The sequence below is a fragment of the Cytophaga hutchinsonii ATCC 33406 genome, from assembly GCF_000014145.1.
Taxonomy (GTDB): domain Bacteria; phylum Bacteroidota; class Bacteroidia; order Cytophagales; family Cytophagaceae; genus Cytophaga; species Cytophaga hutchinsonii.
This window is the reverse complement of record NC_008255.1, coordinates 591,201-821,886: the sequence shown is the minus strand read 5'-3', so window position 1 is coordinate 821,886 and position 230,686 is coordinate 591,201. Positions and strand designations below refer to the sequence as shown.

Sequence of the window (230,686 nt, the reverse complement as noted above, 5' to 3'; positions counted from 1 at the left end):
TTCTGTGATTCGCCGAAATAATCATTTGTGCCTAAATTAATGACAATGATATCTGGAATCTGATTTGCATGATCCCAAAACAAACTGTTCTTGTCATGAAGATGTATACGGTCGTATATCTGGGGCAACGTCTCATTTGTATCGCCGTCAAAATTACGGTATACACCTTTTCCTGAATACGATACGAGCATCGGGTCTGCGTTCAGCTTGCGGGCTGTCTGCATGGCATAAGACATGTAGGCATTTTCATTTGCGGGGTGAAATCCGGTGAGTGGATTTCCATCCGGAGGTGCCGGAACAGATACCATATTTCCGTAGCCGCAGGTAATGGAATTACCTATAAACTGAATCTTTTTCAGATCCGCAAGAATCGTTTCGGTTTGCAGGTATGGCCGGTGAAGCTGTAAACCATATATCCGTACTTCGCCCACCACAGCTTCAGTCGCTTTAATTAATTGAATATAACTGTTCAGCGGCGCTGTGATCTTATACATGTGTTTGCCTGGTTTCAAACGAATATCTCCGATCTGCTTGTAGTCTGATAAAACAACAAACCAGTTGCATGAGGATATATTCGTTGATGTTTCTTCTATCCAGATATAAAATTCTTCTTCAGGAGCCATGAAACCCATTGCCGTGCCTGAATTCGAAAAACTTATGTATTCTTTTGTCTGCTCATAACGTCCTCTTTTTACTAAAATAAACTTTTCAATGGAAATAAAGCAGGGAGCCTTGGTTGTCTCCATGGACATGCAGCTCATTAAAAGTACCAGTAAACACGTTACGGATTTGATTTTTTTAATCATATATGCTGATTTATAACACAGGTGCAAAATTCAACAAATTACATTCAAAACAAAGGAATAGAGGCCAGTTATTCGTTCCGGAGCGGCAGACAGCAATCAGTAATCCCGTCAACTCCTTTTCCGACATTTATCTTAAATATATAGTACGCTTACCCCATAGTTATCCCACCCTTATGCCATAGCACTCAGCAGCCGCGCAAATAGCTGCTAACCGGCGCAAGGTTTTCCTTGTGCCTGATTGTAACTAATAGAAGGCACAAGGAAAACCTTGCGCCAGCATAGATGTTTTAAGCTTTAAGCTTAAAGCCTGCTGCCTTTCGCCTCTTCAATTCTTTCTCAATAAAAAATAACTCACGTGTTGTTTCGCCGGTGATGGATTTATTTTCTTCTGCTCTTCTGAACAGATAGGGCATCACTTCACGCAGCGGACCATACGGCAGATATTTTGAAACGTTGTATCCTGCATGTGCCAGGTTGTAACTCAGAAAATCTCCCATACCATACAGCTGCGCAAAACCTGATATCTGCTGGTCTTTGGGATCCATCTCACGCACAGCTCTTTCAATGCTCAGCTGGTTGTGTGTGGCAATGCAGGTTGCAATATCTTCGTGCAGACAAAACGAAACGGCTTGGTTGTACAACGCATCGGTCTGTTCTTTTGTATCATTTATCGGGGACGGATATTTTAGTTCGTTTGCCCGTGCCCGTTCCTTTTCCATATACGCGCCGCGCACCAGCTTAAAACCTATGTGATATCCTTCTTTTTGTGCCTGTGCATACATGTTTTTTAAACGCTCCAATCCATCTTTGCGATACAGCTGTATGGTAAGAAAAAGAATCGGGCGCTGTGCATTGAAACGCTTCATGTATCCAACGTACAACACATCTATAGCCGTTTGTATCCATGTTTCTTCGGCATCAACCATCAGGCGCACATTATGCGTTTCAGCTTCAAAACACAATCGTGTTACACGCTCTTTCACCCGATCAAATTCTTTGCTTTCATCTGCCGAAAGTTGCTCACCGCGCTGAATCTTTTCAAGCAAAGCAAAACGCGCAATTCCACTCATTTTAAACACTGAAAAAGATACCATCGGAAGACCCGCTGCGAGCTCAATTCCTTTCACTAACTCTTTGACTGTCTGATTGAAAGATGCTTCATCTTCCTTGCCTTCCACGCTGTAATCCGGGATAGAAAAAATGCCCGATGCATGCAGTTTCTCCATGGTTGTACCACATTCCCAGTAGGTTTCGCCGCCGCAAAATTGTTTAAAGAGGGTATTTCGGACAATATTTTTGATGGGAAAATGGTACTTTAATGCGAATTTTAAGAAAGAAACACTTATATTTGTGATCTTGCTCCATGCCATCGTGCGGAAAAGAAACTTCATGTGTTTCAATTCCTTCGTTGATTTTGAAGCAAATGCGATAGCAGTATCGCTGAAATTAATAGTGTGTAAGGTTTTCATCTTACAATATAGAACGGAAAGTACTCTGTTTTTGTTGACAGGATGATAAAAGCGTAGAATATGAAAGTAGAATTAAACGTAAATCCGATTGAATCTTGGGCAAAAACTAACCACAAGCCTTTGATCATCGCTGGCCCTTGTAGCGCCGAAACACCTGAGCAGTTGATGTCAACAGCCAAGCTTTTAAAAGACTTAGGTAAAGTTGATGTATTACGTGCCGGTATCTGGAAACCAAGAACTAGACCGAACGCTTTTGAAGGATCAGGAGAAGAAGGTTTGAAATGGTTGGCAGAAGTTAAAAAAGAACTAGGTATCCAGATCGGTACTGAAGTTGCGAATCCGGAACATATTGAACTGGCGTTAAAATATGGCGTTGACGTTCTATGGGTAGGTGCCCGTACTACTGTGAGCCCGTTTGCTATTCAGGAAATGGCAGATGCTATGGCTGGTGTTAAAGACAAAGCCGTATTGATCAAAAACCCTACGCACCCTGAGCTTGGCTTATGGATCGGTGCATTTGAGCGTTTCTATCGCGCAGGTGTTCGTGATTTAGCTGCTATCCACCGTGGTTTCTCTACGATCGATAAATCGAAATTCCGTAACGTTCCGACATGGTCTATTCCAATTGAATTAAAACGTATCGCTCCTCAAATTCCAATCATTTGTGACCCTAGTCACATTGGTGGTAAAAGAGATCTTATATTTGAAATTTCTCAGAAGGCAATGGATCTTGGCTTCGATGGTTTGATGATTGAAACACACATCGATCCGGACAAAGCATGGTCTGATGCAGACCAGCAGGTAACTCCTGAGCGTTTAGGTGAGATCTTAACAGATCTTAAAATCCGTACACAGTCTACAACAAACGTTGACTTCAATGATCACTTAGAAGAATTACGTGAGAAAATTGACAACATTGACCGTGAATTAGTGGAAACACTTGCTACACGTATGGCTGTTGTTGAGAAAATCGGCGAATACAAAAGAGATAACAACGTTACTACGCTTCAGGTAAAACGTTGGGATGATATCATGAAAAACCGTTCTGAGTTAGCGAAGAAATTAGGTATCAATGAAGAATTCGTTGTGGACGTATTCAAATTGGTGCACGAAGAATCTATCCGCAGACAAACAGAAATTATGAAAGCGGTTGAATCAAAAGCATAAGTTGATTCTTAATACATTCACAATCATACAATACCCAAACCCTCAACAATCCGTTGGGGGTTTGGATTTTAAAGCGACTGCTGAACATGGCTTCTGAAATACTTTTTACACAACAGACAAAACAAACGCTGCAGCCTTTCCTTGGAAAGTACTCAACCGTTTGTGTGCTGGTTGATGAGAATACAAAAAAACACTGCCTTCCGCTTATCGCTGATCTATTCTCAACAGAGAATATTATCGAGATCAAAAGCGGAGAAAAAGAAAAAACACTTGAAACCTGTTCTGTAATCTGGTCACAAATGACAGAGCTTGCGCTGGATCGTAAAGCGTTGCTGGTAAATCTTGGCGGCGGCGTAATCGGTGATATGGGCGGCTTCTGTGCTTCTACCTACAAACGAGGCATTGACTTTATTCAGATTCCTACTACCCTCCTGTCGCAGGTAGATGCAAGTGTTGGCGGCAAGCTGGGTATCGACTTTACCGATGCACACGAAAACGTTTTCAAAAATCACATCGGCGTATTTAATGTACCCGTTGCAGTAATTATTGATCCGACGTTTTTACAAACACTCGATGCAAAGGAATTGCGTTCGGGTTATGCAGAGGTCATCAAACATTGTCTGATCGCTGATAAAGCAAAATGGAATGAAATTAAAACCGTAACCGATCTGACAAAATTAGATTGGATGGCACTGGCAAAACATTCTGTTACAATTAAAGAAAAGATTACGATCGAAGATCCGTTGGAAAAAGGTCTTCGTAAAATATTAAACTTCGGCCATACCGTTGGGCATGCCATAGAAAGCCATTTTCTATTCATTCCGCACAAACGTCTGCTGCATGGCGAAGCCATTGCTGCCGGTATGGTCTGTGAGTCCTGGCTTTCTGTACAAAAAGGATTTATCACAGAAGCGGAACATAAAGAGATCGAAGCGTATATTCTTTCGATTTACGGACATACACATATTTTATTTACCGAGATCGATCTGATTGTTCCGCTTACCCTTCAGGACAAGAAAAACGAACACGGAGCCGTACAGTTTTCTTTATTAGAAAAAGTAGGCACCGCTAATTACAATATATCTTTAACTAAAGAAGAGATCACCGCATCTTTACACTACTATGCAAGCCTCTGATACAACGGCACAAGCCTTTCACATCACACATACTTCCGGTGTTGTAAATCATACCATCACGCCTCCTGCTTCTAAAAGCGAGAGTAATCGTGTATTGGTGATCGATGCACTTACGGGAAGAAAATCACAATTAGATAATTTATCCAACGCGCGCGATACACAAACGATGATCCGTTTGTTAGACTCCGACAGCAATCCTGTCTGGGATGTACTGGATGCCGGCACCACCATGCGTTTCTTAACAGCATTCAGTGCCTTCAACGGCAAGCCGCGTGAAATGACAGGCACGCCACGTATGAAAGAGCGTCCGATCAAATTACTGGTTGACGCCTTACGTGAGCTTGGTGCTGTGATTGAATACAAAGAAAAAGAAGGTTACCCGCCTATTCTCATTCATCCGTTCAAACCGGAATTAGCAAAAACAGATTACATCAAGATCAAAGGTGATGTGAGTTCGCAATACATCACCGCCTTGTTGATGATCGCACCTGTACTACCAAAAGGTTTAACGATCGAATTGTTAGGGCACGTAGGTTCGAAGCCATATATTGAAATGACGTTGCGTTTGATGGAACACTTTGGCGTAACATCGGAGTGGAAAGACAACATCATAAAAATTTCTCATCAGACATACAAACCGGCTCAGTATAAAGTTGAATCAGATTGGTCTGGTTCCAGCTACTGGTTCAGTGTGGCGGCGCTTGCAAAAGAAGCCAACATTGAATTGAAAGGCTATGTTAAAAATTCACTTCAAGGTGATCACGTGATTGTTGACATCATGGATCAGTTGGGTGTGAAGACAGAATTCACTGCAGACGGATTAAAACTAACCAAACAGCCTGTTAAAGGAAACTTAGTTTGGGATTTTACCGACTGTCCGGACCTGGCACAAACAGTTGCTGTGATCCTTGCAGCCAAAGGTGTAGAAGGAACATTAAGCGGATTGCAAAGTTTACGTATCAAAGAAACGGATCGTATTGCAGCGATCCAGAATGAACTGCGCAAGTTTGGTGCAGACATGATCGAGATTGAAAAAGATGTTACCTATAAAGTTGTGCCGGGTACCTTCAAGGTAGACGGACAATCGGTACATACCTACGAAGATCACCGCATGGCAATGGCGTTTGCGCCGCTTGCCTTGTTAGGTAAGGTAACAATCGAAGAACCATCGGTAGTAAACAAATCCTACCCGTTATACTGGGAAGATTTGAAGAAGGTGGGATTTATGTTCTGATGTTTTATTAAAGAGCGGAGTGAAATTCCAAATAATAAAAAAGACAATTCGCCGCGACGAACCAAACGGAAGGAAATTTAGATTACCACGACTTTGCATAGCCCACGATTTTAATCGTGGGGAACTAAGATTTAAAATAAAAATGCTCCTTACATAAATTGAGGAGCATTTTTATTTATGTAAAATTTGATTTAATATAGAATATGAAAACAGCTGTATTTTTACCTCTTATTATTTTAAGTTTATGTATTGTTTCCTGTAACACCAAAAACTCCTTAGATCCGAAGGTTAAGGATTCAACCTTAGCCGGCAGGGCACAAGATTCAGTAGAGCTGCAGACAATCTCCTTTTTAAAAAGTCTTAATAAAACCGATCTCCTTGAAACGTTTTTAAAACCGGTAAAAATTGTTAACGATACCGCTTTCTGGAAACAAGATCTGGAATCCATACAAATGAAAACCTCGGATGACGATTACATTCATACAGTTGTCGATACCATTTTTAATTTAGGAACAACGCATATTATCTTATTTACTTCATATGAAACATTAACAGATGGCAGCCCTCATTATTGTCATCCGTGTAACGCGGACTATAGCATAGCACATGTAATTCAGGAAGGAGACCATTATAAAATCAAATCTTTTAAAAAACATCTAACCACTAAAGGTACTATGGGCCAGGGTGCCCGCGTGAGTATCGTTGAATTTAAAGATTCAAATAAAAACATATTAACCTCCCTGAAGTTTGAAGATGGATGGATTGGTGGCGGCACAACGATGTCTGCTGCAGAATATTTCAATACAGAAGACTTCTCAAGCTTGATTTATATTGAAACACATAATTCCAACGAAGGCATGTGCGATGAAACAGACTTTAAATGTATTAACAAAACAGAAAGAGAACTTATTCCTTTTGATAGACACCCATCAACAAAACCTGCCATTATCATTAAATACAAACATACCTATTTTGATAAAAAGTTAATCATTATTGAAAAAACGGATACATTAATTTATGATGGATACCATTTCAATAAAGATGCTTACTACGAAGGCGTGTAATATAAAATATTTTCATTATGAACATAGAAAATGCTGCCGTTTTTCATTATCCGTTAACCATCCGTGAACACCACCTGGATACATTCGGTCATGTAAACAATGCTACCTACCTAAGCATCTTAGAAGAAGCCCGATGGGAATTGATCACACAAAACGGTTACGGGCTTTCTTACATCCGTGAAACTGGGCTTGGACCAACCATTCTTGAGATCAATATTAAATTTCTGAAAGAACTTCGCCTGCGGGAACAAATCAGTATTGAATCGCAAATGCTTTCCTACGAAGGTAAAATCGGTAAGATTGTACAGAAAATGCTTCGCAACGGAGAGCAATGCTGCATTGCTGAATTTACAGTAGGCCTATTCAGCGTGAAAGAACGTAAGCTTGTATTACCCACTCCGGAATGGCTTAAAGCAATTGGTTTATAACATTTCAACATAGTATTATGCCACAACAAGACGACCTATACGATATACTATTTGACGAAATCAAAAAAGACAGAGATGTTAAAGACAAAGCTCCTTTATTAGGCGACCTCTTTATGATCAATGAAGAAGCAGAAACGAAGGCGAAGAAGATTGCTGCGTACGATCGGTTAATTAAATATTTCTCTCACCGTGCAAAATGGGATGAAGAAATCATTCAGTACTTAAGCAATCGGTATGCGCAGATAAAATAGTTTTCTGTTATTAGGTACTAGTTGTAGATGATAAAAGTACTATATTCCGAATACTCAGAACAAAGAAGCCAAGTCAATAACCTGCATACCGTAATATAATTTACATTTAGTTTAACATACAATATTTATGTCCACGCTACACACGTATAAATCAAAAATAATCTGGACGGGGAATACCGGAATGGGCACTACGGATTATAAAAGCTACCATCGCAGCCATATTATTTCAATAGAAAATAAAGCAGACATACAAGCTACGTCCGATCCGGCTTTCAGAGGAGATAAAACAAAGCACAATCCGGAGGATCTGTTTTTATCATCACTCTCCTCCTGCCATATGTTATGGTATCTGCACCTATGTTCCAGCGCCGGTATTGTAGTAGTTGCATACGAAGATACCCCTATAGGTATTATGGAAGAATCCGATAACGGCAGCGGAAAATTTATAAACGTTACTCTGCATCCCATTGTCACCATTACCGATATCAGCCGCATAAAAGAAGCGAATGCCTTACACCAGGAAGCGAACAAGATGTGTTTTATTGCAAACTCCTGCAATTTCAACATCAGTCATGAACCTGTTTGTAAAAGCATTCAGTAACAGGTTTATACTATGCTTTACGTTTTAACATTATTTTTAATCTATCACTGATTTATATTCTCAACCAAATATTAACATACGTTAAAATCGAATTTATCCATACGTTTATTCATTCAAACACATCTCATTTTTATTTTATTCGTCTTATCTTACAACGAAGTTTTTTACGGTTCTTTCATAAGAACTATTTTTGAATACTTTTTAATTTTTAATACATATGCTTCAGAAATCTGCTATTCAGGAACCAATATACATCCGGCCTCTTCCGTTTGGGCATACGCAGACCATTGCTTTTGCATATGTCAAAGAATTAATCGATGACCAGGGAAAGCCTGCGTCAACTACATTTCACAGAACGGTTGAAATTGTTTCTTTTGGTGAAATTGAAGGTAAAAGCAAGTATTGTTTAACATGCCTTCATGCATATTTTACAGATATCCGTCAACCCGATCCTTCAAGAAGACTGCAATTACTATTGTCAGAAGTTTTTGACCTGCTGGTTGTAAGTACCGACAAAACAGGGAAGATTATTCAGATTCATAATTTCGGCTATTTGCAGCAAGTATGGAACGTGCACCGGATTGAAATTTTACAGGATCATGATGATGAAGCATATCGTATGTATATATCTGACATGGATACATTGATGCAGAATCAGGAAAGTATTATTTCATATCTTCTACTGCCATCGAACTACGGTTTATATTTTAATGGCTATAAGAATTTTAATTTAAAAGAACCGATCCATCATGTCAGAAGTGTCTATGAAGAAGATCTTTCATCCATCAGCATGGAAGAAAAGCTGCATATTCAGTTAATCACAACAGACACACAACAGCACGTAACTCTTCAGATAAAAGGTTCGGAAGTACCTCAACATCTCTCCTGCACAGGAAGCTGTATGTACTTAGATGGGCAACTTGATGTTTGTTTCAAAGAAATCAAAACAGAATGTTTCACTATTAATTATTCAGCAACATGGATTGGTTTGAAAAAATCATTTATTCAATAGCTTCATTTTTTATGCTTTCAAATATGGAATCAAAACCGTTTGATAACGCAAATGATCCTGCCGGCCCGGATGCATCACCCGAAGAAAAGGTAATTATTGCAGAGCAGCAAAAAAAAGCAGAAATAAAAAAAGAAGTTAGAAAATCAGATGAAAAACAAAAACTGGTTGTGGATGGAGCAAAATTGCAGTGTACCTTATGCAGCAATCCACAAGGTATATTAAAAGTAACGTACGACACGCCTGCAATACAGGGAAAGCAGGCTGCAACTGTAGTAGACAAAGGTAAACCTAATGTGCTGTTCCCGGGCACCTGTTCCAAAAGCTTCAACTCATCTTCCGCCTGTGCATCTGTTATACAGCTGGACAAATGGCAGCATACCGGTAGTTTTAAAATACAGAATGAATCTCCCTTACTGCTTAAAAGTACAATCAAATGTTTGTATGGCGGTGTAGATATTAAAATAACCGATAGCGGACAGCGAAATAATTTTGCGTACGATCTTCCTGCACAAATAGCAGAAGAAGATCCGGAAGAAAAAATAGCTATTGCCATCAGCGTTTTTTTTGATGGAACCGGAAATAACAAGAATAATACCGAAGCCCGTCTGGAATACGATAAAAAGATGCGCCGTAAGCCTTATAACGACAAGGTTTGGCCGTATGATGCCACAAAAGCCGGCTACTATGAAGCGAGCAGCAATAAAAAGGACGACAGCTATGAAAATGATTTATCCAACGTAGCACGCTTATTTAAATACTACGAAGAAGATACAACGCACGCAGCAAACAGGCGCGGCGCAGTATACGTAGAAGGCATCGGCACAATTGATTACAAATCAGATAACTTATTCCCCGGTGTGGCGCTGGGTGAAGGTTCTACAGGCATCTTAGCTAAGGTTGAGAAAGGGTGTCAGCAGACGGCAGAGAAAATCAATGCAATCAATTTAAAAGGAAAGAGAATTACAAAACTTACCATTGATGTATTTGGTTTCAGCCGTGGTGCGGCGGCAGCGCGTAATTTCATCTATGAAATAAACAAGCCCGGCAAACCAGCCTATACAGGCTATTACAATACCGGCTATGCAGTATCAGGATCTTATGAAGTAGCTGCTGAACCGGCTAACGGTGCTTTGGGAAAATACCTGAAGAAATACGGTGTTGAATTTGAAATGCTGGAAATACGTTTTGCCGGTTTATTTGATACCGTTTCTTCTCATGGCACAAATAAATCAAATGATGTAGCAGACCTTCGTCTCAATGCAGTCAGTCATGCAAAATCAAGCCTGCATCTGGTTGCTGCAGATGAACACCGGGAAAACTTCCCTTTGATCCAGATTCAGAGTGCCGGCAGCAAAGGCCTGACCAAATACCTGCCAGGCGCGCACAGCGATATCGGCGGCTGTTATGTGGATCATGCGGTAGAACGTGTGGATGAATTGATCGTTGGCAGCGAAGAAGTGCTCCAAGCAGGAAAAAAACAGCTGATAGAACAAGGCTGGTACCTCGACCGTGAACTGGAGATGCACGATATTATCGGCAAATTATCGGGTACACGTAACTTAAGCAACATGTATAGTTTTATTGCCTTACATGTGATGCGGAATCATGCTTCCCGGAAACCTGTTTATCTGCGTTTCAAAGAAGACTTAGCAAAAGAATTTGAAATCAGAGGAGATTTTTTAAACACCGTTTATAAAAGGTTAAATGCTGCTTTATTCAATAATGCCGCAGCGCTGGAATTTTATACAGGTAACGAATTGGACGAGCAGATTAAAATAGCAAGGCCCGGTTTCAAATCCAAAACGTTTGACACCACTCCTATACTGTCCGGTCCGCAAGGGTATTCAACATCCGTAGTTCCAAAGATGCAAGCACCGATTCCACTGCCGCTAAATCCGGATGCGTTTGCCGATTATCCGGTATTAAAACAGCGGATTGAAGATCATTACATGTTACTGGAATTACGGAATAAGTATTTGCATTGGTCGGCTAATTATGACGGCATTGGCATGGACCCAAACATACAATCAGGAAAAAGAAGAAGAATTAACTATACAGGATAATGAAAAAAACAATTGTATTAACACTGTTATTTGCTCTTTTGCAAATAACCATTACTTCATGTCAGACAACAGCAATGGAAACAGAAAAATTTGAATGGCTCCCGGGCGTAGGTGCACCCAAAGGGTATCCCGTACGCATACACAGCGGAGATTTTTATAATGGCACTACCTGGGTAAGCATACCCAATGGAGGAATTTTAGAAGAAGGCTGGGGCGCAGATGGCATGACCATGGCTGTAGGCGAAGATTTCAAACCCATACCGGAACGTTTTAAAATCACTTATTTATCTTTTATAGAAAACCAGTTTTATACCGGAGAGTTTATATTTCCGCATGACAGCGTAGTCAAATTATTTAGAGAAGAATTTAACAATAGTCCTTATGTTCCTAAAGAATCTTTTCGATCTATTATTTTAGGATTTGCACCTGGAGGAATGATTGTTATATGGCTTAGATCTTCCGAAAGGCAAATTGAAGTTGGCAGATATCAGGCAACAAAAACCGATATGGACTGGGAGTTTTTCAATCCGCAGGGCGAAGAAGACAGAAATAAATATGTGAATTATGTATTAGGAAGACGACCGGAAGCATTAAAACACAAAGAAGAAGGATTTAAATTTGACTTATGGGATAGTTATCGAATAAGATATAACTGGCGACCTAAAATTATATTAAGTGAAAATTCGCGCCTGCATGAAATATTCCTAATCCAATTCAATGCAGAATTTGAACACATAACAGGTGAAAAATTAACCAAAAATTCATCCCAAAAAAGAGCTATTCCACATGATATTCTTTTCAGATATTATGATGCCGCGGGGAATAAATTTGCCGGGGAATATTTTTTTGATGAAAAAGAAATTTTCAATGCATATAAGGAAGTTTATAAAAACAATCCGGATCAGGAAGTAGAATTTGTATTTGAATTAAGTTCGGATAAAACCAAATTTATCATTTATCTAAAAAATACTACTGAACAGATTGCACTTTTAAAGTGCAGAGGCAAAATTAATAGATCGAGCGATTGAGATTTCATTTTAGCATTGCAATAAAAAGAGAGGCTTTCAACTAGCCTCTTTTTTTTATTACAAATGCATTACAATACTACTATTCTTTAACTATCCTTTTCATACTGCTTCCCTGTTCTGAAACATTAAAAAACCACTGCGCTTCTTTGAAAGAAGCGCTCCAATAAAACGTATGACTACTTTATTTTAATAGAACACCTTTACACAAAATTCTATTCTCTTTGGTGTTATTCATTTGTTGAAACACTCTTGTTTACACAATAAAATGGGCCTCTTGTATAATTCGTATAATAATTTATTTTTTTCTCATACGTGTTTAAACCTACGTATTTAAAGGGATATACCATTGTTAAAAAATAATAAATACTACTGTGCTTTATTGCTAAAACAATTTCTTCTGCTTTATATTGACCATTCAGTTGTATATATACAGCCTTTTAGCAGCTATTCTATTTTCATGTAACTTAAACCCCTACCCTATGCCTATAAAAAAATTATTTAGATAAGTTCACTTGTTATTCCATTTAAAAAGGATTCATCTTTCAACATGCTGACTATTTTTACCGGAGCTGGGCAACAACCCTTTGAAACATTTTCATTCGATTTTGAATTTTATTATTTATTATTTTTAAACAACCGCCTTTATGAAGAAAAAACATACAGCATATAAAACGATATTGAATATCCTATGTGCTTTTTTAATAACCATGGCTGCACATGCAGCTCCATACTTTGGAACTGAATTTAAATTAAAACAACCCGATGCAAGTCTTGTGACTGTAAAAGTATGGGGCGATGAATTTTATCAGCGTGTAGAAAGCATCGATGGTTACACGCTTACACGAGATACAGCAGGATGGATTACTTATGCAGTACTTTCTGCCGACGGGAACTCATTACTTCCAACCGGAATTATATATACTGGCCGAACAGCAACGCTTCCAGACATTCCAAAGAAAATAGATATCAACCGAACCGCTGCGGACCAAATCCGTGCAGCAAACAGGGTTCGTCTGAATCCTCCAGTTACAGGTTCTGCAAACCAGCGCAGTTCAACATTTCGTGAGGCTGCACCTTTAAGCGGTACTGCAAAAGGATTGGCTATTCTGATTGATTTTTCTGATGAACCAAGGGCCATTAGCAGAGATTCGATTGAACGTTTTTTTAATGAGACAGGCTATACAGATTTTGGAAACAATGGATCTGTACATGACTACTATTGGGCTGTATCAAACAATCAATTAAACTATACCAATGCTGTTTTAGGTTATTACAGAGCGATCCATCCTAAGACCTATTATGAAGATACTATAAACCCGCATGTAGCTGAATTAATTCACGAGGCATTAACATGGGCAGATGCACAGGGCTTTAACTTTTCTACGCTTTCTGTTGAAGGATCTTCCATAAGGGCGATTAACTTAATGTATGCGGGCTATCCTACCATGGGCTGGGCGAAAGGACTGTGGCCGCATGCAGGCGGTTACAATGACTTCAGTGCAGACGGTGTAAACTCCGGGGCCTATCAGATGACCAATATAGGTGAAACGCTTACGATTGCAACTACCTGTCATGAAAACGGACACATGCTGATGCATTGGCCTGATCTGTATGATTATGATTACAATACCAGCGGGAGTTCGTTAGGCATCGGCAATTATTGTCTGATGGCGTATCAGGGTTCTTCTACTAATCCTGTGCCGCCTAATGCCTATTTAAGAATAGATGCCGGATGGGAAGATTATACCGATATCACAGCTACAACCGGAACGTTTGCTACGTATTCTAATTTTAATCAGTCATACATTATTAACAATCCATCCAACAGCAACGAATTGTTTGTAATTGAAAGCAGAACACGTACAGGACGCAGTGCCTCGCTGCCTGACGATGGCCTGCTGATCTGGCACATCGACAAAGCAGGGAACAACAGCGCAAACGAAATGACAGAGGACAGACACTTCTTTGTCTCCCTCGAGCAGGCAGACGGCTTGTTTGAATTAGAACACGACGTTAACGGCGGTTCATACGGTGACTTATACAAAGCAGGTTACAAAACCAGATTCAATGATGAAACCTTGCCGGATGCCCGCTGGTGGAATGGCTCTGAATCCGGTATCCGGCTTCACAGTGTAAGTGCTGTAGGTGATACCATGACATTTAAAATCGGAGGACCTGAACAATGTACCTACGGCGCACCGCTGGCAACTGCTTTACCATCGATCTCGTATAAACAATACACACATGCATACGTACTCGGCGACGGAGGCCCTGACCTTTCTGCTGTAAGTCTCTTTGCTATTCACTGGGACCTGCAAAATAATGGATTGTGGAATTTTTCTTTCAACCTGTTCAATACGGCGCCTTATTATATTGATCTGAAAGCAAACAGTACACACACATTCGGTTCTGCATCCCCTTCTGTTACCTTAAACAACACAGGTATTGCAGGACTTGATGGCGATTATTATGTTATCACAAACAATGGGAATTTTGTACTCGTAAATAAGAATGGTGATTTCACCATTTATTTCAGCAACGACATTATTCCGCCTGCATGCGGTGATACGCAAGCCAGAATGAGCAATGATGCTACCGATGTTTCGGCAGGAACAAATCTTTCACCCAACCCTGCTTCAGAGTCTGTTCAGATCACATCCGACCTGAATCTTGAATCGGCTACAATACGAGTTGTAAATGAACAGGGACAAAACATTGGTGTTCCATATACCACAAGCGTCAATAAAATTGATGTAAACATCAGTGCACTTGCAAAAGGTTTCTACCTGGTTACGGTTACGCAGGAAAGTACTATTGCGGTTAAAAAATTAGTTGTAACGAAATAATTACAGATGCATTTTTCTACTGAAAACGCCTTCCAATGGAAGGCGTTTTTTATTTAACATTACAACTATTCAGGATAATAGCTTTCACCTTTTATGGTTCTTAACCATCGAATAAAAATCTTTCATCCCTTCATCCATCCAGCATTTACACTTCCTCCGGAACTTTTTTTTCGATTTGTATAAAAACCCATTTATACTAAAATATATCCGTGCCTGAATTAAAAAGATATTCCGTTGTATCTCCGCCACATTCATGTAACGGATTACTGCAAGTATGTTATTTCTCATAATTTCAAAAAATAAACTTCCTGCTATACTTCTACCAGACTGGCAACCATACCCCCCAGTGTATTCATGGCTTTGCGCATGGCCGCTTCTTCTACATTTGAATAATTCAAACGCAGTGTCTGTGTATCCGGGTTACTTGCATAAAATGCATCTCCGGGTACAAAAATAATATCCTGCTCAATTGCTTTCGCTAACAATTCACGCGCGGTAATTTCTTCCGGCAATGTTACCCACGCAAACATACCTCCCTGCGGATGTGTATATTTTATAGATGACGGGAAATACTGTTTCAGGCAACTCATCATGGTATCACGTTGAAACCGGTAAACATCCTGTATGGTTTTAATATGTGCATCTACTGAATACGCTGTTAAAAACCGATACAAAATATGTTGTGTCAAATTGCCGGAATGTAAGTCTGACGCCTGTTTCATGATCGTTGCTTTGCGGATGATTTCTTCGCTCGCTACCATCCAGCCTAGGCGTAAACCTGGTGCAATGGTTTTAGAAAAAGAACCTAATAAAATTGTTTTCTCCGGCATAAAACTATACAACGGCGGAAGTTCTTCTCCATTAAAGAATATATCTCCATACGGATCATCTTCAATAACAATCGTATTGTATCTGCCAAGTACCTGCATCGCCTGCTCCCGAATTGCTTTACTGTAGCGGATACCTGTTGGGTTCTGAAAGTTTGGAATGCTGTAAAATAATTTTATCGGATTAGACCATAACTGATCTTCCAGGTCATCAATATCAATCCCGTCTGCATTCAATAGTACTTCCTGAAAGTTTGGCTGAAACATAGACAGGCACTGCAACGCACCCAAATAGGTAGGGCGTTCCATCAATACATGATCGCCGGGATTGATAAAGATTTTACCGATCAGATCAAGCGCCTGCTGAGAGCCGTTTGTGATCAGGATCTGTTCAGGCGGAATGTCTAAATTATACCGCTGTCGATACCGGTGAGAAATAAATTCCCGCAACGGATAATACCCCTCCGTTGATGTATACTGCAATGCCTGCATCCCCTCCTGTTGGAATACACGTGCCGCTGAAAGTTCTAATTCTTTTACCGGAAAGAATGCCGGATTGGGCAATCCGCCTGCAAACGAAGTAATGGCGGGATTTGAAGCAACTTTTAAGATTTCCCGAATGAAAGATTGCGGAACACTGTTTACACGATTTGCGAATAGGTTTGTTGTTGTACTTGTAGTTTTCATATAGCTATTTTAAAATGATGACAAAGAAAAAGGCCTTCCATTTTCACGGGAGGCCTTCAATAAATCAGTAACATAATACGATATATTTATTCCACCCAGACTCGGATATAGACTGCCACGACTGCCGCTTTCAGAGAGGCAACAGAGCATTTCCAGATATGTGTGTGCGATAAAATCATTTTACATTTTTGTTTAATAAAAAAAGCCCGACTAATCCAGACGGGCTTTTTGATATATGTATGGTTATAAATATACCTATATAGCCCGCCCAGTCACGTGTGATGCGACTGCCCAAAGGACTGTAAGTGTACATTTATATGTTGTGTTCATAATCCAAAGGTAGAAACTATTTTTTCATTTTTCCAAATTTGCAATTGAAATACTGAAAAATAAATTTAAAATCTGTGCTGATTCAATTTAAAACTATTTTATTTAGTTCAATCTGTTGTGCATGTTAGGCGGACTGCTTACTCATCATCCGGAATAACCTGATTCGGATAGGTCTTTTTGAGATCTCCTCTTTTCACGCCGTCAATAAAATTTTTCCAGGCAAAAGGATTGGTAAGCGAAAGTGTCGGAGAAAAATATTGATTTTCTGTTGAAAGCGTCTGCTGCTGCAGATAGTATCTGGAGTTTGCATGTCCGTCTGCACCCATATTATACATCATGCGTTTCAGCACCTGCTCATTCAGGTTGTTATGCATATTGGTATATTCTTTTTCAGGCAGCTGAAGTGCAATGAATGCTTCTTTGAATAAACGTTCTGTAGGCCAAGGTGTAATTTCTATGATGGGCATGTACAGTGTGTCTTCCAGAATTTCAATAATTACCGAAACCTTATCTTCCAGTGTATACGGAACAATAAAATTCTTTTCTTTATAACCTACCGATTTAATTACTACACTATCACCCGTCAATACTGCCATAGAGAAATATCCGATCGCATTTGACATCGTACCGCGCCCTTCTTTAGGCACAAAAATATATACTCCAGGGGTCCCATACGCACTATCACCAGATACGATCAAACCTGAAAATTGAATGATTTTTCTGGGAGATTGAGCCTGTGAAACTCCAAATACCAGCATCAATCCAACACATGCTATAAGTTTTATAAATATATTTTTTCTCAACGAACTATATCAATTAATACTACAAGGTAAAAAATTACGGGCATCAATACTATCTTGAACAGCATTTAAAGCGAATTATTGTGTAAAATAAGGGTTTTACTCTAAGTAATTCAGTATATTTGATTAGGCGAATATACATGATACGATTAAAAACAGTTGATATTCAAAAAGGTTCCGAGATCCTGAAAGCGTTTAGCGACGAATCCAGAATACGGATTTTAAATCTTATTTTGATCAATGATGAAATGTGTATTTCCGATCTGGAACTCATCCTTGATTATACACAAACAAAAACTTCACGCCATTTAAGCATTCTTAAGTCTATTGGTCTGTTAAAATACCGTAAAGTAGATCAATGGGTGTATTATTACATCAACGAAACCTATATTGATATTCTTAAGCAGTTGTTCAGGCTATTTGGAAAAGAGCCTCAGCTTTATAAAGACCTGATCGAATACAGAACACTATATGCCAACAATGAACTGGCTATCCGGAAACAACACATCCGGAAAAAGATTTATAAAGTTCCGGATCTGTAATTTGCCTTTAAAAAACGAAATACCTTCCCATACTTCCCGGTCTAACACATCCGATTTAACTGAAACACGTATACACCAACACATATGAAATTTAAAAAGCACGTTTTCATTTGCACCAACGAACGTCCGAATGGAAAAGAATGTTGTGGAGAAGAGCGCGGCATGGCGCTTGTAGAATTATTTAAAAAAGAAATCAGAGAGCGTAAGCTTGCTGTCGATATCCGCGCGCAACGTGCCGGCTGTATTGATGTCTGTGCAAACGGCCCTGCGCTCGTTGTGTATCCGGAAGGTGTTTTTTATGGAAAAGTTGAACCGGCAGATGTCGCAGAAATTGTTGAAAGCCATTTAGTAAATGACATCGCGGTTGAGAGGTTGAAATTAAAGGTATAATATGAAAACATATAAAACGGTATTCTTCGATTTAGATCATACGTTATGGGACTTCAATTTAAACTGTGCCGAAACGTTGCAGGAATTATATACGATATATGAATTAGCGCAATTTGGTTTTAGTGTTCCTGATTTTCAAAAAACATACCGGCATATCAACGACAGCATGTGGGCTGGCTTCCACAGAAATGAAGTAACAAAAGAAGAACTGCGTACAGAACGTTTTCCGCGTACGTTCCAGATGCTGGGTATTCATGCAGATAACGTACCGGCACGCATTGATACACATTTCATAGAATTATGTCCGACGAAACCACACGTACATGTTAATTCATTTGAGATTTTAGATTATCTGAAGGAGAAAGGTTATTCCTTGCATATTATCACAAATGGTTTTTCTGAAACGCAGCATGTTAAAATGAAACATTCCGGTTTGGAAAAATATTTTGACAGCCTCATTCATGCAGATCATACCGGATACAAAAAACCGGAACCCCAGATTTTCGAATATGCCCTGCAAACAACAGGCAGTGCTGCTGAAACGAGTATCATGATTGGTGATGATCTGTATGCAGATGTGCTCGGTGCAAAATTAATGGGTATCGGAAATGTATTCTACAATCCGGAGAAAAAAACACATACAGAAGACATTCAGTTTGAAATAACAAATTTAATTGAATTAAAGCATATTTTATAATACGTTTTTAAACCGCAGTGCAGATGACTATTAAACCGGAAAAAATAAACGAAACCCTGTTGCACTATGCACCCGGCTCTGCGGAGCGTTCTGCCGTTCAGCAAAAAATAACTGAACTTAAAGCTGCTGAAGTAATCATACCCATGATCATTAATGGGAAAGAAGTATTTACCGATCAGCATGTCCGTATAGCACCTCCGCATGAGCATGCCTATACACTGGGTTATTTCTGCGAAGGAAAAGGGGTACATGTTTCAAATGCGATCTCGGCAGCGCTGCATGCCAAACACAGCTGGGCAGTCAAATCACTGAAAGAACGGGCAGCAGTATTTCTAAAAGCTGCAGACCTGATTTCTACAACCTATCGGGCAGAGATCAATGCCGCTACCATGCTGGGCCAGTCTAAAAATGTGTACCAGGCTGAAATTGATTCGGCCTGCGAACTGATTGATTTTTTCCGTTTGAATGTGGCTTTTGCGTATGAAATTGAAACCATCCAGCCATGTTCGCACGAAGGTATCATTAACAGAATGATCTACCGTCCGCTCGAAGGATTTATCTTTGCTTTAACACCCTTCAACTTTACAGCCATTGCAGGCAACCTGCCTGCTGCACCCGCATTAATGGGCAATACGGTAGTATGGAAACCCGCATACACACAAATCTATTCCGCGCGTATCATTATGAAAGTTTTGATAGAAGCGGGCTTGCCAAATGGTGTCATTAATTTAATCTATACAGACGGACCAGTAACCGGGGATATTATTTTTCAGCACCGGCAATTTGCAGGACTTCACTTTACAGGAAGCACAGCTGTATTCAAGCAGATTTCAACAACCATTCACAACAACATTGACCTGTACCAGAATTTTCCGCGTATTGTTGGCGAAACAGGCGGAAAAGATTTTGTACTGGCACACGCCTCCTGCGATGTACAGGCTTTATCTGTAGCGCTTGTGCGGGGCGCTTTTGAATACCAGGGACAAAAATGTTCTGCTGCTTCAAGAGCGTATATTCCAGCTTCCATCTGGCCTTCGGTTAGGGAACATATCGTTCATATGCTTGATGAAATTAAAATGGGAACGGTAGAAGATTTTTCAAATTTCATAAATGCTGTAATAGACGAAAAAGCATTTGATAAAATTGTACGCTACATCGATGCTGCTAAAAAAGATCCGGAAGCAAGTATCATCGCCGGCGGAAAATATGATAAATCCATCGGTTATTTTATTGAGCCTACAATTATAGAAGCCAGCAATCCGCAATACGTTACCATGCGCGAAGAGATTTTCGGCCCGGTACTTACTGTGTATGTATATAAAGATTCCGAATGGAACCAGGTACTGGGTATAGTTGACACAACTACACCGTATGCGCTTACCGGAAGTATTTTTGCTGCAGATAGCGCAATCATTGAGGAGGCTAAAAAAGCCTTGTATTACAGTGCAGGAAATTTATACATCAATGATAAACCTACCGGCGCGGTTGTGAATCAGCAGCCTTTCGGCGGTGCACGCTTATCCGGCACAAACGACAAAGCTGGCTCTGTTTTAAATTTACTTCGGTGGGTGAGCCCGTTGGTCGTAAAAGAAAATCTTTCGCCGCCGCACGATTATACCTATGATTTCATGAAGCTGCAATGAAGCATAAACCCGAACATATTCCTGTTTATTCCATTGATAAGTTTTCAAAAAAAACGGCCGATGGTGCGCAATACAATGTTGAAATTTTTAATAAAGACCGAGATTTCAAAGTTGCCTATCCGCACCGCCACGATGATTTCTATGAAATTCTATTTATAACAAAAGGCACCGGCACGTATATTATTGACCTGCAGGAATACGAGATCAAACCAAACACCGTATTCTTTCTGTCTCCGGGGCAAATCCATGAAATTTCTTTCTCACCGGATATTTACGGATACATCTTTTTATTCAGCTCCGGTTTTTATTTATCCAATAAAAATGATCCGTATAAATTATTTGAGTTCCCTTTTTTCTATTCGCTGCAATACAATAATCCACCGTTGTATTTAACAAAAGCAAGCGCTATCGAAGAACTTGATTCGTTATTTAAAAAAGCAATCCTTGAAGTAAATACAGATGCCTTAGACAGTCAGGAAGCAACGCACGCCTTACTGGATCTGATCCTGATCCAATGCAAACGCCTGTATCCACAGGCAGACGGAACGCAATTAAAAAAAGGACACATTTTAATTAAACGTTTCAAACAACTGATCGAAGAAAAGTGCACGGAGAACATTGGCGTAAAAGAATACGCCGACATGCTGCATGTAACGGCCAATCATTTAAGTGAAACGGTAAAAGAATTTACCGGACGTACGCCAACGGATTTTATCAACGACCGGATGACACTTGAAATAAAGCGGCTCTTAACACATACGCAACTAACGGTGCAGGAAATTGCCTTTCAACTGCATTTTTCAGATCAATCGTATTTTTCAAAGTATTTTAAAAAGACCAGCGGTGTGTCGCCGACCGAATACAGGAAGATTGTCTGAATTAGGATTAGTAAGATTTAAGAATTAAAAGATTATAAATATTTAAGAATATATCAGAATTAAGAGATAATCACTCTTTGCTTATTTTTCGGAATGAACTATTGTCTATGTGATTTAAATTATATACACGTTTAAATTCCATACTTCTTGAACCAAAATTTATCAGCAATCCTGATGGCAAGTTATATGCTTGACAATAATTCATAGCTTGAGCTAAGTGACAATCATCAAGTTTAGTTATTGCTTTTAATTCAACCATTATTATATTTTCAACGAAAAAATCAACTCTTCTTTTACCAATATCAATTCCCTCATAAAAAATTATCATTTCCATTTCTCTTTGGTAACCTAAGCCTTGTCTTTCCATTTCAATAGCTAATGCTCTTTGATAAATAACTTCTTCGAATCCATTTCCTAATGTACGGTGTACTTTCATCGCACAACCTATAATTTTGTGTGTTATATCTTCCTGTTGCATTTTCATTGGCTATTCACGGCGGAATAGAATTAGTAGAATTAAAAAATTAAAAGACTATAAAAAAATGTTTAAATCATATATCAGAATTAAGATTCGTAAAATTACAGAAATCAATTAAAAATCCTATAATCCTTAAATCCTACAAATCTTAATTCAGACAATCTTATTTAACCGTCTGCAGCCAGTTCAGTAAAAGTGTCTTTTGTTCCGGTGAAAGTTTAGCATCATTATGTGCCAATGTATAAGAAGATAACGGCATTTCGCCTTCTTCCACTTCCCCATACATTTCATCTAATTTGTGATCCTGTCTTTCTTTTTTATACGTTGACCAGATCGAATAATTCAAGTGCTTTTTACCATCATTCACATGGTCTTTTGCCCACCAGGAAATCGGGGCCACATTAAAGTACCAGGGATATTTGGTTTCATTTGAATGGCAATCGTAACAAGCTGTTTTTAATATGGCAGCAACCTCTACCGGAGGTTTTGTGATCGTAATAAAATCCTGTTGGATATCTACAGGCGGATTTGTTTTATCAACCCGTACAAATTGAATCAATACTAAAATTACTACCAGACTTACAACAATTTTCTTTTTCATAGTCATTCTAATGCTTTCTACTATTTATTTATATAAAGACATTGATTACAGCAAGGGCATCAAACTCTCCAAACCCATTCCCCGTGAGCCTTTCAACAGAATTGTACTGTTTAAAATCTGATTGGATACCAGAAAATTCACTGCTGCTTCTTTTGTATCCATATATGCAGCAGCGGTACATTCCTTTGAAGCAGCGGCCATATTTTTACCGATCAATATGATCTTTGTATCTGTCAGCAAATTCAATAAAGCGCCGATATTAGCATGCTCTACTTCACTTTCTTCACCCAGTTCGTACATATCACCTAAGATCACTACTTTGTTTTCTTTTTGCAGGGAAGCAAAATTTTCAATCGCGGCGCGCATTGACGTTGGGTTTGCATTATATGAATCCAGGATCACTTCATTTTTTTCCGTCTTAACAATCTGAGAACGGTTGTTTGTAGGATCGTATTGTTCAATCGCCTGGTTGGCTGCGATAGAAGGCACGCCAAAATATTTACCGATGCATAAGGCGGCAAGAATATTATCGAAATTATAATCCCCTACCAGTTTTGTTTCTACGAGTTCTTCGTTGCCGGCAATGAATGCTACGAAGGGATCACTCTTTAAAAATTTTGCATTGTAGAAATCACTGTTGCGGCCATACAAAACCGGTGCTTCAAAGGGCGACATTTCCATCAGGTGTTCGTTTTTAGAATTGATAAAGGCAATGCCGTTTGTTTCAAATAAATACTGATACAATTCCCCTTTACCTTTTTTCACGCCTTCAAAACCGCCGAAGCCTTCCAGGTGTGCTTTACCCACATTATTAATCAAACCATAGTTTGGTTCAACAAAGCTGCAATACGAAGCAATTTCTTTCTGGTGGTTTGCCCCCATTTCAACAATCCCGAATTCAATGCTTTCATCCATGGCAAGCAATGTTAACGGAATACCTATGTGATTATTCAGATTGCCAACCGTGGCATAGGTTTTATATTTTTTGCTCATCACGGCATTCACCAATTCTTTGGTTGTGGTTTTGCCATTTGAGCCTGTAATAGCAAGAATGGGAATGCCGAGTGTGCGGCGGTGCAGGTTAGCGAGCTGCTGCAAGGTTGTAAGTACATCATCTACCAGTACATAGCGATCGTCCTGCACTACTTCTGCTTCATCAACAACAACATACGCTGCCCCCATTTCCAAAGCAGTTGCAGCGAAGGTATTTCCATTAAAATTAGGTCCTTTTAACGCGAAGAATAAATCTCCGTTTTTTACTTTTCTTGTATCTGTGGTAACGGAACGGCTTTCTAAAAAGCTTTCATACAAAAATGCTAACTCCATATTATATTGTATTTTACCAAAAATAATAGATATTACTTAAAGATTTCAAAACTGCTTATGTTATTTCTTCAATTAAGCATCAATCCTGCTGCCAGTTCCTTTAAACATTCTACCTGGATCGAATATATTCAGGCTGAATTTCCGAAGGCTGAGACAATAGAGGTTGATAATTATTCTGAACTGTATTTATATCAGCATATCCTGAATTGGGTGTTAAAATCGGATGCACCGCTGGCGTTGCACATTCAGTGTATTGATTCAGAAGCTCCTACCGGCGCAATGTTCCGGTTTTTACAGGAACTTTTTCAAAAGAAAATTCCGGTTTGTATAACCGTGCTTGGTAAACATGCGGGTATTGAAAAATATATCAAAGCATTTGCAGAATATAAGGTGGTTGAAACGGAGAAAGAAGCACTAGCGCTGCTAAGCTTAAAGCGGGGGGCTGAAGATGCAAAGCTGAAGGAGCAAACCGGAATTGATCTTTCGGGATTGGCTGGTATAATGCAGTCAAAGACTACGGAATAATACACACCAGTCTAAAGACTGGCGCGAGAGGAGAGACTGGTGCGAGAGAGATAATTATTTTATAAAGCATATATTTTACTTAGACCGTTATCGATAAATCAATACACCTGTAACATAGCCGAAAATAAATTATTTATCATTAGCCATATTTACAATAATGTTTGGAGTTTCAATATCTCCAGTAAGTAATTCATTACTCAGTCCTCTGCTCAAACCACAACGAAATATCCAGGAAAGACCTTTCCTGCTATAAACAGTTATTGGCTCTTGATATGCTTTATCTTCCAAGGCTTTAGACTGGGAAACAAAAGTATAACCATTGCGTTGATACATAGCGGCCAATTCATCCATATAATCTGAATTAATTAAGCTTGCATGAATCAATAGCGTTTGTGTAATCCTCCTGTGAAAAACCTCCTGCGATTTCTGTTCAAAATAAATAAGTTTTTTCTCCATGTATTCTAAATAAGACCGGCCAATATATTTCTTTAAACTATCATTTTTTTGTGCATATGCCTTGTGGTATGCTTTAGCAAAAAGGTAATCATCATTATCAATAGTTACCGGAGATACTACATACTGATTCATCACTAGAAATTCGGCCAAAATATCACTCTTTTGCGCTGTAATACCAGTGTGTAGATAAGGGTGCCTAAAATATTTTAAGGTGTCCTTATATCTTTTAAGCAGTTCACTCGTGATTAATCCGCCTTTTAAAATATCCTTAAAATATATTGAATCTGGTACATTATTATAGTCGAGATGAGAGTATGTATGATTACCCAATTCAAAAACATTATCAAGCCACATTCTGAGCAATTCAATTTTACTTGAATCCAGTTTATTGTTTTTATATAACTGGCCTTCTACTACATATCCGATTGCTGGTATTTGATATTTTTTAAATGCTTGTATCAATCCATTCGTAATGGTGTAATCCAATGGAATTGAATTATCTCCATATGTTACAGTAGGTAAATCATCTACTGTTATGCATAGGTATTTAAGTTGCGCCCATGACTGAGCGCTACAACATAAAAGAAAGGTGATTATAACTATGCGTACTTTAATCATTGAAAATTATAGTTTGTTAAGTATGAATATGCTAAATAATCACCACTTTTATTTTGTGCATATCCGTAAACAAAAATAACAAGTATCTTCTACCGGTTGATATAAACTCAGGGATTGAAAAATAAATATTGTTTATCTGTCCAGCCTTTTCCTGTTCCATAATCTGTTTAAAATATCTTGCAATAAAAATTTACAAAATAATATTATTGATTGGCTGTAATGATGGCGGCAAATCTGTCTCTCCAAGCATTTCCCTCAGGTCAATTTCAATCGTGCGGCTCATTTGTGAAATAGGAACATCGTTTGCACTTCCTTCAAACGGATTTTCGGTGCTCTCTCCCACCTGCTCCAGCGAAGTATATACCCAAGATATTAAAACGCTGAATGGAATAACAAACCAAACCATATTACCTTGGAGCATGCCTGTAATACCATCATTCAATTTGTCAAATTCTTTTAACATACTAAATGGTAAAAGAAAGCAAAACAGTTTGATAAATAATGAATTGATGGTTGCGAATTGTCTCGGATAAGGAAAGTTCTTTATGCGTTCACTGCGTCCTTGCTGATCAAAAAAATCTCTGATTGCCCGTTGCATTTCTACAAAACGATAATCATCTATTGCCCTACGATCATATAATTCTTTAATCGTTTTACTTTGTAAACTTAATAGTTGTGCCGCTTTATTTTTAGTTGTTAAAATATATTTCAATTCATCTGCTGAAAGATATTTTTCTAACTCTGTTTCTAAAGTTGTTTCTTTTTCAGGGATTGTATAAAATGCTTTATACTCCTGGTTATATTCTTTAGTAGTGGTTTCCCAGGACCTGCTATCCCGCATGGCATAACGTAAAGCTGTAAGCCACGCAAAATGGCGATAAACAAGTTCTTTTGATTTTTCCGGATTATCTAAAAAGTCTCTGCTTATTGTACCCCAGGAGCGGCTGCTATTAAGAATTGCTCCCCAGATCTGTCTTGCTTCCCAGGTGCGATTATATGTTTGTGTATTTTTAAAACCCACTATAAATGCTGTTGCTGTACCTAATAAGGCTACAACCGTCCAGGGGATTGCAATAAATTTCAAATTAAAAATTTGATACAACACAACCGGCATAATGCCGATTAGTAAAAGCCAGTAGATGTTTCTCCTTGTCCAAAAAAGAAATTCTGAGAGTTTATATGCTTTACCTGAATGCATAAAATTATTATTTTGAATTACAACGTAAACGCATCTCCATCCAGATACGCCGGAAACACTTCCCTGAAATTTTCCAGTTCTTTTTTAGACAGTACAACCGTTTCGGTTTTTTCTTCGCTGTTCAGTTCAGCTAACGGAACACCTTTAAAATCCTGCACAACAGAATCACCGGAATAGACAAGTCCTAGGCCATCGGTACCGATGCGGTTCAGACCAATCACATAGCTGATGTTTTCAATGGCACGTGCCGGCAACAAACTCTTCCAGGCATGGGCACGCGCTTCGGGCCAGTTCGCAACGTAAATAGCCAGATCATATTTGTTATTGGTATTTCTGGACCAAACAGGGAAACGCAGATCATAACAGATAAACGGTGCGATTTTCCAGCCGTTGTATTCTACCACTAATTGTTTTTTTCCTGCTGTATATACTTTATGCTCATCCGACATGCGGAAAGAATGGCGCTTGTCATATGTATAAAATTTTCCGTCGGGCTGCATCCACACCAGGCGGTTATAAAAATGCGTCCCTTCTTTGATGCAGTAACTGCCCACGATGCACGCGCCTGATTGTGCAGAAAGTTGTTTCATCCATTTGAACGTATTCAGGTTCATAGGTTCTGCAAACTGCTGTGCATTGTTTGTAAAACTTGTCGTGAACATTTCCGGCAATACAATAACATCTGTTTTGGAGACACCTGAAATTTTTTCTTCCAGCATGGCCCTATTGGCTACCGGATCTTCCCAATACAAGGGTGTCTGGATAAGTGTTACACTTAGATCTTGCATAAAATATGAGCAGCTTTAAGGAGTGTTTCTTCTTTCTTCGCAATACAAAAGCGAAGCAGTTTGTGATCTGTTTTATCGTTGTAAAAAACAGAAACGGGAATAGATGCCAAACCAAATTCACGTGTTAAACGGGCAGCAAAATCCAGGTCGTTTTCATCGCTGATATTTTTATAGGAAAGCATTTGAAAATATGTTCCGCTGGCAGGAATCACGTCAAATTTACTTTCCTTAATATGCCGTAAAAACAGGTCGCGTTTGTTTTGAAAAAATGCCGGCAACGATTCATATTCATCTGTTTTTTTCATAAAATCTGCTACAGCAAACTGCATGGGAGCAACCGGAGAAAAGGTGTTATACTGATGCACCTTTTTAAATTCTTTCATCATGTATGCAGGTGCAAGACAGAAGCCCAGTCGCCAGCCCGTTACGTGATAGGTTTTCCCGAAGGAACCGATTATAAAGGCCCGTTCTTTCAGAACAGGATTCCCGGAAATACTTATATGTTTATTTCCATCAAAAACAATATGCTCATATACTTCATCACTCAGCACATACAAGCCGGGGTATGCTTCCACCAGCAGTTGCAACTGCTCAACATCCTTTGCTGTAAGAATTGAGCCCGTTGGGTTGTGCGGCGAATTAATGATTATGAGCTTGGTACGCGGTGTAACTTTTGAACGGATCAGTTCCCAGTCATAACTGAAATCAGGCAGCGTCAAAGGTACAAACACTGCTTTTGCTTTACTCAATTGAATGGCTGGCAGATATACATCAAAGCAAGGTTCCGGAATAATTACTTCATCATCCTCGTGCAGAATGGAAGTAAGAGCCGTGTAGCACGCTTCTGTAGCACCGCAGGTAATGGTTATTTCTGTATCCGGATCGTAGGATAAACCATAAAGTTTTTCGGTTTTTTCAGCAAGGTTTACAACCAACGGACGCACACCTGCAAGCGGTGCATATTGATTAAAGCCTTTCAGCATATAATCATGTACCAGCCGGATCAATTCTTCTGAAGGGGCGAAATCGGGGAAACCTTGTGCTAAATTAACGGCTTTGTATTGCTGTGCCAACGCAGACATGGTTGAAAAAATATTAACACCTATATCGGGCAGCTTGGATGTGTAGGATTGTTGCATGGATTTTTTAAGAAAAGAACAAAGCAACTGTTCGGTCAAATCAGTTATTGGCAGCCTGCGCTTGTTACGTTCAATATTTAACGTAATACGTAAACGAACATCAACAACGGGTTTGAAGCAACTTATTATATAAAGACTGAAGCATGCAGTTAAGGTGCATGCTTCAATTGATTTTTATTTTTTAATCGGGAATTTCATACGATACGATGCGTCGCAATCGCCTTTACTGATGTTGGTTAGTTTCCCTTTTAATAACCGTTTTTTGATCGAAGATAAATGGTCGACAAACAATACGCCTTCAATGTGATCGTATTCATGTTGGATCACACGGGCTGTCATGCCGTCAAATTCTTCCACATGTTCTTTCCAATCGGTATCGAAATAACGGATCCGAAGATTCGCCGGACGATATACGTCTGCACGTACCCCGGGAATACTCAGGCAACCTTCTTCATACGGCCATTCATCGCCCCACTCTTCTTCAATAACCGGATTTATAAATGTTTTACGAACAGGAGTTATTTTTTCATCGTCGAAAACGGAAGTATCAATAACAAACATGCGTAGGTTTAATGCAACCTGAGGCGCAGCAAGGCCAACGCCATGCGCGTTTTCCATTGTTTCAAACATGTCTGCAGACATCTTGACAACATCCAGGCTTCCTTTTTCAATGTCTTGGGCAACTTTCTTCAACACAGGATCCCCGTATGCCACAATCGGATAAATCATATTTTCTATTCAGTATTTTCCCAAATATACGAATTTTTGCTAAAAGCAGAAGGCTTAAAACAAGTTGAACGTGCAGCGTGTAAAGTACATACGTTTTTTAAATTCAATAGTCAAATACTTAACTATTGAGCTAAATACTCATTATTGAAACGTATACACGTTACACGCTGCACGTTCAGCTATTAGCGTCATCCGGTTTAAAAATCATCGTCGCCGTTCCATTCTGCTTCTGTTCCATGAAAGACTGCAGAATAATGGTTGCGCTGATCTTGTCAATAGTTGCTTTGTCTCTTCTGCCTTTTTTACTCACGCCCCCAGCCAGCATGGTATCAAAAGCCATAGAGGATGTAAAGCGTTCGTCAACGCCGTAAATAGGAGTTTGCGGAAAGTTTTTTTTAATAAGATTAATGAACGCTTTTACATTGGCAGCGTTGGAAGATTCTTCGTTTTGCAGTGTACGTGGAAGGCCCACCACAAATGCTTCAACGGGTTCTGTATTCAGATATTTTTTAAGATACACAACCACATCTTTGGGATGTACTGTATCCAGGGCATTAGCAATGATTTGCATCGGGTCGGTACTTGCTATACCAATACGTTTAGTACCAAAATCGAATGCCAGGATACGCGCCATTAATATTCTTTAAGAGATTCAGCTACATATTTCGCAACTTTTGCCTCTAATTCCAATGCTTTCGGAAATAATACTTCGTTTTCAATACATGCGTGAATAAACAATTCTTTTTCAAAAGCCTGTAGCTCCTTATAAATAAGCTTCAAATGAATATCTGAAATGTCTTCGGTTGCATAATTATTGGTCAACTCGCGAATGCCTTTCATTTCATCATCGTCTTCCTGGTGGTGCGCGAACATTCTGTGAATAGAATATTTATTCATTACTTCCAGCATCACCGATTCATTAAACGGACTGATACTGGCGGCATGTAATTTCAGCACATAATAAAAAAGTGAGTCTTCTTCGTGGTAAATGTGTTTGATAAAATCTTCAATCACATACGGGAAGACCAGTTTCAGATCGTGTGTACGCTTATCTGTATCCGGCAGTTCCTGAATCAATTTAGATATGAATGGAATTTTTTCTTTGATGTATAAATAGTGTGCATGTTTCAGGTATTCAATGATTGCATCTACTTTGAATCGTTTGAAAAAAGCAGGCCCGGGGAAACTTTCTGCATTCGATTCAGAAACCATGCGGTTAAATTTTTCAATTGAAATGCCGTAATCTGCCAGCACTTCACCAAGCGCATCTCCCAGTCTTTTTTCAAAAGGAATTCCTAAATAAAATAATGAACGGGCAAATGTATAATCACGTTCAATAAGTTCCTGTAATGAAGAATGCAAAGGGGTTGTTTTCATATGCGTATATCAAAGAATGATGTATATAAATATATTAAAATCTGAAAACTTGAACAATGATATTAAGCATCATATTTATAAACAATTATTTGTTCTAACAGCATATAAATCAATACATTTAGCTATTTCATATCAGAATCCGGTTTTATTGCTTAAATATGGAAAATAACGTATGACCAAAATCGTTTTACAGATTGATTTTGATGTGTAAAACGATCCATTATTGATATACTACCACCGTCCTCTTTAAACTCCTGTGCCTTGCGCGTGCATAAAACTTCTGAAAATCCCCCCGAAATAACTATGTTTTATTCGCTTCAATCTTTAAATTGACCTGATTATTCCTCTCAGACCAGAATATCCCTGCGAAGAATGTCATTGCCGAATGGCACAAACACATAATTAAAACCGTAATTCAATAATTCATTACCATCCGATATGGAGAACGAAAAACCTAAGAATACCCTCTTCCAGATGCGCTTGCCGATCTTTTTAGCATTGGCAGTAATCTGTGGAATTTTTATTGGTGCTGCTTTATCTAAAAAGGGCACGGAACAAAATATCGCCGGCAATTATTTACGCTTTGCAGAAATATTAAATTATGTACAGCAGGATTATGTAGATACAGTAGATGTCGATAAGCTCGTTGATTATTCCATCAGCCAGATGCTGGAAAAATTAGATCCTCATACTTCCTACATCCCGGCAAGCGAACGTCAGATCGCGGATTCTCATTTAGAGAGCGATTTTGAAGGTATTGGTATTGAATTCAATATTATAAAAGATACCATCTATGTTGTTTCTCCTATCAGCGGCGGCCCATCTGAAAAGGCGGGTTTAATGGCTGGCGATAAAATTATTAAAGTAGATAGCATACAAATGGCAGGTAACGGTGTTACGTCTGCAGATGTATTCAAACGGCTTCGCGGTAAAAAAGGAACAAAGGTTTTGCTGACTGTAAAACGCAGCAACTCCAGCAAACTGCTTACGTACACCATCATCCGGGATAAAATACCAACGTATTCCATTGATGCTGCTTACATGATCGATAAAACAACTGGTTATATCAAGATCAGCCGTTTCGGTGATAAAACCTACAATGAATTTTTAACTGCCTTGACAGACCTGAAAACACAAGGTATGCAGCGATTAATGATTGATTTGAAAGACAATGGCGGCGGTTACCTGGATCGTGCAACAAACATTGCCGATCAATTAATTGATGGTAATAAAATGATTGTATATACAAATGGTAAAGGAACAAAATACGATCAGGAAATACGTGCACGTGTTACAGGTGCATTTGAAACAGGTCCGGTAGTTGTATTGATCAACGAAGGCAGCGCATCTGCCTCGGAAATTCTTTCAGGTGCCTTGCAGGATAACGACCGCGGATTAATCGTGGGCAGAAGATCCTTTGGAAAAGGTTTGGTACAGATGCCGATCAACTTAAATGACGGATCTGAATTGCGTCTGACGATCTCCCGGTACTATACTCCAAGCGGCAGAAGCATTCAGAAGCCATATGATAAAGAAGATGCATCGGCATATGAATCTGATCTGTTGTCGCGTTATGAACATGGCGAGTTCTTCCATGCAGACAGTATTCACTTTAATGACTCGTTAAAATTCAAAACATTAAAAGGAAGAACCGTATATGGCGGCGGCGGTATTATGCCGGATGTATTTGTAGGAAGAGACACATCTGAGTACACAAAATATTTAATGGAACTGTTTAATCAGAACGTGATCAGAGAGTATACATTAAATTACTATCAGACAAATAAAGCAGCGCTTACAAAAATGACATTTGAAGAATATTTCAAATCGTTTACCGTAACAGAGGCGATGCTGAAAGATATGCTTGACCTTGCTGCTAAAACCGGCGTTAAATATAATGAGGTTCAATACAAACGTTCAAAAGATTTCATTAAAAATAACATAAAAGCCTATATTGCCCGCAGTGCTTGGGGAAACAAAGGATTCTATCCGATCTATAACCAGAAAGATGAAATCTATAACAAAGGCTTGAATGCATTTAAAGAAGCGGAAAAAATATCTCAATAACGTTTTATGAAATAACGTATTAGGTTTTAAGAAATAACGTATTACGTTTTAAGAAAAAACCGGTTAAGTATATTAACCGGTTTTTTTTATGTACTAACATGTATTTAAACAGTAATAATCTTATTCTGTTTTCTCCAGTTCATTTTTCAGTCCATCCAGTGTTGAAGCCTGCTCTGTTATTTCCGTTAAAATAAAAACTGTTCCTGTATATGTTTCAATATTTGTAAGGTCCAGATACAATTTGTATTTTCTTCCATGATTTTCAAAATACAGCAAGTTCTTTTTACCGGGTAATAGTATTAATACAGCCGGATCGGTTTGTTTTAGCAGCCCATTAAAGCCGGGAATAATCGTATAAGCGGTATGATTGCAATACGTATATGATTTCATATTAATAATACTTTTTGAGCATTTCAACAATGTATCTCCCTGCTGATTCAGATAAACAGCATCATAGATTTGCTGCTGCTTTTCGAGTCTCATTTCACTGTCAAAATTATATTCTCCCAAACCTATATTAATAATATTATTTCCATTCGGATTAACGTCTTTATGCTCCCATTTACTTCTGCAGGGAGGTATATCTATATACCTGCATTGACATGCAACAATTTCATGAATGCTTAGCCCTGCTAATTCATGCTGAAGCAGATCCATATTTTTATTGTAAAACCGTAACCAGGAAACAAACCCGATAAAATCAAATATACATGCATCTTTTTTCAGGCAGCTGTATAGATTAAGACCAGCCGTATCTATTTTATTTTTAGAATACTCAAATGGATGACAGGCGGGCAGAGATGTATGAAAACAATGCGTTGAGATAATTTTATTGCTGGATAAGTTTCTCATAAAATCGTAAAAGCAATACAATTCCTGTAATTTATTATCTGCTATATACTTTTTAATACTGTCATTAAAAGCGATTACTCTATCTTCAAAAAGCTGTGTATATAGTTCATATCTTTTCTCAGCTTTCCTGGATCTCTTTGGCTCTGCAGAAAATACACACCAGCCCGAATCACTTTTTATTTCAAAACAATAACTACCCCAACTATTGTATGCATATTCATACGAAGGCAGTATGCTGAAATCTGACACTTCTGCCTGTTTAAACAATTGAACATCCTTATTGGTAATTGGTGCAGGAATGATCCATTTAATACTCTTTAAAGGTTTATATTCCGGGTTGTTTGCAAAAGATTTGATTTTAAAAACAGTATTATGAGCATTTTTTTTCTTATACGTTATATGAACGGAATAAAGATCTTCCGTTCTTTTTTCACATTTTAAATACATGCCATCGTAAGCAAAATTTCTATATCGTGCGTAATAAGAATTAAAATCGATCAAGGGCACATGTAATAATTTCTTACCCTTGTACCTGCGCCCCTGCCGGATCATATTACGAACAAAAACCGTATCACAAAGTCCATTTGCGCAGCCTGCATCAAACAAACAATACGTCTGATTTGAGCTGCGCCAGTCATACACATAATTGCCTTCCAGGTAAAACGCTCTGCCTGTATCAGGTATTATAACAAATTCCCTGCTTGTATCGGGTTCAATTTTAACGGCTCTGCCCGTGTCGGACTTCAATATAATTTTTCCGGATACATCAGGTTCTGTCGTTTTTACATTTTGCTGTATGTGTTTTTGTTGCGGCTGTTTTTTGCCGGATTGTTTTGAGTCAGATTTTTTTACCGGCTGACTGATGGGCTTGGACGGCTGCCTGGTAACTACCGTTTTTTTTACTTTCTGCTCCGTTTTTTTTTCTTCTGTTTTACTTTCAGTAATGGTTGGTACATCAACAGAATCCCTGGCTACAGTAAACGTTATTATTTCCACTTCTACTCTTCCGGATTCAAGCTTTTTACGTACATTGGCAGAAGGAGCAGCCGTACCGGAAAATTCATAAAAGTGCACCCCACCGCTTGTGTCTATATCCGGACATTGCAAGCCTAACAGTTTCATTAACGGAACCGGAACTGTGTCGACAAACGCTTCAACCTTCATCATCTGTTCCGATTCAAACATATAGGTGTGTCCGTTTTTTAAATAACTCATTGGCAAATCACCGGCAATAAAATCTGCAGGATCTTTATATTCTGTTATCTGAATAGAAACCGTATCCGTTGGCTTTACCTGGAACGTGCCTGGCAATACGTATACTTTGCAGCCGTTTTTAGTATACAAGACACTTTTATTTTCATTTGCAACATTAAAATTCTGCACTGGCAGCACCCAGTTTGCCGGTGCAACGTTAGAAACTGTAATGCTGATATCACATCTTCTGTTGTGCGCTCTGCCGGCATCTGTGGTATTGGCTTGTACAGGAGATAAAGATCCCTTTCCTGTTATACTGGAAAAATGAATATTTTTTCTTTTGGACAGATAGGTATAAACTGCGATAGCACGGGCTTTAGATAACTGTTTATTTTTTTCCGGATATCCGGTTGAATCGGTATGTCCAACCAATCTGATATCATATATAAGTTCTGTTTCAAACGTATATATCAATGAATCCAGCCGTTGCTTTTCTCTTTCAGACAATATTGATTTTCCAGAATCAAAAAATACGGATAGCTGCTGTGCCTGTGAAACCTGACTTACAAACAGACTTAGAATAAGTAAAAATCTTTTCATTTTTTATCTTTTTATAAAACTGAAAATTTTATCCGGACTGATACTGTAATCCAGCGGTACATCCCAATCATCTGCTTCAATCAGTTCTTCTGCAGGTTCAAATAAACTCAAACCCGCTTTTATAACATGCGGTTTACACTTCTGTAAAAAACGGTCGTAAAAACCTTTACCATACCCCACTCTGTTACCTGTTGCATCAAAGGCTACTAACGGAAGCAGGATCAGGTCAATTGTTTCTTCATTCACTGCATTCCGCTCTACCGGTTCTGGGATGTTCCATTTATTAGGCAGGTATGTTGTTTCCGGTGTAATATGCGTATGCAGCAGATCAATATTATTTTCTGCCAGAATAGACGTACATAATTTTATTTCCGGATGCTGCGTATAAAAAAAATCAATCAGATCAGATGTATCAACTTCAGCTTTACCCGGAATAGAAATAAAAATATGAATAACGCGGCATGTTTTCCAGATCTCTGAAGCAATAAAAGTTTCAGAGATTGCTTTGCTCTTCTGCTTTACCTGTGTCTCAGAAAGGCCGTTTCGTTTAGCTATATACTGTTTGCGTATTGCGTCTTTATTCATAACAACACATCTGAATATTGAATGTGCAGGGATCAAGCGATTGATATAATTTTTCGATCAGCTGTGCATCGTTCACCAAAAAGGTAAACACAGATTCCTGCCGTTCCTGCAATTTACCATTTGGCAATATTTTATCACGAATACCCAACACACTTTTGATCACATCATCGTGCTTACGTTCTTCTGCCTTGCGCAATTTTTTTTCAATATCTTCAAGCTGCTTCAACGCTTTTGCTTTTTCTGCCTGCGCCCACGATTGTAAGGAGCCGTCAACCGTAGCAGCAATGGATGCAATCGTATCAAAGGCTGCTGTAATTTTACCTGCTTCTGCTTCAATGGAAATTTCTTCCTGAATGGATCGGGAAACAACAACCTGTTTCAGATCAAATTCAGACAAAAATAATTCTGCCACTGTTACATGCGCTTTTTCTAATTTAACACATTGTTGTTTTGTAATAACGCCTGAAAACATCCGCGGAAAAATAGCGGGCAGAAATGTATTGTACACGGCAAATACTTCTTTCAGCTGCAGCCAGTATGCAATTTCTCCGGGTCCGCCTACATAGGCAATATCCGGCAGTATCGTACTTTCATATAGAGGGCGCAGCACAACATTCGGACTGAATCGCTCCGGATGGTCTGCTACTTCCTTTTTAATTTCTCCCGCAGAAAAAGAAACATCTGTGTGCAGTACAACAAACCGTTCTCCTTGTTTCTCTATCCGTTCGCGCAGGGAATCTTTTACATAAAATAAATTAATATCGCGCGGATTCACTTGTATGGAATAGCCATGACGTTCAATTGATCTGTTTGTCTGGTTCATTACGGCAACAGCCGGCTGTTCAAACAATTCTTTTTCGATAACGGCAGTGAATTCTTTTTTGAGAGCTGCATCGTCCCCATCAATTACAACTACGCCATATTCAGCAAATAACTGATGCATTACCTTTCGTGTTGCTTCCGCAAGTGTTACCGAAGATTGATAGGCATCTTTCAGCCAGGCTGGTATATCTTTAATGGTTTCTAAGACTTCTGAAATACCTGTAGTAGTAAACCTTCCTACTGCACCGGTCTGCGTGGTTTCCCAGGTATACTTTTTCCCGAATACATAAAAATGATTTATTTCTGCAGCATCATGATCTTCCGAAGCCATCCAGAAAACAGGAACAAATTCATTATCTGCATGTTTTGTTTTTAATGCTTCACATAACTTTACACAGCTTAAGGTCTTTAAAATCAGGTACAGCGGGCCGGTACCCAAACACAACTGATGACCGGTTGTAATGGTAAAAGTATGTTCACTTGCCAGGCGCTCTATATTTTGCTGAACCTTTTCAGATACCGGAAGATCTTTATATTGTGCTTTCAGGCGTTCAACCAATACGGTTCTATTGATTGGCTGTTTGCTTCGTTTTTCTATTGCTGTTTCCAGTCCAGCCATATCCGGGTAAAAAGTATATAAGGGCTGAATATGCTCTTGTTGAGCCAGATAATCTATAAATAATTTACTAAACTGCTGAGAATCCTGTAAACCAATCTTTTCTACTGAAAATGCACTCATAACTCTAATTTAATCCTAGCTTGCAACACCTAATTTACTATAAAAGTTTATAAGTGTCGATAACTATAATACTTCATGCGATATAGCTCCAAACAAACCTTCAAGGTATTCTCTTTATTTTGGAACTAAGATACCACGTATTTGTTAGCCTATAAATAAAACAATAAATTGCCATATAATTACAACAAATCGATTATGAATAAGCACTTTTTAGAAACGCTCTTACAAAAACACCAGCAGGCAGGTACCTTTCCATCTACTTCCGATATCTGCAGATTGGTTACGCGCATTCTATTGGTTTTATTTCCGGAACAAACGCAGGCAAAATATAAAGATGTTGCTGATGTTGAAATACAAATGGGCGTGTATCAAAAAGAACTGACACGATTGTTAGGATCCATGCAAAAAGATCTGCCTGCTCCTGCAAATGAATTGTCAGATGCTTTCATGAATGAACTTTCTGTGATCTATGATAAACTCTTACTCGACATACAGGCTATCTTAAACGGTGATCCTGCTGCACGTTCGGAGTTTGAAGTGATCCGTGCCTATCCGGGTTTTTATGCGATTGCTTTTTACCGCATGGCGCATGCGTTATACAAATTGAATATTCCCTTAATGCCGCGTATTATAATGGAATATGCGCATAGCAAAACAGGTATTGATATTCATCCGGGTGCTACAATCGGTAAAAACTTTTATATCGATCACGGTACAGGTATTGTAATCGGAGAAACGGCGCACATTGGAGACAATGTTAAAGTGTATCAGGGTGTAACACTTGGTGCCTTGAGTGTTTCAAAAGATAAGGCGGATACCAAACGCCATCCAACAATTGAAGACAATGTGATCATTTACTCAGGTGCTACCATATTAGGCGGCAAAACAGTTGTAGGCCATGACAGCATCATTGGCGGAAACGTCTGGCTTACAGAAAGCGTACAACCGTTTACGCGTGTGTATCACAAAGCACAGATCGAAGTAATAATAAAAAATGCTGATCCTTCTTTAAACGAAACCGAAAACAATGAAGAAGCTATTCGAAAAATGAAGAAGGCTGAATCAGAAAACACAAAAAAGAATTCCTGAAAATTATACCGCAACCGCGCTGCTGGCATCAGTCTTCCGTTTACCGCCGCGCAGGCGAGTATATCATTCCGAAATCTTTGACTGCATAAAAAATAAACCAGTCATGACTGGCAAATCATAGGCACCAGTCCGGCTTAGCTGAGATCGGCGCCAGAAAAAAAGTTTACAACATCATTATTTCTTTTTAGAATATGGCTACCCTACTTGATTTTATTGGCAATACGCCCCTTGTTGAGATTACCCGCATTTTCAATAAACCAAATGTTAAAATATTTGCAAAGCTTGAAGGCCATAATCCGGGCGGAAGTGTAAAAGACCGTGCTGCTTTAGGCATGATCAAAGGTGCACTGGAACGCGGCGAGATTAAACCCGGCATGAAGCTGATCGAAGCTACAAGCGGTAACACAGGTATTGCCCTGGCGATGATTGCCCGTTTATACAACCTGGATATTGAACTGGTAATGCCTGACAACTCTACGCGCGAGCGTGTATTAACGATGGAAGCATTTGGCGCAAAGGTTACCTTAACACCTGCTGCGGTAAGTATAGAAGGTTCGCGTGATTATGCCGAGGCACAGGTAGCGAAAGGCGGCTTCTTTATGCTCAACCAGTTTGCAAACCCGGATAATTACATGGCGCATTATCACTCTACCGGTCCGGAGATCTGGAGAGATACAAATGGCACGGTAACACACTTTGTTTCTTCTATGGGAACAACAGGAACGATCATGGGGACGTCTAAATTTTTAAAAGAAAAAAATTCAGCGGTACAGATCGTTGGTGTACAGCCAACGGAAGGCTCTAAAATACCGGGTATCCGCCGCTGGCCGGTTGAATACCTACCAAAGATTTACGACGATTCTCGTGTAGACGTAAAGATGGACGTAAGCGAAGAAGAATCTGTTGCCATGACACGCAGGCTTGCCCGTGAAGAAGGTATCTTCGGCGGTATGAGTAGTGGAGGCGCAATGGCAGCAGCTATAAAATTAGGAAACGAAATTGAATCCGGCATAATTGTCAGCATCGTATGCGACCGCGGCGACCGTTATTTATCCAGCGATTTATTTGGTGCGTAGGGTCCGACATTTCCGTAGGGGCCGATCGCATCGGCCCTTTTCAATATATGCGCCAATGCAATTATAGGGGCGATGCAATCATACACAGGGCCGGCACAATCATACATAGGGGCGATGCAATCATACATAGGGCCGATGCAATCATACATAGGGCCGATGCAATCATACATAGGGCCGATGCAATCGGCCCCTACGGCAACATTTCAATATAAATACCTGTTTCGTACAGGGTTTTAAATACCGATGACATATCATCGGTATTTTTTATATTTTTAATCCGAAGAATCTTATCGCAATCTTCCAGATCAAAATTAATTTCTAACGAAGGATTCTGTTTCAGCAATAATTTTTTAACGACCATCGCCTGCAGATCATTCTGAACAGATGTTTTAAATATTTCGATCATTTTTAATAATTATGAATTATAAATTATGAGTTATGAATACGTATGCATAATTTATAATTCGCTTAAACTAATTAGACAGTATTATTATTTAATTGGATTTTATATGAATGAGAAAAAATTCATAATTCATAATTCATAATTCATAATTCATTTTCGTCGGCACTCGGTCCGTAGCTGCCTGGTATCGGTACATTCAGCAATCGTAGATTCACCCCCAACTGTGCGCGATGATGAATAATCTGGCTGAATGCATGACGTATGGTTTCAGCTTTGGTTTGAACACTGTAGATGATGTCTCCATTGCGAAGCGTCCAGTTTTCTGAAAGTTTTGCTTCATTCTCCGGTATCAATTCCGTTCTTCCCTCAATAAGACTTTTTTCAAATAAACGCAGCAGTTCTTTTGTATTATTAACAATCGTTGGATTGTAGGGTGCCGCAGCAAAATCAAGTTCGTCTGTTGTTAAGGCAAGGCTTACCCAGGTTGACAATTCTGCAATATGCGTTGCAAGCGACCGGATTGTCATGCTCTTCGGATGCGGCTGCCAGTCGTATTTGTCATCCGGAATGCGGGACAACATGTTGCGGGTGGTTTGCGCCTCAGCGTCAAATTCTTTTAAAAAGACAGGAATCAGTTCCATAAACTAGTATGTTAAAATGTGTAATCCGTTTAATGATGACACAAAGAAAATACTGCCCGGTGACAACCCTATGTCACCGCATTTCAAAAAAGTTTATTCGTTAAAAAATGCATAAAATTTACTAAACAGAATATCATCATTCATGTGTATCAACCTTTTTTTCACAAACCTTATACGTTTAGGGATTACATACAGAGCCGATCTTCTAATAATTTACCGGAAGTTCTTTCATATATTCCGATAAGGGCATGTGTTTGTTCTTTTTGAAAGGCACTCCGGTATTTTTCATCTGAATGATTCTTGAAACTTTAAAATCCCGATACGCCTTGCGGTGATGGCACCAGCCTATCAGGTGCCAGCTGAATGCATAAAATATCAACCCAATCGGTTCGATCTCCCGCTTGCTTACTTCTTCTTTGTTATTTTTATAATCAATATAAATGATCTTTTTATCTGAAACCGCTACCTGCAGGATCGATAAATATTCAAAATCATTATTCATACGTTCGGGCAGCTGAAACTTAATAGCATCCTGCATGTGCTCAAGCTTGTCTTTATCAACCTGTTTTAATCCGGCTTTGATTTTATCCAGTGCATTGGAATAATGTTTACTGATAGATTTATCGGCAAAGCCTTTCACAAGTGATTCAGTTAACAGCAACGCATTTGCTTCATCGTTATTAAATAACACCGGCGGTAAAAAATATCCATCTACAATAAAGTATCCTTTGTTCGGTTCTGACCCCACCGGAATTCCCTGCTCACAGATCGCTTTGATATCCCGGAAAACCGTACGCTTGCTTATCTTAAATTTGTCCGCAATTTTTTCAGCGGAAACAAACTTTTTTGCCTGCAATAAGGTGATCATTCCTAACAGTCTGTCGATGCGGTTCATGGGCATGGGTGTATAAATACAATATCGTTCTATATGAAATTCCAAATAACAAAAAACAAAAACCAAACGGAAGAAAAATCGATATTAATACATGCAGATGCCTAGCCCCACGATAGCTTCTGCTAACGCTAGCAGAAGCTTGTACTATTCTACCTGCTTCACAAGCATTTACTTATACTACACACACCTTCATTCCATAAGCAAATCCTTTCAGCCTTAAGCCTTTCACATTGTGCATAATTCATTTGAACTTTTTACTTCTTCCATTTGTCGTATTCGAATACACGTACTTTCTTTTTAGATGCATACACAAGAAGCGCTCTTTGTGCGACTGGCATTAGACGCCTGGAACACACAATCAAGCAGAACAGACAAACTTATTCAATCGCTCAGCAACGAAGCCCTGGCCGTAGAGACAGCGCCCGGCAGAAACAGTGGCACGTATTTATTGGGCCATCTTACAGCTGTTCACGATGCCATGCTTCCGTTGCTCGAACTTGGAGATACGTTATATCCGCAGCTTGCGCCGGTATTCATTCAGAACCCGGATAAGTCGGGATTGGAAAAACCGGAGATCAATGACCTTCGTCTCTACTGGAGCCTGGTTCAGGAAAGATTAGCCAATCAGTTTAATCAGCTGCAGCCGGCAGACTGGTTTAACAAACATGCGGCCATTTCACGCGAGGATTTCTTAAAAGAACCGCACCGCAATAAATTAAGTGTGCTGATCAATAGAACGAATCACATGGCCTACCATTTAGGACAGCTGGCATACCTCAAAAAATAAAAAACGGAAGCATGTACACTAATAGTATCGCAATGTGTTTAGTTATTGCAGATATTGCACTCATCGGAGTTTAATAGCTGTAGAAAACTATTCAGCAGCATCTCAAGGTACAATACCGAAGGTATTGTGCGTGTTTTTGTGTCTAATCCTACTGCGCCTTATGGCTCTATATAAATCATCAGGCTTTTCGCATTAGGCTTTCGGCTTTAAAAATTCTTTAATATCTTTAGCAAATACGAATCATATTTTACCCAACTATGCACGACGCATTACGAGCTTATATTGAAAAGTATGCATCCGAAAAAATATCCGATGCGGATTTTGAAGAGGTCAAAAAAGCGTTCACATTTAAGCGTTATAAAAAAGGTCAGTTTTTATTGCAGGAAGGTGAAGTATCTAAATATACCGCATTTGTTTTAAAAGGCTCCATGCGACAGTATTCTGTAGATGCAAAAGGAACGGAACACATCATACATTTTGGCATTGAAAACTGGTGGGTTGGAGATCGTGAAAGTTCAACCATGCTTACGCCCTCTAACTATAACATTGATGCCATTGAAGATACAGAAGTACTTTTAACAACCTCCGAAGATCTGCAGCAATTAACCGCTGCATTACCTGTTATTGGCAAGATGGTTAACACTATGAACCAGCGTAATTTTATCGCATCACAAAAACGTATTCACGATGCGCTGAGTTTAACCGCGGAAGAACGATACCTGGAACTATTAAAAAATCACCCGGATTTTTTACAACGGTTTCCGCAAACCATGCTGGCATCTTATCTGGGCATTACGGCTGAGACATACAGCAGGATACGGAAGAAGGCGCTAAAATAGGCTTAATACCAAATGCTTAACGCTTTTAAGCATCTATTACATGAACCCGGTACTTTATTATTATTTGCTGTTTTTAGCTTTAGGCTTTTAGCTTTCGCGTTAAGCTTTCTCTTGACATTTGTCAAGCCGCTTTCTTGTCATTTATCAATCCGCATTCATTTTTTACGCTGTTACTTTGTATCAACAAAACGGGAAGCAACATTCTTTACTGGTTTGGAGAAATAACAGATACGAACATGGAAAGAGCAATCGTAACAACCTATGGCGGGATCAATTCAAAAGTGGGCGAACTTTTGGTGAATCGTCTGGTTCCAAACAGATATGTGGAAGCAATAGGTCCGTTTGTATTTCTGGATCACTTATACCCTACTGTTCAGCAACCAAAGAACCCGTCTGCACCAAACGGACAGGATGCGCATCCGCATCGCGGCATTGCAACGTTCAGTTATATATTCAGCGGTGCGCTGGAGCACTTCGACAGCAATGGCCATCACGGTATTGTTGAGGCCGGCGGTGCACAATGGATGAATGCCGGTAACGGTGTCATTCATGATGAACATTTCAGTCCGGACTTTCAGGCGAAAGGCGGTATCATGCATGGCCTGCAGTTCTGGATCAATCTGCCCGCGGTTAATAAAGCAGAGGCGCCGGATTATATGGCCGTACAGCCACACGACATTCCCGAGGTAACATTACCGAATGAAGCCGGTGTTATGCGCATTGTTATCGGTGCTTGTGGTGACAACAGATCGCCTGTTAAAACATTCAGCGAACAGTTTATGTACCACATCAAACTGAATCCGAAATCAAGCTTTACCTGTGAAACAAAAGCAGCCTTGGAATATGCGGCTTTTGTGCCTTCTGAAGAAGCAACGATCAACGGACAGAAAGTAAGTAAAAGCGAACTGATTGTATTTGACAAAGATGGTGGCAGCATAACCTTCATAAATAATAATATTACAGAAATTACGATTATCTTATTCGGCGGTGAACCTTATACAGAAGATATCTATGCAGAAGGCCCGTTTGTAATGAATAACCGCTTAGAGATCGCGCATGCCTACAGAGATTTCTTCAATGGCAAATACGGTACGATTAATTATGAGAACAAGCATTAAAAAAACATAATTCATAATTCATAATTCATAATTCATAATTCATAATTCATAATTCATAATTCATAATTCATAATTCATAATTCATAAAACACATATTCTTATGGCAACTACAAATTGGATCATCGACGCATCACACTCTGAAATTCAGTTCAAAGTAAAACACCTTGTAATAACTACGGTTACGGGTTCTTTCCAGGAGTTCAGCGGCACAGTAGAATCAGGAGAAACATTTGAAAATGCAAAAATATCTTTTGAGGCAAATACGGCGTCTGTTAACACCAACAGCGAACAACGCGACGGCCACTTGAAAAGCGGTGATTTCTTTGATTCAGAGAAATTTCCTAAGCTAACATTCAAAGCAACCAAATTCACTAAAAAAGGAGATGATTTTGAATTGGTTGGAGACCTTACTATTAAAGACGTTACAAAATCTGTAACACTGGCGGTTGAGTATGGCGGTACGGCAAAGGATCCATGGGGTAATACAAAAGCAGGTTTTGAAGTAACGGGTAAAATTAACCGTAAAGACTTTGGTTTAACCTGGAACGCGCCAACAGAAGCTGGCGGTGTATTGGTAAGCGACGAAGTTAAATTGATTGCGAACGTGCAGTTATTAAAGCAATAATTCAATTCAAAAAACTGTTCTACCAGTAATTGATCCGGCCGCGATAAAACGGTTGGATCAATTACTATTTATCCGTTTCAAATGGCAGTACAATCGTAAAGGCTGTACCGACATGTTCGGTACTCACAACAGAAATGGTTCCGTTCAAGCGTTCCACTGCAAGGTTTACAATGAATAAACCCAAACCTGTATCATCTTTGGATTTTTCATTTCCTCTGTAAAACATTTCAAATATTTTAGGCATGATTGCTTCCGAAATGCCCATTCCGTTATCTGAAATTTTAAGTTCAATCCTATCTCCTACTTCATTGATAGAGATCTTTATTTCTGAATTCTTTTTTACATCCCGATACTTCAAAGCGTTTTCAAAGATATTCTGATAAATACACCTGATTGAAAACAAGTCTGCATAGTATGGACGAACAAGATTATTCCGATATACAATAGAAATAACATCAAATCCCTCATAAAACTGAAACCGGTCTTCCATCTCTTCCCGGATGGAATCAAAATCAATCAACACTTTTGGCAGCGCTTCATTTTTAAGTTTCGTAACCACATTCAGATCTGAAATATTGGATTCCAGATTTTTCAATTTGCGTTTTATAAGATCAAATATTTCTTCGTGATTGGTTGTTGACGTATGCGAGCCAATGTTACACAACCCTTCAATTGTTTTCAGCGGTCCTTTTAAATCATGCGATACGCTGTATAAAAATAAATTCAATTCATTTGAACGTTCTTCCAATAATTTATTCTGAATGGCAATCATCTCCGTACGCTTTTCAACCATCGTTTCCAGCTCCTTATTCATTTGCACCTGCTTAAAACTTTCTATCCGCAAGCGCTTGAAACGCTCCGTTAAAGCAAGTGTCATGAAAATACATTCTGCCGCAACACCGTAATACAAGGCAAAAAAACCAAACGAACTGTAAGACCTGGTGATAATAATGGATTGGTAATAGATCATATACGACACGCCCAATAAAACCAAACCTACCACCATGTAACGTGTATCGGCATTGTCTCTGTATGAACGTACAGATAAATAGATACACAATAAAATAATACCAAACTCAATGTGATAGGTATATTCTGTTGTATCATTCAGCATGAACGCCGCATAGAGTACGCGTAAAACCATAATGACAACAATGGCTTTAAACAATTTTCTTTTGGGTGAAATTTTTAAAAAGTAGGTTGTATATAACAGCATCGTTACACTCAGGCATGCACGTGAAATATTTTTTATCAGGTCAGCATGTTCCGGATACGAAGGAAATAAAAACAATCCGTTGCCGTCTCTGAAAAGCATAAAGATCAATTGAGAAAAAATAAACAGACAATAAAACAACACGCCCTTTTCTCTCAGCAAAGCATAGTATATCAAACTATATACAAGTACAAAAAATAAAAACCCGTAAAAAATTCCGAATTCTATGTATTCAATAAAAAAATGAGAAGAAAAATTTTCATGTGAATACAAGGCAAATACATAGTTGTATGTTGACTCATTTTTTAAGCGCAAATAATACGTCTTGGTTTCATTGGCTTTTAATGAAACTTTAAAAACAGGCTGTTTGTGTTTAATGATTCGATTATAAATACTCGTTGTATCCCTGAACTGAAACTCTTCTGTTTGTCCTGCATCGGAAACCGTGGTAAGATCAATTTCATCGATGGAATAGTTATACGATACCAGATACCATTCAAGTGCTGTTCTGGAGGTATTTGTAATTTTGAACGTATACCAGGCAGCATGATCAATACTTCTGTTTCTGAAAAATTTACTTGTTGGTGGATAACTCATTCTATTTACAGGGTTCCATTCCTGAAAATTTGAACTGTCGATAATACAGACCTGCGATTTTTCATCCACATACACCGGTGTTGCTGCCTGCGCACTGGCTGCTGAGATCAATACCTGAAAAACGATTATCCAAAACTGTTTCATGCGAAACAAGCTTGTATTATTTAGATAATACTCACAGGGTTTAAGTAACATTTACAGCTGATTTTGGTATTATTACATTATTTTACTATAATAAATATAGCATTTCATTTTAGATAATAAAGAATTGCTCCCGCAAATAGATACGCGCAGATGTAAGATTTGTAAACAATTACAACTGAATCAATATCTATCGCATACGATCAAAGATATATAAATACATCTATAGAATATCTGCTCTTATTTTTCCTGCATAGAGGCATTATTTATTTGAACATTTATGCAGAAAGTTTATAACACGGTTACCACTTAAGAAAGAATTAGGTATCTTCGTTTCAGCGTTGATGTAAAACTTCAAGCCACAAATAATTAGCTGTGAATAAAGAAGAGTACGTATTATTGGTTGATGAGCAGGATAATGAAATCGGTTCCATGGAAAAGATGGAAGCACACCGGAAAGGACTGCTTCACCGGGCATTTTCTGTTTTTATTTTTAATACAAAAGGAGAATTACTACTTCAGCAACGTGCTGCTTCTAAATATCACTCCCCATTAAAGTGGACCAATACATGCTGCAGCCATCAGCGTAAAAACGAAACCACACTCCAGGCCGCAGCCCGTAGAATGCAGGAAGAAATGGGTATCACCTGCAACGTATCGCTTTCCTATACATTCATTTATAAGGCAGATGTCGGACAGGGTTTATTCGAACATGAATTAGATCATGTATTGATCGGTACAACAACACAAACAACTATTCCTTTTAATAAAAATGAGGTACATGCGGTACGGTTTGCTTCACTGGAAGATATAGAAAAAGAAATGAGCATTAATCCGGAAGACTTTACGAAATGGTTTTTAATAACTTTTTCAGATCTGAGAAAATATATCAGCGAGCATCCTGTTTAATTTTATCCGCACCATATTCATGTAATTTTCTATTGCCCATTGCTTCTGCTATAATACTGCTTGCAATCAGCTGCAGCGCATGATAGAGCATTAATGGCAATAACACGACCCCTAACATCATGGGATCCGGAAACAACGCTTTACCCATTACGGCACCCTGGACCAGAGATTTTTTAGAACCGCAGAACAATACGGCAATCCGGTCTTCCCTGTTTAGTTTTAAGAGATTTGATAAAAAATACATGAAGCCAAACATGAATAAGAAAAGCACAATCATAGCGCCGGCAATACCTAAAATTTCTGTGATTGGTACATCTGCAAACATATGCCCTTCAAAGGATTCAGCGAATGAAGTAAAAACGATGAGTAAAATAATTGCCTGATCAAAGAGCCGCAGCTGAGATTTATATCTATCGGTAATATGACCATACCACTTATTCAAAAATAATCCAACAATAACTGGTGCCAATACCTGAAAACTCAATTTGATAATGACAGTTGTTGTATCCATTTCTGCATACATCTCACCCATAAAATAAGTCATCCAGACGGGCGTAATAAAAACCCCTAAAATACTGGAGACGCTTGCATTAAATATAGCGGCAGGCATATTACCGCCTGCAATAGAAACCATTACAACAGAAGATGATACGGTGGACGGTAGTGCCGCAACATAGAATACACCCAGCCAGATAAGTTTAGCAGACTCTGTACCAAAGATGGTGTGCAGGATTAAAATCAAAACAGGAAAGGCTATAAACGTTGAGGATTGAATAAGCAGATGCAAACGCCAGTTATATAAACCCTCTTTCATTTTCTGAGGACTTAATTTCAAGCCATAAAAAAAGAAAATAATTGAAACACCATACTGCGCAATTGCTGAAAGCGGCAATATGCTTCCTTCTGCACCCCACGAAGGGAATAGGTATGCAAGCAGTACCACGCCTATCAAACAAAAAAAGAAACCGTTGAAACCGGCCGTTGAAAGTGTTTGCAAAAACTGTTTCATCCTGAAATTTATCTTTCCATTAATGTATTGAATGCCTTAATAAAAGCATGCATCTGTGATTGAGTTTCCTGATGCACAAGTATACCTTCTGCATTAAATTTCCCTTTAATGCCCTGGATCAGCCAGGTTGTATCTGCTGTAAACACGGTTTCTACGGTCTGCATAATCAGCTGCAATTCTTCATGAGCTTTCTCTCCCGATGCAGAAGCGGTGATTAAGCCTGCAGGTTTCTTCGAAAACACCGTTGTTGAAACGCACCATTCAATCGCATTCTTTAAACTTCCGGGCAAACTGAATACATACTCTGGTGTACAGATAAATATTCCGTCTGCTTCCATAATTTGTTTTCTGAATGCTGCTACTTCTTGCGGCGGTGATGTTGTATCCAGATCCGGATTAAAATGCGGCAGTTTGCTGATACTGTCATAAACGCTTATATCAAATATATCTGCACTTGCTTTGATCATTTCCGTTACCAGAAAAAGATTGGATGAACGGGCACGTGTGCTGCCTATGATCGCAAGTATTTTCTTCTTTGTTGCCATGCATTTGGATTTAGAATAAATGTAAGAAATTATTTTCAGGTAATATATTCCTGCACTCCTGAAACGGATACGATACCGCACAGTAAAGCAAAGTGCTGCAACCACATATATAAATACAAATACTTCTTTTATAACAGACAACCAACCGAATTCTTTATCTAATAGATTGTATAAAGCTACACTTCGATATAACATATAATTTCAGCACCTTTGTAAATATTCACACACGAACGATTACCTGCATACACGTGTGAAATCATTTTCCATAACACCGCATGATCAAACAACTACAGCTTTTTGATTTTTCTCAAAAAATACATTACCGGACAGAAATTCTTGCTGGCCTTACCGTAGCAATGACAATGATTCCCGAATCTTTATCATTTGCAATTCTTGCAGGCTTCCCTCCTTTGATGGGCTTATATGGCGCATTTATAATGGGTATTGTTACAGCTATCTTCGGCGGCAGGCCAGGTTTAATTTCAGGTGGCGCAGGAGCTACCGTTATTGTTTTGATTGCCTTAATGAAATCGCATGGTATTGAATATGTATACGGTGCTATAGCACTTGCCGGTATTATTCAGATCCTTATAGGTATTTTCCGGTTTGGGAAATTTATACGTCTGGTTCCGCAACCGGTTATGTTTGGTTTTGTAAATGGTTTGGCCATTATCATTTTCATGTCTCAATTAAATCAATTTCAAACGGTTGTAAATGGGCAAACAGAATGGCTTTCGGGTATACCTTTATTTATCATGGCAGCATTGGTTGCATTAACTATTATAATCGTTTTGTTACTGCCCAGAATAACTAAAGCTATACCCGGTTCCTTAGCTGCCATTCTTATTGTATTCGGAATCGTTACTTTTTTCGGAATAGACACCAGGCAGGTAATTGATATTGCGTCTATAAGCGGTTCATTACCTCCTTTTCATATTCCTGCTATTGATATATCCATCGAAAGTTTCAACATACTCTTTCCATATGCCCTGGTAATGGCCGCCGTTGGATTAACAGAAGGTTTGCTGACATTAAATCTGGTTGATGAAATTACAGGAACTAAAGGACGAAGCAACAAAGAATGTATTGCACAAGGTGGTGCAAATATGCTGAATGGGTTTTTCTCAGGCATGGGCGGCTGCCCGATGATTGCGCAGACGTTGGTAAATCTTTCTGCCGGATCCAGAGCACGCCTGTCCGGTATTGTGGCAGCGCTTACAATCTTGCTGATTATATTGATCGGCGCACCCGTTATTGAACGCGTTCCGTTAGCAGCCCTTACAGGCGTTATGATTATGGTTGCAGCAGGTACTTTTGAATGGGCCAGTTTTAAAGCAATCAGACGTATGCCCACTGCAGATATTTTTGTTATGGCAGTAGTAACAATCATAACTGTTTTCTTACATAATTTAGCCCTTGCTGTATTAATCGGTGTTATTATTTCTGCCTTGGTATTTGCCTGGGAAAGCGCAAAACGTATCCGTGCACGAAAATTTATTGATGCGCATGGAGTAAAACACTATGAAATATACGGACCATTATTTTTTGGTTCTACAGCTAATTTCTCTGAAAAATTTGATGTGCAGAACGACCCGGCAGAAGTTGTTATTGATTTTAAAGAAAGTAAAATTTCAGACATGAGCGCCATTGATGCCGTTAATAAAATAACAGAACGATATGCCTCCATCAATAAAAAAGTTCAGTTAAAACATTTAAGCGAAGATTGCCGGCTGTTATTAAAAAATGCGGACAGCTTAATTGAAGTAAATATTCTCGAAGACCCCACGTACAAAGTAATGACAGATTAAAGGTGTGTATCAGAAAGCGCTTTGAATTAATCTGGATTATTCAAAGCGCTTTTATTTTATTTCCATCGTGCGCTGACCCACTTCGCCTGTGCTTCTTTAGACTGAAACGTCCACGCAATCAACCTGCTTGATTTATTTCCTTGTCCCATAGGAATGGTACGCACATCAAACGGTGCCAGTACTTCCAGCTGATCGTAAGCCTTTTGCAGATTTGTCTGTTTAGAAATCAACGTAGAAAACCACAAACAAGAAGCTGCAAATTTTTTACTTTCAAGAATCATCTCCCGTACAAACGCTGATTCTCCGCCTTCGCACCATAGTTCATTATGTTGTCCGCCAAAGTTCAGATTTGCTTTCGTAACTTTTTTATGCTGAAGGTTACTCAGCTTACGAAGCGTTCCTGCTGCGGCATCTTCTGCCGATGCATGAAAAGGCGGATTACAGATCGTTACATCAAACCGTTCACCTTCTCCAATGATGCCGTAAAAGATGTCCAGCGGATGGTTTTGTAAACGGATCTCAACATTTCCCTGTAAGACCTTGTTTTTATCAACGATATTTTTTGCTGAAGCAACCGATACCGGATCTACGTCGGCACCTACAAACGACCAGCCATATTCATTGTTGCCAATGATCGGGTATACACAATTGGCCCCGACACCAATGTCCAGGCATTTAATAGCAGGGCCAACAGGAATTACATCGTTTGCACTTGTTCCCAGCAACGCTGCAATGTTATGAATGTAGTCTGCGCGGCCAGGTATCGGCGGACATAAATATCCTTCCGGAATATTCCATTCATCAATACCATAATAGTGTTTAAGCAATGCCTGGTTCAGGCATAGTACAGCAGCCGGATTAAAAAAATCGATGGATTGATCGTTGTAAATATTCAATGTTACGTACTGTGCCAATTCCGGCGTTGTAGCAATCAATGCATCAAAGTCATACCGCTCCCGGTGTTTGTTCCGCGGGTGTAAGCGATCTTTTGTAACGGGGTGTTCTTTTTTATTTTTCTCTGCCATGTGAGCACTAAGTCTGTCTGTATTCTATCAATCAGAATACCTCCCGGCAAAGATACTTAAAAATTACGTTGGATTGTTTATCGGAGACCGGAAGGCAGAATCCATGTTTTTTCTTTGAAAGATTCTGTTTCTTTCATCAGATCAACACGGGCATCAATAAACCGTTTGCTGGGCCGTCCATTTACAGCCACATAACTCACAACGCGTACTTCAGGGTACGGCACACCTTTTTCTTTATAAAGCTTACCAAGGTAATGTGCAAATTGCAGAATCATGTCTGGCTGCGTACTCATCATTTTTTCCTGTTGTGGTGTCAGGTATTCGCGCGTATCAACTTCTGTCTGCAAACCCGTAACCGGATTGCGTACATAAAAATAACACGTACCCATTTTTTCCATCAGCATTACACGCCATGAAAACCGATAGCCTTGTTCTGTCCAGAATAATTTATCTGAATATAGCAAAAACCGTAATGGAAAAAGCAGCTGAAACGTTACATATATAATAAGCAACATCATACATAGCTTATTTACACCTGTATTTGAAAACGTATAGCCATTTATAAAATCGACGGGTTTGCTTTTAACACAAAACAGTTGTTTCAAACAAACAAGTATTTTATTGTGAAACGATGCCGGAAAAAAGATCAGCGTTGCGCCAATCATAACAAATGGAAACATGCCGATCTGAAAGATGATCCGCGTTAGCACATGAAACACAATAACAGCAGCATACGCAATTGTTCTGTATTTTTTGGTAAGCAATAAAAACGGAATACCAAGATCATACAACATACCAAACCAGCTGAAAAAATAAGGTATCAAGGTATGATTAAACATCGCACCAATAATTGGAATATCATTACGTGAAATAAGCCAGATCTTTAACGGCATTGCATGAATCAGCCAATCGGTATTTATTTTTGCCAGTCCTGCATAAAAATAAACGATACCTACCTGCAATTGAATCACATGAATAAATACGACCGGAATATCGCTGCAATACAGTTCCGGCTTGCGCCACGTATCAACAGAGCATGCTCTGTGTGCGGGCACAAACAGCATAATAAGTGCAACCAGACTTATAAAATAATAATGGTTGAGGTAATTCGTCTGATCAATCAGCTCTGTATACGTAAACGTTAAAAAAGATAATACAGAAAAAAACCGATACCAGGCACCCACCATCACCATAAAAAAACTTAGTGCCATAAGCAGGTAAATGATCAGCATGCCATGCTCATTAAGGGGCTTCACCCATTCGAATCCATAATATGAAAAGAAGAATTTTGGTATGCCATAAAAAAGATGTACCCAATCGTTTGCAATAAAACGAATGGTGCTTACCGTCATGATCAGACCATAAACAATTCTAAAAACAACAAGCGGAGCAATTGATGTGCTTCGCCTGAAATAATCTGTAACTGAAAATGACTGTATTAAACACATGCTTAATCGCCGTCTGTATCGCCGTATGAAATCATAACGCCGATTGCTGATGCCATATCAACTTTTAACAATACCAACAGATGTAATGTTTCCGTGTAAGCTTCGTTTACTGCCTGTTTACCGGCAGGATTTTTTATAGCAATTGAAATAGGTGCAGGTATTGCATCCAATTTTGCCTGCAAAAGTGCAATCTGATTTTTAATCTGCACATTTAATCCGGAACGGTCGATGGCTTCCAGGTAATTATCAAACCCTTCTCCATCTGTACCATCTGCGCCAATGCCCAGATATAGCTTACGCAGCGACTCTATGCTGGCTTTAGCTAATACCAGAGAAGAATCTGAATGATAACCTTCACACTTGAATGGATTCACTGTAGAACCGTCGCCCACAACAACATTCTGTATAATATTTAAAGGAATCCCTAATTTAAAGTTCTTAATATTTTCAACATCTGCAACCAGCATGTTTACTGTCTGAGACGTTGCACTTCCAAGATCTATGCCGGTACTGTTTGTATATAAGGAAATAAAATTTGCACCGGAAGCTGTCCAGTTTGTATACGTTGTGTTTATTCTTGCTTTTAAATCTGAGCTTACTGTTTTAAGATAATTACATCTTTTAACTGCTGTAGAAGATACCGTAAACGAATCAACAATCTGTTGTGCAGTCAGGCTCTTGGCAAACAACAAATAATCAATAGCGGGAAAACCTGAGTACATAGCGCTGTTTGTGGGCGGAATGGCTGTAACGCCCTGTACAATTTTATTTTTTATAACAGCTGTATCTGCAGGAAAAGCATTAACGGTCTTTGTACCCAGATTAACCGTACTTGCTGCTGCAGGGCCGAATTCAAAACATGCTACATATTCCCAATCGATATATGCCTGGTAAAATTTAATCCGTAAGGATGTTAGATTTTCTATCGTTGGTGCTGCTGTAAAAATCTGCACTTCAGAATCGAACGCGTTAACAGACGTATTCAACGCAACGTATCTCGGAAGGATTACATTATTGCCCAAATTGGTAACCAACGGTTTTCTATCGGCAGTTTTTAAAGATGACGTTTCATCTTTGGACGGTTTACAGGCACATACACTGATGCAGATACTTATAGCCAAAATAATTATTTTATTCATTTACCTGTTCGTTTCAATTATAATGATTCTAAAAATTTAAGCAAAGCTGCACGGTCTGTGCTGTTCATATTTATAAATGCATTTTTAGAAAACGTCCCTTCTCCTCCATGCCATATAATTGCTTCTTCCAGCGTTCGTGCACGGCCATCGTGCAATAAGAAACGACCGCCGCTTACTGTTTTAATTAAACCAAGCCCCCACAAAGGAGGCGTCCTCCACTCATTTCCTGTTGCCAGATAATCCGGGCGGTTATCAGCCAGACCATCCCCCATGTCATGCAGCAACAGGTCTGTATAAGGCCTGATCTTTTGATTGCTCAATCCGGCAATCGGATGAGTACCTGTTACAAAATATGGATTGTGACAGTTTGCACATTTGGCCTGTGTAAATAATTCTTTGCCTCGTAATACTTCCTGATCTTTCCAGTTTCTTCTTGCAGGTACGGCCAATGTCTGGCAATAAAATACCAACTGATCCAAATCATTATTTGACATCTCTGGTGTTCCGCCATTTGTCCAGGAGCCATAGTCAGTAACCTGCTGGCCTGTTAAATTTTCATTTTGAAATAGCCGGTTTGTAATGCCCATATCACCTACAGATGCCGCGGCTGTTTGCTGAAATAAAGTCGGTTGATTTGCTTTCCAGCCAAAACGGCCCAATTCAGTTGTATTGGTTGTATAGTTCCAGACATAGTTTGGCCTTCCTGAAATACCGTCTTCATTTGTATCTGAAGCATCTGCAAGCGCAAGAATATCCGCCGCATCAATAGCTTCAAGTAAACCTAAACCAGGTAATTGCTGCGCGAGACGCGGGCTATACATAATCCCTGCCGCAAAAGCGCCATAACCCAACTCAGTAAATGTATAAACGGGGTTCCGCAATTCATATCCTGTGCCATCTTTATATGTACCCGTAATTGTACTGTAGCTAACGATAACATTTCCTTCCGGGATAACTGTTGAGCTGCCGCCTGCATAGATACCATGATTGCTCAATTGTTCGCCGTATTGCGGATCACCAAAAGGACCACCATGTTCATCTTCCCCTGGAATACTTAATCGAAATAATAATCCATTCAAATCGTCGCCTGGATTAGCAGGAGGTAAACCTCTTCCATCCAGCTTATGACAGCCTGAACAGGATCTTGAATTAAAAAACGGGCCCAATCCATCTATTGCTGTGGTTGTAGCCGGTGCTGTTACCCAGTTTGTTTTGAATACAGAATTTCCCAGCGCAAACTTATTTTTTTCTATCTGAGATAAATTTTGTGCCGCAAAACCAAATGAATTGTTTGACGCATCAAATACCGTAGTTGCTCCGCCCGATAATTCTTCATCAACTTCTGCCGTTGATGCATTGATTGCAGGTGTAGGCGTTTCCTCTTTACGGTGACAAAACTGCATCGTAAAAACCAAAACAAATGATATAACAGAAATGATCAGGGCCGTTCTTTTAAGCATAATATATGTATGCCGAAATAGTATTAATAAAGATATCCTATTTTATTAGCTGCATTTTTATATTGAGCCGCTTCAACATGTAACGCATTAATTGCATTTTGTACACGGATTGTACCTGCAGTATTTGCGGTTAATATCTCATTATCAAACGGTGCATGAATAGCTGCAACTTTAATATCGGTATCATAAATTTTTGCACGTACAGTAGAATCCAATTTAGGATCTGCTGCTTTTACAAGATCTGATACACTCATACCACTAACAATCGTTCCATCAATTCGTACATATTCACCAACGTATACATTCTTAATTCCTTTTTGTCCTAAGATGATATCATTGTATGTCTGGTCGCTGAAGCAAGACTGCTCCTGTTCCTGTCTTTCTGCATCACCTTCTGTATCTAAAGCAACCTGCATACGCTCAACAGATAATTCATCGTCTGCATAACCTATTACGCCTTTCAGGAAATTTCCGATAGAACCTTTTGGATCAGCTATAAAACCTGCTCTGTAATTTGATGCATTTCCTGACTTCCAGGCCTCTTTTAATGTTTGAAGATTGTCAATGATCAAATCAATACATGCCAATAAATATTGACCTCTGCGCGCCTGATTTAAATTTGTTGCATCATCGCTGTTCACTAAATAATCCGTGTATTTTCTATCGCCTGGTCCTGTTTCCGAAAGATCCTGTCCCCATAATAAAAATTCTACTGCATGGTAACCACTGCTTACACTATTCTCTCCGGCACCTTCTTTTTGATTATTTTCCAGAATAACATTTTTATCAATCGTTGGGAAATGTGCAACATCGTTTATAATGCCAGCATTGGCATCACCAACCACATAATCAATATATACCTCTTCCAATGGCCATGAATTGATTGAACTTTCTATTGTTAGTCCACCTCCCAGGTCCTGATCAATCGGACCTGAATAAAAACGGAATGCTTCACTTTGAATATATGGAGTACGTGATGCAATATATGCAGCCCGTACTTCTTCAAGTCCTGCTTCTGAAGGAGACGCTACAAAATCCGCCGCTTTAGCCCGTAAATTTTTAGCCGTAATCAACGCATCATCATACGTAGCATAAACAATGTTTGCATAGTTTTCAACTACTTTTGCCTGCTCACTACCTGATGGTGCAGGTTCATCCTCTTTGTTTTTCTTACAAGAAAAAGTTGTTACAGCTATTGCAATAGCTAAAATATATAGTTTTTTCATTGACAAATAAGTTTTGAAATAATTGGACAAATGTAAGTGTTTTTATTTAGAATTATTATAAACAATATATAAAATAACACAAATAGAATTCAATAAATTAACATTCAAGTAATTAAAAATAATCAGATTTAAAACAGAATTATTACAGGAATCACTTATTGCATTTTACTAAGAATTTAAAATATCTCTTTTCAATTTAAAGGATTTTTAATCCATACAAAAAATAGCCTCCTTGCCCTATGAAATGCAAGGAGGCTAAAACAAATAAAAAATATTACAGGGATTCAACCAACGTTTTCCATTCTTCCAATTCTGGCTTGCCAGGTTTGCGTAAGCCAAAAAACTGAACCATCAGTTCTCTATCTTTATTAAAACATTCTATTGATGTAACTTCTCCGTCAGCAGTAGGTTTCTTAACTACCCATGTATCGGTAATTTCATTCAGGTTTAAATGCATGTTGAAACATGTTCAAGTATCTTAACTTCATTGCTTAACAGGCCTGGTATCTTCAGATTTATATATTTTAGCTTTTACCTTGTGTAATTCAATTTGTTCAGTCTTGCTTCGTACTGAAATGGTAAACGATGTTTGTGCATCATTCAATTCAAAAACCAATTCAGCGTCCTGTTCTTTGTCGTTTCGATAGATCTGTTTATATGCCTCAAAAATTTCTGCTTCGTTAAAAAAAACATCAACGCCATATTTTCTCCCATTACTTGCATACCAGTTAAAAAGCATATAGGAAGGCAAGGCCCTGCTTTTATAAGTACCAAATTCCGGATGTTCTTTAAAATTCTTTTCTTTTTCTCCATTGAATAATGTCATCCATTCAATGGCAAGTTCATAGCCTTCAGGTAAAATTAACATTGGCCGCCAGCTGTATTTTTCCCTGTAGGTATCCCACAATCCAAAGGGAATAGGACCTGTTGCTATTTCTTTATTGTTTAAAACAAAATCAACATAGCCATCGCCAAGTACATATAAATCGTCTGGATTGGTAACAGTACTTTTATCTATAATGGTTTCCTGAGCCTGAAACCGTGCTACTTCAATTTGAACCTGTCCGCCTACAAGCCAGACAACTACAACTCCGCCAGGTGCTAAGCCAACTAAAATATCTTCATAGGTACTTCTTTGCTTGATATCATATTCATAAAATCCGTTTTCGAACAGTTCGGTCATCTTTTCTCTGGGCAATTGAAACTTACCAGTATAAAATTTATTTTCCCGAAAAGAAAGCCAGGTGATCAATAAACTATCCGGTATTGCTTTGGTATCCGGGCCAACAGCAACCATACCGCTTTCTGTTCCCCAGCCTTCGTTTGCAACTCCCCACAAACCAAAGCTGGCCGAATAATCCTTATCTGTTAAACCTTGTAACTTCCCCCTGTAAATTTCCATTGGATAATTTTCAGGCGCAGATACACTATGAGACCAGTCGAACTTTTTATTTACCATATTGTTTTTTATTTCCTTTGTTTGACACGAGCTTAATGTATTATGAATGATCAGTAAGATTAAAATTATTGTTTGTTTCATATTTTAATTCGCATAATATACACGGGTTCTTTTTCCATTTTCTATATTAGGTTCCATGCCAAAACCTTTATAATTCGCAGACCAGTGAAAATATTCATTCCGGAGTTTTCTCAACGCATCCTGTTCTTTCAACTCCTGTTGATAGTCGGCATACCGCTGTTCCGGTACTTTGGCATCTTTATATTCCTGATGCAGCGGGTATAAATATTTAAATTTTAATGCAGGCTTATTATTAAACACATACTCATGTAAACGTTTTTTTACATCTTGAAGTAGAATATCATTCGTCAATGCATATTTATTCTCTAACCCATTTTTATCAAATGGTAAAGGCTTTTTATGAGCCTGTCCAAACTCACACATAAAATGTAATGGGATGAAACTATACTTATTACTTAATTTTCTGGTACCAGTTAACCAATTGGTTTTTGAATTATGTTTTACAATTTCCAATTGTTCTTCCTTATACCAGCCTTCTGCAATTAAGCGTTCTCTTTCCTTTTCCAATTCTTCAATTCCGAATGCCTGGTAATTGATCTGCTTTACAACTTCTACATCCCCATCAAGATATGCCCCGCCTATATCACAATGTACACCCGGAAGGGGTTTTTCAATTGCTATTTTTTTCCTGGGATCTGAATTATATTCCGGAGGAGTGGTTTTGATTTTTGTCAGTGCAAAATTTATGCGGTGTTCATCTTCCGCGGTAAAATGAATAATTTTATCGGCATGGTAAATAGATTCTAAATGCAGTTCTTCCACATCATTAGTAAAATCATAGGTTGCAGCATTACCTACTGTTCCTGAACCTTCGTGGTAAGAAGATACCGTATCAAAAATGCCCAGAAAACGTATGGTTATATTTTTTATTATATAACCATTTTGCTGAAACAATAAACCCAGGTGTCCATACATAGGCATCAAATCCAATTGAGTAATCTTTCCAAAACTATCTTTTTTGATGTAATATCCTTTGGCGTATTGTCCTCCTGAACGTATTCAGCTTTGGGAACATATACCGGTTTTGTTACTTCATGGGTAAAATTACGGCTCGCAGCAGCGCCGCGGCTAAAGCCAAACACATCAAATGTAAGCGTGTTGATTTTTCTTTTAGGAGCAAGTTTCTGTGTTTTCTTAAATATTTTTTCACAACCTTTCCGCACTTTACCTCTTACCCCTGTGTCCCCTGCACCAAATGCATAACCATTGGTATCATCTGCTTTTAAATCTTCTGTTCCGATACCCTCTACATAAACGCTGTTGGTTTTATTATAAAAGTCCCACAGCCTGGCTACATTGGTGTAAGAATTATAATAACTGTTTGTTTTATCATCGCTGTTATTTTTAAATATTTCAGTATTTGCTTCACGCTGTTCGGTATTAGTCTTGTTGTTTAATGTACCGTCAAAAAATGCACCTAACGTAACATCCACATATTCTTCTGCATCATGTTCCATTTCTGTTGGAGCGTCATACGCAAACGTATTACGTTGCCCGCTATCTGTTATTTTAATATCAACGCCGCCATATGAGCAGGTATTAGTACTTTTAAGCAAAAGCGGAGACTGATTCTGTACTTTAAAGCTACCCGTGTCTTTCCATTTCCCTGCTTGTATAACAGCAGTACAGGGTGTAGCAGCATTTGGACTTTTCATACAGCATCCCACAAAAAGTATATTAGGTTTTCCATTATCTTTTTCTGTAGCAATAGGCATTCCCTGTAAACTGGGTGTGTCATAGGTTACCAATAATGTACCCAGCGGATTTGTACAGAGGGCACATTGCACTTTTGCCCCGTTAATTACTAATTTCTGATCTCCTTTTGCTTTTTCCTGCTTTTTACTTTCTGAAGTTTCTTTTTCAAGCTTAGACATACTCACTTTTTCTTCTTCAGCAGCATCATTACCAGCAGCTGATTTTTTTGAAGGTGTGTCTTCAGTTGAATCAATCAAAAAGGGAATCACTCTTGATATAATTTTTTCAAACCAACCCATTTTGCTGAATAGTTAAATCTTATTGAATCATTTTCGATTTTCTTTCTACATACATCAAGCGCTCCGTCTAAAAATATACATATCCCGCTATAGCTCATTTGTGCATCGAACAAAGAATTTTTATCTGCACAAATAGTTACTGATTGCTGTATACCATTTTCCCGAATTGAATATTGAACAGATTCCTGAAATTGTGTGTTTCCAAATTCCTCACCATATGTTTGTTCTACAATAATTTTTTCTTCGGGAAATACATCTCTCCAATACCCATTAAAAAATAATCCATACATGTTTGGAAGTCGTAAATAGTTTAATACAGCATCATAATTTTGCAACAGCACATCCATTTTTAAAATCAAATTCCATTTTTCTATATCTGTATCATCATATTCAGTTAGCAGATTAACCTTTATCTGCAGCCACTCTTCCTGTATATAAGGAAAATTATACATTTTCTGAATGATGCCATTTGCATCTGCACCTAACACAAGCAATCTGAAAACATCATGCACTTTGCGCATAAGATCTAATGTTGAATCTGCTTGCCTTTCTAATTTACAATCTGTTTCAATACAACCTAATTGGTATTTATGCAAATCATTTATTCTTCCAACATAATATATCCGAACCTTTCGATTTAGTATATAAGTAGACCAGACACCTCGAGGCAATAATTTCTCTACTGAGCAAGTAAATAAAATAAGCTGATCAAAGCCGGACTCTACATGTTTCATTGAATTATTCATTTTGTTTTCAATAAGCATATCATCCTTTATTTAACAGTGCATCCGACTTTCCATGCAACGTTGCCAGGGCAGAGCTTTTAATTAAAACATCCCCGCCACTTGCATCCATTGTTATTGATGATGTACGCAAATCAAGATCACCACCAATTTGGGCTTGTTTATCTTGATTTACGTTTTCTGTAGTTTCGTTCGAATTTATTTCATGCTTTTCAGTAATATTCAATGTATGGTTCGCCCCTACATCTGTCTTCATATCTTTACCTGCGCTGATCGTGATATTCTCCTCTGCTTTCATTACTACATTCCTTGCATTAAAAGTCATCGTTTCTGGCGCAGTAATGGTAATGTTTTTACCTGCTGTATCCAGAAAAATTGTATTGCCGTTTTTATCTTTAATGGTAATACTTTCTCCATCTTTTGTATCATTGAATTGAAGAACGTGACCGCTGCGGGTTTGTATTGATTTGATGCTGTTATCTGCTTGCCCGCCGGCGGCAGTGCCTCCATGAAAAAGACTGCCTAAGACAAACGGCCTGTTTGGATCGTTATACCTGAATGCGATGAGTACCTGATCTCCTACTTCCGGAACAAATACCTGTCCGCGGTTTTTACTTACTTCTTCTGTTCCACCTGCATCGGGAGTCATGACACGCAGCCAGTCTGTTTTCTGTTCTGTTTGCTGCTGCCACAACATCTGTACGCGTACACGTCCCATAGCATCCGGATCATTGTTATCTGTAACACGTGCCATCTGTGTCTGCGCAACAGGTTTCGCTACTGAAAAAGGAATAATTTCATTTACAGAAGGAATGGCTTGAAATGTGTTGCTATAACTACCTGTACCCGTCATTTCATGATTGATTGCAGTAACAACATATTCCCCCTGATCATCATACCCGGTGCCGGAATCTTTACTCACTTTTACCGAGATATAATTTCCGAGTATAATCCGGGGCTGATCACTTTTACCTGTAAGCAAAATGGTTGATGCGGCAAGTCTGGCTTTTTGTGTTTTAGCATAGGTATCAATACCATATCGATCTGCAACACGAATTGAAACAGGCTGTTTGATCGGAACTGCATACAGATCATTTGAAACGCTAATAGCTTTGCGCATGTAGCTGGTAGCACCGGATACATCTGAGGGTAACTGCGCTGTTAATATTTCATCTTCGTCGGATTTATAACTGTAATGATTAATGGTTGCCGGTACAACACGCATCGAAAAATTCATTTCCGAAATATTGCTCCCATATACCAATTCAACATTTTTTTGTTCCTTCGGTTTACCAAAAAATAATGTACTGCCGTCATAAAAAAACCATTCGCCGTACTCAGCCGCTAGCCTGTTTAAAAATGCAAAGCCGCTTTCTCCATATTGGCACATATACGGGATTGATTCACTATGCACCGGATTAATGCCGGCGTCTATGCTGTAAGAAGAAGTTGCTTCCATAGAAGTACGGATTATATCTTTTAACGGCATTTTTTCATAGGATGCAAAATGTGCTCCCGACTCAAGCAGATAGGTTGGGCTGAAGCCTTTAAAAATTAAATTTCCCCAGGCACCATGTTGCTGGCTCAACCCTACTTCGGTAATGATGCCTTTAAAAATAGCATCACTGGCTTCTTTTTCTCCAAAACAAATACTAATAGGTGTGCCTATGTATTCCTGTGATTCATTTAAATCATATGACCCGAGACTATCTATTGTATCCTGATCTAAAATCAGTTCAAATGTGTGATGTGCATTAAATGATTGCCGAATGGTGAGCTTATTAAAATGATAAATCGAATTTCCATTGACAGTAATTTCAAAAATAAGTTCTTTAGACATGAGTTGGTATAACGGTTATCTGAAAATAAAAACAGGAATAAAATTGGCTCAGATATCAGGAAACACAAGTCTTTCGAATGTAGCGCTTCATTAAAATTTCCATTTCTTAAAAACAATAACTGGTTAAAATATTGCCTGAAAAAAGTTGTGCTTTATTTATTAAAAAAGAATAGAAAAAGAAAAACAAACGATTAACAAAATAATGTGCCCAATAGCTGAAGTACTAAAATATGTAATAATATCCTCAAAAAAAGATCTCGTTAAAAAAGATTCAGCTAAATAAATCATTTAATAACGTTTGTTAATAAATGATTTATTTAAGAAAATACACCTGGATTATTTTAATTTCTTGCAACAATTTTATTATCCAGCGCCCAAACAATTAATTCCGTAGATTTTTTAACACCCGCTTTTTTCATAATGTTTCTTCGGTGTGTAGCAATTGTTTTTTCACTTATAAATAAAATGTCTGCAATCTGTTCGTTCGATCTTCCTTTGCAAATGTAGCGCAGTACTTCCAGCTCGCGGTCTGAAAAAATTGAATCCGATGTTTGATTGGCTAAAAAACCTTTCAGCAACACCTGAGTCACATCACTTACATAATATTCTTTATTGGTATATACTTGCTGCACGGCATGCAGCAATTCTTCTTTTGAAACGTTTTTACGTACAAAACCTGTTACACCTGCGCGTACAGCCATGACCAACGGTAATTCACAATCACAATCTGAAATAATCAGGAATTTTACCCGTGCATTAACCTTTTTTAAATTTTCTATTAAATCACGAATGGGTTGCTGACATAGATTTAATTCAAATATTAATACATCTGGCTGGCTTGTTTTGATTGAGGTAGCTAAATCACTCAGGCTGTTTGATTCCCCAACAATTTCAATTTCGCTATTCTGCTTTAACGATTTCTTAACACCCTCTCTTATAAGGTAATAATCGTCAACTATGTATACTTTTATCTTATCCATACTATTTAGAATAATTCTAAACATTTGCAAATTAGTAATATCAAGCTAAAAAACCGCTTTTATTTAGATTTATTCTAAACAAATTGGAAAATATATCCTGCAAACGTAGAAATATTTTCTTTTATCAAAGACCGGATTGATAACAATTTCATAATTGCTTCTTTTTTAGGTTGTAATCTATTTCGTCTAACTAGCACAACAAAGCAAAAAATATGTCAATCGCACTCATTCTGGCGGCGGGTAAGGGAACGCGTATGCGATCAGATTTGCCTAAACCGCTTGTTCCCTTCAGAGGGAAACCTATTGTTACACACATTATTGAAGCTTTTACCGAAGCCCGCATTACTACTATCGCGCTTATTATAGGATTTGAAGCTGAAAAAGTAAAAGCAGCCATCGGACCTGGTGTTGATTATATTTTACAGAAAGATCAAAAAGGTACAGGCCATGCAGTGATGCAAGCTGTGGAATATGCATCCCTGGCGAATACATCTGTTTTTGTTTTTGTTGGTGATGCTCCATTAATTACCGCTGAAACCATAAAAAAACTGGAAGCACATCATCTGAAAACTCAAGCGAGCTGCACCTTTCTCACAGCTGTTTTTGATATTAACCTTCCTTATGCGCGCGTTATAAAAAATGAGTCGGGAGTTGTAATTGCCTGTATTGAAGAAAAAAATGCAACGCCTGAACAACTGAAAATTAAAGAACTTTTATCTTCTCATTTTATTTTTAAGGGCGAAGATCTGTTTGCACTGATCCATGAAATACCGGCAGACAAGGAGAATGGCGAATATTATTTAACAGACATCATTTCGCTTTTTTTATCTAACGGAATGAAAGTTGAATCGCTGCAGATAGATAATTATCAGGAACTGGTTGGTTTAAATACGCCGGAAGATATTGCCTGGGCGGAACAATTTACGGAGTCCATTAAACAAACACAGGTATGATATTTTCCGATGATGTTATAAGCAGAACAAGCGAATCTTTTTTTGATGCGTTTCAAATGCACCCGACACACATCAGTACCGCACCGGGCAGAATAAATATCATCGGTGAACACACCGACTATAATGATGGTTTATCCATGCCTTGTGCGATCAACAGGTGGATTACTGTAACGTTTTCTCCGCGGTCAGATGATCAGATTTATATTATAAGCAAAGACTTTAATCAGGTATTATTTCTTTCAATGTACGCCGGTTATCAACCAGATAGCGATTGGAAAAAATATATGTATGGTTGTATTCAGATTTTGTCTGATGTTAAAAAACTGCATGGTGGTTTCAATGCGCTGATCGAAGGAAATGTTCCGGTAGGTTCGGGGGTTTCGTCTTCAGCTGCACTTGAAGTAGCCTTTATGAATGGCTTAAATGCTTTTTACAACCTGAAGCTTGATCCATTGGCTATTATAAAATTATGTCAGCGTGTAGAACATGAATACCTAAAAGTTAAGAGCGGTTTACTTGATCAATATGCTTCTCAATTTTCAAAAGAAAATAACTTACTGGTTCTTGATTTTCAAAAAAATACCCATACCTATATTTCTGCTGAAATGGACGAATACTGCTGGGTACTCTGCAACTCAAATGTAACAAGGTCGCTTGCTGGAAGTAAATATACAGAACGGGTTATGGAAACACAGGCTGCATTAAATCAGCTTTCTGAAACGTTTCCGGATATCAAACATTTCAGAGATATTAAAGAAATACATATATCTGCTGTAAAAAATGTAACACAGCAAAAGCGCATCAAACATTATGTATTAGAAAATAAAAGAGTGCAGGATGCCATTGCAGCATTAGAACAGCAGGACCTTACACACTTTGGTGCACTGCTGACTGCATCGCATCTGTCCCTTCGTGATCTTTATGAAGTAAGCTGTGATGAAATAGATTTTTTAATGGAACAGGCGATTTCACTTCCCTATTGCCTGGGCAGCAGAATCATGGGCGGAGGATTTGGTGGCTGTACCATTAACTTAGTAAAGAAAAACTGCACACAGGAATTTTCAAAGTTTATGAAATTCGCTTATTTAAAGCGATACAATATGGTTACTGAAATAAATGAATATATATCGGTCGATGGAGCTCATGTAATAACATTATAAACAGCTATGTTTGAAATTAAAACCGATGACTTTGAAGGAATAGAAATTGTAAAACTGATCAATACAGTTTCCGGAGAATATGCTTCCATCATCCCTTCCTTTGGCGGAAATATTCATGAACTTGTTTTGCAAAAACATAATATTCTGCATGATGTCATTTACACCAATAAAAATAAAGAAGAACTTTCAGGTTTTTATTCAAATTTATACCGCGGTGCAAAACTCAATCCATTCTCTAACCGCATTGATAAAGGCTCGTATATATTTGAAAATATTTCCTATTCAATTCCGTTGAATGATGCCGGTATACATGCGCTGCATGGTTTTGTCTGGAATAAACCATTCAGCATCACTGCATCTAAAACATCGTTTGAATTTGCAACGCTAACCCTCTCTTACACACATCCGAAAGATTCTGCAGACTTTCCTTTTTCATATACGCTCCTTGTCACGTACAAGCTTTGTATAGAAGGTTTAATGGTTACGACTCAGATAACAAATACCTCGCCCACAGCTATTCCTATGGGAGATGGATGGCATCCTTACCTTACACTGGGCAGCAGCATCAATACATTAAAACTGCAGATACCTTCTGTACAAAAAATAGAGACTACAGATACGTTGATTCCTACCGGGAAAATTATTGAAGACATTTCATTTTTTGAACCTGCTCTGCTGGGCGAACGCGAACTGGACAACGCCTTTGTATTAGATTCTTCTGTTGAAAAAGCTGAAACACTGCTGTTCGATGAAGAAGAGGATCTAACACTCGTAGTATGGCAGCAAACAGACACCTACCCCTTTGTACATGTGTATACACCTTCTGACCGCATGTCTGTAGCGATTGAACCATGCAGCGCTATTCCGGATGCATTCAACCGGAACATGATTGAAACAACGTTAAAACCGGCAGAAAAAAAATCATACGTATTCGGCATACAGCTCCGTTAACAAAGAAACCTGTTAAACGTATGTTTAACAGGTTTCTTTGTGATGTATGTAAGTTCTGCTTGCAATAAGATTATTCTGCTTCAAATTTTGGTGTCTCTCTCGCTACTTCGATTTTTACCTTACGGCCTTTAATTTTTTCTTCTTTCACCAGTTTTATAACCGATTCTACTTTATTGCGTTTCACTGCTGCATAAGCAAACTGATCTTTTACTTCTATCAATCCCAATTCATCTTTTTCCAGCAAACCTTTTTTAGAAAGAAAACCAACAATATCTATTTTATTGATCTTATCTTTTTTACCTGCACTTATGAATAGTGTTTCCCACTGCGGCAGCAATGGTTTTACCTTCTGATCGGAAAGTTTCAAAATATCCGGTTTGCTTGTAATGTAATCAGGCAGCAACACATCTTTATGCAGCAGCATGTATGCATTACCGGTAGAACCCATACGCGCTGTACGGCCGTTACGATGTGTAAAGGCATCAATCTTATGCGGCATCTGATAATGTATCACATGCTTTACATCCGGTATATCCAGACCTCTCGCAGCAAGGTCTGTTGTTACAAGTACATTTGTGCTTCCGTTTCTGAATTTAGTAAGTGTACTTTCTCTGTAGCGCTGTTCCAGGCCTCCATGAAAATTATTATTTATAATACCATGTTCAGTTAAATATGCACATACATTTTCTACCTCATCACGCTGATTGCAAAAGACAATAACCGATTCATTGCCGATCTGACAAAGCAAACGTAACAGGGTATCAAATTTATCTTTCGTATCTGAAAGCACTGTTTTAACAGATAAGCCGCTTGCCTGCCCGGTGATGTAATTTAAGGTTACAGGCGATTGCATGCCGGTAAAATCAGGTATTTTGATTGCCTGCGTAGCAGACGTTAAAATCCGTTTTTTAATTCCCGTTAATCTGCCGATGATGATTGCCATATCTTCCTGAAAACCCATCTCAAGCGATTTGTCAAATTCATCCAGCACCAATGTTTTAACATCGTCCAGGTTAATATTTCTACGATTGATATGATCAACAATTCTTCCCGGTGTACCGATCAATAAGGCCGGCGATTGTGCCAGGTTATTTTCTTCTACATCCATCGGATGGCCGCCATAACAGCATGTTACTTTAAAGCCTGTTTTCAGACTTTTAAATACACTTTCAATCTGCAAGGCCAATTCTCTTGAAGGCACTAAAACAAGTGCCTGTATAGAGTTTGATGAAACAGAAAGCTGTTGAAAAACAGGTAACAGAAAACCGAGTGTTTTTCCCGAACCGGTTGGAGACAGCAGTATGACATCGCTTGCTTTTGCATTTGCCGCAAGCGAATCTTCCTGCATATCATTTAAAGATTCGATGGATACATTGTTGAGCAGTTGCTCAATGGTGGGCTTATCGGACATTGACGTAGTTTCTTACTGGTATGTTTCTGTTGCAAAATTTCAAATAACAAAAAACAAATTCCAAACTGCTGGAATTATCATGTTAAATGATTATATATATTGAAAACTCCCTATCTTGATTACCTCAACCAAAATAGAGAGTCTTGATTTCTTATGTTTGATCGCCGCGGCGAATTGTTGTTATTTGGAATTTTATATGCTGCAAAAAGCAGTATAAATTATTGAGTTAACTATTATTTAACAAACTCCCCGTTAACCCAGGTCCCTTTATCTATAGCGCCGTTTGCGTATTCCAGCAAGCCTTTACCATGCTGCTGATCGTCTTTCCAGCTTCCTGTGTAGACATCTCCATTATACCACTTCATAATTCCTTTCCCGTTCATTTTGTCTTTTTTCCAGGAACCGGTATATGTTGTGCCTTCAGACCAATACATGATGCCTTGACCTTCGCGATCATAGCCATTCCAGTTGCCCTCATATATATCTCCGTTTGGCCATTTCATTTTACCATAACCAGACATCAGATTGTTTTTCCATTGGCCTTCGTACGAACATCCGTTCGTCCAGATCATTAAACCGTAACCGGAACATTCTCCGTTTACAAATCCTCCGATATATTTATCTCCTGTGGAATAAACCAATGTATCGGTTAACTGCTGCGCTGCTGCAGTACCCGCATACAGAAAAGAAAGTATGAGAATAAAACTAACCCAGAACTTTTTCATAAATATATTCACCCGTTGAAATTATTTTACAATCTCACCAAACAAATCGAACTCTGCGGCATCGTTGATCTTTACGTTTGCAAAATCACCAATGCGTACATACTGATCTTTTGCAGATACCATTACTTCGTTGTCAACCTCCGGACTGTCATGTTCGGTTCTGCCAATAAAGTAACCGCCTTCTTTACGGTCGAAAAGTACTTTATACGTATTCCCTATTTTCTTTTCATTCAGTTCAGCAGAGATCCCTTCCTGAATAGACATGATCGTTGCCTGACGTTCTTCTTTTTCTTCCTGCGGAATAGTGTCTTCCATGGAATAGGAATGCGTGTGTTCTTCGTGTGAATACGTAAATGCTCCCAACCGGTCAAAACGCTGCTCTTCAACAAACGAACACAATTCATCAAAATCTTTTTCTGTTTCACCGGGGTGACCAATGATCATGGTCGTTCTGAAAGCAATGCCCGGAACTTTATCACGGATAGTTTTAATCAGGTCTTCTGTTTTCGGACGGTCAATACCACGGCGCATCAATTTCAGCATATCGCTTGAACCATGCTGCAGCGGCATATCAATGTACTTACAGATATTGCTGCGTTCTGCCATCACATCCAGCACATCAAGCGGAAAGCCTGATGGATAGGCGTATTGCAAACGTATCCAGTCAATTCCTTCTACATCAGACAGATTTTTCAATAAGTCAGACAGATTTCTTTTTTTATAAATATCAAGACCGTAATAGGTAAGATCCTGAGCAATTAAAATCAATTCTTTTGTTCCTTTGGCAGCCATGCCTTTTGCCTGTTTTACCAGGTCTTCCATTGGTGTGGAAACGTGTTTGCCACGCATCACCGGAATGGCGCAGAATGAGCACGGACGGTCACAGCCTTCTGCAATTTTTACATACGCATAGTGTGAAGGTGTCGTCAGCAGACGTTCACCAACCAGTTCATGCTTGTAGTCTGCTCTGAATTTTTTAAGAATAGCCGGCAGTTCATTCGAACCAAAAAATGCATCTACCTGCGGCATCTCACGCTCCATGTCATCTTTGTAACGCTGAGATAAACAACCGGATACATAGATCTTATCGATCAAGCCGTTTTCTTTCGCATCAATATATCGAAGAATGGTATCAATCGATTCCTGCTTTGCATTATCAATAAATCCGCAAGTATTGATTACCACTACATTTGAATTATCATTTTTTGATTCATGCTCTGCTTCAATTCCATTGCCGCGCAACTGAGTCAATAAGTTTTCCGAATCCACTAAGTTTTTTGAACAACCCAGTGTAACGATGTTTACTTTTGTTTTTTGATTGCCTTTTGCTTTCACTGCTATTCGCTTTTATTCTGAATACTGTGCATTATAATCTATGTACACATTCAATGTGGTAACGGAATCTTTAAATACCTGTACAGGTAATAGCAATCCGTCGTCGGTTACATGAGAATATAACCGGTTGTTTTCTTCTATAACAACAGAATAAATTCCCGGCTTTAACGTGCCGACATACGTTCCGTTTTTATCTGATTTTGTAGAGTCAACTACTTCTGTGTGTATGTTCCCGATAAATGCATTTCCATCCAACTCTACTTCTTTCAAGCCTGCCAGCTCATAGAAATATATTTTGCGGGAAACGCCTATCATTGTTCCGTTGGTAAGCAGGTTGCCTTTCGAATCGAACGTGCCTTCTTTATATATAATTTTTCCCTTAACACCTTGTTTGGGAGGTATGGGATCGGTTTCATTACTGCCCAGATTAAATGGCAACTGACTCTCTTTACATGAAATAAAAAGGGTCAGACAAAAAATAAGCTGTACGGTTTTAATTAGCGTTTTCAAACAGTGAATCAACAAATTCATGTTTATTAAATACCTGTAAGTCTTCCATCTTTTCGCCCACACCAATGTAGCGAACCGGAATCTGGAACTGATCGGAGATACCAATTACAACTCCGCCTTTAGCGGTACCGTCTAATTTCGTGATTGCTAAAGACGTTACTTCCGTTGCTTTGGTAAATTCACGAGCCTGTATAACGGCGTTCTGCCCTGTACTGCCATCCAGCACCAGCATTACATCATGCGGCGCTTCAGGAATGAATTTCTGAATGACACGTTTGATCTTTGAAAGCTCATTCATCAGATTCACTTTCGTATGCAATCTTCCGGCAGTATCAATGATTACAACATCTGCTTTCATATCAACGGCCTGCTTAACGGCATCAAATGCTACTGCTGCCGGGTCTGTGTTCATTCCATGGGAAATAACCGGAACGCCTACGCGTTTGCCCCACAATTCCAACTGTTCTACTGCTGCAGCCCGGAAGGTATCCGCTGCACCAAGTACAACCTTCTTTCCGTTTTTATGATAATGTGAAGCAAGTTTACCAATCGTTGTTGTTTTGCCAACACCATTTACCCCTACAACCATTATTACATAGGGTAAGCCGCCTGTTTCCGGAATTTCAAATTCCTTGGAATCCGGAACGGTATCACCTACCAGTAATGCTGCAATTTCTTCTTTTAATATCGTGTTCAGCTCGCTTGTGCTGACATACTTATCTTTTGATGCACGGTCCTGAATACGGCCTATGATCTTAAGTGTCGTTTCAATACCTACATCCGAAGTAACCAATACTTCCTCCAGGTTATCTAATACTTCATCATCAACCTGAGTTTTGCCCAATACGGCTTTGCTCAGCTTTGAAAAAAAACTGGTTTTGGTTTTTTCTAACCCTTTATTTAACGTCTCTTTTTTCTCCTTAGAGAAAAAACTAAATAGTCCCATGCTTACCTGTATCTAAATACCTGATTGTACTATCCGTACTATAACAAATATAAAACAAAAAAAGTCCCTAAGGGGACTTTCTTGTAAGAATATGCTAATGACGTAGAATTACTTCTTTAAAGCTTCTTGTACATCATTGATAGGTACTATCTCTTCTTTGAAGGTATAAGAACCTGATTTTTCAGTTTTAACAGCTCTGATGATTTTAGCGAAACCTTTAGTAGGATCGGTATTTTTCAGCGTTGCAACTACTTTCTTTGCCATAGTAGTAAGTGATTATTTAATTTCTTTGTGAATAGTATATTTCTTAAGAACCGAGTTGTATTTTTTCAACTCAATACGCTCTGGCGTATTTTTACGGTTTTTAGTTGTTATGTGACGGCTTGTACCAGCTAACCCTGTAGCTTTATGTTCAGTACATTCCAATATAACCTGGATTCTGTTTCCTTTTTTCGCCATGATTATTAATATTTTTTAAGGTATCCTGCTGCTGTAGCTTTTTCCAAAACTGCAGACAAACCTTTTGAACTAATGGTCTTAATCGCTTTTGTAGATAACTTCAACGTTACCCATCTGTTTTCTTCGGAAAGGAAGAAACGTTTCTTCTGAATGTTGGGAGCAAATGTTCTCTTCGTCTTATTGTTTGCGTGAGATACGTTGTTACCCGTTCTTGTTTTCTTTCCTGTTATTTGACAAACTCTGGCCATGACAATACTATTCTTACTTTGTAATAGGGTTGCAAATATCTGAATAATTACGTTAAAGAGCAAACCATCCCATAAAATTATTCTAAAAAAGTATCAATTGTGGAAAAAAGAAATCAAAAATAGCTTTTTAGACGTAAAATGAAGGTTTTCACCTTGAAAAAGTTTCCTGATCCAAAATATCGCGCGCTTCTGCTCTTGACGGGAATCTTCTGTCACAAGTCCTTACCTGTTGCCGCTGATTACTATTCTCAGCACATTCAATGGCGTAACTATGGGATAAGGCTGGCAAAACGATGAGTAAAGCCTTCATGAATCTAAGTGTATCTTCCCTCCGAGTATTAAAATGGTGGGCTCGTAACGCTATTTTTATTACCTTTGCATGCTGTTTCTGCGGTTTTCGCAGCCAGTTTACTTATTTCAAAATACATTTAAAAACAATCTATTATGAACACTACTGTATCTCTTAGTCAGCAGGCTATCGAACTCGAAGATAAATATGGCGCACATAACTATCATCCGCTTCCGGTGGTTTTAGCTAAAGGAGAAGGTGTTCATGTATGGGATGTGGAAGGAAAGCATTACTACGATTTCCTTTCTGCGTACAGCGCTGTAAATCAAGGTCACTGTCACCCACGTATTATAAATGCACTGATTGAGCAGGCACAAACGTTAACGCTTACGTCGCGAGCATTTTATAACGATAAATTAGGAGAAGCAGAAAAATTCATCTGCGACCTGTTTGGGTATGATAAAGCGTTATTAATGAATTCAGGCGCGGAAGCAAATGAGTCTGCCATCAAATTAGCCCGTAAGTGGGGCTATCAGGTAAAAGGCATTCCTACAGACCAGGCGGTGATCGTTGCGGTTGAACGCAATTTCCACGGCCGTACAACCGGTATTATCTCCGCTTCTACCGATCCGGATTCAAGAAATAACTTCGGTCCGTTTATGCCGGGCTACCAGATCATTCCTTATAACGATGTAATAGCACTGGAAGAAGCGCTTAAAAATCCAAACGTATGCGGTTTCTGGGTGGAACCGATTCAAGGTGAAGCCGGTGTGTTTGTACCGGGGGATGGCTATCTGAAAAAAGCACAGGAATTGTGTACAAAATACAATGTGATCTTAATGATGGATGAGATCCAGACGGGTTGCGGCAGAACAGGTAAACTGATTGCTTCAAATCACGAAGGGGTGCATCCCGATATGCTGATCTTAGGCAAAGCCTTATCTGGCGGAACGTATCCGGTATCGTGTGTGCTTACTTCGGATGAGATCATGTTAACGATCAAGCCGGGCGAACACGGTTCTACCTTTGGCGGAAATCCATTGGCATGCGCTGTACTTGTTGAATCATTAGCCGTATTGATGGACGAAGGTCTGATCGATAATGCAGCATCTATGGGTGAATTGTTCAGAGACCGCATGAATGCTTTAAAAGACAAATGTGAACACGTTACATTAGTACGTGGCAAAGGCTTGCTGAATGCCATCATCATTAAGCCTACCGCTGATGGCCGTACGGCATGGGATGTTTGTATGAAGCTGATGGAAAATGGTTTGCTTGCCAAACCAACCCATGGTGACATCATCCGCTTTGCTCCGCCATTGATCATTACCGAAGAACAGATCAATGCGTGCTGCGATATTATTGAGAAAACCTTGCTTGAATTTTAATAAGTATCAAGTACGGAGTACAGAGTACTAAGTACAAAATTCAAGATTATAAATTCTGATTAAAAAAATAAAAGGAGTTTTAAGTACTTTGGTCCGCCGCGGCGGACCATAAACTCTGTACTTAGTACTCCTTTTTCTTTACATTATAAACTCTACACTACCCTCATGCGCCGTCCGAGAAGAAACCGTAAGTCAGAAGCTGTCCGTCAGTTAGTAAAAGAACACCGGGTATATACCGAAGATCTGATGTTCCCGCTTTTTTTAACCGGTGGAACAAATGTTAAAACCGAGATTGCTTCGATGCCGGGCATCTTTCGTTTTTCAGAAGATAATCTGCTTCGTGAAATCGACAGCTGCATGAATCTGGGGTTGCGTTCGTTTGTATTGTTTCCGCATTTTCCGGATGAAGTAAAAGATCCATATGCAACCATCAGCTACCAGGAGAATATGTATCTGAAAGCACTTCGTGAAATTAAAAAGCGTTTCCCGGAATGCTGTCTGATGACCGATGTGGCACTTGACCCCTACTCTTCCGACGGGCACGACGGCATTGTTGTGAATGGAGAAATTGTGAATGATGAAACATTGATTGTATTGGGTAAGATGGCGGTAGCACAGGCACAGGCCGGTGCCGACATCGTCGGACCATCGGACATGATGGACGGCCGTGTTGGTTTTATCCGCGACATGCTGGACGATAGCGGTTTTACGAATACCTCCATCATGGCATACACGGCAAAATACGCAAGCGCTTTTTACGGTCCGTTCCGGGATGCGCTGGATTCGGCTCCGAAGTCGGGTGATAAAAAAACGTATCAGATGGATCCGGCCAATGTTACCGAAGCCTTACTGGAGGCAGAACTGGATGTTCAGGAAGGTGCGGACATCATTATGGTAAAACCAGCCCTTGCCTATTTAGATGTAATCAAAACCTTATATGACCAATTCGATGTACCAATCGCAGCGTATAACGTGAGCGGTGAGTATGCCATGGTAAAAGCTGCTGCTGCCAACGGCTGGATCGATAACGATAAGGTGATGCTTGAAACCTTATTAAGCATGAAACGTGCGGGTGCAAAAATTATCCTTACCTATTTTGCGAAGGAGTTTGCGGGTAAGGTGAAGTATTTTTAAATCATAAGCTATTCAATTCATCAATAACCTTAAATTCATTTAAAATGAAAAATATTAACATCAAATATTTACTACAAGTTTTATTAATTTCATTATCTACCTTTTCCAATCAAACTTTTGGACAAAACAATCTTGATTTAATAGGCCAAATAGGTCGAACGCAAACAGATATTATTACAACAATGTCATCACTTAATACATTCACTACATATCAAAAATCCTATAATTCGTTTAATGATATAATTCTAGAATATACAACATATGAAAATAATGACAGTATTAATGGTGATATTATAGAAAAAATTGGTTTCAAAATAAGTCATGAAACAAAAAAATGCTTTGTAATTTTAAATATGAAAGATATAAAATTTCTGCCCAATTTATTAAAAACATTTAATGATGAAAAAAATTACATTAAAATTGGAAATCTTAAATATGTTGATTCATCTGGATTACATCAATATACTTTATTGACAAATCAGTATTGGGTTAATATTGAAATTTTATCTTTAAAGAAATAAAAACATGGTAGATAAATATTCAGTTAGAGATTTTTTTGCTTATTTTTTAGTTGGACTATTTTTATTATTAACCTTATTATACCAATTTAAAATTTTATTGTATAATTATTTTAGTATCTCTATTGAAGATGTTAAATCAACGCCCTCTATAGTTATATTTTTATTAATTCCAAGCTTATACTTGTTGGGTCATATAGTACATTCCATTGATTCAATCATTGGAAGAATTGGTAATTACATTGAAGAAAAATCAACTAAGCATAAATTTGTAATTTTTCTTTTCAAGTGTGTAAATGGCAATAGATTGTTAGGAAATCTAAAGTCTGAAGAAATTGATTTTCCTTTTTTTAACGAAAAAGTGAATAAACTTCAATTTGAAGATAAATACAGGCAATTAGAATATTGGAACTTAATGAATGAATTATTTAAAGGTTTGACATTGATCTCATTCAGCTGGATGCTTTTTTACATAATTAATTTTTCATCGTTGAAATTTTTTATTGCATTGGTTTTGACTTTCTTGTTTTGGTATAGAGCAAGATTCATGGCAAAGAAATATATTTTACTTGTAAATAATACTTATGATTTAATAAAGTAAAAAAAGGGGTGATTTTTTTCAAAAAATAAATTGCAATATTTTTTTAATATAAGAAACCAAATACTTACTTTTAACGTTAGTAACGTAATACATCATGATACTCAGCTTTGGAACAAAAGAAACAGAGAAAATCTGGTCAGGTGAACGTGTACCTAAATTACCCAATGAAATTCAGGAGATTGGCAGAAGGAAGTTAAGAATGCTTAATAACTCGCAAGATTTAAAGGATTTAACCATACCTCCATCAAATAGATTAGAAAAGCTTTCTGGCACTATGAAAGACTTCTATAGTATTCGAATTAATAATCAATGGCGGATTGTATTCAAATGGCAAAATGGAAATGCCATAGAGGTTTCAATAATAGACTATCATAAATAATAACTCTTATGAAAAAACTACCAAACATTCACCCCGGAGAAGTATTGATGGAAGAGTTTTTAATTCCGATGGAAATTACTTCGTACCGATTGGCAAAAGAAATCGGCATTCCGCAAACCCGTGTAAGTGAGATTACAAAAGGCCGCAGACGCATCACGGCTGATACTGCCCTACGCTTAAGCAAATACTTTGGCAACAGTCCAAAATTCTGGCTGGGCCTGCAGGATGATTATGATATTGAAGAAGAAAGCCAGTTGATTGCTGAGGAATTAAAGGCGATTAAGAAAGTGGTGGTATAAATGTAGTCGAAGACTACCAAATGATACACACCAGTCAAAGACTGGCGCGAGGAAGTGTCAAAGACTGGTGCGAGGAAGTGCTATCTTAACTTTCGCTTAGGCCGAAACACCAACAACGGCGTACATCAGATTGAAATAACAAACGATTACACGTTACACGCTAAACTTAACTCTTTCCATGAGAATACAAATCCAAAAACTCAGCTACCGCGACATTGATAGTTTCATTGAACTTCTGGATGTATTTGAAGAAGTGTTTGAAATGAAAAATTTTGAAATGCCGAGTGTAGAGCATCTTGAAGAATTATTAGGCAAAGATGACTTTTTTGTGTTTGTTGCCCGCTCCGAAGGTACCATTGTTGGCGGGCTTACTGCCTATAGTTTAACGCAGTATTTTTCAAAATCACCCTTGCTTTATATTTATGACGTTGCAGTAATGAAGCGCCATCAACGCAAAGGCATTGGCAAAAAATTAATCATGGGCATTAAAGACTATTGCAAAGATTCTGATATCGGAGAAATCATTGTACAGGCAGATGAAGCCGATGAACATGCGATTGAATTTTATCAATCTACAGGTGCCAAGGCAGCGAAAGTTGTGCAGTTTTATTATGCGCTGAATGGGTGATTATTGCAGTCAAAGACTGCAATAATATAGACGCCAGTCCGCTACGCTAAGAATGGCGCGAGAGGAAGTCCACACGAACAAGTTGTTGGTGATCGGCATGAACTATTCTTCACTATCTTCGCATTCGTTCTGGACGAAACACTAACAACGGCAGAGACGTCAGACAAAGAATGGCTCGACTGCAGATTCTTTTGAAATTTGAAATTTGTTATTTGGAATTTAACTTCCTCCCCCACGTCATCTCTTTCTTGTACAACGGACCTTTCTTAGATTCCACTTCAAAACCTACAGTTTTTAATGTACGCTTAAATGCAGACTGCGCACAATAGGTTGTCAAAATTCCTCCTTCGAGCAGACTGTCAAAAATCTTTTTTAAGTTCTCTTCAACCCACACTTCAGCCTGCCGGTTCGGTGCAAAGGCATCGAAGTAACAAACATCGAATGTGTTTACAGGCAATGATTTTTCTTCGAGTGTTGATTTGTATTTGTATATCGTGAAGTATTCAGACAATACATTTTTTTCTTCCCAGGCAGAGGTGTGAATTTTATTAAAGCGCTCTGCTGCCAGCGGTTCGTGCATGAGAGCCGGGTAATTTAACTGATCGGTAATTTCTTTGTTCAAGGGAAACGGTTCCAGTGTATGGTATTCTACTTTCAATCGTAATTCCTCTGCTTTGTTCCAGGTAAGCAATGCGTTAAGCCCTGTTCCGAAGCCTATTTCCAGTACGTTTATATCGCTCTGATCACTGAATGCAAGTAAGCCATATTCAATGTATACATGAATGGATTCCTGCAAGGCTCCGTTTTTAGAATGATAGGTTTCATTCAAAACCGGATTGAATAAGGTGTGTGAACCGTCGCTGGAAAGAATGAGTGAGATATCGGTTGACATGATGAATAATTAACTTTTAATATTAAGTATAATAACTTTAAACAATTCTCCTTACTTAATTTCATTATTCTTTCTTTTCTAATCTTCTGTTCTTTTGCCTTGATGCAACAGAACCAAAAAATCAAGGCTGTGTTTAAAAAAGGCTAAAATCAGGATTCATTCCGCTAACGCCTCAACCGTGGCCTGTGGCACACAGACCACCTGCTGTTCTGAGATGCTACTTCCAAATTATCATCTGTATTATGCAATCTGAACGTTTAATGTATACTCTCTAACTCAATCTGTAGTTGGTGTTCTGTGTGCCACAGACCACGGTTGGCATATCTTCAGGCAGGTCTGCCATGCCAGCCAGATCCGGTAACGATATTGTCATGGGCTTTTCTTCTTCTCCGGTGCTGATGTATATATCATGCAGCTCAAGTATTGCTTTTGCAAGTTGTTTGCGTTGATGTTTTACTGTATCCATACCTTGTGCTTTACATTGTTTCTCAATCTTGCTGTTGCTCGTGACTTGCTGGCAGATTCCTCAACCGTGGCCTGTGGCACACAGACCACCTGCTGTTCTGAGATGCTACTTCCAAATTATCATCTGTATTATGCAATCTGAACGTTTAATGTATGCTCTCTAACTCAATCTGTAGTTGGTGTTCTGTGTGCCACAGACCACAGTTGAAGGAAGTGTTCTGTAGGCCACAGGCCACGGTTGAGGCAAATTTTCACGGTTAATCTGTTAAATATCTCCCTTGCACAAAAATCCGCCGTTCAATAAATTTTCTTTGTTGTATAAAAACATCGATCCATCGGGATTTGTCAATGTTCCGCCTGCGGCTTCTAATACAGCTTGCCCGGCGGCAGTGTCCCACTCCATTGTAGGTCCGGCGCGGTAATACAGGTCCGCTGTACCTTCCGCTACCAAACAGAATTTGATCGAGCTTCCCGTTGTGATAAAATCGGTTACGTTATAATCGGCCAATAATTTTGCTTCTTCTTCCGTACTGTGTGAACGCGATCCCACGGCTGTCCGGCCTGTATCCGGTGCCTTGCGTACGGTAATCGGCGTTTCTTCGCCGTTCACAATTTTGAAGGCACCTTGCCCCACGATCCCGGCATACAAGGTGTCTGTTACGGGAATGTATACCACGCCCATCACCGGACGGTTATTTTCGATCAAGGCAATGTTTACGGTAAACTCTCCGTTGCGTTTGATGAATTCCTTTGTTCCATCCAGCGGATCAACCAGCCAGTACCGTTTCCAGTCTTTACGTTCTTCGTACGGAGTACCTTTTCCTTCTTCCGAGATCATCGGAATCTCAGGGAATTCACCTCTCAAAAGGGTATAAATCACTTGATGTGCATTTTTATCTGCGACCGTAAGGGGGGATTTATCGTTTTTGATTTCGATCAGATCCGTAAAATCGGGTATTGCATAGACCTCCATGATTGCTTTTCCCGCCACCATACTCGCTACAATTGCATTTTCAAGTAAATTATTCATCAAATCGGTTTTAAATTTCAATTCTGCAATTTAAGAAAAGTACCTTAGAATCTTTTGAAAAACTCCCGATCGTCCAACGTATGCTTGGCAGGTACTGTTTATCACAGGATTATCCTTTCCATCCGCCCCTGTTTCTTTGTCAACAATCTGCTTTTTATTAGCCCTTTAATTGCCCCAACTATATGAGATATAGCCAAAAAACCGTATTTTTGAAGTCAGTTTTAATAATAGCTTGTGAATCATATACATCCCATCTTCGATAAAATCCTGCAACGTGAGGATAAAGAAGCGCAGTTAAAACAACATTCCATTGTAATATGGATGGTTGGCTTATCTGGTTCTGGTAAAAGTACGCTTGCAAAGGCTTTAGAAAGAGATCTGCACGATCGTGGTTTTTTAACTACGCTGCTTGATGGCGATAATCTTCGTACCGGTATCAATAACAATCTTGGTTTTACCGAAGCAGACCGCACAGAAAATATCCGCCGCGCTGCCGAAACGTCTAAGTTATTTGCTGCCTGCGGTATCATTACGATCTGCTCATTGATCAGCCCTACGGAAGAAATCCGTTCCATGTCAAAAAACATCATTGGCGCAAACGATTATTTTGAATTGTTTGTTAATACTCCGATTGAGGTGTGCGAACAGCGCGATGTAAAAGGTTTGTACAAAAAAGCACGTGCCGGTGAAATCAAAAACTTTACAGGAATTGACTCTCCGTTTGAACACCCGAAAGCCCCGTCGTTAGAAGTGCGCACCGATTTACATAGCTTAGAAGATTGCCTGCAGCAGATTTTAACAGCTATCCTTCCTAAAATTACCTACTAATTTAGTATTCCAATAGATTATGAATTCATATACACTATCCCATTTAAAACAACTTGAATCTGAAGCGATCTTTATGATGCGCGAAGTTGCGGCTCAGTTTGAGCGTCCGGCGCTTTTGTTCTCAGGTGGTAAAGATTCAATTGTAATGGTACGTTTGGCGCAAAAGGCTTTCTTTCCGGCAAAGATTCCTTTTCCATTGGTTCACGTTGATACGGGCCACAACTTTGAAGAGACCATCGAATTCAGAGATAAAATGGTTCGTGAGATCGGTGCGACATTGATCGTTCGTTACGTTCAGGATTCAATCGATCAGGGCCGTGCAGTGGAAGAAAAAGGACCGAACCCTAGCCGTAATGGTTTGCAGACAATCACACTGCTTGACACCATTGAAGAGTTCAAGTTCGATGCCTGCTTCGGCGGTGCGCGTCGTGATGAAGAAAAAGCACGTGCAAAAGAACGTTTCTTCTCACACAGAGATGAATTCGGTCAGTGGGATCCTAAAAACCAACGTCCGGAGTTATGGAACTTATACAATGGTAAAAAACAACAAGGTGAAAACTTCCGGATTTTCCCATTGAGCAACTGGACAGAGATGGATGTATGGCAATATATCTATTCTGAGAAATTAGATATTCCAAGTATTTACTTCACACATAAAAGAGATATTATCAACCGTGGTGGTACATTATTGTTCAACTCACCTTTCGTAACCTTATTAAAAGGTGAAAAAGTTGAAAACATGCAGGTACGTTTCCGTACTGTAGGTGACATGACATGTACGGGTGCTGTTGAATCAGACGCGGCTACATTGGAAGAAGTCATTCAGGAAGTTGCGTCAGCACGCCAGACTGAACGTGGTACAAGAGCAGACGACAAACGTTCGGAAGCTGCTATGGAAGACCGTAAAAAACAAGGATACTTTTAATTTAAGCGTTACACGCATTTAAAATATATTATGCATCAGACTAAAGAACCCATCACAAACGAAAGTTATTTAAATATGGACTTACTTCGCTTCACTACTGCCGGCAGTGTAGATGATGGTAAGAGCACATTGATCGGTCGTTTGTTATATGACTCAAAGGCAATCTTTGAAGATCAGATGGAACAGATTGAAGAAATCAGCACACGTAAAGGTAAAGGGTATGTTGACCTTTCTTTATTGACAGATGGTTTACGCGCAGAACGTGAACAAGGCATCACGATTGATGTTGCATACCGCTACTTTGCTACACCAAAGCGTAAATTCATTGTTGCCGATACGCCGGGCCACGTACAGTACACACGTAACATGGTTACAGGTGCATCTACTGCCAACTTAGCGATCATCCTGATTGATGCGCGCCATGGTGTTATTGAGCAGACGTGCCGCCACTCATTCATTGCGTCTTTATTACAGATTAAGCACGTAGTTGTGTGTGTGAACAAAATGGACTTAGTGGATTTCAGCGAAGAGAAGTTCAATAAAATCCGTGAAGACTATACAAACTTCGCATCCAAATTAAACATTCCGGATATCCGTTTCATTCCAATCTCTGCATTGATGGGTGATAACGTGGTGGAACCATCTACAAACACTCCTTGGTACCAGGGCGGAACATTGATGTACACATTGGAAACAGTAAACATTGCTTCTGACCTGAACATGATCGATTCCCGTTTCCCGGTGCAGTATGTGATCCGTCCGCAGTCGGACGAGTTCCATGACTTCAGAGGTTTTGCAGGCAGGATCGAAGGTGGCGTGTTTAAGCCGGGCGATGAGATCATGCACTTACCATCCGGTTTAACAACAAAAATCAAAACGGTTGAAACCATCGATGGTCAGCTTGAAGAAGCCTTCCCTCCGATGTCTGTAACCATGACACTAGAAGATAACATCGATATCAGCCGTGGTGATATGATCGTTAAACCGAACAATCAACCGGAAGTTGGTCAGGATATTGAGTTAATGCTTTGCTGGCTGAATGAAAAGAAAATGACACCGGGTGGTAAATACTCCATCAAGCATACTACTAAAGATGCGCGTTGCGTGATCAAAGAAGTCCGTTATAAAATGAACATCAACACGCTTCACAAAATTGAAGATGATAAAACAATTGGCTTGAATGATATCGGACGTGTATTGATCCGTACAACAAGCCCATTGTTCTACGATAGCTATAACAAAAACCGCATTACAGGCAGTGTTATTCTGGTAGATGAGTTTACCAACGAAACCGTTGGTGCGGGTATGATTTTATAACACCTATAACCATACATTACAAAGCCCCGGCCAAAAACCGGGGCTTTTATTTTTGACACTACCTGTTTATCTTGTTATGTAATAAACATTGTAATTATGAACGGCAAAACTATAGCACTTATCTCCTACATTCCTTTTATAGGCTGGCTTATAGCATTCATCTTGTATCTGGAAAACAATACTAAAGACTCATTAGCAAGGTTTCACCTGCGACAGACACTTGGCATACAAATCATGTCTATTGGAGGTTCAATAATACTTGGTTTCTTTCGTCTGTATTTTTTGTTAGGCCCTTTTGATCTGATCTGCTTTGCCTTGTGGATACTAGGCTTATTGTCTGCCTTAAAAGAAAAAGAAAAACCGGTGTTTTACGTAGGACCCTATTTTCAGGAGTGCTTCAAAAATTTCATCCGCTGATACACGAATTAGTCTGACACCTGCGTTAATGCAATATGAAAAAACAATTTCTGCTATGCACTACTATCATGCTGCTTCTTTTCAGCAGCTGTAAATCAAGTGTAACACCAGGTCAGTATAACGGAGAAATGACTAAAAAGAAACCTTGTGCTCAGGGTTGTAATTGATTAACTACTTTTTTAGTGTAAGTATTGTAAACTCACGGCTAAGCATCCCGCCTATTTTACCTTTTATCTGCTCTACCTGAGTTTCTGATTTTACAAGATTAAAATCAGTTTTAGCTACTAATGCTTCTGCCGTTTTTGTATCGTATAAGGTAAAACCAAATTGCGTGAATGGCAACTGTTCCATAAATGACTTTTGCGCAAACCCGATACTGAATATACCTTCAGGTTTCATAACGCGGTATATTTCCTGTAGCATCTTTACAGGTTCTTCCCAGAAATAAAGTGTGTTTACGGTATAGCCTTTATCAAAATAATCATTCCCAAAAGGCATATCCATGCCATCGTACATAAAAAAGAATGCCTGCTTATGATCAGCAAACGACTTATTGATCTGCTTTGCTTCCGCATGCATCAATTCAGAAATTTCAAGTCCATAATATCTGACTGTTTTTTCAATTTCAAACAGATACTGTAAATGGCCTGCATTACCATGACCGAGTTCCAGTACTTCTTCGTTTGCCGATAACTCCAACGTTTTTATCGTTTGCCGGGTCATGTTTATATTCGATTCATGCATCATATCCGACACCTGAATTCCCTTACTCCCATGAGGCTGTCTTAATTGGGCAGCTATTGCCTTTAATTCTTCATTTTCCATGGGAGCAAGTTAGGTATAAAAATAGTTCAAGTCTATATCTATAGGGCTAAACCCACTGTTATCATCTAAAAATCTGCATGTTTATGCATTCCTCTTATATTTATTTTCCTTCTTTTTAAGGATTTTAGTATGTTCGTGCATCAGCTGTTTAAATACAACAGGTAACTTTCCGGGTGACACGGATCTTCTCCTTTTATTTATTTTCTTCACATGATAGGTTTTATTCTCTCCCGTATTCAACTAATTGTTTTATTGCTGCTGACATTTGTAGCAATTCCGGCATCTGCACAAACCAGTAAAACAGAGCAGCCATCCTGTTCAAAAAAAACAGATGCATTATGGGTATTGCTAACTAAAAAACATATTGCTCCGATACAATTCAATCATACTGTTTCTGTAGAAATTGCAGATTTGTTATTAACGGAACTTGATTATAAAAAAATACATTTCTATGAATCAGACAGACAAAACTTATTAATACAGATACAAAATCTTAAACCTTCTTCTGCCAAAGATCTTTGTACGCTGATCGCCGGAATATCTGAATTGTATCAAACCAGAATAAAAGAAAGCCAGGCTATTCTTCAGACGCTTGCCGCGAATGAATTGAATTTCAGCGAAAATGAAATTGTTACTTTTTCTTCTTCCAAAAGACAATTCATGGAATCGAAAGAAAAAAAAATAAGCCGATGGAAACGGAACATTAAATTTCTTGTATTGAATAATCTGTATTACGCCGTCGACTCTGCACACAGCACCGATGTTGCTGCCCCAAGCAATTTTTTAGCAGATAAAAATAAAATTACCCGTACGATTATTGATAAGGAATTAAAAAAAATAAATGCATTAGCTGATCCTTCAACCGATTTTACTGCAACTGTTGAAAATGCCTTGCTGAATGCAATCTGCAAGCGCTTTGATCCGCATACGGAGTATTATAATTACACGGCATTTAAAGAATTTTCAGAACACCTGCAGTCGAAGGTCTTAACCTTTGGTGTATTTTTCGGAGAAACAGCATTCGGAAATTTATCCATCCGTTACGTAGCGCCGGGAAGTACGGCATGGTTTTCCAATGTGATACAAGAGAATGATGTTGTATTGTGGTTCAAATTGAATCAGCAGGTGTTTGATGTATCTGCATTAACACACACAGAAGCGAATGCCTTGCTTCAAAACGAAAAATATTCGCTTTTGGAAATCGGTTTAAAAAAAGATAACGGATCAAGTGAGACGATTAAATTAAAACGTGAAGCAATAAAGTTTGAAAACAATACCGTTAAAAGTTATATCATTAAGGATGCTAAAAAAATAGGTTACATATCTATTCCTTCTTTTTATTCGGACGATTCAAATCCCAATGCTTTAGGCGCTGCCAATGAATTGTCGAAAGAAATTTTAAAATTAAAAAATGAAAACATTGAAGGATTAATCATTGATCTGCGGAACAATGGCGGAGGTTCTTTGTATGAAGCTGTTGGCATGTCAGGTTTATTTATCGACATAGGCCCGTTGTTTTATGTTCTGGAACGCAGCGGAAAAGCAACTTTAACCAAAGATATGAACCGCGGTACCGTGTATGACGGACCATTGTGCATTATGGTGAATGGATACAGTGCATCTGCTTCAGAAATATTCAGTGCAGCCATGCAGGACAATCACCGTGCACTGATCGTTGGAGAACAAACATACGGGAAAGCTACCGGCCAGAGTATTTCACAGTTGGATACAACAAAATCAATCAGCACATTTTCTGCCACTGATAACATGGGCGCGACGAAGATCACGGAAATAAAATTGTACCGCACATCAGGCTTCAGCTACCAGGGTAAAGGTGTAACGCCCGACATAATACTTCCGTATCTGGATGTATTATCTGAAAAAGAAAACACAGAACCATTTTATCTTAAAGGTGACTCGATTGCCAAAAAAGCTGTTTTTGCATTTCCGGAAGCGCTGCCTGTTGCATCCTTAAATGAGATGAACAATATACGGATAAAAGAAAACCCGCAGTATAAGCAACTGAAACATGTTTCGGACTCGCTGCATACAACACAAGATGATGATATTATCATTCATTTAACTGCTGCAGGCTTCTGGAAAGACATGCGTATATTGAAAGCAGAAAATGAAAAAGAATCTGCAGCCGGCTCATTTGTACGTCCGGGATTTGAAGTATATTACAACCGCCTTGAAAGTGACTTTTTAAGTTACGATGCGAATTATAAAAAACTGTATACCGGCTATCTGGATGAATTAAAAACAGACCTGATCTTACAGCAGACACATGATATCATGTGTGATTTTATTAAACTTAAACAAAAATAATCGTATGAAACACTCTATGAAGTATGTTGTCTTATGCTTGCTATTTTTCATTTATTCTACTGCTTTTTCTCAAACAGCAGTAGAATATTTAAATAGTATGACAATGGAATTCGGAACTATAAAAAACGGATACTTTGAATACATCAATCAGGTGGCGCACGGCAAGAGTGCCAAGAAGGCTGAAACGAAAAGACAGGAAGTGCTTACGATTTTAAAAACTTCTAAAAGTAAAATTTCAAAGATAAAAGCATTTAATGGCAAAACAACTCTACGCGATTCATTGATATCCTATCTGGACCTTTCCTATAATGTAATGACGAATGATTATTCCAAGATCATGGATATGGAAGCCATCTCGGAACAATCGTATGATATGATGGAAGCGTATGTGACGGCCCAGGAAATTGCCAATCAAAAGATCAATAAGGGTTCAGAAATGGTTAATACGCAGATAGCGGCTTTTGCTGCGGAAAACAATATCACCATGAATGCCGGCGCGGATGACAGCCGTGATAAAGTTATCAAGATAGCAAACAGTGTAATGAAGTTTCAAAGCAACTTGAACCTGTTGCTTTTTAAAAGTTCTTTTCAGGAACAGCAGATGATCGCAGCGCTTTCCGCCGGCAACATAAGCCTGGTGCAGCAAAGCCGTACAGCTTTGATACAAGCTTCCAGGGAGGGATTAAAATCATTGGATACTATACCGTCATATAAAGGTGATGGTACGCTGGAAGTAGCATTGAGAAACATTTTAAATTTCTATCAGGACGAAGCAACAAATCAGATTCCGGGTATGCTGGATTTTTTCTTAGCTAAAGAAAATTTTGAAAAGATCAAAAAGGTTGTGGATTCAAAACCTAAAGGATCGGTAACAAAAGAAGAAGTTGATCAGTACAATGCAGCATTAGGAAAGTATAACGAATCGATCAATGCATACAATACAAAAAATAACACCTTAAATGCAAAAAGAACGCAGCTCTTTAACGAATGGAACGCCGCTGGCGATGCATTTTTAGATAAACAGATACCGAAGAAATAAGGTTACTTAATTGAAATAAAAAAAGGTTTGCTCCTATATTTAAACAGGTGCAAACCTTTTTTATTTGAACGCAGTTGTACAGAATACATCTGCAAAGTATTATTTCAAATTAATCCAGGCAATGCTGATTACTTTTTTACCATTAACACGTTCTACAACCTGCGTTACATACATGCCTGTTTCAGCATTGTAATCTCCTGTGTGGAATAATGCATACTTTGCATCCGTTGCCTTAGCGGGCTTTCCGAATAAATAGTCTTTAGTCATCTTTCCTTCACTGTTAAATGTAAAAATACATCCGCTGAGATCATCGTGGTTCATACCCGCGAGATTGACGCCTACACTTTTTTCGTTTTCAGGCCGGTCAAATTTTTCCGGAAGATCATTTAATAAAATATAGTTATTTTCTTTCCCTGCAATTAATTCCACATATGTACCGTAAAATTCATCCGCATTGGGATATAAAAACTGACCTTTGGGAGCATCCATATAACTCATCCTTTTTGGGGACGCAGTGTGCATATTCGCATAAGGTATAGCCCGTCCATAAATCTCCTGTCCATCCGGTGAAGAAGAGGTTATTGCAATTTCAGACATCCATACCACTGATGAATATTGCGAATAAACCCTTCCAGCCGACTGAACCAGAAAAAAATCATTTCCTTTTTGATCAATTATATAATTCTGTATATCATTCTCATTATACAACTTTTCGGCATTGATATTTTTTTTATAATAATCTAATGCTTTATTGATTGTAACCTGCGTTAGTTTATTAAACGCGAGTGTTTGTGGATTTATGGTTTGTGTTATGAAATGGCTATGCAATACGTCTGTATCAATTATATTGATGAGCGCTTTCAGCTGCTTGCTTTTAGCATCAAATATGAACTTACAAACAGCATTATCTTCCGTTTGTTCCGATGATTTTGTCTGAGCCAGTATTTTAGTTGTAAAGGCGGTTGCTCCTGCTTTAAGTTGTGACAGATAATATGTTGCCCCTTCACCGTCTTTTTTCGTCGTATTGCAACCATACGTAGCTAATATCACAGACTCTCCTGCATTCACATACATATCTAAAGCAGATATATACTTATATTGACTTTCCATTAATGTTAAATATGCCCGGGTTACTTTTTCATGAACAGGAGAGTAATGAACAATCTCTATTCGCTTATTAATTTCTTTAGCGAATATGTCGCATAATACTACTGCATAATAATCACTGGAAGGATCTTTCACAATTTTATAATCAGATAGTACATATCGCGAATCTGTCAGATGATATCTGGGATCTCCGGTAAGTACAGGCATTTCCAAAATTGAAGTTTCGCTTTTTAGTTTGCCTGTTGTCCCATCATATAAATATCTCATTAATGTTGGAACCCCTTTAGGAAAAATCACCAACATGACCATAATTTCATTGTTGATTTCATACACACATCTTAATCTGCTTTTATTTATTTTGTCAGCCAAAGGTGTTGTTACTTCACTAACTTTCTTTTTATTGGTATCATATAATTTACATACAATACCAATATCTTCAATCAGTTCAATACTTGCCGTATTGCCATTCTTTAATATCCTTAACTTGGCTACCTGATCTTTTTGCGGGGTCTTGTCTGCACTGAAAACAATAGTAGGTTTTTGTGCCTGCAGTGTAAAAATGTTTAATACACACACACTGATTATTAGAAATATGCTTTTCATAAATAAATATTTAAAATCAAATTTAAACTATTATTCCAAGAAGGCAAAAATAATTACAAACCGAAATAACATATTCTTTTATATGTTCAATACCTTCGCCAGCAACGCTCCCATACTAAAACAGCCCTGCAGCAAGTACCCGCCGGTAGGCGCATCCCAGTCCAGCATTTCACCGATCACATAGTGTCCGGGCAATTGTTTTAACTGAAACGTGTCATCTACTTCCGATAAAGCAATGCCGCCAACCGTAGAGATCGCTTCATTGATTGGTGCCATACCGGTTATTGCTACAGGAAAAGATTTTATATTGGTTGCAAGTTGTTCAGCATTTAAAAAAGTTTCTTTCGGAATAACTGCTTTTAATAAAGCAATCTGTGTGTCGCTTAGTTTGATTTCATTCTTCAAAATCTGCGTAAGTGATTTTGTTGTTTTAAGCGAAAGTTTTTGAATCAATGATTCTTTAGAAAAAGATGGTTTAAAATCAATCTGCATTGCAGCTTTACCTGTGTTTTGAATTTGCTTCCGCAGCAGCGGGCTTAATGCATAGACAGCCCCGCCTTCCAGACCATATGCTGTTACTACCAGCTCGCCTTTTTTTATCTGATCACCTGCGGCAACTGAAATATTTTTCAGCCACTGCCCTTCATGCTTCGCTATGAAATCCGCTGGCCACAATACCTGATAGGTACAGTTTGATGCCTTAAAAGGAATTGTTTTAATTCCTTTCTCTTGAAATGCATGCAGCCAGGCACCGGTTGATCCGGTAACTTTCCAGCTTGCCCCGCCAAGTGCGAAAACTATTTTATCCGCCTGTACAACAACATCTTTTTCTTTATGTAAAAATACGGCCGCATTATTTACTGTCCAGCCCCGCCATTCATGCAGTGTATGAATATTTATCTTTTTTGTTTTTAACTGTTCCATAAAAGCATTCAGTACTTCTATAGGTTTTACACCTTTTACCGGAAAGATCCGTTTGCTTGAACCGGTGTATGTTTCAATACCAATGTGTTGAAGCCAATCACATAAGTCTTTGTTTGTAAAGGTGCGCAGCGCCTGCTCTAAAAATTTCTGTGGTGTATAACGCGTAACAAAAGATTCAAGATCTTCTGAATGGGTAAGATTAAAACCGCCGTCGCCTGCTACTAAAAATTTACGGCCGGCAGCTGCATTCTTTTCATAAAGATGTACGTCGTATTTTTCACCATCCAGCATGGCGGCAAGCATTAATGCTGAAGGGCCGCCGCCTATGATTGCAATTGTCTGCCTGTTCATGTAATAAGTAATAGGTTTTAAGTTTTAAGAATGGTTTTAATAAGTCCATTTAATTTTTATGTATTAAGAATAATATTTAATAATTCCTCTTGTCATTTTTACAGAATTGTGGTTTCGATTCTTAAAAATTTAACAATGACAATTAATACATCTTCTTAAAACCTATTACTTTAAACATTACCCGTGCATTGTGGCGTTATCTCCATACTTAGAAATAACGGTTGCTTCGTACGCTAAAAATTCCTGCCAGCGTTTATCAATATCTTCACCTTCGCTGTATTTGCGTGCATAGTTGATGAATGTGGTATAATGTGTGGCTTCGCTGATCATCAGTTCACGGTAAAACTCTTTTAACTCCGGATCACTAATCTGTTCACTCAATAAGCGGAAACGTTCGCAGCTGCGTGCTTCGATCAATGCTGAAAACAATAAACGGTCGATTAATACATATTTACGGATATGTCCCTTGCGCATGAATGCGTAGATATCTCCTGCATATGGGTCTTTGCGCTCACGCCCCAATACCAAACCTCGTTTTTTGATAATGTCGTGCACCATTTTAAAATGCTGCAGTTCTTCCTGTGCCAGGTCGATCATATCACTAACCAGTTCGGTGTATTCCGGGAAGTTGATCACGATATACATGGCATTGGTTGTTGCCTTCTGCTCACAATAAGCATGATCGGTTAATATTTCGGGAATATTTGTTTCTACAATTTCAACCCAGCGCGGGTCTGTTGGTAATTTTAATCCTAACATAATAGCGTTATTGAATGCAGGTGCAAAGATACAAAAAATGTCGATGCATCACATCTATGTCTTATGCGCAGATTAACAGCACCATTGCGTACGCTGTTAATACCATTGCCGCCATCAAACGCAAACTGATTACCTTAATTTCTCGTGCTGACTCTCTGCAAGCATTTGTTTCGGTGTAAGCATCAATCCCAGCATCATCACCAGCGCCGAAATAACAATCACCTGAATCACCAGTGATTTGGTTACAACAGAGCCAGTGGGTTCTGGAATAATGGCCACAAAAAGTAAAATAGTAATCAAGCCGCGTGGTGCTATAAACAGGATTGGCACAAGCGGTATTCTATAAAATGCCAGCTGCAGCAACCGGATAATTATAATTGCTGCTACAATACCCAATGCATACAGAATAGTATCCGGGTTCAGTACTTCTCTTGTATGCATAAGAAATCCGAACAACAAAAAGAACAAGGAGCGGATCAGGAAAGCAGCTTCAATGCTAAGTTCGTGCAGCTTTTTAACTTCTGTTTCAATTGCCTGATATTGGATTTTACGTAAAAATTTAAGTTTACTCAATTCCTTTATATTGCCTAGCAGCAAACCAAAAATAATAATAAAGACAAGACCGGGTAAATGATATATCTTAGAAATGCCGTAGAATAAAATGATGATGATGATGATAGGACTGTATTTGATGTGATGGTTCACTTTTGTAAGCAGCAACGACAAGCAGATCGTTGCAATAAATGACAGTACGGTGATTACAACAATCTGAATAAAAAATTCGATCAGCGAATCTGTGTTAATAACCGCATTCAATGCAACAAAATTAAAGAACAATACGCCTAAAATATCTGACATACTTGTTTCAAAAACCACAAATTCACGCACACGTGAATGAAGTCCTGAAACACTCGGAATGGCAATAGCACTGCTGATCACGCAAAAAGGAATCGCATATGTAATGCTATCTTTTAATGTATACCCGCCTACATGCTTAAAAAAATAACCCAGTAAAAGCGCCAGTACAACCATAGGAATACAGGCAACGGCAATGGATTTTTTAATCATCGGGAATTTTGTTTTATCCACTTCCAATTCCAGCGAGCCTTCCAGTACAATAAGGATCAAACCTACTGTTCCCAGAACGGGCAATAAAGGATCAAGATCCGGAACGTTAATTTTAAGCGCGTGGCACGCCTGTTTAACCAGCCAGCCCGATACCAGCAGCAGAATGACAGAAGGGATTTTGGTGAACGATGCTGTTAAATCAAAAATATACGCTAACAGCAAAAGAACGCAAACAGTGATTAAAATACTCATTCAAAAAACAGTAATTGGTGAGGTGAAAGATAATGTTGTAATGTCCCTGATTCAAAGATACTAAAACACGTTTATTTTAAATGCAGATACATAAAATAGATTCTCTTTAACTTTATACCAAAAAAATAAAAAAGGCTCTCTATCTCTAAAAAGCCTTTTTACTGAAAATAAACTATAAACAAATTCTTTTAATGTTTTACTGCCTGCTTTGCCTGTATTACCTGAGTTTGATTTTTCTATTCAACATTATTTATTTATCACCGCTGCGGAACAAAAGAACCAGAAAATACAATTGATCCGCGTTGGCATACAGATAAACTGCAGTTTCGGTTCTTCGTCGCGGCGGATTTTTAGCTGATTGAAAATTTAAGCAGAAGAATAGATTACAATGCCGGAGCAACAACATGTATAATAGTTGTATCCCTTTTTGTGTTTGTTTCCAATAAATGTATCATACGATCGTTCTGCTCTACCTGAACAGAATCCAGATGCAATGACATGGCTTCGAAGCTACTGTCTTTGCTGCTTGTCTGAAAACTTACAACAAGCAGTATAGCTACCACGGACAAAGCTCCGATCAGCAATCCTGTTTTAAAATTGAAACGTGAATTGAGTGCTTCTTTTTTAACTGAAGCTTGTTCTTTTAAATGAACCTCTTCAAAAAAATTCATATCTGATTCCATCATAACTTTTAGTCGGTATTTTATAATAGAATTTATTTCAGATTACGCATTTTAATGAGAGGTACAGTATTGGCTTCATCCCCATCTACAAATACGGTAATGGCGTCTGACGATTTTACCAGAAAGGTATATTTATCAATTTTGAACGTGTTATATATAATATCCTGAAAGCTTAATTCAAAATCCAGCAGTTTATCTCCGATATAAACCATACCCGATAAAACTGAGTTGTTGATCACTTCAAGATTTAAGAAGCTGTATGATACGCCGGTGCCGTTTCCGGTTAACCAATTTGATTTTTTAAGAATGGAAAACAAATACTGAATATCCATTCCAATGCTTTTAATAATGTCGCTGATAACAAACATGTGCTTTCCTCCTATGTTAAAATGAAAATTGATTCTGTTTACGTTGGCGATCTTACACCCTATCCTTTTATAAAATAGCTTTGTTCATTCAGCTGTGATGAAAGCAAAACTGATTTTACATCTTATGCAGCACGTGTCCAGCGTATTACTGCTTAAAATGTTTTTATTAAAGGATAAGGGTATAGATCATATTTACTAATAATATTAGCAAATATAGAAACAAGAATTTACAATACTAATTATTTTAGTATTATTTTATTGACACAGAAAAAATAAATGTTAACTAATTGATAATAAGATAAAAAAATGGATGATCCAAGCTATAAAAGCGAAAAATCATCCATTTATCAGATAGTATATATGAACAAATGTGAATTACAGAATCACAATCTTTTCGTTTGCCAAAATATTCCCTTGTTCTGTTATTATGCAATTGTATACACCCGATAAAAGTCCTTCAACATCAATTGCAGTTTGTTTTTCAGTTAATGCTATAGAAATTATTTTTTCTCCTATACTATTATAGATATCGGCTTTCAGTTGATCCTTTATTACACCTGAATAGTTTATGATACATTTTTCCTGTACAGGATTCGGATAAATGGAAATAAAAGCATCTGCAGTATTTTCATTAAGTGCAGTCACAACTGTCTGATCAATATTATTGCTTTGTATAACCGTAAATTTATCTCCGCATGCCAGAGCAGACGTTGCGCTCAGCATATACACGCCATACAAATCAACTGTTGTTCCTGAATTACTATGCGACCAGCTAATACCTGCATCATGTGTATATATTATTTTTCCTGCATCACTCACTGCTACACCGTTATCTGCATCAAAAAAACTGATTCCCCGGAAAAATTCGATATTCTTAGCCGTGTAAACTTTAAGCCAGCTTTGTGCACCGTCAGTAGTTTTATAAATTCCGCCGGAGCCGGCAATGTATCCGACCGTTTCACTCGTAAAAAATATTCTTTTGGATATGTTTACGATACTTGAAACAACTGTCCATGTGTTACCTCCATTTGTTGTTTTTCTGATATCAAAATCACTTGTAATCATGTAACCCGTATTTTGATTCACAAAAAAAATATCGTCAGCCAGGGCTACGAAATCCTGCGATACAGGTGCAACAGTAAATGTGGTACCGTTTACAGATCGCCATACCTCACCCGATCCGCCAAAAAAAACATTATTTTCATTCACAGCAAAGACACTATTCATTGCTGTAACACTTGGCCGGGAAAGTAATGACCATGTTTTGCCTCCGTCTACTGTTTTCATTAAACCTTTATCTACAGCTGCTGCACCGTATCCTGTTTTGGTACCCGGAATAAATGACATTTTACGAAATCCCCAGGCAGTAGGTACAGTATACCAATCTGCGGTGGCAGCCCGGTTGTAATTAATCCCTGTTGCTGCAAAAGGTCCTGAAAATAATAGTGTATCGTGGCTAGCCGCATCAATGGTTTCGAAGCGCTGGGTGCTATTCAGATTTTGAAATACAATAGACCATTGCTGCGCATTTGATTGGAATAAAAGAACATACCCTAAAAGGAAAAAGAAAAGTTTAGTACGGATCATAAAATATAAGTTAACTGTAAGATAATAGACTAAAACTAGTAAAAATTCTACTCCAAAAAGGTTATCAATTAAAATAACGGATAAGTCATATCTGGCTGTTGTAGATTTTTGATGAAAGGTCTGTATATATATGAATCATTCTGGTAACGGTTAGGTTTTCTACAATACACACAACATTCAGGTAGTGTAATTTATAATAATTGCCGTTTAGGATCGCTCTGCAGGTATCGGGATTGATCTGATTGGTATTATAGGTGATCCTGAGATCATCTTGCGCATCAAATTGTGTGGCCATCACTCCATCTACAACTGTTTTTAGTTTTTCACAGGCAGAATGATTCAGGTATGGTGCGGGCATATCAGGAGGTATGAAATTTAACAGATTGTTCTTTTAACGGATATTGCTGAGAAAAGGCATAAAAAAAGTCCTGCTTTTCAGCAGGACTTTGTGACCTCGTTAGGATTCAAACCTAAAACCTCCTGAGCCGTAATCAGGTGCTCTATTCAATTGAGCTACGAAGCCAATTCCCTTATTGGGGAGTGCAAAAGTACATATCTTTCTCTTTTGAAACAAGCTTTCGTGTAAAAAAACCTATTTTTTACGCACACGGGTGTCTTTCAGTAACCTATATAAACTGGTACGGATGAGTGCGCCCATTTGCTTACACTTCAGAAAATCAGGGTCATTGTAATGTTTTGCCAGCTCATTTTTCAATTTTTCCACATGCGATTGGGGTGCAATGGTATCACGCATCACGGCATCCCAGAGCCCTTTGATCCGGTATTTATTTGCCCGTAATCTGGATGCCATCATGGCACGTTCCTCAAATTGATATTGCTGAATACTTTCTTCGCTTAATACTTCCTTAACAATATCGATCAGTGTATTATTCTGTTTGAAGAATTGAGGTAGATATACCCATTTGGCACCTTCATAACATTGCTGGTCAAAATCGATTGCCCGGATCCGGTAATGAAATTCTTCGAAATCGGGGGTCATCTCTACGACATAATTACTGGAATGCATATCGCCCAGCAAACGGATGAAGCAGCGTTCGTTAAATTTTACAAATTCTTTTGCCAGACGGATTTTATTCAGCGTCATTAATTTCAGATACTGATTGATGAACATATCGCCCGGTATGCCTACAATATGATCTTCGATCAACGTATCACCGTCTATTAAATAACTGATGTTGTTAGGCGATAAAATATGCTCCAGCTCCAGACCGTATACCCTCGAAGCATCTGCCACCTTCACATAAAAATAATCGTAGTTATCGTTGATCCGGTTTACCACACGTACGCGAAAGGGCTTTGTATTGCCATACACGCAGAGGTCAATACGGTCAATGAACAAGTGTTCGGTTACACTCAGATCTCCGCCGATCTTAAGCACTGCATAGATACGTTTTAAACCATCGTATATTTCCACCATATCGGAATTGCTGTAATACACACTGTCCCACAAGGTATCTTTCCCATAGCGATCCTTTAACGAAATGCGGCTGGTAAACCGGGTTAGATCCGTATAGGATAAGGGTACTTTCTGCTCTCTGTCAAACTGAAAGAGATACTTACGCAAAGGCTTTCCGATCTTATAAACGATTTTCTTTTTAGAAATTTCTGACATCCGGATACGAATAACGTGTACGACTACAAGATAAGAGAAATAGTGGACAGTTGACAGTGGTTAGTGTATAGTAGTCAGTGGTCAGTACAAGCTATTTGTGAATTGCCGCCAACATTATAACCGTTGGCTAAAGCACAAGAGCCATGAAGCGCAACAGTTCTTTAATCAACATGTGCTGCGCTTCATGGCCGGCACATTTATGTGATGGTTTTAAAAATCAATAGTTTTTCCGCATTGGTTCGTTAAAGAATGAAAATGCTACAGTAAACATCATTTCGCCGAAGGCAATTAATTCATAATTCTGTCTAAAACTTCTATCTTTACACTGCATGCAGGATCTTCATTCAGACATTCAATTCTTATTCATTATAAATCCGATCTCGGGAACAGCGCAGAAACATAAAATTCCGGAGCTGGTACATCGTATTTTAAAAGCAGATCCGAGTACAATAAAAATTGTACTGACACGGTACGCCGGCCATGGCCGGGAACTGGCTGCAGAAGCGGTGGCACAAGGCATACCGAATGTTATTTCAGTTGGCGGAGATGGTACCATGAATGAGATTGCGTCTTCCCTTCTGCACACCAATACACGCCTGGGTATTATCCCTATGGGCTCAGGCAATGGCCTGGCAAGGCATTTAAATATCCCGTTAGATATTTCAAAAGCAATTGACCTGCTCAATAATTTCAGTGTAACTACGATTGACAGCGGCAACATAAATGGCAAACCTTTCTTCTGTACAGCAGGGATCGGGCTGGATGCACAGGTAAGCAAAGTATTTGATGAACTTCCGACCCGCGGTTTAAAAACCTATACTAAGGCATTTATAAAAAAAGTACGCTCGTATAAAGGCGATGATCTGAAAATCCGCTTAAATGATAATCAGGAAATTTCTGGGAGATTTTTATTGACAACATTTGCCAACTCCAATCAATTCGGCAACAATGCGTTTATTGCACCTGAAGCTTCTCTAACGGACCAGCAACTGAACCTTGTACTGTTAAAGCCGGTGAATGTGTTGCAAGCCATTGAAAAAATTTATAAACTATTTTCAAAACAGCTGCACAACGATAAGGATACCACACAACTGTTATTTCATAAAATAGAAATCACTAAAAATGAAACAGGGCCTGCGCACATTGACGGAGACCCTGTTCTGTTAGATAAAACGATTGTTGTTCGGTGTGATCCAAAATCGCTGCATGTGCTTACGCCCGCAGCGCATTAGTTCTATTGTATTGTTTTGGTTAATACCTGTATGCTGGAACACTGGAACAAGCCGATCGCATTGTTGTCAAACATACTTGGCACGTTTGCAGGCGGCGTAGAGAAAAACCCTCCGTCATTATTCAGCTGTAAGCTGGCTGCATTGTAAAATTTGTAAGCAGGTTCTGTAAGAGAATAGACTTCCAGCTTAGCTTCCTTTCCTACAGCATCGTTTTCATATCTGTACATATCCAGGTCCTTTATCTGTCCGTCGGTATTTTCATTACTTGCATAATTGATGTAGTTTACATCATTCAGCAAGGAATCATTTTGATATCCTTTAAACAAATAATATAATTTCGTATTCATTGAAAGGGTTGCTGTTAGCTGCATGTAATAACCTTCTTCATCAAATCCCTGAGCAGGTTTAAATACAATATTAATGCTACTGTTCTTTTCCAGTGCCGGTAAGATAGAAATGGATTTATATGTTTTACCTTCAAAATCTACCTGCAATGTATACGTATCGTTTACTACACCTTTCATTGCAACACTTTCATATTGCTGCTTAACAGCATTCCATAGTAACGTTTCTGTATTGCCGTGATCATCTGACAATGTAACGGTGCCGGTACCTAAACTTGGCGGCGGTGTATTATTTAAATAGTCGGTTGACTTTGTAATCACTACTCTGGCTATAGAATCTTCATACAAATATGCCTGAATGATAACGCGCTCTTCCCCTTTGGGCGGATTGATGTCTATTACTTTCTGACAGGAAACTAATAAAACTGCTGATAATAGAATGAATATATTTTTCATTTTAAAATTAGAATTTAAAATTGTAGGTAACAGACGGAATCGGTGCCGGAAAATAAATTGCAACGTATTCTTTGTTGCCGGTGTCTTTATTTGTTTGTGCTACAACTGTCCATGGGTTAATATGCGCGAATCCATACAGGTTATAGATCGAGAAGCTCCAGCTTCCTTCCCATCTTCTGCCTTCTTTTTTACGTTGATCAATGGTGATGGAAAGGTCAAGACGGTGATAGCTTGGTAAGCGGTAAGAGTTTCTTTCCGGATAAACTCCCAGCCAGAAATAATCGATTGCATAACCTCCGCCTGTTGGCAAGCCAATCGGGCGACCGGTACCGAACACAAACTGTCCGCCGAACGTAACCCTGTCACTGATTTTATAAGAGGCAATCACATTCAGGTTATGTCTTCTGTCATATCCGGCAAAATATTTTTTACCATCATTGATCCCGGGAATCTGTTTGTAACTCCAGGATAAGGTGTAACTCACCCAGCCTGTCAATCTGCCTTTCTTTTTCTTTACATAAAACTCTGCCCCATAACTCCAGGCTTTACCAATATACGCCTGCGTTTCGATCTGAGGATTTAACAGGAGATTTGCATTATCAATGTAATCGATGGAATTTGTGTAGGTTTTGTAATAACCTTCCACCGATGTTTCGTAGGTATTATCTTTCAGGTTTCTGAAATATCCAACCGAATATTGATTCACAGCTTCCGGTTTGAAATAATTGGTGCTTGGCACCCACACATCAAATGGAACCGGCGCAAGTGAGTTAGAAATTTGATGAATATATTGGTAGTTGCGGTTAAACCCTGCTTTAACAGAAGACTGTTCGTCCAGTAAATAACGCGCAGCAATTCGTGGTTCAAGGCCCCAGAACGTATTAATTATATCTCCTCTTCCATATACCGTTGAATCAATCTTTGTACCTGTAACCGGATCTCCGTTATAATTGTACACTGTACCTGTGCCAACATTATTAAACATATTCAGGCGCAAGCCATAATCCAGTGTTAAATTTTCCGTAAGCTTTTGTTTGTTTGAAGCAAACAATGCTCCTTCCAGTGAATGATATCTTGGTAGTACAGTTTCAGCAAAAATTGATGTCTCAGCTGATGGAGTAAATTTCCCCGGGTTATATTCGCGCTGACTTACAGACCAGCCAAGATGCAGCTGATGACGTACAGAAGGAATGTATTGATAATCCTGTTTTACACTGTTCTCCGTAATACCTGTTCCAAAATTAAATGCGATAGCGCCCTGATCAATTCCTAAATCAAATTTGTATTCGGAATGCGTATAGATTGTATTCAAAAAAACTTTGTCTGAAAAGATATGATTCCAGTTTGCTGTGAATGTAAAGTTCCCCCAGCCCATTCCGAACAAACCTCCAAATTTGAATTTATCTTTTCCATAATAGGAAGATATATACAGGCTGTTATTTTTATTGAACTGATAATTAATCTTTCCGTTCAGATCATAGAAATACAATTTATTTTTTCTTGTATCCGGATTGGATGAAAGTAATAAAAACAAATCTGCATACGATCTTCTTCCTGATACAATGAATGTCCCTTTGCCTTTAGCAAATGGGCCTTCAAGCGTTAAACGGCTTGCAATGATACCGATACCACCTGTAGCTTTAAATTTCTTTGAATCACCGTCGCGCATTTTTACATCTAACAACGATGATAATCTTCCCCCGTACTGCGAAGGAATACCTGCCTTATACAGTTCTGCACTTTTCACCGCATCAGCATTAAAGATTGAGAAGATACCGAATAAGTGTGATGCGTTGTATACCGGTGCTTCATCAACGACAATCAGATTCTGATCGGCGCCCCCTCCGCGTACATATAAGCCGGTGTTCCCATCGCCTGCTACCTGCACACCCGGAAGTGTCTGAATATTTTTTACAATATCCACTTCACCAAATAACGCCGGCAGGGTTTTAATTTCTTCAACAGTAATCTGTGTGGCACCCATTTTTGTGTCTGTCACATTTTCATTCGGCGCTTTGTCTGTAATCTCAATCACTTCAGATGAAAGTATATCTTCCTCCATCGTGATTGTGACCACAAGATTTTTATTTACATTAATTGTTTTTTGCTGTTCCTGATAACCGAAATAAGAAATAACCAGCGTATATCTTCCTTGTGGCAAGGTTAATTTAAACGCGCCATTATTATCTGTGGCCGTACCGGCAGTGCCATCGCTTATTTTGACAATCGCACCAATCAATGGTAATCCGGAGGAATCAGCGACCACACCTGTAACTGTAAAATTGGTTTGTGCATTTGTGTAACTAATACTTAATAAAAAGAAAACACAAAAACGGATAAGATATTTCATTGGTATAATTTGTTGCTTAATAAACCAGTTAATTAAAATGGTACTAGTACATGCATGCATTATCATGACAAGATTTTACAGTAGCCCCCCTATTACAAATATATTTATTCTTTGAAAAAATTAATCAATACAGCATCTTTTGTTGTAACATACAATCGGTTATTTATGAGTATTACTCCTGTAGCGCCTGTAAATATTGGATTTGTATAGATGCGTTCTTTGTAGGTATATATATTAATTAAATGTAAACTTCCATCTTTTAAAAAAACCAAATCTTCTTCGGAAAAACTAACATAGGTTAATCCGGTTACAGGGATGCGTGTTTTATAATTTCCCATGTTATCAAATATTAACACACCGGAATTAGCATCGTTAATAAATAACAGGTTTTGGTATTCGCGCATGAAATTCATATTGTATTGTTCCGGGTCTATAATCAGATCCAAAGGTGTATTGATATCAACGGATAAATAAGTAGAGTTATATTTTTTCAAACTAAAATCCTGATCATCCACGAGCCATACATTCTGATCCAGTGATGAAGTTGCGATACGGGCAAAGCCTACGGCTGATGTTGAAAAGCTCAAGGATTGAGATGGATTTAAAAAGCGATCGTAATAGTAATAGACTTGATATTCACTGTAGAATACAAAAATATTTACATTCCGGTATGCTTCAATGGATGTAATTTGTCCGCGTCTTGGTGGAGATGCTAGTACAAACTGCTTCCCTAACGAATCAATTTTATAAATATTACCTGTAATGTCTGTTAAATAAATAAATCCATACGGATCCGAAGAAATACATCCGATCTGTTTAGGAATTTTAACAGCTTCGAGCTGCCTGATCTGTTGTGCCTGAGAAACAAACGCAAATAAAAATAAACAGACTACAGCGAATATGGCTCTGATGTTTCTTTCCATGAAATAAGTTTTAGCTCGTTGCCATCGAATTCTGCAAACGTATCAAATTTAATCCAGTCTCCAATGTTCACATATCGCGCTGAATCACCTACCGGCAGATCCAGCGGCATATGCCTATGTCCGAATATATAATAAGACCTATGTTTTAGTACGTTTTGTTCTTTACAATATTGCCACAAAAATTCTTTTTCTTCAAAAAACCGATCGTCGGTATTATGCTGACGACTTTTACCGGACCAGAATTTTGCTATTCCCATACCAATTGCCGGCGGAGTCATTTTGAATACCCATTGAAAAAACGGATTGACAAATACTTTTTTGGTACACTTATATACAAAATCACCCGGGCCGAGTCCGTCTCCGTGACCGATCAGAAATTTTTTCCCGGCAATTTCCCAATCGATGGGTTTATGAAAAACAGTTACACCTAATTCTTTTTCCAGATAACCGAACATCCACAGGTCGTGATTGCCTGTATATAAATAAACCGGAATGCCGGAATCTGTAAGCTGTGCGATCTTACCTTGTAAACGTGCGAAGCCTTTTGGTATGACGTGTTTGTATTCAAACCAGAAGTCGAAGATATCACCTAATAAAAAAACTGCCTGCGCTGCAGGTGTGATTGAATCCAGAAATCGAATAATCTTTTTTTCTCTTTTCCAGCTTTCTTCATCTGAAGGAACACCTAAATGAAAATCGGAAAGGAAATATATTTTTTTACCTGCCTGAACAGATTCAATTTGATGAATCATCTATTAAAAAGACTAATAATTCTTTAGGGCCATGTGCGCCCAATACAAGTGTTTTTTCAATATCAGCCGTACGGCTCGGGCCAGTTTCCAGGCAGATCATGGACGGCAGGTTTGCACCATACGTATTTTTCATCCGCTCCATCCCGTCTTTAATATCATATACCAGCTGTGAGGTTCTTGCAATCACTACATGTATATGCGGATAAATGGAAAGTCTTCTGCCGGATAATTTGGCGGAGCTTACCAATGCGCTGCCTGTACGTGCGATCAGCGCTTCACAGGTTGTGATACCCACGCCAGCCTGCGTGAAATCCTTTTCACTTGTTTCAAATACCAGAGCGGAAGGAGCTAACATATCTATCAATGATTTCTCCCATACATAGATATTGTTAAAACTTTTAATTTTAGCAACATCAGTAATAACCTCACACAGTTCTTTTTCATTTTCCACAAAATAAAATTCTCCTTTATGATGTAGAAACTGCTGAGCAAAAACAACAGACAGATCCTCTTCCGGGGATCTGCTGTATATATCTGTGGTAAAATTCGGTTCCGGAGGAAGTGGATTCCTCCGGGTCAAACCTTGCCGTATTCTTTTTAGTATTGCTTCTTTGGAAGGATTAAGCGCCATAAAGAAGATTATTTATTATACGTTCCTTCGTTTGTTGAATAGGTTGAAGAACCTGAATTCCCTTCCTGCTGTGCCGGATTGGGTATGATATCGGGCAGTGTTTCAGGAGCATCTACTTTATTTGTAAATGCCTGATAGGTTGTTTCAGCTTCAAACGGGCGCTTACCAATCAGTTTCTCCAGATCCGACTGGAATAATATTTCTTTCTCTAGCAATTGCTTTGCAACTATTTCAAGTTCCGGCTGCTTTTCAAGCAACAGTTTTTTCGTTCTGTTGTATGCTTCATGTACAATGTTGCGTGCTTCCTCATCAATGGTCTGTGCCGTTGATTCAGAGTATGGCTTGTTGAATGAATAATCACCAGCTTTGGAATCGTAGAAAGAAATATTTCCGATCTTATCATTCATACCATAAATAGATACCATTCCGTATGCCATTTTAGTAATACGTTCTAAATCACTTAACGCTCCGGTAGAAATTTTACCGAAGATGATGTCTTCAGCGGCACGGCCACCAAGTGCCATACACATTTCATCTGTGAGCTGTTCTACCGTATATAAGAATTGTTCTTTTGGTAAGTACTGCGCGTATCCCAATGCAGCTACACCGCGAGGTACGATACTTACTTTAACCAACGGATCTGCGTGTTCCAGGAACCAACCAGCAACAGCATGTCCGGCTTCATGGTATGCAACAATTTTTTTCTCTTCCGGTGAAATGATCTTTGTTTTCTTTTCAAGCCCGCCGATCACACGATCAATGGCATCCTGAAAATCCTGCATATCAATTTCAGATTTATCTCTACGCGCGGCAATCAATGCAGCTTCGTTACATACGTTCATAATCTCTGCACCTGCAAAACCCGGTGTCTGTGCTGCAATCTTTTTAGGATCAACATCAGGCCCTAATTTCAATGGTTTCAGGTGTACTTTAAAGATTTGCTCTCTACCAACGATATCCGGTTTATCGATACTGATCATTCTGTCAAAACGACCCGGACGAAGCAACGCTGAATCCAATACATCCGGACGGTTTGTTGCAGCTAAGATAATCACACCTGAATCTGTTCCGAAACCATCCATTTCAACCAATAAAGAGTTTAATGTATTTTCTCTTTCATCGTTTGAACCCGGCATGTTTCCGCCTTTGCCACGCATACGGCCAATCGCATCAATCTCATCAATGAAAATGATACATGGCGCCTTTTCTTTTGCCTGTTTAAATAAGTCACGCACACGTGCGGCACCTACCCCTACAAACATTTCAACAAAGTCTGACCCTGAAAGTGAGAAGAACGGTACGCCAGCTTCTCCTGCTACTGCCTTTGCAAGCAACGTTTTACCTGTACCCGGAGGGCCTACCAACAAAGCGCCTTTAGGAATCTTACCGCCAAGTTTTGTAAACTTTGTCGGGAAACGTAAGAAATCTACGATCTCTTTTACTTCTTCCTTTGCTTCATCCAAACCGGCAACATCCGCGAACGTAATTTTCACTTTGTTATCCTGATCAAATAATGCTGCTTTAGATTTACCTATGTTGAAGATCTGTCCGCCTGCGCCGCCGCCGGAAACTCTTCTGAACAGGAACCAGGTACCTACAAATAACAATACCCAGAATCCTAAGGTCACCAATTGACTGGTTACTTCAGCACGGTTGCTGTCCACTTCAATGGGCACCTGATATTCTTTGGGAACCTTTTCTTTGTTCAGGAACTCTTCGTATTTCGCTTCAAAATCATATGAAGGTGTAATTTCAAATTGAAACTGAGGACCTGTTGCTGTACCTGAAAACGGACTGTTCGTTCTTTTAAGCAATTCATCGTATCGCCCGCTTTTTAAGGCTTCATCTGTAATGGTAACCTCAACATTGCGGTCGTTTACCAGAACAATCTTTTTAACATCGTGCTGAAGCACCATATCAAAAAAGCGTTGCTTGGTTGTTTTCTGAATGCCGCCGGAACCGCTGAAATAAGCGATACCCACAACAACCAGCAATAATGCACTAATTAAAAAAATCTGATAATTAGTTTTTTGTGATGGATTTGGTATTGGACTCTTTTTCTTTTTTTTATCCTCAGGTATACTCATATATCTCTCTCTTTAAGAACGAATACTTAGTCTAAATTTTCAATTTTGGTAATGATTCCATCTCCCCACAACTCTTCCAGGTTGTAAAAAGGTCTTTTATCTTTTCTGAAGATGTGCGCAACAACATCTCCGTAATCAACGATGATCCACTCTTTCTGTTTTTCTCCTTCTGTTCTCCATGGATGCAGTTTTTCGTTTTTAAAGACGATTTCATCAATAGAATCATGAATAGAATCAACCTGAGTGTCTGAATTTGCAGAGCAGATGATAAAATAATCTGCTACTGCCTCTTTTAACTTCCTTAAATCGATCACTGTAATGCTGTATGCTTTTTTTTCCTGCATCGCAAATACCACAGTGTCAGCTAAAGAAGTCTTTTTTGTCTTATTTTTTGTTTCTACCACTCTAATTTGATACTATTTACCGAAATTTAACCTAAAATTAAGAATTTCATTGTACAATAACTCAGCCAATACGCAATTCACAGGCAAAAGTATCCACTTTCTGCCAAGCTGTCACTCCACCAATACAGAGGCCAGCTTACTGATCCGTGCACAAAAGGCTGTTAATGGTTTGATAGTCATAACAAACGAACAAACTGCGGGGCGCGGGCAACAGGGCAATAGCTGGTTAAGCAAAGCGGATTCAAATCTGACATTTTCGGTCATCTTCTTTCCTGAAAAACTTCATCTAAAAGATTCTTTCTATCTAAATATAGTTTCTTCTTTGTCCATTGCCAAGACTGTTGACGAATTAGTACCGGAAAATATTGTAAAAGTGAAGTGGCCGAATGATATTTTATTAAATAATAAAAAAGTATGTGGCATATTGATTGAGAATATGCTGCGTGGAGAACACATCCATGCAGTTGTGATGGGGATCGGCGTAAATGTAAATCATTCTGATGGTAATTTGCCCTTTGCAGGCGCTATGAGTTCTGAAGCGGCAAAGACATTTCATCTGCAGGAAGTTTTTACCCGCATCTGTGAAAACCTGGAACCCTATTACCTCATGCTGGAGCAAGGATTGTTTGCAGAACTTGATGCCTTATATCTTCAGAATTTGTACGGGCTGAATGAAAAAAAACATTTTTCTGATTCTGAAGGAAATTTCACGGGTACTATCCAGGCCGTGCTGCCAGGCGGTTTGCTACAGGTAGAGAAAGAATCTGGCGTAATTAAACAGTATACGTTTAAGGAAGTTTCGCTGGTGAAGTAGGTTTCTTAAAGTTGCTTTCTTTGCGCATTTCTCCTTGCGGTCAATCCTCTTAATGAAAAGCCCAGACGCTAGAGCTTCGCAAAATATGCTCGGCGTATCTTAACATTCTGCCCGTCTTGTTTTATCCCATGTTTTTCAAACGTAAATAAAACTTTTCAAAAGCTGATTTACGGCACTTTTTAGAATAAAAAACTAATTAAGCATATCATTATAGATTATATTACTACAAAACGACGATTCTGTAAATACATTTGAAGTTCAACAGTTTATAAATTATATTTGCAGTACGTTATTTAATTAGAAAATTCCGAAAACAATGGTAGACACATTTGTAAAGCACAAAGTAAAAGACATCTCCCTGGCTGCATGGGGCAGAAAAGAAATTGAATTAGCTGAGGCTGAAATGCCGGGTTTAATGTCAATCCGTAAAGAATTTGGACCTTCAAAACCTCTTAAGGGTGCGCGTGTAGCTGGTTGTTTACACATGACTATCCAAACGGCTGTATTAATTGAAACATTGATTGAATTGGGTGCTGAAGTTACCTGGTCATCTTGTAATATATTCTCTACACAGGATCATGCTGCTGCTGCTATCGCTGCTGCAGGTATCTCTGTTTATGCCTGGAAAGGTATGAACGAAGAAGAATTTGACTGGTGTATTGAACAGACATTATTCTTCGGTGAAGACCGCAAGCCATTGAACATGATTCTTGATGATGGCGGAGATCTTACAAACATGGTATTAGACCGTTTCCCTGAATTGGTTAAAGATATCCGTGGTATCTCTGAAGAAACAACAACGGGCGTGCTTCGTTTGAAAGACAGGGAACGTAACGGTTCGTTAGTATTACCTGCGATCAACATCAACGATTCTGTTACGAAATCTAAATTTGACAACAAATACGGCTGTAAAGAATCATTAGTAGACAGTATCCGTCGTGCTACAGATGTTATGATGGCTGGTAAAGTTGCTGTTGTAGCGGGTTACGGTGATGTAGGAAAAGGATCTGCTGCTTCATTAAGAGGTGCAGGCGCTCGTGTAATTGTTACTGAAATTGATCCGATCTGTGCATTACAGGCGGCAATGGATGGTTATGAAGTTAAGAAAATGGCTGACGCTGTTAAACGTGCGGATATCGTAGTTACTGCAACGGGTAACAAAAACATCATCACGGGCGAGCATTTCAAAGCAATGAGAGACAAAGTGATTGTTTGTAACATCGGTCACTTTGACAATGAAATTGACATGGCCTGGTTGAACAAAACATATGGTTCTACAAAAGTTACTGTTAAGCCGCAGGTTGACATCTACAACGTAGATGGTCATGATGTAATCATTCTGGCAGAAGGCCGTTTGGTTAACCTTGGCTGTGCTACAGGTCACCCTTCCTTTGTCATGTCAAGCTCATTCTCTAACCAGGTTATTGCTCAGTTAGAATTATGGGAAAATTCTTCTAAATATGAAAACAAGGTTTATACCTTGCCTAAATCGCTAGATGAAAAAGTAGCCCGCTTGCATTTATCTAAAATTGATGTTGAATTAGACATTTTATCTGCAGATCAGGCAGCATACATCGGCGTAACGGTTGATGGCCCATATAAAAACGACGAATACAGATACTAATCTGTATAAAATCAAATACAAAGAGGTTTTGCCAAAAGCAGAACCTCTTTTTTTATTCATTTTTGGTAATTATATTACATTATTATGTATCTTTTATTTCAGCTTTAAAAGTTGTCTCGATTACATAAAAAAGATATTTTTTGTCATAATTGCCACATTATCAAAATATATATCAACATATAGAACTTTTAAAATCAGATAACGTTTTATATAATATACCAGAAAATAGTACAAGATTTTTTAACTTTATTCTTAAATTGATATTGAAGGTGTTGGGAAGCCTTCAACCTGTTAGTTTAAGTACTTACCGAGTATTAATAAGTTAAAACGATATATTCTTATGTAAAATCAGTCATTAAACACGTACAGCTATGGAAACAAACATATTTATGGAACTCTTCATTTTGACTTTAATAGGAACGTCTATTTTTAATTGTCAAAAAAGAATTAAGCAAGGTGTTGCATGGGCATTCCATACATCCATATTGCTTTCGGTGCTTCTGATCATAGTCTCGGTGTTTATGATGGTTATTTTTACAAAAGCCGCGCAAGCAAATTGCAATTACATTGATATTTCTGCCTTAATTCTCTGGGGCATAGTATTTATTGGCGCCTCGTATAATCTTTTCACGACCAGAAAAATTGACATTACTACAACAGAAGTAATTGAACATCCATTAATTGGTAAAAACAAAAAGCATACGTTCCGAAGTGCCTTACACTATACGATCATCAACAAGCACGATCAGCATTATGCATGGAAAGAAATTGTTATTTTCTTTCAGAAACGCAAAGTACATATCAGTTCTTTTCAGCGGAAAGATTATGCTGACATCCATAATCAGCTGGTTATCCATGGTATACCAGAACATCAAACAGAAGGGCTGCAGCAGCCAATCAAACAGTTTTCTTAATCCATTTCCGGCAGTAAATAGGTAGTACGGGACTTTACTTTTAATTATCTTGCATCAAATTGCAGATTATGAAAGTTGCTGGATTTACTTTTATCAGAAATGCTGTTACCTACGATTACCCGATTGTTGAAGCTATAACATCTATTCTTCCGGTTTGTGATGAATTTGTTGTTGCCTTAGGTAATTCGGATGATGATACCGAAGCATTAATTAATAACATCGGTGATCCGAGAATTAAAATCATACATACGGAATGGAATGAATCACTGCGTGAAGGCGGTAAAGTATTAGCCGTTGAAACGGATAAAGCGATGGACGCCATATCTGCCGATACAGACTGGTGTTTCTATATTCAGGGCGATGAAGCTATGCATGAAAAATATCTTCCTGTTGTAAAAGAAGAAATGCAGAAATATCTGTCTGATGCATCGGTTGATGGTCTGCTTTTTAACTATGAACATTTTTTTGGTTCATATGAATATGTTGGTGACGCCCCAAAGTGGTATCGCAAAGAAGTGCGTGTCGTACGCAGGAACCCATTAATCCGCTCGTATAAAGATGCGCAGGGTTTTCGCAAAGACGGGCAAAAACTTCATGTAAAACAAATCGATGCTTATATGTATCATTATGGCTGGGTAAAAAATCCAGTCTTCCAGATCAAAAAAGCAAAGTCTTTTTCTAAGTACTGGCACAGCGATGAGTGGATCGAATCAAAGATTCCCGAAATAGAACTGTTTGATTATTCTGAAGTAGATTCATTGAAATTATTTTCAGGTACGCATCCCGCATCCATGCAGAACAGGATCAACCAGCAAAACTGGAAATTCAAATTCGATTTCAGAAAAAAGAAACTTTCTGCCAAACACCGCTTCAAAATCTTTATAGAAAAACTAACGGGATGGAGAATCGGTGAATATAAAAATTACATAAAAATATAAATGAATTATCTCGTTTATCAATCCTATGGAAGTAAAGACATTTTAAATGAATGTTGTTATTCCATATTAAGCTTACTCAAACATGGTATAAACAAAAACGAAACCCGTATTGTAATTTATACCGATCAGCCTGAATATTTTTCTTTCTTACCGGCAGCAACGCTTGAATTTGTACAGATGAGTGCCGATATTATTGCTGATTATAAAGGCGTACACGCATTTGTACACCGCTTAAAAATAAAAATATTGCAGGATGCTGTAACACGTTTTCAGGGTACGATCTTGTATGTTGATTCAGATATTTATTTTTTAAAATCCATTGAACCGTTATTCGCATCAATCAGCAAAACCAATTTGCTGATGTGTAATAATGAAGGAAGAATCCATACAGGAGGAAACAGAATATTTGAAAAATTTTCTGCTTTTATTAAAAAAAATACTGATTACCTGAAACAACATCATATTCCTATCCCATATGATATTACGATGTGGAACGCCGGCGTAATCGGTTTTTTATCTACCGAAAAAGAGTTGCTGGAAAAAGTATTGTATACCAATGATACCATTTACAACAAATTCCAATCGCATGTGGTAGAACAGCTTTCCTTCTCTTATCAGCTCCAGAAACAGGGCACATTGAATGCTGCCACGGATTATTTATATCATTACTGGAACTTCAAGGAATTCAGAATTGTGCTGGCAGAGTTTTTTAAATATCATTTAAACAGAGGTTCCGTTGAGCAGATGATCCAGGATATAGATTCTATTCGTCCGGATGTATTGATCAAGCCAAAACTGGAATATGAAACACTTCCTTTCCTGAAAAAAAATATCCGCAAGTTAGGGGGCAAAAAGAATCGCTGGAAATTCCCTGCATACACCATCGGTCAAGCAGCAACTATTTAACTGAACCCTGATACATGAAGGATCCGGCATCGAATATTTCTGTTGTTCTTATTACGTTTAACGAAGAAAATAAAATCCGTAAGACGATTGAAGCAGTATCTGCTTTAACAGATGACATTGTGATCATTGATTCATACAGTACCGACCGCACACCGGAGATCTGCAGGGAATTAAACGTAACGTTTGTTCAGCAGGAATGGGGCGGTTATGGTAAACAGAAAAACACCGGACATTTATACGCCAGATACGATTGGATCTTATCGATTGATGCCGACGAAGTTGTTTCACCAGGCTTACTTGAAGAGTTAAAACAGCTTCCGCTTACTGCTCCCCTGCAGTTATTCAACATTCCGTTTAAAACCTATTTCTGCAACCAGCTCATTCGATTCGGCGGCTGGAACCCGCAGCACCACATCCGCCTGTTCAATAAAAAACATACCGAATGGGATACGCTTGCGGTACATGAAACACTCATCTACCCAAAAGGGTATGAAATTGTTTCCCTAAAAAACAGTATCCTGCATTATTCATACGACTCTGTTGAAGACTACCTGTCGAAATCAGATACGTATACTACCCTCTTTGCTGAACGATTATTGGCGCGTGGCAAAAAGGCTTCGTGGATTAAATTATACATCAGTCCGCCCTTTACATTCATCAAAGAATATTTTTTCAAGCTTGGTATCTTAGACGGAGCTATGGGTTTCCGGATCGCCTGTTTTAACTTCAATTACACGTATCAGAAATATGCTAAGCTACGCGCTTTGCAAAACCGATAAGCTATGCGCATACTAGAGATCAATACAGAAAAAGGCTGGCGTGGCGGCGAAAACCAGACACTCCTTGCACTGATTGGCTTCAGGAAATTGGGTCATGAGGCAGAGCTGCTTTGTTTCGAAAATTCTGCACTGCATGTGCAGGCAGCTGCAGCGGGTTTTACCTGTCACCCCCTAACATCCAGCACAAAGTCTATCGGTTTCCTGATGGAATATGGTAAAAACTATTCCATCCTTCATACGCAAACATCGAAGCAGTTAACTTATTGCATACTTACAAAACCATTTCATAACAGCAAAGTCATTTTATCCAGACGTGTGGATTTTGTTCCGAAGGGATTTTTTACTTTATTAAAATACAATGCCTGCGACGGTATTATCTGTGTTTCCGGAGCGATAGAAAAAATACTCAAACAATCAGGTATTAAAACCAGAACGGTTGTAATCTCTGATTGTGTAACGGAAAAAACGTTAAACAAAACACGTGCACAGGAATTACTCCAAAAGTTAACAATTTCCGGCAAGAACATTATCGGAACTACAGCAGCACTCGTTCCGCATAAAGACCCGGTCACCTTGGTGAACGCGGTAAATATTCTTCGTACCAAGCGTTCAGACTTTGTACTGCTGCATTTTGGCAGCGGACCATTAGCGGCAACCATACAGCAATTTATTACAGACAATAACCTTCAGGATTATTATAAATTGATTGGTTTTAAAGAACGTGTAGAAGATTACTTCAGCATCTTTAATTACTTTGTCATGTCTTCTCAAGAAGAAGGCCTGGGCAGTAGTGTGCTGGATGCTTTCGTATATAAAGTACCTGTTGTTTCTACCAATGCCGGCGGATTGAATGAACTAGTGACAGGCAGAGGTTATGTAACAGAAAAGAAAAATGCGCAGTTGCTGGCTGAAGCACTTCATACAGCAATGAACAGTCCGGAACAAAACAAAAAAAATGTTGCAGCTGGCTATACGTATGCGGTTTCAAATCTTTCGGTTGAAAAGATTCATGAGGAACACATCGATTTTTTTAAGACGGTATAAATTCAGTGTACTAAGCTACGACGCTTAGACACTAGCTTATCCAGCGGTACAGCCAGCCTAAGGCAAAATTAGAATTAATCTTTGTAAGCGTGATCAATCTTTTTGCTGTTACTTTCCGCAGTTCAATTCTGTAAATAAAATCCGGGTTTAATATCCGTGCATTTGTACCTTTCTTGCACGTAAAAAAATAGGTTATACCCAACGCTTTGATCCATGGAAGCGAAACAGTACTTTGATGTCCGTACGGCCAGGCAAAACCAAGTGCTTTTTTATGTGACAAATGTGTATTGATCTGTGTACTGTTTTCAGCAATTTCTTTTTCAACACGCGCTTTAAATTCAGCATCGCTATACGCATGAACATGCTGCTGAATAAATTCTTCTGTAAAAAATTGCTGCGCTTTTTGTTTCTTTTCTTTTTTAGAAAGGGCTTGTTTTTCCAGACCTGAATAATATTCTTTAAACAATGCCTTGCCTGCTTCATCAATCTGTAAACCGGCCTGTGTTAACTCGCCGCGCATTTTAAAGAGCGGAAAACCTGATTGCACAGAACCATTTAAAACAAAATAATCTCCTGCTGATACATGATGTACATTTACAACCTGTTTGAATCTGGTATTTGAAAACACCATACCATGACGGTGCGAATGACATTGTATGTCTACCAATCCGCTCCGTTCCATCTCGCGCATTTCTTCCCAGGAAAAATACTGTGTGCTTTGTGTCGGCAATGAATTAAAATAATTGGCGATCAGATTTGAATTAACCTGATCTGCCAGTTCATATGTTGTTGCAGAACGATCGTATGCTTCTCCGACAAATAATGTATTAACAAAAAAAATCGCTTTCAGGTTATATTTTTTTAATAAAGGAAAAACAACGCTGTAGTTGTCGTAATAGCCATCGTCGAATGTAAGAACAATTGATTTTTCCGGGAGCTTTTGTTTCGCTTTATACAAAGCATCAATTTCCCTTAATGTAATTGTCTGATACTTATTTTCAGACAAATAACTGAAATATGATTCCAGCTCCTTCGGTTTTACATTTGAGCCCTCATGTACCTGATGAAAAAGCATTACCGGTACACCTTGATTCCGGTAATAAATCAAAATACCTGCAAACACTGCTATAAAAATGATCCAGATCATTTACTCTTTTGAAAATAAACGGATATACGCCATGCCAAACAATAAACTTACCAATACAATACCTTGCTGCAATTCAAGCGTTGCTTCGGATAAATAGGACGTATATGTACTTACCAAAACGGCCATACAGAAAATATCCAGAGACACTTCTTTATTTAAGAATGGATAAATGAGACAGATCATAAAGATTACAAAACCAATGATACCCAATGCCGTAAAGATATATACGAATTGCGAATGTGGAATGAGCCAGTTGTGTTCATCAATATCCGGATATTCTTTTTTATATACTGCATTCATTTCCTGCTGTACATCACCGCTCCCAACACCAATCCATGGATGCTGCATACCAACCTCCACCCCGATCTTCATCGACAGCAAACGGTTTCCGTCTGAATAATTATTTACACTTTTACCTGTTACAAATTGATTTACATCGCGTACCATGTAATTCACTTTGTTGTGCAACGAAGGCACAAAGAAATACATGGCGACTAAAAAAGCAGCAGCAGCAGGAAAAAGCAGCAACAGTTTTTTATTTCCACTTTTAAATACCTGAATGATGAGCCAGAGAAAACATGTGGTGTATAAGGCCAATAAGCCGCTGCGAATAGATAACACATGTAAAAACAAAAAAAGAAATATACCCAAACCGGCTACAATACCTTTTTGCACTTTTGTAACCATTACAGAAGATGTCAAATAGGCTTGTATGGATGCAAAAAAAGCAATCGTTAGCAACAGGCTATAGCGAATATGCTCAATAATTGTTGGAATTGTTTTCGCATGTTTATATGATTCTGTTATTTCTTTATAATGTAGCAGGTAATAAATAAAACTGCCCAATGCTGTAGCAGCACACAACGAAATAAAGATCATGATCAGTACATCTATGGTAGCACGCGTGATCGAATCTTTTACTGCCCAGAAGCCTAATGGTAAAAACAACAGAGGAATTTTTACCTGCACACGTTCCGTCCAGTACGAATAATCATCGGTCCATAACACCCCGATCAAATAAATAATTAATATAGGTAAGCCTGCAAACCATTGTAAATCTTCCTGTTTCCATGTGAATGATTTTGCCCAGCCACGGTCTAAAAAATAAAGCAACGCAATACCAATCATTCCGATACTGATCATAGCGCGTGAAAAAAAGATACCGACCAAAGCAAGGCAACCGGCAATGAGGAACCAATTGTTAATAAATGCTATATTTATTTGTATATTTTTACCTGATAATTTCATCAAACGACTTTGTTGATACCCTACAACTTTAACAAAAAAGCGTATATTTGGTATTAGTAATTAAACCATAAAGTCTGTAAATATAGACATTATTGATTGAATGGAGGAGCAAAATTCCAAAACCCGATATAAAAGTAAGGAAGAAAAGGATAGCCTTTTTGAAAAGGAATTTATGCACCTACTGGGCCCGCTTTACAACTTCGGTTATAGATTAACCTTAGATGAAGACGATGCAAATGATTTGGTACAAGAGACTTATTTAAAAGCATATCGTTTTTTTGATTCTTACGAAAAAGGAACTAATGCAAAAGCATGGTTGTTTAGAATCCTGAAAAACACCTTTATTAATGAATATCGCCGCAAGACGAAGGAGCCTAATAAAGTCGATTATCAGGAAGTTGAATCCTATTATAACTCAGATGAAGTAAATGAACCTATCACCAGCGATCTGCGGGTAGATTCATTAAATAATATGATTGGCGACGAAGTTGCCAATGCGCTGAATGCGCTGGATGTAGATTTCAGAACCATCATCATTTTATGCGATCTGGAAGGTTTTACGTACGAAGAAATGGCTAAAATATTAGACATTCCTATTGGAACGGTACGTTCCCGACTGCACAGAGCCAGAAATGTATTAAAAGAAAAATTACAGGAATATGCCCAATCAATGGGTTATAAGGATCAACGAAAGAAACACGATTAAGCTAAGCTGTCATGATTGATTTTATTAAAGAGGTTGTAAATAAATTAGTCGGTAAAAAGACCGAACAACGCTACTGTTGTAAAGATTGCTTATGTAGGCTTAACACCGTTTTAGATGGAGAAGCAACAAAGGAAGAAATGCTTTATCTCCAGGAGCATATTGATCAATGTTCGCCCTGTTATGATCATTACAACATTGAAAAAGCTGTAAAGGAAGTAATCAAGCATAAGTTAGAACAGCGCCCTGTGCCTGCTAACCTGATCGAAAGCATCAGAGGCAACATTAATAAGAATTGTTAATTTGTATGGAAGGAAAATTATTTATTTTTTCAGCTCCCTCCGGCTCCGGCAAAACAACTGTCGTTCAGCATTTATTAAACACTGACCCTCGTATTGGATTTTCCATTTCTGCCTGTACAAGAGAAATGCGGGAAAGTAAAGAAGCCAACGGCAAAGATTATTATTTTCTTTCGGTTGATGAATTCGAACGTCGGATACAAAACAATGAATTTGTTGAATGGGAAGAAGTATATCCCGGGAGATATTATGGCACACTCCGTTCTGAAGTTCAACGCATCTGGGACATGGGAAAACATGTAATTTTTGATGTGGATGTAAAAGGCGGTTTGAGTTTAAAAGAACAGTTTGGCGACAAAGCTCTTTCTGTTTTTGTTAAAGTACCCTCCATCGAAGAACTTCAAAAACGCCTGATAGACCGCAATACAGAATCCGAAGACAGCCTGAAAGCTCGCCTGGAAAAAATGAAATACGAATCTTCTTTTCAGGACCAGTTTGATGTAATTCTTGTAAATGACCGCCTGGAAGAAACGTTTGTTAAAGCCCATCAGCTGATTGATCATTTTCTTGAAAACAACAGTAAATAATCCTATCTTCTCCTTGTTTATTCGGTAAAAAGCGAAACAGACAATACTTTTTATTACCATGAAAATCGGTTTATTCTTTGGTTCGTTTAATCCAATACATGTTGGCCATTTGATCATTGGTAACACAATGGCTGAAACAACTGATCTGGATGAAGTATGGTATGTTGTCAGTCCGCAAAATCCATTCAAAAAAAATCAATCGCTGTTACATGAATTTGACAGGTTTGACATGGTAACAGCCGCTATAGCAAATAATCCAAAATTCAGAGCCAGTGATATCGAATTCAGCCTTCCTAAACCTAGTTATACAGTAGACACCCTTACGTATATAAGCGACAAATATCCGCAGCACTCCTTTGTGCTGATTATTGGTGAAGATAACCTGGATCAATTCACGAACTGGAAAAATCACGAACAGATTTTACATCACTATTCTTTATACGTATATCCACGACCAGACTCATCCAATAGTTTTTTACGTGAACACAAAAACGTGCGATTAGTTGCAGCTCCTCTTCTTGAAATATCTGCGACATATATCCGTAATCTGGTAAAACAGGAAAAATCTATCCGTTACCTGGTAAGTAAAGAAGTTGAAGAATTGATTTTAAGCCGTAAATATTATTCAAACTATTAACTTCTGAAAAACCGGTTATTGTCCATTGTTTTATGCTTAAGATATCGCCTCTTATACAAATCTAAAAAGCATACTTTTTAACAATTCATTCGCCAAAATTCATTTTTTAGAATTTGGCATTTCTCCTATTATCCCCATTTCCTTTATAAAAATAGCATTTTATACAAATTAATTACACAAATATTACAACATAAATCAATGTATCTTTTTACATATGATAACAACAATAAAGTATGATTTTAAGAAAAAATGTTAATTTTTAAATTATTGATTAAAATAATCAAATTGGTATAATTATATAAATAAAAATTTATTATTTTGATAATCAATAGCTTAATATATTATATATAAAATAAGCAAACCAAAATTAAAATAAAGCCGTAAATATGTTTAAAATGTAATATTTATATAAAAAATCAACTTTTACTGATTAAAAAAGTATCATATAAACTTTCAGCAGCTATGAAAAATTTATACACTTTTTTAATATGGTCAACGGCGTTGACTGTATTAAACCTCCATTGTAACGCACAGCTCATTATAGAAGCCGATGCCGTTGTTGCCAGCAGTTCTGACTTTGTTCAGGCAAATGTATTAGTTGATGGCAACCCCTCCAACTACGCATACATTGATGCATCCGTAAATATTTTATCGACATCAAGCATTACGGTCTCTTTCCCAACGAGTGGCCATGCCGGTGATATTATTTCCTTTGATGTTCAGGAATCCGGACTATTATTAAACCTTCTCTCTCTATCAACTTCTCTGTTAAATAATGTGACTATAAAAGTATATGATGAAAGTAATGCATTGGTTGCTACAGGTTCAGGCACAAGTGTATTAGGGCTTAATTTATCGCTTAGCGGCTCAAATATATACACCATCAGATACATGACCGATGCTACAGCGAATTATAAGATCAAAAAAGTTACACTTGAGCTATCAAATTTATTGAATGTAAATACCTTCAAAGAGTTTAGAATATACAATGCAAAACTTCAAACACCTTGTCCGCCTGTGTATGCAGATGGTATCATTAGTTTTTCAAATTCAGGCCCGTTAGGACCATATGTAACAAACAGCGGCAATGCGATCAGCGCAAGCACAACAGATTTTGCCACAATGAATGCTCCTATATTAAGCAATCCGATATTAGACCTGTCATTTTCTACTAAAGGAAATGCGGGAGAATATGTTGGTGTAACCATTAACCAATCCGGAGCGATTCTTTCACTAAGCCTTTTAAAATCTTTAATCCTGGAAGCGTATAGTACGGCAGGTGTAAAGGTTGCGACAAGTCCGAGTTTCGCATTGGCTGATTTAAGACTTATAGATGGAACAACAGACAAATATTATTTAGGTTTTATAACTCCTGCCGGCTCTTATGATATCAGTCATTTAAAATTAACCTTTGGCGGTCTTAATTTACTGGCTTCTTTAAATGTGTTTAATGCCATGCACTTTAAATTATTACCTGCACCTGTAAGTATAACTTCTGCAACAAATTCTTTTTGTGCAGGCAGCAGCATCTCTCTGACAGCAAATGCTCCTGGCTTAACTAATATTATCTGGAGCAACGGAGCAACAGGCAGCCCGATAACAGTTTCTACGGCCGGTACATATTCTTATACGGCCAAAGATGCTTCCGGCTGTATGAGTACATCTTCTACTATAACGGTTACGGCATTACCTATTCCTACAATAAATATTACCAACGGCATTACAGCAAATTTTTGTGCAGGTAAAAATGTAGTATTAAGCAGCACCCCTTCTGCAGGTGCAAGCGTTCTCTGGAGCAATGGTGCTACAACAAACAATATTACTGTAAATACAGCCGGTAACTATACCGTGACGGCAAAAGGCGCAAACGGATGTTCTTCTGTAGCACAGCAAGTAGTAGTTTCCCAGCTTGCATTGCCTACATTATCTATTACCAACGGACCAATTGCCGGCATCTGTACAGGCAAAGATGTAACCTTAACCAGCGTACCTTCTGCAGGTTCAACGGTACAGTGGAGCAATGGTGTTACCAACAACAGCATTACAGTAAGTTTACCCGGCGTTTACACAGCTACAGCAACCGATGCAAACCTATGTGCTTCACTTCCACAAACAGTTACCGTGTCATTGCTTACCTTGCCTACTCTTACCCTTACAACCGGATCAACAGCAAGCTTCTGTACCGGTAAAGATGTTGTATTAAGCAGTGTGCCTTCTGCCGGTGCAACTGTTGCCTGGAACAATGGTGCTACTACAAATAATATTACGGTTAACGTAGCCGGAACATATACCGTAACAGCAACAGACGCTAATTTATGTGTTTCCCTTCCAAAAACTGTTACCGTAACAGCTCTGCCGTTACCTACACTTAATATAACAAACGGTACAACAGCCAGTTTCTGTACAGGTAAAGATCTTGTATTGAGCAGTGTGCCATCTGCCGGTGCAACTGTTGCCTGGAACACTGGCGCTACTACAACTGATATTACTGTAAATGCTGCCGGAACATATACGGTAACAGCAACAGATGCTAATTTATGTGCTTCCCTTCCAAAATCTATTACCGTAACAGCTCTTCCCTTACCTACATTATCTGTTAGCAACGGTACTACCGCTGTTTTTTGTGCGGGTAAAGACGTTTTATTAAGCAGCGTACCATCAGTAGGTGCAACGGTGCTTTGGAATACAGGCGCTACAACAAATGATATTACAGTAAACACTGCAGGTACGTATACGGTAACAGCTACGGATGTCAACTTATGTGCGTCACTTCCTTTGTCTGTTACTGTTTCTTCTCTTGACTTACCTATACTTGATCTTACAACCGGGCTTACAGCAAGCTTCTGCGCAGGCAAAGATGTAGTATTAAGCAGTCTGCCTTCTCCAGGCGCAACAGTGCTCTGGAACAATGGTGCTACAACAAATGATATTACTGTAAATACTGCAGGCACCTATACCGTGACAGCTACAGATGCAAACTTATGTGCTTCGCTTCCTAAGTCTGTTGTAGTAACAGAGCTTGCTGTACCTACTTTATCTTTAACCAACGGAACGACAGCAAGCTTCTGCGCTGACAAGGATATTCTATTAAGCAGTGTGCCTTCTGCGGGTGCTACTGTACGTTGGAACAACGGCGCTACAACAAATGATATTACTGTAAATACTGCAGGCACCTATACCGTGACAGCTACAAATGCCAACTTATGTGCGTCACTTCCTTTATCTGTTACTGTATTATCTCTTCCTGTTCCGACACTTACTCTTACAACCAGCGAAACAACTGGTTTCTGTACAGGCAAAAATGTGGTATTAAGCAGTATTCCTTCTGCTGGGGCAACAGTATTATGGAGCAACGGTTCCACAACCAATGATATTACTGTAAATACTGCAGGTACGTATACGGTAACAGCAACGGATGCAAACTTATGCATTTCGCTTCCTAAACAAATTATTGTTTCTGAATATACACTACCTACCTTATCTATTACAAATGGCAGCACGGCAAGTTTCTGTGCAGATAAGCAAATACTATTAAGCAGCGTTGTTTCAGCTGGTGCAACAGTCGTTTGGAACAATGGTGAGACAACAACTGACATCACTGTAAATACAGCCGGTACGTATACTGCAACAGCAACGGATATAAATTTATGTGCTTCGCTTCCACAGTCTGTTACTGTAACAGCGCTTCCTGTTCCGACACTTACTCTTATAACAAGCGGAACAACTGGTTTCTGTACCGGTCAGGATGTAGTTTTAAGCAGCCTTCCTTCAGCAGGAGCATCTGTACTTTGGAGTAATGGTGCTTCAACAAATGACATAACCGTAAATACAGCAGGAACATATACCGTAACAGCTACGGGCGCAAACTTATGTACGTCTGTTCCTGAATCAATAGTTGTAGCTGAATTTGCATTACCTACACTGTCTATTTCAAATGGCACCACAGCTGAATTCTGTGAAAACGGTGACGTAGAATTAATAAGCATTGTATCTGCAGGTGCAACGGTAGTTTGGGACAATGGCGCTACAACCAATAACATTACCGTAAGCACTGCCGGTACATATACTGTAACGGCTACAGACGGGAACTTATGTATCTCACTTCCTCAATCTGTACTTGTTTCATCGAAACCGGCACCAACTGTTTCAATAGCAGCATCCGGCGCAACAGACATCTGCTCTAATAGTACTGTAATGATAACTGCTACTGCAAGCGCCGGTTCAGATCTGGTATGGAGTACTGGAGAAACAGGAAATTCAATCACCGCAAATGCAGCCGGCGACTATTCAGTTACTGCTACTGCAGTAAATGGATGCAGCAACACTTCTGCAATCATTCCTGTGACAATAAAATTGATTCCGGATGTGACTTCAGTTGCTACAGATATTACGTGTAATGGCAATGCAAATGGTATGATTTCAATTACACCAACATCTGCTTCTGCCTCATATCAGTATGTATGGGACAACGGAGCTACAACAGATAAAATTACGCAGCTTGGTGCAGGAACATATAAAATAGATATTACTGACAATGCAAATACTTGCGGCATTCATCTTGAATTTGAAATAAACGAACCTGCAGTTCTTTCATTAAACGGCACTACAGTAAATTCAACCTGTGCTGATAATGATGGTCAGATAAAATTAAATATTTCAGGTGGTATTGCTCCTTACAGCTATCTGAACCGTTCAATGGTTTTAGACCCATCAAATACACAGCTATATGGATTTCCAGCAGATACGCACATTGTAACAATCTTTGATAAAAATATGTGTGCTGTTTCTGAAAGCTTCATTGTTCTCAAAGCCGATTGTGATATTGCTCTTAACATTCACAATGTAGTAACACCTAACAACGATGGCTTAAATGATGTATTAGTTGTTGATGGTATAGAAAACTTCCCGAATACTTCCCTTCAGATATTTGACAAATGGGGGGATGTTGTTTTTAAAAATGATGATTATGAAAACAACTGGACAGGCAGAAACAAAAATGATTCAGGTCCGCTTCCTGCAGGTACATACTACTACTTGTTAAAATTAAGTACACCTGAAGTTCCGGATGGAAAATCTGAATACACAGGATTTGTAATGATTCAATAAAACTTTTCAAAATACTTTTCAAGCAAATACATAAGAATGTGAAGTTCATTTTTTAACAATGACTTCACATTCTTAAAATTAAAACAACACAGCTATTTTACCAGTACAATTTTTACCAGCGATTTTATGAAAAAATTACTACTAATGCTATGTACCTCTGCTATTGTATTCATTAGTAAAGGACAAAATTATCCTCACTATACCATGTTTATGTTTAACAAACTCTTGTATAATCCTGCTTATGCAGGAAATAAGGACTTAACAACAGTAAACGTATATGGAAGAAAACAATGGACAGGCATTGCAGGTGCCCCTACAGGCGGAACCATTACAATTGACGGTCCGATAGGCAGCTACATGAAACCGTTCAGATCTATAGCTGCCGGTTTTTCCCTCAATTCTGAAAAAGCAGGTATCGTTACAAACACGAACTTAATGGCTTATGGTGCCTATAGAATAAAACTTTCGAATGAATCCATGTTATCATTCGGGTTGCAGGTTGGAACAACGCTTTACAGTGCTGACTATAGCAAACTGAATCCATCCGACCAGAATGATCCCAATATTAATTACTCAAAAGATGTTTCGAATGTACCGATGCCAAATTTTGGAGCAGGTGTATACTACACCGGTAAAAATTATTATGCGGGTTTTGCCGTTCCGTTTCTGGCACAAAACAGATATGATAAAAACAGCTATAACCCGGGCGGTGATATTTATGGGAAGCAAGTACGGACATATTTCTTAAGCGGGGGGTATATTTTTACGATCAGCCCCGTTGTAAAATTAGAACCGCAGGTATTGATGCGTTATGCGGTCAATGATATGTATAGACTTCCTTTTAACGCAGATTTAAACCTCTCCTGTTTTTTCTATGACCGGTTTATGATTGGTGCCACCTATAGAACAGATAAATCTATTGAAGGTGTTTTATTCATGCAGATCACAAATAATATCTGTATCGGCTATGCTTACGATTATGCATTATCTGAATTAAGAACATACAATAATGGCACACATGAATTTACTGTAGGTTTTGATTTCATCAAAGACAAAAACAAATATATGAACCCTCGATTCATAAAATTATTCTAAGAACTTTTAACCATTTTATTATATGAGAGTCCATATATTTATTCTGATCGCTTTGTATTTTAGTTTGAATACCGAAACATATGCACAATCAAAAAGAGACAAAGATCTGATGATTGCAGATTATATGTATACCCATTTAGCATTCGCTACAGCTATTGATCATTATGAAAAAGTAGTAGAGCATAACAATGATGCTGCCATCATGGTTAAACTTGCTGACTGCTATCGTATGATTGACGAATTTGAAAAAGCTGTTGCCTGCTATTCTATTGCAATAAAAAGCAATTCTTTTCCTAACGCTGCTTACCCGCATTATGCAGAAACATTAATGACCTTAGGCAGATACGAAGAAGCGAAGCAGCTTTTGATAACGTATCAGAATAATAATCCGGCAAACAGAAGTATTACAAATGAAATCAGAAGCTGTGATTATGCCGATTCATTATTAAAGCTTCCTCCAACCGGAGCCATTTACTTTGAATCCTTTAATACAGATGGTTTTGAGTTTGGGCCGGCATTACGAAAAAATGATTTAGTATTTACAACAGATTCTGTATACAGCACAGAAAGTTCAAAAAAAGATAAATGGACAGGACATTCCTTTTATCAGATCCGTTATACGGAGTTAAATGCAGAAGGAAGAGCAAGTGAAGCTGTTAAGAACTTAGGTACAAAAGTAAACAGTAAATACCACGATGGACCGTGCACGTTTTGTCACGATGGTGATACCATGTTTTTTACACGTACCAACATGGGTATAAGCATGATTAACAACGGGCCGAAATCAGATCCGAATAAACTTGTTCATTTACAGATTATGGTTGCGAGTAAACAGGATCCGGATACGAAAGAGTACAAAAAAATAAAACCATTTGTACATAACAAAAGTACATATTCGACAATCCACCCAACGCTCAGTTATGGCGGACAAATGCTGGTATTTGCTTCCGACATGCCTGGCGGCGAGGGTGGAATTGATTTGTATATGACTACTTTGGATGCACGCGGCAAATGGACAAAGCCGGTAAATTTAGGCAAGGGTATTAATACTGAAGGTGATGAAGTATTCCCTTCCTTTGATGGAGACAGTATTTTATATTTCTCATCGAATGGCTGGGTTGGACTGGGAGGATTGGATATATATAAATCAAAATGGGATAAACAAAAAGGCGTATTTGTGGTACTCAATAATATGGGCATCCCGGTAAATTCATCCTATGATGACATGTCGTTTGTAGAATCCAGAAATGGATCTATAGCACACTTTGCTTCCAACAGGCCTGCTCCAAAAGACAATGACAACATCTACTCGTATGTTGCACAGAGTATATTTCTTAAGTTGATTATTATAGACGGCGCTACAAAAAAACCATTGGAAAACTGTTATATAGAATTAATCAGCAAGCCGGATGCGCGAACGCTTTCCAGTGATAAAAACGGAAATACTGTTACACCGCTGTATCTGCAAACAGACTACAATGCCCGTATAAATAAAGCCGGATACAGGCCTGTGGAAATTCCTTTTTCTACCTTAGATGTTATCGGAAACGATACGATTAAGAAAATAATAAACATGCAATCTGATTTTCAGATCAGCTATACAACAATTATTCTGGATGAAAAAACAAAATTTCCTATAACAGACCCTTCCATTGTGTGGATTGAAAAAGAAGGAAAAAAGAAAGATACAATAAGACTTGCTACCGGTGAACAATTAAACGTTGAATTAAAACCTAACAGCATGTATTACATGTATGGATTAAAAACAAATTATTACAGTAAACAACGCTTTGTTTCAACAAAAGGCATTGAAAGCGGTTCTGGCACCACACGTATCGTTGACACCTTATACATGAAAAAACTGGAAGTAGGTGAAATCTATAAAATTGACGATATCTATTATGATTATAATAAAGCTACTATCCGCCAGGATGCAAAACCAGCGCTGGATCAACTGATGAATTTACTGACTGAAAATCCAACCATGAAAATTCAGTTGAATTCACACACAGATTGCAGAGGTTCGGATGTATACAACATGAAACTTTCTCAAAACCGCGCGCGTGCTGTAGTGACCTATTTAGTTGAAAGAGGTATCTCTGCTGACCGGTTGAAATTTAAAGGGTATGGAGAAACATTACCTGTTACTAATTGTGCATGTACAGAATGTACGGAGCAGCAATACCAGGATAACAGGCGTACTGAATTTCAGATTATAGAATTATAAATTTTTTATTTCAACTAGCTGTTTAAAGGCATCCGGATCCGGATGCCTTTTCTTTTTTCTTCGCTTAATTTCTAAAAATAATATGGGCAGTACTTAATTATTCTTTCTTTGATAGAAATTAGTATCATCAAAATTATTTTTTTCTATTTATAGCAGCAGGATTAATGAGTGTTCCGCAGATCTCCGGCATAGGAATCGAAGCTTCTTCAGAGTAGCCGTATGTTAACAAACGCACCCGATTGATACATACACGAATAAATTCCGGAATAAACAGATCAAACTTTTCATACCGTTCTTTAAATTCCGGATGATCTTTCTGATACCCATCAATTACTTGCGCTACATGCTGCCAGAATATTTTTTCATCCAGACCAACATAACTTTGGAATACATTGGATAAATAACGAAACACGCCATCAAACACGCCGGATAAAATAAACAATGTAGCATATTCATCATCAATATCTCTCAAGATATTTTTTGCTTCTTCAGGTGCTTCATTTCTGCCGTCCTGTGTCAACACAATCTCTTCAACAAAATCTTTTATGATAATGCGTACCGGCACATAATCCTGTATTACCAAAATAGTATTTTCACCATGCGGGCTAAAGAAAAACTTATGCTGATAGAAAATATGTAATATAGGTGTAAGGTATGATTTCAAATATACTTTTAACCATGCTTCCGGTGTTAAGCCCGACTTACGGATAAGTTCCGCGGTAAATGATTTTCCGTTTTCATCCACATATAATAACGAAGCCATGGTCATGATCCGTTCACCTTCGTTCAGATAGTTTGTGGCGCTTTCTCTCCAAATGGCACCAAGTAATTCCTTATAATGATACGGACCGTTTTCAACCTGCTCATAGTGATTGTGCTTGTAACCAATGGTTGCAACTTCTCCAAGCAAGGTAAATCCAAGACGCTTTAAAACCGGATCAGTATCCAGTTTATTTTTCACCCAGGTAGTTACAAAAGGTGCAACAGAAAGTTTTGCCGGTGAAAGTCCCCGGTATACAGAAGTATTTAATATAGAAATTGCTGTCTTGACATAAAGCTTCTCCGGTTTATCTGTATTGAAAAATGTACGAATAGACTGCTGCGGCGTATAGCTGTCATTACCTTTGCCTAGCGGAATAATGTATTGATTGGCAATATCCCCTGCAAATAAAAACGTCAGTTTGTGTTTCCATTGCCACTCGTGTACGGGTAAAAATAAATATTCCTCCGGATTAACGTCATGCGAAAAAAGAACTGCATTAAATTCTTCCTGCAGATCAATACCTAACTCTTCCTGCACAAGACGTTCATAGTTATATTCTTTTGTATGTGCGTACGAAGCTTTGCTTTTATGAACGCCCAGCCAGAATAAGGTTGTCATCTTGTTTGCTTCAGGTACAAAGTCTAAATAATCTTCGTAGCTGAAACCAATCCTCCCTTTATTTACCGTGGCCCAAGGATGCCCATCCATTTGATGCTCAATAATTGTATATGGTGCATCGACCAATAAATGCGCACCGATTCTCCCTTGTGCTAAAATATAGGCATCCGCATATAAGGTATTGTATGTTTCTTCAATGAATTTTGAAAGCGTTAGTGGCTTAACACCAAGCGTTTCTTTTATATCTAAAAAAAACTGAATAACATCCAGCGCAGGCTGAGTTTTACCATCGACATGCTTAACAACTGAATTCGGATCCAGGTGCCAGTAGTCCATTGCACGGTATTCGCCTGAAAAGGTATAATAAACAGCAGGGCTGTCTGTAGCTAAACGGAAATGAACAAGAGCTGTTTCTGTTTTTGTCTGAACCGGATCAATCAGGCATTCATGTAAAAACTCTGCAAATACTTTTGTTATATGTTTACGGTTTGCCAGGTTCCAGACATCTTTTTTCAGATGCCTGATTCCCGTCTGAAAATCCTGGCTTATCAAATTATCGGAATGATTCATATCTATGTGTTTTACGTTTAAATGAAATACTTGTAACTGTAAGAATTGAAAGAAATAATAAAGCGCATACGAAAGCAATATCAAATTGTGCATCCAAGCCATTCACGCCTATTTTATACCCCACATACAAAGGTGCTGTCAGGTAAGCAATATTCTGAATGACATGAATGAATGCGTACCACACTGCGACATGTGCACTGCTTACAGATTCAAAAAATAACAGATCCAGATATACGCATAAATAGAACAGTAAAAATCCATACACAATACGAATGAAGCAGATAAGTATAAACGGTGTTTCAAATTGCTGCACATATACACTCAGGGCAAAGCAACCTGCCACAACCAGAATCGTCATGTCTGATCTGGAAAAATTTTCTTTTCGGAAAATAAAATAAAAAAGAATAACGGATAAACTCGGTAGTATGAATAAACATCCGGCTTCTAAAATAGTGTGTGCATATCTGGTTTGTCCTAAAATAAATTCTGTGTAAAAAGGCCGTAAGGTTGTTGACAGCAGATATAAAAATAATGTAAGCAAGCCTATCCGTACCAATGAAAATACTGGAACCGCAGGTTCTGCATGTGCTGTTTTTTCCGAAACAACAGATCGTATATCGGCAGATAAAAAATAATAACTGAAAATCATTTGTAAAAAATCGAAGGCTGCTATTATTAAAAATATGTATTGTATTTGAAATTGCTCCATCCAGATGCTGCTTGCCAACGTAGAACAGATCATTCCTGCATTTAAAATAATTCCCAATACACCGATCTCTTTGTATCTGGAGCTGCTGTTCTGTATCAGATGCGGATAAATAAGCAGGTAACTTGCTTTAAAAAAAATCATCACTAACGATAACGCGAAAAATACTGCATAGCTTGTGCTATAGGCACAGGCTATACATATAACACCTGCCATACCTTGTGTACATATAAGTATGCTTCCAAGAGAATATCGCTTACTGATAACTGCCCAAATGGGATAAGCAGCCATAAATACGATCCGGCACGATCCAATATACCAGCCTACGGTGTTTGAATCGTGTATGTCGAATACCTTCGCAAAATACATGGGATAGTATGGCGCTAACAAGGACTCTGCAAAGATTGCGAGAAACGCGATGATTAATAATATGGTACGGTTCATCAGTTTGGAGTAACAAATAATTCTGCTTCTATTGTGGCGGATTGATTTACCAATGGTGCTGCCGTGAAATTCTGGAAGGCTATACGTTTTTCAACTTTATAATAATCGTAACCCAGAATGGTATTGATGATGCTGGCATTGCGGTATGCACCCATACCCAGATCCGGCGTAACAAAACCATGTGTATTCAATTCACCATTCTGAATGAAGATGGTATTACCTTTATCAATCGAATAATTACGCGCGGCTAAATATTTTCCGTTCTCGGTAACCTGTATCATTGGCCGTATGCCTTCCAGGCATTTTGGAATGCTGTAACTATACCCTGTTGCCAAAATTACCGCATCGGTTACTTTTGTAAAACCCCGCTCCTGCTGGGTATGATAAAAGTGCAGACGGATCCGGCTGTCTACCGTCTCTTCTATGGCGATCAATTCAGAACAAGGTGATAATGTAACAGGAAGTTGCTCTGCATCTACACTTTGCTGATACAGCGTATCGTAAATACTATTGATCAGATCGTAATTAATTCCTTTATACAGAGAATTCTGTCCTTTCAAAATTGCTTCGCGTTTTGCCGGAGGTAATGAGTGATAATGATCTACATATTCCGGAGAAGTAAGTTCAAGCGTTAGTTTTGAATACTCCATAGGAAAAAAACGATCGGGACGGCTGAACCAGTTAAGTTCAGCTTCCGCTCTCCGATTCAACAGCAGATCATTGAATACTTCTGCAGCACTTTGCCCGGAGCCAATAACCGTTACCGAAGCACGTTGTGTTAATTCATCTTTACGATGTAAATAATCCGAAGCATGGCATACATATGCCGCATGTTCCGGCTTTACATACGATGGAAGGTTGGGTGTATTACCAACACCCAACACAATATGTTTTGCTGTAAACCAATCTGCTTCATCTGTATGTGTATTCCGTACCAGAATGTTATACAGTTTTGCTGTTTCGTCAAACGTGATAGTTACTACTTCCTGAGAGAAGCGGCAATTATCCAATTGATTTAATACCCACTGACAATATTTATTATATTCTTTTCTCAGAATAAAAAAATCTTCCCGAATGTAAAATTTATACAGGCGGTCAACTTCTTTCAGGTAATTTAAAAAACTGAAGCGACTGATCGGGTCTGCCATCGTTACAAGATCTGCCATGAACGGCACTTGCAGCGTAGCATCATCAAACATTAAACCCGCATGCCAGTTAAATGCTGTCTTACGATCTATAAAAAGACAGTTCAGGTCTTTGATCGGATTGGTTAATGCGGCAAGACCTAAATTAAAAGGGCCGATGCCTACACCAACAATGTCATAAATAATTCCTGTCGTCATGTTATACCAGGTCAGATAATGCAGGTTCTAAAATACTTGCGTTTGGAAATTTCTCCTTATACCATTCACGTTCGCAGAATGTAAGGTTTGCGGTTTTATGCGGCATCTCGATTACTTTCTGGAATTTGAATCCCACACGTGTAATCAGCATGTGCATAGGTTTTGCTTTTACATCTGCTTCGCCAATACATTTGCCCACTTCCGGTTGATTGAAAATATATTCCATTACCACCTGAATAAGCTGCATGGTATATTTTTTATTTTTATCTGTTGGTGCAATAAGTAAATGTGCACCGAAATCTGTTGGTAATGCGTCATAATATTTACCTACACTATCGCGCATCGGCCAGTACGGCTCCATGGTAAAAGTTGCTTCACCATTGATCTCCCCAACAAAAGAATGTGAGTGATCGGAGTCCATGAGCATGATGTAAAATTCTTCCAGTTCACGGATCGGACCATCCATTTTCCAGAATGCTTTGGTATGTTCCATGTTAAACCATCCGTGCAGCATGCTTAAGTCTTTAGACATATCAAAGGCACGAAGTGTAATAGTGATATCCTGCTCAGCAAAATATTTTACATACAAGACATCTTTTGTTTTCGGCTTGATCAGGCCATTGCAGCAGTAGCGATACATAAACGGATTCGGGTAGTCACTGTACACCGCCGGATTTTCAATAGGCTGGCGCGCTTCATCCATGTTCCGGATCGTTGTTACCAGATTTGATTTTAAATACCAGTCACGCGCATTCAGCATGTAGTGTACAAAACCGGTTGAATCTTTAAACCTGATTGCTTCCAGTTCTTCCGCTACAATATCCAGCAGGCTGTATTCAGAAATCAGTTTGTTTACACCAAATGCATTGATCAATCCTAAAATATTGTTATACAAAATGTAGTATGTATACTTCGGATGAATCATTTCTTCCGGTACAATAGACATGCTGCGTTCGGCCAGATCAGAAACGTGTGTCAGCAATTCGTCAGCCTTTCCATCTCTGAAAAAGTATCCCTGATTATCACGGAACAACAGTTTAGCCGGGTAACCGATCGCATCCATCTCTAGCAATACATTCTGCTGATGCGCTTCGCAAGCCAATCCGTATTGATTGTAAATACCAACCAACGGAATAACACTTACCTGAACATATTTACGCATCCAGCTCCTGGCAGCTTCTTCTATACTTACATCTGTATTGCCTGCAATGGTTGAGATAATATTTTTTATACGTGCCGGCTGATTATAAATGCCATCCTGTGAAAGAGCGGCAATCAGTGATACATTCCGGTTGGCAGCTTCTTTGTAAAAAGAATTGATACGCACCACCGTATTAAACCCTTCGATCCAGGCATTGTCTTCTCCTTTTATCATAAAGAAACCCGGGTCTGAAACAAATTCAAGTTGAGGATAATCAGCCGCAAGATTTATACCCCATGCGGTTTTCATCAAGCGACTGATATCGTATCCTCTCCATAACTCACGTTCCAGATTTACACGTTCGGAGTTCGTAATCTTAACGTGTAATGAAAACTTAAACATGTATGGAAAATCTTTGCTGTACACGGTACGTACAGACGACGTTGGCGTAAACAGCGGACCCGCTTCGCCTAAATATTTAAGATGGCCTTTTAATAATAATTTCTGTACCTGTGCATCATTCATCAGATGCATCGCTTCCCACGGGTGACATGGAATGATGGTATCGTTGTTATTATTGATCAGATCTTTTATTGTCTGCGAAGTAGCAGCGTCTTTCAATAATGTTTCTTTTAATACACTGGAAACAGGCGTTTCCAGTGTGCTCTGTTCATTAACAATATTTGGTGCAGCTAAAAAATAATGTAATTGAAATGATTCGCTGCATTCCGGGGAATACTGAATGAGTGCTGTTTCATTGAACCCCATGCGGCTCTTTGCAACCGGGTGCATCTGGTGTCCAAGCAATAAAGACTGCTCTGCTTCAATAAACGACTGAATTGCTTTATTAATGGTTTTTAATTTTCCTGTTGATTCGGCATAGTTTATGTACGTATTCGTATTAGCTAAACTATCCTGAACACGATCTGCTAATACAGTATTTTCTGCATCATTGATCTGTTCAACAAACGCAATAAAATCTGCCAGAGAAATATTGCCGAATGCATCTTCTCTTGAATTTCGTGAAATGATCGGAAAACGAAATACATGCCGGCCGGTTGGAGAAAAATAATCCACCGCGCAATAAATTTCTTTTTCAGAAGATGCATCTTTTATTTTGATCAGCTCAAAATTAGCTGATTCATTCATGTATGACGCCAGCGCCGGATCGTGCTGTGGTACATGGTTGAATTTATGCCAGCAGGTATGTTCCTTTAAGAAACAGTTTATAATGGTGGAGAAAACATAATTTGCAGTCCACTGTTTTTTATTAATTATTCCTTGCGTATTCATTGCCGATATTTTTTATTAATTCTAAAATGGTTGAAATGTCTTTTGCAGTTGTTGCCGGATTCAGCAGGGTAAATTTCAGGTATACTTCGTTGTTTACTTTTGTACTTGCAACCAGTGCTTTTCCTGAATCCATCAGTTTTTTCCGAATAAACTGATTTAAGGTATTCAGTGCTGAAACTTCGGTGGAATACGGATTATAACGAAACAGCAGTGTGCTGATCTCCGGATGGTTCAGCAATTCAAAATCGGGATCTTTATCGATCATATTCGCTGCCTGTTTAGCGGTGTAAATGATCTGGTCAATGTATTCACCTAATACGTCTTTACCCATTAAACGCAGTGTGAACCAAAGTTTAAGTGCATCAAACCGGCGGGTTGTCTGAATGGTTTTGTTTACCTGGTTTGGATAGCCGTCTTTTTCCTGCTCTACCGGATTGAGGTAATCCGCATGGTAACACATAAGTCTTAACGTGTCTTTATCGCTTACCAATAAAGCGCTGGAGCTTACCGGCTGGAAAAAGGATTTGTGATAATCAACGGTTACAGAATTCGCATATTCAATACCGCTTAATTTATACCGGTGGTTATCGCTCAGCATCAGTCCGCAGCCATATGCAGCATCCACATGAAACCAGGTACCGTATTCTTTCGCCAACTCCCCTAATTCGATTAACGGATCAATACTGCCAAAGTCTGTAGTTCCGGCTGTTGCAACAATTGCAATCGGAATGTTTCCCTGAGCAATTTCTTTTTCCATCAGGTTCTTTAATTCCTTCGTGTTCATTTTAAAACGATTTCCTACAGGAACACATACTACTGCATGCTCACCGAGGCCAAGTATGCTGCATGCTTTTTTAATGCTGAAGTGACTTTTTTCCGAACAGAATACCCGGAAGCGTTTTGCATCTTCCGGCAAGCCCTGCATTTTTACATTGTATAACAAGGTGCGGTTAATATAATAATCGCGGGCCATCAGCAGCGCCATTAAATTTGACTGTGTGCCGCCGCTTGTAAATACACCGTCTGCAGAAGCACCCAAGTGCAATTGTTCACAGGTCCAGTCAATCAGTTTCATTTCCATCAACGTGCCCCCTGCACTCTGATCCCAGGTATCCATAGACGAATTCAATGCGCTGATAATAATTTCAGCAGCAAGTGAGGGGGTTACAACCGGGCAATTTAGATGTGCAATGTATTTTGGCAAATGAAAGGCAACAGCATGCTGACTGTAAATGGATTTTACCTCCAGCAGTAAATCGTCAATACTTGAACTGGTGGTATTAAAATCAATGGACTGAACAGCTGGTTTCAGATCTGCGGGTGTGATCCCGGAAAAAGGCTGCGTGGTATTTCTGAAATGTGCCGTTACAAAATCAATTGTTTTCTGTAATGTTCGGGCATAATGGTTAATATTTGCCTCCTGGTGATTCATTATATGGATCTGATGGCCTTTATTTCGCACAAACAGACTCCCTATCGACTTTCTTACTTTTGTATACATAACAATTTTCCCTAGCGTGAGTATGGGGACAAAAGTATGCGCAAAATAAGCGCTACGATGTGCATTTCGGGAACAAATATGTTCCATTCCGAATTATGAATTATTAAAATAATACAATTTTAAAAATACTATAAATCCTATAATTTTAACTATTCCAAGATTACATTATTCCTAATTATAATTTAATGGCTATTATTTTGATTATTTTAATAATAAAACTAATTTAGACTAATTATAATTAACTATAATAAATTCAAAATGAAAACTCTTACCATACATGATTTTCTAAAAAGGGTCAGTACAAGCCTCCAGGCGGAATATACTCTTGAAAATAAAGTAAGCAAGGTGGTAATTAATCATGCTCAGGTTGAAGGCAGCATTATAGGAATTGAAATTGATAAAGGCATTACGTTCACTATTCATGATTTGTATATTAAAGAACCTTTGATCTTCAAATCGCTGATTGATATTGAATATTTCAAACTGAGTTTTTACCTGGAAGGTGATTATACCGTTGGTACCAATTATACGGATGAAGAGGAATCTATTCAGAAAGGAATCTGCAGAGGATTATTTTTTAAGAAGGGCGCGATCAATACGATACTGCCTAAACAACGTCGGATTTATTCAATCGATATAAGTTTCCATAAACCTGTTATCCGAAAACTATTGTCTACGATGCCGGGGTCCGAAGAAACGCGCGAGAAGATCAGATCGTTTTTGGCGAGTCCGGAAAATGTTATTTTTAAAAGTCAGATTCCTGTTCACATTTATCAGATCCTGAATTCGATCACTGAAACGCTTGCTAAAACAGGCGAACACCCGATCACACAGAAATTGCAGCTGCTCTCACAGGCACTAAATCTGGTAAAAGAGATTACGGTCTCTACGGAAGAACTTCTGGACCATTCCATCAAACAGGTTTACCTGAATTCTCAGGATATTCCCAAACTCCTGCAGGCGAAGGAATACATTGATAAAAATATAAGTACTCCAACAACCTTAAAAGAGCTTTCTAAAATTGTTTGCTTAAATGAATTCAAATTGAAAAAGGGATTCAAAGAGCAATTTAATACAACGGTACATAATTACATTGTTGAACAGCGTTTGTGTACATCGTGTGTGATGCTAAAAGAAAAAACGTGCCCGATCAGTGAAATTGCTTATGCAATCGGCTATCAGTGCCCAAGTAAATACATTCACTCTTTCCGCAAGAAGTTTGGGGTAACCCCTGGCAAATACCGTAAGCTGGTGGTAGCAGCATGAGGTGAGTAAAATTCCAAGTTCCAAATTCCAAGTTCCAAATTCCAAGTTCCAAATTCAAAATTCCAAATTCCAAATAATTAATTATTAATATCCTTTATATTAAACAGAAAAGAGCGGCACGTATTCAGCGCCGCTCTTTTATTTTATTTACAATTGAAAAAATGGATTACTTAATAACCTGGCTTTCGTGTACAATCAGTTTGTAACTACCAGTAGTACCGTGCCCGAAGATTACATACGTGAAGTGCTGGCCTGCAGTACCTCTTGCTTTATCCGTTGGCGTATACACACCATTTGCAGCCTCTCTTGGATCTGAATTATATGCTCCGCTAAGTTCACCTTTAGTAGTTTCTGTGCCAGCTTTAATGATTCTCCATTCCGCATCTATACCTGCAGGGTAGTTTGTAAATGCGCTGCTTTGGCCGAATGCAATATTTTCATGTGCACCTACCTGCGTAGCCCATTTGTTGAAGCTTGGATAAAATGCCTGTGCCGAAACAGATTTTGTTACGGTTGAATCAAATACGTTGATGTATCTGTATGAAAAATTAGTTGCTGGCGGCGCAGTGGTAATGTTATCTGTAACAACTGTCACAGCAGGGTTTTCCGACGTTCCGTAAACAATAAGCGTATAGTACTTATCTTTTTCTATTGTAACGGGTAATTCTTTTTCAGAGCCATTTACAGAAAATTTAAGCTTACGGCTTCCTTCAGCAACAGGTACATAAGCAGAATAAGAATCTGCGCCTACCGTAGCAATTGCATCGGCATCCAATTTAAAAGCTACAGCAGAAGAATTATCGCTGATCGCATTAATTACAAGTACGCTTGTTTTTTTTTCAACAACGGGGGTAGTTGGTGCAGGAGCTTCGTCCTTATCATCTTTACAGGAAACAAACGCTGCGCAAACAATCGCAAGCGCAAGTATATACTTTTTAAACATAGTTGTATTTTTTTTTCTGCAAAGCTATCAGTCGTTTTACATTTTCAGACGTGCCTTTTTGTATAAAAAATGTACTAAAACGGATTACCTGTATACCAATACGCCTATTTTAAATCCGTTTATGCTTAGCTGAAACAGGCAACTTTGCCGAAATTTGCGGTTATCTACTTCAATACCTTATTTATGCGCAGCAGTTTCCTTTTGCTTCTTTTTATAGGCACAACCCAATATCTTGCCGCTCAGAATATAATTTCAGGACACGTTTACTCAAATACAGATTCACTTGCCATTCCATTTGCACATGTATATGTAAAAAATGCCCAGGGGCACATGCAGCACACGGTAACAAATGAATCGGGAGCATTCAGCTTTTCAGACATAACTGAGGCAACAACTTTAACCATCAATTTTGTTGGCTTCCAGCATCATACACAGATTGTACTGCCAGGAAATAGTTATGCTGTTTATTTAATTGAAACACATTCAGATGAAATTATTATTTATGCAGACCGTTTTGGAAAACGCGAAGAAGAAGTTATTTCAATGACGCTGCTAGACAATAAAACACTTGTTGAACAAACGTCGATCAATTCCAATCTAAATGAGATGCTGGGCAAAACAGTTCCGGGTATGGCGGTAAGCACGGAATCTGCCAGCACCTATGGGCAAGGTATCCGCGGTCGTGATATGCTTGTTTTAATTGACGGGATTCCACAATCAACTCCCGTGCGCAGTTCTTCCAGAGAGCTTCGTTCCATTGATGTTTCTGCCATTGAACAGATAGAAATTGTACGTGGAACAACGGCTTTATATGGCTATGGCTCAACAGGCGGTATTGTAAACATGGTAACTAAAAGACCTTTGTATAATAAAGATACGCTGCAGTTCATCACTTCTGTTTCAGGCAATACAGCGCTTGTATTTGCAAACAATGCGTATGTGAAAAGCGGTCCGATGGGTGGCCGCGCCGTGCAGCAGATTTCAGGTCAGAAGAAAAACTTTTTTTTTAACGTTGGCGGTTCCGTTGAACACATCGGAAAATATTATGATGCGCAGGGCGATTTGATACCGCTCGATCCGCTAGGGCAGGGCGGCATGGCGAATACAAACAATTACAACATTCAGGGAAAATCAGGATACCACATTGATTCTGTATCATCCATTGAAGGTTCTGTAAACTATTACAGCAGTACACAGATACCGGGGTATACGGCTGTTTCGGGCGAGTATGGTGTTAAAAAAGCAACCGCTTATACCCGGGGGAAATATCCGGATGAACTTGGCACGGCAACAAGAAGTTTGAATACTACTTTACGTTACCGCAACGATGCGTTTATAAAACATACCGCTCTCAACGTACTGGTTTATTTCCAGCAATCTTATTCACGCTTTCCGTATGATCCGGCATCTGCCTATTTCCCTCCGTACAATGGTAATACCTCTGCACAGACATTTATTGAATCAAAAAAAATCGGGAGCAGGATTGACTTCAAAACAAAAACCCCATTCATCCGGGGCAATTCTATTCAATATGGTTTAGACATTATTTCTGATAATACAACCCAGCAATTAACCGATGGCCGGGTATGGGTACCGCCTATTACACAGTTAAATCTTGCACCATTCCTACAGATGCAGCAAACGTTGGGCAAGCTTATTTTAAGAGGTGGCATGCGCTATGAAACTGTTAATCTGATTGTATCTGACTTCAATACATTAGCAACAATTGTACCTGCACATTTTGTTGAAGGAGGTTCACTGCAATACAATCAACTGCTATTTAATGCGGGCATACGCTATAACATTGTTCGCTGGTTTTCTCCTTTTGTATCTTTCGGACAAGGATATGCTACTACTGAAGTAGGCCGCGAACTGAGACAGACCAGTGCATCAAAAGTTACCGATCTTCAGCCCAAAGCACAGCTTGTAAACAATTTTGAATTCGGCTGGGATTCACGCATTGGAAAACGTCTGATATTTTCGGCAGTAGCCTTTTACAATACATCGAAATACGGCGTTACGCTTATCGGCTCTTCGTTTGACGTACAACGTGCACCGGAACGCCTGTATGGTGCAGAAGCAGAGGCGACATATACATTGAAAAAATGGATCTTCCAGGCAACTGCTTCTTATGTAGAAGGAAAAGTGGATTATAATAATGACGGTGCCTATACCGATTATCTTTTGGGAACACGCATCTCCCCTCCTAAACTAACCGGAAGAATTTCGTACGATGTTACACCAAAATTCCGTGTACTGGTGCAGGGCTTGTATGCCGGAAAAAGAAAAAGATTTGAAAACCAGACACAAAGTTTTGGTATGGGTACAGTAACGGATTACGCATTATTTGATTTAATCATAAATTACAACATCTGGAAAGGCAATCTAAGTCTGGGTATCAATAATGTACTGAATACGTTTTATTATCCGGCCATTTCACAATTTGCAGCAACCAGCCTGTATTATGTAGCTGGCCGTGGACGTACTGCTTCGATTACCTATACCATCCGTTATTAATTATTCTTATGGCGATTCACAAAAAACAGGTTTATCTGATACACTCCTGGGCGGGTATTATTGCGGGCATTGGTCTATTGATCTTATCTGTTACCGGTACTGTGCTTTGTTTTAAATCAGATCTGGAACCAATCGTTTATCCTGAATTAGTTGCATTTAAAAACGCGCAGCCGGTAAAATCCTATGATGCTCTTTATAAAGAAGCTGCTGAAGCTTATCCGGACTATTTTATGTTACGCATCTATGCACCATCAGAGCGTGATGAAACATACAAGGCGATTATGTTTGGTAAAAAAAATATAGAAGACGATATTCATATTTATTATACCCAAACCGGCTGGAAACAGCTGCCCGACCGCTGGCTGCATGTAGTAGAAGAGCTGCATGTTTATTTATTAATGACCCGCTACACCGGGATGGTCTTTAACTTTCTCTTAAGCGCTGCGTTGGTATGTGTGAGCATTACCGGATTCTGGATCTACCGCAAACCGATTTTTAATATCCTTTCGTTTAAGACTCCTCTTCAGTTAAAATCGCTTGCAAACTGGCATAACAATATTGGATTGATATCGCTCGTATTCTGCTCCATAATGGGATCTACAGCGCTGATCATCACGTTCCCTTCTGCTTTCAGCGGACCTGTTAAAGCACGTGTATTACAAACAGAAATGATCAGCGGTAACCTGGACGATCTGATTATTAAATCTATTCCGTTCAAGGGAGACAGCACAGAAAAATTAAATAACATTACTTTTCTGCATGACAAACTTCAGTTTCATTATAATAATCCTTTTTATAAAAACGGTGCGCTGGGCGAATTTACCCGTGTAGTGCTGGATACAAAAACGGGAGAAAAAGTAAAACGCTCCGGCAAATCTGAAACTGAGCTGATGCGTGCATTAAATAGTTGTGTATCCTTTCACTATGGAAATTTCGGCGGGCTTACAATAAAGATCCTGTATTCATTGAGCGGCATTTTGCTATCGCTGATTGTTGTTACGGGAGGATTACTTTATTTTAAACGAACAAAAAAAATAAGCTGGAACAAAAAGACCGTGAAAGCCAATGCTGTTGCGGTTACAGCAGCCCAGCGTTTTAAACAAACAGTAACATACTGGTCCGTATTTTTTACAGGTTTCTTCTTTATCGGAGCATTGCTAGGCTTGTTCATGGGTCAGCCTTTCCGATCCGGCGTATATCTTACAGTACTATTATTATTCCCTTTTGTATTGAATATGCTTTTGCTCGCTGTGTTTCTCCTTTTCTATCATTTGACCCGTTTGATCCGAAGAAGAAAAACAACACAATTCATCTCCAGCTACAGCAGTATTTCACTATACTTCTTCACGCCTACGTTGGCTTGGTATGTGCTGGTATATGTGTGGTAAGAATTTCGTCTGGACAATGATGCATCTGATTCAATTAAATGATAAGATCATCCGAAATAACTATGGCACCGCATGCTTAACTATCTATAGCAATGTCAAAGTGAAAATACGCACAATACAGAAATAGTTAATCAGAAAAACACCTTCGGTATTGTGCGTATGAGATTGCTGCATATTTTTTCTATAAATATTCGACCCCGATGGGGTCGGCTTCAATTAAAAATTATAATTACCGATACAAATACTAAACAGTATTAAATTAATAATAGCAGTTATAAGGTACATCCATTTGTTGGCTCTTCCGAAAGGTACATTCCTCGGTAAACTTTTACTGGCTTTTATTCCGGAATATTTTTATATTATATAAACAGTATTTATTCTTTCAAACCAGCTATGCAGACACACGTACACACAAACACCTTCCAAACTATTTTCAGAATTATTCTCGGTACTTTTATGATTGGCGCTGCTATCGGTCATTTCACCTTTGCCCGCACGGATTTTCAGGCGCAGGTGCCTGACTGGGTGCCGATGGATAAAGATACCGTTGTGCTGCTTTCCGGTATTCCTGAACTGCTGCTGGGCTTGGCATTAGTATTCTGGACCAGACAAAAAGTATACATCGGCATCATACTGGCCATTTTTTATGTACTGGTTTTTCCCGGAAATATTGCACAATATACCGGCGCACATGATGCGTTTGGTTTAGATACCGATCAGAAAAGACTAACCCGCTTATTTTTCCAGCCGGTCCTTATTCTATGGGCGTTATGGAGTACAGGCGCATTGAAGGCATTACTAAAAAAATAATTTCTCCGAAAAAAAGTTTCATGCACACCGCCACATTGACTGGAGATGTGTATGTTTTTTTTATTCTTTAAGCTTCATCATCCACGTTCCTTTTGAAGGATGCATAGGTACAGGAATGATTCCGATCCATATAAATCCCAATTTAAATTTCCACTGTCCGCTTATTGTTTTACCATCGCTTGATAAATCTCCATAATAATAGATTGGCCTGTGTTTTTTATTGTATGTTTTTTTTGTTCCTGCCCGATCAACAAACACTGTCAGAACAGGCATCTGTTTTACAAATTCAATTTTATTGCCGCTTGAAATCCCTTTAATTTCGCCAATTCCTTCTGTACCGCCTGTACTTAAATCGTCGGCCACAGTTCCTTTAAATGTATTTCCGTTAACAGAAAGTATTTCAATAGTAAAGTTGGTTTGTATAAAACCTCTTGCCTTATTTATCTTTTCATTCAGGAAACTATAGTATCCTGTCCACTGTCCTTTTTGAATCATATATTCGGTGATAATTTATATCGTTTAGCGATTGATCGTTTAAATAATTAGGCATTGATATCATTTATCAACGTTGCTGCTTCTGCTGAAAGTTTTGTTAATGTGCGGGATATTTTTTTAACAGAACTTTTTTCCTTTTCACACTTTTCAATCAATTCCTTTACTGATCGGTTATAAAGAATTTTATTTATAAGCTGTATATTATCTCCACTAGATTCAACTGTTATTTGATTGAATTCAGAAACGTGTGGTTTTGCAAAAAATATCACGTAAAGCTGGTCATTTATGTTGATTTTTAATTTCAGTGAATCTATAATGGCTGAACCGCTTATTCTTTCATGCAATTTACGGATCAATCTTTTTCTGTATGCAGGAATAAAAAAGAATATGATACTAAACAGTACAATAGAAAAAATAAAAACAACTGCTGCCAGTTTAAGATACATCTGTACGGGTCTTTTATCTATTGGGTCTCTCCAGTAGCTCATCAAATCAATAGTTCCGAAAAACAGTATGGATAAGCCAAGTGTTTTCAGATAATCAAGAAAATAAGTGCGTTGTTTTCATTAAGGTAGCATTATAACTTACTGCTCATAATTCAATGATTCTATTACGGTTTATGTATTGATAGTTTCTTTAATGCACCTACCGTAACATTTCCACAAACGCCTTTCTCAAATACAGGCATTTCATATGTATGTACCATGTTATCTGCGGAAACGAGGTCAATGAATATCTCTTTTATTTCATACTCAAATCCAAATGAATCTTCTTTTGTCCAGTCGTATTCATAAACAGGTTCGTATGAGACTACAAAATCATCCCCTTTCTTTTCGAGTGCATCTATTGAAAAATTTGCTGAGCGAATGCGGTATACGTTCAGGCTATCAAGATCATTAACTACCCGAACATACGTTTTATTGGCATGCAGGTCATACATTGTTCCGTATGTAAACAGCGCGGGTACTGTAGATACAAGAATGAATAATGCAGGAGCTATCCGTTTCCAGTTATTTTTAAATTGAAAAAAATACAGGATAGAAAAAATCAGGATAATGCAGCTAAAGACCAGATACGTAACTATTATAAAAAATGAAATCAGTTCGATGTGTACATTCATTGCATGAAAAGAACGCTGATAAAACCAGTAAAAAAAAATCACCGTTCCTATTGTAAGAGGCAACATTGCACCTGCATAGATCAGCCTTTCGTACGTGTATTGTTTCATAAAGAATGAGTCATAATTGTTTTAAACTTCTGTGGAAGTATGTGTCCTTGGCGTTTACAGCAGCATGGCTTTCCGAAACGTTGATAGTAATTCAGAATTCATTCGTAAAATCTCTTACCTGAATTGTTTGTCCGTTTTCCTCTTGGTACTCCGCCCATAGGAGAATGTCTCTCCAATCTGTTCTGGCTTGTTGTATTGTCTTTTCTAATTGTAAAATATTTTTGTTTGCTAAATAAATAACAGCTCTTATTATCCGAGGATTTTGGAATGCATTATCTGAAATAATAAAACGCTGCATGGATCGGAATGCCTCCGGATACTTTTCACCAAAATCTGCCCGAAGTTTATGTTTGATGTCTTCAGCATACAGGTTCAGGTTGATGCTTTTCTGATCCGCATCTGCCGTGCATCTTAAATCAGGATTTATAATTTCAAGTACTTTTCCGAAACCAATTGTGTTTGCGCCTTCGCAAAATGTAAATGCCATGTTTTCGTATATGCGTTTTGCAAAATATTCTGCTCCGAGTATAGTTATTTCAGCATTGACTTTTGTTCCTGGTTCAGCAGTATGCTGTCCAATATATACCTGTTGTCCGGATGTAAGGTACTCGGGATAGTTTTCAAATTCAATATGCGGCCGGTAGCCGGAATGTGCCGGACTTTTTCTGCCACTTTTTTCAGATGGCAAAAATTCTAACTCAGCTATGAAGTCTGTTGGTTTCATATATGCGTATGGTTCACTAAACACATGTACTTTATTAACTGCATATTTATTTATTGAAAAGTAAGGTACAGAGGTTTTTGCAGACAGGCAAATGAGTAATAAAACAGAAAAAACATACCATCTATAGGGGTTATCTTGATGTTAATTGTCCTGTAAATATAACCCGCACCATAATGAACAAACGTTTCTTTTATTCAATCATTTTATCTGTATTCATTTTTACCAATTGCAGAAAAGAAGATAATAAACCTGAACATAATAAATTAGTTATTGTTGATCGAAGCGGAAACACAATCGTTACCGAACCTTTAAGCAATACGGATATTTCGGGATCATTCGACCCATCGTTTGGTGTTTCCGCGGAAACACCATCAGGCGACTGCCGTTTAGGCATTGGTCAGTTTAAGGCTTACGTACCATCCAGTATAACATTTACGTCACCCGCGTACAGCAACAGCATAGGTATGTATATTAGTTATGCGGCAGGTTCCTGGGCAGCAACAGGCGGCAACGTAGATATTGAAAGCAAAAGCGGTTCTCCGTTATATGGCACCGGCGGAACACAATTTATGAAACTCACATTTAATAATGTACAATTTACACTACAATCCACCTACTCAAACCAAAATCCTCCCGCTGATACGATTTGGGTAAGCGGTGTTATAAATGCGTATCGGTAACAGCAAACCAATATCTTACATCTATAGTCAATAATGTACACTACAAGTTGTTGGTGCTCCCCGTTGTTTTTTGTCCTTCAAACAATTATTTATCCATGCGGAAACACCAACAACGGCAAGGCGATTTAATAACGCCCACGATTAAAATCGTGGGCTGGTTGCTAAAAAAAAGAGTGATACTAAATTAGTATCACTCTTTCAATAATATAAACGGAACAGTACTTACACTGTCATCAATTCTTTTTCTTTAGCAGCGATCAATGCTTCTAACTTTGCAGAGGTATCGTTGGTTAAGGCCTGCACTACTTCTTCCGCTCTTTTTACTTCGTCTTCAGAAGCACCGTCCTTTAATAATTTTTTCAACTCATCGTTTGTCTCCTGACGGATCTTACGGATGCGTACTTTACCGCTCTCGCCTTCTGCCTTTGTCTGTTTTACCAGGTCTCTGCGTCGCTCTTCTGTAAGCGGCGGTACGTTGATACGGATCACATCTCCATCGTTCTGCGGATTGAAACCCATGTTTGCATCACGAATCGCTTTTTCAATCGTTGTTACCATGGATTTTTCGTATGCCTTGATCGTGATCGAACGCGGCTCCGGAACAGAAACCGTTGCAACCTGCGCCAACGGTGTAGATGAACCGTAGTAATCTACCATGATCCCGTCAAACATATTCGGAGAAGCTTTACCCGCACGGATCTTGGATAATTCAAGCTCTGTATGTTTGATAGCCTTTTGCATGCTATCTTTTGCGTCGTCTAAGTATAAATTAATTTCTTCCATAATTGAAATTCTTTTTATAGTAATCGGTTATCCTTATAAATTCAGCAGTATTATAATTTCACCAGTGTACCCACACTTTCGCCTTCTAATACTTTCAATAAATTGCCCGGTCTGTTCATATCAAAAATAATGATCGGCAATTCATTTTCTTTGCATAACGTAAAGGCTGTCATATCCATAATGTTCAAACCTTTTGCATAGGCTTCATCAAATGTAATGGTTGTGTAGCGGGTAGCCGTAGGATCTTTTTCGGGATCGGCCGTGTATACGCCATCCACACGTGTACCTTTCAATACCACTTCTGCTTCAATTTCAATGGCACGTAAACTTGCCGCTGTATCCGTAGTAAAGTACGGGTTACCTGTACCGGCACCAAACATTACGATACGTCCTTTTTCCAGGTGGCGGATCGCACGTCTGCGAATGAATGATTCACATACCTGTTCGATTTTGATACCTGACATTAAACGTGTATCCAGACCGATATTTTCAAGCGCACTTTGTAAGGCCATGCAGTTGATCACCGTTGCAAGCATACCCATATAATCTCCCTGCACACGGTCAATGCCCGTAGCAGCAGCTTCAATCCCTCTGTAAATATTTCCGCCGCCTACAACAATCGTTATTTCAACGCCTTTATCAGCAATTGCTTTGATCTCGTTTGCATAACGGATAAGAACCTGGCTGTCAATCCCATATTTCTGTTCGCCCATTAAGGCTTCACCACTCAACTTCAGGAGAATACGTTTATATTTCATAGTTTCTTATTTTTCAATACCGGGAACATGCTGAAATGACAAACTAACGATGCCAAATCCTACAAATATATATCCATTTTGCTTAATAGGAAAATGGATGACCGCTTAACACGCCCGTTTTTGAAGAAAAATATCAACAAATTACATTTAGCGCATTATAATCAAGCGGTTATGTATGTGATACACGTATATACTGCCTCACCGGCTATTCGTTTCTGTTCATAATAAATACGTGTTAAATCAAGCATAAATGCATCTTTATACTTAAAATTGTAGTATAACGTATGCGGCTCAGATGGGTGCGCACAGCTTTATTTTAATTGTACATCATGTCTACAAAACGTTTATTTCAATTTCCCCTTCTTTTATTCTTTACTGCTGTTGTTCTATTATCTGCATGTAAAAAACAACCTGCAAAGACAAGTGAAAAAAATACACCTAAAACTATACAAACAAGCCGTGGAGCATACAACCCAAGCAATCCGCTTTACTGGGATCTGATTCACACCAAGCTTGAAGTATCCTTCGATTTCAAGAAAAAACATTTGCTGGGTAAAGCAACGCTTTCTGCAAAGCCGCATTTTTACGCCCAAAACACAGTGGTATTACAGGCGAAAGGATTTGATATTCATTCCATCAGTTACCTGAATGGCGCAAAGATCAGCAGTTATACATACGATTCTAAAGCAATTACCATTACGCTGGATAAAAATTATACCCGTACCGATACCTTAAAGCTTGTCATTGATTATACCGCAAAACCGGATGACCTTCCCAAAACAGGCAGCGACGCGATCACAGAGGAAAAAGGATTGTACTTTATTGATCCATTAGAAACAGATCCGAAAAAACCTACACAGGTGTGGACACAAGGCGAAACGCAATCTGCATCGTGCTGGTTCCCTACGTTTGATTCGCCCAATCAACGCAGCACCCAGGAGATGTACATTACAGCTGATAAAAAATATCAGGTTATTTCAAACGGTGAATTAAATTATAAAACTGAAAATGCAGACGGCACGCTGACCTGGTCGTGGTCGATGAAAAAACCACATGCCCCTTATTTATTTATGATGGCTGTTGGCGAGTTTGCAAAAGTAACAGATACCTGGAATGGCATTGAAGTAAGCTATTACGTTGAGCCGGCGTATGAAAAATATGCGCGCAGCATTTTTGGTGAAACACCAGCCATGATCGAATTCTTTTCAACGAAATTAAATTATCCGTTCCCTTGGCCGAAATATTCTCAGATTGTGGTGCGTGATTTTGTGTCAGGAGCAATGGAAAATACGTCTGCCAGTATTTTCATGGAAGCACTGGAAGTGGATGATCGTTTTTTAGTAGATGATAACTGGGAACAGATTATCGCACACGAATTGTTCCACCATTGGTTTGGTGATCTGGTAACCTGCGAAAGCTGGTCGAACCTGCCATTGAACGAATCGTTTGCAAACTTTTCTGAGATTGCCTGGTTTGAACACAAACATGGTTACGAAGCCGGATTGAAGCATGCACAGGAAGATCTGGAAGGATATTTATCCGAAGCTGAAACGACTCAGAATCCGTTGATCCGTTTTCATTATACAGACATTGAAGAAATGTTTGACAGACATAGTTACAACAAAGGCGGGCTTGTATTGAATATGCTGCGTGATGCGGTTGGAGAAGAAGCATTTTATAAATCCTTGAATCTCTATTTAACACGCAATGCCTATTCACCTGTTGAAATTGATGAGCTGCGTATGGCTTTTGAAGATGTTACCGGCGAAGACATGCACTGGTTCTTTGACACGTGGTTCATGAAACGCGGACATGCTCAGCTGAGTGTTGAGCATCATGTTTCTAAAGATAAAAAAACTGAGATCGTTATTGAACAGATGCAGGACACAACAGAAGGTACGCTGTATCGCATTCCCTTACAGATTGATTACAGAACATCCGGCGACACAACGCTGCGCTCTGCGCGTTACTGGATCAGCCAGAAGAAAGATTCTATCGTGCTGCCGGTTTCAGTTTCAGAACTATCTTATCTGGTTGTAGACAGCAAGCATCTTGTTGTTGGTACGGTTCAGCATGAAAAAAACAGAACGTTATTGAAAGGACAATTTTTATACGGGACAGATTACCTACTGCGTAAAAATGCGTTTGAAGCTTTGGTAAAACCAGCTTCAGCAAAAGATAATCCCTACCTTGTTCAGCCTGAAAACATAGACTTTCTTACTAAAGCATTGAATGACCGTTCTGCTGAAGTACGTTCGGTTGCCTTATTAGAATTCACAAAACGTGCGGTACCAAATCTTGAGACGGTATTTATTCCAAAAATGAAAGAGATGGCCCAGACAGAACCAAATGGCGAGCTGCGTTCTAAAGCTATTTCTCTGGTTGCTTCCTTAGAAAATAATGCCGACTATATTTCTATTTATAAAAAAGGATTGAATGATCCTTCTTATTACGTTTCCGGTGCAAGTCTAAAAGCCTTACTGGTATTGCAGGATGCGGAAACAGTTGCGCGCATAAAAGAATTTGAATCTATTAATAACGTAAACTTCATATCAAGCTTAGCGGCATATTTCATACAAACCAACGATCAGACACACTATAACTGGTTTGAAGAAAAAATGCAGCAGGCATCTGATCAGGATGTATATAACCTGATGGGCCTGTTTACCAAATACGCGCTGCAGCTGGGCAATGAAGACAAAGCCCGTGCAAGCAAATTATTAAAAGACATCAGTATAAATAATCAGCATGAAGTGATTCGCCAGAATGCTACCCTGTATTATCAATATCTGGATAAATCTTTAAAAAACTAATCCATACAAATCAAATACGTTTTTCACTATGAAACACTTATCCATCCTCGTTGCTGCTGCTTGTTTTGCGTTATGGTCATGCGATCAGAAACCTCCGAAAGAAACACTTACACAAGCACAGACTGATTCCATTGCGGCATTAACTGCAACACAAAGCAGTGTTGACACGGCATCCAAGCCTGCTCCGATGGAGAAAAAAATAATCCCGCCCAACAGTAAAGTAGTTGACAGTTTATTAAAGAAACCGGTTACTACACCTGCAAACAATCCGTTTGGGTTAAAGCCGGGTGATAACCTGCTCACATCCGGAGCACTAAATAAAGAGCCGTTAAAAATGCGCATGCAAATAATCTTAGGTGATAAGTTTGATGAATACAAAAAATTCCTGACAACAGCGAAAGCATTAAAAAAGGATTCAGATGGTTTTTTATATGCTGAAGGTGCTGCTGCAAAAGGTTCAAAAAACAAAGCATTCTTTTTATATCAGCATGAACAGGATGTATTGTTTGTAGGATATCAGAAAGGCGAAGAACGTTTAATGCTGAACGATATGAAATCACGGATGTTTGCTCCTGAATCGGTTGATATGTGGGCAGAAAGGCCAATTGAATACTAATTATTGGATCTTTTTAAAAGGCTTCTGAATATTCAGAAGCCTTTTTTATTAACCGGCTGACACAAAAATATTCCTGCCTGATTTAACTATTTCTTTACAAAGAACGAACGAATAATTATTTAAACATTTCATTTCTCCTTTTATCAGGGATTTGTATCTTTAATTACGCGAAGCCTAACTCATTAGCATTGAGCTGCAAAAGCCATTGTTTTCTTTTTACTTTTTACGCATACATATAATGATCTATTACCTGAAAAAATATTTTAAAACAGGTTGTCTGCTTGTTTTTATTCTGTCCATCTTATCAGTCGGAATCTGGGGTGTCATTTTTATACAAGGAAAAAAAGAAATTCAACGGCAGACCATTGCTTTTGGAGCACACACTGCACAAGCTGCTACACACAAAATCGATTCTGTGTTATCGAACATCAGCCGCACAGCACAGCAATTCGCCGATTCATTAAGCCATAGAAATTTTACCAAAGAAGAAATTGAACAGCACCTTAAAAAAGTTGCCGATACGCAGCCGTATATTTTAGGTGTAACGGTTGCTTATCTGCCGTATCAATTCAATCCGAAACAACGCCTCTACGCACCATTCTACAGCAAAAAAGAAGACCGCATTTTACAGACGGGTGAACTGTATGACTATACCGACCGCACGCGCTGGAACTACAGTGCCTGGGTTTTCAATCCGATAGAAAAAGACATCTTCTGGGCCGAGCCCGGCTACGGACCGGCAGCTCAGGCCGTAGTAACAGAATACGGCATTCCGTTTTATGATACCAAAGACCCTTCTAAAAAAATTGGTGTGGTAGATATTACGTTTTCTTTACAGGGTTTTAATAAATTATTGAACACACTGAAACTTGGAAAAACAGGTTACGCAATGTTGGTTTCCAAAGAAGGCCATATACTTTCCCATCCGCGGGAAGATTATTTACTTTCGCTGAAATCTATGAATGACGTGTCAGAAGAAACGGATGATCCCCGATATAAACAGGCAGTCAAAAAACTGCTGAATAAAGAAACAGGATATGTAGAATATTTAAATCCATTGCTAAACAGAACATCAATCGTATTCTATCAACCCATCCCGACGACTAAATGGTCGATTGCTGTTAACATCATCAAAGATGAGATCGAGCCCGATTTCGAATACAGCTATAAACGGGAAATTATTTTATCCATCTTTATTTTATTCGCCCTTATCAGCGGCAGTATTTTACTTTTCAAATTATATAAAGCAGAACGTATCTGGATCATTGCTGCAGAAATAACTTTTTTATTACTTGTTGAGATCGGTTTTATCTGGTTCAGACACCAGCAGCAGCCGATGTTTGATTATGCTTCCGACGAAACTGTTATCTCGGATGTAAACGGTATCAATACATTTATCAATCAGACCAATGGAGAATCAGAAATATTGCATGAAGACAAACCTGTTTATATTCCAACCGGTATTTATGTGCGCAACATTGAATTTAAAGATGGCAGGCTTATCGGTTTAAACGGAAGCATCTGGCAAAAGCTCGACACCGTTTTACATAAAGATGTTGAGCCCGGTGTGAGTTTCCCTGACCTATCAACCGATGCAGAAGCTTTTAACATGGAAGAAGTGTATGACCGGATCGAAGACGGCCACCGCGTTATCGGCTGGAATTTCCGGTTGAACATTTTAAATAAAGTGGATTACAAATTGTATCCCTTTGATCGAAAAGACCTGAAAGTTAATCTCCGCCATCATACAGTTGGCAAAAACATATTTCTGGTACCCGATGCGGATGCGTATGAATCGCTGATCCCGTCTACCGACCCGGGAATCAACAAAAGCATTCCGTTGGTAGGCTGGGATTTTCTGGGCAGTTATTTTTCGTATGAATATAAAAATCTGAATACGAATTTCGGCTTGCAGCATTATCAGCGCCAGCGCAATTTACCCGAACTGAGTTTTAATATTATCTTAAGCAGAAAAATAATCGGTGCACTGATCGCACACATTCTGCCACTGCTTATTATCCAGCTGATGCTGTTCGGTGTGATTGTTATATTTTCAAAAACCCAGGTTGAAATTTCGGGTTATAATACCTTTGGCGTCATTAACAGCTGTGCAGCGTTCTTTTTTGTAATTGTAATCTCTCACATTGATCTCCGCAATACGCTTGAAATAGAAATGGTGACATACCTGGAATACATTTATTTCATTGTTTACATCTACGTCTTACTGGTAACGGTGAACGCCCTGTTATTTTCTTCAGCAAAGCATTATGCGTTTGTTGACTACAACAATAATTACATTCCCAAACTGATCTTCTGGCCGCTGTTTATGCTGGCCAGTATATTGATTACGCTGGTATTGTTTTATTGATATATAATTGGTACTCTCCCTCCCTCACCCACGGCTGAAGCCGTGGGCTGTGAATGTGGGCTGTGAATGTGATTAGGATCTATTCTTCAAAATCAAGAAAAAACATGGGTAAATATTCTGTAATGTCTGATGCGATCATACCGGCTTTTGATTTTACTTCTGCGGCAGCATCTCCCGCATACCCATGCGCGAATACGCCGAGCCGCGCTGCATCGGCCGGGCTATAGCCTTGCGCCAAAAAGGATGTAATGATACCTGTTAATACATCTCCGCTGCCTGCTGTAGCCAGGCCTGAATTGCCGGTAGAATTAAAGTGTACCACGCCTGTAGGCATAACTACCGCGGTGTACGCACCTTTCAAAACAATGATCACCTGCATTTTTTTAGCCATTTCAATCGCTTTATGCAAACGTTCCCAGCTGTTCTGAAATTTCATACCTGCCAAACGCTCCAGTTCTCTCGGGTGCGGCGTTAAAATACTGTTGGGCGGAATATGTGTGATCCAATGTGGATTCGAAGCTAAAATATTTAATGCGCTTGCATCAATAACCAATGGATCAACAGAAGATACGAGTAATTCTTCCAGCACGTCTGCCGTATACGGATGCTCCCCTAAACCAACACCGATACCTATTGCACTGTAACCATCTATATCCGGCAATACTGTTACCACTTCTTTATTCGGATCAATACTTAATATGGCTTCAGGAATAAGTGTCTGTACAATATCAACACCACTGCCGGGAATGTGTACACAAACCAAACCGGCACCGGTACGCAAAATTGATTTTGCCGCAAGTGTTGCAGCCCCCATCATTCCTTTACTTCCTGCTATAAGCAATACTTTTCCAAACGTGCCTTTATGTGAAAACACCGGCCGTTTGCGTATCATTTTATGAATAACTGCAGCATCTGTATAGGAATAATCGCTTACGATATCTGCCGCACCTTCCATCTTTAAACCAATATCAACAATGTGCCATGCACCTGTGAATGCTTCATGGTCTGACAAAAACAGCATCAGCTTGGGCATCTGAAATGTAATGGTGTGATCGGCTGTAATAATTGCCGCGTGCTTTGCCGGATAATCACTGTACAAACCAGACGGTACATCTACCGCATACACTTTATTTTCTGTTGCATTGATCTTATCTATAATCGCTGCATATACACCTGTTACTTCGCGGTTCAGGCCGGAACCTAACAAGGCATCAATAATCAGTATATTGGCAGGAATTTTAACGAGATCTTCTTCTGTGACAATGGATGTAACAGCAACCATTTTTTCCAGGCGCGACAGGTTTGCTGCACAGTCGGAAGTAAGCGGCCCGGATTTTACAATAAACGGTTTTACTTTGTAACCTCGGTTGATCAGTAAGCAGGCAATTGCCAAACCATCTCCGCCATTATTCCCTCTTCCGCAAAATACCCATATTTCTTTTTGCAGCGAGGTATGTTTGGTAAACCATCCGACAAATGCTTCTGCTGCCCGCTCCATCAAAGCAAGTGATGTAATGTGTTCTGCTTCCTGGGTGTAAAGATCCAATTGATGAATTTGTGCCGCTGTTAAAATCTTCATATTTGTAATCGTTTATTATAAACAGAAATTAAATATTACTTTCAAAGTATGTGATTCATAATTCATAATTCATAATTCATAATTCATAATTCATAATTCATAATTCATAATTCATAATTCATAATTCATAATTCATAATTCTATTAAAACGCCATCGAAAAATAGATACCCGCAGCACGATTGCTGTACATCGGCATTACAACTACTTTCTTATTCCATTTATATCTATGTGTCCAGTATGCAATGTGTGCGCTTAACATACCAATACCCGCACCTACCAGCACATCGCTGGTATAATGCCTGTTGTTCATTACGCGCAGCACACCTACAGATGTAGCCACTGTATATGCGCCAATCGGATACCAGATACTTTTATGTCCGTATTCCCGCTGTATCATTACCGCACCTAAAAATGCCTGTGCAGTATGTCCCGAAGGAAATGATTTATCACCGTCTCCATCCGGACGGATCACGTGTGTTGTATTTTTCATCAGTGTTGTTGTTATAAACATGATTACTTCCGCTTTAAATAAGATTGCCGTTCTGTTTTTAACATCTGTTTTTGCTTCTACACCGACCCAATCCAGTCCGTACAGAAATGGAATGGATGCAAAGCGCAGGTAATCATCAACGCTGGTATGAAAACCCGGATAATTGGTTGTTACTGAATTTTTAACACTCAAATCATTCAACGGAGTATTATGCAGTTTCATAAACATACCGGCCCCAATCAGCGATACCGGCACTATTGACTGTTTAAGGTATTTTGAAACAGGCTGCCCCAGTTTAACCGTGTCTGTTTGCGCGGACACCCGTATTGCCAGCCCCAGCAGCATCATTCCTAAAAACAATCCCCGTATTCTTTTATTCTTCATAATCTAATTATTGATACTACTATTTTTTTTCTAAAAAGCCTATTCAGCCGATTATAAATAACTATTTAAAAATAATGTCTTCTTTTCTGTATAATTTGTAGATAACCCTTTTCCTATTTAATACTTAAATTGTCCTATTATGCATATTTTTAAGTATATAATATTGAATACGTATTTATGCAGATTGAATTAGCGAATTTTGAGAAAATTTACACCCATTTTGTTGGCAATAAATCAGATGAAGAAGGCATTACTATTTCTAAAACACCTCTGCAACTGAACGACGAATCGTTAAAAGAATTGCTTCTGAATTATTTCACACATCCGTTTAAGAATAAAGAATACAATCATTTTCATCATGAAACGGATTTGAATTTAAATGAGTTGTATACATATTGCTCAACGATCTTTGCTGATCCGGATGCTTTATATCTGCAAAGCATTAATATAGCCAAACACTTATATGAACAGTCTAAACATCCCATGATTAAAGGTGGTGAGTTATATGTGGTACATTTTAATGATTGCGTAATCGACGGGGAAAGCACGGATGCCATTGGCCTGTTTAAATCTGAAACAAAAGAAACCTTTTTAAAAATATTTCCCCAGGGCGATGGCTATGAAGCTGTATCCGACAAGGGGATCGATATCCGCAAGCTGGATAAAGGCTGCTTCATTATTAACAGCGAAAAAGAAAACGGCTATAAAGTTTGTGTGGTTGACCAAACCAATAAATCAAGTGACGCGCAATACTGGAAAGATGATTTCCTGAAAATTGTGAGTCGGAACGACAGCTTTCATTATACGCAGAACTACATGAACATGTGTAAGAGTTTTGTAACCGATCAGATGCCTGAAACATTTGAGGTTTCTAAAACCGACCAGATTGACCTGCTGAACCGTTCGGTTAATTATTTCAAAAAAAACGAATCGTTTGATATGCAAGCCTTCACCAACGATGTTATTCAGGATGAAGGGCTGATTGATTCCTTTAAAGAATACAAAAATAAATTTCAGGAAGATCATCAGATGCCGATGGTAGATGAATTTGAAATCTCTACACCTGCGGTAAAAAAATATGCAAAAGTTTTTAAAAGTGTATTAAAGCTCGACCGCAATTTCCATATCTACATACATGGCGACAAAGATCTGATTGAACGCGGCAGAGACGATGCCAGCGGCATGAATTTTTACAAAATCTATTACAAAGAAGAAAGTTAAGCCCATGATTTAATCATGTAACCGGTCACATGAGATTGTTCCCAGCCCACGGTTTCAACCGTGGGGAATAAAATTATTACACATGCACGGTTTCAACCATGGGAACATAAAATGATACATGCATTTCAACCGTGGGCGTCAAATAAATCAACCCATGATTTAATCATGTAACCGATCACATGGATTTGATGTATACCAGTTTCACGTTTTTGTAAGATTGCTCCCAGCCCACGGTTTCAACCGTGGGGAATCAAAGTATTACACATGCACGGTTTCAACCATGGGAACATAAAATTACACATGCATTTTCAACCGTGGGAATATGGTTGAACCGATAAAAAATCGTTACAATTGTTCAACAAATGAACGAAACAATTGTTGTCCTTCTTCCCAATACGTCAATTGTGCTGCAGTACCGATATGCCCGCGCTGGCCAACAGAAACAAACGATGCCTGTATAACATCTGCCCATTTTTTTAATTCAGGACTCGTAATATATGGATCGTTTTCACTTGCAATCATTACAGCCGGAAAGGGCAATACAATCCTCGGCACCGGTATAAATCCGATACATTCTTTCGGAAAATCAGCGCGTTCTGCATCGGGCATGGCAACCAGAAACGCGCCCGCAATACCTTTCAGTTTACGCTGCGCAACAGCATGCAAAACTGTTACGCAGCCAAGGCTGTGTGCAATCAGTACAACAGGTTTATCGCTGCAGGTTTCTGTTATCAGCTGCAGCTTATTCACCCAAACCGAACAAATCGGGTGATCCCAATCGGCTTGCTGTACCCGATGAATCTCCGGATATGCCTGCTCCCAGAACGTTTGCCAGTGATGTTCTCCTGAGCCACCCAGACCGGGCACATTTATATAATTAAAACGGTTATCCAGCATGTAAACAATCAAAAAAAACAAATTATACAACCCTATTACCAGAAACCTAAATTATTACATTTTTTGAGTATTCAATAGAAGTAACTAACTTGAATGCGTAATTTCTTTGAAATTAATTTTAACGCACCAGTAACTGCTTTCATGAAAAAAAATAAAACCGTTATTGAAACAAAAATCAATCCTTATGTAGAGGTTTCTTATCCGATCTCCATCATACTGATCGTAAGTATCCTGTTGTATATTAAATCGCTTAATTTTGGATTAACCCATTTAGATGATACGATATTCATCAATGATTTTCATGAATTGTTTTCTAAAGGGAAAAATTTGGGACATTTATTTTTCAGAGGCGTTTTTTTTGAAAAAGACGATTCGTATTACCGTCCGCTGCTGATGGTTTCATTTATGTTCAATAAAATTGTAACCGGAAAATTATTTGGATATCACCTTACCAATTTATTTTTTCATTTAACATCCTGTGTACTTCTTTACCGGTTTTTTAACGTATTCAATGTACGCAGCGATATTGCTTTTATTCTAACACTTTTATTTGCTGTACATCCCGTATTGTCTCAGGCCGTTGTATGGATACCGGGCCGAAATGATTCCATGTTAACAACATTTGCACTTGCAGCTTTTCTAGCTTTCGTTCAATTCAATAAAACATTTACCTGGAGCTGGTTCCTGCTTCATTTACTGTTTTTTTTCGCAGCATTATTAACAAAAGAATCCGGTATTATATTACCGGTAATGTGTTGCGGCTACCTGTTTCTGTTTACAAAAACGTCCGTTAAAGCGTACAGTATGTGTATTGCTTCGTGGGTTATTACTGCTGCAATGTGGTTCTACATGAGAAGCATTTCTATTGACCCTATTATTAAGCCTACCCTATCTGAATATGCCACCGGTTTTGTTAACAGGCTTCCGCTTTTTATTCAGTATCTTGGAAAATCTTTGCTGCCATTCAATCTATCGGTCTTTCCCATGCAAGCCGATACCAGCTTAGTGTATGGAATCCTTGCTTTTGCATTACTTGCGATTCTGTTGTTTCTCAATAAATCAGCCGATAAAAAACAGATCCTGTATGGCATTTCATGGTTTGTATTATTTTTACTGCCTGCATTATTTATTCCTGTCCAAATCAATGAACAGGCTTTTGAACACCGTTTGTATTTACCTATTATAGGCATATTGTTACTGTTACCGCAAACAATTATTTTTTCTGATCAATCTGCGTATCATCCCAAACGCGTTTTTGCCGGCACATTAGCAGTGATTCTTCTTTTTACAATCATAAATTTCGTGCATCAGCAAAAATTTAAAAATGAAATAACCTTCTGGGAAAACGCTGTAGTTGACAGCCCATCTTCCAGCTATGCACACAAGCTGCTGGGTGTAAAATATTTTACAAAAGGCATATTTGAAAAATCCGGAGAAGAAATACAACAAGCACTGCGCCTGGATTCTACTGAACGCTACGCAAATTTCTATTATGCTAAAAATCTGCTACATAATAATCCGAAAGATCCGAAAGCAGAATACTATTTATTAAAAGAAGAAGAAGAGCATCCGGGTTTTATTGATAATGTATTTGAACTGGCTAAAGTTAATTTTGAAAAAGGAGATAAAACAAAAGCACTTTTTTATCTGGAAGAATGTGTGCGCACAACACCAACATTTATGCTTGCAAAAAACAATTTGCTTTTATTGCTGATTGAATTGGGTGAAAAAGAAAAAGCGCTTGCGTGGATTAATCAATGGAAAGCCGATAAAACGGGTTTGCCTAAAGGCCTTGAAGCAGAAGTAAATAAAATGCCTTGATTTTTTTTCAAATTCCCATACCTGCATTTTCTTTGCAACATACAGGTATGGGAAAAACAGAGCACTTTATGCCGGCGATATTTCATTGTTCTGTACGCAGGCAGTACTGAACCGTATATTAATAATACAATTCCAGAAACTTCCTCAGCCTGTTCGATTGAAAAATTCTATATGGTTTTTTGAACGAATACTGGAATGTAATTTGTACATATTGTAATTAAGCCATATTATATTTTTACTTCTGTTAAATTTTCATAGTGAAACTATTTGAATAATACCATTTTATTTCGGATATCCTACCACATATTAATACACTACTTATCCTATAGAGATTGTATTGTATGTTAAATTACCATAACTTTGTATAACACAAAATAGCAGTACCATGACACAGCAACTTAACTGGACAGATGTTTTCACAAATGAAAACGAAGCTGTAGAAGCTTTCAAAAACTTTCGCACAAAAAAAGGAATCGTTTGCAAAAAATGCAATGAAACAAAACATTACTGGCTTGCAGGCAAAAAACAATTTCAATGCAGTGCATGCCGTTTCAGAACAACGTTGCGCAGCGGTACCTTGCTTGAAGGAAGTAAATTACCCATCTCCTATTTTTTTATTGCCTGGTCATTGCTTATAAAAAATGAAAATCAGGTTACACTTGAAGAATTTCAGTTACAGACAAAACATAAATATTACGAACCACTTTGGGAATATCTACATAAAGTGAAGACACATTTCAAACATGAAGATGCTGCGAAAATGGCAGGGGAATTTGTAGAAATCACACAAACCTTTCCACTATATAAACCGCTAAACAATTGAAGTATGAGACATGTGAGTGAAGAAGATATAGAACGTGACCGGATTCCCCAGGGGGCATTTGGAGTAGATGAAATGGATCTCGACCAGTTGCAGGACGAGATCCAGAATCTGAACCGTCAGGAAGCAAATACCGAAACCAGTTTTAAGTTTATTGATAAAGTCAATGAACTCAACGCCAGAAGCCCCTATATTAAAATTCTTTTTATTGCTAACCTGGTGTTGGTTGTTGCAGCATTTTTAATTTCATTTAATGTAGATAGTATCCGTCATAATTTTTCAAGCAGTTTTTTTTCTTTCATCAGCAGCGTCTTTACTACCGATCTTTTAATTTTTATATCTATAGGTGTTGTTACACAATTGCTGGACGGGGCATTAGGTATGGGTTACGGTGTCGCATGCAGTTCATTTCTGCTCGGCCTTGGCCTCACGCCTGCTTACACCAGTGCAACGGTTCACTTAGCCAAATCATTCAATACAGGCACATCCGGCATTTCGCATTTACGTGTTCGAAGCCTCAACCAGAAACTCTTCAGAAGTTTATTAATTCCTGGAATAGCAGGTTCTGTACTTGGCGCGTGGTTATTAGCCGATGTCATTCATACGGATCTCGTAAAACCGTTTGTAGCTTTTTACTTGTTAATACTTGGAATTTTAATTTTACTTAAACCTTTCCGTGAACCGAACGATAAAAAACGGGTTAAAAAAATCAGCCTGCTGGCTGCTGTAGGTGGTTTCATTGATTCAATCGGCGGGGGTGGCTGGGGACCGATTGTTACATCTAACTTATTGCAGAAAGGCCGTGTATCCAGCTACACCGTTGGGTCGGTAAATATTGTAGAATTTTTTGTTGCCCTCTCAGCTGCATTAACCTTTATTTATTTTGATAAATTTTCCGGCTGGCAGGCAATTATCGGATTAATTATCGGCGGTGTTCTGGCCTACCCCTTTACGTCTTTCATTGTTTCAAAAATAAACCGAAATGTGATCACCCTTTTGCTGGGGCTTATTGTTATTGTGTTTGGAATGAACACACTGATCACATCCAATTTTACGGCATTACAAAAAGTCTTTATTTCATTTTTTCAATAGACAGATTTTTTGATTTACGGGCTACGCTTGCACATACTCAAGCGTAGCTTTTTATTTTATTATAGGTATAATCTACCGAATAAAAACCACTCCCTTTTATGAAAAGGAACATGCAGCCTAACAGCATAGCCCAGTCTGTTCTGCTGTTATGAAGCAATTCCCAAAAACCTTTTTCAACATAAATAACCGACTTAGTTGTTGCAATTGCTGCCAGGATGACTACAATCAATGGAACACATACCAGTCGGGTAAACAATCCAATGAGCAGTAAAAATCCACCGCAGATTTCAACCATAGCTACAAACGGTCCTAAAATTTCCGGCGCAGGCAAGCCGATTGTTTCAAAACGCCCGCTGCCAAGTGTTTTGGCAAATAAGATTTTTTGAATGCCTTCAGATAAAAATACACAGCCAACAAGGAAACGGATGATGATCGTTTGCTTATCGTTATCCGTATGAATGACTCGTCGAAGCATAATAATTTTTATTTATATCTCTAGTACTGTTCTTATTTAACAAATTTACCGGACTAATGAGAGCGTAGCCTGGCAATTTTTAAAAACCATTTTTTATTTCGTCAAAATCTGTTCGGCGTGTGCATCGACCTTCACGGCATCAATCACTTTTGTGATGACTCCTGATTCATTAATAATAAATGTAGTCCGGGCTGTGCCATAAAATACTTTCCCCTCCCGTTCCTTTTGTACCCACACACCATATGCTTTATTAATTGCTGCATCAGAATCAACAAGCAGATCATACGGCAGGTTGTATTGTTTGATAAATTGCTGATGAGAAAACGCATCGTCTGTACTCACACCAAGAATCGTGTAGCCCTGTGCCGCCAGCGTATCCTTGTAATCTCTCAGGTTACATGCTTCTTTTGTGCATCCGGGTGTATTGTCTTTTGGGTAAAAATATAAAACTAATTTCCTGCCTTTGAAACTTGTCAACGAAACAATTTTTCCATTCTGATCTTTTGCTGAAAATGCCGGTGCTTTATCACCCGCTTTCAGTTGTGTTTGCGCATATACACTGCTGCTTATAAAAAACAACAGTGTACAGATAAGAACTAATTTCCGCATATTGCTATTATTTATCGGCTATGTTAATCTTTAATAACTTCTATATTAGCGGTGATTGTTACATCATCACTTAAGGTAGTGCTTGATTTTCCTACACCAAAATCAATGCGGTTTATTACACCTGTCAGTTTAAATCCTGCAACCTTTTTTTGTGTTTTTTGATTGATCGTTGATCCGATATAGGTAACTTCCAGATCAACCGTTTTAGTAACATTTCTTATCGTGAGGTCTCCGGTTAATTTATATTTATTTCCGGTTGTCTTTGTAAATGATTTACTTTTGAAAGTTAGTGATGGATAAACAGCAGCATCAAAATAATTAGCGCCCTTTAAGTGCTCGTCACGCGTGGTATTGTCGGTATCTATTGAAGTAACGTCTGCAGTAAGTGCAATAACCGCATCTGAAAAATCTTCTTTGGAGGAAGTAAGTGTAATAGAGAAATTTTTAAAATTCCCTTCCTGTTCAGAAATTCCTAAGTGAACAATGGTAAACGTTAGTTTTGAATGCGATTTGTCCAGCGACCAATTCTGTGCCTGTATGGCTGACACGCTCAATAAGGCAAAAATACATACGATGATTTTTTTCATAAATACAGTTGATTAATTAAATAATAAAACGGCTATGATGAGCGTAACAACAATGTTGAATCCCTGGGCAACCAGAAAAGCGATCAATGGTTTTTTGCTTTGCTGATTAAACATATCTGAGAATTTAGTTTCAAGACCAATACTTGTAAATGCGAGTACAAACCAAAGCAGTTGAATATTTTTCAATCCGTCTTTTACTTCAGCAATTTTATCAGCAGAAAGCACAAAAGAAAACAACAGAGATGCAGCAACAAAACCCAAAACAAATTTAGGGAAACGTTCCCAGATTAAGCGCAGTGTAGGTTTTTCAACATGTTGTCCGGCAACGGCTTTTTTGTTATAGGTCCAGTAAATACTAATGGCAAATGCCGCTGCGCCGAGCAATACATTCTGTGAGAACTTAACAATCGTACTGATCTTCAATGCAACTTCTCCAACTAATGATCCAGAAGCAACAACAGCGCCGGTTGTATCAATCGTACCGCCGAGCCAAGCGCCGGTTTCTTCCTGCGACAACCCAAGATACCTGGCAATGATGGGCATAAAAATCATCATGGGAATGGCAGTTACCAATACCAGGGAGATTACATAAGAAAGTTTTTTTGTATCTCCTTTAATCGCACCTGCTGTAGCAATAGCAGCCGAAACACCACAGATAGAAACAGCACTGGAGATCATCATGGTAAGTTCATCATCAATTTTAAGTTTGCGGCACAGCCAGTAGGCAAAATACCAAACGCTTACCACTACCAGCAATGCCTGTATCAAACCAAGCGAACCGGCTTTTAAAATATCTCTGAAAATAACGGTGGTACCCAACAGCACCAAACCGATTTTAACAAATACTTCGCCGTTCAATAACGAGCGGAACCATTCAGGTATTCCAATGAGGTTACGTATAAGCAGGCCGATGGAAAGGCTGAATATAACGGCTTCCAGCCCCAGATCTTTCATACCCTTATATCCTGAAATAATCAGCGCAATAATTGTAAGTACATACAACACCGGAAATACAACAGTAAGAAATAATTTTAATGGTTTGTTGTTGAGAAAATATCCGATGGCTGCTGCCACAAAAACGAAAATAAACTGAATACCTATTTTATATAGGTTTTCAGCGGTCAGAATAGTATCTGTTAACTGGTTTATATTTTCCCAGGAATAAGCAGGCGGAACGGGTACAATAGTAAAGAGCGCTGCAGCAATAATGATAAATCCTAAAATTACTACTACCCAATCTTCGTGTAAGGCAATGGCTTGTTTTTTAAACGCTGACATATTTTATTCTACTTGTATTGTTTTTTAAGATCCTGTATAACAGCCTGCGCAGCATGAAAGCCGCACATACCGTGTACACCGCCACCGGGAGGTGTAGAAGATGAACATATATAAATACCTTTCTTAGGTGTTCTGTAAGGTGAAATTTTCACTGCGGGCCGTGTATACAACTGACGAATGTCAATGATACCGCCATTGATATCACCGCCAATATAATTGGGATTGTATGCCTGTATCTCTACGGTGTTCATGGTATTTTTTGCCAGAATAGTATCTTTAAATCCCGGTGCAAAACGTTCAAGCTGATTTTCAATCGCAGCTGTCATATCTGTTGCGGAACCATTAGGTACGTGGCAATATGCCCAGGCAGTATGCTTACCCTGGGGGGCACGCGTTATATCAAATTTGCTTTGCTGCGCAAATAACACAAATGGTTTTTCCGGATGTTTACCGGAAGATGTCTCCTGTTCACTCAAGGCAATTTCGTTGAATGTATTGCCAAGATGCACGGTACCTGCCTGCCTGCAATGATCGGATGTAAACGGAACAGGTTCGCTGAGTGCCCAGTCTACTTTAAACACGCCCATACCGTAACGGTAATTCGTTAGTTGTTTTTTATACAAACCGGAGAATTCATCGCCGGTAATTTTCAATAGTTGTTTGGGAGTAACATCAAACAGTACAGCCCTGGCTGCCGGCAGCTGATTGAGAGAAGTCACTTCAACATTTGTCTGAATGGTACCACCAAGTGAAATAAAATACGAACCCAATGCATCTGCAATAGCCTGTGAACCGCCGATAGGTATTGGCCAGCCATGCAAATGGCCAACCGCAGAAAGTACCAAACCGATTGCAGCCGAAGCCCAATTGGTCAACGGTTGTATGGAATGTGCTGCCATGCCTGCCCACAACCCTTTTGCTTCTTCGGTTTCGAAGCGTTTGGATATACAATCTGCAGAGCGGATCGCATTTAATCCAAACGCGGCCATCTTCAACGGATGTTTGGGAAACCGTAACGGCCCCATAGCGTCTGCAGCAATATCGGGCCAGCTTTCTATAACAGGCTCTATTAACCGTTTGTAATTATCTGCATCTTTACCCAGCAACGCGATTGTATCTTTTAGCGAACGCGAAAGAATGGCTGCTCCGCCATGATCAAAGGGATGTGCCGCAGCAATAGGCGCATGTGTAAACCGCAACCCGAATTTATCCAGCGGTATATCCGCAAAGAACGGAGAAGCAACTGCCATCGGATGTATAGCAGAACACACGTCGTGCTTAAACCCAGGTAACGTGAGCTCTTTCGTACGTAAACCACCGCCGATGGTATCTTTTGCTTCCAGCACCAACACAGCAAATCCTTTCCGTTGGAGTGTAATGGCTGCTGCCAGACCGTTGGGGCCGGATCCGACAACTACTGCATCATATATATTACTCATATGTACGATTATACTTTTCTATCTGTAAGCAATATAAAACTATTTCATGGCATCCGGATTGAGTACCACTAAACCATCTTTTTTTACCCGCCAGAATGTTACCGGATTAAAATGGTATCCACCAGACACGCCTCCTCTTGCTTCCAGCAACTGTTTTAAGAATGGCTGCTGATATCCTGTTTCATCGGTTACACGGCTTGCAATTTCTGTTTCATCTCCGTTCCAGTTCCATAAAAAACGGAACCGCACGTGTGCCTTATCCAGAACAGGTTCCTGCAGCTGCGCAGGCAGCCATGTTTTACCTGCATCTGTTGTTATATCTACCCGCAATACCTTACCTCTTCCTGTCCACGCAATTCCCTGAATTTCGATCCAGCCTTTTTCGACCTGTCTGGGATACGAAGGAAATGTGATGATGGAACGTGCATCCATATCGAAACTGAACTGCCGGTAAAATCCGCCTTTTATTGTTTCGGTATATTTAGATGTTTCTTCGCGTGTCATAAACGGAGCGTCCGAAACTTCAATGCGCCGAAGCCATTTTATATTTGTATTCCCTTCCCAGCCCGGCAATAACAGGCGCACCGGATATCCCTGCTGCGGACGTAAGGCTTCTCCATTCTGTGCGTACACAATCATGGCATCGTCCAATGCTTTTGTTACCGGAATGCTGCGCGTCATTACAGCAGCATCCCCGCCTTCTGCAAGCAGCCATTGTGCCGTATCCCGAATACCGACTTCACGCAACAGCGTAGAAAGCATTACTCCTGTCCATTCGCTTTGGCTGGTCATGCCGCAGATCTCCTGAGCGGTCATCGTTTCCTTTCCTGTGCGGTAGTTCCCCGAACATTCCAGAAAGCAAATGCGTGATACGGATGGAAACCGCTTCAGATCCTGCAGCGAAAATTTCTTAGGTTTGTCAACCATTCCATGAATGATTAATTCATATGCTTCCGGATTGATATCCGGCATACCTGCGTGGTGCCGTTCAAAGTGCAGATCAGAAGGAGTAATGGTTCCGTACAGATCCTGCAGTGGTGTTCTGGAAGATGTGTCGGATGTTTTTTTAACAGGATTTTCATACGCAGAACGATTGCCAACTAAACCCGGAGGAGCACCAATGCTTTTAGTAGGATCATCAGATAAAAACATTGCCGGCGGCTGCAGCATCTGCACTGTTTTACCAAGCGAAGTCTGGACAAATGCAACGGTTGCCAAACCAGCCATAGCCAGTAAGGATCGACGGCTCAAGCCGGTATCTTCTTTTTTAGCATGATCTTTCATCTGCTGCCGGATTTTATTTCATCTAACCTGTTATCCGGAACAAATAATTTTTTCGCCGGCATTTCAATCAGTGGTAATGTTTTTTCTGTGACAACAAATACAGAATCAATGATACCATTCTCATACAGCAAATAAGCAGTAAGGTCATATACTTCCTTGCTGGTGAGTGAACCGGGCGCATTGTACGGCATTGCACGGTTTATATAATCGTACACAGTTGTTGCATATGGCCAATAGTTACCGATTGTTTTTGTTTTGTTTGAATCAGGCGGTGATGAAACAAGTTTTCCGCCAGGCCCTCCTTCTCTGCCTGTCTTCCCATGACACACGGTACATTTTTCCAGATAGATGCTCCGGCCTTCTTTCACCATACCTGCACCGGCAGGTAACCCTCTTCCATCCGGACGTACATCGATATCAAATTTTCGAATATATTCAGTTGATACAGACTGGCCGAAACCAAAGGTATCCGGAAATACAGCTGCTGTTTTTTCAATTCCAGTAGTTTTGTTAAGCGTATCTTCAGCAGCAACCCAGGTATGTATTTTTTTATTACATGCTGTAATTGAACCTGCTGTTAAAAACATTGTGAAGCATATACAGAACGGCCAGGTCAATTGTTTCATTTTAATGATAAGATGTAAAGTGCAATTTTTCTGGTTTGTTCAGGTGTAAGTGTTGTATGCGCAGCCATTTCATTTTCACCCCATACACCACCTCCGCCTGAAATTATTTTTTTTGAAAGGTATTGAATGTTTGTTTCCGTAAGCGGATAACGCTGAGCAATCTGTTTATATCCCGGGCCGATAAGCGTATAGTCTGATACGTGACATGTTTTACAATCAGACTGTGCAACCAATGCTTTGCCTGCTTCAACATCTTTGGGATTTACAGTAACTGCACCTTTCTGTGCTGTACCCGGCGCATTCTGTGCATAACTGATAACAATTGTTGCTGCCGCCAGTGCGAGCATGAGTAATTTATTCATAATGATAACAGATCTTTAAAAACAGATATTCTGATGGCATGTTTCTGTATCAATAAGAGGCTGATGAAACTGCTTGTTCACGTCCCTCATATAAAGGATATGTGTGTTCGGCTTTATCCAGTATTACATAAATAGAATCGTTGAATTCATTTATGCCTGATACTATAATCCTCGTATCTGTTGGTTTGCTGTAATGCAGTACCTGCTGCTGGTCACGGTGTGCTTTATTTTTATTGGTTAAATACAAAATGTGTTTAATAGTGTCTGCTTTATAGTCAAAATAATGCCGTCCGCCGCCAACGCCTCTGAATTCAAATCGCTTGCTGATACTTTCTTTATTTTCTCTTCCGGTATTATCATTATCCATCTGCTGCAAACGGTTCATCCTGATTGCCATAGTTGACCAGGTTTCAAAAACCACATCGTGCCAACGTACCGAGTCCAGTGGCGAATACGGTATTACTTTATTGTTGCGCCTATATTCTGTTACATGATAAAAACCAGCTGTATTTTTTAAACCCGGATGGTTATGCGGATACCTGTAACCCAGGTCATCTATAGCATGCAGAAACAAAAGAAAGAAAACGAAAATGCCAATACTAACAGACTTTAAGGCCAAACGTGTATTTCTTTTCCAGGATGTTGAGCTGAAATCCAATCGGGTGTAAGCAGGTTTTACATCGCGTTCATTAACCAGCAAGTTCCAGATACCGGGTAAATACTGCCACAAAATAATTACCGCAAGCACCGCAAATATAAAACTGTGCACATGCACCATACCATCGTATACGTGATTTGCAATTACAATATTGAAGAGGATAACGGCTGTTAAAGCAGCACCAATAGCAGTTGTCTTTCTGAACAGCAGCAACAATCCGCACAACACTTCTGCAAACCCTAAAAAAATTTCATACCCTTGTGTAATTCCCACGGATTGCCAGTATAATTTCTGTTCGCTGAAATCAGCAAAAGGAGTATATAAAAAACTGATGCTGGGCAATTCCATCTGGATGGGAATAAATTTTTTATACCCCCAGGCAATTATACCAAAGGCCAGCCGATACCTCGCAACAACAAGTGTCCAGTAATACAAAGCGCGGTATTGCGTTGCTTTATGATCCAGCAGTGACCACACAGCACCAATTAAAACAGCCAGCCCAGCGGTTATAAAAACATTGATATAACTGTACAGTTCCCAGATATCTGCAGGTTCAAGCGTAATAAATTCAGGCGCGCCAAAACCTGTTGCAATGCTCCCCAGGCTATTCCAGTTGAATTCAGTCAAGTTTAACCGAAGCAGATTTTCATAGAAGTGTGTGCTGAATGGCAAACAGATCAATGCAACAAAGGCAAACGTTGAACGGAAGGCAAACTTCTCATATCCTTTCCATGGCACAGCAGTTATTTCCTGTTCCTGTTTAGGTTCTTTTTCAAAAGTAGTTATTGGTGTCATATCGGGTTGTTTAATGAATTACGGAATCCAGACCGCAGATTCATTACGTGCTTCATATAACGGATATATTTTGTCTGTTACTTTATCCAGCACTACATACACAGAATCTTTAAATTCATTCTGTCCACGAAGTACAATACGGGTATCGGTGGGGCGTTCATATGTAAAAAACAGTTCTTCCTCTTTATATACTTTGTTTTTATTAAACAGATGAAGTGTTTGCTTAACGGTATCTGCTTCATAATAATAATGGCGTCTTCCTCCGCCTGTACCGGCAGACTCATAGGTCCTGTCTACATCTTTAAACTGCTTTCCCCTGCCTGCTTCTCCATGAATGCGGAAGGTATTATTGACTGCAAAGGATATGGTCGACCATTTTTCAAATGTTACCGTTTGCCATCTTATAGAATCAATCGGTGAATATGGAATAACTTTATTATTCACTTTAAATTCTGATACCTGGTACACGCCTCTGGAATTTGCAAGACCGGGCCTTGAGGGAACTTTATAAGAATCTGTTTTATAATTATGCCAATGCAGGTAACCGCTTGTTAAAAAAAACAAACCAAATACAGCTGTCTTCAAACCGATGCGCAGATACTGCTGCCATTTTTTTTCAAACGGAAAATAATACACCTGCGGCGCTGTATCTTTTTCATTTACCAGCAGATTCCATATTTCCGGAATATAGCGCCACAATACAAATGTACCTCCCAATGCATAGAAAGCAGCAGCCAGGTGAATACCGCCATCGTACACGTGATTTGCAATAGCAATGTTTCCGATCATAAACAACGCCATGGCAGCGCCTAATGCTCTTGTTTTCCGGAAAAACAAAAGGAGCATGATTGCTAATTCTGCCAGGCCGATGAATGTTTCATAATTATGAACAAAGCTTAACTGGATCCAGTATAATTTCTGATGGGTAAAATCTCCCAGATTTGTATTCAGCTGTGTTTCTGCGAGAGCCGGCATTTGTGTTGGGAACACTTTTGAGAATGTTAATCCTTCCAGTCGGATCAGCATGGAGTAACTGACAGCGACAATCAGAAAATAATAAAGTACCTGGTAATTTCGGGGCTTTCTGTCAAGCAAGGTCCACAAAAGACCACCGAAAATCCCAATTAATAAAGCAACACCCCAGTTGACATAACTTGCCAGGCCAAAGTTTCCGCTCTCTGCCTGAATAACAAAAAAGCCATGTGCTTTTTCCTGTAAGGAGCCTCTGTCGGCCTCACCCGGATGGTTTTCCTGAATCTTAAACGGTGCAAAAGATGACCCTGCCAATTTACCCAGATCGCGGATATGCAGATGTTCCCAATCCGTAGTAAACCAGCCTTTATAATAATCGATATCGGTTGGTACGGTTAAAAGAAAGAAGAATATAAAGGCAATACGGAAAGATATTTTTTCATATCCTTTCCATGGTTCAACCGATGGTTTCGTTTTTAGTATAGGTTCTGCTTCTGTGTATGCCGGCATAATTCAAATTAGTTATTTTCAATAGGTATATATTTTACTGCTGCTTCTGTCATAAGAAGTAATTGCGGGATAGTTTTTTTCTTGTTTATCCAGAACGACATAAATAGAATCGTTGAATTCATTTGTTCCGTACAATATGATCCTGGATTCATCAGGCCTGCTGTAATGCAGTACCTGTTTAAGGTTTCGGCTGTGTCTGTTCTTATGTTGCAGGTACAGGATCTGATTTACCGTATCTGCTTTGTAATAATACCAATGACGTTCACTGCCGAGGCCGGCGAATTCCCAATTGATATTGATATCTCTTTTTTCCGGATCATATACATCTTCATTGGTTTCATACCTGCGCTCATCCCCTTTTGGATGAAACTTCCATGTATAATCATATGGCTCTCCTGCTCTTGGATAACTCCCCGCTGCAAACATCTGAATCTGCTGCGGTCTGTTCGCCACTCTGAAACTCATGGAAGAAAATTCTTCGAACGTTACATCCTGCCAACGTATGGAGTCCAACGGTGAATATGGAATGATTTTATTATTCCGTTTGAATTCACTGACCTGATAATATCCTTTGGACCCTGTTAATCCAGGTGTGTTCGGAATCTTATAAAAATCATTGTGTGTATATGCGTATACCTCAAATACTCCGAATAATAAAACAAAAATAAAATTTCCGGTATACTGTATGCTTCGTTTCAAATATGTCTGCCATGTATATCGGAACGCAGGCACAAAAGATACTACCTGCGAATCTTTTTCATTTATAAGCAAATTCCATATTGCCGGCAAATAATACCACAGCACAAAAAATGCAAGTAAAGATAAACTGAAGCTTGGCACCTGTTCCCCGATGTCATAGGCATGATTGGCAATGGCAACATTGCCTAAAACCACTACCGTTAGGGCTGCACCTAAAGCCGTTGTTTTTCGAAAAAGCAATAATATACCCGGAACAAATTCTGCGAAACCCAGAAAGACTTCATATGCAGGTACAATACCCAGCGATTCCCAATACAACCGTTTTGCAAAAAAATTAATAAACTCTGTGTTTAATAATCCCTGGCCCGGAAAAGGCATCTGCATAACAAATATTTTTTTATATCCCCAGGCAATAACGCCATAAGCAATACGGTAACGCGCTGCTACACGTACCCAGTAATACAGTACATCATAGTCTCTCCTGTTTTTATCTAATACCGTCCAGATTGATGCAGCAATTAAAGCAACTATAAATACAAGTAATAAATTAACGTAACTGTACAGACCGAAAAATCCGCTTTCCGAATAATGATTAATGAAATGCGGGTTAAAAAAAGCGACCAATGAATTCAGGTGTCTGTAATTCAGGTGTGCATAATCCAGTGTAACTAGTTTTGCATACCAGCCCAGATCGGTAGGAATAGAAAACACAAGAACAAAGATGCATGCTGCACGAAAAATAAATTTCTCGTTTGCCGTCCAGATTCTTCTTGTTGTGTTCGTTGCCGAAATAGATTTACCGGTATGCGTTTGTACCTGCTTTAAATCTATTTGATCCGGCTCTGTATATGGATACTCCTGAAACATGTTACCAGCAGATTAATTTATAGTTATGTAGGAAACCGTTTATTGTGTTACAGCTTCACAGGTTTTCTACGGCCTTCAAAGAGCATGTACTTTCTGTTGATCTTATCAAGTATGGCGTAGATGGAATCATTTTTTTCAGACACACCTTTTACAACAATAGTTGAATCGTTCACTTGTGTATATGTCAGATTGAATTTTTCACCTGCATGATTTTTATTTTTATTTTCAAGCAGCAAGGTATGTTTTATAGTATCTGCCTGGTATGCATAGTAACGCCTGCCACCAACACCGGCAGATTCATAATTGCGGTCTATATCTTTTTCATGAAAACCATCTCCGGTAGAAAGATCCAGCTTGATGGGACGCGCTATTTTAATGCTTACTGTAGCCCATTTTTCAAATACAACATTCTGCCACCTGTTTGGGTCTGTAGTAGAATATGGAATGGTATCTTTATTGAAAACGAATTCCCGTACATTATAAAATCCATAACTGTTTTTCAATCCTTGTGTCTGCGGTATTTTATACGGAGCTGTTGTGTAGTTGGCATAAGCAGCAATTCCATATACAACAACAAACAGTGCAAATACACCTTTCAATATAAGTCTGGTAGTAGCAAGCCATTTTTCTGCAAATACAGGCTTGAATTTATTTGCAATGGTATAATCTTCCCGTGCCAGCAGACTATATAAACGGGGCACATCATATACAAATAAAAACAATGCAATAGCTACCAGATAAGCACTGTAAACCTGTTCGCCTGCATCATAAGCAATATTTGCAGCCAGCACATTTCCTACAAAACCAATAATAAGGCCTGTTCCGAAGGTTACGGTTTTACGGAAGAAAAGAAGTATACCCGCCAGGATTTCTACTGCACCTAAGAATATTTCATATCCCTGTGTGATACCTACAGTATGGAAATATATTTTCCATGCAAAAAAATCACCATAGTTTGTATGCAGATTGCTTAAGGAAGGATACGGAATCTGCAAGGGAAATAATTTAATAAAGCCATAGCCAATAATCCCAATGGCTAAGCGGTAACGAAGAATTACACGAAGCCAGTAATACAGCTTTTCGTAATTTACTTCTTTCCGTTCAAGCCTGATCCAGGCAGCTGTTCCAACGGCTGCCAGCGCAGCAGCTATTACCCAATTCCAATATCCTGTGAATGAAAAGAATTGCGGTGCATATTTTGTAAGGCTGAACAGCCCATACACATTCCATTGAAGAGAAAATAATTCGGCATAAAATTTCCAATCCAGAGGTATGGCTTGAATAATAAAATAAATAGTAAAGAACCGCAGTGCTATTTTTTCATAATCCTTCCATGCAAAGGAATTGCTATCGCTAAGGTTGTTTATAGAACTCATATGTATGTTGTTAATATATCGTAAATTTAAAATGTATCAGTAACCTGGATTTTGTATCAGATTTTTATCCAGCTGGATCTGAAGATTGGGAATAGGGAAAACATTTTCCCAGGAATCTACTTTTGTTGCTGAACTTAACCCTTCTAGTACAACTTTTGCTCTCCCTGTTCTGACCAGATCAAACCAGCGGTGCGGTTCCAGGAAAAATTCCAGACGTCTTTCGTTTTCAATATCAAGAAGCAGATCTTCTTCTGTTGCGGATGCAGAAAGAGGAACATCTGCACGTTTTCTTATTTCATTCAGATCATCTAAGGAGCCGGATAAATCACCGGTGTGCGCCCGGGCCTCAGCACGTATTAAATACATTTCTGCGATACGTAAAATATATGCAGGATCTGTTGCAGTACTACGATAATATAAATTACCAAACCATTGTGTAATTCCTTTTTGTGTGGCACTATCAATGAGTGCACGTCTTCCGCCGGCAATGGCAGGTGTTCTTAAAATCTCTACAAAGGCATCTGTTGGCGCATACCGATACGTACCATTATTGGTAGGGTGCTGCATTTGAGCACGGATTGTGCTGGGGTTTTGAGGACTGAATTCCAATTCAAAAATAGATTCATCACTAGCTGTTATACCGTTTGCAAACCATGCATTAAAGGGTTTTACTAAGATATATTTTCCCGGAGCAATTAATTTTGTTGCGTATTCATCTGCCAATGCCCATTCCTGCTTATATAGATGTACACGTGCACGTAATGCCCACACGGTTTCCTTTGTCACACGGATTTTATTCAGTGCAGCCGTTGGATTAAGTAAACTCTCTGCATCAGCTAAATCTTTTAAGATTTGTGTGTATGTATCCTCCAGACTGCTTCTGCTTCTGGCCGGTATGTTTGTAAGCGATCCCGTTGGTTCCAGAACAAGCTGTACGCCACCCCAGCCTCTTGCCAGATCAAAGTAACACAAAGCACGTATGAATTTTGCTTCCCCTACATATTGATTTTTCAATGCTGTTGTAAGCAACGGATCTGTTACGGCAGGCACTTTAGCGATGACGTTGTTGGCGCGGTTTATTGTCATATAAATGGCATTCCACGTGGTGCTGAAATTCACATCATCTGAACGGTAATTTACTGTTACCAGGTTGGATGCCCCGCCGGTTGTGAGGTTTTTGATGTCGCCACTTGGAAAAAAGCCCAGCGTTACCCAGCTTTCACCATAATATCCTGTATTACCCAACGCTCTGTATACACCGCGCAATGCTGTTTGTGAAGATGTTAAATCGAAGATCGGATTTTCATCAGACACAGCATTTACCGGTTTCGGGTCAAGCATTTTCTTGCACGAAAATACGGTTGCCGTTATAATAATGATTGACACTAAGAATACTATCCTTTTCATAATCATATAAAACTATATGTAATAATTAAAGCGTTAAGTTTAAACCAAATTGAATGGTACGTGGCTGTGGAGGCGTATCATAATCATAGCCCTGAAGGTTGCCCTGACCTAAATTTGATTCCGGATCGGAACCTGTATATTTAGTGATCAGCAATAAATTTGTACCTGTGAAATAGAAGCGGATCTTTTCCGTTTTTACTGCAGAGCTCCATTTCTTAGGCAGTGTATAACCAAGCGTTAGAGAACGCAGTCTTATGAATGATGCATCTTCTAAAAAACGGCTTACTTCAAAATATTGATAGTTGGCCGCTGTCAATTTAGGAACCATTGTTTCCTGACCAGGCGTAGTCCAGCGGTCTAACTGACCTGCCATCAATACTCTGTTATCGCCCAATGTTCCGCCCTGTTCACCCAATGCTTCGTTCTGGTTCCAGGTTTTATTTCCATACGAATAAATGAAGAAGATACCCAGGTCAATTCCTTTGTATGTAAATTTATTATTGAAACCACCAAATAATTTGGGGAACACGCTGCCCATAATTTTACGGTCAGCGGTTGTTATTTTTCCATCTTTATTTACATCTTCAATTTCAATGGCGCCTGTTTGGGAATTAACACCGGTTTGATTGTATACCCAATAGGAATAAAGTGAATAACCTTCCTGTATACTTGTTAAATTACGTGTATCAAATCCTTGTACCGTATTAGGAAGCTTTTCGACTTTATTTTTATTTCGTGAAACAGTCAGTTCCGTTGTCCATGTAAAATTTTTATTTTCGATGTTTACCGTTTGAATACCCAATTCAAACCCTTTATTTCTTACCGCACCTGCATTCGCAGTATAGGATGTAAAACCGGTAGACGATGGTACAGGTAAATTCAACAATAAATTTGTTGTATACTTATTATAATAATTGGCTTCAATGTTGATACGGTCTTTAAATAAACCAATCTCTATACCTGTACTGAATTGTGCGGTACGTTCCCATTTAAGATCGGGGTTGGCAGCCTGAAAAGGCGCTGTGCCCGGTCCTTCGGATACTCCGGGTTTATCTGAATAGCCATAACCTGCATTCCATAGTCCACGTGACGCAAAATCATTGATGCCTGCCTGGTTACCGGTTATACCATAACTCGTTCTCCACTTCAGATTACTGATGGGTTTTACATCCGCCATAAAATTCTCTTTATTGATCCGCCAGGCTGTTCCTACTGCCGGGAAGAATCCCCATTTATTATTTTCACCGAAACGGGATGAACCATCTGCTCTCCCTGTTAATTCAAGGTAATATTTGTGGTTGTAGTTGTAGTCGACTCTTGAGAAAAATGAGGCTAAGGTATTATTCGTTTTGTACTGAGAGCCTGTCTGTATGGATGCAGCAGAAATTTGTGTGTACGAATCATTCGGGAAACCTTGTCCGTTTGCTGTTACGTTTGTAAGTACAACGGATTGCAACGTGTTTCCTACCAAAGCACCTACGTTATGACGTCTCGCAAATGTTGTATTATAGCGTAAGGTTTGCTCATTCATTACCTGTGTAGACTGCGTAATGCTATTGGAGCCTAATCCGCCCGCAACACCAAGCTGTGTACTCTTCTGCCAGTATTGCTTTTCATCATATAAATTATAATCTAAACTGGTACTGGTATGAAATTTTAAATTTTTAATAATTTCCCAATCCGCGTACAGGTTACCTATGTAATGATAACTTGTTGACCATAAATTTACTTTACTTGTTAATGTATAAATGTTATCAAAGTTTACCCATTTAAGGGGCGTGCCATTGTCATCAAAAATCGGCAGGTAAGCCGGTATACTCAATGACGCCTGCAGCAATGTACCATTCCCGCCATTGGCCGGACGAGCCTGATCTCTGTACACACGCGTAAAGGTATTGCTGATCCCGACAGTTACTCTTCTGCCTATTTTCTGATCCAGGTTAAACTTCAGCGCCTGCCGTTGAAAGTCCATTGGCTTCCATACAGCATCCTGATAATTGTAGCCGGCACCTATATAATATCTTGTTGTGTTTGATCCTCCTGCAAAAGACAAATCATAATTACGGATATGCCCTGTCTGGTACAGATAACTTAACCGGTCGTATGTTGGCTGATCCTGCGGCAAACCACGTCCGGCAACACCATTCACAATCTGGTCTTTCGGTCTGAAAGGCTCTGCCAATCCCATGTTGCGGTTATATTCATTCAGTAGCATGGCTTGTTCCGGACCTGTTGCTGTTTTCCAGATTCTTCCTTTGGGTGCCCACGTTAAGCCTTCAGATGCATTAAAATTAATTTTAACTTTTTCTGCTCCCCATGTTCCACGTTTCGTTGTTACAATAACAACACCGTTTGCGCCTCTTGAACCATAGATCGCAACAGCACTCGCATCTTTCAATACTTCAATACTTTCAATATCATTCGGGTTGATATCTGCCATTGGTGAAGTTGCACGATCCTGTGCAAGACCGTTTGCCGTTGTATTCTGTAAACTCTGATTGTTTACAAACACCCCGTCTATAATGTAAAGCGGATCATTACTGGCATTGATGGAGGTTGCCCCACGCACGCGTATAAACACATCCGAACCGGGTACTCCTGAATTGGTTGCTATCTGAACACCCGTAGCCTTACCTTGAAGCTGTGCATCGAAACTTCCGGCAGGAATTGTTTTTGTTTCCGCAGGATCTATTTTAGAAACGGCTCCAACCAGATCGTGTTTTGTCTGCTCTCCATAACCAACAATTACAATTTCTTCTTCTTCCTGATCTACAATCATTGTAATGTTTAACTGTGTTGTTGGTGTTGCCAGCGCAATCTCCCGTGTGATGTAGCCAACAGAAGAAATTACAATCGTACTGGGGAATGTGTCAATCTGTAATGCATAGTTTCCGTCAATGTCTGTTGCTGTGCCGGTGTTTGTTCCTTTTACCTGAACAATAGCGCCTATGATTGATTCTACACCTGCTTCATCTGTTACAGTTCCTTTTAATGTTGTTTGTGAAAATGCTGTCCATTGAAATCCAACCATAAAAAACAATGCAACACATACATGTGTATTCAATAATCTGTCTAGTTTTTTCATATTTATACTAACCCTATCAATTTAGTAGTCTTTTAATTTCATAGCTGATAAAAGATACCGGATTGAATATTTAAGCAGAGGTACTAATGTGCAGTAAGGCCACAAAGTACGTGGAATGTCTGTTAAATCTGAAAACTAATAGTAACAATTACGGCTTTGTTACCACAACAAAAAACAGATTGAAAATATATTTCTACTAATGTGTTCGCTTATGCTTAAATAAAAAAAGATTATGGTATAGAAACCCATAATCTTTTTTACTATATACTATACGTATCGATGTAGAAACGCTCTGCTCTGTATTTTAATTTAAAAAATAGATTTTTTATTTTAATGAAATAAACTAATAGCTGCCGGAAACTAAAACAGGCGGAGGAATGATAAATCCTCTATTAATCTTTTTTAATACCACATATAGCGAATCGTTATTTTCATTTGTGCCGGATAGAATAATTTTATTTCCATCTTCGGTTGAATATCTCAGCAGCATTTTATCGCGCAGCAGTTTCGGATCCATTTTGGCAAAGTCTCTGTCCCGCCGTGTTGACCAGGCTTTCGGATCAATTAAATGATTATCATCTCCAATGTGTTTCCAGGCTTGCGCAGAGATCCAGTCTTTAGAATACACGTCTGATTTTTTCTTTTTAGATGCTGTTAAATTTTTATCCAGCAGATATAATGTTTTTGTTGTTGTGTCAGCAAAATAATGGAATGCTCGTCTGCCTCCCCCTACACCGGCAATTTCATACCCTTTTTCCAGATCTACGCTGGAGTGCCCTGTTTTGCTGCTCGATGTGCCGCCACCGCTGTTTGAAAGCTCCAGGTCTAAGGCTTTATTTACCTTATAGGTAAGTGTTGTCCAGTCTTCGAAGATCACTTCCTGCCAGCGTACTGAATCTGTTTGTGAGTAAGGGAGTTCTTTATTATTCAACCGGAAAATTTCTACATCATACACACCTCTAAGTGCAGATACACCCGCAGTGGAAGGCTGTTTGTAGGGATCGTATCTGAAATTAAGGAATTGCAGATACGAAAACACAACAATATAAAAAGCAAAAATGCCTTTAACAGCTAAGCGGGTATAATTGAGTGCTGGTGTTTCAAGAGGCTTGTAATGATTGGGAATGGTATATTGTTCGCGGATCAATAAATTATACAGATCAGGTATAGCATCTGCCAACAAAAATAATCCAAGCAAAACAAAATAGGACGCATACACATGTACGCCGCCATCATAGCCGAGATTGGCTATTGCAATAGTTGTTAATGCACCGATCAGCAAAGCTGCGCCGAGTGTTGCAGTTCTGCGAAACAACAGCAGTATGCCCGGTATAAGTTCTACAAATCCGCCAAAAACCTGGTATTGCGGCATAAAGCCTATTGAGGTCCAGTAAATTTTGTGGCCTGAGAAATCTCCGAAATTTGTTGCCAGATTGCTTAGTGATGGATACGGCATTTGTGTGGGAAAGATCTTTTCAAAACTGAAGCCGATAATACCCAGTGCAGCACGGTAGCGAACGAGCGTACGGAGCCAATAATATAACACGTCATACTCCCGACGCTTACGATCTAATACTGTCCAGATTGCAGCCACACCTACAGCAATTAGTAACACCCAGAACCAGGTTATAAAACCTCCAATACCCCATCGGCCGTCGCGTGATGATTCAACAAAGTGCGGGCTGATATGCGCGATGTCGTACAGATCACGCGCGTGCAGGTTTGTCCAGTCAATTTTAAACAAATGGCTGTACCAATCCGGATCTGTAGGAATGCAAAACAGCACCAGAAATACAAAGGTGATCCGGAATATGATTTTTTTTAATGTTGACCATTCAGGCCGTGCAGATAAATCCATTGTTCTCCACATGTACTTTCAGATTAATAATATGTTCCTGCTTTGATGGAGCTTTTAGAAAGCGTTTGCTTGCGCTCTACTTTTTTGAGAACAACGTAGATTGAGTCTTTGTTTTCATTTGTTCCGGTTAAAATAACCTCGCTTCCGTCTTTCGTTGAATAGGATAGGATCATTTTGTCCCGCGACAAATCACGGTCGAGTTTTGCAAAGTCTCTATCCCTTCGTGTTGACCAGGCCCTTGGGTTGATCAAATGATTGTCGTCTCCGATATTTTTCTGAGCAGCAGCCGGGATCCAGTCTTTACTATAAATATCAGGCAGGTCGCGTTTCTTTTTATCCTGAAGGTATAAGGTATGATTGATGGTATCAGCAAAATAATGAAACGCTCTTCTTCCGCCTGCAACACCGGATACTTCATATCCTTTTTCCAGATCAACACTTGAGTGTCCGGTATTACTGCTTGATTTGCCACCGGCTGTGTTGCGGTAGAATTTTTTATTTACACGCAAGGTAAACGTACTCCAGCTTTCAAATGTGACATCGCTCCACCGCACAGAATCCATTGGGTCGTATGGCAACAGTTTATTGTTCAGTCTGAACTCAGCTACATCATAAAACCCTCTCAGATTTTTAACGCCGGGTGTTGATGGCTGCTTATACGGATCGAATCTGAAATTCAGATAAAAGAAATATCCGAATGCAATAAAATAAACGGCAAGAAATACTTTAACATACCTGCTGCTGTTTTTTAAAAACGTTGTATCCAAGGCTGGATAGAGTAATGCAGGCTGGGTATATTTTTCCAATACCAGTAAATTAAATACACGTTTCAGATCGGGCGCTAAAATAAATAAACTCAACAGAACAAAATACCCTGCATAGACATGTATGCCGCCTACACTATAATGATGTCCAAGGTTTATAAAAACAATGGTCAACAAAACGGAACAGGTAAGTATGGCGCCCCAGGTTGCTGTACGTCTGAACAATAACAATACACCGGGAAGCAATTCCATAAAGCCGCCGAAAAACTGGTACCAGGGCACAATACCGATCGATTGCCAGAATATTTTATGCCCATCAAAATCACCAAAATCTGTAATTAAATTTGCAAGTGACGGGTATGGCATTTGTGTCGGAAACATTTTTTCAAAACTGAATCCGATCACACCGATTGCAATTCTATAACGTACAATCAATCTTGTCCATTTATACAGTTCCGTGTAATTGTCGCGTTTACGATCGAGTAAAGTCCAGATAATACCGATGATTACAGCGATCAGCAAATGTATCCCCCAGTTCACATAATTACCGATTCCCCACCAGCCTTCTAATGAAGGTTTAACAAATACATTATGAATAAGAACGATATCATAAAAATCTCTGCAATGCGGGTGTAACCAGTCTACCCGGAACGCGTGCCTGTACCAGTCGAGCGTTAAGGGAATAGACATTAATATAAAAAACGGCGCAAGTATTCTAAAAGCAATTTTCTGATACGGCTTCCAAACGGTTTTATTCGGTTCCATTAGATTTTTATTTTTCAAAAGGAATAATTTTATTTTCAATATACACCTGCATCAAGCTTGCTTGGCGTTAATGTATATCTTCTGTTGATTCTATTCAGCACGATGTATACAGAATCTCTTTTTTCATTTGTACCCGATAGAATAACCTGCGTTCCGCCATCAATGATCTGGTAATGCAAAATCATTTTATTCCGGTTTTTAAATTTATCGCCTGCCTCATATTCCCGGATACGGGTAGTTGACATTGCCTTCGGATTTATTTTATACAACTCATTTCCGATTGCAGCAAGTGATTCTTTTGGAATCCAATCTGCGGGATAAATGCTGTCTTTTAAAATTTTATCCGGCACCCTGCGTTCATTTAAATCACCGGCTTTAATACCGGCTATATTTTTATCCTGTAAATAAAGAATCTGTTTAACGGTATCTGCCTGATAGTAAAATACCCTTCTCCCACCTGCCAGTCCGGCAACTTCTGTAGTCCGGTGAATATCCATCGCAGGGCTTCCGCCACCGTTAGACAAATCAATCTGTACAGGTTTGTTGACTTTAAAAGATAAGGATGTCCATTTTTCAAATGTCACTTCACTCCAGCGTACACTATCCAAAGGCGCATAGGGAATCACCTTGTTATTAATTCTGAATTCAGCCACATCGTAATTTCCGCGCAGTTCTTTTACTCCTTTAACTGCCGGCTGTTTATACGGATCATATAAAAAATTAATTCCTTCCAGGTAAAATGCCCATACAACAAACAGTAAAATCAACCCAGACTTTAAACCGATACGTGCATACTTTTGCCAGGCTTTTGCAAATGCCGGATAATAATATTTATAAGGGACTACAGCTATTTCATCAATGAGAAGTTCTTTCGATTTTTTAAGATCATGAAGCAACAGGAAAGCACTTGCCACTGCAAAATACGTTGCATACACATGCAGGGTATTGTCATAGGTAACATTCACAACAGCAATGGTACCTAATGCGGAAAACAATAAGGCACTGCCCCAGGGAATTGTTTTACGAAACAATAACAGCACACCTGCCGATACTTCCAGCACACCGCTGAATGCCTGATAAAACGGAACGATCGCAACAGACATCCAATACACTTTTTGTTGTGTCATATCGCCAAAGTCTCCATTCAATATTCCTAAAGAAGGATAGGGCATTTGTGCCGGAAACAATTTCAGAAAACCAAAACCAATGATACCAAGTGCTGCTCTATACCGTACAATGACACGCAACCAGTAATATAAAACATCATAGTTTTTTCTTTTCGCATCTACCAGACCCCATATGAATGAACCAATGACCGAGACAATAAATAAGACACCCCAGGATGCGAACCCCGCAAAACCATATCTGTTTTTTAATTCCACAAAGTCGGGTGTATAATTTGTAAGATTATACAGATCCCGACAATGAAGATTTAACCAATTTAAATTATAAATGAATGTATACCATTTCGCACTCGTAGGAATAGCGATCACAGTAAAGAAAATGAATGCGACACGAAACCAGAATTTCTGATTCCGGCTCCATTCGGATTGTCGTTGAACAGTTTCAGTTGAATCTATTTCATGCGTTAACTCCGTACTATTCATATACGCCCGCTTTCAATGAACTTTCAGAAACGATGTAATCTCTCTTTACTTTATCAAGCACTACATAAATAGAATCTCTGTTCTCATCTGTGCCTGTTAAAATTACCCGGGCACCATCATTCAATACCGTGTAATTCAAAACCATTTTCTTTCTGGTTTTGATTTCCTTTTCAGTTTTATACGCTTCAATACGACGGGTATTCACTACTTTGGGATTTAATTTTAATGCATTGTCCCCAATGTTTGCAAGTGATGCCGTAGAGATCCAGTTTTCAGGATAAATGCTGTCTTTAGCAGATTCGCGCTTTTTACGGTCTGCGATCCCACCAGGTCCTACATTCCTCGGAAGGGTTGGAATGTTTTTATCCTGCAGATACAACATGTGATTTTTAGTATCTGCATCGTAATAAAACGTTCTTCTCCCGCCACCAACACCAGACACTTCAAATGTACGGCTGATATCTTTCATCGGATCGCCGCCTCCGTTTGACAAATCTATCTGTACAGGTTTATTGACTTTATATGTTAGCGTTGTCCATTTTTCAAATGTAGCCTCCTGCCAGCGTTGTGTATCAAAGGGAGAATATGGAATTATTTTATTGTTCAGTCTGAATTCCGTTACGGTATAATTTCCTCTTAATTCTTTTACACCTTTTAAAGATGGCTGTTTATAAGGATCATACAGAAAGTTTAATAACTGATAATAAAAGAATACAAATATGAAAATGAATACGATTGCAGATTTTACAAAAATGCGTCCGTATTTCTGCCAGCCTTCTGTAAATAAAGGGTAGTAACGTTTCACGGGAACAACAAATTTTTCAAATACCAGCAGATCAACGGCATTTTTAACATCGGTAATCAACAGGTATACACCCAGTAATACAAAGAAGGACGAGTATACATGTACACCGCCATCATACGCGAGGTTTACCACTACAATGGTACCTAATGTACCGACAAGCAATGCTGCACCCCACGAAGTAGTTTTCCGGAACAACAATAACGTACCTGCACCCACTTCAACAATCCCGGTAAAAATCTGGTACCACGGTACAATACCGATCGACATCCAATAAATTTTCTGTTCGGTAAAATCACCAAAGTCTCCGTTTAATAATGCCTGTGATGGATACGGCATCTGAACAGGCAGCAATTTTGTAAAACCAAAACCAATAATGCCAAGTGCTGCACGGTAGCGAATGATAACACGCAGCCAGTAATTCAGCACATCATACTCTTTTCTTTTTTTATCCACAACAGTCCATACCAGGCCAATTGCTACTGCAACTAAAAAGGTTACGCCCCAGTTTGCATAACCGCCAATCCCCCATCTGGCCTGCGGACTTACTTCAATAAACGAAAACGTCGGGAATCTGCAGATATCATATATATCCCGGTAATGCAGGTTTGTCCAGTCAATACCGATAAGATGTTTGTACCATTCGCCTGTCAGCGGAATGCACATCATCAGAAAGAATGGGAAAGCAATTCTAAATGAGATTTTTTTAAATAAACTCCATTCACCTGATGTATGTGCGGTTTTAGCGGCAGGCCTTACTCCTTCCAGCGTTGCGGCCTCCTCTGAATAAGAAGTTCCTGTATACTGATTTGTTGACATATATTTAATCCGTTAAATAAACAGTAAAGTTATTGCTTACAATTTTTGCGGCTTTCTTCTGCCTTCGATCAATAAATATTTTTTATCAATACGCTCTAACCGAACATTCACGGTATCTTTCGTGTGATTCAAACCAGACAATACAATCGTATTCGCATCCGGACGTTCGTATTTCCATACAAGCACTTCGCCTTTGTAATGTTTATTTTTATTGTGAAGCGTTAATGAATGATTGATTGAATCAATGGTATAGCTGTAATAATGCCGGCTGGCAGATCCTGCCAGTTCATAATTTTTGTCTGCATCGCTTTTCGCAACCGATTCAAAATTGGTTGAATCAATAATTACCGGACGTTTACTGCGAATGCTTAACGTAGCCCATTTTTCAAACACAACATCTTTCCAGCGTGTTGTATCTGTGGTAGAATAGGCAATCGTATCGCCATTAATAATAAAATCCTTTACGTTATAAATTCCGGCTGCTTCTGCAAGGCCTTTTGAAACAGGTACATTATGCGGATTAACCTGAGAACCCTGATACGCTCTTAAGCCATATAAGCCCACGAACAAAAAGATAAAAAGTGTTTTTAATGCTAAACGCGCGTTTGCCTGCCATTGTTCTGTAAGTACAGGTTTGAAGGTACTTGGCGCTGTTGGCTGTTCCAGCGATAGCAAGTTAACCAATCTTGGTGCATCGTATAAGAATAAGAAAAAGGCAATTGACGTTAAGAATAAACTGTATACAGCCTCACCACCTTCATAGGCAAGGTTGGAAAGGAAAATATTTCCGGCAAAACATAAAATGATAAATGCGCCAATAGTTGCTGTCTTTCTGTTAAGCAGCAATAGGCCGGCAAGAATCTCTACGACACCCAAAAATATTTCATACACCGGAGCAGCACCTAAACTTAAGGTAAATATTTTCCAGGCAGTAAAATCTCCGTAATTGGTATTTAAATTACTGATAGACGGAAAGGGAGCCTGTAACAAAAACAATTTTAAGAAACCATACGCCACTACACCTACTGCAAGCCTGTAACGAAGGGCTACACGGAACCAGTAATACAGCTGATCGTAATCCAGATGCTGTTTTTTACTTTCTTCTGCCTTTTTCCATATAAAGGTTCCAACCGCAGCAATAGCACCAAGGATGATCCAATTCAGATAGTTATCACCACCGGAAAGAATGCGCGGCGTGTACTTTGACAAGGCAAACAAATCCCCGTAATAAAATTCTCCCCAGTTGATTTAGAATACTTGCGCATAGAATTTCCAATCTAATGGAATGATCTGTAGTGCAAAATAAATAATAAAAAACTGAAGCAGGATCTTTTCATATGGCTTCCATACTGGAGCTGCAGCTAAGGGCGTAGATTCTTGTGACATGACTGTTTACTATTTTTAACGTGATAGATTTAAATTGAATTAATATCCGGGATTTTGTGCGAGTGAATGATCTACCACAATCTGCGGATTTGGTATAGGTAACAGGTTTTTATTGGGATCTGTGATATTCAGTTTATCATCCAGCAAATCTTTACGTACCAAATAAAAGAAACGGTGCGGTTCTGCAAAAAACTCAAACCGTATCTCTTTCTCTATCGCTAAGATTGCTTCTTCTTTTGTAGTAACTGCAATAGCAGGTAAATCTGCACGATCTCTTACAGCATTAATATCATCCGATGCACCGGTGTAATTCTCCTGTTCAGCGCGCGCTTCTGCACGTAACAAATAGATTTCAGCTACACGAAGTATGTAAGACGGATCTGTTGCAGGAGAGCGGTAATACAACTGCCCATACCATAAATTTGTTGATGCTTTAGCAATAAGAACTTTTCTGGTGCCGCCGATAGTAGGGTCATTCATTGGTGTAACAAATGAATCTACCGGGAACCAGCTTCTGATACCTCCGCGTTCAGGCGGCAGCCAGGAGTTACGGTGTGTATTGGTAAGTACAGAACTGTAAGCAGTTTCTAAAATAGATTCTTTTGAACCAACCACGTTTGCCTGAAACCAGGCGCCAAACGGTTTTACCAATGTATAGTTTGCAGCATCATTGATCACATTCGTTGCATATGATTCAGCTAAGCCCCACTGACTTCTGTATGCATGGAAACGCGCTTTCAATGCCCATACCGTTTTTTTAGTTGCACGTATTCGATTTGTTCCGTCAGGTAATAATAATTCTGCCTGTTCCAGATCTTTTTCTACATAATTATATACATCAAACACACTGCTTCTGGTAATACCTTTTGTATCGTCTGCATTTATACTTGGCTTAACAATCAATGGCACACCGCCCCATGTTCTTGCAAGATCAAAATAACAGAGCGCACGGATAAAATATGCTTCGCCTAATATTCTGTTCCTGTCTGCCTGCGTCATTGTAATATCATTTATCTCCGGTACACGAGCAAGAACGTGGTTTGTAAGGTTGATGGTTTTATAAATTGCCACCCACACATTGTTTACTTCTTCGTTATCAGCACGCACATTATTCTGAATAAATTCACGGTTTACCGTACGTGAATCTCCCCATCCAAGGTCTCCTCCCCGCAGATAATTTACAAACTGAAATTTCTGTCCGTAATACGCATCGCTGGCAAGCGCTCTGTATGCACCGTTAAGCGCGGTTTCTGCAGACAGCTTATCTACAATTGTTATTTGATCCGATACCGCATCTTTCGGTTCCACTTCAAGAAATTTCTTGCAGGAAAGCAGCGACAGCAATAGCAATAAGGCTGATATTTTAAATATATAATTCATATTATTAACTATGATAAATTAAAGAGTTATTGTTAATCCGCCTTGTACAGATACAGGTTGCGGAGGTGTACCCACATCAATGCCGCGTGCATTCTGTTCTGAGGTATGTACAGCTTCCGGATCCGGACCTTTATATTTCGTGAATAATAATAAGTTGGTCCCTGTAACAAAGAAGCGTACACTCTGCACGGAATATTTTTTAGTAAAGTCTACCGGTACTGTATAGCCAAGTGTCAATGTTTTTAAGCGTATGAATGATCCGTCTTCCAGGAACCGGCTGTTCTGTTCAATACCATAATTGTTCCCTACACTTGTAACTCTTGGCACATCTGTATCATCACCAGGTTTCTGCCATCTGTTCATGTTGTATTCAAAAATACCTCTGTTATTATCTTTTGTACCGCCACCTTCATTGAGGATACGGTCAAAGCTTACAACCTTATTTCCATATTGATATACGAAGAAAACATTCAGATCAAAACCTGCATATTTAAATGTGTTTGTAAGACCTCCAAAGAATTTAGGATTAGCATTACCCATAATTTTTCTATCCGCAACCGTGATTTGTCCATCTCCGTTAACATCTTCAAACACTGCCTGTCCGGTTTGTTTGTCAACATATAATTGATTGTACATCCAGAAAGAATACAATGCGTATCCTTCTTCGTTACGCACCATATCTCTTGATCCGTACACGTATGGGTTTTCAAGCTTTTCAACTTTGTTTACATTGCGTGTAAAGTTGAAGCTTGTGTTCCAGGAGAATTTTTTCGATTTGATATTCTGTGTTTGAATAGCAATCTCTATCCCTTTGTTACTGATCTCGCCAGAGTTTGTCAGGTATGTGGTAAATCCGGTTGTTGCAGGAACCTGTGTTGGTAACAGAAGATCTGTTGTACGCTTGTAATAAAAATCAGTCGTTAACGCAATGCGGTTATTAAAGAATGCTATATCAATACCAAAATCCAGCTGCTGTGTTTTTTCCCAACGCAGATTTTTATTTGCTAACTGAAGGGGCGTTGTTCCCGGCTGATCTGCTGTTCCCGGTGTATTCGGATAGTTTGCACCACCTGTCCATAAACCTTGTGCAGCAAAGTTGTTGATCCCATTCTGATTTCCCAGAATACCATAACTTGTTCTGACTTTAAGATCCGATACAGGTTTAACATTCTGCATAAAGTTTTCCTGCTTAATTCTCCAGGATGCGCCTACTGAAGGAAAATATCCCCAACGGTTGTTTTCACCAAACTTAGAAGAACCATCGGCACGTATAGAAGCCTCTACATAATACTTATGTTTGTAGTTGTAATCTACACGGGAGAAAAAGGAAGCAAGCGTTGACTTTGTCCACTCCTGATTTGCGTTCCGCACACTGGCAGATGAAATCTGTGTATAGGTATTGTTTGGGAAACCGGTACCGGTTGTATAGGTTCCTTTAAGTGTATTACTCTGTAAGGTATTACCTACCAATACACCAAGGGTGTGTTTGTTGCGAATAGACTTACGGTATGTAATTGTCTGTTCATTGATCCAGGTTGTATTCTGAGAAATGTTAGACAGGCCAAAGCCTCTTGTAGCGGCTCCTTTCAGCGTTCTTGACGTATTGTATTCAGATTCATCATACAGGTTATAATCTAAACTGAAGCTTGTTCTGAATTTAAGATCCTTATTTTTCAATAAATCAAATGTCGCGTAGCTATTGCCTATATAACGTAAACTCGCTGTTCGGATAAATACATCACTTAATAAAATATCGAGATTGTCAAAAGGAGATTGTCTTGACGGTGTCCCATCAGGATTGTTTTTTGGCTGATACGTTGGTGTGTGTAAGGCAGACTGAAAAATACCTGTACCGGTTCCGGTACCTGCACGTGTCTGGTTTCTGAACGAATACGATAACGTATTACTTACACCAAACGAAATACGTTCACTGATTTTTGAATCAATATTTGCTTTAAAACTTGCACGCTCATAAAACACCGGACGAATATTTGCTTCCTGCTTATTATAGCTTGCACCGAAATAATATTTATTGTTTTTACCGCCGCCTTGTAAGCCCAGGTCATATTGCTGTAAATAACCCGTACGGAATAAATCACTGATACGGTCATATGTCTGCTGGTCTTCCGGATTACCGCGTCCTCCTTCGCTTACAGGCCTGAACGGTCTGTTGGCATAATTCTGATTTAAGGATGGATTGTCAACACCAGAATTGATCCATGCTTCGTTTACAAGTGTCGCATGTTCAGGGCCGGTAGTCTGTTTCCACAATCTGCTTTTATCCGCCCAGGCTGCACCCTGCGTTGTAGTAAATGTTAATGTTGGTTTCTGTTCATAATTACCTCTTTTGGTAGTAACAATCACAACACCATTAGCACCCCTTGAACCATAGATTGCAGTGGCGCTGGCATCTTTCAGCACTTCAATATTTTCAATATCCGCAGGGTTTATATCTGCTAACGGAGATGTAGCTTTACCGCCAAGATCAACGGTCGACATACTTTCATTATTGATAAAAACCCCATCAATAATGTATAGCGGATCCGCACTTGCATTAATGGTTGATGCTCCACGAATACGCACTACTACTGCATCTCCGGGAATACCGTTCTGCGAGTTCACCTGCACCCCGGCAGCTTTACCCTGCAGCTGTGCATCAAAACTCGCAACCGGAATATTTTTTGTTTCTTCCGGATCAATCTTCACAATTGATCCAACAACATCTTCCTTGCGCTGCGTATCATAACCAACAATAACAATTTCTGATTCGTCGGTTTTCAATGTTAATGTGATGTTAAGCTCTGTAGCAGCAGCGTTCACATCTATCTGCCTGGTAACATAACCAATGTATGAGACAACAATTTTACATGGAAATGAATCTACCCGTACTTCATAATAACCATCCACGTCGGTAGCAGTACCAACACTGGTACCTTTCACCTGAACAATTGCACCTATAATTGTTTCTTTTGTAATTTCATCTGTAACAATACCTTTTAATGTTGTTTGCGAATATGCCGCCCATTGAATTCCCGTAATAAATAACAATGCGATCCATAACTTTGTATTCAATAATTTGTCTGGTTTTTTCATATTTATACTATCTCTATCAATTTAGTAGTCTTTATTTTTCAATAGCTGGAAAGACACCGGTCTGAATACTATTCTTCGGCTGTTAACTTATGATAACCTTACAAAGTAACTTCAATACCGCTCAAATCTGAAGATAATTTGAAGTAATTACGGATTTCTTACCACCACAAAAAATACAAATTATTAATAATTAAATAGTTATAAAAGCAAAGATCCCGCCTTTAAGCGGGATCTTTGCTTTGAACCAAATACATTATATTTAATTACTTGTTAGCTTTTTCATGCTCACCATCAGGTGGTGTGCATGTATGTTGTTTACACTGCCTGAATTGTTTTCCGTGCATACCTTTTTTATGTCCATACATCCTGTTGTTTTTAGATGCTCCGTTCCCCGGCCTTGGATGATTCATTACGTTGGAAAGTTTTTCTTTTAAAAGCACTTTTTGAGAATCGGTACACAATGCATACATTTCACTAAAATGTTTAAATGCCTCTTCCTGATTTTTTATTTCCAATGCACCTATTTTCTGAAAGGTCGGTTCAACTTCTGATTCCGGTTTTCCGAGGTGTTCGATAACCTCTTTACGAAGCGCGCCTATTTCTTTCCTGTTACTTTCCATGGCTTTAAAATGTTCTTCCTTTAATTTTTTAAAGGCCACTTTTTGTTCCGGTGTTAAATTCAATGCCTGTGCAAGAAAATCTCTGTTTCCATGATCTTCTCTTTCACCTTTATTCATAGGGCCTCCGGAATGATACCCCATGTGCTGCATGTGATCTGGTCTCATATGATGGCCGCTTCTGCAAAGCGTTGCCCACATAACTCCTATTGAGGCGAAATTTATGATAACCAGGATCACTACCGCCCATGCCCATTTGTTGTTTAATAAATTATTCATACCAGTACTTAATTTAATGTGATTACTCATTTAAGGAATAATAGCTTGTGTTGTCATTCAATCCATACGCATTTGCAAAATCTTCTTCTAAAGACGTTTCGCTGGCCGAAATTTCAACCGAAGCTGCTGCACTGTTTTTCAACGCATTCAGGGAAAGAATATTGATGCAGGTAAACGCGGTTAAACAGGCCGCAAGCGCGAACATCCATACCGAATAGCCTTTGTTATGTTCAGGCGTTTCATCAAACCAGTTATTTAAAACAGTTTCTTCGAAACGTTCCGGTAAAGGATGGTTTTTGAAGTGCTGCGCGTTTTTTAATAAGTCATCTAATGGATCCATACATCAGGGAATTTAATTGTTCACGTAATTGTTTTTTTGCTCTGCTCATTAAAGAATCTACGGCCGAAACGCTTATCTCCAATGTGGAAGCAATTTCTTTGTAACTCATGTCTTCAAATTGATAGAGTACAAAAACTGCTTTTTGCCGTTCAGGTAATTTTTCAATCACAGATAAAAGAATTTCGGCTTCTTCTTTCTGTTCTAATTGAATACCGGGATGTACAGGCTCAACAGCAACAATAGCCTTGTTTCCCTCTCCTTCTCCGGTAAATAAATGCACGAAAACGGACCAGGGTGTTTTTCGTTTTTTTGCACGAAGCGCATCAAGCGATTTGTTTACTGTAATACGGTACATCCACGTTTTTAATGTACAGGAGCCATCAAAAGAATCAATGGATTGAAATACTTTAATGAATACATCCTGTGCTACTTCTTCCGCATCTTCTTTCCGGTGCAGAATATTAAAAGCTACATTGTATACACGCGATGCGAATGCACCAACGAATTCAGCATACAATCTCCGATCGTTGCTTTTTAATCCGGCAATAAGTTCTGCATCTGTTTTCAATTTCTTAGTCTTTAAGTATTAGACGCACAAAATGAAAAAATCCTTCGGGGATATTGAAAAAAAATAAAAATTATCTGTTTTAAGCCTAACAGGCACTTTAATCAGTATTTGCACTAAGTAAAATAGGTAATACCTACCCGATAAAACATTAAACATCACGTTACCTGTGAAAATACAAACAGACATTCCAATGCAATTTGCCTGCACCGATTATCGTATTCTATATCCTGTATTGCGGTCCCATCCATTATTTTTGGATCTTGGTATGGAGTTGAAATTCTTATATCTGCACCGGTTACAACCGGACATTTCTCATCGGCGTCCGTACAGGTCATAATAGCACCAAAATTTTCAGCAGGATTGCCTGCATCAGCATATACTTTTGAAAAGCAGTTTACATATTCTTCCCCGGAATACGACACCTGATACAGTGGATTGTTTCCGGAAGATAATTTTTCAATCTGAAATCCCAAACGCTTTAACGCATTAATTGCATTAGAATTGAAGGCGGTTACCTCAGTACCACCGGAAAAAATATGCACATTTTTCACGTTATAATATCTGGCCGCAACTGCGGCCCAAACCTGTCCTAAATGACTTCGCCTTGAATTATGTGTGCATATATAGATTAACCGTACAGATTTTTTATCCGTTAGTTGATTTTTTACATACGAAGATATTTTTGTTAATATGACTTTGCGTTCATCAGGAATATAAACAAAGTCTTTTATTATTGATTCACAAAATGATTTAACCGATGGATACATACATAATATTAAATTCTATTTAACAGCAACCGCCGCCGGGCGTGCATGAGCCTTTTGAAACCGTATTTACTGCTGCTGATGGTATATTCTGCTTATCTTCAGGAATACCGCATACGTTCCCTGCCAGGCAAGCAGTATGCTTAGAGGTAAGAATAAATTTGTTCCCATTAACCGCTATACCATATTTACCAATGGTATTCAATTGATACTCCACCTCAACATCTAAATCTTCTATTCCCAATACCTTTTCGGAAAGTGTTATAATGTCCAGCAGTTTATCCGGAAGCAGGCGGTGCTCAAAGTCAGTTGCCTGCCACAGCTGAAAGTTCACAGCCTTTTCATGCCGTACTGTTCCGCCGCAATCAATAAAATCTTTCGTACTAACACCCACTTCAGTAATGTGAAAATGTTCCGGCACACGCATACCATCTTCTAATTCAAAAGAAACGGATGTCATGTTTTTCAAATGTTTTTTAATTTCAGATAATTTCATCATTCAGATAGGGTTAGCAACAGGAATTATTTTTCTTTTGCAGCTTAATGGATATATTTATAAAAAAGGTCTGTAACACCTTAAGCGCTTTTTCATCAACGCAATAACAGATAGCGGTTCCTTCAATAGAACCTTTTATTATCCCTGCATTTTTTAATTCTTTCAGATGCTGCGAAACAGTAGCCTGCGCCAGCGGAAGCTCATTTACAATATCACCGCAGATACAGGTATTCACTTTTAACAGATATTCAATAATAGCTATGCGCGCCGGATGCCCGAGTGCTTTAGCCATATTAGCAAGCATATTCTGCCTGGCAGTAAAATTTTCAGTTTTAGATGCTCCCACTACTTTATCGTTATATTGCAATATTACGATAAAGTAGTGAAATAAAAAAACAGCCGGTTTTTTTTATCCGGCTGTTTTAATTATACTATATGGCCTGTATTAAAAAAGCGTATTATTTCCAGCCGCCACCCAATGCTTTATATATATTCACGACAGAATTAAACTGTCTCTTCTTAATATTGATCAGCTCCAGTCGTGATTGCAAGGCTGCTGAACGTGTAATAATAATTTCCAGATATGTAGCACGGCCGGTAAGGAACAATTCCGAAGCTGTTTCTATGGATGTTGTCAATACAGCAACTTCCTGATCCTTTAAATCATAAATCCGGTTCAGGTTATTGATGTATACCATCTGATTATACACTTCGATATATCCGTTCAGAATTGCTTTCTGGTAGTTGTACATTGCTTCTACCTGTTCCGCCTTTGCAGTTCTGAATGAAGCCTTGATCGCACTTTGATTTACTAAGGGGGCAACTAATCCGCCAAAAATATTATTTACAAGTGCCTGCGGTGTTATAAAATAATTTGGGTTAAACGAACGGAAGCCTAATGCACCGGTAATTGTCAACGATGGATAGAAGGCAGCTTTAGCGGCTTTAACATTTGCCTTTGAAGCTTTCAGTTCATACTCTGCCTGTTTAATGTCCGGCCTGTTGCTTAATAAATTTGAAGGAATACCAACGCTTATCTGCTGCGGAGATGTAAGGATGAAATGGTTTACATCCCGCTCTATCGGCTGCGGAAATCTTCCCAATAAATAATTGATCCTGTTTTCCGCTTCAACGATCCGCTGACTGATTTCAATCTGTAACCCTTTTGAATGCAGTACCTGAGCCTCAAATTGCTTAACAGCTAATTCATTGGCTCTGCCTGCTTCTTTCTGTGTTTCAACAATTGATAACTGATTTGTCTGTAAAATAATGGTTTCGTTAATGATGGATAGTTCATAATCCAGCGCAAGCAATTCGTAAAACGTTGTTGCGATTTCTGCGATCATATTGGTAACCACCCAGTTCTTGCCTTCTACCGAAGCGAGGTATTTGGCTTTCGCTGCCCGGCGCTTGTTTTTGAGTTTACCCCATGCATCCACTTCCCAGGATGTTTCCAACCGTAGATACAGGTCTCTTAAATCCGGCGACATGTGCTGCTCATCGGTAACATTCGGTGAAAAGTTGGTATCGTAATTACCGACACCTTCCTGCGTATAATCCCCATAGTTCTGTTGTCCGGCCGAAACAGCCCCGGATATAAAGGGAGCAGAAGCACCTTTTGTACGCTTCACGTTGGCACGCGCAACCAGGATGCGCTGATACGCCACCTGAATATCCAGGTTATTCTTCAGTGCCGTATCGATTAATCCTATCAGGGTGGAATCTTTAAAGTATTCTCTCCAGTTTATAGCTGCTACCGTAGACGAGTCCTCTTTCTGTTTTGCAGCTGTTGAATCTCCTGCCGATGCCATCTTCAGCGAATCCGGGATAACGGCAAATGTTGAAGGAAGCGGTGCCATTGCTGCCTGTGGGGTTTGTTTTGTACTGACACAGTTTGTGTACAGCAAGCCTGCTAAAACAAGATATATGAATAGGTTTAAACGTTTCATTTTTTCTTAAACATTTAAATTAAGTTGCTGATCTTTTTTGGTAGAAAAACGCTGATCCAGTGTTGCAAAAACTACATAAAGTCCCGGAATAATAACCAGGCCCAGGATGGTGCCAATGAACATCCCGCCGGCACCGGCTGTACCGATGGTACGGTTACCGATTGCCCCTGCGCCGCTTGCAATCATCAGCGGGATCAAACCGGCAACAAATGCAAACGATGTCATTAAGATTGGCCTGAAACGGGCAGCTGCACCTTCAATCGCGGCTTCGTAGGGTGTTTTTCCTTCCTTCTGTTTTAATAAGGCAAACTCAATAATCAGAATGGCATTTTTACCCAGCAAACCAATAAGCATTACCAGTGCTACCTGGGCATAAATATTATTCTGCAGGCCTAACAGGTACAACAATAAATAGGCGCCGAAAATACCTGTTGGCAAAGACAGAATAACGGCAAAGGGAAGAATAAAACTTTCGTATTGTGCGGCAAGAATCAGATACACAAAAATCAGGCAGACGATAAAGATAACGGTTACCTGATTGCCGGAAAGAATCTCATCGCGCGTCATGCCCGACCATTCAAAGGTATATCCTTTGGGCAGGAATTTTTCTGCTGTTTCATTAATCGCAACAATGGCTTCACCGCTGCTGTAGCCGGGAGCAGGCTCGCCGTTTATCATAGCTGCAGTAAACATATTATGACGCGTTAACTGTTCCGGACCATAAATACGTTCAACGGTAATGAATGCAGAATACGGAACCATTTCTCCTTTATTATTTTTCACATACAGTTTCAAAATATCCTGCGGCTGCGCTCTGTACTTCGGAAGCGCCTGCACCATTACTTTATACATCTGTCCGAAACGGATAAAGTTTGTTGCGTAATAACTTCCGATCAGCGATTGAAGGTTATCCATGGCATTGTTTACCGTTACATCTTTCTGCGCCGCTTTATCATAATCAATTTTAACCAGGTATTGCGGGAAGCTTGCATCAAAACTGGTAAACGCTTCATCAATCTGTTTACACTTATTCAGTTCTGTAATAAATTTATCTGTTACCTGCTGCAACTTCTGCAGATCCCCCGTACCGGAACGGTCCTGGATCCGGAATTCAAAACCGCTGGCATTCCCATAACCCGGTACAGCGGGCGGCGGAAAGAATTGGATCGACGCATCCTTCAGGTATTTTGTTTTTATGGTTAACGAATCGATGATTTCATCAACCGATGATTTACGTTCTTCCCAGGGTTTCAGGTTTACCATGGCCATACCGAAGGTAGCACCCGAACCATCTGTCATCACGTTAAATCCTGCCATAGTCGAAACAGATTCTACTCCATCAAGGCCTCTGGTAATGCGGTCAATGGCATCCACTACCGATTCGGTACGCTCCAGCGTAGCGCCGGATGGTGTCGTTACACTTGCATAGATGGTACCCTGATCTTCCGTAGGAATAAAGCCGGTTGGCAATACAACACTTAATCCTTTAATACCAATAAGGAAAAATAACAGCAGACCGAAAGTCACAATCTTTCTGTTTACCACCAGTGTAAGTAAATGCTGGTATTTGAAGGTTACGTTATAAAAACCTTTGTTGAAAATGTAAAAGGACTTGGTTAGAATATTGTTTTTCTTTTTCTGTCCGTGGTGAGACTTTAATAACAAGGCACTCAAGGCCGGCGTTAATGTTAACGCGTTCACCCCGGAGATTACAATAGCAATGGCCATAGTTATGGAGAACTGGCGATAGAATACACCCACGGGACCAGTCATAAAAGCTACGGGGATAAACACGGCGGACATAACCAGGGTGATTGCGATAATGGCACCGCTGATCTCTTTCATAGATGCATGTGTAGCTTCACGCGCATTCATATGAAACTTTTCCATTTTTACGTGCACAGCTTCAACTACCACAATGGCGTCATCTACCACAATACCAATTGCCAATACCAGGGCAAATAAGGTAAGCAGGTTGATGGAGAAACCAAGCATATCCATAAAGAAGAACGTACCGATCAGCGAAACAGGTACGGCAATAATCGGAATAATGGTAGAGCGAAAATCCTGTAAGAAAATAAATACTACAATGGCAACTAAAATAAAGGCTTCGATCAGCGTCTTGATTACCTCATGAATAGAAGCATCCAGAAAGCGCGATACATCGTAACTGATGGTATATTCCATGCCCGGCGGAAAGCTTGTGGCTTTCAGTTCTGCCATCTTGGATTTTATGTTTTCAATCACTTCACTGGCATTGGAACCCGGCCGCTGTTTCAATATAATAGCGGCAGAAGGCCGGCCGTTTTCTTTTGATAATACGTCGTAATCCAGCGAGCCGAATTCAATCTCGGCAATATCTTTCAGACGCAGAATCTGCCCGTTGGCACTGGCTTTGATCGCAATATTTTCATACTGTTCTTTTTTTGTAAACTTACCGGTATACCGTATTACATACTGCAGTGATTGGGATTTGCGGCCGGAGCTTTCGCCTATTTTACCCGGTGCTGCTTCAACGTTCTGTTCACGCAGTGAATGGATTACATCAGCAGCTGAAACATCATACACGGTCATACGATCCGGACGCAGCCAGATACGCATGGAATATTCCCGCTGCCCCATGATGTCTGCAAAGCCCACACCATTGATCCGTTTTAATTCCGCAAGAATATTTATATCGGCAAAATTATAGAGGAATTTTTCATCGATGGTAGAATCTGAGCTTAAAATATTTAAGTACATCAGCATACTGTTGACTTCCTTTTCAATGATGATACCGGATTTGATAACCTCTTCCGGCATTTCTTCGAGCACGGCAGTCACACGGTTCTGCACGTTCACCGAAGCCAGATCGGGATCAACACCGGCCTGAAAATAAACCTGTATAATACTGGTACCGTCGTTACCGGAAACGGATGTCATATACGACATGCCGGCCACCCCGTTGATGGCACGTTCCAGCGGTGTTACAACAGCTTTGGCGCATACTTCAGCACTTGCGCCTGTATACTTTGTGGTTACAGCTACTACCGGCGGTGCAATATCCGGATATTGGGTAACGGGCAATTGTACCAGCGACAACACGCCTAAAAAAACGATAATGAGCGATATTACAATCGATAAAACGGGTCTGTTAATAAATATACTAAACATATAAAATCAGTAAGAGGTAAAATGAATATGATTCATAAATCATGCACGTTAATTAGTGTGCTTCAAACTGAGCGATAATTGCTTTGAGCGAAACAAACTCCGGCGCAATTTCTTCTCCTTCTCTTACATCCTGAATGCCTTCGTATATAAATTTATCATTCGCGGTAATACCCGATTCTAAAATATATAAATGCGGGATGCGCAATTTAGGCTGTATGCCGCGCATCTCAACAACGTTGTCGTGATTTACTACATAAACAAACATGCGGTCCTGAATTTCAAAGGTCGATTTCTGCGGAATCACCAGCGCATTCTGCACCGATCTTTTCAAACGGATCTTACCGCTTGAGCCGTGTTTCAATACTTTATCCGGATTCGGGAAACGTGCGCGGAAGGCAATACTTCCGGTTGAATTATCAAACTCGCCTTCTATTGTTTCTACCTGGCCTTTATAGGGATGTTCTTCATTGTTCGCTAAAATAAGGCTTACAGACTTGCTGTATGAGCCGGAACGGTCTGATGTAAAATCTAAGTATTCTTTTTCTGACACATTAAAATAAGCAAATACTTCGCTGTTATCAGATAAGGTTGTCAGCAACGTACCTTCGTCAATTAAGCTGCCTGCTTTGTTTGGAATACGGTCAATGATGCCGTCAAACGGAGCACGTACTTCTGTAAAACCTAATTTAAGCTGAGCACTCACTTCATGCGATTTTGCCTCATCAATATTGGCATTCAGGGCATCCAGCTTTGCTGTTGCCATATCCAGTTCTGTTCTGGATACAACATTTTTATCTACCAGCACTTTTACATTCTGCAGGTTCAGTTCCGCAGACTTTGCTTCAGCGATCGCATTTTTCAGATTCGCCTTTGCCTTTAATAAATCTTCTTTGTATTCCTGGTCACTGATACGGAAAAGGATCTGGCCTTTTTTCACAGACATGCCCTCATCTACCAGAATGCTTTCAACATATCCTTTTACACGCGATCTGATCTCAACGTTTTTAACAGAGTGGATATCTGAAACATAATCAATGTAATACACTGTATCAATAATAATCGGACGGGTTACGGTGAATTTTTCGCTTTGTTTTTTTTCTTTATCGAATGAACAACTCAGGGAAACCAATTGAATAATCAGACCTGTATAAACAAATAGCTTTGTCATTTTATAATAAATAGTTAAGCACTTAAACACTGTTTAAGTAATGTTAATGATAAGGGTTTTAAAAGTTATTATACGCTACGGTTATAATAACATACTGCTGCAGCAAGGCAGTGATGGGTTAGCAGTTTGGGGGCGGAGAAAAAATATCCTGATGCTGGACTTTTACGATCAATAATTCATACCCATGATAGGCATGAATGCTGGTACTTAAATGTGTGTAGGTTATTTCGGATATAAAAGGGATTCCGAAAATATGTGATTCGATCTCAATTTCATTTTCATACTCCAGCGGCATAGTCTCAAGCATTTCAGCATCCTCCGGGTGAGAAGTATGAGAAGCTTTCTGATAAAGACTATGTTCTTTAAAAAAAGAGCTGCATTCCTTTTTTACAAGCTCTTTAGCTGTAAGCCACGATTCATATACCGGCACTTCTTCCCGAACATTCAAAAGAGAAATGGTAAAAAGATTTAGTATTAAGAGATATGTAAATAAGGGGCGCAACATTTTTTTTACAATACCCCTAATTTAGCAATTTCTTCAATAAATACAATATTACCACAGATTTAATATTATGATTATTTACGAGAATAAAATTGTATTTGTAATAGATTAGTACAATATAAATCGTTAAAAAGTATCATTTATAGGATTTTTCGAATAATACAATAGGGTTTTATCAATGAATGTGTGTAAATTTTCTACATATCCAACCATAAAAAATTATATTAATAAACCCGGTTTCGTGTACTAATTGCTATTAAAAACAGGAATTCCATTTTAAATTTCATGCTGAGGCGTACATATACATATCTTTATAGTAAAGAATTTTCATCGTGTTTAATCTTCTACATAATATTTCACCTTATGTTCATCCAGAAACGCTTTTATTGCATCTACATGAATACACTGCCCCAGGTGCATAAATGAATAATCGGTAACCTTCTTTAATTTATTCTGGATCAGCATTTCAGAATCGATGATATCAAAACCCAAATGCAGGTGTTTGGTAGAAAACTGCATGCCGCATACAATGCCTTGTTTGTTAAAGAGCGGTCCGCCGCTTTGGCCTTTTAACCCTGGCGTGCTCAGTTCAATGCCATAAATGCCCGACTGCTCCGCTAAAAACCGGGTCACCATACCTTCTATCGGAAAGCGCGGGGAATGGGCAATGCCTTCGTTTTTCCATTCTATGTCATCCGTTGTCTGATTGTACGCATAATTGGTAAACTCCGGAAACGGAAAACCCAGGCGGCAAAGCATTTCTCCCTGTTTGATCTGTGCACCGTCTTTTTTAAAGACAGCTACATCGGAATATAAAATGTTACTGAAGTCATTGATCTTAAGAATGGCCAGATCCAATGCCGGATGCAGGTATACGGTAAAGCTCGACATGGTATCAACCGTATCCACAAAGGTGCTGCGCATCTGAATCACGGCTTCGGGATTGAAACCATATTTCAGTTCCAGCCCTTTCAGACTGGCTTTATATTTTCCATCCTGAACCAGTTTTGATTTTTCTGTTTTAAATGCTGTATACGCAGCGTTGATGTTTTCTGAAGCCAGCAGCATTTCAACCACGTGCTTACAGGTAACGGCATAGCCCAGTTCATTTACAAAAAAAATGGTAGCGGCGCCTGGTATTACCTGGTTTCCGCTATACGTGCGGAGTATGGTGTGGATCGGGCGGGTAAACGCAGAGACGCGCTCTATTGCTTGTATGAACATATGTTTGTTTGAAATAATATAATCATCTTAGGTTTACATAATTTGTAATCACGCAGATAAAATAGCAGGTAACAACGGCCTCATTTCAAATTGCGTTAAGAAATTTTGGTTCATGGAGCTTTTTGAACGCTGCAACTAGTCCTTTTTCAGGACGATTTTGCAGCGTTAGCTCCATGAACCAAAATTTTAGCTTATTTGAAATCAGCCTTGATTTTTTGGTTCTTTTGTATCAAGACAAAAGAACATATAAAAAGAACAACAATAACTGGGTTAAAATCTAAAGAATGTTAGATCATTATGCTAACTGTTTTCTGATTCTTTCCAGCAGCTTCTTACTTGCTTTGATTCCTTCGTCTTCGCTTAAGCGTTCACCTTCATACTCTACGCCGACATACCCTTTGTAGCCCGAGGCCTTTACGAGCTTAAGCATACGGGTAAAATCTGTATTGCTTTCTTCTCCGCTTGCTGTAAAATCAAATGTTTTTGCACTTACGCCTTTTGCATACGGCAGCAATTCTTCTACGCCTTTGTATTTGTCGTACCAGTCCACGCACGGCGATTCCCACAGGTCTCCTTTTTCGCGGCGCACGCAGAAGTTTGCAAAATCAACCATCGTCTTGCAGCGTTTGTGATTCACTTCCTGTATCACCTTAACCAGCATGCCTGCGTTAGAGGACCAGGTGCCGTGGTTCTCCGCAAGAATGGTCATATCCATCTTCTCTGCATATTCAGCGAGGGCGCGCAAACTTTTAACAGATGAGCGGTGCCACTCTTCTGCCGTTGCATCACCATGTAAATTTACGCGGATGGCATGCCCGCCCAGGTGTTTGGATGCGTCCACCCACTTGTAATGATTCGCTACCGCTTTGGCTCTTTCGGCTTCGTTTTTATCTCCGAGTAACCCTTCCTGATCTACCATGATCAGTACGCTCTTCACACCATTGTCGTTGCAGCGCTGTTTCAGCTGATTCAGATAGACAGTGTCTGTTGCTTTGTCTTTGAAAAACTGATTTACATATTCTACGGCTTCAAAACCGTATTGCTGCCTGGCCACTACGGGAAAATCCAGGTTGCTGATCTGCCCGCTGAACAAGGCTTTATGCAGCGACCATTGTGCAAGTGAAATAGTAAAATCAAATTTTTTCTGTTCTTCTGCAAAAACGGAAAAAGAAGGCAGCAGCGCTGTTGCAGCAATGCCTGCAGCAGCCATAGCCGACTGCTTGATAAAGATACGACGTGTATTAGCGTTCATTCAGAAACGGATTTGTACGGTATGCCGGCAGTAAAAAAGAGCAGGCATGCATTGCCTGCAAGTATATATACTATATGCTGTTATTTTTTCAGCCAGTCTTCTTCGATAATTTCTACCGGAATCTGGTCAATAATTTTATTGGTGCCGCTGTCTGCATTGGTTGCATAACCATTTACAATAACACCTTTTACGTTGTCTTTTTTGTACGTGATGGCATACAGAATCGCTTCGTCTTCTACATCATTCAGTCCGGTAAAGCGGTAGATCTTATCAATCACCATGTCTGAAATATCTACGGCATTTCCGTCTGTTTTATAGGAAATACATTCTTCCAGCAAATTAAAATCTTCTGTATAACCGCGCTTACGGAGCACTTCCAGTACATTTACCAGGGGTTCTTCTGTAAATTCCATAGGTATGAATTATTTGGTTTGAAAATTTAAGGTACGAATTAAATTGTAAAGTGAAAACGAAGTTCGCCGGGGTTTAAAACGTCGTCGAGATTTAGAACCTAAACCCCGGTCTGTGACACACAGACCGGAACAGGATAGCTGATATGTCCGCCGCGGCGGAGCCACAAACCATGGTACAGATGTATTCTTTATTCCTGGGCATCGCCCAGGAATAAAGAATTACGTCTCTACAACAATCATTTTATTATTTTAATCAATTCCATCCGCGGTCAAAGCTTCCTCCCGTTTAAAAATCTGATTCATCAGGTCATACAGCTGCGGATGTTTTTCCTGAAATTTTTCCGGATTCTCAAAGAAATATTCACATACTACGGCAAAAAATTCGGCGTGGTTTGTTAAGGCGTATGGATTAATATCGGAACGGTTTTCAGCAATTTTTTCAATCTCGGCATACATTACTTTTGTCCAGGGTTTCAGCAGCTCTTCGGGCATAAAGGCTTTCGGAATGCCGTCGAAGGTACCGTCTGCCTGATCGATCAGATGCGCAAATTCATGAATGCCTACATTTGATTTTCCGTTCATGGATTCGAAGCCCTGTACCAGAAACTGTTTGGACAAAAGCATCACATGGCGGGTCTGCAGCGGACGCACCTGCCCGAGCAGGGTGCCGTCAGATTCCGCATCATTGGTCTGATTTGGCTCAACCGCACCGTCATAAATAATTACTTCCGAAAGATTAACATATTCCCAGCCATCAAACAAAAATACCGGTATAATGGCGCTTGCAGCAACCAGCAGTTTCAGTTCATCCGTAACCTCCAGATCCTTTACACCTGTAATAGCTGTATCGCTGAAGAATTTCTTTACTTTATTCTGAAAACGGACCTGGTCATCCGCAGAAAGTTCTGCATAGAATTTCACTTCCTGCAACAGATACGCATGCCATGCTTCCGGAAAGGGCTGCGCCAAAACGATTTTAACCTTTTTGTTCTTTTTCTGCGTGAAAAGAAATAATAAGCCGAATAAGAGTACGGCAATAACAATGATTGGAAACATAGTCTGGTAATTAATACATACTATAATAAGATAAGGCTTTTTTGATTGAAATGCAGGTTTTTCCGGCAAAAAAATAGTGTATAGATGTTTCAACAGCAATCCATTACAGGTTTGTTTAGTATACAATTTCCCAGAAATGTATTATATTTAACTCCCTGTTTATAAGTAGATTTTTCGGTTATAAACAGGCTTATGGCTGCTGATAACAAGACAATAATATGTTATATATTTTATTTTTTTGAACATCGTTGAAAAATCAGAAGTCCTGTTAATTTAATTTATGGCATAATATATATTCAGATATGAACCGTACATTTTATTTATTCGTAAAGCTATCCTGCATCTTTTCACTGTTCTTTTTTTCAATACTAACTTTTGGTCAAAATACTTACTACAGCAAAGGAAACGGAAACTTCAACATTCCAGGTAACTGGAGTACGGATCGATATGGCATGACGGGGTTTGAGCCCACTTTTGGTGACCTACTTGGTGGTAATGCAACATGCATCATTCAATCCGGCCATGTAATTGACCTTACCCAAAATATTACTCTTAAAGCACTGGGGCTTGAAAGTGGCAGCACCTTCAACATTTCCGGATTTGAAGTTGTTATTACCGGTGATCTTGAAATAAATAAAAACAACGGCACAATGTCTACTATTAACTTTGGCGAAAATACAACAACGCTTACCGTTAATGGTAATCTCATAGGCGGCCAAGGTTCAAGCATTCAGCATGCTCCTATTGGTTTTAATACAAAACAGCAATTGATTCTAAAAGGTGCCAGTAATACGCTGCACAATTTCATCAGCACTACAAACTCTATAGCCAGAAGTATCGTGCAGTATGCCGGCGGTAACCAAACCGTATTTCCTTCACCAAATTATTCCGAATTAGTGATTGATGGTACCGGAATAAAATCATTGACTCCTTCTCCCTTTATGGCTAGCATGGAAACCAAAGTTTCGAAGGCACTTAGCTTAAATCACCTGCTGCAGTTAAACAACCAGGATCTGATCTACAACGGACCAAACAGCGGCATTACTTACACCAGCGGCTGGGTTTATACCAACGGTACGGGGATGCTGAAAAATATTTCTGCAGAAGCAACCCAAACCTTTCCGGTTGGCGATGCTGTCAGAATGGAAGCAGTAGAAATCAACAACATCAGTAATGTTTCAAATATTATATATGGAGTTAGGTATGGTGCTGTCAATACATCTGTAAATGCCACTATTCCTAATAACGGCATGGGTGTCTGGTACATCAGTTCCAATCTTGCCATGACAACAGGTATTACCCTGATCAATCCGGTAAACCCGGCCGCAAGTCTTTCCGCAACATCAAAAATTGCCGTATACAACAACAATTTTACCAGCAGCTGGAAAACACAGGCAACCACCTATACAACCCCGGATTATAAAGCAACATTTGCGTTGCAGAACAGCGAAAATTCCATTGCGCTCTTTGACTGCAGGCCCATATCCTTTACTTCCTCAACCCTGCCGCCTGCATATGTGGGCAGAGCTTATAACCCGCCATACCTGAAAGTTGCTGACGGTACGGCACCTTATTCCCTGACCAGTTACTCCTCTACTTCAGTAAATTTTTCCGCATATGTTGTTTCCAACACCGAGGGTACCGTGTTAATATATGGCACTCCGCAAACTATTGCTACGTATGAAATGACCTTAAAAATGAGTGATGCCTTCACTTGCGAGACAACCCTCAAGTATACCATTGATGTGCGTAAAGCTGAAACGGTATGGAACGGCTCCAGCTGGAGCGATGGCGCACCCGATCAAAACATGGATGCCGTATTTGCAGGAAATTATACGGCACCGGCATTTAACGCAGTTATAGCAAAAAGTATTACCGTAAATGCGGGGTTTACCGTAACCGTTCCGGATAACAGCAGAATAGAATCGAAAAGTACGCTGACCAACAACGGTACCATTGCTCAAAGCTGCAACGGCAATGTGGTTGTTACCACAGGCCCCATTGCAGGTAAACCGGTTACCATGCCTGCGATTACACTTTCCGCTCTTCCATACGGTACTTTAAATAAACCGTACAGCCAAACGATCACAGCCAATATAACAGGAACGGGGGCCTCTTATTCCATGATCCCTTTAAATGCGGTGCCGGGAATATCTATGACAAGCGGCGGAATCGTATCGGGCACTCCAACCACCGGCGGAAGTTATTCTTTTTCCGTTACGTACAGCTACGCACAATGCTCTTATACCCAGGCATACACGCTCACCATTGTAGAACCTGCTTCACCTAACCTGTACATTTATCCCATCAACACCAAAACCTACGGCGATACAGATTTTCAACTCTCTGCTTATACTAAAAATACAGCAACATCCATTACCTATACAGTATCACCAACCGGCGGCTGCGCTACCTTACTGCCTGATAATACACTAAAGATTACATGTGCAGGACCTGCACCAAACAACATTATCACCGTAACTGCCAAACAGGCTGCTACAGGAACCTACAAAGCAGAAACTGTAAGCACAAGCTTTTTCATTAACCCCGCACCAGCAAAACTTAAAATCAAAAATACCGGCTTTTTGCCAAATGAAACAATCGGTATTTCAACTGACAAAACCTCTGATGGAGTCATCACATATACTCAGCTATCCGGCTATGATGTAGCAACAGTTACCAACACCGGCACCATAACAACATATTCCGGAACGGGTACCTTTTCTGTTCGGATTCGGATTCCGGCAACAAATAATTATACCGGCCTGGATTCAATTTATACATTTACTGTATATCCAATAAAATACGCTCCAATAGCTGTTAACGATACAATTGTTTTACAAATTGGCCAGGATTCACTATTTAACATTCTATTAAATGACTACGGGCTTACAGACCCGATCAATCCTACATTGACAGATATTGATATCGAAAATAACGGCATACAAAATAAATATTATTCCACCGCTTTCGGCACATTCAATATAGACCCTAAGGGGAATTTATATATCCGCACGTTTGAAGGATTTGTAGGCACTGAAAAATTAGCCTATACCGTTACAGACGAGTATGGCCTCACATCTGAAACCGCCTACCTGTATATCACGGTAGAACCTCCGTTTAAACTTCCGGATCTGAAAGCAAATGAAGTGATGACACCCAACAACGACAACCTGAACGATGCTTTGATTATTGCCTATACCGACCTGAATAAAGAAAACAGTCTGACGGTTATGGACAAAGCGGGCAATACAGTTTACGAACGAACAAATTACCAGAATGACTGGGAGGGGTTTGATAAAAATAATAATAAGCTGGAATCCGGAACATACTTTTATATTTTCAAAGAAAAGTATACGGGTCGCCAGCTGAGTAATTACATTCAAATCGTAACACAATAGAATGCTTTTTAAAATAAGCTACGTACTTTATCCGTACACATTATGAAACCATATAACGAAATTCTGAAACAGCTAGTGAAAAATCACCTGATGCTGCTTGCCGCTTGTGTACTGTTATTACTGAATGCTGCTGAAACAAAAGCCCAGACTCCGCACATCGATAAAATTGCGCCGTTAAGCGGCGACATAAGTAAAACAATTGTAACCATCTCCGGTAACAACCTGGTTTACAAAAATCTGGTACCAAAAGTATTTTTCGGCACCATTCCCGCAAATATCTACAGCCAATCGGAGACGGAAATAAAAGTTACTGTTCCGTTAGGGGCTTCATATGACCACATCACGGTTGTTGTTTCGCCGACAGGTACTGCCATCAGCGAACAGTTTTTTCAGGTGCTGCAAGCTTCACCCTGTGATTTTACAACACCGCAGTTTAATGTAGCAGAAATAATTGCCACCAATACATTTACTCCTGTATATCACGCGCTCGCGGATGTAAACGGCGACCGCAAACCGGACTTACTGGTCTTAAGCGATAACTCCCGAATCTCCATTTATAAAAACAGCTCAACACCAACAAATGTTAATTTTGAAAAATTCTTTGAAACAACGCTGCTCACAACTGCCGTACCGGCTTCTCTTGCTGTAGCAGACCTCAACACCGATGGGGTTATGGATATTGTTGTTGGTTATAGTGCAGGTAACCGCATCACCATTTTACCGGGTACTACCGGTACTTCGTTTGGTACGGCGGCACACATTACCGTTGGTTTCAAAAATACGGTTATTCCCGCACAGGTTGCTGTAACGGACATAGACGATGACGGCATCATGGACATCATCACCGGTAACAGCGATCCCGATGAAAGCATTTCCATCATTCAAAAAAATGCGTTTACGGGTTTTGATTATTCTACAAAAAAAACACTCAGCAGTTCAAAAGGGGTTACGTCTTTAGCCATTGCCGATGTTGATCTGGACGGCAAAAAAGATATAGCCTTTACTTATGGTGGTCAAGGCTATTATTACGCAAGTTCAGAAGGATTTAATAAAGCCTTTGAAATATCGAGTGTTGCCACCAATCTCGTGCTGGCCGGTAATTTCAGCAAAAATGAAAAAACAGATCTCATCCTGGCACATCCCGGTAGTTTAAGTGCATTCCGGGAAGGAAATTCATATACGTTTGAAGATAAAAATTTTAAAGAGGCCCCTGTTTCTTTTGTTGGCGGAGATTACAACAGCGATGGGAATACCGACATTGCAGCTGTTTACATGGATGAAAAAAGCCTCAATCACATTGCTTTCTACACGAATGACGGATCAGGCAATCTGCAATCTTATCCCTCGTTGCTTTCAACCGGATTCGGGGAAAAAACAGTCATTGCTTCCGGAGACATCAATATGGACGGGCAACCGGACCTGATTGTATTTGACCAGAAAAAAACGTACATCTACGCATACATTAAAGCTTCATCTATTGTACTCGGCACATCCTCCATCAGCGTTGCCACTGTCTGCGAAGCCACTGCTGCACCGGTAACACTCAACAACATGGAAGGTACCATCAGCTGGTTCAAAGACTCAAACGGGAAGGACAGCATACCCGGTGCCGACCGTATTATTCCCAAAGATTATGTTGCTGCACCGTCTACTACCTTATATGCCCGTGTCAGCTATGGTTCCTGTACCTCAGCCTTATCGCCGGTTACGTTTGCCGTTAATGCCGCACCGGCAGTTACAGCCAGTGCAAGCTACCTCAATCTTTGTCCGGGCGACAGTACAACGTTAACAACCACAACCACCGATGCAGGTACCGCCTATTCCTGGTCGCCGAGATTTGACATTAAAAAACCGGACCTCGCCACCACAAACGTAACACCCAAAACACTTCCTGTGCCGCTTGAAACAGCTCAGAACCCAACGTTTCCTTCGGAGAAAATGAATGTGTTTACCTACACGGTTACGGCAACTAAAAACGGCTGTTCGGCCAGCAGCAGTGTAAAAATCAACGTGTACAGTTTTGTTGCCTCCCTGATTGAAAAAGACAGCAAAGACTCCATCTGTTCCGGAGAGCAGGTCGTCTTTCAGCCAGCCATTAGCAACGGTACCTTTTCTACCTATGTATGGAGCAATACAAGCGGGCTGCCAAACCCGGCCAACGGAGCAGCCAATGCCGCGGTCACACCTACCAATACAACTACGGCTGTTCAAACGGTAACATATACTATAGCGGGACAAACAACTGCAGGGTGTGCTGTAACCCGAAGTAAATCTGTATACATAAAGCCGGCCCCTGCGATTACACCCAGTTCGCTTACCCGGGCAATTGCCGGCAGTGGATTATACACGCAGGCATTTACCGTTGCAGGCAGCACCAATCCTGTTTTTACCGTCACCGGCACACTTCCCAATGATTTCACATTTGCGGGAAATACCTTCAGAGGAACACCGGCGGGTACCAATGTAGGCAGCTATACATTTTCAATCACTGCTTCGCAGGCAGGCAAATGCAGTTCCACAGCTCCTTTGACATTTGTTATTGAAGACCTGGCATCGCCTAACCTGCTGATGAATCCGGTGTATAAAAATGTAGGTGCTGATGCGTTCTATCTGCAGGCTGTTACGCAAAGTACCGGATCGCTCAGCTATAAAGTCAAAGGCGCTACAGACCTTTGTTTAACGATTGCTTCAAACGGACTGGTAGATAAAATTACCTGCAGAAGCACACCGGATTCCATTCCGGTTATTGTTACGCAGGCTGCTACTTCTAAATACAGAGCCGCTACGTGGGAGTCGTATATCAAAATTTCTCCAAACCCGAATACAACGGGGCAATTAAATACTGCGGGTATTACACTGAATGAAACAAATGCTAAAATTACTGTTTCCACCAATTCAGATGTAACTCCGTCAAAGATTGTATTCGTACAGCTCAGCAATACAGATGTAGCCAATATAAAAGAAGATGGAACAATAATACCTTTTAAGGAAGGTACGATAGCCGTTGAAGTACGCATACCGGCTACGTTAAACTACGCTGCTTTCAGCCGTGAATACATCCTTACCATCCACTCAACGGCACAGCGTCCGGCAATAGTTTCCGATACCATTGTGATCACGATCGGCCAGGATACCCTTATCAATATTTTAGCCAATGATTATGGTGTTACAAGTCCGATTGATCCTGCCAAAACGGATATTGACCTGGAAAATACAGGTATTCAGAATAAATATTATTCTCTTTCAATGGGTAATTTTTTAATTGATATACATGGCAATCTCGAATACCGTGCCTTCAGCGGTTTTCTGGGTGAAGGCAAACTTGCCTATACCGTTACAGACTCTGCTGGTGTGCGCTCGGAAACCGGCTATGTGTACATCATTGTAAAAGAACTGCTGGCAACACCTGCACTTAAAGCAAACGAAGTAATGACGCCAAACAACGACGGGCTAAACGATGGTTTGGTCATTGCCTACGCGAACTTACATTCCGCCAGTTCCTTAACCATCATCGATGAAACCGGCAACATAGTGTATGAAACATCAAACTATCAAAACGACTGGAAAGGTGTTGACAAAAAAGGCGATGTGCTTGAGCCTGGTGTATACTTTTATGTATATGAAGAAGAAGCCAGCGGCAGAGCATTAAAACAATACATTCAGATCATTAAATAATACTTGTCCGGACGTGTACTGAAAAAAAACACCACTGATACGTTCATTGAATACGTTTATGAAAAAAATACTCTTACTTCTTCTGTCACTCTCAGCATTTGCTGTACAGGCACAGATCTATCCAAACATTGGTCAGTTTCAGAACGTGCTGCTGTATTACAATCCTGCGTACGCGGGTTCAGGCACACAGATCCGCGCTACAGGCATCTACCGTTCACAATGGAGCAAATATCCCGGTGCACCCAATACACAGGTGATAACGGTTGAAGCGCCTTTAGGTAAAAACATCGGTGGCGGTGCTGTATTAAACAGACATGCCATTGCGAATACGTTACAACTGAACTTTTCAGGAAATGTAAGTTACCGCATTAAAACCGGCCGCGAATCCTTTGTACAGTTTGGTTTAAAGGCAGGAATTTCACAGATTAATTTTGGTGCAGGCACGGCATTTAAATGGGATGAAAATGATCCGTACATTTCATCAAACGCCAACAGAGGAATCATCGGTACGTTTGGCGCAGGTGTATTCTATAAAAAGAAATCGTTTTACGCCGGACTTTCTGTTCCTGATTTAGTATTAATCGATGCAAACAAATTATACTACGATGATGCTACAAACAAATCGCTTGTTAAGAAAAACTTTTTCTTTATTTCAGGTATAAAATTAAATGTAACAGACTTTATTGCATTACAGCCAAATGTGCTTGTCCGCTACTACCCTACCCGTCCGCTTAATTACTACATAAACCTGAGTGTAATTTTTAACCAGACGTTTACAGCAGGTATTGGTTTTATGTACCCGAAGGCAATGGCACTGTATACCAATGTAAATATCACACCTAAAATTGTACTGGGTTACCGGTATGAATTCAATACGTCCGGATTTGCTCTTGGCAACTACGGCAGCAGTGAAATTTTAGTACGCTACGGATTTTAATAATTCTTGATTTATCTCTTATACGATGATGCGTATCTACAACATTCTACTAACTGCTTTACTGGGATTTTTCATGCTGCCTGAAAGTGCGGCTCAGAAAAGCACATTTGAAGCAGACTTTACACAGCTTGCGGTATTTTCAGAACAGGCAGATTATAAAGCTGGATATTTTTATGCTAAAAAAACGCATGCCGCAATTGCAAATAAACCGCATGCACAGGACATTGATCTGCTGCGCAGCAACTGCTATCTGGCGCTTTTTGCAGACCGGCTGGATAAACAATCTGAAGTAGCAACTGCCCGCACAGAGATTCAGAAATTTCTGCCGGCTTTATCAGAAGCTACCAACGTAAGCCGCCTGGCTGAAACCTTTAGTGTATACTGCGATTTTTATTTTCAGCGTGGTGTGTATACAAAAACAGATTCCGTGTATACATCTATAAAAAATCTGATCCCGCTGCTTCCGCCTTACGACAGGGAGCTGATCCGTTATTATCAGTATGAATCGTTATTTCACAAAGGCTTTTTAAATAAAGTAACCGCCGAAACGGAATTTTATAAAAATAGTGTTGCAGCACGATTGATCAAAGATTCGGTTTTTACTGCAGAAGGAAGCATGCAGCTGATAGAGCTGAATGAAAGTGAAAAAACCGTACGGGAAAATTTAACCGCAGATTACATCTTATTAAAAGCTCAGGCCTACTTAGAGAACGGACTTTCCGATTCCGCCATTGCCTATCTGCAAAAAAACAGTTCCGCGATCAGCAACAAAGAAGGTAACAAAGCCCGTTATCATTATCTGCTGGCGCAATGCCAGCAGAACAATCTCGAATATCATCTGGCAGAAAAAGAATTTAAAACAGCCTCCGCGCTTTCACAACAGTTCTTTCAGCCGCACGCTCCAATACAGATCAGCATTCTGCAAGGCTTGATCAATGTGTTGGTTAGCCAGGGAAAAACGGAAGAAGCAGATTATTACAGAAATGATATTGTGGTGCGTTTATACAGTTACTACAATAAAAATAATCTGGGTTATCTTGCCAATACGTATCCTGCCGTTGAACGTGAAATGGATGTAAAGAACTGGGCAAAGGCAGAAACAATCGCAACGGATTTTTTAAACCGCAACGCATTGCCGCCCGTACACAGCATGCGTGAAAAATACCTGACGGCTTTATTTACCATTCTGGTAAAACAACAGAAATATGCTGAAGCAGAAAGTACAATGGAACAAATGCTTGCGCTTCAGGCACAGCTCACCGGAGAAAAATCACCGGCTTATCAGATATTGTTATTAGATAAAGCGCGGTTCTATTCCTTCAATCTGGATAAATTTAAAGAGGCAAAAATAATTTTTTCCAGCGTGCTTGATTCTGATTTTCAAAATCAGGTATCTATTGAAAATCCGGATTACTATTTAAATACACTGGCATTTTCAAATGTGTATGTCTATACGGAAGAATTTGGGATGGCAGATAACAGACTTTTGTTAAACCTGAAACGTGTTGAAAATACATTTTCAGCTACACACACCTTATATGCCATCTTCCTTTCTCATGCAGGAGAATTGAAAACCATTACCGGTGATTATACCGGCGCGGCAGAAAAAATAGCAGGCAGTCTTTCCATTTTTGAGAAGAACAATAAAAAGAAATATTCGCGTGCCTGGATTGAAGCGCTTGAGCTGGACATGAAACTGCAGCTGCTGCAGGGAGATTATATCGGCGCAGATGAATCGTTAAAAAAATCTAAAAAAATTGCAGATCGTGTAAACATCACTGAAAACGACGATATTTTTCTTGTGGAAGAAATCGGTTTGCTCTATGTTAAAAAGGGTGAATATCAGAAAGGAAGTAAAATACTTTCTGCCATTTTAAAATATAAAACTGAAACCGTTGGCGGCACACACAAAAGTATCTGCGCCACGTTAAATTATTTAGGCGAACAGAATCTGATTGTAGGAAATTATGCAGAATCTGACGCGTATTTCAACCGCTCCCTGCAGATCAGTAAAAATGTGTACGGCAATAAATCCATACCGTACGCAACCAGTCTGTTATACTACAAGCAACTGTATACAGCTATCGGTGATTATGAAAAAGCTGAATCCTCCATTCTTGAAGCGCTGCAGATCTACGCTAAAACCTACGGAGATAAAAATATCAAAACCGGTATTTTAATGCACGAAGCAGCACTTGCTACGTTTCAAGCGGATTTATATACAAGCAGAAAAAACAAAACAAAACCAGCTGATCTGGATAAACAGTTTGTAAAAGCGCTGGAGATCATCCGGAACAGCGCCGGCGATAACTCTACCCTATATGCTGAAGGACTTGAGAACTACGCAATCTTCCTTGCATTAACCAATCAGTACACCGCTGCATTAGCAAACATTGATGTTGCTAAAAAAATCTGGGAAAATAAATCAGGAAAAAACAATATTCATACGGCACAGTTGAATAATTTATCCGGAAAGATTTTTTACCGTTCAGGAAAATATGCGGCGGCACTTACTGCGTTTGAAAAAACGCGCGATGAATACAAAGCCATTTTCGATGACAATCACCCGGGTTATGTATTTGCGCTGGGAAGCTGCGCGCAGATGTATTACATCTTAGGCAATACATCTAAAGCCATTGAAAACATTGAAGAGTGTACAAACAAATCCTTGCTTTACATTGACAAAGTATTTCCTTTTTTAAGTGAACGGGGGAAAATGGCATATTGGGATAAAATAAAAGAAGATTTTGAATTCTATAAAACAATTGCTTTTACAAACAGCAAAGCATATCCTGAAATGATCGGTAAGATCATGAACATTCAGCTTCAGACGAAATCTGTTTTATTGAACTCTCAGCTTAAAATAAAAAACAAAATCTATGCAAGCGGTGATACTACGGCGATACGCCTGTATCAAACCTGGCAGGATTTACGCGACAACCTGGCAATCGGCTATTCAATGAATGCAGCTCAGCGTAAGGAAGAAGGCATTGATATTGCCGTGATGGAAACAAAGCTGGAAATGATCGAAAAACAGCTGAGTGCAATTTCAGAAGATTTTACAGAACAAAATAAATCCAAAGCAATTTCCTATACATGGAAAGCCGTAAAGCAAAATTTACAGGACAATGAAATTGCAATAGAAGTTATCCCTTTCAGATATTATACAAAATCATTCAGCGATACTACCTGGTATGCGTTTGTTTCCGTAAGTAATAAATCAAGTAATCCGTCTTTTGTGATTGAAGAAAACGGAAAAGAGCTGGAAACAAAATTCCTGAAGTATTACAGGAACATGATTAAATTCAGCAAAGAAGATGATTTATCCTACAGGCAATACTGGAAGCCGGTTTCAGCCTTATTGAGTACGGATACTAAAACCATTTATTTTGCCGGCGATGGTGTATATAACCAGATCAACCTGGAGACATTAAAAGATGAACAGGGGAATTACCTGATCAATTCTACCAACATCATTTACATAGGTTCATGCCGGGATATTATCAATAAAAATGTTGTTCACGTTAAAGCTGCAAAAACAGAAACCGTTCAGCAGCCTGAAATTGACCTGATCGGTAACCCCACGTATTTCACCACAAGCAAAGCCGATGATTCAGAACTGGAACAATTACCGGGGTCTGAAACAGAAGTAAAGAAGATCAACACACTGATGTCTGCCAATAAATGGAAAACGGTAATGTACATTGGAAAAAATGCCACAGAGGACACGGTAAAGAATATTAAAAATCCAAATGTGCTGCATATTTCAACACACGGTTTTTTCTGGCAGGATAATGTTGAGTCAGCAAATGCCATTTCGGAAAAGAGTGTGGTAAATCCGCTCCTGCTTTCCGGTGTAGTGCTGTTTAACGGTGGCGAGCTGTTAACTACAGACAATTTCAATGCTATTAATATGGAAGATGGTATCCTTACAGCATATGAAGCAATGAATCTTTCGCTGGATAAAACAGAACTGGTTGTGCTGAGTGCCTGTGAAACCGGGCTGGGTGAAGTAAAAGTAGGCGAAGGTGTGTATGGTCTGCAGCGTTCGTTTACGGTAGCAGGCGCCAAATCAATCATTATGAGTTTGTCAAAAGTTTCGGATGAGGTAACCATAAAACTGATGGAAAACTTTTACACCTACTGGCTGCAGTCAGGAAATAAACGGGCAGCATTCAGCAAGGCTAAAATTGAATTGATGAAAGAATATCCCGATCCGAAATACTGGGGCGCGTTTATAATGATTGGACTTTGATAATTATGAATTATGAGTTAATGAATGAAAACATCAAGATAAAAAATTCATAATTCATTTCGCCGCGGCGAATCATAATTCATAATTCATAATTCATAATTCATTTCGCCGCGGCGAATCATAATTCATAATTCATAATTCATAATTCATTTCGCCGCGGCGAATCATAATTCATAATTCATAATTTTAAAAATGAAACTGATACACGCGAACTGGTATATGAAAAACATAACCGGTTTATTCAGCAAAGATAAGGGAGCCAATAGAGGATTCACCGCGCAGTATGCCGTGTTCTGGATCTTCTTCAAGGATAAAAAAGATATGACCAATCAGGTACTGCTCAATCATGAACTCATTCATCACGAACAGGTAAAGGAACTGACACCGTTTTTATTCCTTCCGGTTTATTTAGGAAATTATGTAATCAATTTATTCAGATATAAATTTGATACCGATAAAGCCTATCGGAATATTCTTTTAGAAAAAGAAGCCTATCAAAATGAAAATAACCACACCTACCGCCGGAACAGAAAACGGTACGCATGGTTATTTAAATGATGAATGATGAAAAATTGTATTAAGACATGCATTTATAATTCACCATCTTATTTATTTGTTACATACATATAACAGCAATGAAGCGCAGCAGCTCTTGTAATAGCAGTAATCGCACGTCATTGGAATTTGTTTTTTGTTATTTGTATTTTTTCATGTTATTCGTAAAACGACACTTCACCATTATCCATATCGTAATAGGCGCCAACGATTTTTATTTCACCGGCATCTTCCATCTCCCGTAAAACAGGGCTTTGCTGACGAATATTTGCAACCGTTACTTTTACATTTTCACGAACAACCAGATCAACAAACTGTGAATTTTTAGATGTTTGGTCACCTTGAAAATCGCAGCATCTGTCAACAGCCGGCCGTATTTTCTGAAGCAGTGCTGTAAGATTGCCCAGCTGCACATTATCAATAGCACCTTTAATCGCGCCGCAATATTCATGACCAAGCACAAGCACTAATTTTGCACCGGATACTTTACAGCTGAACTCCATAGAACCAAGAATATCTTCATTCACGATATTGCCGGCTACACGGGCAACAAACATATCGCCGATTCCTTTATCAAATACATCTTCGATCGGTACACGTGAATCTACGCATGATAATACAATAGCTTTCGGGAACTGACCGCTTACTGCATCTCTGATCTGTTTGGAGTGATCGCGCATGGTTAAGCTGCCGGAACAAAAACGCTTATTCCCTTCTTTTAAACTCGCGATTACTTCATCGGGTGTTAACTGTTTCTGTTCTTCCGCAGAAAGAACACGTTCGATTAATGGTTGCTGACTCATTGTTTTATAGCGTATGGTGTATAATGAATATTGAAAAATAGGAAATGAAATCGAATGGTGCAATACCGATTTACCGGCAGTAATTAAATAAACGCCGCTGGGGCAAACATTTGTCTGTGCCTGATAGAATCCGGTTGCCCTTCACCGTGGTCTGTGACACACAGAACACCTTCACCGTGTTCTGTGACACACAGAACACCCAAAGCCCTATATAGTTAATTATTTATTGTTCTGGTCTTTTAGCAGATTATACTTGTCCAGAAATAAACTTCTCCTATACGCATGCGTGAGCTTCGGTTTGGTTTTACATATGAATTAGTTTGTACATTTATATATATTCATTATTAACTCAATCTGTAGTGAATGTTCTGTGTGCCACAGACCACGGTGAGAAGAATCCGGTTGACTGTATGGATAAGGCACAGGCGAATGGCTGCGCCTTATCCATACAGGTATTATTTTAGCTGTACATATTTTTCTTTGCACGCGCTGCTGCAAAATCCCCAGATCTGTCCGCCGATAAGTGCCGTATCAGCTAAATGCCCCTTTACAGGCATATGACAGATGGGATCGGTTTGATTTGTAACAGCAGAAATATCTACCTGCACAGAATTATCTGATGCCTGCATGGGTGCTTTTTCTGTACACGAAAACAGTAGCGGTACACAAAGCAATACAATAAGCTGTTTCATCTTTTATCGTTTATCTGTTAATGATTTAATAAAATTGACCAGATCCTCTTTTTGCTGCGCATTCAGATTCAATGGCTGGATAATGGGGCTTTTATTCGGATGCCGGACACCGCCCCTGCTGTAATGTTCAACAACTTCCTCAAGTGTTTGAATACTTCCGTCGTGCATATATGGAGCAGTCATCTCCGCATTCCGCAACGAAGGCACTTTAAACTTTCCGATATCAGAAAGATCCTGTGTAATACGCGCTCTTCCCGAATCGGCATATTGCATATACAGCCCGTTATTCCTGAAACTGTAATCGGTAAACAGCGCTCCCTGGTGACAATGAAAACATTCGCCCTCTTCGCTGAAGAATAAATTCATCCCTCTGATCTCTGATGCACTCAGCGCATTCCCGTTTCCGTTCTGCAGATAATCATCGTAGCGGGAATCCGCCGCAAGCAACGTCCGCTCAAAACAGGCAATTGCACGCGTAAGGCTATACACGCCTGGCTCCTGATCATACGCCTGCTGAAACAGGTTTGCATACAGGGGATGTACCTTCAGCTTTGCAACAATGGAATTTACATCAAAGTCAAACTCATCGTGATTATCAATCGGAGCGATCACCTGCTGCTCTAACGTAGGATTACCTCCATCCCAGAACATAGACGGCTGGTAGGCAACATTAATCAGTGATGGCGCATTCCGTGTGCCTTTTCGTCCTTCGATCCCGACACTCACTTTTAAATTATCCGCAAAGAACTTATCCGTCTGGTGACACGTAGAGCACGACACCGAACTGTCTCTTGAAAGTATGGGATCAAAGAACAGCATCCTTCCCAATTCTATTCTGTTTTTTGTCGGCTGGTTATCTGCGGGAACATCGGGATACAACAATCCCTTCGGCACCTGCAGTGAGATGATTTTATTACCCTCAGCGATCTCATCTGCCGGGTCATTTCCTCTTCGGCACGATAACAGAAGTATACACCAGAGGAAAATAAAACATCCTCTGGTATATATAGTACACGTTGTATTTTGCTTTATCATATGAATAGCAAAAACATATTATTCGGTAAGGGTAAACATGGCGGGTATATTATCTGCCATTCTGGTAGCCAATGGCATGGAGCCCATGGTATGCGAAGCATTTTCTGTTTTCAGAGCAATGCCTGTAAAGAGCTTGTTGATATCTGAATGCACAGACAATACCTTAGGCGCATCTGCAGATATAGTAAAAGCTTTGTTGGTAAGGGATACATTGCGTAACAACGGGTCCATACCTATGTGGAAGAACATGCCATGGCTGTATTGTCCAAAGGTCAGCACATCATTGTTAACAGCAGTTGTATCACACGTTCCTTCCATGGATAAAAAGATGTAGCCGGAATTCCAGCTCCAGTGTATCCCCGGACTTTGAATCGCTAATGGATGTGCTGCTGGATACACGGTAGGATCTGCGTGATTGGTCACAGCATCCAGGCCTACAGCAAAACGGATTCCTGCATAATCACCGGCAGGAACATTGCCCAGCGCATAATCCGATGTATTGGCATTTATCAACAATACTTTTCCTGCAAGGGCGTGTTCCGTTCCATCTTTTTTAACAAGACGGATATCAGACATGTAATACCTGAATGACGCCAGTGTATACCGCACATTATTTTCAGTTGTAAAGGAAGTATTAAACTTCAGTGTATCTGCGCCGGCCATTGGCGTAAGCCTTAGTGTTAACGCCTGCACCGGAGTTTCAGGAACCGGTTCTTCTTTTTTATCTTTCTTACAGGAAACCATAAAGCCCGTAAGGGCAACGAATAATATGAATCTTATCAGTGTTTTCATTTGAAGTAGATTTTTAAACAGCACACCCAGAGTATCGATATAATTATCCAGGTATGCTTTGTATAAATAATAATAGAATATGCAGCTGTCCGCCAGTCACCTGTAGAGCGCTGTCTGGAATGCCTTTCTAGACCTGTTTTAGATATTTAAGGACATAGTAATTCCTGGTCTGTATATGAATACAGATCTGAAATACGAAAAGAAATAATACGTTGATTATTTAACAACCATCTTTTGTGTATACAGCGTACCTTCAGAAGTTGTTACCTGCACCAGATACATGCCGGGTGTATAGTGTATAGAATACACGTCCTGTTCCTGAACAAACCGGTCTTTCACATGGCCATTGTAATCATAGATGATGATTTCTTTCACGCTTCCGCTTACATTTTTTGTATCCAGCTTAAATGCTCCGGATGCAGGATTCGGAGCTATCAATAATGCTGTATAATTTACCGGAGTACTGCTGAATAACGAGGTAATGGTTGTTATCTCAGACAGGGCATTTGAGTATAAACCATTATTTTCCGTTGAAACAAACACACGTGTTTTAACAAAATTAATTTTTGTAACATCTGTAAAGCTTGGTAAGTTAAACTGGTTTCCGCCTTCATTCCACGTAGCTCCGTTATCGGGACTTACCAGCAAGCCGCCTTTGCAGCTGGCCCATATATGACCTGCATAGCTTGCCAATGCCTGAATCTGCATACCATTCAGATTTAATAAAGTTGTATGGGAAATGATGGTAGGTGCCGTTGCCGACCAGCTGATCTGAGCCTTTGCGGAATCTGAAACGAATACACCTGAACCATCTGTACCTGCATATATTTTAGTACCTAAAGCTGTAACAGAAGTTACATTCAGGTTTGATAAACCGGTATTGTATGCTGTCCATGACGTACCTGTTTCTGTTTTTATAAACACACCACTACCTTGTGTGCTTAACAGAATATTATTTCCGTAAAATGCCATTGACGTTGGCTTAACATCCGAAGGCAATCCGCTCTGTATGGGAGTCCATTGAGGCAGACCTACAGACGCTCTGAAAACATTACCGGCAGCATCAATAATATATAATATATCATTTGAATAAAACACTTTTTTAATGTTTGGATTCTCCAGGCCGGTATTGATCGCTGTCCAGTGCTTACCGGAATCTGCAGTAATAAATACACCTGAGTATGTTGTTGCCGCTACCAAAAAGTGTTTCGCAATAACCAGATCATTAACATGTGTACTGTCTTCCAGACCAAGATTTGCGGAAACATAACTGGCTGCAATATCTCTGCTTACACGTACGCCCAGTTCTGTTGCTGCTACAATAAAGCCTGTGCCGCTTGTAACCATGGCGGTTGTTTTCAAATTATTAAAATTTATATTCATCCCAGACCAGGAAACAACAGGTAAATTTGTTTTATAAATACCATACAGCCTTGTACCGCTGACAAGACCATTTTTAAAAGGTTCAACTGTTTTCACCGGAAGACCTGCTAAACCTGTTGATATGCTTGTCCAGTTAATAACCGAAGCGGAAGACGTATATACTCCTTTATTGGTAGCTATATACCAGTTTGCACCATTGTTTGAAATATACGCAACTGTTTCATTTGAAGGAAATCCGGCAGCAGCTGTATAAACAGGTGTATTGGTTGTGCTTACTGTTTGCGCAATAAATAATCCGTTTTCATTCAGAACCATTAAAGCATCCGTTGCTGCATTGTACGATAATGCTGTAGTACCGGCAATGTGTTCTGTATGTACATCATTAAATTCAATCCATGAAGCACCCGTATTATCTGTTGCATACACACCGCCATCCTGAGCTGTTACAAAAATTCTAGCACCTGCTTTTACAATCCTTGTAATATCCAGATGATGCAGATCTCCGTTAACGGCCTGCCAGCTTGCACCGCTGTTGGTTGTCAGAAATAATCCATTAGTGGTTCCTGCCAGCAGTGTCGTTTTGCTGATCGCGATCAGGCTGGTAACATGTAAATTTGTTAACCCGGTATTTACTTTGTTCCAATAACGGTCGGAACCTACATAGCCATTTAAAACGAAAATGCCGCTGTCTGCTGTTGCTGCAAACAGGTTTACACCCGTGTGTGCAATAGCTGTTATTTTTCCGCTCTTTAACCCAACCGGCCTTGCGCGCCATCCCACCAATAATGCACTTGTACTTTCGAATACACCACCTTCTTCAGTACCCATATAAACCGTATCCCCTGCTACCACCGTACACGTAATGCTTCCGCCAAATGGTCCTTTTGAACCAAAATGTGCGTGACTTGCAACCGGTGTGCCTAGTACAAAAAGAACACAATAAAGCATTGTACTGATCTTTGTATTAATATATTTTTTCATTGTTTGTAAATTAAAAGTTAGCATGTTAAAACGTGTAATAAACTAATTATTCATACACGTTATGCCGGCGGGTGAAAAAAGTCTATGGCAATTTCTTTTACATGCAAGAATACATAACCCGCATATTTTTTTTGAAATAATCCGGCAGCAGATATATTTAAACATACATGCCGGACAAAATACAGATCGATTTTATATTTTACATATGTTTGAAAAGAAGCTGTTTTGTCTTCTGATTTTTTCAATTGACTTTTTAGATAGCACTTGCCTTTACATGTACTCTTCGTATCAAAACGGTTCACACATATTTCTTTTGCTACATAGTCCTGATTTATTTTAAACCGAAAATAAATCAGTGTATTCATACTTATCTGAAGCATGAATACAATCATCATACATGCGGAGAAATAAATAACTATGTTTTTATGCAGAAACATGTTTATTCATTTTCATATTTAAATGCATGCACAATATTATCGGCTACCGTAACCGCTATCGGCCAGGCCTGTCCATTGTCCGGCCATGAATTCTGCTCGGAAGTAGTAATGCTTAAGTTAGCCGCATCCGTCAGGTCAACACCAATAAACAATTGCGAATAATCTACCAGCATATGCACATAGCCCGTTGTATTTGGCTGCACAGAGTAATTCTGATCGGGCATCACAACCTGTTTTAACTGTGCATCGGTACCGATCTTATAGGTGAACGGCGCCATCTTGCCAACCAGTGCAGCCGACGTATCGATCTTGCCGGAGCAGTTCATGAAAATATAATTATTCTGCTGCGCAGTATTGCTGAACCACATACTCTTATCATTCAACGGAACGCTCCCGCCTGATGTTTGTGCGTTAATAGCAGGTAACAATCCGGCTTTAAAACGAATCGTTCTGTAATTGCCTACCGGAACATTTCCCAAACGATATACCTGATCAATAATGTTTGTTAAGATAATGGTATCCTTAATGGGATAAATAGTACCGTCGCGTTTTACCAGTTCAATGTCCGATAAAAATACCTGAGCCATAGATAGCGACATTTCTCTCCCTTCTGTTGTGCGGTAAATAATATCATATCCATCTACTTCATTTTCCCCGATGTAGGTATGTAAATGAAGATTAACAGGAGCTGTAACAACGGTATTTGCCGGTGAAGACGGATCATCCGCTGCAGATTTTTTGCAGGCAGCAGCGAGAAGTGCAAGTGTGATAATAAGTGCGTATTTCATAACAGTAACGTTAAAAGACAAGTGTATAATTTAAATGAATCGTTGAAGAAGCAGCCGTTTGAATGCCATTGGCTTTCTGATATAAAGGCAAACCGCCTTCTATTCCGATTTTATTTTTACCTAAGAAATAGAAATTCACACCGGCATAACCTGTAATTGTTTGTCCGCCGTAATTATATGGATTTGCCGAAGGTTCATTGTATGCATATAACGTAGGGTCTGAACCGCTGATACTGCCTGTTGTATTGGCTTCTGCACGTAAGGATGTGCTGAACCAATCCAACCAGCGATAACCAACCCAGTTATTAAAGGAATATTTATTTCCGAGTTTATATCCGACTGTATTGTAGCCTGTACGTATAGCAGCACACAGCTGTGAACTCGCCATGATCTTATTGTGCTGAAAGGTATATGTTAAACCCGGCAGCACATCCCAGGTACCTGATCCCTGCTGCATCATATAAGGATAGCGCTGCTCTGGATACATACTTGCTGCACCGCCTTTTGTTTGTATCGATCCCGTAGGAATAGTAATACCGCCGGAAACAAGCAGGTGATGATTAAAAGAATTTACCAATGCATACAGGGCTGTTACAGATACATCCCCCAAGCCTGAAGCCTTCATGTCATGCGCCATACCCGACGACATAGGTACGCCATTGTGCACATGGGCAGAACCTTCCGGTGCCTGCATGTTCATCGTTGAACGGTTATATTCAACCATACCCATTAACGTAAGATTTTTTGTGAGCCCGTACATAGCCATCAGCATATGCATGTCCATATGCATGTTATCGGAAGACATGAGGTAATCCTGATCGTAGACCTGATCGTTTGTAACCGGCCGCCCGTTTTGCTCAATTCCTTTTCCACGCATTCCCATATAGCGGTAGGATAACATCCACTCTCCTTTTGGATGTACGTGACTGATCATCACACCTGCGGGTGTGGCATCTTTACTGCATAAACAGGAAAGGCAGGCCGGGGTTGTTATACTTGAATCTGACTGCGCAGATACACGTATTGTATTTACTCCTGCAAACAGCAGCAGCAAACAACATTTTGTTATCATGTTCATTTGAATACTTATACTTATCGATAAAGAATACATGCTCCTGTGTGAGCACGTGCGATGTATTAAGTATTTACTGAGGAGGCTGAATGATACGGTCTGCAGGCGATGTGTACGCATGCATCTGATACGCATCCAATGACGTTAGCTGTGGTATTTCTGTAACTACCGGTGCAACAGCAAAAGACTGTGTTGTACAAAACAATACAACTTCTTCAAGACCTTTTAAAACAGAAGGTATTGTCTGTTCCTGTTTTTCCTGCTGCTCCATTTTTTTGATCAGATAACACTTACCGTTACACGTTGATGCCGGTTTTGCTTTATTGATACAAAGAACAGAAGCAATATAATCCTGGTTGATGTTGTAGTAGGCTACATACAGTGATTTTATACTGCTTTGCAGCAGTATAAATAAAACCAACAATATGATAAAGCCTTTTTTCATCCGTTCAAAGCTAAAAAGTTTGTTCTGGATAAACAACAGATTTTACACATAAAGCTGCAGCTTAAACAAAATTATATCTTAATTATCTGAATAATAGATTTAACAATCCGCAATAAACGTATATTTACGTTATTGAAATTATCCTAATTTAACAGAACCCCATGAAAACTTCTTTTTTTATTCTCTGCTTCTTTTGCGTTATGTTTTTAACGCAGGCACAACTTGTTACCATACCCGATGCAAACTTTAAAGCAGCCCTTATTGCCGAAGGCGTTGACAAAAACAACGACGGAAAAATCCAGATAAGTGAAGCTTCCGCGGTAACCAGGCTCAATATATACGGCAAATCAATTACGGACATGACCGGCATTGAAGCATTTATAAATGTTACAGACCTGACCTGTTCGGACAATCCCTTTACCTCATTGGATATAAGTAAAAATACTGCTTTAGTTAATCTGTACTGCTCAGGCACGCAATTAACAACACTGGATGTATCAAAAAATACCGTTTTAAACTCATTGGACTGTTCGTCCAGTCTGTTTCAATCGATTGATGTTTCTGCCAATACCGATTTAGAATTTTTGAATTGCAGTTTTAATTCGCTTACTGCATTGAATGTGACTAAAAATACCAAGCTGATGGCATTAAATTGCCAATTCAATCAGCTAACAGCTCTTGATCTGTCTAAAAATCCCCTGTTGCTTGGTCTATCGTGCTATTCTAACCAGCTTCCGTCTCTTGATGTGAGCTTGAATACCGCTTTAACAAATCTGAACTGTTACGGCAACCTGTTCACTTCATTTGACATCAGTAAAAACCTTGCACTGATAAATTTCAATTGCAGTTCAAATCAAATAACAAGCCTGGATATAAGTAAAAATCAAGCGCTGTCAGAATTGGATTGCGGCGCAAATCTGCTTACTGCTATAGATATAAGTAAAAATCCCAGCATACAATTTTTTAAATGCTGCTGCAATAATTTAAGTGTTATAGATGTTTCTGCAAACAGCAACATTACATTGCTTTTCTGTTACAGCAATCCAATAACAACACTTGATGTAAGCAACATAACCAATCTTGAATATCTAAATTGTTCATCCTGCCCGAATCTTTCAACGGTTTGTATCAATACAACAGATCAGTTAAAAAGTACCTCTTCCTGGTGGTGGAGTAAAAGTCCGGAAACAGCATGGAGTACAACATGTGCACTGGCAACCGATGTTAAAGAGCGCAATACGGACAGCTCAAAAACATTGGTTCGTGTAGTAACTGTATTGGGTAAAGAGATCAGTGCCGAACAGGCAACGAATGGTGTATATATTTATCAATACAGTGACGGAAGCACCATGAAGATCATGAAATAAAAAAATCGCTGGCTATAAGGTGTAAATTGTTTGCCTTATAGCCAGCGATAACTATTTTACATATGTATTTTTAAGGATTTTTTTCAATCACCGCATTCATGCGGGCATCGGCTGCATCCAGACGTGCGATATCTTCATCTGTAAAAGTTGCTGCGGCCTTTTTGATTTTTTCTTTCAGAGAAATTGTCTCATCCCGTAAAATTGCAAATGCCTGTTTATTATCTTTTTGTTCTATATCAGAATAATACTGTTTGTTTTGTGTAATCAGTAAATAATCAATATAGCGCTCTGAAAACACTTCATACTTTTCTATCAGCTGAACACGTGTGGCGTCCGGCATTTTTTTAAATTTCAAAACACGCGGCACATAATCCCGGATCACATCTTTATTAATGTGTGCCGCTGTATCCTGCTGAACAATGGTTACAGCGGTGTCTTTCTGACTGACAGCAGTTTCTTTTGTTTCTGCCTGTTCCTTACAGGAAACGATCAGCATCAAACTGCTTACACATACAATCCAATATGCTTTCATACTAGCTTATAATATTATCACTTTTGAAATAAGTTATTTTTTTATAAATAGCCTTTTAAATTTCATCCAAAAATCAATTTGCCTAATAGGACTTTCAATAGTTGCTATTTCTTGTTTATTCATTCTTACACGAACAGATTTCTTCAACTTTTCATTGTAACTTTCTAACGCCTGCAATCTTATATTATCCAAATTCAGCGTGCTGCCAATTGCTATGGTTGTTAAATGTTCTTTCTCCGTCCAGTTATCCTTTGTAATCATCCATTCCGGTAATATTTCTTTTAAATACGTATATTCTTTGGCTTGAAATAAAAAATCAACGTAATCGTTAATCGGAAATTTAAACACACAAAAATAATCATGCTTATTTTTTTTCCAATCATTTATTTCATTTTGAGTATACTTACATTGTTCTACACTCTCTCCAATTAATTTTATAACATTTCTTTTATTTGGATGATCTGTGTGGTTTAAATAATCAAATACGTTTTTTAAACCAAAAGCCAATAAATATTCAGTATCAAATCCAATAGAAGAATCATAATCTGTCATTTTAGAATCAATGAATTTCCATATGTCCTCAACATGATCGAATTTTGTTAATATGAAAGCTGCTAAATATAAAACGTCAACTTCATAGTCATCAACATCCCGTGCTGATTGTCTTAGTTTTTTTTCTTCATAAAACAGATAATCTGCTATTTTATAATCATTCTCCTGACAATCATTATAAAGTGCTATTAAAATTCGATTTCTGTTAATTTGATTTCGATTATTGTCTTTTGCAGCATCTATTGAATACAGATTAAGAGATTCAGGATTTTTCCTTAAATTATCTAGCTCTTCTTTATATCTCTGTTCTACATTCATACTATGCAGGCATTTACTTACTAACGGTCTATCTCTCCCATTACAATATCAAACGAACCAAGAATGGCTACAAGATCTGCGATCATTACATTTTTTGAAATGGCCTGCAGCACGGATAAATTCACAAAGCTCGGGGCACGCACCTTACAGCGGAAAGGAATATCTGTATTCCCGGTTGTACGGAAAAAGAATCCCAACTCCCCTTTCGGATTTTCTGCACGTACGTAAAAGTCCATTACCTTCGGACGGATTTTTTTAGGAACGATTGCCTGCGGATCAAATTCGCGCGTACGTTTGTGTTCGCCCAACAATTTTTCCAGGCATTGCTCTATGATCTTTACCGATTCAAAACATTCTGCAACGCGTACATGTGTCCTGTCCCAGCAGTCGCCGGTAGTACCTACTGCGCCGGTGCCAACAGGAATATCAAAATCAATTTCCGGATATACCGAATACGCATCTACTTTCCGTAAATCAAATTTCAAACCTGACGCACGCAGCATGGGTCCTGTAATACCGTAATTAATGGCCAGGTCAAGCGGCAGTACACCAATGTTGGCGGTACGTTCAATAAAAATTTTATTATCAATGATTACTTTCTGAAGTTCTGCAAGCTTTGGTTTTAAATAGCTGATAAAATCTTTGCAGCGTTCTTCAAAGCCTACCGGCAGATCATAAAACAAACCACCTACCCAGATATAATTATAGAGCATCCGCGCTCCGCTCACCCATTCAAGCAAACGGTTAATATGTTCTCTATCACGCATCACCCAAAGAAAAGGCGTGAACGCCCCAATATCCAGGCCGTATGTACCGATTGCAACAAAATGCGAAGAGATCCTGTTAAGTTCAGCAACCAGGACACGTATGTATTCAACACGTTTCGGAATATCATTTTCAATACCCAGCATACGCTCAACACCCATTGCATACGCATGTTCAGAGTTCATAGCCGCCAGATAATCCATGCGGTCCACAAACGGGATTACCTGGTTGTAGGGAAGTTTCTCTGCATGCTTTTCATAGCAGCGGTGCAGATAGCCCATGTGCGGGATCACATCTTTTACAATTTCTCCATCCGTAAGAATTTCCAAACGCAACACACCATGTGTAGACGGATGCTGCGGACCCATGTTAATAATGATCTCACCGCGTTTCAGATTTCCGACATCCAGCACCAATGGTTCCGAAGACTCCATGTGAAGCGGATTGTATGTATAGTTTAAGTGAGTTTCTGCCACGTTAGTACGCTACTTTAATACCGTGATAATATTCCTGTTCTGTATAGTCCTTGCGCAGCGGATAACCTTCCCAGTCGGCCGGCAGCAGTATGCGTCGCAGATCCGGATGCCCTGAAAACCGGATGCCGTACAGATCAAACGCTTCGCGTTCATGCCAGTCGGCCGTGCGCCATACCTGTTCTACAGAAGGAATTTCAGGCAGTATGTCTTTCCCATCTCCTCTTTCTGCTTCTACTTTTATAACCAGAAACAAATGAAAAGGGATAGAATATAAATGATAAATTACTTCAACGGTATTTTTCACCGGACCATTATCCAGACCGGTTAAGCACGACAACTGATCAAAGAAAAACCGTTCGTCATCACGCAGAAAGAAACAGATATCTTTTAAGAACGCTTTCTG

Annotated in this window: 204 protein-coding genes, 1 tRNA gene and 1 pseudogene (2 of these 206 only partly in view); 75 read left to right on the top strand and 131 right to left on the bottom strand. The window is 39.2% G+C overall.

What is annotated here, in order from left to right; all coding sequences use genetic code 11:
* Both CHU_RS03555 and CHU_RS03550 read right to left on the bottom strand, forming a co-directional pair.
* Positions 1-806, bottom strand: partial view of an SGNH/GDSL hydrolase family protein gene (locus tag CHU_RS03555; RefSeq protein ID WP_238379338.1) — the 5' portion only. The gene continues 331 nt to the left of window position 1, outside the view; the window shows 806 of its 1,137 coding nt (coding positions 1-806); its start codon is at positions 804-806; the stop codon falls past the left edge of the window.
* A gap of 287 nt (positions 807-1,093) precedes the next feature.
* Complete coding sequence (locus tag CHU_RS03550; protein WP_011584123.1) at positions 1,094-2,275, bottom strand: proline dehydrogenase family protein; 1,182 nt, start codon at positions 2,273-2,275, stop codon at positions 1,094-1,096.
* A 60-nt stretch (positions 2,276-2,335) separates the two neighbouring features.
* Between CHU_RS03550 and CHU_RS03545 the strand changes: the two genes are divergently transcribed.
* The 11 genes from CHU_RS03545 (at position 2,336) to CHU_RS03495 (ending at position 15,105) form a co-directional block, all read left to right on the top strand.
* A complete protein-coding gene (locus CHU_RS03545) occupies positions 2,336-3,442 on the top strand; it encodes a chorismate mutase (RefSeq protein ID WP_011584122.1) in 1,107 nt (368 codons plus the stop codon).
* 86 nt (positions 3,443-3,528) lie between these two features.
* Entirely contained in the window at positions 3,529-4,578 is a 1,050-nt protein-coding gene (gene aroB, locus CHU_RS03540) for a 3-dehydroquinate synthase (protein WP_011584121.1), read from the top strand.
* Positions 4,565-5,812 (top strand): 3-phosphoshikimate 1-carboxyvinyltransferase, encoded by a 1,248-nt coding sequence (locus CHU_RS03535; protein WP_011584120.1) that lies wholly within the window; start codon positions 4,565-4,567, stop codon positions 5,810-5,812. Before aroB ends, CHU_RS03535 begins: the two co-directional genes overlap by 14 nt.
* 203 nt (positions 5,813-6,015) lie before the next feature.
* Positions 6,016-6,876 carry a hypothetical protein gene (locus CHU_RS03530; protein ID WP_011584119.1) on the top strand — a complete coding sequence of 287 codons (861 nt, stop codon included), beginning with the start codon at positions 6,016-6,018 and terminating at the stop codon, positions 6,874-6,876.
* A gap of 17 nt (positions 6,877-6,893) precedes the next feature.
* Positions 6,894-7,304 carry an acyl-CoA thioesterase gene (locus CHU_RS03525; RefSeq protein WP_011584118.1) on the top strand — a complete coding sequence of 137 codons (411 nt, stop codon included), beginning with the start codon at positions 6,894-6,896 and terminating at the stop codon, positions 7,302-7,304.
* Positions 7,305-7,321: 17 nt separating this feature from the next.
* On the top strand, positions 7,322-7,555 hold the full coding sequence (locus tag CHU_RS03520; RefSeq protein ID WP_011584117.1) for a hypothetical protein: 234 nt from the start codon (positions 7,322-7,324) through the stop codon (positions 7,553-7,555).
* A 127-nt stretch (positions 7,556-7,682) separates the two neighbouring features.
* A complete protein-coding gene (locus tag CHU_RS03515; RefSeq protein WP_011584116.1) occupies positions 7,683-8,156 on the top strand; it encodes an OsmC family protein in 474 nt (157 codons plus the stop codon).
* A gap of 217 nt (positions 8,157-8,373) precedes the next feature.
* Positions 8,374-9,168, top strand: coding sequence for a hypothetical protein (locus CHU_RS03510; protein WP_011584115.1), 795 nt, complete (start codon positions 8,374-8,376; stop codon positions 9,166-9,168).
* Entirely contained in the window at positions 9,135-11,231 is a 2,097-nt protein-coding gene (locus CHU_RS03505; RefSeq protein ID WP_011584114.1) for a PAAR-like protein, read from the top strand. Before CHU_RS03510 ends, CHU_RS03505 begins: the two co-directional genes overlap by 34 nt.
* On the top strand, positions 11,231-12,259 hold the full coding sequence (locus CHU_RS03500) for a DUF2931 family protein (RefSeq protein ID WP_011584113.1): 1,029 nt from the start codon (positions 11,231-11,233) through the stop codon (positions 12,257-12,259). Before CHU_RS03505 ends, CHU_RS03500 begins: the two co-directional genes overlap by 1 nt.
* 644 nt (positions 12,260-12,903) lie before the next feature.
* Positions 12,904-15,105, top strand: a complete 2,202-nt coding sequence (locus tag CHU_RS03495) for a M6 family metalloprotease domain-containing protein (protein WP_011584112.1) — start codon at positions 12,904-12,906, stop codon at positions 15,103-15,105.
* A gap of 311 nt (positions 15,106-15,416) precedes the next feature.
* Here CHU_RS03495 and CHU_RS03485 read toward each other — a convergent pair whose 3' ends face one another.
* Together CHU_RS03485 and CHU_RS03480 are read right to left on the bottom strand one after the other, a co-directional pair.
* On the bottom strand, positions 15,417-16,619 hold the full coding sequence (locus CHU_RS03485; RefSeq protein WP_011584111.1) for a PLP-dependent aminotransferase family protein: 1,203 nt from the start codon (positions 16,617-16,619) through the stop codon (positions 15,417-15,419).
* Between the two features lie 467 nt (positions 16,620-17,086).
* Positions 17,087-17,707, bottom strand: a complete 621-nt coding sequence (locus tag CHU_RS03480; protein ID WP_049755437.1) for a membrane receptor RagA — start codon at positions 17,705-17,707, stop codon at positions 17,087-17,089.
* Positions 17,708-17,889: 182 nt separating this feature from the next.
* Between CHU_RS03480 and CHU_RS03475 the strand changes: the two genes are divergently transcribed.
* The 5 genes from CHU_RS03475 to CHU_RS03455 all read left to right on the top strand — a co-directional run bounded on the left by CHU_RS03475 (position 17,890) and on the right by CHU_RS03455 (position 21,899).
* A complete protein-coding gene (locus tag CHU_RS03475; RefSeq protein ID WP_049755436.1) occupies positions 17,890-18,291 on the top strand; it encodes an ArsR/SmtB family transcription factor in 402 nt (133 codons plus the stop codon).
* A gap of 84 nt (positions 18,292-18,375) precedes the next feature.
* Positions 18,376-18,681 (top strand): (2Fe-2S) ferredoxin domain-containing protein, encoded by a 306-nt coding sequence (locus CHU_RS03470; protein WP_011584108.1) that lies wholly within the window; start codon positions 18,376-18,378, stop codon positions 18,679-18,681.
* Between the two features lies 1 nt (position 18,682).
* On the top strand, positions 18,683-19,378 hold the full coding sequence (locus CHU_RS03465; RefSeq protein WP_011584107.1) for a YjjG family noncanonical pyrimidine nucleotidase: 696 nt from the start codon (positions 18,683-18,685) through the stop codon (positions 19,376-19,378).
* A 23-nt stretch (positions 19,379-19,401) separates the two neighbouring features.
* The gene (gene pruA / locus CHU_RS03460) at positions 19,402-21,021 is read left to right on the top strand and encodes an L-glutamate gamma-semialdehyde dehydrogenase (protein ID WP_041932165.1); all 1,620 of its coding nucleotides are present in this window, start codon (positions 19,402-19,404) and stop codon (positions 21,019-21,021) included.
* Positions 21,018-21,899 (top strand): helix-turn-helix domain-containing protein, encoded by an 882-nt coding sequence (locus CHU_RS03455; protein ID WP_011584105.1) that lies wholly within the window; start codon positions 21,018-21,020, stop codon positions 21,897-21,899. Before pruA ends, CHU_RS03455 begins: the two co-directional genes overlap by 4 nt.
* 70 nt (positions 21,900-21,969) lie before the next feature.
* Here the strand turns inward: CHU_RS03455 and CHU_RS03450 are convergent, their stop codons facing one another.
* The 3 genes from CHU_RS03450 to murF form a co-directional block, all read right to left on the bottom strand.
* Positions 21,970-22,383 carry a GxxExxY protein gene (locus tag CHU_RS03450; RefSeq protein WP_011584104.1) on the bottom strand — a complete coding sequence of 138 codons (414 nt, stop codon included), beginning with the start codon at positions 22,381-22,383 and terminating at the stop codon, positions 21,970-21,972.
* 157 nt (positions 22,384-22,540) lie between these two features.
* Positions 22,541-22,978, bottom strand: coding sequence for a heme-binding domain-containing protein (locus CHU_RS03445; RefSeq protein ID WP_011584103.1), 438 nt, complete (start codon positions 22,976-22,978; stop codon positions 22,541-22,543).
* Positions 22,979-23,023: 45 nt separating this feature from the next.
* Complete coding sequence (murF, locus tag CHU_RS03440; protein WP_011584102.1) at positions 23,024-24,304, bottom strand: UDP-N-acetylmuramoyl-tripeptide--D-alanyl-D-alanine ligase; 1,281 nt, start codon at positions 24,302-24,304, stop codon at positions 23,024-23,026.
* 57 nt (positions 24,305-24,361) lie between these two features.
* Between murF and CHU_RS03435 the strand changes: the two genes are divergently transcribed.
* Positions 24,362-24,829 (top strand): hypothetical protein, encoded by a 468-nt coding sequence (locus tag CHU_RS03435; RefSeq protein ID WP_177254136.1) that lies wholly within the window; start codon positions 24,362-24,364, stop codon positions 24,827-24,829.
* A gap of 129 nt (positions 24,830-24,958) precedes the next feature.
* Here CHU_RS03435 and CHU_RS03430 read toward each other — a convergent pair whose 3' ends face one another.
* The 7 genes from CHU_RS03430 to CHU_RS03400 form a co-directional block, all read right to left on the bottom strand.
* Positions 24,959-25,903: a polysaccharide deacetylase family protein gene (locus CHU_RS03430; protein ID WP_011584100.1), complete on the bottom strand. Its 945-nt coding sequence runs from the start codon at positions 25,901-25,903 to the stop codon at positions 24,959-24,961.
* A 190-nt stretch (positions 25,904-26,093) separates the two neighbouring features.
* Positions 26,094-27,101: a bestrophin family protein gene (locus tag CHU_RS03425; protein WP_011584099.1), complete on the bottom strand. Its 1,008-nt coding sequence runs from the start codon at positions 27,099-27,101 to the stop codon at positions 26,094-26,096.
* A gap of 17 nt (positions 27,102-27,118) precedes the next feature.
* Positions 27,119-27,889 carry an amidohydrolase gene (locus tag CHU_RS03420; protein ID WP_011584098.1) on the bottom strand — a complete coding sequence of 257 codons (771 nt, stop codon included), beginning with the start codon at positions 27,887-27,889 and terminating at the stop codon, positions 27,119-27,121.
* Positions 27,877-29,028, bottom strand: a complete 1,152-nt coding sequence (locus CHU_RS03415; RefSeq protein WP_041932164.1) for a methionine aminotransferase — start codon at positions 29,026-29,028, stop codon at positions 27,877-27,879. Before CHU_RS03415 ends, CHU_RS03420 begins: the two co-directional genes overlap by 13 nt.
* Positions 29,029-29,202: 174 nt before the next feature.
* Positions 29,203-29,757 (bottom strand): peptide deformylase, encoded by a 555-nt coding sequence (gene def, locus CHU_RS03410; protein WP_011584096.1) that lies wholly within the window; start codon positions 29,755-29,757, stop codon positions 29,203-29,205.
* Positions 29,758-29,932: 175 nt separating this feature from the next.
* Complete coding sequence (gene ruvX / locus CHU_RS03405; RefSeq protein WP_011584095.1) at positions 29,933-30,391, bottom strand: Holliday junction resolvase RuvX; 459 nt, start codon at positions 30,389-30,391, stop codon at positions 29,933-29,935.
* Positions 30,391-31,134: a hemerythrin domain-containing protein gene (locus CHU_RS03400; protein ID WP_011584094.1), complete on the bottom strand. Its 744-nt coding sequence runs from the start codon at positions 31,132-31,134 to the stop codon at positions 30,391-30,393. Before CHU_RS03400 ends, ruvX begins: the two co-directional genes overlap by 1 nt.
* 438 nt (positions 31,135-31,572) lie before the next feature.
* On the opposite strand from CHU_RS03400, the gene CHU_RS03395 reads away from it, so the two are divergent.
* On the top strand, positions 31,573-33,201 hold the full coding sequence (locus CHU_RS03395) for a S41 family peptidase (protein WP_041932163.1): 1,629 nt from the start codon (positions 31,573-31,575) through the stop codon (positions 33,199-33,201).
* Between the two features lie 120 nt (positions 33,202-33,321).
* Here the strand turns inward: CHU_RS03395 and CHU_RS18760 are convergent, their stop codons facing one another.
* The 3 genes from CHU_RS18760 to bshC are packed head-to-tail and all read right to left on the bottom strand — an operon-like array spanning position 33,322 to position 37,993.
* The gene (locus CHU_RS18760; RefSeq protein WP_011584091.1) at positions 33,322-35,847 is read right to left on the bottom strand and encodes an OmpA family protein; all 2,526 of its coding nucleotides are present in this window, start codon (positions 35,845-35,847) and stop codon (positions 33,322-33,324) included.
* A 3-nt stretch (positions 35,848-35,850) separates the two neighbouring features.
* Positions 35,851-36,432 carry a 5-formyltetrahydrofolate cyclo-ligase gene (locus CHU_RS03385; RefSeq protein WP_011584090.1) on the bottom strand — a complete coding sequence of 194 codons (582 nt, stop codon included), beginning with the start codon at positions 36,430-36,432 and terminating at the stop codon, positions 35,851-35,853.
* Positions 36,425-37,993: a bacillithiol biosynthesis cysteine-adding enzyme BshC gene (gene bshC / locus CHU_RS03380; protein ID WP_011584089.1), complete on the bottom strand. Its 1,569-nt coding sequence runs from the start codon at positions 37,991-37,993 to the stop codon at positions 36,425-36,427. Before bshC ends, CHU_RS03385 begins: the two co-directional genes overlap by 8 nt.
* A gap of 195 nt (positions 37,994-38,188) precedes the next feature.
* Between bshC and epsC the strand changes: the two genes are divergently transcribed.
* Together epsC and cysM are read left to right on the top strand one after the other, a co-directional pair.
* Positions 38,189-39,082 (top strand): serine O-acetyltransferase EpsC, encoded by an 894-nt coding sequence (epsC, locus tag CHU_RS03375; protein WP_011584088.1) that lies wholly within the window; start codon positions 38,189-38,191, stop codon positions 39,080-39,082.
* Positions 39,083-39,273: 191 nt separating this feature from the next.
* Entirely contained in the window at positions 39,274-40,158 is an 885-nt protein-coding gene (gene cysM, locus CHU_RS03370; protein ID WP_011584087.1) for a cysteine synthase CysM, read from the top strand.
* Here cysM and CHU_RS19365 read toward each other — a convergent pair.
* The 4 genes from CHU_RS19365 to CHU_RS03355 form a co-directional block, all read right to left on the bottom strand.
* Positions 40,128-40,328, bottom strand: coding sequence for a hypothetical protein (locus tag CHU_RS19365; RefSeq protein ID WP_011584086.1), 201 nt, complete (start codon positions 40,326-40,328; stop codon positions 40,128-40,130). The genes cysM and CHU_RS19365 overlap by 31 nt on opposite strands.
* Before the next feature lie 20 nt (positions 40,329-40,348).
* Entirely contained in the window at positions 40,349-40,564 is a 216-nt protein-coding gene (locus CHU_RS03365) for a hypothetical protein (protein WP_011584085.1), read from the bottom strand.
* 140 nt (positions 40,565-40,704) lie between these two features.
* The gene (locus CHU_RS03360; RefSeq protein WP_011584084.1) at positions 40,705-41,202 is read right to left on the bottom strand and encodes a DinB family protein; all 498 of its coding nucleotides are present in this window, start codon (positions 41,200-41,202) and stop codon (positions 40,705-40,707) included.
* A 205-nt stretch (positions 41,203-41,407) separates the two neighbouring features.
* Complete coding sequence (locus CHU_RS03355) at positions 41,408-42,097, bottom strand: helix-turn-helix transcriptional regulator (protein WP_041932162.1); 690 nt, start codon at positions 42,095-42,097, stop codon at positions 41,408-41,410.
* A gap of 301 nt (positions 42,098-42,398) precedes the next feature.
* Here CHU_RS03355 and CHU_RS03350 point away from each other — a divergent pair, with 301 nt between their 5' ends.
* The 4 genes from CHU_RS03350 to CHU_RS03335 all read left to right on the top strand — a co-directional run bounded on the left by CHU_RS03350 (position 42,399) and on the right by CHU_RS03335 (position 45,466).
* The gene (locus CHU_RS03350) at positions 42,399-42,884 is read left to right on the top strand and encodes a DinB family protein (RefSeq protein WP_011584082.1); all 486 of its coding nucleotides are present in this window, start codon (positions 42,399-42,401) and stop codon (positions 42,882-42,884) included.
* A gap of 257 nt (positions 42,885-43,141) precedes the next feature.
* Positions 43,142-43,723: a Crp/Fnr family transcriptional regulator gene (locus CHU_RS03345; RefSeq protein ID WP_011584081.1), complete on the top strand. Its 582-nt coding sequence runs from the start codon at positions 43,142-43,144 to the stop codon at positions 43,721-43,723.
* Positions 43,724-43,959: 236 nt separating this feature from the next.
* A complete protein-coding gene (locus CHU_RS03340) occupies positions 43,960-44,841 on the top strand; it encodes a pirin family protein (protein ID WP_011584080.1) in 882 nt (293 codons plus the stop codon).
* Positions 44,842-44,941: 100 nt separating this feature from the next.
* Positions 44,942-45,466 (top strand): YceI family protein, encoded by a 525-nt coding sequence (locus tag CHU_RS03335; RefSeq protein WP_011584079.1) that lies wholly within the window; start codon positions 44,942-44,944, stop codon positions 45,464-45,466.
* A gap of 64 nt (positions 45,467-45,530) precedes the next feature.
* Here the strand turns inward: CHU_RS03335 and CHU_RS03330 are convergent, their stop codons facing one another.
* Positions 45,531-47,420 (bottom strand): sensor histidine kinase, encoded by a 1,890-nt coding sequence (locus tag CHU_RS03330; protein ID WP_238379336.1) that lies wholly within the window; start codon positions 47,418-47,420, stop codon positions 45,531-45,533.
* 372 nt (positions 47,421-47,792) lie between these two features.
* Between CHU_RS03330 and idi the strand changes: the two genes are divergently transcribed.
* Positions 47,793-48,326 carry an isopentenyl-diphosphate Delta-isomerase gene (gene idi, locus CHU_RS03325; protein WP_011584077.1) on the top strand — a complete coding sequence of 178 codons (534 nt, stop codon included), beginning with the start codon at positions 47,793-47,795 and terminating at the stop codon, positions 48,324-48,326.
* Here the strand turns inward: idi and CHU_RS03320 are convergent.
* Positions 48,307-49,335, bottom strand: a complete 1,029-nt coding sequence (locus CHU_RS03320) for a bile acid:sodium symporter family protein (protein ID WP_011584076.1) — start codon at positions 49,333-49,335, stop codon at positions 48,307-48,309. The genes idi and CHU_RS03320 overlap by 20 nt on opposite strands.
* Before the next feature lie 8 nt (positions 49,336-49,343).
* On the bottom strand, positions 49,344-50,075 hold the full coding sequence (locus tag CHU_RS03315) for an NADPH-dependent FMN reductase (RefSeq protein ID WP_238379335.1): 732 nt from the start codon (positions 50,073-50,075) through the stop codon (positions 49,344-49,346).
* Positions 50,076-50,155: 80 nt separating this feature from the next.
* Between CHU_RS03315 and CHU_RS03310 the strand changes: the two genes are divergently transcribed.
* Positions 50,156-51,688, top strand: a complete 1,533-nt coding sequence (locus CHU_RS03310; RefSeq protein WP_011584074.1) for a SulP family inorganic anion transporter — start codon at positions 50,156-50,158, stop codon at positions 51,686-51,688.
* Positions 51,689-51,744: 56 nt separating this feature from the next.
* On the opposite strand, the gene rlmF is transcribed toward CHU_RS03310, so the two are convergent.
* The 12 genes from rlmF to CHU_RS03250 all read right to left on the bottom strand — a co-directional run bounded on the left by rlmF (position 51,745) and on the right by CHU_RS03250 (position 65,083).
* Positions 51,745-52,713, bottom strand: coding sequence for a 23S rRNA (adenine(1618)-N(6))-methyltransferase RlmF (rlmF, locus tag CHU_RS03305; RefSeq protein WP_011584073.1), 969 nt, complete (start codon positions 52,711-52,713; stop codon positions 51,745-51,747).
* 77 nt (positions 52,714-52,790) lie between these two features.
* Entirely contained in the window at positions 52,791-54,161 is a 1,371-nt protein-coding gene (locus tag CHU_RS03300) for an HTTM domain-containing protein (RefSeq protein ID WP_011584072.1), read from the bottom strand.
* Between the two features lie 2 nt (positions 54,162-54,163).
* Positions 54,164-55,300, bottom strand: a complete 1,137-nt coding sequence (locus CHU_RS03295; protein WP_011584071.1) for an imelysin family protein — start codon at positions 55,298-55,300, stop codon at positions 54,164-54,166.
* Positions 55,301-55,317: 17 nt separating this feature from the next.
* A complete protein-coding gene (locus tag CHU_RS03290; RefSeq protein ID WP_011584070.1) occupies positions 55,318-56,760 on the bottom strand; it encodes a di-heme oxidoredictase family protein in 1,443 nt (480 codons plus the stop codon).
* A gap of 23 nt (positions 56,761-56,783) precedes the next feature.
* The gene (locus CHU_RS03285) at positions 56,784-57,986 is read right to left on the bottom strand and encodes an imelysin family protein (RefSeq protein WP_041932161.1); all 1,203 of its coding nucleotides are present in this window, start codon (positions 57,984-57,986) and stop codon (positions 56,784-56,786) included.
* A 274-nt stretch (positions 57,987-58,260) separates the two neighbouring features.
* Positions 58,261-58,443: a ChuX/HutX family heme-like substrate-binding protein gene (locus tag CHU_RS03280; protein WP_011584068.1), complete on the bottom strand. Its 183-nt coding sequence runs from the start codon at positions 58,441-58,443 to the stop codon at positions 58,261-58,263.
* Between the two features lie 27 nt (positions 58,444-58,470).
* Positions 58,471-59,526, bottom strand: coding sequence for a DUF2931 family protein (locus CHU_RS03275; protein WP_011584067.1), 1,056 nt, complete (start codon positions 59,524-59,526; stop codon positions 58,471-58,473).
* Between the two features lie 3 nt (positions 59,527-59,529).
* On the bottom strand, positions 59,530-60,441 hold the full coding sequence (locus CHU_RS03270; RefSeq protein WP_187148217.1) for a phospholipase effector Tle1 domain-containing protein: 912 nt from the start codon (positions 60,439-60,441) through the stop codon (positions 59,530-59,532).
* A gap of 5 nt (positions 60,442-60,446) precedes the next feature.
* The gene (locus tag CHU_RS03265) at positions 60,447-61,520 is read right to left on the bottom strand and encodes a DUF4280 domain-containing protein (protein WP_011584065.1); all 1,074 of its coding nucleotides are present in this window, start codon (positions 61,518-61,520) and stop codon (positions 60,447-60,449) included.
* A complete protein-coding gene (locus tag CHU_RS03260) occupies positions 61,487-62,284 on the bottom strand; it encodes a hypothetical protein (RefSeq protein ID WP_143143969.1) in 798 nt (265 codons plus the stop codon). Before CHU_RS03260 ends, CHU_RS03265 begins: the two co-directional genes overlap by 34 nt.
* Position 62,285: 1 nt before the next feature.
* Positions 62,286-64,103: a type VI secretion system Vgr family protein gene (locus CHU_RS03255; RefSeq protein WP_011584063.1), complete on the bottom strand. Its 1,818-nt coding sequence runs from the start codon at positions 64,101-64,103 to the stop codon at positions 62,286-62,288.
* 341 nt (positions 64,104-64,444) lie between these two features.
* Positions 64,445-65,083 carry a LuxR C-terminal-related transcriptional regulator gene (locus CHU_RS03250; protein WP_011584062.1) on the bottom strand — a complete coding sequence of 213 codons (639 nt, stop codon included), beginning with the start codon at positions 65,081-65,083 and terminating at the stop codon, positions 64,445-64,447.
* 212 nt (positions 65,084-65,295) lie between these two features.
* Between CHU_RS03250 and CHU_RS03245 the strand changes: the two genes are divergently transcribed.
* The 3 genes from CHU_RS03245 to CHU_RS03235 are packed head-to-tail and all read left to right on the top strand — an operon-like array spanning position 65,296 to position 68,147.
* Positions 65,296-66,036 (top strand): sugar phosphate nucleotidyltransferase, encoded by a 741-nt coding sequence (locus tag CHU_RS03245; protein ID WP_011584061.1) that lies wholly within the window; start codon positions 65,296-65,298, stop codon positions 66,034-66,036.
* Entirely contained in the window at positions 66,033-67,196 is a 1,164-nt protein-coding gene (gene galK / locus CHU_RS03240) for a galactokinase (protein ID WP_011584060.1), read from the top strand. The genes CHU_RS03245 and galK overlap by 4 nt, the downstream gene beginning before the upstream one ends.
* Before the next feature lie 6 nt (positions 67,197-67,202).
* The gene (locus CHU_RS03235; RefSeq protein WP_011584059.1) at positions 67,203-68,147 is read left to right on the top strand and encodes an aldose 1-epimerase; all 945 of its coding nucleotides are present in this window, start codon (positions 67,203-67,205) and stop codon (positions 68,145-68,147) included.
* 70 nt (positions 68,148-68,217) lie between these two features.
* On the opposite strand, the gene CHU_RS03230 is transcribed toward CHU_RS03235, so the two are convergent.
* The 8 genes from CHU_RS03230 to rpmB all read right to left on the bottom strand — a co-directional run bounded on the left by CHU_RS03230 (position 68,218) and on the right by rpmB (position 73,781).
* Positions 68,218-69,558 (bottom strand): DEAD/DEAH box helicase, encoded by a 1,341-nt coding sequence (locus CHU_RS03230; protein ID WP_011584058.1) that lies wholly within the window; start codon positions 69,556-69,558, stop codon positions 68,218-68,220.
* A gap of 233 nt (positions 69,559-69,791) precedes the next feature.
* A complete protein-coding gene (locus tag CHU_RS03225; protein ID WP_049755433.1) occupies positions 69,792-70,283 on the bottom strand; it encodes an MORN repeat-containing protein in 492 nt (163 codons plus the stop codon).
* Between the two features lie 21 nt (positions 70,284-70,304).
* Positions 70,305-71,618: a 30S ribosomal protein S12 methylthiotransferase RimO gene (gene rimO / locus CHU_RS03220; RefSeq protein WP_011584056.1), complete on the bottom strand. Its 1,314-nt coding sequence runs from the start codon at positions 71,616-71,618 to the stop codon at positions 70,305-70,307.
* A gap of 12 nt (positions 71,619-71,630) precedes the next feature.
* Positions 71,631-72,128, bottom strand: coding sequence for a hypothetical protein (locus tag CHU_RS03215; protein ID WP_238379334.1), 498 nt, complete (start codon positions 72,126-72,128; stop codon positions 71,631-71,633).
* Positions 72,112-73,074 carry a signal recognition particle-docking protein FtsY gene (gene ftsY, locus CHU_RS03210; RefSeq protein WP_011584054.1) on the bottom strand — a complete coding sequence of 321 codons (963 nt, stop codon included), beginning with the start codon at positions 73,072-73,074 and terminating at the stop codon, positions 72,112-72,114. Before ftsY ends, CHU_RS03215 begins: the two co-directional genes overlap by 17 nt.
* 108 nt (positions 73,075-73,182) lie before the next feature.
* On the bottom strand, positions 73,183-73,338 hold the full coding sequence (locus CHU_RS19095; protein ID WP_011584053.1) for a DUF4295 domain-containing protein: 156 nt from the start codon (positions 73,336-73,338) through the stop codon (positions 73,183-73,185).
* Between the two features lie 12 nt (positions 73,339-73,350).
* On the bottom strand, positions 73,351-73,533 hold the full coding sequence (gene rpmG / locus CHU_RS03205; protein WP_011584052.1) for a 50S ribosomal protein L33: 183 nt from the start codon (positions 73,531-73,533) through the stop codon (positions 73,351-73,353).
* Between the two features lie 5 nt (positions 73,534-73,538).
* A complete protein-coding gene (gene rpmB / locus CHU_RS03200; RefSeq protein ID WP_011584051.1) occupies positions 73,539-73,781 on the bottom strand; it encodes a 50S ribosomal protein L28 in 243 nt (80 codons plus the stop codon).
* A gap of 444 nt (positions 73,782-74,225) precedes the next feature.
* On the opposite strand from rpmB, the gene rocD reads away from it, so the two are divergent.
* The 7 genes from rocD (at position 74,226) to CHU_RS03165 (ending at position 79,017) form a co-directional block, all read left to right on the top strand.
* Positions 74,226-75,458: an ornithine--oxo-acid transaminase gene (gene rocD / locus CHU_RS03195; protein WP_011584050.1), complete on the top strand. Its 1,233-nt coding sequence runs from the start codon at positions 74,226-74,228 to the stop codon at positions 75,456-75,458.
* A 165-nt stretch (positions 75,459-75,623) separates the two neighbouring features.
* Entirely contained in the window at positions 75,624-76,592 is a 969-nt protein-coding gene (hemB, locus tag CHU_RS03190; RefSeq protein ID WP_011584049.1) for a porphobilinogen synthase, read from the top strand.
* A gap of 44 nt (positions 76,593-76,636) precedes the next feature.
* Complete coding sequence (locus CHU_RS03185) at positions 76,637-77,113, top strand: hypothetical protein (protein WP_011584048.1); 477 nt, start codon at positions 76,637-76,639, stop codon at positions 77,111-77,113.
* 4 nt (positions 77,114-77,117) lie between these two features.
* Entirely contained in the window at positions 77,118-77,711 is a 594-nt protein-coding gene (locus tag CHU_RS03180) for a hypothetical protein (RefSeq protein ID WP_011584047.1), read from the top strand.
* A 94-nt stretch (positions 77,712-77,805) separates the two neighbouring features.
* Entirely contained in the window at positions 77,806-78,090 is a 285-nt protein-coding gene (locus tag CHU_RS03175) for a type II toxin-antitoxin system RelE/ParE family toxin (protein ID WP_011584046.1), read from the top strand.
* Between the two features lie 8 nt (positions 78,091-78,098).
* The gene (locus CHU_RS03170; protein ID WP_011584045.1) at positions 78,099-78,389 is read left to right on the top strand and encodes a HigA family addiction module antitoxin; all 291 of its coding nucleotides are present in this window, start codon (positions 78,099-78,101) and stop codon (positions 78,387-78,389) included.
* 178 nt (positions 78,390-78,567) lie between these two features.
* Positions 78,568-79,017: a GNAT family N-acetyltransferase gene (locus CHU_RS03165; protein WP_011584044.1), complete on the top strand. Its 450-nt coding sequence runs from the start codon at positions 78,568-78,570 to the stop codon at positions 79,015-79,017.
* A 208-nt stretch (positions 79,018-79,225) separates the two neighbouring features.
* Here the strand turns inward: CHU_RS03165 and mnmD are convergent, their stop codons facing one another.
* From mnmD to cysQ, 3 genes are all read right to left on the bottom strand, one after another.
* Positions 79,226-79,909 carry a tRNA (5-methylaminomethyl-2-thiouridine)(34)-methyltransferase MnmD gene (gene mnmD, locus CHU_RS03160; protein WP_011584043.1) on the bottom strand — a complete coding sequence of 228 codons (684 nt, stop codon included), beginning with the start codon at positions 79,907-79,909 and terminating at the stop codon, positions 79,226-79,228.
* 271 nt (positions 79,910-80,180) lie between these two features.
* Positions 80,181-80,375, bottom strand: coding sequence for a hypothetical protein (locus CHU_RS03155; protein WP_011584042.1), 195 nt, complete (start codon positions 80,373-80,375; stop codon positions 80,181-80,183).
* Between the two features lie 264 nt (positions 80,376-80,639).
* Positions 80,640-81,404 (bottom strand): 3'(2'),5'-bisphosphate nucleotidase CysQ, encoded by a 765-nt coding sequence (gene cysQ, locus CHU_RS03150; RefSeq protein ID WP_041932159.1) that lies wholly within the window; start codon positions 81,402-81,404, stop codon positions 80,640-80,642.
* A gap of 234 nt (positions 81,405-81,638) precedes the next feature.
* Between cysQ and cysC the strand changes: the two genes are divergently transcribed.
* The 4 genes from cysC to CHU_RS03130 all read left to right on the top strand — a co-directional run bounded on the left by cysC (position 81,639) and on the right by CHU_RS03130 (position 84,891).
* On the top strand, positions 81,639-82,232 hold the full coding sequence (gene cysC / locus CHU_RS03145) for an adenylyl-sulfate kinase (protein WP_011584040.1): 594 nt from the start codon (positions 81,639-81,641) through the stop codon (positions 82,230-82,232).
* Positions 82,233-82,251: 19 nt separating this feature from the next.
* Positions 82,252-83,157, top strand: coding sequence for a sulfate adenylyltransferase subunit CysD (cysD, locus tag CHU_RS03140; protein WP_011584039.1), 906 nt, complete (start codon positions 82,252-82,254; stop codon positions 83,155-83,157).
* 30 nt (positions 83,158-83,187) lie between these two features.
* Entirely contained in the window at positions 83,188-84,474 is a 1,287-nt protein-coding gene (cysN, locus tag CHU_RS03135; protein WP_011584038.1) for a sulfate adenylyltransferase subunit CysN, read from the top strand.
* A 96-nt stretch (positions 84,475-84,570) separates the two neighbouring features.
* Positions 84,571-84,891: a DUF4870 domain-containing protein gene (locus tag CHU_RS03130; protein WP_011584037.1), complete on the top strand. Its 321-nt coding sequence runs from the start codon at positions 84,571-84,573 to the stop codon at positions 84,889-84,891.
* A 171-nt stretch (positions 84,892-85,062) separates the two neighbouring features.
* Here the strand turns inward: CHU_RS03130 and CHU_RS03125 are convergent, their stop codons facing one another.
* On the bottom strand, positions 85,063-85,716 hold the full coding sequence (locus CHU_RS03125; protein WP_011584036.1) for a class I SAM-dependent methyltransferase: 654 nt from the start codon (positions 85,714-85,716) through the stop codon (positions 85,063-85,065).
* A 210-nt stretch (positions 85,717-85,926) separates the two neighbouring features.
* Between CHU_RS03125 and CHU_RS03120 the strand changes: the two genes are divergently transcribed.
* Entirely contained in the window at positions 85,927-88,044 is a 2,118-nt protein-coding gene (locus CHU_RS03120) for a S41 family peptidase (protein WP_011584034.1), read from the top strand.
* 4 nt (positions 88,045-88,048) lie between these two features.
* Positions 88,049-89,083, top strand: coding sequence for an LIC11966 family surface protein (locus tag CHU_RS03115; protein ID WP_143143968.1), 1,035 nt, complete (start codon positions 88,049-88,051; stop codon positions 89,081-89,083).
* A gap of 99 nt (positions 89,084-89,182) precedes the next feature.
* On the opposite strand, the gene CHU_RS03110 is transcribed toward CHU_RS03115, so the two are convergent.
* The 10 genes from CHU_RS03110 to CHU_RS03065 form a co-directional block, all read right to left on the bottom strand.
* The gene (locus CHU_RS03110; protein ID WP_011584032.1) at positions 89,183-90,793 is read right to left on the bottom strand and encodes a hypothetical protein; all 1,611 of its coding nucleotides are present in this window, start codon (positions 90,791-90,793) and stop codon (positions 89,183-89,185) included.
* Positions 90,794-90,871: 78 nt separating this feature from the next.
* Positions 90,872-92,068: an NAD(P)/FAD-dependent oxidoreductase gene (locus CHU_RS03105; protein WP_011584031.1), complete on the bottom strand. Its 1,197-nt coding sequence runs from the start codon at positions 92,066-92,068 to the stop codon at positions 90,872-90,874.
* Between the two features lie 177 nt (positions 92,069-92,245).
* A complete protein-coding gene (locus CHU_RS03100) occupies positions 92,246-92,827 on the bottom strand; it encodes a tRNA-(ms[2]io[6]A)-hydroxylase (protein ID WP_011584030.1) in 582 nt (193 codons plus the stop codon).
* Between the two features lie 129 nt (positions 92,828-92,956).
* Positions 92,957-94,147, bottom strand: a complete 1,191-nt coding sequence (locus CHU_RS03095) for a sodium:proton antiporter (RefSeq protein WP_011584029.1) — start codon at positions 94,145-94,147, stop codon at positions 92,957-92,959.
* 383 nt (positions 94,148-94,530) lie between these two features.
* On the bottom strand, positions 94,531-94,833 hold the full coding sequence (locus tag CHU_RS03090) for a hypothetical protein (protein ID WP_011584027.1): 303 nt from the start codon (positions 94,831-94,833) through the stop codon (positions 94,531-94,533).
* Positions 94,834-94,862: 29 nt separating this feature from the next.
* Entirely contained in the window at positions 94,863-95,198 is a 336-nt protein-coding gene (locus tag CHU_RS03085) for a hypothetical protein (RefSeq protein WP_011584026.1), read from the bottom strand.
* A gap of 375 nt (positions 95,199-95,573) precedes the next feature.
* Positions 95,574-96,785 (bottom strand): T9SS type A sorting domain-containing protein, encoded by a 1,212-nt coding sequence (locus tag CHU_RS03080; RefSeq protein ID WP_011584025.1) that lies wholly within the window; start codon positions 96,783-96,785, stop codon positions 95,574-95,576.
* Between the two features lie 85 nt (positions 96,786-96,870).
* Complete coding sequence (locus CHU_RS03075) at positions 96,871-97,143, bottom strand: hypothetical protein (RefSeq protein WP_011584024.1); 273 nt, start codon at positions 97,141-97,143, stop codon at positions 96,871-96,873.
* A gap of 91 nt (positions 97,144-97,234) precedes the next feature.
* Positions 97,235-97,308 (bottom strand) — tRNA-Arg (locus tag CHU_RS03070).
* A gap of 69 nt (positions 97,309-97,377) precedes the next feature.
* Positions 97,378-98,418, bottom strand: a complete 1,041-nt coding sequence (locus CHU_RS03065) for a hypothetical protein (RefSeq protein ID WP_011584023.1) — start codon at positions 98,416-98,418, stop codon at positions 97,378-97,380.
* 329 nt (positions 98,419-98,747) lie between these two features.
* Between CHU_RS03065 and CHU_RS03060 the strand changes: the two genes are divergently transcribed.
* On the top strand, positions 98,748-99,650 hold the full coding sequence (locus tag CHU_RS03060) for a diacylglycerol/lipid kinase family protein (protein WP_011584022.1): 903 nt from the start codon (positions 98,748-98,750) through the stop codon (positions 99,648-99,650).
* Between the two features lie 2 nt (positions 99,651-99,652).
* On the opposite strand, the gene CHU_RS03055 is transcribed toward CHU_RS03060, so the two are convergent.
* From CHU_RS03055 to rsfS, 7 genes are all read right to left on the bottom strand, one after another.
* A complete protein-coding gene (locus CHU_RS03055; protein ID WP_041932158.1) occupies positions 99,653-100,450 on the bottom strand; it encodes a DUF4249 family protein in 798 nt (265 codons plus the stop codon).
* Positions 100,451-100,457: 7 nt separating this feature from the next.
* Positions 100,458-102,800 (bottom strand): TonB-dependent receptor, encoded by a 2,343-nt coding sequence (locus tag CHU_RS03050; protein WP_041932157.1) that lies wholly within the window; start codon positions 102,798-102,800, stop codon positions 100,458-100,460.
* 104 nt (positions 102,801-102,904) lie between these two features.
* Positions 102,905-103,723, bottom strand: a complete 819-nt coding sequence (locus CHU_RS03045) for a hypothetical protein (RefSeq protein ID WP_011584019.1) — start codon at positions 103,721-103,723, stop codon at positions 102,905-102,907.
* Positions 103,690-104,475 (bottom strand): UDP-2,3-diacylglucosamine diphosphatase, encoded by a 786-nt coding sequence (locus CHU_RS03040; RefSeq protein ID WP_011584018.1) that lies wholly within the window; start codon positions 104,473-104,475, stop codon positions 103,690-103,692. The genes CHU_RS03045 and CHU_RS03040 overlap by 34 nt, the downstream gene beginning before the upstream one ends.
* Positions 104,459-105,106, bottom strand: coding sequence for a LutC/YkgG family protein (locus CHU_RS03035; RefSeq protein ID WP_011584017.1), 648 nt, complete (start codon positions 105,104-105,106; stop codon positions 104,459-104,461). The genes CHU_RS03040 and CHU_RS03035 overlap by 17 nt, the downstream gene beginning before the upstream one ends.
* Before the next feature lie 8 nt (positions 105,107-105,114).
* Positions 105,115-107,193: an ATP-dependent zinc metalloprotease FtsH gene (gene ftsH, locus CHU_RS03030; RefSeq protein WP_011584016.1), complete on the bottom strand. Its 2,079-nt coding sequence runs from the start codon at positions 107,191-107,193 to the stop codon at positions 105,115-105,117.
* Positions 107,194-107,219: 26 nt separating this feature from the next.
* Positions 107,220-107,597 (bottom strand): ribosome silencing factor, encoded by a 378-nt coding sequence (rsfS, locus tag CHU_RS03025; RefSeq protein WP_011584015.1) that lies wholly within the window; start codon positions 107,595-107,597, stop codon positions 107,220-107,222.
* A 49-nt stretch (positions 107,598-107,646) separates the two neighbouring features.
* Here rsfS and CHU_RS03020 point away from each other — a divergent pair, with 49 nt between their 5' ends.
* The 7 genes from CHU_RS03020 to CHU_RS02990 all read left to right on the top strand — a co-directional run bounded on the left by CHU_RS03020 (position 107,647) and on the right by CHU_RS02990 (position 114,616).
* Complete coding sequence (locus CHU_RS03020) at positions 107,647-108,411, top strand: biotin--[acetyl-CoA-carboxylase] ligase (protein WP_011584014.1); 765 nt, start codon at positions 107,647-107,649, stop codon at positions 108,409-108,411.
* Between the two features lie 316 nt (positions 108,412-108,727).
* Positions 108,728-110,035: an adenosylhomocysteinase gene (gene ahcY / locus CHU_RS03015; RefSeq protein WP_011584013.1), complete on the top strand. Its 1,308-nt coding sequence runs from the start codon at positions 108,728-108,730 to the stop codon at positions 110,033-110,035.
* Positions 110,036-110,424: 389 nt separating this feature from the next.
* The gene (locus CHU_RS03010) at positions 110,425-110,949 is read left to right on the top strand and encodes a hypothetical protein (protein WP_238379333.1); all 525 of its coding nucleotides are present in this window, start codon (positions 110,425-110,427) and stop codon (positions 110,947-110,949) included.
* Between the two features lie 68 nt (positions 110,950-111,017).
* Positions 111,018-111,887 (top strand): glycosyl transferase, encoded by an 870-nt coding sequence (locus tag CHU_RS03005; protein ID WP_011584010.1) that lies wholly within the window; start codon positions 111,018-111,020, stop codon positions 111,885-111,887.
* Positions 111,888-112,793 carry a hypothetical protein gene (locus CHU_RS03000; RefSeq protein ID WP_011584009.1) on the top strand — a complete coding sequence of 302 codons (906 nt, stop codon included), beginning with the start codon at positions 111,888-111,890 and terminating at the stop codon, positions 112,791-112,793.
* Positions 112,794-112,807: 14 nt separating this feature from the next.
* A complete protein-coding gene (locus CHU_RS02995; RefSeq protein WP_011584008.1) occupies positions 112,808-113,572 on the top strand; it encodes a glycosyltransferase family 2 protein in 765 nt (254 codons plus the stop codon).
* Positions 113,573-113,575: 3 nt separating this feature from the next.
* Positions 113,576-114,616: a glycosyltransferase gene (locus tag CHU_RS02990; RefSeq protein ID WP_011584007.1), complete on the top strand. Its 1,041-nt coding sequence runs from the start codon at positions 113,576-113,578 to the stop codon at positions 114,614-114,616.
* Between the two features lie 31 nt (positions 114,617-114,647).
* On the opposite strand, the gene CHU_RS02985 is transcribed toward CHU_RS02990, so the two are convergent.
* Positions 114,648-115,763: a polysaccharide deacetylase family protein gene (locus CHU_RS02985; RefSeq protein WP_011584006.1), complete on the bottom strand. Its 1,116-nt coding sequence runs from the start codon at positions 115,761-115,763 to the stop codon at positions 114,648-114,650.
* Positions 115,764-117,011 carry an O-antigen ligase family protein gene (locus CHU_RS02980; protein ID WP_238379332.1) on the bottom strand — a complete coding sequence of 416 codons (1,248 nt, stop codon included), beginning with the start codon at positions 117,009-117,011 and terminating at the stop codon, positions 115,764-115,766. It lies immediately after the preceding gene.
* 100 nt (positions 117,012-117,111) lie between these two features.
* Here CHU_RS02980 and CHU_RS02975 point away from each other — a divergent pair, with 100 nt between their 5' ends.
* From CHU_RS02975 to CHU_RS02945, 7 genes are all read left to right on the top strand, one after another.
* A complete protein-coding gene (locus CHU_RS02975) occupies positions 117,112-117,717 on the top strand; it encodes a sigma-70 family RNA polymerase sigma factor (RefSeq protein ID WP_011584004.1) in 606 nt (201 codons plus the stop codon).
* Positions 117,718-117,728: 11 nt separating this feature from the next.
* On the top strand, positions 117,729-118,016 hold the full coding sequence (locus tag CHU_RS02970) for a zf-HC2 domain-containing protein (protein WP_011584003.1): 288 nt from the start codon (positions 117,729-117,731) through the stop codon (positions 118,014-118,016).
* A 5-nt stretch (positions 118,017-118,021) separates the two neighbouring features.
* A complete protein-coding gene (gene gmk / locus CHU_RS02965) occupies positions 118,022-118,600 on the top strand; it encodes a guanylate kinase (protein WP_011584002.1) in 579 nt (192 codons plus the stop codon).
* A gap of 58 nt (positions 118,601-118,658) precedes the next feature.
* Positions 118,659-119,237 carry a nicotinate (nicotinamide) nucleotide adenylyltransferase gene (gene nadD, locus CHU_RS02960; RefSeq protein WP_011584001.1) on the top strand — a complete coding sequence of 193 codons (579 nt, stop codon included), beginning with the start codon at positions 118,659-118,661 and terminating at the stop codon, positions 119,235-119,237.
* A gap of 462 nt (positions 119,238-119,699) precedes the next feature.
* Positions 119,700-124,343, top strand: a complete 4,644-nt coding sequence (locus tag CHU_RS02955; protein WP_011584000.1) for a gliding motility-associated C-terminal domain-containing protein — start codon at positions 119,700-119,702, stop codon at positions 124,341-124,343.
* 126 nt (positions 124,344-124,469) lie between these two features.
* A complete protein-coding gene (locus CHU_RS02950) occupies positions 124,470-125,438 on the top strand; it encodes a PorP/SprF family type IX secretion system membrane protein (protein ID WP_011583999.1) in 969 nt (322 codons plus the stop codon).
* A 22-nt stretch (positions 125,439-125,460) separates the two neighbouring features.
* Positions 125,461-127,665: an OmpA family protein gene (locus CHU_RS02945; protein WP_011583998.1), complete on the top strand. Its 2,205-nt coding sequence runs from the start codon at positions 125,461-125,463 to the stop codon at positions 127,663-127,665.
* Positions 127,666-127,798: 133 nt separating this feature from the next.
* Here the strand turns inward: CHU_RS02945 and CHU_RS02940 are convergent, their stop codons facing one another.
* From CHU_RS02940 to CHU_RS02920, 5 genes are read right to left on the bottom strand one after another with little or no spacing between them, the layout of a single operon-like run.
* A complete protein-coding gene (locus CHU_RS02940; RefSeq protein WP_049755430.1) occupies positions 127,799-129,616 on the bottom strand; it encodes an IucA/IucC family protein in 1,818 nt (605 codons plus the stop codon).
* Positions 129,600-130,766, bottom strand: a complete 1,167-nt coding sequence (locus tag CHU_RS02935; RefSeq protein WP_011583996.1) for an MFS transporter — start codon at positions 130,764-130,766, stop codon at positions 129,600-129,602. Before CHU_RS02935 ends, CHU_RS02940 begins: the two co-directional genes overlap by 17 nt.
* Positions 130,766-132,109 (bottom strand): lysine N(6)-hydroxylase/L-ornithine N(5)-oxygenase family protein, encoded by a 1,344-nt coding sequence (locus CHU_RS02930; RefSeq protein ID WP_011583995.1) that lies wholly within the window; start codon positions 132,107-132,109, stop codon positions 130,766-130,768. The genes CHU_RS02935 and CHU_RS02930 overlap by 1 nt, the downstream gene beginning before the upstream one ends.
* A gap of 1 nt (position 132,110) precedes the next feature.
* Complete coding sequence (locus tag CHU_RS02925; RefSeq protein WP_011583994.1) at positions 132,111-134,543, bottom strand: GNAT family N-acetyltransferase; 2,433 nt, start codon at positions 134,541-134,543, stop codon at positions 132,111-132,113.
* Positions 134,521-135,975 (bottom strand): pyridoxal phosphate-dependent decarboxylase family protein, encoded by a 1,455-nt coding sequence (locus tag CHU_RS02920; RefSeq protein ID WP_011583993.1) that lies wholly within the window; start codon positions 135,973-135,975, stop codon positions 134,521-134,523. Before CHU_RS02920 ends, CHU_RS02925 begins: the two co-directional genes overlap by 23 nt.
* A 327-nt stretch (positions 135,976-136,302) precedes the next feature.
* Between CHU_RS02920 and CHU_RS18755 the strand changes: the two genes are divergently transcribed.
* Positions 136,303-137,310, top strand: a complete 1,008-nt coding sequence (locus CHU_RS18755) for a helix-turn-helix domain-containing protein (protein ID WP_011583992.1) — start codon at positions 136,303-136,305, stop codon at positions 137,308-137,310.
* Between the two features lie 166 nt (positions 137,311-137,476).
* Here CHU_RS18755 and CHU_RS02910 read toward each other — a convergent pair whose 3' ends face one another.
* The gene (locus CHU_RS02910) at positions 137,477-138,253 is read right to left on the bottom strand and encodes a DUF4397 domain-containing protein (RefSeq protein WP_011583991.1); all 777 of its coding nucleotides are present in this window, start codon (positions 138,251-138,253) and stop codon (positions 137,477-137,479) included.
* Between the two features lie 183 nt (positions 138,254-138,436).
* On the opposite strand from CHU_RS02910, the gene CHU_RS02905 reads away from it, so the two are divergent.
* The 3 genes from CHU_RS02905 to CHU_RS02895 all read left to right on the top strand — a co-directional run bounded on the left by CHU_RS02905 (position 138,437) and on the right by CHU_RS02895 (position 142,968).
* Complete coding sequence (locus CHU_RS02905) at positions 138,437-140,770, top strand: TonB-dependent receptor (RefSeq protein ID WP_143143966.1); 2,334 nt, start codon at positions 138,437-138,439, stop codon at positions 140,768-140,770.
* 8 nt (positions 140,771-140,778) lie between these two features.
* A complete protein-coding gene (locus CHU_RS02900; protein WP_011583989.1) occupies positions 140,779-142,158 on the top strand; it encodes a PepSY-associated TM helix domain-containing protein in 1,380 nt (459 codons plus the stop codon).
* A 393-nt stretch (positions 142,159-142,551) separates the two neighbouring features.
* On the top strand, positions 142,552-142,968 hold the full coding sequence (locus CHU_RS02895; protein ID WP_011583988.1) for a DoxX family protein: 417 nt from the start codon (positions 142,552-142,554) through the stop codon (positions 142,966-142,968).
* Positions 142,969-143,028: 60 nt separating this feature from the next.
* Here CHU_RS02895 and CHU_RS02890 read toward each other — a convergent pair whose 3' ends face one another.
* The 4 genes from CHU_RS02890 to CHU_RS02875 form a co-directional block, all read right to left on the bottom strand.
* On the bottom strand, positions 143,029-143,463 hold the full coding sequence (locus CHU_RS02890; protein WP_011583987.1) for a hypothetical protein: 435 nt from the start codon (positions 143,461-143,463) through the stop codon (positions 143,029-143,031).
* 47 nt (positions 143,464-143,510) lie between these two features.
* The gene (locus CHU_RS02885; protein WP_143143965.1) at positions 143,511-143,951 is read right to left on the bottom strand and encodes a hypothetical protein; all 441 of its coding nucleotides are present in this window, start codon (positions 143,949-143,951) and stop codon (positions 143,511-143,513) included.
* A 122-nt stretch (positions 143,952-144,073) separates the two neighbouring features.
* Positions 144,074-144,691 carry a hypothetical protein gene (locus CHU_RS02880; protein WP_011583985.1) on the bottom strand — a complete coding sequence of 206 codons (618 nt, stop codon included), beginning with the start codon at positions 144,689-144,691 and terminating at the stop codon, positions 144,074-144,076.
* A 91-nt stretch (positions 144,692-144,782) separates the two neighbouring features.
* A complete protein-coding gene (locus CHU_RS02875; protein ID WP_041932153.1) occupies positions 144,783-145,415 on the bottom strand; it encodes a protein chain elongation factor EF-Tu in 633 nt (210 codons plus the stop codon).
* Between the two features lie 173 nt (positions 145,416-145,588).
* Between CHU_RS02875 and CHU_RS02870 the strand changes: the two genes are divergently transcribed.
* Positions 145,589-146,095 carry a hypothetical protein gene (locus CHU_RS02870; RefSeq protein ID WP_011583982.1) on the top strand — a complete coding sequence of 169 codons (507 nt, stop codon included), beginning with the start codon at positions 145,589-145,591 and terminating at the stop codon, positions 146,093-146,095.
* A gap of 222 nt (positions 146,096-146,317) precedes the next feature.
* Here CHU_RS02870 and frr read toward each other — a convergent pair whose 3' ends face one another.
* Together frr and pyrH are read right to left on the bottom strand one after the other, a co-directional pair.
* Positions 146,318-146,878, bottom strand: a complete 561-nt coding sequence (gene frr / locus CHU_RS02865) for a ribosome recycling factor (protein WP_011583981.1) — start codon at positions 146,876-146,878, stop codon at positions 146,318-146,320.
* A gap of 50 nt (positions 146,879-146,928) precedes the next feature.
* The gene (pyrH, locus tag CHU_RS02860; RefSeq protein WP_011583980.1) at positions 146,929-147,636 is read right to left on the bottom strand and encodes a UMP kinase; all 708 of its coding nucleotides are present in this window, start codon (positions 147,634-147,636) and stop codon (positions 146,929-146,931) included.
* 329 nt (positions 147,637-147,965) lie between these two features.
* Here pyrH and CHU_RS02855 point away from each other — a divergent pair, with 329 nt between their 5' ends.
* The 3 genes from CHU_RS02855 (at position 147,966) to CHU_RS02845 (ending at position 153,433) form a co-directional block, all read left to right on the top strand.
* Positions 147,966-150,449: a M1 family metallopeptidase gene (locus CHU_RS02855; protein ID WP_011583979.1), complete on the top strand. Its 2,484-nt coding sequence runs from the start codon at positions 147,966-147,968 to the stop codon at positions 150,447-150,449.
* A 28-nt stretch (positions 150,450-150,477) separates the two neighbouring features.
* Positions 150,478-151,065 carry a hypothetical protein gene (locus tag CHU_RS02850; RefSeq protein WP_011583978.1) on the top strand — a complete coding sequence of 196 codons (588 nt, stop codon included), beginning with the start codon at positions 150,478-150,480 and terminating at the stop codon, positions 151,063-151,065.
* A 238-nt stretch (positions 151,066-151,303) separates the two neighbouring features.
* Positions 151,304-153,433 (top strand): PDC sensor domain-containing protein, encoded by a 2,130-nt coding sequence (locus tag CHU_RS02845; protein WP_143143964.1) that lies wholly within the window; start codon positions 151,304-151,306, stop codon positions 153,431-153,433.
* A gap of 79 nt (positions 153,434-153,512) precedes the next feature.
* Here CHU_RS02845 and CHU_RS02840 read toward each other — a convergent pair whose 3' ends face one another.
* Both CHU_RS02840 and CHU_RS02835 read right to left on the bottom strand, forming a co-directional pair.
* Positions 153,513-155,012 carry a bifunctional ADP-dependent NAD(P)H-hydrate dehydratase/NAD(P)H-hydrate epimerase gene (locus CHU_RS02840; RefSeq protein WP_011583976.1) on the bottom strand — a complete coding sequence of 500 codons (1,500 nt, stop codon included), beginning with the start codon at positions 155,010-155,012 and terminating at the stop codon, positions 153,513-153,515.
* A 143-nt stretch (positions 155,013-155,155) separates the two neighbouring features.
* Entirely contained in the window at positions 155,156-155,887 is a 732-nt protein-coding gene (locus CHU_RS02835; protein WP_011583975.1) for a phosphatase PAP2 family protein, read from the bottom strand.
* 177 nt (positions 155,888-156,064) lie between these two features.
* On the opposite strand from CHU_RS02835, the gene CHU_RS02830 reads away from it, so the two are divergent.
* Positions 156,065-157,108 (top strand): nucleoid-associated protein, encoded by a 1,044-nt coding sequence (locus CHU_RS02830; protein ID WP_011583974.1) that lies wholly within the window; start codon positions 156,065-156,067, stop codon positions 157,106-157,108.
* 345 nt (positions 157,109-157,453) lie between these two features.
* Here the strand turns inward: CHU_RS02830 and CHU_RS02825 are convergent, their stop codons facing one another.
* A complete protein-coding gene (locus tag CHU_RS02825; protein WP_041932152.1) occupies positions 157,454-158,005 on the bottom strand; it encodes an RBBP9/YdeN family alpha/beta hydrolase in 552 nt (183 codons plus the stop codon).
* A gap of 141 nt (positions 158,006-158,146) precedes the next feature.
* Between CHU_RS02825 and CHU_RS02820 the strand changes: the two genes are divergently transcribed.
* The 3 genes and pseudogenes from CHU_RS02820 to CHU_RS02810 all read left to right on the top strand — a co-directional run bounded on the left by CHU_RS02820 (position 158,147) and on the right by CHU_RS02810 (position 161,738).
* Positions 158,147-159,826, top strand: coding sequence for a tetratricopeptide repeat protein (locus CHU_RS02820; protein WP_143143963.1), 1,680 nt, complete (start codon positions 158,147-158,149; stop codon positions 159,824-159,826).
* A gap of 463 nt (positions 159,827-160,289) precedes the next feature.
* A pseudogene (locus CHU_RS19910) lies at positions 160,290-160,434 on the top strand (transposase); the annotation flags it as partial.
* A gap of 218 nt (positions 160,435-160,652) precedes the next feature.
* Positions 160,653-161,738: a sulfite exporter TauE/SafE family protein gene (locus CHU_RS02810; protein ID WP_049755428.1), complete on the top strand. Its 1,086-nt coding sequence runs from the start codon at positions 160,653-160,655 to the stop codon at positions 161,736-161,738.
* Between the two features lie 37 nt (positions 161,739-161,775).
* On the opposite strand, the gene CHU_RS02805 is transcribed toward CHU_RS02810, so the two are convergent.
* The 36 genes from CHU_RS02805 to CHU_RS02635 form a co-directional block, all read right to left on the bottom strand.
* Positions 161,776-162,213, bottom strand: a complete 438-nt coding sequence (locus CHU_RS02805; protein WP_011583969.1) for a DoxX family protein — start codon at positions 162,211-162,213, stop codon at positions 161,776-161,778.
* A gap of 93 nt (positions 162,214-162,306) precedes the next feature.
* Positions 162,307-162,822 carry a thioredoxin-dependent thiol peroxidase gene (bcp, locus tag CHU_RS02800; protein ID WP_081428645.1) on the bottom strand — a complete coding sequence of 172 codons (516 nt, stop codon included), beginning with the start codon at positions 162,820-162,822 and terminating at the stop codon, positions 162,307-162,309.
* A 23-nt stretch (positions 162,823-162,845) separates the two neighbouring features.
* Complete coding sequence (locus CHU_RS02795; protein ID WP_041932151.1) at positions 162,846-163,409, bottom strand: YceI family protein; 564 nt, start codon at positions 163,407-163,409, stop codon at positions 162,846-162,848.
* Positions 163,410-163,421: 12 nt separating this feature from the next.
* Entirely contained in the window at positions 163,422-164,687 is a 1,266-nt protein-coding gene (locus CHU_RS02790) for a YeiH family protein (protein WP_011583966.1), read from the bottom strand.
* 8 nt (positions 164,688-164,695) lie between these two features.
* Positions 164,696-166,126: a phytoene desaturase family protein gene (locus CHU_RS02785; protein ID WP_011583965.1), complete on the bottom strand. Its 1,431-nt coding sequence runs from the start codon at positions 166,124-166,126 to the stop codon at positions 164,696-164,698.
* Between the two features lie 39 nt (positions 166,127-166,165).
* On the bottom strand, positions 166,166-167,410 hold the full coding sequence (gene soxC, locus CHU_RS02780; protein ID WP_011583964.1) for a sulfite dehydrogenase: 1,245 nt from the start codon (positions 167,408-167,410) through the stop codon (positions 166,166-166,168).
* The gene (locus CHU_RS02775; protein ID WP_143143962.1) at positions 167,407-167,997 is read right to left on the bottom strand and encodes a c-type cytochrome; all 591 of its coding nucleotides are present in this window, start codon (positions 167,995-167,997) and stop codon (positions 167,407-167,409) included. The genes soxC and CHU_RS02775 overlap by 4 nt, the downstream gene beginning before the upstream one ends.
* Positions 167,998-168,032: 35 nt before the next feature.
* Positions 168,033-168,398 carry a c-type cytochrome gene (locus CHU_RS02770; RefSeq protein WP_011583962.1) on the bottom strand — a complete coding sequence of 122 codons (366 nt, stop codon included), beginning with the start codon at positions 168,396-168,398 and terminating at the stop codon, positions 168,033-168,035.
* A 49-nt stretch (positions 168,399-168,447) separates the two neighbouring features.
* Complete coding sequence (locus CHU_RS02765) at positions 168,448-169,851, bottom strand: hypothetical protein (RefSeq protein WP_011583961.1); 1,404 nt, start codon at positions 169,849-169,851, stop codon at positions 168,448-168,450.
* An 18-nt stretch (positions 169,852-169,869) separates the two neighbouring features.
* The gene (locus CHU_RS02760; RefSeq protein ID WP_011583960.1) at positions 169,870-171,333 is read right to left on the bottom strand and encodes a hypothetical protein; all 1,464 of its coding nucleotides are present in this window, start codon (positions 171,331-171,333) and stop codon (positions 169,870-169,872) included.
* Positions 171,334-171,351: 18 nt separating this feature from the next.
* Positions 171,352-172,899 (bottom strand): hypothetical protein, encoded by a 1,548-nt coding sequence (locus tag CHU_RS02755; protein ID WP_011583959.1) that lies wholly within the window; start codon positions 172,897-172,899, stop codon positions 171,352-171,354.
* A 47-nt stretch (positions 172,900-172,946) separates the two neighbouring features.
* Positions 172,947-174,275 (bottom strand): hypothetical protein, encoded by a 1,329-nt coding sequence (locus CHU_RS02750; protein WP_011583958.1) that lies wholly within the window; start codon positions 174,273-174,275, stop codon positions 172,947-172,949.
* A 36-nt stretch (positions 174,276-174,311) separates the two neighbouring features.
* On the bottom strand, positions 174,312-175,682 hold the full coding sequence (locus tag CHU_RS02745; protein ID WP_143143961.1) for a RagB/SusD family nutrient uptake outer membrane protein: 1,371 nt from the start codon (positions 175,680-175,682) through the stop codon (positions 174,312-174,314).
* Between the two features lie 25 nt (positions 175,683-175,707).
* A complete protein-coding gene (locus CHU_RS02740; RefSeq protein WP_011583956.1) occupies positions 175,708-178,767 on the bottom strand; it encodes a SusC/RagA family TonB-linked outer membrane protein in 3,060 nt (1,019 codons plus the stop codon).
* Between the two features lie 343 nt (positions 178,768-179,110).
* Entirely contained in the window at positions 179,111-180,637 is a 1,527-nt protein-coding gene (locus tag CHU_RS02735) for a hypothetical protein (protein ID WP_041932150.1), read from the bottom strand.
* Between the two features lie 11 nt (positions 180,638-180,648).
* Positions 180,649-182,154 (bottom strand): hypothetical protein, encoded by a 1,506-nt coding sequence (locus CHU_RS02730; protein ID WP_011583954.1) that lies wholly within the window; start codon positions 182,152-182,154, stop codon positions 180,649-180,651.
* Between the two features lie 35 nt (positions 182,155-182,189).
* Entirely contained in the window at positions 182,190-183,761 is a 1,572-nt protein-coding gene (locus tag CHU_RS02725; protein WP_011583953.1) for a hypothetical protein, read from the bottom strand.
* Positions 183,754-185,382 carry a DoxX family protein gene (locus CHU_RS02720; protein ID WP_011583952.1) on the bottom strand — a complete coding sequence of 543 codons (1,629 nt, stop codon included), beginning with the start codon at positions 185,380-185,382 and terminating at the stop codon, positions 183,754-183,756. Before CHU_RS02720 ends, CHU_RS02725 begins: the two co-directional genes overlap by 8 nt.
* Before the next feature lie 36 nt (positions 185,383-185,418).
* On the bottom strand, positions 185,419-186,591 hold the full coding sequence (locus tag CHU_RS02715; protein WP_011583951.1) for a hypothetical protein: 1,173 nt from the start codon (positions 186,589-186,591) through the stop codon (positions 185,419-185,421).
* Between the two features lie 39 nt (positions 186,592-186,630).
* Complete coding sequence (locus tag CHU_RS19690; protein ID WP_238379331.1) at positions 186,631-186,768, bottom strand: hypothetical protein; 138 nt, start codon at positions 186,766-186,768, stop codon at positions 186,631-186,633.
* Between the two features lie 39 nt (positions 186,769-186,807).
* Positions 186,808-188,148 (bottom strand): RagB/SusD family nutrient uptake outer membrane protein, encoded by a 1,341-nt coding sequence (locus CHU_RS02710; protein ID WP_011583950.1) that lies wholly within the window; start codon positions 188,146-188,148, stop codon positions 186,808-186,810.
* Positions 188,149-188,166: 18 nt separating this feature from the next.
* Positions 188,167-191,241: a SusC/RagA family TonB-linked outer membrane protein gene (locus CHU_RS02705; RefSeq protein ID WP_011583949.1), complete on the bottom strand. Its 3,075-nt coding sequence runs from the start codon at positions 191,239-191,241 to the stop codon at positions 188,167-188,169.
* A 263-nt stretch (positions 191,242-191,504) separates the two neighbouring features.
* Positions 191,505-192,137 (bottom strand): Spy/CpxP family protein refolding chaperone, encoded by a 633-nt coding sequence (locus CHU_RS02700; protein ID WP_177254135.1) that lies wholly within the window; start codon positions 192,135-192,137, stop codon positions 191,505-191,507.
* 22 nt (positions 192,138-192,159) lie between these two features.
* Complete coding sequence (locus CHU_RS02695) at positions 192,160-192,477, bottom strand: hypothetical protein (protein ID WP_011583947.1); 318 nt, start codon at positions 192,475-192,477, stop codon at positions 192,160-192,162.
* Positions 192,461-193,045: an RNA polymerase sigma factor gene (locus CHU_RS02690; RefSeq protein ID WP_011583946.1), complete on the bottom strand. Its 585-nt coding sequence runs from the start codon at positions 193,043-193,045 to the stop codon at positions 192,461-192,463. Before CHU_RS02690 ends, CHU_RS02695 begins: the two co-directional genes overlap by 17 nt.
* A gap of 155 nt (positions 193,046-193,200) precedes the next feature.
* Complete coding sequence (locus tag CHU_RS02685; RefSeq protein WP_011583945.1) at positions 193,201-193,812, bottom strand: protein-tyrosine-phosphatase; 612 nt, start codon at positions 193,810-193,812, stop codon at positions 193,201-193,203.
* 19 nt (positions 193,813-193,831) lie between these two features.
* Entirely contained in the window at positions 193,832-194,305 is a 474-nt protein-coding gene (locus tag CHU_RS02680) for a DUF6428 family protein (protein ID WP_041932549.1), read from the bottom strand.
* Positions 194,306-194,318: 13 nt separating this feature from the next.
* Entirely contained in the window at positions 194,319-194,651 is a 333-nt protein-coding gene (locus CHU_RS02675) for an ArsR/SmtB family transcription factor (RefSeq protein WP_041932148.1), read from the bottom strand.
* A gap of 112 nt (positions 194,652-194,763) precedes the next feature.
* Entirely contained in the window at positions 194,764-196,254 is a 1,491-nt protein-coding gene (locus CHU_RS02670) for a TolC family protein (RefSeq protein ID WP_011583942.1), read from the bottom strand.
* A 6-nt stretch (positions 196,255-196,260) separates the two neighbouring features.
* Positions 196,261-199,407: an efflux RND transporter permease subunit gene (locus tag CHU_RS02665; RefSeq protein WP_011583941.1), complete on the bottom strand. Its 3,147-nt coding sequence runs from the start codon at positions 199,405-199,407 to the stop codon at positions 196,261-196,263.
* A 52-nt stretch (positions 199,408-199,459) separates the two neighbouring features.
* Positions 199,460-200,575 carry an efflux RND transporter periplasmic adaptor subunit gene (locus CHU_RS02660; protein ID WP_041932147.1) on the bottom strand — a complete coding sequence of 372 codons (1,116 nt, stop codon included), beginning with the start codon at positions 200,573-200,575 and terminating at the stop codon, positions 199,460-199,462.
* Positions 200,576-200,693: 118 nt separating this feature from the next.
* Positions 200,694-201,023, bottom strand: coding sequence for a hypothetical protein (locus CHU_RS02655; RefSeq protein WP_143143960.1), 330 nt, complete (start codon positions 201,021-201,023; stop codon positions 200,694-200,696).
* A gap of 390 nt (positions 201,024-201,413) precedes the next feature.
* Positions 201,414-202,301, bottom strand: a complete 888-nt coding sequence (locus CHU_RS02650; protein WP_011583938.1) for a S1 family peptidase — start codon at positions 202,299-202,301, stop codon at positions 201,414-201,416.
* A gap of 295 nt (positions 202,302-202,596) precedes the next feature.
* Positions 202,597-203,553, bottom strand: a complete 957-nt coding sequence (locus CHU_RS02645; RefSeq protein WP_011583937.1) for a sugar phosphate isomerase/epimerase family protein — start codon at positions 203,551-203,553, stop codon at positions 202,597-202,599.
* An 80-nt stretch (positions 203,554-203,633) separates the two neighbouring features.
* Positions 203,634-203,966: a hypothetical protein gene (locus tag CHU_RS02640; protein ID WP_011583936.1), complete on the bottom strand. Its 333-nt coding sequence runs from the start codon at positions 203,964-203,966 to the stop codon at positions 203,634-203,636.
* Between the two features lie 249 nt (positions 203,967-204,215).
* Complete coding sequence (locus tag CHU_RS02635; RefSeq protein ID WP_011583935.1) at positions 204,216-205,022, bottom strand: M90 family metallopeptidase; 807 nt, start codon at positions 205,020-205,022, stop codon at positions 204,216-204,218.
* A gap of 302 nt (positions 205,023-205,324) precedes the next feature.
* On the opposite strand from CHU_RS02635, the gene CHU_RS02630 reads away from it, so the two are divergent.
* The 5 genes from CHU_RS02630 (at position 205,325) to CHU_RS02610 (ending at position 217,848) form a co-directional block, all read left to right on the top strand.
* Positions 205,325-208,423 carry a gliding motility-associated C-terminal domain-containing protein gene (locus CHU_RS02630; protein WP_011583934.1) on the top strand — a complete coding sequence of 1,033 codons (3,099 nt, stop codon included), beginning with the start codon at positions 205,325-205,327 and terminating at the stop codon, positions 208,421-208,423.
* 42 nt (positions 208,424-208,465) lie between these two features.
* The gene (locus tag CHU_RS02625; protein ID WP_011583933.1) at positions 208,466-212,098 is read left to right on the top strand and encodes an FG-GAP-like repeat-containing protein; all 3,633 of its coding nucleotides are present in this window, start codon (positions 208,466-208,468) and stop codon (positions 212,096-212,098) included.
* A gap of 58 nt (positions 212,099-212,156) precedes the next feature.
* Positions 212,157-213,035, top strand: a complete 879-nt coding sequence (locus CHU_RS02620; RefSeq protein ID WP_011583932.1) for a PorP/SprF family type IX secretion system membrane protein — start codon at positions 212,157-212,159, stop codon at positions 213,033-213,035.
* Positions 213,036-213,060: 25 nt separating this feature from the next.
* Positions 213,061-217,290, top strand: coding sequence for a CHAT domain-containing protein (locus CHU_RS02615; RefSeq protein WP_011583931.1), 4,230 nt, complete (start codon positions 213,061-213,063; stop codon positions 217,288-217,290).
* 192 nt (positions 217,291-217,482) lie between these two features.
* Positions 217,483-217,848, top strand: coding sequence for a hypothetical protein (locus CHU_RS02610; RefSeq protein WP_011583930.1), 366 nt, complete (start codon positions 217,483-217,485; stop codon positions 217,846-217,848).
* 155 nt (positions 217,849-218,003) lie between these two features.
* On the opposite strand, the gene CHU_RS02605 is transcribed toward CHU_RS02610, so the two are convergent.
* From CHU_RS02605 to CHU_RS02565, 9 genes are all read right to left on the bottom strand, one after another.
* Complete coding sequence (locus tag CHU_RS02605) at positions 218,004-218,648, bottom strand: carbonic anhydrase family protein (protein WP_143143959.1); 645 nt, start codon at positions 218,646-218,648, stop codon at positions 218,004-218,006.
* Positions 218,649-219,103: 455 nt separating this feature from the next.
* The gene (locus tag CHU_RS02600) at positions 219,104-219,340 is read right to left on the bottom strand and encodes a hypothetical protein (RefSeq protein ID WP_011583927.1); all 237 of its coding nucleotides are present in this window, start codon (positions 219,338-219,340) and stop codon (positions 219,104-219,106) included.
* A gap of 3 nt (positions 219,341-219,343) precedes the next feature.
* On the bottom strand, positions 219,344-220,375 hold the full coding sequence (locus tag CHU_RS02595; RefSeq protein ID WP_011583926.1) for a cytochrome-c peroxidase: 1,032 nt from the start codon (positions 220,373-220,375) through the stop codon (positions 219,344-219,346).
* An 18-nt stretch (positions 220,376-220,393) separates the two neighbouring features.
* The gene (locus CHU_RS02590; protein WP_041932146.1) at positions 220,394-221,167 is read right to left on the bottom strand and encodes an MbnP family protein; all 774 of its coding nucleotides are present in this window, start codon (positions 221,165-221,167) and stop codon (positions 220,394-220,396) included.
* A 216-nt stretch (positions 221,168-221,383) separates the two neighbouring features.
* Positions 221,384-223,531, bottom strand: a complete 2,148-nt coding sequence (locus CHU_RS02585) for a T9SS type A sorting domain-containing protein (RefSeq protein ID WP_238379330.1) — start codon at positions 223,529-223,531, stop codon at positions 221,384-221,386.
* A 59-nt stretch (positions 223,532-223,590) separates the two neighbouring features.
* The gene (locus tag CHU_RS18750) at positions 223,591-223,896 is read right to left on the bottom strand and encodes a hypothetical protein (RefSeq protein ID WP_148206038.1); all 306 of its coding nucleotides are present in this window, start codon (positions 223,894-223,896) and stop codon (positions 223,591-223,593) included.
* A 74-nt stretch (positions 223,897-223,970) separates the two neighbouring features.
* Positions 223,971-224,756: an MbnP family protein gene (locus tag CHU_RS02575; RefSeq protein ID WP_143143958.1), complete on the bottom strand. Its 786-nt coding sequence runs from the start codon at positions 224,754-224,756 to the stop codon at positions 223,971-223,973.
* Between the two features lie 10 nt (positions 224,757-224,766).
* Positions 224,767-225,834 (bottom strand): transporter, encoded by a 1,068-nt coding sequence (locus CHU_RS02570; RefSeq protein ID WP_143143957.1) that lies wholly within the window; start codon positions 225,832-225,834, stop codon positions 224,767-224,769.
* Positions 225,835-225,901: 67 nt separating this feature from the next.
* Positions 225,902-226,273 (bottom strand): hypothetical protein, encoded by a 372-nt coding sequence (locus tag CHU_RS02565; RefSeq protein ID WP_049755424.1) that lies wholly within the window; start codon positions 226,271-226,273, stop codon positions 225,902-225,904.
* Positions 226,274-226,434: 161 nt separating this feature from the next.
* Between CHU_RS02565 and CHU_RS02560 the strand changes: the two genes are divergently transcribed.
* Complete coding sequence (locus tag CHU_RS02560) at positions 226,435-227,640, top strand: leucine-rich repeat domain-containing protein (protein ID WP_011583919.1); 1,206 nt, start codon at positions 226,435-226,437, stop codon at positions 227,638-227,640.
* A 70-nt stretch (positions 227,641-227,710) separates the two neighbouring features.
* Here the strand turns inward: CHU_RS02560 and CHU_RS02555 are convergent, their stop codons facing one another.
* The 4 genes in view from CHU_RS02555 to CHU_RS02540 are tightly spaced (at most 43 nt apart) and all read right to left on the bottom strand, a layout consistent with a single transcriptional unit that may run on beyond the window.
* Positions 227,711-228,172, bottom strand: a complete 462-nt coding sequence (locus tag CHU_RS02555) for a hypothetical protein (RefSeq protein WP_011583918.1) — start codon at positions 228,170-228,172, stop codon at positions 227,711-227,713.
* Positions 228,173-228,205: 33 nt separating this feature from the next.
* Positions 228,206-229,042 (bottom strand): hypothetical protein, encoded by an 837-nt coding sequence (locus tag CHU_RS02550; protein ID WP_011583917.1) that lies wholly within the window; start codon positions 229,040-229,042, stop codon positions 228,206-228,208.
* A gap of 20 nt (positions 229,043-229,062) precedes the next feature.
* Complete coding sequence (locus CHU_RS02545; protein ID WP_011583916.1) at positions 229,063-230,241, bottom strand: NADH-quinone oxidoreductase subunit D; 1,179 nt, start codon at positions 230,239-230,241, stop codon at positions 229,063-229,065.
* Between the two features lie 43 nt (positions 230,242-230,284).
* Positions 230,285-230,686 carry the 3' portion of an NADH-quinone oxidoreductase subunit C gene (locus CHU_RS02540; RefSeq protein ID WP_011583915.1) on the bottom strand. It continues 105 nt past the right edge of the window, so only the last 402 of its 507 coding nucleotides appear in the window; its start codon lies off the right edge, out of view — the gene reads right to left on this strand; the stop codon is at positions 230,285-230,287.

Bases quoted from the DNA above. Each gene is read 5' to 3' on its own strand.
- CHU_RS02695 (WP_011583947.1), bottom strand. From the start codon at position 192,477: ATGGATCCATTAGATGACTTATTAAAAAACGCGCAGCACTTCAAAAAC.
- CHU_RS03445 (WP_011584103.1), bottom strand. From the start codon at position 22,978: ATGAAAAAGAAAATTGTTGTAAGTCTGGTAGTAATTTTAGTATTGATT.
- CHU_RS02825 (WP_041932152.1), bottom strand. From the start codon at position 158,005: ATGCTGGATAACCGTTTTAATTATATAAATGTGCCCGGTCTGGGTGGC.
- CHU_RS19365 (WP_011584086.1), bottom strand. From the start codon at position 40,328: ATGTATGATTGCATCGGCCCTATGTATGATTGCATCGGCCCTATGTAT.
- CHU_RS03470 (WP_011584108.1), top strand. From the start codon at position 18,376: ATGAAATTTAAAAAGCACGTTTTCATTTGCACCAACGAACGTCCGAAT.
- CHU_RS02770 (WP_011583962.1), bottom strand. From the start codon at position 168,398: ATGAATAAATTACTCATGCTCGCACTGGCGGCAGCAACAATTGTTATC.
- CHU_RS02635 (WP_011583935.1), bottom strand. From the start codon at position 205,022: ATGTTTCCAATCATTGTTATTGCCGTACTCTTATTCGGCTTATTATTT.
- CHU_RS18750 (WP_148206038.1), bottom strand. From the start codon at position 223,896: ATGAATACACTGATTTATTTTCGGTTTAAAATAAATCAGGACTATGTA.
- cysQ (WP_041932159.1), bottom strand. From the start codon at position 81,404: ATGAATAATTTACTTGAAAATGCAATTGTAGCGAGTATGGTGGCGGGA.
- CHU_RS03505 (WP_011584114.1), top strand. From the start codon at position 9,135: ATGGATTGGTTTGAAAAAATCATTTATTCAATAGCTTCATTTTTTATG.
- CHU_RS03060 (WP_011584022.1), top strand. From the start codon at position 98,748: ATGCAGGATCTTCATTCAGACATTCAATTCTTATTCATTATAAATCCG.
- CHU_RS02700 (WP_177254135.1), bottom strand. From the start codon at position 192,137: ATGAATAATTTATTAAACAACAAATGGGCATGGGCGGTAGTGATCCTG.
- CHU_RS02805 (WP_011583969.1), bottom strand. From the start codon at position 162,213: ATGCTTCGACGAGTCATTCATACGGATAACGATAAGCAAACGATCATC.
- CHU_RS02870 (WP_011583982.1), top strand. From the start codon at position 145,589: ATGAACAAACGTTTCTTTTATTCAATCATTTTATCTGTATTCATTTTT.
- CHU_RS02945 (WP_011583998.1), top strand. From the start codon at position 125,461: ATGAGAGTCCATATATTTATTCTGATCGCTTTGTATTTTAGTTTGAAT.
- CHU_RS02930 (WP_011583995.1), bottom strand. From the start codon at position 132,109: ATGACGACAGGAATTATTTATGACATTGTTGGTGTAGGCATCGGCCCT.
- CHU_RS02560 (WP_011583919.1), top strand. From the start codon at position 226,435: ATGAAAACTTCTTTTTTTATTCTCTGCTTCTTTTGCGTTATGTTTTTA.
- CHU_RS02740 (WP_011583956.1), bottom strand. From the start codon at position 178,767: ATGAAAAAACTAGACAGATTATTGAATACACATGTATGTGTTGCATTG.
- CHU_RS02645 (WP_011583937.1), bottom strand. From the start codon at position 203,553: ATGAACGCTAATACACGTCGTATCTTTATCAAGCAGTCGGCTATGGCT.
- CHU_RS03065 (WP_011584023.1), bottom strand. From the start codon at position 98,418: ATGTCAGAAATTTCTAAAAAGAAAATCGTTTATAAGATCGGAAAGCCT.
- CHU_RS02625 (WP_011583933.1), top strand. From the start codon at position 208,466: ATGAAACCATATAACGAAATTCTGAAACAGCTAGTGAAAAATCACCTG.
- galK (WP_011584060.1), top strand. From the start codon at position 66,033: ATGATATTTTCCGATGATGTTATAAGCAGAACAAGCGAATCTTTTTTT.
- ahcY (WP_011584013.1), top strand. From the start codon at position 108,728: ATGGTAGACACATTTGTAAAGCACAAAGTAAAAGACATCTCCCTGGCT.
- CHU_RS03225 (WP_049755433.1), bottom strand. From the start codon at position 70,283: ATGAAAAAGTTCTGGGTTAGTTTTATTCTCATACTTTCTTTTCTGTAT.
- epsC (WP_011584088.1), top strand. From the start codon at position 38,189: ATGAATAAGCACTTTTTAGAAACGCTCTTACAAAAACACCAGCAGGCA.
- CHU_RS03300 (WP_011584072.1), bottom strand. From the start codon at position 54,161: ATGTGTTTAATACAGTCATTTTCAGTTACAGATTATTTCAGGCGAAGC.
- CHU_RS02600 (WP_011583927.1), bottom strand. From the start codon at position 219,340: ATGAAACAGCTTATTGTATTGCTTTGTGTACCGCTACTGTTTTCGTGT.
- CHU_RS02820 (WP_143143963.1), top strand. From the start codon at position 158,147: ATGAAAAAAAATAAAACCGTTATTGAAACAAAAATCAATCCTTATGTA.
- CHU_RS03525 (WP_011584118.1), top strand. From the start codon at position 6,894: ATGAACATAGAAAATGCTGCCGTTTTTCATTATCCGTTAACCATCCGT.
- CHU_RS02610 (WP_011583930.1), top strand. From the start codon at position 217,483: ATGAAACTGATACACGCGAACTGGTATATGAAAAACATAACCGGTTTA.
- CHU_RS02660 (WP_041932147.1), bottom strand. From the start codon at position 200,575: ATGACAAAGCTATTTGTTTATACAGGTCTGATTATTCAATTGGTTTCC.
- CHU_RS02845 (WP_143143964.1), top strand. From the start codon at position 151,304: ATGATCTATTACCTGAAAAAATATTTTAAAACAGGTTGTCTGCTTGTT.
- CHU_RS03295 (WP_011584071.1), bottom strand. From the start codon at position 55,300: ATGAATAAAATAATTATTTTGGCTATAAGTATCTGCATCAGTGTATGT.
- CHU_RS02920 (WP_011583993.1), bottom strand. From the start codon at position 135,975: ATGAATCACCAGGAGGCAAATATTAACCATTATGCCCGAACATTACAG.
- CHU_RS03255 (WP_011584063.1), bottom strand. From the start codon at position 64,103: ATGTCTAAAGAACTTATTTTTGAAATTACTGTCAATGGAAATTCGATT.
- CHU_RS02545 (WP_011583916.1), bottom strand. From the start codon at position 230,241: ATGGAGTCTTCGGAACCATTGGTGCTGGATGTCGGAAATCTGAAACGC.
- CHU_RS02785 (WP_011583965.1), bottom strand. From the start codon at position 166,126: ATGAGTAATATATATGATGCAGTAGTTGTCGGATCCGGCCCCAACGGT.
- CHU_RS03330 (WP_238379336.1), bottom strand. From the start codon at position 47,420: ATGAAACAGTTTTGGATAATCGTTTTTCAGGTATTGATCTCAGCAGCC.
- hemB (WP_011584049.1), top strand. From the start codon at position 75,624: ATGCGCCGTCCGAGAAGAAACCGTAAGTCAGAAGCTGTCCGTCAGTTA.
- CHU_RS02950 (WP_011583999.1), top strand. From the start codon at position 124,470: ATGAAAAAATTACTACTAATGCTATGTACCTCTGCTATTGTATTCATT.
- CHU_RS03310 (WP_011584074.1), top strand. From the start codon at position 50,156: ATGATCAAACAACTACAGCTTTTTGATTTTTCTCAAAAAATACATTAC.
- CHU_RS03185 (WP_011584048.1), top strand. From the start codon at position 76,637: ATGAAAAATATTAACATCAAATATTTACTACAAGTTTTATTAATTTCA.
- CHU_RS03230 (WP_011584058.1), bottom strand. From the start codon at position 69,558: ATGTCCGATAAGCCCACCATTGAGCAACTGCTCAACAATGTATCCATC.
- CHU_RS03385 (WP_011584090.1), bottom strand. From the start codon at position 36,432: ATGAATAAAGACGCAATACGCAAACAGTATATAGCTAAACGAAACGGC.
- CHU_RS02760 (WP_011583960.1), bottom strand. From the start codon at position 171,333: ATGCCGGCATACACAGAAGCAGAACCTATACTAAAAACGAAACCATCG.
- CHU_RS02975 (WP_011584004.1), top strand. From the start codon at position 117,112: ATGGAGGAGCAAAATTCCAAAACCCGATATAAAAGTAAGGAAGAAAAG.
- ftsH (WP_011584016.1), bottom strand. From the start codon at position 107,193: ATGAGTATACCTGAGGATAAAAAAAAGAAAAAGAGTCCAATACCAAAT.
- CHU_RS03085 (WP_011584026.1), bottom strand. From the start codon at position 95,198: ATGTTTGTTATCAGCGACATTATTAAAAGCATTGGAATGGATATTCAG.
- CHU_RS03480 (WP_049755437.1), bottom strand. From the start codon at position 17,707: ATGCTGGTATTTGGAGTTTCACAGGCTCAATCTCCCAGAAAAATCATT.
- CHU_RS03055 (WP_041932158.1), bottom strand. From the start codon at position 100,450: ATGAAAAATATATTCATTCTATTATCAGCAGTTTTATTAGTTTCCTGT.
- CHU_RS03180 (WP_011584047.1), top strand. From the start codon at position 77,118: ATGGTAGATAAATATTCAGTTAGAGATTTTTTTGCTTATTTTTTAGTT.
- CHU_RS03275 (WP_011584067.1), bottom strand. From the start codon at position 59,526: ATGAAACAAACAATAATTTTAATCTTACTGATCATTCATAATACATTA.
- CHU_RS03315 (WP_238379335.1), bottom strand. From the start codon at position 50,075: ATGTTATATCGAAGTGTAGCTTTATACAATCTATTAGATAAAGAATTC.
- CHU_RS02550 (WP_011583917.1), bottom strand. From the start codon at position 229,042: ATGAATGTAGAACAGAGATATAAAGAAGAGCTAGATAATTTAAGGAAA.
- CHU_RS03100 (WP_011584030.1), bottom strand. From the start codon at position 92,827: ATGTTAGGATTAAAATTACCAACAGACCCGCGCTGGGTTGAAATTGTA.
- CHU_RS03545 (WP_011584122.1), top strand. From the start codon at position 2,336: ATGAAAGTAGAATTAAACGTAAATCCGATTGAATCTTGGGCAAAAACT.
- CHU_RS03010 (WP_238379333.1), top strand. From the start codon at position 110,425: ATGGAACTCTTCATTTTGACTTTAATAGGAACGTCTATTTTTAATTGT.
- CHU_RS02555 (WP_011583918.1), bottom strand. From the start codon at position 228,172: ATGAAAGCATATTGGATTGTATGTGTAAGCAGTTTGATGCTGATCGTT.
- CHU_RS02565 (WP_049755424.1), bottom strand. From the start codon at position 226,273: ATGAAAAAAGGCTTTATCATATTGTTGGTTTTATTTATACTGCTGCAA.
- CHU_RS02900 (WP_011583989.1), top strand. From the start codon at position 140,779: ATGGCGATTCACAAAAAACAGGTTTATCTGATACACTCCTGGGCGGGT.
- CHU_RS03270 (WP_187148217.1), bottom strand. From the start codon at position 60,441: ATGTATGGACACCTGGGTTTATTGTTTCAGCAAAATGGTTATATAATA.
- cysN (WP_011584038.1), top strand. From the start codon at position 83,188: ATGCATCAGACTAAAGAACCCATCACAAACGAAAGTTATTTAAATATG.
- CHU_RS02730 (WP_011583954.1), bottom strand. From the start codon at position 182,154: ATGGAACCGAATAAAACCGTTTGGAAGCCGTATCAGAAAATTGCTTTT.
- ftsY (WP_011584054.1), bottom strand. From the start codon at position 73,074: ATGGGACTATTTAGTTTTTTCTCTAAGGAGAAAAAAGAGACGTTAAAT.
- CHU_RS03360 (WP_011584084.1), bottom strand. From the start codon at position 41,202: ATGGAACTGATTCCTGTCTTTTTAAAAGAATTTGACGCTGAGGCGCAA.
- CHU_RS02680 (WP_041932549.1), bottom strand. From the start codon at position 194,305: ATGAAATTATCTGAAATTAAAAAACATTTGAAAAACATGACATCCGTT.
- CHU_RS02895 (WP_011583988.1), top strand. From the start codon at position 142,552: ATGCAGACACACGTACACACAAACACCTTCCAAACTATTTTCAGAATT.
- CHU_RS19690 (WP_238379331.1), bottom strand. From the start codon at position 186,768: ATGTCACAAGAATCTACGCCCTTAGCTGCAGCTCCAGTATGGAAGCCA.
- CHU_RS03435 (WP_177254136.1), top strand. From the start codon at position 24,362: ATGTTATTTCTTCAATTAAGCATCAATCCTGCTGCCAGTTCCTTTAAA.
- CHU_RS03080 (WP_011584025.1), bottom strand. From the start codon at position 96,785: ATGATCCGTACTAAACTTTTCTTTTTCCTTTTAGGGTATGTTCTTTTA.
- rpmG (WP_011584052.1), bottom strand. From the start codon at position 73,533: ATGGCGAAAAAAGGAAACAGAATCCAGGTTATATTGGAATGTACTGAA.
- CHU_RS03280 (WP_011584068.1), bottom strand. From the start codon at position 58,443: ATGCATTTAAACCTGAATGAAATTACCGATACATGGGTAGTTAAGAAA.
- pyrH (WP_011583980.1), bottom strand. From the start codon at position 147,636: ATGAAATATAAACGTATTCTCCTGAAGTTGAGTGGTGAAGCCTTAATG.
- CHU_RS02590 (WP_041932146.1), bottom strand. From the start codon at position 221,167: ATGAAAACACTGATAAGATTCATATTATTCGTTGCCCTTACGGGCTTT.
- CHU_RS03345 (WP_011584081.1), top strand. From the start codon at position 43,142: ATGCACGACGCATTACGAGCTTATATTGAAAAGTATGCATCCGAAAAA.
- CHU_RS03050 (WP_041932157.1), bottom strand. From the start codon at position 102,800: ATGAAATATCTTATCCGTTTTTGTGTTTTCTTTTTATTAAGTATTAGT.
- CHU_RS02765 (WP_011583961.1), bottom strand. From the start codon at position 169,851: ATGACACCAATAACTACTTTTGAAAAAGAACCTAAACAGGAACAGGAA.
- CHU_RS03500 (WP_011584113.1), top strand. From the start codon at position 11,231: ATGAAAAAAACAATTGTATTAACACTGTTATTTGCTCTTTTGCAAATA.
- CHU_RS02725 (WP_011583953.1), bottom strand. From the start codon at position 183,761: ATGAATAGTACGGAGTTAACGCATGAAATAGATTCAACTGAAACTGTT.
- CHU_RS03170 (WP_011584045.1), top strand. From the start codon at position 78,099: ATGAAAAAACTACCAAACATTCACCCCGGAGAAGTATTGATGGAAGAG.
- CHU_RS03515 (WP_011584116.1), top strand. From the start codon at position 7,683: ATGTCCACGCTACACACGTATAAATCAAAAATAATCTGGACGGGGAAT.
- CHU_RS03335 (WP_011584079.1), top strand. From the start codon at position 44,942: ATGGCAACTACAAATTGGATCATCGACGCATCACACTCTGAAATTCAG.
- CHU_RS02830 (WP_011583974.1), top strand. From the start codon at position 156,065: ATGCAGATTGAATTAGCGAATTTTGAGAAAATTTACACCCATTTTGTT.
- CHU_RS02795 (WP_041932151.1), bottom strand. From the start codon at position 163,409: ATGAAAAAAATCATCGTATGTATTTTTGCCTTATTGAGCGTGTCAGCC.
- CHU_RS02850 (WP_011583978.1), top strand. From the start codon at position 150,478: ATGAAACACTTATCCATCCTCGTTGCTGCTGCTTGTTTTGCGTTATGG.
- CHU_RS18755 (WP_011583992.1), top strand. From the start codon at position 136,303: ATGAAAACTCTTACCATACATGATTTTCTAAAAAGGGTCAGTACAAGC.
- CHU_RS03420 (WP_011584098.1), bottom strand. From the start codon at position 27,889: ATGCAAGATCTAAGTGTAACACTTATCCAGACACCCTTGTATTGGGAA.
- CHU_RS02585 (WP_238379330.1), bottom strand. From the start codon at position 223,531: ATGAAAAAATATATTAATACAAAGATCAGTACAATGCTTTATTGTGTT.
- CHU_RS03250 (WP_011584062.1), bottom strand. From the start codon at position 65,083: ATGGATAAGATAAAAGTATACATAGTTGACGATTATTACCTTATAAGA.
- CHU_RS02575 (WP_143143958.1), bottom strand. From the start codon at position 224,756: ATGAAATACGCACTTATTATCACACTTGCACTTCTCGCTGCTGCCTGC.
- CHU_RS03110 (WP_011584032.1), bottom strand. From the start codon at position 90,793: ATGAAAAGCATATTTCTAATAATCAGTGTGTGTGTATTAAACATTTTT.
- CHU_RS02570 (WP_143143957.1), bottom strand. From the start codon at position 225,834: ATGAACATGATAACAAAATGTTGTTTGCTGCTGCTGTTTGCAGGAGTA.
- bshC (WP_011584089.1), bottom strand. From the start codon at position 37,993: ATGAGTGCATTTTCAGTAGAAAAGATTGGTTTACAGGATTCTCAGCAG.
- CHU_RS03355 (WP_041932162.1), bottom strand. From the start codon at position 42,097: ATGAACCGCATCGACAGACTGTTAGGAATGATCACCTTATTGCAGGCA.
- CHU_RS02595 (WP_011583926.1), bottom strand. From the start codon at position 220,375: ATGATAAAGCAAAATACAACGTGTACTATATATACCAGAGGATGTTTT.
- CHU_RS03415 (WP_041932164.1), bottom strand. From the start codon at position 29,028: ATGCAACAATCCTACACATCCAAGCTGCCCGATATAGGTGTTAATATT.
- CHU_RS02940 (WP_049755430.1), bottom strand. From the start codon at position 129,616: ATGAATCATTCCGATAATTTGATAAGCCAGGATTTTCAGACGGGAATC.
- def (WP_011584096.1), bottom strand. From the start codon at position 29,757: ATGATTTATCCGATTGTGGCATACGGGGATCCTGTGTTGAAGAAAGTT.
- mnmD (WP_011584043.1), bottom strand. From the start codon at position 79,909: ATGTCAACCGATATCTCACTCATTCTTTCCAGCGACGGTTCACACACC.
- CHU_RS02855 (WP_011583979.1), top strand. From the start codon at position 147,966: ATGTCTACAAAACGTTTATTTCAATTTCCCCTTCTTTTATTCTTTACT.
- CHU_RS02750 (WP_011583958.1), bottom strand. From the start codon at position 174,275: ATGAGTTCTATAAACAACCTTAGCGATAGCAATTCCTTTGCATGGAAG.
- CHU_RS02685 (WP_011583945.1), bottom strand. From the start codon at position 193,812: ATGTATCCATCGGTTAAATCATTTTGTGAATCAATAATAAAAGACTTT.
- CHU_RS03535 (WP_011584120.1), top strand. From the start codon at position 4,565: ATGCAAGCCTCTGATACAACGGCACAAGCCTTTCACATCACACATACT.
- CHU_RS02670 (WP_011583942.1), bottom strand. From the start codon at position 196,254: ATGAAACGTTTAAACCTATTCATATATCTTGTTTTAGCAGGCTTGCTG.
- CHU_RS03465 (WP_011584107.1), top strand. From the start codon at position 18,683: ATGAAAACATATAAAACGGTATTCTTCGATTTAGATCATACGTTATGG.
- rlmF (WP_011584073.1), bottom strand. From the start codon at position 52,713: ATGGCAGAGAAAAATAAAAAAGAACACCCCGTTACAAAAGATCGCTTA.
- CHU_RS18760 (WP_011584091.1), bottom strand. From the start codon at position 35,847: ATGAAAAGATTTTTACTTATTCTAAGTCTGTTTGTAAGTCAGGTTTCA.
- CHU_RS02705 (WP_011583949.1), bottom strand. From the start codon at position 191,241: ATGAAAAAACCAGACAAATTATTGAATACAAAGTTATGGATCGCATTG.
- CHU_RS02880 (WP_011583985.1), bottom strand. From the start codon at position 144,691: ATGAAACAATACACGTACGAAAGGCTGATCTATGCAGGTGCAATGTTG.
- CHU_RS02745 (WP_143143961.1), bottom strand. From the start codon at position 175,682: ATGAAAAGGATAGTATTCTTAGTGTCAATCATTATTATAACGGCAACC.
- CHU_RS02990 (WP_011584007.1), top strand. From the start codon at position 113,576: ATGCGCATACTAGAGATCAATACAGAAAAAGGCTGGCGTGGCGGCGAA.
- CHU_RS03175 (WP_011584046.1), top strand. From the start codon at position 77,806: ATGATACTCAGCTTTGGAACAAAAGAAACAGAGAAAATCTGGTCAGGT.
- CHU_RS03320 (WP_011584076.1), bottom strand. From the start codon at position 49,335: ATGAAACAGTTTTTGCAAACACTTTCAACGGCCGGTTTCAACGGTTTC.
- CHU_RS03000 (WP_011584009.1), top strand. From the start codon at position 111,888: ATGAATTATCTCGTTTATCAATCCTATGGAAGTAAAGACATTTTAAAT.
- ruvX (WP_011584095.1), bottom strand. From the start codon at position 30,391: ATGGCGCGTATCCTGGCATTCGATTTTGGTACTAAACGTATTGGTATA.
- CHU_RS03290 (WP_011584070.1), bottom strand. From the start codon at position 56,760: ATGCTTAAAAGAACGGCCCTGATCATTTCTGTTATATCATTTGTTTTG.
- CHU_RS02775 (WP_143143962.1), bottom strand. From the start codon at position 167,997: ATGTTTTTAACAGCAGGTTCAATTACAGCATGTAATAAAAAAATACAT.
- aroB (WP_011584121.1), top strand. From the start codon at position 3,529: ATGGCTTCTGAAATACTTTTTACACAACAGACAAAACAAACGCTGCAG.
- CHU_RS03350 (WP_011584082.1), top strand. From the start codon at position 42,399: ATGCATACACAAGAAGCGCTCTTTGTGCGACTGGCATTAGACGCCTGG.
- CHU_RS02835 (WP_011583975.1), bottom strand. From the start codon at position 155,887: ATGAAGAATAAAAGAATACGGGGATTGTTTTTAGGAATGATGCTGCTG.
- CHU_RS03155 (WP_011584042.1), bottom strand. From the start codon at position 80,375: ATGGATACAGTAAAACATCAACGCAAACAACTTGCAAAAGCAATACTT.
- CHU_RS03265 (WP_011584065.1), bottom strand. From the start codon at position 61,520: ATGGGTTGGTTTGAAAAAATTATATCAAGAGTGATTCCCTTTTTGATT.
- CHU_RS02640 (WP_011583936.1), bottom strand. From the start codon at position 203,966: ATGGAATTTACAGAAGAACCCCTGGTAAATGTACTGGAAGTGCTCCGT.
- CHU_RS03550 (WP_011584123.1), bottom strand. From the start codon at position 2,275: ATGAAAACCTTACACACTATTAATTTCAGCGATACTGCTATCGCATTT.
- CHU_RS02890 (WP_011583987.1), bottom strand. From the start codon at position 143,463: ATGATTCAAAAAGGACAGTGGACAGGATACTATAGTTTCCTGAATGAA.
- CHU_RS03475 (WP_049755436.1), top strand. From the start codon at position 17,890: ATGATACGATTAAAAACAGTTGATATTCAAAAAGGTTCCGAGATCCTG.
- CHU_RS03075 (WP_011584024.1), bottom strand. From the start codon at position 97,143: ATGCCCGCACCATACCTGAATCATTCTGCCTGTGAAAAACTAAAAACA.
- CHU_RS02995 (WP_011584008.1), top strand. From the start codon at position 112,808: ATGAAGGATCCGGCATCGAATATTTCTGTTGTTCTTATTACGTTTAAC.
- pruA (WP_041932165.1), top strand. From the start codon at position 19,402: ATGACTATTAAACCGGAAAAAATAAACGAAACCCTGTTGCACTATGCA.
- rpmB (WP_011584051.1), bottom strand. From the start codon at position 73,781: ATGGCCAGAGTTTGTCAAATAACAGGAAAGAAAACAAGAACGGGTAAC.
- CHU_RS03395 (WP_041932163.1), top strand. From the start codon at position 31,573: ATGGAGAACGAAAAACCTAAGAATACCCTCTTCCAGATGCGCTTGCCG.
- CHU_RS03095 (WP_011584029.1), bottom strand. From the start codon at position 94,147: ATGAGTATTTTAATCACTGTTTGCGTTCTTTTGCTGTTAGCGTATATT.
- CHU_RS03045 (WP_011584019.1), bottom strand. From the start codon at position 103,723: ATGGAAAGAAACATCAGAGCCATATTCGCTGTAGTCTGTTTATTTTTA.
- CHU_RS03090 (WP_011584027.1), bottom strand. From the start codon at position 94,833: ATGATGGAATCAGATATGAATTTTTTTGAAGAGGTTCATTTAAAAGAA.
- CHU_RS02980 (WP_238379332.1), bottom strand. From the start codon at position 117,011: ATGAAATTATCAGGTAAAAATATACAAATAAATATAGCATTTATTAAC.
- CHU_RS02620 (WP_011583932.1), top strand. From the start codon at position 212,157: ATGAAAAAAATACTCTTACTTCTTCTGTCACTCTCAGCATTTGCTGTA.
- murF (WP_011584102.1), bottom strand. From the start codon at position 24,304: ATGGAGTTAGCATTTTTGTATGAAAGCTTTTTAGAAAGCCGTTCCGTT.
- CHU_RS03130 (WP_011584037.1), top strand. From the start codon at position 84,571: ATGAACGGCAAAACTATAGCACTTATCTCCTACATTCCTTTTATAGGC.
- rocD (WP_011584050.1), top strand. From the start codon at position 74,226: ATGAACACTACTGTATCTCTTAGTCAGCAGGCTATCGAACTCGAAGAT.
- CHU_RS02790 (WP_011583966.1), bottom strand. From the start codon at position 164,687: ATGTCAGCGTTTAAAAAACAAGCCATTGCCTTACACGAAGATTGGGTA.
- CHU_RS02665 (WP_011583941.1), bottom strand. From the start codon at position 199,407: ATGTTTAGTATATTTATTAACAGACCCGTTTTATCGATTGTAATATCG.
- gmk (WP_011584002.1), top strand. From the start codon at position 118,022: ATGGAAGGAAAATTATTTATTTTTTCAGCTCCCTCCGGCTCCGGCAAA.
- CHU_RS02935 (WP_011583996.1), bottom strand. From the start codon at position 130,766: ATGAACCGTACCATATTATTAATCATCGCGTTTCTCGCAATCTTTGCA.
- CHU_RS03400 (WP_011584094.1), bottom strand. From the start codon at position 31,134: ATGAAAACAACCCCTTTGCATTCTTCATTACAGGAACTTATTGAACGT.
- CHU_RS03125 (WP_011584036.1), bottom strand. From the start codon at position 85,716: ATGGAAAATGAAGAATTAAAGGCAATAGCTGCCCAATTAAGACAGCCT.
- CHU_RS03260 (WP_143143969.1), bottom strand. From the start codon at position 62,284: ATGCTTATTGAAAACAAAATGAATAATTCAATGAAACATGTAGAGTCC.
- CHU_RS02605 (WP_143143959.1), bottom strand. From the start codon at position 218,648: ATGAGTCAGCAACCATTAATCGAACGTGTTCTTTCTGCGGAAGAACAG.
- CHU_RS03495 (WP_011584112.1), top strand. From the start codon at position 12,904: ATGAAGAAAAAACATACAGCATATAAAACGATATTGAATATCCTATGT.
- CHU_RS02810 (WP_049755428.1), top strand. From the start codon at position 160,653: ATGAGACATGTGAGTGAAGAAGATATAGAACGTGACCGGATTCCCCAG.
- CHU_RS03455 (WP_011584105.1), top strand. From the start codon at position 21,018: ATGAAGCATAAACCCGAACATATTCCTGTTTATTCCATTGATAAGTTT.
- CHU_RS03005 (WP_011584010.1), top strand. From the start codon at position 111,018: ATGAAAGTTGCTGGATTTACTTTTATCAGAAATGCTGTTACCTACGAT.
- CHU_RS02720 (WP_011583952.1), bottom strand. From the start codon at position 185,382: ATGTCAACAAATCAGTATACAGGAACTTCTTATTCAGAGGAGGCCGCA.
- soxC (WP_011583964.1), bottom strand. From the start codon at position 167,410: ATGAAAGATCATGCTAAAAAAGAAGATACCGGCTTGAGCCGTCGATCC.
- CHU_RS03115 (WP_143143968.1), top strand. From the start codon at position 88,049: ATGAAACACTCTATGAAGTATGTTGTCTTATGCTTGCTATTTTTCATT.
- CHU_RS03235 (WP_011584059.1), top strand. From the start codon at position 67,203: ATGTTTGAAATTAAAACCGATGACTTTGAAGGAATAGAAATTGTAAAA.
- CHU_RS02840 (WP_011583976.1), bottom strand. From the start codon at position 155,012: ATGAAGATTTTAACAGCGGCACAAATTCATCAATTGGATCTTTACACC.
- CHU_RS03105 (WP_011584031.1), bottom strand. From the start codon at position 92,068: ATGAACAGGCAGACAATTGCAATCATAGGCGGCGGCCCTTCAGCATTA.
- CHU_RS02885 (WP_143143965.1), bottom strand. From the start codon at position 143,951: ATGAGCTACTGGAGAGACCCAATAGATAAAAGACCCGTACAGATGTAT.
- CHU_RS02735 (WP_041932150.1), bottom strand. From the start codon at position 180,637: ATGTGGAGAACAATGGATTTATCTGCACGGCCTGAATGGTCAACATTA.
- CHU_RS02970 (WP_011584003.1), top strand. From the start codon at position 117,729: ATGATTGATTTTATTAAAGAGGTTGTAAATAAATTAGTCGGTAAAAAG.
- CHU_RS02905 (WP_143143966.1), top strand. From the start codon at position 138,437: ATGCGCAGCAGTTTCCTTTTGCTTCTTTTTATAGGCACAACCCAATAT.
- CHU_RS03425 (WP_011584099.1), bottom strand. From the start codon at position 27,101: ATGCATTCAGGTAAAGCATATAAACTCTCAGAATTTCTTTTTTGGACA.
- frr (WP_011583981.1), bottom strand. From the start codon at position 146,878: ATGGAAGAAATTAATTTATACTTAGACGACGCAAAAGATAGCATGCAA.
- CHU_RS02955 (WP_011584000.1), top strand. From the start codon at position 119,700: ATGAAAAATTTATACACTTTTTTAATATGGTCAACGGCGTTGACTGTA.
- CHU_RS02910 (WP_011583991.1), bottom strand. From the start codon at position 138,253: ATGTTTAAAAAGTATATACTTGCGCTTGCGATTGTTTGCGCAGCGTTT.
- CHU_RS02925 (WP_011583994.1), bottom strand. From the start codon at position 134,543: ATGAATACGCAAGGAATAATTAATAAAAAACAGTGGACTGCAAATTAT.
- CHU_RS03510 (WP_011584115.1), top strand. From the start codon at position 8,374: ATGCTTCAGAAATCTGCTATTCAGGAACCAATATACATCCGGCCTCTT.
- nadD (WP_011584001.1), top strand. From the start codon at position 118,659: ATGAAAATCGGTTTATTCTTTGGTTCGTTTAATCCAATACATGTTGGC.
- CHU_RS03520 (WP_011584117.1), top strand. From the start codon at position 7,322: ATGCCACAACAAGACGACCTATACGATATACTATTTGACGAAATCAAA.
- bcp (WP_081428645.1), bottom strand. From the start codon at position 162,822: ATGCGGAAATTAGTTCTTATCTGTACACTGTTGTTTTTTATAAGCAGC.
- CHU_RS02710 (WP_011583950.1), bottom strand. From the start codon at position 188,148: ATGAATTATATATTTAAAATATCAGCCTTATTGCTATTGCTGTCGCTG.
- CHU_RS03450 (WP_011584104.1), bottom strand. From the start codon at position 22,383: ATGAAAATGCAACAGGAAGATATAACACACAAAATTATAGGTTGTGCG.
- CHU_RS02630 (WP_011583934.1), top strand. From the start codon at position 205,325: ATGAACCGTACATTTTATTTATTCGTAAAGCTATCCTGCATCTTTTCA.
- CHU_RS03430 (WP_011584100.1), bottom strand. From the start codon at position 25,903: ATGATTAAAGTACGCATAGTTATAATCACCTTTCTTTTATGTTGTAGC.
- cysM (WP_011584087.1), top strand. From the start codon at position 39,274: ATGGCTACCCTACTTGATTTTATTGGCAATACGCCCCTTGTTGAGATT.
- CHU_RS03530 (WP_011584119.1), top strand. From the start codon at position 6,016: ATGAAAACAGCTGTATTTTTACCTCTTATTATTTTAAGTTTATGTATT.
- CHU_RS02755 (WP_011583959.1), bottom strand. From the start codon at position 172,899: ATGTTTCAGGAGTATCCATATACAGAGCCGGATCAAATAGATTTAAAG.
- CHU_RS03245 (WP_011584061.1), top strand. From the start codon at position 65,296: ATGTCAATCGCACTCATTCTGGCGGCGGGTAAGGGAACGCGTATGCGA.
- CHU_RS03285 (WP_041932161.1), bottom strand. From the start codon at position 57,986: ATGAAAAAACTATATATTTTAGCTATTGCAATAGCTGTAACAACTTTT.
- CHU_RS03340 (WP_011584080.1), top strand. From the start codon at position 43,960: ATGGAAAGAGCAATCGTAACAACCTATGGCGGGATCAATTCAAAAGTG.
- CHU_RS02650 (WP_011583938.1), bottom strand. From the start codon at position 202,301: ATGTTCATACAAGCAATAGAGCGCGTCTCTGCGTTTACCCGCCCGATC.
- CHU_RS03120 (WP_011584034.1), top strand. From the start codon at position 85,927: ATGATAGGTTTTATTCTCTCCCGTATTCAACTAATTGTTTTATTGCTG.
- CHU_RS03040 (WP_011584018.1), bottom strand. From the start codon at position 104,475: ATGATTCATCAAATTGAATCTGTTCAGGCAGGTAAAAAAATATATTTC.
- CHU_RS02985 (WP_011584006.1), bottom strand. From the start codon at position 115,763: ATGATCTGGATCATTTTTATAGCAGTGTTTGCAGGTATTTTGATTTAT.
- CHU_RS03165 (WP_011584044.1), top strand. From the start codon at position 78,568: ATGAGAATACAAATCCAAAAACTCAGCTACCGCGACATTGATAGTTTC.
- CHU_RS02615 (WP_011583931.1), top strand. From the start codon at position 213,061: ATGATGCGTATCTACAACATTCTACTAACTGCTTTACTGGGATTTTTC.
- CHU_RS19095 (WP_011584053.1), bottom strand. From the start codon at position 73,338: ATGGCAAAGAAAGTAGTTGCAACGCTGAAAAATACCGATCCTACTAAA.
- CHU_RS02875 (WP_041932153.1), bottom strand. From the start codon at position 145,415: ATGAAACCAACAGACTTCATAGCTGAGTTAGAATTTTTGCCATCTGAA.
- cysD (WP_011584039.1), top strand. From the start codon at position 82,252: ATGAATTCATATACACTATCCCATTTAAAACAACTTGAATCTGAAGCG.
- CHU_RS03035 (WP_011584017.1), bottom strand. From the start codon at position 105,106: ATGGCGCTTAATCCTTCCAAAGAAGCAATACTAAAAAGAATACGGCAA.
- CHU_RS03485 (WP_011584111.1), bottom strand. From the start codon at position 16,619: ATGAAAACTACAAGTACAACAACAAACCTATTCGCAAATCGTGTAAAC.
- CHU_RS03365 (WP_011584085.1), bottom strand. From the start codon at position 40,564: ATGATCGAAATATTTAAAACATCTGTTCAGAATGATCTGCAGGCGATG.